The 226,019-nt window shown below is 62.9% G+C and carries 219 protein-coding genes, 11 pseudogenes and 3 riboswitches (2 of these 233 running past the window's edge); of the genes and pseudogenes, 116 read left to right on the forward strand and 114 right to left on the reverse strand.

The features are described from left to right. On the reverse strand, positions 1-29 hold the 5' end (the start) of the coding sequence (gene polA / locus DXK50_RS03330) for a DNA polymerase I (protein WP_212629326.1). 2,767 nt of this gene lie to the left of the window's left edge; the window shows 29 of its 2,796 coding nt (coding positions 1-29); its start codon is at positions 27-29; its stop codon lies beyond the left edge, outside the window. 74 nt (positions 30-103) lie between these two features. Between polA and DXK50_RS03335 the strand changes: the two genes are divergently transcribed. Both DXK50_RS03335 and DXK50_RS03340 read left to right on the forward strand, forming a co-directional pair. Continuing rightward, positions 104-388, forward strand: coding sequence for a DUF2782 domain-containing protein (locus tag DXK50_RS03335; protein WP_161864134.1), 285 nt, complete (start codon positions 104-106; stop codon positions 386-388). Positions 389-404: 16 nt separating this feature from the next. Beyond that, on the forward strand, positions 405-1,355 hold the full coding sequence (locus DXK50_RS03340) for a homoserine kinase (protein ID WP_161864135.1): 951 nt from the start codon (positions 405-407) through the stop codon (positions 1,353-1,355). A gap of 88 nt (positions 1,356-1,443) precedes the next feature. On the opposite strand, the gene DXK50_RS03345 is transcribed toward DXK50_RS03340, so the two are convergent. The 5 genes from DXK50_RS03345 to DXK50_RS03365 form a co-directional block, all read right to left on the reverse strand. After that, the gene (locus DXK50_RS03345; protein WP_212629327.1) at positions 1,444-2,076 is read right to left on the reverse strand and encodes an SCO family protein; all 633 of its coding nucleotides are present in this window, start codon (positions 2,074-2,076) and stop codon (positions 1,444-1,446) included. Positions 2,077-2,242: 166 nt separating this feature from the next. Next, complete coding sequence (gene cyoE, locus DXK50_RS03350; RefSeq protein WP_161864137.1) at positions 2,243-3,142, reverse strand: heme o synthase; 900 nt, start codon at positions 3,140-3,142, stop codon at positions 2,243-2,245. Positions 3,143-3,165: 23 nt separating this feature from the next. Then, positions 3,166-4,221, reverse strand: a complete 1,056-nt coding sequence (locus DXK50_RS03355; protein ID WP_212629328.1) for a COX15/CtaA family protein — start codon at positions 4,219-4,221, stop codon at positions 3,166-3,168. 55 nt (positions 4,222-4,276) lie between these two features. After that, positions 4,277-4,855, reverse strand: coding sequence for a hypothetical protein (locus DXK50_RS03360; protein ID WP_212629329.1), 579 nt, complete (start codon positions 4,853-4,855; stop codon positions 4,277-4,279). Continuing rightward, complete coding sequence (locus DXK50_RS03365; protein WP_212629330.1) at positions 4,830-5,561, reverse strand: SURF1 family protein; 732 nt, start codon at positions 5,559-5,561, stop codon at positions 4,830-4,832. The genes DXK50_RS03360 and DXK50_RS03365 overlap by 26 nt, the downstream gene beginning before the upstream one ends. Positions 5,562-5,632: 71 nt before the next feature. Here DXK50_RS03365 and DXK50_RS03370 point away from each other — a divergent pair, with 71 nt between their 5' ends. Continuing rightward, positions 5,633-5,836, forward strand: coding sequence for a twin transmembrane helix small protein (locus tag DXK50_RS03370; RefSeq protein ID WP_161864141.1), 204 nt, complete (start codon positions 5,633-5,635; stop codon positions 5,834-5,836). A gap of 7 nt (positions 5,837-5,843) precedes the next feature. On the opposite strand, the gene DXK50_RS03375 is transcribed toward DXK50_RS03370, so the two are convergent. The 4 genes from DXK50_RS03375 to coxB are packed head-to-tail and all read right to left on the reverse strand — an operon-like array spanning position 5,844 to position 10,041. Continuing rightward, positions 5,844-6,740 (reverse strand): cytochrome c oxidase subunit 3, encoded by an 897-nt coding sequence (locus DXK50_RS03375; protein WP_161864142.1) that lies wholly within the window; start codon positions 6,738-6,740, stop codon positions 5,844-5,846. Between the two features lie 11 nt (positions 6,741-6,751). After that, positions 6,752-7,318, reverse strand: a complete 567-nt coding sequence (locus DXK50_RS03380) for a cytochrome c oxidase assembly protein (RefSeq protein ID WP_161864143.1) — start codon at positions 7,316-7,318, stop codon at positions 6,752-6,754. A gap of 10 nt (positions 7,319-7,328) precedes the next feature. Beyond that, complete coding sequence (gene ctaD / locus DXK50_RS03385; protein ID WP_212629331.1) at positions 7,329-8,912, reverse strand: cytochrome c oxidase subunit I; 1,584 nt, start codon at positions 8,910-8,912, stop codon at positions 7,329-7,331. A 4-nt stretch (positions 8,913-8,916) separates the two neighbouring features. After that, positions 8,917-10,041, reverse strand: a complete 1,125-nt coding sequence (gene coxB, locus DXK50_RS03390) for a cytochrome c oxidase subunit II (RefSeq protein WP_161864144.1) — start codon at positions 10,039-10,041, stop codon at positions 8,917-8,919. A gap of 406 nt (positions 10,042-10,447) precedes the next feature. On the opposite strand from coxB, the gene DXK50_RS03395 reads away from it, so the two are divergent. Beyond that, positions 10,448-11,089 carry a hypothetical protein gene (locus tag DXK50_RS03395; RefSeq protein WP_212629332.1) on the forward strand — a complete coding sequence of 214 codons (642 nt, stop codon included), beginning with the start codon at positions 10,448-10,450 and terminating at the stop codon, positions 11,087-11,089. Here the strand turns inward: DXK50_RS03395 and DXK50_RS03400 are convergent. Continuing rightward, a complete protein-coding gene (locus DXK50_RS03400; protein WP_212629333.1) occupies positions 11,079-12,008 on the reverse strand; it encodes an AEC family transporter in 930 nt (309 codons plus the stop codon). The genes DXK50_RS03395 and DXK50_RS03400 overlap by 11 nt on opposite strands. 142 nt (positions 12,009-12,150) lie before the next feature. On the opposite strand from DXK50_RS03400, the gene glsB reads away from it, so the two are divergent. Together glsB and DXK50_RS03410 are read left to right on the forward strand one after the other, a co-directional pair. Further along, positions 12,151-13,059 (forward strand): glutaminase B, encoded by a 909-nt coding sequence (gene glsB, locus DXK50_RS03405; protein WP_161864147.1) that lies wholly within the window; start codon positions 12,151-12,153, stop codon positions 13,057-13,059. A 60-nt stretch (positions 13,060-13,119) separates the two neighbouring features. Next, positions 13,120-13,515: a RidA family protein gene (locus DXK50_RS03410; RefSeq protein WP_161864148.1), complete on the forward strand. Its 396-nt coding sequence runs from the start codon at positions 13,120-13,122 to the stop codon at positions 13,513-13,515. Positions 13,516-13,521: 6 nt separating this feature from the next. Here the strand turns inward: DXK50_RS03410 and DXK50_RS03415 are convergent, their stop codons facing one another. The 3 genes from DXK50_RS03415 to DXK50_RS03425 all read right to left on the reverse strand — a co-directional run bounded on the left by DXK50_RS03415 (position 13,522) and on the right by DXK50_RS03425 (position 16,540). Continuing rightward, positions 13,522-13,965, reverse strand: coding sequence for a GNAT family N-acetyltransferase (locus DXK50_RS03415; RefSeq protein WP_161864149.1), 444 nt, complete (start codon positions 13,963-13,965; stop codon positions 13,522-13,524). Positions 13,966-13,992: 27 nt separating this feature from the next. After that, positions 13,993-14,982 (reverse strand): asparaginase, encoded by a 990-nt coding sequence (locus tag DXK50_RS03420; protein WP_212629334.1) that lies wholly within the window; start codon positions 14,980-14,982, stop codon positions 13,993-13,995. Between the two features lie 118 nt (positions 14,983-15,100). After that, entirely contained in the window at positions 15,101-16,540 is a 1,440-nt protein-coding gene (locus DXK50_RS03425; RefSeq protein ID WP_212629335.1) for an alanine/glycine:cation symporter family protein, read from the reverse strand. A gap of 160 nt (positions 16,541-16,700) precedes the next feature. Here DXK50_RS03425 and DXK50_RS03430 point away from each other — a divergent pair, with 160 nt between their 5' ends. Continuing rightward, entirely contained in the window at positions 16,701-17,519 is an 819-nt protein-coding gene (locus DXK50_RS03430; RefSeq protein WP_212629336.1) for a helix-turn-helix domain-containing protein, read from the forward strand. Positions 17,520-17,533: 14 nt separating this feature from the next. Here DXK50_RS03430 and DXK50_RS03435 read toward each other — a convergent pair whose 3' ends face one another. Genes DXK50_RS03435 through DXK50_RS03445 form a run of 3 tightly spaced genes read right to left on the reverse strand, consistent with a single transcriptional unit; the run spans position 17,534 to position 19,161 of the window. Further along, entirely contained in the window at positions 17,534-17,722 is a 189-nt protein-coding gene (locus DXK50_RS03435; RefSeq protein ID WP_161864153.1) for a protein DnrP, read from the reverse strand. Positions 17,723-17,726: 4 nt separating this feature from the next. Beyond that, positions 17,727-18,437 (reverse strand): Crp/Fnr family transcriptional regulator, encoded by a 711-nt coding sequence (locus DXK50_RS03440; protein ID WP_161864364.1) that lies wholly within the window; start codon positions 18,435-18,437, stop codon positions 17,727-17,729. A 16-nt stretch (positions 18,438-18,453) separates the two neighbouring features. Next, positions 18,454-19,161 carry a Crp/Fnr family transcriptional regulator gene (locus tag DXK50_RS03445; protein WP_161864154.1) on the reverse strand — a complete coding sequence of 236 codons (708 nt, stop codon included), beginning with the start codon at positions 19,159-19,161 and terminating at the stop codon, positions 18,454-18,456. Positions 19,162-19,327: 166 nt separating this feature from the next. Here DXK50_RS03445 and nirK point away from each other — a divergent pair, with 166 nt between their 5' ends. Next, complete coding sequence (gene nirK, locus DXK50_RS03450) at positions 19,328-20,413, forward strand: copper-containing nitrite reductase (protein WP_161864155.1); 1,086 nt, start codon at positions 19,328-19,330, stop codon at positions 20,411-20,413. Positions 20,414-20,423: 10 nt separating this feature from the next. Further along, complete coding sequence (locus DXK50_RS03455; protein ID WP_212629337.1) at positions 20,424-21,143, forward strand: formylglycine-generating enzyme family protein; 720 nt, start codon at positions 20,424-20,426, stop codon at positions 21,141-21,143. Positions 21,144-21,386: 243 nt separating this feature from the next. Here the strand turns inward: DXK50_RS03455 and DXK50_RS03460 are convergent, their stop codons facing one another. Further along, complete coding sequence (locus tag DXK50_RS03460; RefSeq protein ID WP_161864156.1) at positions 21,387-21,701, reverse strand: c-type cytochrome; 315 nt, start codon at positions 21,699-21,701, stop codon at positions 21,387-21,389. Between the two features lie 190 nt (positions 21,702-21,891). Between DXK50_RS03460 and DXK50_RS03465 the strand changes: the two genes are divergently transcribed. From DXK50_RS03465 to DXK50_RS03490, 6 genes are all read left to right on the forward strand, one after another. Further along, positions 21,892-22,671: a CbbQ/NirQ/NorQ/GpvN family protein gene (locus DXK50_RS03465; RefSeq protein ID WP_212629338.1), complete on the forward strand. Its 780-nt coding sequence runs from the start codon at positions 21,892-21,894 to the stop codon at positions 22,669-22,671. Beyond that, positions 22,655-23,236, forward strand: a complete 582-nt coding sequence (locus DXK50_RS03470) for a cytochrome c oxidase subunit 3 (RefSeq protein WP_212629339.1) — start codon at positions 22,655-22,657, stop codon at positions 23,234-23,236. The genes DXK50_RS03465 and DXK50_RS03470 overlap by 17 nt, the downstream gene beginning before the upstream one ends. Positions 23,237-23,241: 5 nt before the next feature. Then, positions 23,242-23,478, forward strand: a complete 237-nt coding sequence (locus DXK50_RS03475) for a cytochrome C oxidase subunit IV family protein (protein WP_212629340.1) — start codon at positions 23,242-23,244, stop codon at positions 23,476-23,478. Between the two features lie 142 nt (positions 23,479-23,620). Next, positions 23,621-24,061 (forward strand): c-type cytochrome, encoded by a 441-nt coding sequence (locus DXK50_RS03480; protein WP_161864366.1) that lies wholly within the window; start codon positions 23,621-23,623, stop codon positions 24,059-24,061. Between the two features lie 3 nt (positions 24,062-24,064). Continuing rightward, positions 24,065-25,474, forward strand: a complete 1,410-nt coding sequence (locus tag DXK50_RS03485; RefSeq protein WP_212629341.1) for a cbb3-type cytochrome c oxidase subunit I — start codon at positions 24,065-24,067, stop codon at positions 25,472-25,474. An 89-nt stretch (positions 25,475-25,563) separates the two neighbouring features. Then, the gene (locus tag DXK50_RS03490) at positions 25,564-27,405 is read left to right on the forward strand and encodes a nitric oxide reductase activation protein NorD (RefSeq protein ID WP_212629342.1); all 1,842 of its coding nucleotides are present in this window, start codon (positions 25,564-25,566) and stop codon (positions 27,403-27,405) included. Between the two features lie 91 nt (positions 27,406-27,496). On the opposite strand, the gene DXK50_RS03495 is transcribed toward DXK50_RS03490, so the two are convergent. Both DXK50_RS03495 and aspA read right to left on the reverse strand, forming a co-directional pair. Further along, complete coding sequence (locus DXK50_RS03495) at positions 27,497-28,750, reverse strand: dicarboxylate/amino acid:cation symporter (protein ID WP_212629343.1); 1,254 nt, start codon at positions 28,748-28,750, stop codon at positions 27,497-27,499. 129 nt (positions 28,751-28,879) lie between these two features. After that, a complete protein-coding gene (gene aspA / locus DXK50_RS03500; protein ID WP_161864163.1) occupies positions 28,880-30,304 on the reverse strand; it encodes an aspartate ammonia-lyase in 1,425 nt (474 codons plus the stop codon). A 296-nt stretch (positions 30,305-30,600) separates the two neighbouring features. Here aspA and DXK50_RS03505 point away from each other — a divergent pair, with 296 nt between their 5' ends. After that, the gene (locus tag DXK50_RS03505) at positions 30,601-31,506 is read left to right on the forward strand and encodes a LysR substrate-binding domain-containing protein (protein ID WP_161864164.1); all 906 of its coding nucleotides are present in this window, start codon (positions 30,601-30,603) and stop codon (positions 31,504-31,506) included. 257 nt (positions 31,507-31,763) lie between these two features. Here the strand turns inward: DXK50_RS03505 and ggt are convergent, their stop codons facing one another. The 4 genes from ggt to DXK50_RS03525 form a co-directional block, all read right to left on the reverse strand. Further along, positions 31,764-33,437: a gamma-glutamyltransferase gene (ggt, locus tag DXK50_RS03510; protein ID WP_212629344.1), complete on the reverse strand. Its 1,674-nt coding sequence runs from the start codon at positions 33,435-33,437 to the stop codon at positions 31,764-31,766. 246 nt (positions 33,438-33,683) lie between these two features. Beyond that, positions 33,684-34,778 (reverse strand): polyamine ABC transporter substrate-binding protein, encoded by a 1,095-nt coding sequence (locus tag DXK50_RS03515; protein ID WP_212629345.1) that lies wholly within the window; start codon positions 34,776-34,778, stop codon positions 33,684-33,686. Positions 34,779-34,841: 63 nt separating this feature from the next. Continuing rightward, the gene (locus DXK50_RS03520) at positions 34,842-35,870 is read right to left on the reverse strand and encodes a histone deacetylase family protein (RefSeq protein WP_212629346.1); all 1,029 of its coding nucleotides are present in this window, start codon (positions 35,868-35,870) and stop codon (positions 34,842-34,844) included. A 468-nt stretch (positions 35,871-36,338) separates the two neighbouring features. After that, entirely contained in the window at positions 36,339-37,331 is a 993-nt protein-coding gene (locus DXK50_RS03525) for an AraC family transcriptional regulator (RefSeq protein ID WP_212629347.1), read from the reverse strand. A 162-nt stretch (positions 37,332-37,493) separates the two neighbouring features. Here DXK50_RS03525 and DXK50_RS03530 point away from each other — a divergent pair, with 162 nt between their 5' ends. Continuing rightward, the gene (locus DXK50_RS03530; protein ID WP_212629348.1) at positions 37,494-38,369 is read left to right on the forward strand and encodes a hypothetical protein; all 876 of its coding nucleotides are present in this window, start codon (positions 37,494-37,496) and stop codon (positions 38,367-38,369) included. Between the two features lie 26 nt (positions 38,370-38,395). Here DXK50_RS03530 and DXK50_RS03535 read toward each other — a convergent pair whose 3' ends face one another. Both DXK50_RS03535 and adhP read right to left on the reverse strand, forming a co-directional pair. Beyond that, on the reverse strand, positions 38,396-39,190 hold the full coding sequence (locus DXK50_RS03535; protein WP_212629349.1) for a hypothetical protein: 795 nt from the start codon (positions 39,188-39,190) through the stop codon (positions 38,396-38,398). Between the two features lie 129 nt (positions 39,191-39,319). After that, positions 39,320-40,342, reverse strand: coding sequence for an alcohol dehydrogenase AdhP (adhP, locus tag DXK50_RS03540; protein ID WP_212629350.1), 1,023 nt, complete (start codon positions 40,340-40,342; stop codon positions 39,320-39,322). A gap of 276 nt (positions 40,343-40,618) precedes the next feature. Between adhP and purE the strand changes: the two genes are divergently transcribed. The 5 genes from purE to DXK50_RS03565 all read left to right on the forward strand — a co-directional run bounded on the left by purE (position 40,619) and on the right by DXK50_RS03565 (position 43,629). After that, positions 40,619-41,110, forward strand: coding sequence for a 5-(carboxyamino)imidazole ribonucleotide mutase (gene purE, locus DXK50_RS03545; RefSeq protein ID WP_011920449.1), 492 nt, complete (start codon positions 40,619-40,621; stop codon positions 41,108-41,110). Continuing rightward, positions 41,110-42,195: a 5-(carboxyamino)imidazole ribonucleotide synthase gene (locus DXK50_RS03550; RefSeq protein WP_212629351.1), complete on the forward strand. Its 1,086-nt coding sequence runs from the start codon at positions 41,110-41,112 to the stop codon at positions 42,193-42,195. Before purE ends, DXK50_RS03550 begins: the two co-directional genes overlap by 1 nt. Positions 42,196-42,282: 87 nt before the next feature. After that, entirely contained in the window at positions 42,283-42,528 is a 246-nt protein-coding gene (locus tag DXK50_RS03555; RefSeq protein WP_161864172.1) for a GlsB/YeaQ/YmgE family stress response membrane protein, read from the forward strand. A gap of 75 nt (positions 42,529-42,603) precedes the next feature. Then, positions 42,604-43,140: a DUF3299 domain-containing protein gene (locus DXK50_RS03560; RefSeq protein ID WP_212629352.1), complete on the forward strand. Its 537-nt coding sequence runs from the start codon at positions 42,604-42,606 to the stop codon at positions 43,138-43,140. A gap of 18 nt (positions 43,141-43,158) precedes the next feature. Continuing rightward, a complete protein-coding gene (locus tag DXK50_RS03565) occupies positions 43,159-43,629 on the forward strand; it encodes an FAD/FMN-containing dehydrogenase (protein WP_212629353.1) in 471 nt (156 codons plus the stop codon). On the opposite strand, the gene DXK50_RS03570 is transcribed toward DXK50_RS03565, so the two are convergent. From DXK50_RS03570 to DXK50_RS03580, 3 genes are all read right to left on the reverse strand, one after another. Continuing rightward, positions 43,626-44,528, reverse strand: a complete 903-nt coding sequence (locus DXK50_RS03570; RefSeq protein ID WP_161864175.1) for a D-hexose-6-phosphate mutarotase — start codon at positions 44,526-44,528, stop codon at positions 43,626-43,628. The genes DXK50_RS03565 and DXK50_RS03570 overlap by 4 nt on opposite strands. Before the next feature lie 97 nt (positions 44,529-44,625). Further along, on the reverse strand, positions 44,626-46,002 hold the full coding sequence (locus tag DXK50_RS03575) for a TRAP transporter large permease (protein ID WP_212629354.1): 1,377 nt from the start codon (positions 46,000-46,002) through the stop codon (positions 44,626-44,628). Beyond that, on the reverse strand, positions 45,995-46,540 hold the full coding sequence (locus tag DXK50_RS03580) for a TRAP transporter small permease subunit (protein ID WP_161864177.1): 546 nt from the start codon (positions 46,538-46,540) through the stop codon (positions 45,995-45,997). The genes DXK50_RS03575 and DXK50_RS03580 overlap by 8 nt, the downstream gene beginning before the upstream one ends. A gap of 242 nt (positions 46,541-46,782) precedes the next feature. Here DXK50_RS03580 and DXK50_RS03585 point away from each other — a divergent pair, with 242 nt between their 5' ends. After that, complete coding sequence (locus tag DXK50_RS03585; RefSeq protein WP_161864178.1) at positions 46,783-47,883, forward strand: TRAP transporter substrate-binding protein; 1,101 nt, start codon at positions 46,783-46,785, stop codon at positions 47,881-47,883. A gap of 63 nt (positions 47,884-47,946) precedes the next feature. Here the strand turns inward: DXK50_RS03585 and DXK50_RS03590 are convergent, their stop codons facing one another. Further along, the gene (locus tag DXK50_RS03590; protein ID WP_013713264.1) at positions 47,947-48,351 is read right to left on the reverse strand and encodes an acyl-CoA thioesterase; all 405 of its coding nucleotides are present in this window, start codon (positions 48,349-48,351) and stop codon (positions 47,947-47,949) included. A 374-nt stretch (positions 48,352-48,725) separates the two neighbouring features. Here DXK50_RS03590 and DXK50_RS03595 point away from each other — a divergent pair, with 374 nt between their 5' ends. The 4 genes from DXK50_RS03595 to DXK50_RS03610 all read left to right on the forward strand — a co-directional run bounded on the left by DXK50_RS03595 (position 48,726) and on the right by DXK50_RS03610 (position 50,966). After that, on the forward strand, positions 48,726-48,923 hold the full coding sequence (locus tag DXK50_RS03595) for a hypothetical protein (RefSeq protein ID WP_161864179.1): 198 nt from the start codon (positions 48,726-48,728) through the stop codon (positions 48,921-48,923). An 11-nt stretch (positions 48,924-48,934) separates the two neighbouring features. Beyond that, a complete protein-coding gene (locus DXK50_RS03600) occupies positions 48,935-49,099 on the forward strand; it encodes a DUF1328 domain-containing protein (RefSeq protein ID WP_024306218.1) in 165 nt (54 codons plus the stop codon). A gap of 10 nt (positions 49,100-49,109) precedes the next feature. Continuing rightward, entirely contained in the window at positions 49,110-49,571 is a 462-nt protein-coding gene (locus tag DXK50_RS03605; RefSeq protein ID WP_161897761.1) for an inhibitor of vertebrate lysozyme family protein, read from the forward strand. A gap of 165 nt (positions 49,572-49,736) precedes the next feature. Next, positions 49,737-50,966 (forward strand): nucleoside recognition domain-containing protein, encoded by a 1,230-nt coding sequence (locus tag DXK50_RS03610; RefSeq protein ID WP_212629355.1) that lies wholly within the window; start codon positions 49,737-49,739, stop codon positions 50,964-50,966. Between the two features lie 7 nt (positions 50,967-50,973). Here DXK50_RS03610 and DXK50_RS03615 read toward each other — a convergent pair whose 3' ends face one another. Beyond that, positions 50,974-51,552, reverse strand: coding sequence for a hypothetical protein (locus tag DXK50_RS03615; RefSeq protein ID WP_212629356.1), 579 nt, complete (start codon positions 51,550-51,552; stop codon positions 50,974-50,976). A gap of 177 nt (positions 51,553-51,729) precedes the next feature. Continuing rightward, the gene (locus tag DXK50_RS03620) at positions 51,730-51,945 is read right to left on the reverse strand and encodes a dodecin (protein WP_212629357.1); all 216 of its coding nucleotides are present in this window, start codon (positions 51,943-51,945) and stop codon (positions 51,730-51,732) included. Positions 51,946-52,113: 168 nt separating this feature from the next. On the opposite strand from DXK50_RS03620, the gene DXK50_RS03625 reads away from it, so the two are divergent. The 3 genes from DXK50_RS03625 (at position 52,114) to DXK50_RS03635 (ending at position 56,114) form a co-directional block, all read left to right on the forward strand. Beyond that, a complete protein-coding gene (locus DXK50_RS03625) occupies positions 52,114-52,617 on the forward strand; it encodes a sigma-70 family RNA polymerase sigma factor (RefSeq protein ID WP_161897763.1) in 504 nt (167 codons plus the stop codon). Continuing rightward, on the forward strand, positions 52,614-53,537 hold the full coding sequence (locus tag DXK50_RS03630) for a FecR domain-containing protein (RefSeq protein WP_212629358.1): 924 nt from the start codon (positions 52,614-52,616) through the stop codon (positions 53,535-53,537). Before DXK50_RS03625 ends, DXK50_RS03630 begins: the two co-directional genes overlap by 4 nt. Before the next feature lie 180 nt (positions 53,538-53,717). Then, a complete protein-coding gene (locus tag DXK50_RS03635) occupies positions 53,718-56,114 on the forward strand; it encodes a TonB-dependent siderophore receptor (RefSeq protein WP_212629359.1) in 2,397 nt (798 codons plus the stop codon). Between the two features lie 162 nt (positions 56,115-56,276). Here DXK50_RS03635 and DXK50_RS03640 read toward each other — a convergent pair whose 3' ends face one another. The 3 genes from DXK50_RS03640 to DXK50_RS03650 all read right to left on the reverse strand — a co-directional run bounded on the left by DXK50_RS03640 (position 56,277) and on the right by DXK50_RS03650 (position 58,745). Next, positions 56,277-57,161, reverse strand: coding sequence for a methylenetetrahydrofolate reductase (locus DXK50_RS03640; RefSeq protein WP_212629360.1), 885 nt, complete (start codon positions 57,159-57,161; stop codon positions 56,277-56,279). Positions 57,162-57,291: 130 nt separating this feature from the next. Then, positions 57,292-58,173, reverse strand: a complete 882-nt coding sequence (locus DXK50_RS03645; RefSeq protein ID WP_212629361.1) for a LysR family transcriptional regulator — start codon at positions 58,171-58,173, stop codon at positions 57,292-57,294. Positions 58,174-58,247: 74 nt separating this feature from the next. Continuing rightward, positions 58,248-58,745, reverse strand: coding sequence for a DUF3060 domain-containing protein (locus DXK50_RS03650; protein WP_212629362.1), 498 nt, complete (start codon positions 58,743-58,745; stop codon positions 58,248-58,250). Positions 58,746-58,983: 238 nt separating this feature from the next. Between DXK50_RS03650 and trpB the strand changes: the two genes are divergently transcribed. Next, entirely contained in the window at positions 58,984-60,198 is a 1,215-nt protein-coding gene (gene trpB, locus DXK50_RS03655) for a tryptophan synthase subunit beta (RefSeq protein ID WP_212629363.1), read from the forward strand. Further along, positions 60,195-61,004: a tryptophan synthase subunit alpha gene (gene trpA / locus DXK50_RS03660; RefSeq protein WP_212629364.1), complete on the forward strand. Its 810-nt coding sequence runs from the start codon at positions 60,195-60,197 to the stop codon at positions 61,002-61,004. Before trpB ends, trpA begins: the two co-directional genes overlap by 4 nt. Before the next feature lie 73 nt (positions 61,005-61,077). Here the strand turns inward: trpA and DXK50_RS03665 are convergent, their stop codons facing one another. Beyond that, positions 61,078-62,514 carry a SulP family inorganic anion transporter gene (locus DXK50_RS03665; protein WP_161864192.1) on the reverse strand — a complete coding sequence of 479 codons (1,437 nt, stop codon included), beginning with the start codon at positions 62,512-62,514 and terminating at the stop codon, positions 61,078-61,080. Positions 62,515-62,656: 142 nt separating this feature from the next. Between DXK50_RS03665 and DXK50_RS03670 the strand changes: the two genes are divergently transcribed. Then, positions 62,657-63,400 carry an SDR family oxidoreductase gene (locus tag DXK50_RS03670; protein ID WP_212629365.1) on the forward strand — a complete coding sequence of 248 codons (744 nt, stop codon included), beginning with the start codon at positions 62,657-62,659 and terminating at the stop codon, positions 63,398-63,400. Positions 63,401-63,468: 68 nt separating this feature from the next. On the opposite strand, the gene dkgB is transcribed toward DXK50_RS03670, so the two are convergent. Next, on the reverse strand, positions 63,469-64,272 hold the full coding sequence (dkgB, locus tag DXK50_RS03675) for a 2,5-didehydrogluconate reductase DkgB (RefSeq protein ID WP_212629366.1): 804 nt from the start codon (positions 64,270-64,272) through the stop codon (positions 63,469-63,471). Positions 64,273-64,470: 198 nt separating this feature from the next. Here dkgB and DXK50_RS03680 point away from each other — a divergent pair, with 198 nt between their 5' ends. Continuing rightward, a complete protein-coding gene (locus DXK50_RS03680; protein ID WP_212629367.1) occupies positions 64,471-65,364 on the forward strand; it encodes a LysR substrate-binding domain-containing protein in 894 nt (297 codons plus the stop codon). Between the two features lie 129 nt (positions 65,365-65,493). Here the strand turns inward: DXK50_RS03680 and pbpG are convergent, their stop codons facing one another. Continuing rightward, positions 65,494-66,396: a D-alanyl-D-alanine endopeptidase gene (pbpG, locus tag DXK50_RS03685; RefSeq protein WP_212629368.1), complete on the reverse strand. Its 903-nt coding sequence runs from the start codon at positions 66,394-66,396 to the stop codon at positions 65,494-65,496. 111 nt (positions 66,397-66,507) lie between these two features. Next, on the reverse strand, positions 66,508-67,428 hold the full coding sequence (locus tag DXK50_RS03690) for a choline sulfate utilization transcriptional regulator (protein WP_212629369.1): 921 nt from the start codon (positions 67,426-67,428) through the stop codon (positions 66,508-66,510). A 113-nt stretch (positions 67,429-67,541) separates the two neighbouring features. Between DXK50_RS03690 and betC the strand changes: the two genes are divergently transcribed. The 3 genes from betC to DXK50_RS03705 are packed head-to-tail and all read left to right on the forward strand — an operon-like array spanning position 67,542 to position 71,650. Next, positions 67,542-69,050, forward strand: a complete 1,509-nt coding sequence (gene betC / locus DXK50_RS03695) for a choline-sulfatase (RefSeq protein ID WP_212629370.1) — start codon at positions 67,542-67,544, stop codon at positions 69,048-69,050. A 49-nt stretch (positions 69,051-69,099) separates the two neighbouring features. After that, on the forward strand, positions 69,100-70,020 hold the full coding sequence (gene choX / locus DXK50_RS03700; protein WP_212629371.1) for a choline ABC transporter substrate-binding protein: 921 nt from the start codon (positions 69,100-69,102) through the stop codon (positions 70,018-70,020). 58 nt (positions 70,021-70,078) lie between these two features. Then, the gene (locus tag DXK50_RS03705) at positions 70,079-71,650 is read left to right on the forward strand and encodes a SulP family inorganic anion transporter (protein WP_212629372.1); all 1,572 of its coding nucleotides are present in this window, start codon (positions 70,079-70,081) and stop codon (positions 71,648-71,650) included. Between the two features lie 22 nt (positions 71,651-71,672). Here DXK50_RS03705 and DXK50_RS03710 read toward each other — a convergent pair whose 3' ends face one another. The 3 genes from DXK50_RS03710 to hemF form a co-directional block, all read right to left on the reverse strand. Continuing rightward, a complete protein-coding gene (locus DXK50_RS03710; RefSeq protein WP_161864201.1) occupies positions 71,673-72,023 on the reverse strand; it encodes a DOPA 4,5-dioxygenase family protein in 351 nt (116 codons plus the stop codon). A 10-nt stretch (positions 72,024-72,033) separates the two neighbouring features. Then, a complete protein-coding gene (gene aroE, locus DXK50_RS03715) occupies positions 72,034-72,855 on the reverse strand; it encodes a shikimate dehydrogenase (RefSeq protein WP_212629373.1) in 822 nt (273 codons plus the stop codon). Between the two features lie 143 nt (positions 72,856-72,998). Continuing rightward, positions 72,999-73,913: an oxygen-dependent coproporphyrinogen oxidase gene (gene hemF, locus DXK50_RS03720; protein ID WP_212629374.1), complete on the reverse strand. Its 915-nt coding sequence runs from the start codon at positions 73,911-73,913 to the stop codon at positions 72,999-73,001. A 145-nt stretch (positions 73,914-74,058) separates the two neighbouring features. Here hemF and DXK50_RS03725 point away from each other — a divergent pair, with 145 nt between their 5' ends. Next, the gene (locus tag DXK50_RS03725; RefSeq protein WP_212629375.1) at positions 74,059-75,036 is read left to right on the forward strand and encodes an NADPH:quinone reductase; all 978 of its coding nucleotides are present in this window, start codon (positions 74,059-74,061) and stop codon (positions 75,034-75,036) included. Positions 75,037-75,110: 74 nt separating this feature from the next. Here DXK50_RS03725 and DXK50_RS03730 read toward each other — a convergent pair whose 3' ends face one another. From DXK50_RS03730 to DXK50_RS03740, 3 genes are all read right to left on the reverse strand, one after another. Continuing rightward, positions 75,111-75,668, reverse strand: coding sequence for an L-threonylcarbamoyladenylate synthase type 1 TsaC (locus tag DXK50_RS03730; RefSeq protein WP_212629376.1), 558 nt, complete (start codon positions 75,666-75,668; stop codon positions 75,111-75,113). A 294-nt stretch (positions 75,669-75,962) separates the two neighbouring features. After that, positions 75,963-77,081, reverse strand: coding sequence for a DNA-processing protein DprA (dprA, locus tag DXK50_RS03735; protein WP_212629377.1), 1,119 nt, complete (start codon positions 77,079-77,081; stop codon positions 75,963-75,965). 80 nt (positions 77,082-77,161) lie between these two features. Continuing rightward, positions 77,162-78,199, reverse strand: coding sequence for a LysM peptidoglycan-binding domain-containing protein (locus tag DXK50_RS03740; RefSeq protein ID WP_212629378.1), 1,038 nt, complete (start codon positions 78,197-78,199; stop codon positions 77,162-77,164). Between the two features lie 153 nt (positions 78,200-78,352). Here DXK50_RS03740 and def point away from each other — a divergent pair, with 153 nt between their 5' ends. From def to DXK50_RS03765, 5 genes are all read left to right on the forward strand, one after another. Then, on the forward strand, positions 78,353-78,859 hold the full coding sequence (def, locus tag DXK50_RS03745) for a peptide deformylase (protein ID WP_004422862.1): 507 nt from the start codon (positions 78,353-78,355) through the stop codon (positions 78,857-78,859). 56 nt (positions 78,860-78,915) lie between these two features. Next, positions 78,916-79,848 (forward strand): methionyl-tRNA formyltransferase, encoded by a 933-nt coding sequence (fmt, locus tag DXK50_RS03750; RefSeq protein ID WP_212629379.1) that lies wholly within the window; start codon positions 78,916-78,918, stop codon positions 79,846-79,848. Beyond that, positions 79,845-81,158 (forward strand): 16S rRNA (cytosine(967)-C(5))-methyltransferase RsmB, encoded by a 1,314-nt coding sequence (rsmB, locus tag DXK50_RS03755; protein ID WP_212629380.1) that lies wholly within the window; start codon positions 79,845-79,847, stop codon positions 81,156-81,158. The genes fmt and rsmB overlap by 4 nt, the downstream gene beginning before the upstream one ends. 11 nt (positions 81,159-81,169) lie before the next feature. After that, positions 81,170-82,543 (forward strand): Trk system potassium transporter TrkA, encoded by a 1,374-nt coding sequence (gene trkA / locus DXK50_RS03760; RefSeq protein ID WP_161864210.1) that lies wholly within the window; start codon positions 81,170-81,172, stop codon positions 82,541-82,543. 120 nt (positions 82,544-82,663) lie between these two features. Then, a complete protein-coding gene (locus tag DXK50_RS03765; protein ID WP_161864211.1) occupies positions 82,664-82,990 on the forward strand; it encodes a tetratricopeptide repeat protein in 327 nt (108 codons plus the stop codon). Between the two features lie 55 nt (positions 82,991-83,045). Here the strand turns inward: DXK50_RS03765 and DXK50_RS03770 are convergent, their stop codons facing one another. Both DXK50_RS03770 and pdxR read right to left on the reverse strand, forming a co-directional pair. Beyond that, entirely contained in the window at positions 83,046-83,696 is a 651-nt protein-coding gene (locus tag DXK50_RS03770) for a 7-cyano-7-deazaguanine/7-aminomethyl-7-deazaguanine transporter (protein ID WP_212629381.1), read from the reverse strand. 181 nt (positions 83,697-83,877) lie between these two features. Further along, a complete protein-coding gene (gene pdxR / locus DXK50_RS03775) occupies positions 83,878-85,347 on the reverse strand; it encodes a MocR-like pyridoxine biosynthesis transcription factor PdxR (RefSeq protein ID WP_212629382.1) in 1,470 nt (489 codons plus the stop codon). Between the two features lie 88 nt (positions 85,348-85,435). On the opposite strand from pdxR, the gene DXK50_RS03780 reads away from it, so the two are divergent. The 3 genes from DXK50_RS03780 to DXK50_RS03790 are packed head-to-tail and all read left to right on the forward strand — an operon-like array spanning position 85,436 to position 87,193. Next, positions 85,436-86,068, forward strand: a complete 633-nt coding sequence (locus DXK50_RS03780) for an FMN-binding negative transcriptional regulator (protein WP_212629383.1) — start codon at positions 85,436-85,438, stop codon at positions 86,066-86,068. A 13-nt stretch (positions 86,069-86,081) separates the two neighbouring features. Continuing rightward, positions 86,082-86,522: a GNAT family N-acetyltransferase gene (locus tag DXK50_RS03785; protein WP_212629384.1), complete on the forward strand. Its 441-nt coding sequence runs from the start codon at positions 86,082-86,084 to the stop codon at positions 86,520-86,522. Then, the gene (locus DXK50_RS03790) at positions 86,522-87,193 is read left to right on the forward strand and encodes a GNAT family N-acetyltransferase (protein ID WP_212629385.1); all 672 of its coding nucleotides are present in this window, start codon (positions 86,522-86,524) and stop codon (positions 87,191-87,193) included. The genes DXK50_RS03785 and DXK50_RS03790 overlap by 1 nt, the downstream gene beginning before the upstream one ends. Here DXK50_RS03790 and DXK50_RS25260 read toward each other — a convergent pair whose 3' ends face one another. From DXK50_RS25260 to DXK50_RS03825, 7 genes and pseudogenes are all read right to left on the reverse strand, one after another. Next, complete coding sequence (locus DXK50_RS25260; protein ID WP_461818292.1) at positions 87,194-87,592, reverse strand: C40 family peptidase; 399 nt, start codon at positions 87,590-87,592, stop codon at positions 87,194-87,196. It lies immediately after the preceding gene. 474 nt (positions 87,593-88,066) lie between these two features. Further along, positions 88,067-89,336: pseudogene (locus tag DXK50_RS03800) on the reverse strand (virulence factor family protein). 1 nt (position 89,337) lies between these two features. After that, on the reverse strand, positions 89,338-91,974 hold the full coding sequence (mprF, locus tag DXK50_RS03805; protein WP_212629386.1) for a bifunctional lysylphosphatidylglycerol flippase/synthetase MprF: 2,637 nt from the start codon (positions 91,972-91,974) through the stop codon (positions 89,338-89,340). Positions 91,975-92,094: 120 nt separating this feature from the next. After that, a complete protein-coding gene (locus tag DXK50_RS03810) occupies positions 92,095-92,361 on the reverse strand; it encodes a PilZ domain-containing protein (RefSeq protein WP_161864218.1) in 267 nt (88 codons plus the stop codon). 118 nt (positions 92,362-92,479) lie between these two features. After that, the gene (locus DXK50_RS03815; RefSeq protein WP_161864219.1) at positions 92,480-93,367 is read right to left on the reverse strand and encodes a lysophospholipid acyltransferase; all 888 of its coding nucleotides are present in this window, start codon (positions 93,365-93,367) and stop codon (positions 92,480-92,482) included. 55 nt (positions 93,368-93,422) lie between these two features. After that, positions 93,423-94,031 (reverse strand): pyridoxamine 5'-phosphate oxidase family protein, encoded by a 609-nt coding sequence (locus tag DXK50_RS03820; protein ID WP_161864220.1) that lies wholly within the window; start codon positions 94,029-94,031, stop codon positions 93,423-93,425. Then, on the reverse strand, positions 94,028-94,582 hold the full coding sequence (locus DXK50_RS03825) for a DNA-3-methyladenine glycosylase I (RefSeq protein WP_212629387.1): 555 nt from the start codon (positions 94,580-94,582) through the stop codon (positions 94,028-94,030). The genes DXK50_RS03820 and DXK50_RS03825 overlap by 4 nt, the downstream gene beginning before the upstream one ends. Positions 94,583-94,832: 250 nt before the next feature. Here DXK50_RS03825 and glyQ point away from each other — a divergent pair, with 250 nt between their 5' ends. The 11 genes from glyQ to DXK50_RS03880 all read left to right on the forward strand — a co-directional run bounded on the left by glyQ (position 94,833) and on the right by DXK50_RS03880 (position 106,390). Beyond that, the gene (glyQ, locus tag DXK50_RS03830) at positions 94,833-95,825 is read left to right on the forward strand and encodes a glycine--tRNA ligase subunit alpha (protein ID WP_161864222.1); all 993 of its coding nucleotides are present in this window, start codon (positions 94,833-94,835) and stop codon (positions 95,823-95,825) included. After that, entirely contained in the window at positions 95,822-97,876 is a 2,055-nt protein-coding gene (glyS, locus tag DXK50_RS03835; RefSeq protein ID WP_212629388.1) for a glycine--tRNA ligase subunit beta, read from the forward strand. The genes glyQ and glyS overlap by 4 nt, the downstream gene beginning before the upstream one ends. A 97-nt stretch (positions 97,877-97,973) precedes the next feature. Next, positions 97,974-98,504 (forward strand): D-glycero-beta-D-manno-heptose 1,7-bisphosphate 7-phosphatase, encoded by a 531-nt coding sequence (gene gmhB, locus DXK50_RS03840; protein WP_212629389.1) that lies wholly within the window; start codon positions 97,974-97,976, stop codon positions 98,502-98,504. A 13-nt stretch (positions 98,505-98,517) separates the two neighbouring features. Further along, positions 98,518-99,285 carry a lysophospholipid acyltransferase family protein gene (locus tag DXK50_RS03845; protein WP_212629390.1) on the forward strand — a complete coding sequence of 256 codons (768 nt, stop codon included), beginning with the start codon at positions 98,518-98,520 and terminating at the stop codon, positions 99,283-99,285. 192 nt (positions 99,286-99,477) lie between these two features. Continuing rightward, positions 99,478-100,083, forward strand: coding sequence for a CDP-alcohol phosphatidyltransferase family protein (locus DXK50_RS03850; protein WP_212629391.1), 606 nt, complete (start codon positions 99,478-99,480; stop codon positions 100,081-100,083). 25 nt (positions 100,084-100,108) lie between these two features. Further along, positions 100,109-101,863, forward strand: coding sequence for a bifunctional alpha/beta hydrolase/class I SAM-dependent methyltransferase (locus DXK50_RS03855; RefSeq protein WP_212629392.1), 1,755 nt, complete (start codon positions 100,109-100,111; stop codon positions 101,861-101,863). Then, positions 101,863-103,194 (forward strand): phosphatase PAP2/dual specificity phosphatase family protein, encoded by a 1,332-nt coding sequence (locus DXK50_RS03860; RefSeq protein ID WP_212629393.1) that lies wholly within the window; start codon positions 101,863-101,865, stop codon positions 103,192-103,194. Before DXK50_RS03855 ends, DXK50_RS03860 begins: the two co-directional genes overlap by 1 nt. Then, the gene (locus DXK50_RS03865; protein ID WP_212629394.1) at positions 103,184-103,618 is read left to right on the forward strand and encodes a hypothetical protein; all 435 of its coding nucleotides are present in this window, start codon (positions 103,184-103,186) and stop codon (positions 103,616-103,618) included. The genes DXK50_RS03860 and DXK50_RS03865 overlap by 11 nt, the downstream gene beginning before the upstream one ends. A 9-nt stretch (positions 103,619-103,627) precedes the next feature. Continuing rightward, positions 103,628-104,248, forward strand: coding sequence for a lysophospholipid acyltransferase family protein (locus DXK50_RS03870; RefSeq protein ID WP_206419001.1), 621 nt, complete (start codon positions 103,628-103,630; stop codon positions 104,246-104,248). Between the two features lies 1 nt (position 104,249). Next, on the forward strand, positions 104,250-105,182 hold the full coding sequence (locus tag DXK50_RS03875; protein ID WP_079785073.1) for a phosphatidate cytidylyltransferase: 933 nt from the start codon (positions 104,250-104,252) through the stop codon (positions 105,180-105,182). A gap of 56 nt (positions 105,183-105,238) precedes the next feature. Beyond that, a complete protein-coding gene (locus tag DXK50_RS03880; protein WP_212629395.1) occupies positions 105,239-106,390 on the forward strand; it encodes a GGDEF domain-containing protein in 1,152 nt (383 codons plus the stop codon). A gap of 316 nt (positions 106,391-106,706) precedes the next feature. Here DXK50_RS03880 and DXK50_RS03885 read toward each other — a convergent pair whose 3' ends face one another. The 12 genes and pseudogenes from DXK50_RS03885 to DXK50_RS25335 all read right to left on the reverse strand — a co-directional run. Next, positions 106,707-107,057, reverse strand: a complete 351-nt coding sequence (locus tag DXK50_RS03885; RefSeq protein WP_212629396.1) for a hypothetical protein — start codon at positions 107,055-107,057, stop codon at positions 106,707-106,709. Between the two features lie 87 nt (positions 107,058-107,144). Beyond that, complete coding sequence (locus DXK50_RS03890) at positions 107,145-107,495, reverse strand: DUF7716 domain-containing protein (RefSeq protein ID WP_212629397.1); 351 nt, start codon at positions 107,493-107,495, stop codon at positions 107,145-107,147. A 3-nt stretch (positions 107,496-107,498) separates the two neighbouring features. Beyond that, a pseudogene (locus tag DXK50_RS03895) lies at positions 107,499-108,179 on the reverse strand (RHS repeat-associated core domain-containing protein); the annotation flags it as partial. 262 nt (positions 108,180-108,441) lie between these two features. Next, entirely contained in the window at positions 108,442-108,912 is a 471-nt protein-coding gene (locus tag DXK50_RS03900) for a hypothetical protein (protein WP_212629399.1), read from the reverse strand. Between the two features lie 91 nt (positions 108,913-109,003). Next, complete coding sequence (locus DXK50_RS03905) at positions 109,004-109,615, reverse strand: Imm43 family immunity protein (RefSeq protein WP_212629400.1); 612 nt, start codon at positions 109,613-109,615, stop codon at positions 109,004-109,006. A 12-nt stretch (positions 109,616-109,627) separates the two neighbouring features. Then, positions 109,628-110,347, reverse strand: a pseudogene (locus DXK50_RS25120) (RHS repeat-associated core domain-containing protein); the annotation flags it as partial. Between the two features lie 147 nt (positions 110,348-110,494). After that, on the reverse strand, positions 110,495-110,923 hold the full coding sequence (locus tag DXK50_RS03915; RefSeq protein ID WP_212629402.1) for a hypothetical protein: 429 nt from the start codon (positions 110,921-110,923) through the stop codon (positions 110,495-110,497). A gap of 194 nt (positions 110,924-111,117) precedes the next feature. Then, complete coding sequence (locus DXK50_RS03920; protein ID WP_212629403.1) at positions 111,118-111,522, reverse strand: immunity 22 family protein; 405 nt, start codon at positions 111,520-111,522, stop codon at positions 111,118-111,120. Positions 111,523-111,671: 149 nt separating this feature from the next. Next, positions 111,672-112,019, reverse strand: coding sequence for a competence protein ComJ (gene comJ, locus DXK50_RS03925; RefSeq protein WP_212629404.1), 348 nt, complete (start codon positions 112,017-112,019; stop codon positions 111,672-111,674). Positions 112,020-112,185: 166 nt separating this feature from the next. Continuing rightward, entirely contained in the window at positions 112,186-112,755 is a 570-nt protein-coding gene (locus tag DXK50_RS03930; RefSeq protein WP_212629405.1) for a hypothetical protein, read from the reverse strand. Positions 112,756-112,764: 9 nt separating this feature from the next. Further along, a complete protein-coding gene (locus DXK50_RS03935) occupies positions 112,765-113,142 on the reverse strand; it encodes an AHH domain-containing protein (RefSeq protein WP_461818301.1) in 378 nt (125 codons plus the stop codon). Continuing rightward, positions 113,125-113,247 (reverse strand): annotated as a pseudogene (locus DXK50_RS25335) (RHS repeat-associated core domain-containing protein); the annotation flags it as partial. The gene DXK50_RS03935 and the pseudogene DXK50_RS25335, both read right to left, overlap by 18 nt. A gap of 66 nt (positions 113,248-113,313) precedes the next feature. Here DXK50_RS25335 and DXK50_RS03940 point away from each other — a divergent pair. Next, positions 113,314-113,703, forward strand: a complete 390-nt coding sequence (locus tag DXK50_RS03940; RefSeq protein WP_249186605.1) for a GGDEF domain-containing protein — start codon at positions 113,314-113,316, stop codon at positions 113,701-113,703. 462 nt (positions 113,704-114,165) lie between these two features. Here DXK50_RS03940 and DXK50_RS03945 read toward each other — a convergent pair whose 3' ends face one another. Then, positions 114,166-114,741 carry an imm11 family protein gene (locus DXK50_RS03945; RefSeq protein WP_126403446.1) on the reverse strand — a complete coding sequence of 192 codons (576 nt, stop codon included), beginning with the start codon at positions 114,739-114,741 and terminating at the stop codon, positions 114,166-114,168. Beyond that, positions 114,738-115,271: pseudogene (locus DXK50_RS03950) on the reverse strand (RHS repeat-associated core domain-containing protein); the annotation flags it as partial. The gene DXK50_RS03945 and the pseudogene DXK50_RS03950, both read right to left, overlap by 4 nt. A gap of 66 nt (positions 115,272-115,337) precedes the next feature. Here DXK50_RS03950 and DXK50_RS03955 point away from each other — a divergent pair. Further along, entirely contained in the window at positions 115,338-115,727 is a 390-nt protein-coding gene (locus tag DXK50_RS03955) for a GGDEF domain-containing protein (protein ID WP_249186607.1), read from the forward strand. A gap of 487 nt (positions 115,728-116,214) precedes the next feature. Here the strand turns inward: DXK50_RS03955 and DXK50_RS03960 are convergent, their stop codons facing one another. The 6 genes and pseudogenes from DXK50_RS03960 to DXK50_RS25265 form a co-directional block, all read right to left on the reverse strand. Continuing rightward, entirely contained in the window at positions 116,215-116,649 is a 435-nt protein-coding gene (locus DXK50_RS03960; protein WP_212629406.1) for a tetratricopeptide repeat protein, read from the reverse strand. Positions 116,650-116,657: 8 nt separating this feature from the next. Beyond that, entirely contained in the window at positions 116,658-116,921 is a 264-nt protein-coding gene (locus tag DXK50_RS03965; RefSeq protein WP_249186608.1) for a GH-E family nuclease, read from the reverse strand. A gap of 187 nt (positions 116,922-117,108) precedes the next feature. Continuing rightward, entirely contained in the window at positions 117,109-117,513 is a 405-nt protein-coding gene (locus tag DXK50_RS03970) for an immunity 22 family protein (protein ID WP_212629403.1), read from the reverse strand. Between the two features lie 442 nt (positions 117,514-117,955). After that, complete coding sequence (gene comJ, locus DXK50_RS03975) at positions 117,956-118,435, reverse strand: competence protein ComJ (protein WP_161864231.1); 480 nt, start codon at positions 118,433-118,435, stop codon at positions 117,956-117,958. A 176-nt stretch (positions 118,436-118,611) separates the two neighbouring features. Beyond that, positions 118,612-119,184, reverse strand: a complete 573-nt coding sequence (locus tag DXK50_RS03980; protein ID WP_161864232.1) for an imm11 family protein — start codon at positions 119,182-119,184, stop codon at positions 118,612-118,614. Position 119,185: 1 nt separating this feature from the next. Continuing rightward, positions 119,186-119,875, reverse strand: a pseudogene (locus tag DXK50_RS25265) (RHS repeat-associated core domain-containing protein); the annotation flags it as partial. Positions 119,876-119,901: 26 nt separating this feature from the next. On the opposite strand from DXK50_RS25265, the pseudogene DXK50_RS24850 reads away from it, so the two are divergent. After that, positions 119,902-120,060, forward strand: a pseudogene (locus DXK50_RS24850) (IS4 family transposase); the annotation flags it as partial. Between the two features lie 133 nt (positions 120,061-120,193). On the opposite strand, the gene DXK50_RS03990 reads toward DXK50_RS24850, so the two are convergent. From DXK50_RS03990 to DXK50_RS04005, 4 genes and pseudogenes are all read right to left on the reverse strand, one after another. Then, positions 120,194-120,661, reverse strand: coding sequence for a hypothetical protein (locus tag DXK50_RS03990; RefSeq protein ID WP_212629408.1), 468 nt, complete (start codon positions 120,659-120,661; stop codon positions 120,194-120,196). A 395-nt stretch (positions 120,662-121,056) separates the two neighbouring features. Then, positions 121,057-125,133, reverse strand: a pseudogene (locus DXK50_RS03995) (RHS repeat-associated core domain-containing protein); the annotation flags it as partial. Between the two features lie 266 nt (positions 125,134-125,399). Continuing rightward, complete coding sequence (locus tag DXK50_RS04000) at positions 125,400-125,828, reverse strand: hypothetical protein (RefSeq protein ID WP_212629409.1); 429 nt, start codon at positions 125,826-125,828, stop codon at positions 125,400-125,402. Further along, the gene (locus DXK50_RS04005; protein ID WP_212629410.1) at positions 125,818-126,252 is read right to left on the reverse strand and encodes a hypothetical protein; all 435 of its coding nucleotides are present in this window, start codon (positions 126,250-126,252) and stop codon (positions 125,818-125,820) included. Before DXK50_RS04005 ends, DXK50_RS04000 begins: the two co-directional genes overlap by 11 nt. A gap of 116 nt (positions 126,253-126,368) precedes the next feature. Here DXK50_RS04005 and DXK50_RS04010 point away from each other — a divergent pair, with 116 nt between their 5' ends. Continuing rightward, positions 126,369-126,794, forward strand: a complete 426-nt coding sequence (locus DXK50_RS04010; RefSeq protein WP_349292058.1) for a GGDEF domain-containing protein — start codon at positions 126,369-126,371, stop codon at positions 126,792-126,794. A gap of 316 nt (positions 126,795-127,110) precedes the next feature. Here the strand turns inward: DXK50_RS04010 and DXK50_RS04015 are convergent, their stop codons facing one another. The 10 genes and pseudogenes from DXK50_RS04015 to DXK50_RS25340 form a co-directional block, all read right to left on the reverse strand. Beyond that, a complete protein-coding gene (locus DXK50_RS04015) occupies positions 127,111-127,476 on the reverse strand; it encodes a hypothetical protein (protein ID WP_212629411.1) in 366 nt (121 codons plus the stop codon). Between the two features lie 117 nt (positions 127,477-127,593). After that, positions 127,594-128,058, reverse strand: a complete 465-nt coding sequence (locus DXK50_RS04020; RefSeq protein WP_212629412.1) for an SMI1/KNR4 family protein — start codon at positions 128,056-128,058, stop codon at positions 127,594-127,596. Between the two features lie 16 nt (positions 128,059-128,074). Then, positions 128,075-128,374: an HNH endonuclease signature motif containing protein gene (locus DXK50_RS25270; RefSeq protein WP_212629558.1), complete on the reverse strand. Its 300-nt coding sequence runs from the start codon at positions 128,372-128,374 to the stop codon at positions 128,075-128,077. An 81-nt stretch (positions 128,375-128,455) separates the two neighbouring features. Further along, positions 128,456-129,260: pseudogene (locus DXK50_RS04030) on the reverse strand (RHS repeat domain-containing protein); the annotation flags it as partial. Between the two features lie 162 nt (positions 129,261-129,422). Further along, on the reverse strand, positions 129,423-129,827 hold the full coding sequence (locus DXK50_RS04035; protein WP_349292059.1) for an immunity 22 family protein: 405 nt from the start codon (positions 129,825-129,827) through the stop codon (positions 129,423-129,425). 28 nt (positions 129,828-129,855) lie between these two features. After that, complete coding sequence (gene comJ / locus DXK50_RS04040) at positions 129,856-130,335, reverse strand: competence protein ComJ (RefSeq protein WP_212629414.1); 480 nt, start codon at positions 130,333-130,335, stop codon at positions 129,856-129,858. A 126-nt stretch (positions 130,336-130,461) separates the two neighbouring features. Further along, the gene (locus tag DXK50_RS04045) at positions 130,462-130,896 is read right to left on the reverse strand and encodes a tetratricopeptide repeat protein (RefSeq protein WP_212629415.1); all 435 of its coding nucleotides are present in this window, start codon (positions 130,894-130,896) and stop codon (positions 130,462-130,464) included. 381 nt (positions 130,897-131,277) lie between these two features. Then, a pseudogene (locus DXK50_RS24855) lies at positions 131,278-131,708 on the reverse strand (RHS repeat-associated core domain-containing protein); the annotation flags it as partial. Between the two features lie 32 nt (positions 131,709-131,740). Then, positions 131,741-132,265 carry a hypothetical protein gene (locus tag DXK50_RS04055; protein ID WP_249186675.1) on the reverse strand — a complete coding sequence of 175 codons (525 nt, stop codon included), beginning with the start codon at positions 132,263-132,265 and terminating at the stop codon, positions 131,741-131,743. Between the two features lie 104 nt (positions 132,266-132,369). After that, a pseudogene (locus tag DXK50_RS25340) lies at positions 132,370-132,499 on the reverse strand (type VI secretion system protein TssA); the annotation flags it as partial. A 901-nt stretch (positions 132,500-133,400) separates the two neighbouring features. Between DXK50_RS25340 and DXK50_RS04060 the strand changes: the two are divergent. Further along, a complete protein-coding gene (locus tag DXK50_RS04060) occupies positions 133,401-133,847 on the forward strand; it encodes a hypothetical protein (protein ID WP_212629416.1) in 447 nt (148 codons plus the stop codon). Positions 133,848-133,964: 117 nt separating this feature from the next. Then, positions 133,965-134,450 (forward strand): hypothetical protein, encoded by a 486-nt coding sequence (locus tag DXK50_RS04065; RefSeq protein WP_249186610.1) that lies wholly within the window; start codon positions 133,965-133,967, stop codon positions 134,448-134,450. 108 nt (positions 134,451-134,558) lie between these two features. Here DXK50_RS04065 and gyrB read toward each other — a convergent pair whose 3' ends face one another. The 4 genes from gyrB to dnaA are packed head-to-tail and all read right to left on the reverse strand — an operon-like array spanning position 134,559 to position 140,720. Then, positions 134,559-136,979 carry a DNA topoisomerase (ATP-hydrolyzing) subunit B gene (gyrB, locus tag DXK50_RS04070; RefSeq protein ID WP_212629417.1) on the reverse strand — a complete coding sequence of 807 codons (2,421 nt, stop codon included), beginning with the start codon at positions 136,977-136,979 and terminating at the stop codon, positions 134,559-134,561. Positions 136,980-136,983: 4 nt separating this feature from the next. Beyond that, on the reverse strand, positions 136,984-138,087 hold the full coding sequence (gene recF / locus DXK50_RS04075) for a DNA replication/repair protein RecF (RefSeq protein WP_212629418.1): 1,104 nt from the start codon (positions 138,085-138,087) through the stop codon (positions 136,984-136,986). 7 nt (positions 138,088-138,094) lie between these two features. Further along, on the reverse strand, positions 138,095-139,198 hold the full coding sequence (dnaN, locus tag DXK50_RS04080; RefSeq protein WP_212629419.1) for a DNA polymerase III subunit beta: 1,104 nt from the start codon (positions 139,196-139,198) through the stop codon (positions 138,095-138,097). Between the two features lie 31 nt (positions 139,199-139,229). Beyond that, positions 139,230-140,720, reverse strand: a complete 1,491-nt coding sequence (dnaA, locus tag DXK50_RS04085; protein ID WP_161864260.1) for a chromosomal replication initiator protein DnaA — start codon at positions 140,718-140,720, stop codon at positions 139,230-139,232. A 520-nt stretch (positions 140,721-141,240) separates the two neighbouring features. Here dnaA and rpmH point away from each other — a divergent pair. From rpmH to glmS, 22 genes are all read left to right on the forward strand, one after another. Further along, positions 141,241-141,375, forward strand: coding sequence for a 50S ribosomal protein L34 (gene rpmH, locus DXK50_RS04090; protein WP_003246698.1), 135 nt, complete (start codon positions 141,241-141,243; stop codon positions 141,373-141,375). Between the two features lie 13 nt (positions 141,376-141,388). Further along, the gene (gene rnpA, locus DXK50_RS04095; RefSeq protein WP_161864261.1) at positions 141,389-141,793 is read left to right on the forward strand and encodes a ribonuclease P protein component; all 405 of its coding nucleotides are present in this window, start codon (positions 141,389-141,391) and stop codon (positions 141,791-141,793) included. Then, complete coding sequence (gene yidD, locus DXK50_RS04100; RefSeq protein WP_161864262.1) at positions 141,786-142,031, forward strand: membrane protein insertion efficiency factor YidD; 246 nt, start codon at positions 141,786-141,788, stop codon at positions 142,029-142,031. Before rnpA ends, yidD begins: the two co-directional genes overlap by 8 nt. Before the next feature lie 2 nt (positions 142,032-142,033). After that, complete coding sequence (yidC, locus tag DXK50_RS04105; protein ID WP_212629420.1) at positions 142,034-143,779, forward strand: membrane protein insertase YidC; 1,746 nt, start codon at positions 142,034-142,036, stop codon at positions 143,777-143,779. Positions 143,780-143,937: 158 nt separating this feature from the next. After that, complete coding sequence (mnmE, locus tag DXK50_RS04110) at positions 143,938-145,305, forward strand: tRNA uridine-5-carboxymethylaminomethyl(34) synthesis GTPase MnmE (protein ID WP_212629421.1); 1,368 nt, start codon at positions 143,938-143,940, stop codon at positions 145,303-145,305. Between the two features lie 717 nt (positions 145,306-146,022). Next, entirely contained in the window at positions 146,023-147,915 is a 1,893-nt protein-coding gene (gene mnmG / locus DXK50_RS04115) for a tRNA uridine-5-carboxymethylaminomethyl(34) synthesis enzyme MnmG (RefSeq protein ID WP_212629422.1), read from the forward strand. After that, positions 147,912-148,559: a 16S rRNA (guanine(527)-N(7))-methyltransferase RsmG gene (gene rsmG, locus DXK50_RS04120; protein ID WP_212629561.1), complete on the forward strand. Its 648-nt coding sequence runs from the start codon at positions 147,912-147,914 to the stop codon at positions 148,557-148,559. The genes mnmG and rsmG overlap by 4 nt, the downstream gene beginning before the upstream one ends. Before the next feature lie 12 nt (positions 148,560-148,571). Then, positions 148,572-149,360: a ParA family protein gene (locus DXK50_RS04125; protein ID WP_106737956.1), complete on the forward strand. Its 789-nt coding sequence runs from the start codon at positions 148,572-148,574 to the stop codon at positions 149,358-149,360. 11 nt (positions 149,361-149,371) lie between these two features. After that, a complete protein-coding gene (locus DXK50_RS04130) occupies positions 149,372-150,241 on the forward strand; it encodes a ParB/RepB/Spo0J family partition protein (RefSeq protein WP_161864268.1) in 870 nt (289 codons plus the stop codon). Between the two features lie 130 nt (positions 150,242-150,371). Then, positions 150,372-150,761 (forward strand): F0F1 ATP synthase subunit I, encoded by a 390-nt coding sequence (locus DXK50_RS04135; protein WP_212629423.1) that lies wholly within the window; start codon positions 150,372-150,374, stop codon positions 150,759-150,761. A 24-nt stretch (positions 150,762-150,785) separates the two neighbouring features. Then, positions 150,786-151,604: a F0F1 ATP synthase subunit A gene (atpB, locus tag DXK50_RS04140; RefSeq protein ID WP_090431634.1), complete on the forward strand. Its 819-nt coding sequence runs from the start codon at positions 150,786-150,788 to the stop codon at positions 151,602-151,604. Positions 151,605-151,670: 66 nt separating this feature from the next. Next, positions 151,671-151,898 (forward strand): F0F1 ATP synthase subunit C, encoded by a 228-nt coding sequence (atpE, locus tag DXK50_RS04145; protein WP_003241387.1) that lies wholly within the window; start codon positions 151,671-151,673, stop codon positions 151,896-151,898. An 87-nt stretch (positions 151,899-151,985) separates the two neighbouring features. Next, complete coding sequence (locus DXK50_RS04150) at positions 151,986-152,456, forward strand: F0F1 ATP synthase subunit B (protein ID WP_024306123.1); 471 nt, start codon at positions 151,986-151,988, stop codon at positions 152,454-152,456. Between the two features lie 12 nt (positions 152,457-152,468). Further along, complete coding sequence (locus DXK50_RS04155; RefSeq protein ID WP_024306122.1) at positions 152,469-153,005, forward strand: F0F1 ATP synthase subunit delta; 537 nt, start codon at positions 152,469-152,471, stop codon at positions 153,003-153,005. Positions 153,006-153,020: 15 nt separating this feature from the next. After that, complete coding sequence (gene atpA, locus DXK50_RS04160) at positions 153,021-154,565, forward strand: F0F1 ATP synthase subunit alpha (protein WP_161864270.1); 1,545 nt, start codon at positions 153,021-153,023, stop codon at positions 154,563-154,565. A 48-nt stretch (positions 154,566-154,613) separates the two neighbouring features. Next, positions 154,614-155,477, forward strand: coding sequence for a F0F1 ATP synthase subunit gamma (gene atpG, locus DXK50_RS04165; RefSeq protein ID WP_161864271.1), 864 nt, complete (start codon positions 154,614-154,616; stop codon positions 155,475-155,477). 49 nt (positions 155,478-155,526) lie between these two features. Continuing rightward, positions 155,527-156,903, forward strand: coding sequence for a F0F1 ATP synthase subunit beta (atpD, locus tag DXK50_RS04170; protein WP_012020331.1), 1,377 nt, complete (start codon positions 155,527-155,529; stop codon positions 156,901-156,903). A gap of 79 nt (positions 156,904-156,982) precedes the next feature. Further along, positions 156,983-157,417, forward strand: coding sequence for a F0F1 ATP synthase subunit epsilon (locus DXK50_RS04175; RefSeq protein WP_017676260.1), 435 nt, complete (start codon positions 156,983-156,985; stop codon positions 157,415-157,417). Between the two features lie 125 nt (positions 157,418-157,542). Next, entirely contained in the window at positions 157,543-158,901 is a 1,359-nt protein-coding gene (gene glmU / locus DXK50_RS04180) for a bifunctional UDP-N-acetylglucosamine diphosphorylase/glucosamine-1-phosphate N-acetyltransferase GlmU (protein WP_161864272.1), read from the forward strand. A gap of 55 nt (positions 158,902-158,956) precedes the next feature. Continuing rightward, complete coding sequence (locus DXK50_RS04185; RefSeq protein WP_212629424.1) at positions 158,957-159,568, forward strand: LysE family transporter; 612 nt, start codon at positions 158,957-158,959, stop codon at positions 159,566-159,568. A 73-nt stretch (positions 159,569-159,641) separates the two neighbouring features. After that, a complete protein-coding gene (locus DXK50_RS04190) occupies positions 159,642-160,412 on the forward strand; it encodes a DeoR/GlpR family DNA-binding transcription regulator (protein ID WP_212629425.1) in 771 nt (256 codons plus the stop codon). Between the two features lie 13 nt (positions 160,413-160,425). Then, on the forward strand, positions 160,426-162,276 hold the full coding sequence (gene glmS / locus DXK50_RS04195) for a glutamine--fructose-6-phosphate transaminase (isomerizing) (RefSeq protein WP_212629426.1): 1,851 nt from the start codon (positions 160,426-160,428) through the stop codon (positions 162,274-162,276). A 52-nt stretch (positions 162,277-162,328) separates the two neighbouring features. Here the strand turns inward: glmS and map are convergent, their stop codons facing one another. Next, positions 162,329-163,108 carry a type I methionyl aminopeptidase gene (gene map, locus DXK50_RS04200; protein ID WP_212629427.1) on the reverse strand — a complete coding sequence of 260 codons (780 nt, stop codon included), beginning with the start codon at positions 163,106-163,108 and terminating at the stop codon, positions 162,329-162,331. Next, the gene (locus DXK50_RS04205) at positions 163,105-163,317 is read right to left on the reverse strand and encodes a ParD-like family protein (RefSeq protein WP_090431653.1); all 213 of its coding nucleotides are present in this window, start codon (positions 163,315-163,317) and stop codon (positions 163,105-163,107) included. The genes map and DXK50_RS04205 overlap by 4 nt, the downstream gene beginning before the upstream one ends. A gap of 161 nt (positions 163,318-163,478) precedes the next feature. On the opposite strand from DXK50_RS04205, the gene DXK50_RS04210 reads away from it, so the two are divergent. Beyond that, the gene (locus DXK50_RS04210) at positions 163,479-163,709 is read left to right on the forward strand and encodes a hypothetical protein (RefSeq protein ID WP_161864287.1); all 231 of its coding nucleotides are present in this window, start codon (positions 163,479-163,481) and stop codon (positions 163,707-163,709) included. Positions 163,710-163,930: 221 nt separating this feature from the next. Here DXK50_RS04210 and cobM read toward each other — a convergent pair whose 3' ends face one another. Both cobM and DXK50_RS04220 read right to left on the reverse strand, forming a co-directional pair. Then, positions 163,931-164,686: a precorrin-4 C(11)-methyltransferase gene (cobM, locus tag DXK50_RS04215; RefSeq protein WP_212629428.1), complete on the reverse strand. Its 756-nt coding sequence runs from the start codon at positions 164,684-164,686 to the stop codon at positions 163,931-163,933. After that, positions 164,683-165,120 carry a cobalamin biosynthesis protein gene (locus DXK50_RS04220; protein WP_212629429.1) on the reverse strand — a complete coding sequence of 146 codons (438 nt, stop codon included), beginning with the start codon at positions 165,118-165,120 and terminating at the stop codon, positions 164,683-164,685. The genes cobM and DXK50_RS04220 overlap by 4 nt, the downstream gene beginning before the upstream one ends. Before the next feature lie 86 nt (positions 165,121-165,206). Further along, positions 165,207-165,401, forward strand: a riboswitch (cobalamin riboswitch). Positions 165,402-165,496: 95 nt separating this feature from the next. Between DXK50_RS04220 and cobW the strand changes: the two genes are divergently transcribed. The 5 genes from cobW (at position 165,497) to cobF (ending at position 173,175) form a co-directional block, all read left to right on the forward strand. Beyond that, a complete protein-coding gene (cobW, locus tag DXK50_RS04225) occupies positions 165,497-166,546 on the forward strand; it encodes a cobalamin biosynthesis protein CobW (protein ID WP_212629430.1) in 1,050 nt (349 codons plus the stop codon). Between the two features lie 75 nt (positions 166,547-166,621). Further along, the gene (cobN, locus tag DXK50_RS04230; protein ID WP_212629431.1) at positions 166,622-170,368 is read left to right on the forward strand and encodes a cobaltochelatase subunit CobN; all 3,747 of its coding nucleotides are present in this window, start codon (positions 166,622-166,624) and stop codon (positions 170,366-170,368) included. Between the two features lie 349 nt (positions 170,369-170,717). Further along, the gene (locus DXK50_RS04235; RefSeq protein WP_212629432.1) at positions 170,718-171,719 is read left to right on the forward strand and encodes an ATP-binding protein; all 1,002 of its coding nucleotides are present in this window, start codon (positions 170,718-170,720) and stop codon (positions 171,717-171,719) included. Then, positions 171,701-172,411: a VWA domain-containing protein gene (locus DXK50_RS04240; protein ID WP_212629562.1), complete on the forward strand. Its 711-nt coding sequence runs from the start codon at positions 171,701-171,703 to the stop codon at positions 172,409-172,411. The genes DXK50_RS04235 and DXK50_RS04240 overlap by 19 nt, the downstream gene beginning before the upstream one ends. Continuing rightward, positions 172,408-173,175, forward strand: coding sequence for a precorrin-6A synthase (deacetylating) (gene cobF, locus DXK50_RS04245; RefSeq protein WP_212629433.1), 768 nt, complete (start codon positions 172,408-172,410; stop codon positions 173,173-173,175). Before DXK50_RS04240 ends, cobF begins: the two co-directional genes overlap by 4 nt. Positions 173,176-173,331: 156 nt before the next feature. On the opposite strand, the gene DXK50_RS04250 is transcribed toward cobF, so the two are convergent. From DXK50_RS04250 to DXK50_RS04270, 5 genes are all read right to left on the reverse strand, one after another. Then, a complete protein-coding gene (locus tag DXK50_RS04250) occupies positions 173,332-173,793 on the reverse strand; it encodes a GNAT family N-acetyltransferase (protein ID WP_212629434.1) in 462 nt (153 codons plus the stop codon). 134 nt (positions 173,794-173,927) lie between these two features. Then, on the reverse strand, positions 173,928-176,072 hold the full coding sequence (locus DXK50_RS04255) for a TonB-dependent receptor family protein (protein ID WP_212629435.1): 2,145 nt from the start codon (positions 176,070-176,072) through the stop codon (positions 173,928-173,930). Positions 176,073-176,261: 189 nt separating this feature from the next. Next, positions 176,262-176,750, reverse strand: coding sequence for a carboxymuconolactone decarboxylase family protein (locus DXK50_RS04260; protein WP_212629436.1), 489 nt, complete (start codon positions 176,748-176,750; stop codon positions 176,262-176,264). Between the two features lie 235 nt (positions 176,751-176,985). Then, on the reverse strand, positions 176,986-178,293 hold the full coding sequence (locus DXK50_RS04265) for an MFS transporter (RefSeq protein ID WP_212629437.1): 1,308 nt from the start codon (positions 178,291-178,293) through the stop codon (positions 176,986-176,988). A gap of 112 nt (positions 178,294-178,405) precedes the next feature. After that, positions 178,406-179,017, reverse strand: coding sequence for a LysE family translocator (locus DXK50_RS04270; protein WP_161864299.1), 612 nt, complete (start codon positions 179,015-179,017; stop codon positions 178,406-178,408). Positions 179,018-179,111: 94 nt separating this feature from the next. On the opposite strand from DXK50_RS04270, the gene DXK50_RS04275 reads away from it, so the two are divergent. Next, entirely contained in the window at positions 179,112-180,095 is a 984-nt protein-coding gene (locus DXK50_RS04275; RefSeq protein ID WP_161864300.1) for a GlxA family transcriptional regulator, read from the forward strand. Positions 180,096-180,103: 8 nt separating this feature from the next. Here the strand turns inward: DXK50_RS04275 and DXK50_RS04280 are convergent, their stop codons facing one another. The 6 genes from DXK50_RS04280 to cobG form a co-directional block, all read right to left on the reverse strand. Continuing rightward, positions 180,104-180,709, reverse strand: coding sequence for a LysE family translocator (locus tag DXK50_RS04280; protein ID WP_212629438.1), 606 nt, complete (start codon positions 180,707-180,709; stop codon positions 180,104-180,106). A 76-nt stretch (positions 180,710-180,785) separates the two neighbouring features. Then, on the reverse strand, positions 180,786-181,625 hold the full coding sequence (locus DXK50_RS04285) for an AraC family transcriptional regulator (RefSeq protein ID WP_212629439.1): 840 nt from the start codon (positions 181,623-181,625) through the stop codon (positions 180,786-180,788). 193 nt (positions 181,626-181,818) lie between these two features. Beyond that, complete coding sequence (cobJ, locus tag DXK50_RS04290) at positions 181,819-183,474, reverse strand: precorrin-3B C(17)-methyltransferase (protein WP_212629440.1); 1,656 nt, start codon at positions 183,472-183,474, stop codon at positions 181,819-181,821. A gap of 227 nt (positions 183,475-183,701) precedes the next feature. Then, positions 183,702-184,442: a precorrin-2 C(20)-methyltransferase gene (locus DXK50_RS04295; protein WP_212629441.1), complete on the reverse strand. Its 741-nt coding sequence runs from the start codon at positions 184,440-184,442 to the stop codon at positions 183,702-183,704. Then, positions 184,442-185,068 (reverse strand): precorrin-8X methylmutase, encoded by a 627-nt coding sequence (locus tag DXK50_RS04300; protein WP_212629442.1) that lies wholly within the window; start codon positions 185,066-185,068, stop codon positions 184,442-184,444. Before DXK50_RS04300 ends, DXK50_RS04295 begins: the two co-directional genes overlap by 1 nt. Further along, positions 185,061-186,374 carry a precorrin-3B synthase gene (cobG, locus tag DXK50_RS04305; protein ID WP_212629443.1) on the reverse strand — a complete coding sequence of 438 codons (1,314 nt, stop codon included), beginning with the start codon at positions 186,372-186,374 and terminating at the stop codon, positions 185,061-185,063. Before cobG ends, DXK50_RS04300 begins: the two co-directional genes overlap by 8 nt. Before the next feature lie 93 nt (positions 186,375-186,467). Next, positions 186,468-186,659, reverse strand: a riboswitch (cobalamin riboswitch). Between the two features lie 56 nt (positions 186,660-186,715). On the opposite strand from cobG, the gene cbiE reads away from it, so the two are divergent. From cbiE to DXK50_RS04385, 16 genes are all read left to right on the forward strand, one after another. Then, positions 186,716-187,918 (forward strand): precorrin-6y C5,15-methyltransferase (decarboxylating) subunit CbiE, encoded by a 1,203-nt coding sequence (gene cbiE / locus DXK50_RS04310; RefSeq protein WP_212629444.1) that lies wholly within the window; start codon positions 186,716-186,718, stop codon positions 187,916-187,918. Then, positions 187,915-188,640 (forward strand): cobalt-precorrin-6A reductase, encoded by a 726-nt coding sequence (locus DXK50_RS04315; RefSeq protein ID WP_212629445.1) that lies wholly within the window; start codon positions 187,915-187,917, stop codon positions 188,638-188,640. Before cbiE ends, DXK50_RS04315 begins: the two co-directional genes overlap by 4 nt. Positions 188,641-188,869: 229 nt before the next feature. Continuing rightward, positions 188,870-189,568 carry a (2Fe-2S) ferredoxin domain-containing protein gene (locus DXK50_RS04320; protein ID WP_212629446.1) on the forward strand — a complete coding sequence of 233 codons (699 nt, stop codon included), beginning with the start codon at positions 188,870-188,872 and terminating at the stop codon, positions 189,566-189,568. A gap of 102 nt (positions 189,569-189,670) precedes the next feature. Next, positions 189,671-189,864: riboswitch (cobalamin riboswitch) on the forward strand. 316 nt (positions 189,865-190,180) lie between these two features. After that, the gene (locus DXK50_RS04325) at positions 190,181-192,232 is read left to right on the forward strand and encodes a TonB-dependent receptor (RefSeq protein WP_249186682.1); all 2,052 of its coding nucleotides are present in this window, start codon (positions 190,181-190,183) and stop codon (positions 192,230-192,232) included. 79 nt (positions 192,233-192,311) lie between these two features. After that, complete coding sequence (locus tag DXK50_RS04330; RefSeq protein WP_212629563.1) at positions 192,312-193,118, forward strand: ABC transporter ATP-binding protein; 807 nt, start codon at positions 192,312-192,314, stop codon at positions 193,116-193,118. Next, positions 193,118-194,146, forward strand: coding sequence for an ABC transporter substrate-binding protein (locus DXK50_RS04335; RefSeq protein WP_212629448.1), 1,029 nt, complete (start codon positions 193,118-193,120; stop codon positions 194,144-194,146). The genes DXK50_RS04330 and DXK50_RS04335 overlap by 1 nt, the downstream gene beginning before the upstream one ends. Continuing rightward, a complete protein-coding gene (locus DXK50_RS04340; protein ID WP_212629449.1) occupies positions 194,143-195,150 on the forward strand; it encodes a FecCD family ABC transporter permease in 1,008 nt (335 codons plus the stop codon). The genes DXK50_RS04335 and DXK50_RS04340 overlap by 4 nt, the downstream gene beginning before the upstream one ends. A 75-nt stretch (positions 195,151-195,225) precedes the next feature. Further along, the gene (cfaB, locus tag DXK50_RS04345) at positions 195,226-196,410 is read left to right on the forward strand and encodes a C17 cyclopropane fatty acid synthase CfaB (protein ID WP_212629450.1); all 1,185 of its coding nucleotides are present in this window, start codon (positions 195,226-195,228) and stop codon (positions 196,408-196,410) included. 40 nt (positions 196,411-196,450) lie between these two features. Further along, positions 196,451-198,202 (forward strand): sensor histidine kinase, encoded by a 1,752-nt coding sequence (locus DXK50_RS04350; RefSeq protein ID WP_212629451.1) that lies wholly within the window; start codon positions 196,451-196,453, stop codon positions 198,200-198,202. Between the two features lie 248 nt (positions 198,203-198,450). Further along, positions 198,451-199,791, forward strand: coding sequence for a sigma-54-dependent transcriptional regulator (locus DXK50_RS04355; RefSeq protein ID WP_161864315.1), 1,341 nt, complete (start codon positions 198,451-198,453; stop codon positions 199,789-199,791). A gap of 465 nt (positions 199,792-200,256) precedes the next feature. Next, positions 200,257-201,210 carry a TAXI family TRAP transporter solute-binding subunit gene (locus DXK50_RS04360; RefSeq protein ID WP_161864316.1) on the forward strand — a complete coding sequence of 318 codons (954 nt, stop codon included), beginning with the start codon at positions 200,257-200,259 and terminating at the stop codon, positions 201,208-201,210. Between the two features lie 234 nt (positions 201,211-201,444). Continuing rightward, complete coding sequence (locus DXK50_RS04365; protein ID WP_212629452.1) at positions 201,445-203,472, forward strand: TRAP transporter permease; 2,028 nt, start codon at positions 201,445-201,447, stop codon at positions 203,470-203,472. Next, on the forward strand, positions 203,469-203,876 hold the full coding sequence (locus tag DXK50_RS04370) for a DUF1850 domain-containing protein (protein WP_212629453.1): 408 nt from the start codon (positions 203,469-203,471) through the stop codon (positions 203,874-203,876). The genes DXK50_RS04365 and DXK50_RS04370 overlap by 4 nt, the downstream gene beginning before the upstream one ends. A gap of 232 nt (positions 203,877-204,108) precedes the next feature. Next, complete coding sequence (locus tag DXK50_RS04375) at positions 204,109-204,624, forward strand: DUF3617 domain-containing protein (RefSeq protein WP_212629454.1); 516 nt, start codon at positions 204,109-204,111, stop codon at positions 204,622-204,624. Positions 204,625-204,789: 165 nt separating this feature from the next. Beyond that, positions 204,790-206,925 carry a TonB-dependent siderophore receptor gene (locus DXK50_RS04380; protein ID WP_212629455.1) on the forward strand — a complete coding sequence of 712 codons (2,136 nt, stop codon included), beginning with the start codon at positions 204,790-204,792 and terminating at the stop codon, positions 206,923-206,925. A 43-nt stretch (positions 206,926-206,968) separates the two neighbouring features. Beyond that, positions 206,969-208,180, forward strand: coding sequence for a PepSY-associated TM helix domain-containing protein (locus DXK50_RS04385; RefSeq protein WP_212629456.1), 1,212 nt, complete (start codon positions 206,969-206,971; stop codon positions 208,178-208,180). On the opposite strand, the gene DXK50_RS04390 is transcribed toward DXK50_RS04385, so the two are convergent. Next, positions 208,163-208,894 (reverse strand): substrate-binding periplasmic protein, encoded by a 732-nt coding sequence (locus tag DXK50_RS04390; protein ID WP_212629457.1) that lies wholly within the window; start codon positions 208,892-208,894, stop codon positions 208,163-208,165. The genes DXK50_RS04385 and DXK50_RS04390 overlap by 18 nt on opposite strands. A 121-nt stretch (positions 208,895-209,015) precedes the next feature. Continuing rightward, positions 209,016-210,461 (reverse strand): cardiolipin synthase, encoded by a 1,446-nt coding sequence (gene cls, locus DXK50_RS04395; protein WP_212629458.1) that lies wholly within the window; start codon positions 210,459-210,461, stop codon positions 209,016-209,018. Between the two features lie 282 nt (positions 210,462-210,743). Here cls and DXK50_RS04400 point away from each other — a divergent pair, with 282 nt between their 5' ends. Together DXK50_RS04400 and DXK50_RS04405 are read left to right on the forward strand one after the other, a co-directional pair. Beyond that, positions 210,744-212,411 carry a BCCT family transporter gene (locus tag DXK50_RS04400; protein WP_161864324.1) on the forward strand — a complete coding sequence of 556 codons (1,668 nt, stop codon included), beginning with the start codon at positions 210,744-210,746 and terminating at the stop codon, positions 212,409-212,411. Positions 212,412-212,752: 341 nt separating this feature from the next. Beyond that, complete coding sequence (locus tag DXK50_RS04405) at positions 212,753-214,405, forward strand: BCCT family transporter (RefSeq protein WP_161864325.1); 1,653 nt, start codon at positions 212,753-212,755, stop codon at positions 214,403-214,405. Positions 214,406-215,169: 764 nt separating this feature from the next. Here DXK50_RS04405 and DXK50_RS04410 read toward each other — a convergent pair. Continuing rightward, positions 215,170-216,558: an L-serine ammonia-lyase gene (locus DXK50_RS04410; protein WP_161864326.1), complete on the reverse strand. Its 1,389-nt coding sequence runs from the start codon at positions 216,556-216,558 to the stop codon at positions 215,170-215,172. A 145-nt stretch (positions 216,559-216,703) separates the two neighbouring features. Here DXK50_RS04410 and DXK50_RS04415 point away from each other — a divergent pair, with 145 nt between their 5' ends. After that, positions 216,704-217,606: a LysR family transcriptional regulator gene (locus DXK50_RS04415; RefSeq protein WP_212629459.1), complete on the forward strand. Its 903-nt coding sequence runs from the start codon at positions 216,704-216,706 to the stop codon at positions 217,604-217,606. Between the two features lie 191 nt (positions 217,607-217,797). Here DXK50_RS04415 and DXK50_RS04420 read toward each other — a convergent pair whose 3' ends face one another. The 3 genes from DXK50_RS04420 to DXK50_RS04430 form a co-directional block, all read right to left on the reverse strand. Then, entirely contained in the window at positions 217,798-217,959 is a 162-nt protein-coding gene (locus DXK50_RS04420; RefSeq protein WP_212629460.1) for a DUF2986 domain-containing protein, read from the reverse strand. A gap of 169 nt (positions 217,960-218,128) precedes the next feature. Then, on the reverse strand, positions 218,129-218,836 hold the full coding sequence (locus tag DXK50_RS04425; protein WP_212629461.1) for a 3'-5' exonuclease: 708 nt from the start codon (positions 218,834-218,836) through the stop codon (positions 218,129-218,131). After that, a complete protein-coding gene (locus DXK50_RS04430) occupies positions 218,833-220,752 on the reverse strand; it encodes a DUF294 nucleotidyltransferase-like domain-containing protein (protein ID WP_161864330.1) in 1,920 nt (639 codons plus the stop codon). The genes DXK50_RS04425 and DXK50_RS04430 overlap by 4 nt, the downstream gene beginning before the upstream one ends. Before the next feature lie 113 nt (positions 220,753-220,865). On the opposite strand from DXK50_RS04430, the gene DXK50_RS04435 reads away from it, so the two are divergent. Together DXK50_RS04435 and DXK50_RS04440 are read left to right on the forward strand one after the other, a co-directional pair. Then, the gene (locus DXK50_RS04435) at positions 220,866-221,432 is read left to right on the forward strand and encodes a LemA family protein (protein WP_212629462.1); all 567 of its coding nucleotides are present in this window, start codon (positions 220,866-220,868) and stop codon (positions 221,430-221,432) included. 2 nt (positions 221,433-221,434) lie between these two features. Then, on the forward strand, positions 221,435-223,387 hold the full coding sequence (locus DXK50_RS04440; RefSeq protein ID WP_212629463.1) for a DUF2207 domain-containing protein: 1,953 nt from the start codon (positions 221,435-221,437) through the stop codon (positions 223,385-223,387). Between the two features lie 3 nt (positions 223,388-223,390). Here DXK50_RS04440 and folE2 read toward each other — a convergent pair whose 3' ends face one another. Further along, positions 223,391-224,281: a GTP cyclohydrolase FolE2 gene (folE2, locus tag DXK50_RS04445; RefSeq protein WP_212629464.1), complete on the reverse strand. Its 891-nt coding sequence runs from the start codon at positions 224,279-224,281 to the stop codon at positions 223,391-223,393. Positions 224,282-224,352: 71 nt separating this feature from the next. Here folE2 and dksA point away from each other — a divergent pair, with 71 nt between their 5' ends. The 3 genes in view from dksA to DXK50_RS04460 are tightly spaced (at most 14 nt apart) and all read left to right on the forward strand, a layout consistent with a single transcriptional unit that may run on beyond the window. Further along, entirely contained in the window at positions 224,353-224,775 is a 423-nt protein-coding gene (gene dksA, locus DXK50_RS04450) for an RNA polymerase-binding protein DksA (RefSeq protein WP_161864334.1), read from the forward strand. Between the two features lie 14 nt (positions 224,776-224,789). Next, positions 224,790-225,995, forward strand: coding sequence for a zinc metallochaperone GTPase ZigA (zigA, locus tag DXK50_RS04455; RefSeq protein WP_212629465.1), 1,206 nt, complete (start codon positions 224,790-224,792; stop codon positions 225,993-225,995). Further along, positions 225,995-226,019: the 5' end (the start) of a DUF1826 domain-containing protein gene (locus DXK50_RS04460; protein WP_212629466.1), read on the forward strand. It continues 620 nt past the right edge of the window; only the first 25 of its 645 coding nucleotides appear in the window; it begins with the start codon at positions 225,995-225,997; the stop codon falls past the right edge of the window. The genes zigA and DXK50_RS04460 overlap by 1 nt, the downstream gene beginning before the upstream one ends.

The raw sequence follows: 226,019 nt of genomic DNA on the forward strand, positions 1-226,019 counted from the left end.
TCGACCAGAACGAGGGGAGCTTGGCTCATGCGCGGGATCAACCTTTTCGGCGGGTGCAGCGGTAGAATGGCTGCATCGGTGAATATCAAGGAGCAAGGTTATCATGGGTACATTGAATCGCCTTTTGCTGGTCGGCCTGCTGGTCTGCGTTCCCCTCGCCGCGCATGCCGATGACCCGGTATCGGGCGACCCGGACGTGACCATCCGCCAGGAAGGCGACCGCACCATTCAGGAATACCGGGTCAATGGCTTCCTCTATGCCATCAAGGTCATCCCGAAGAACGGCAAGCCCTACTTCCTCGTTCGCGCCGATGGCAGCGACGGCAACTTCGTACGTTCGGACGATCCGGACATGCTGATCCCATCATGGGAAATCTTTAGCTGGTAAGCGATTAAGGTCTGATATGTCGGTATTCACCCCCCTGGAGCGTCATGAGCTCGAAGTCTTCCTGGCGCCCTACGGGCTTGGTCGGTTGCGCGATTTCCAGGGCATTGCTGCGGGCAGCGAAAACAGCAACTTCTTCGTCAGCCTGGAGCAGGGCGAATATGTCCTGACCCTGGTGGAGCGCGGCCCGGTGGCCGACCTGCCGTTCTTCATCGAACTGCTCGACGTACTCCACGATGCCGGTCTGCCGGTTCCCTACGCCCTGCGCACGCAGGATGGCGAGGCACTGCGCAGCCTGGCGGAGAAACCGGCGCTGTTGCAGCCGCGGCTTTCCGGCAAGCATGTGCACGAGGCCAACGCCCATCACTGCCAGGAAGTGGGTAGCCTGCTGGCGCGCATCCACCTGGCCACGCGTGATGCGCCGATCGAACGGCGCAGCGACCGCGGGCTGGACTGGATGCTCGCCGAAGGTCCGAGCCAGGCACTGAAGCTCGACGAGCAGGCTTTGCCGCTGCTGCGGGATGCACTGGCCGAGATCGCCGAGTTGAAGCCTCGTATCCTCGCCCTGCCAAGGGCGAACCTGCATGCCGACCTGTTCCGCGACAACGCGCTGTTCGACGGTAACCATCTGGCCGGGGTGATCGACTTCTACAACGCCTGCTCGGGGCCGATGCTCTACGACCTGGCCATCACCCTCAACGACTGGTGCTCGCACGAAGACGGCAGCCTCGATGGCGCTCGCGCCCGCGCGCTGCTCGGTTCCTATGCGGCTCTACGTCCGTTCAGCGCTGCAGAAGCCGAGCTCTGGCCGGCCATGCTGCGCGTGGCCTGCGTGCGCTTCTGGCTGTCGCGCCTGATCGCAGCCGAATCCTTCGCCGGGCAGGAAGTGCTGATCCACGATCCGGCCGAATTCCAACGCCGCCTGGCGCAGCGTCAGCAGGTCGACCTGCCGCTGCCATTCGCCTTGTAGGGTGGATCAGGCTTCATCGATCCGGCATGGCGCGCACTGCGGTGGATGAAAAGAGCGTCATCCACCCTGGGCAGACAGGGGCGTGCCGTTAGCTGCCGGAAACCAGCCCCGGCAGTTGCTCGGCCAGCTTGGCATTGTTGATCGGCGCGCGGATGAAGCCGCGCTGGGTGCCATCCGGGCCGATGATGACCAGGTTGCCGCTGTGATCGACGGTGTAGTTTTCCTTGCTGGTATCGGCCGGGATGTAGGGGATGCTCACCGAGTTGGCGAACTTCTGCAGGGTTTCCTCTTCGCCAGTCAGGCCCTTGAAGCCCGCATTGAAGAAGCCCAGGTACTTGCCCAACTGCTCCGGGGTATCGCGGTGCGGGTCAACGCTGACCATCACTACCTCGAGCCGCGCGCGCGTTTCCTCGGGCAATTGCGTCTGCAGCTGACGCAGCTGGGCCAGGGTGGCCGGGCAGATGTCCGGGCAGAAGGTATAGCCGAAGAACAGCAGCTTCCAGTCGCCCTTGAGCTGATCGACCGCGACTTCCTTGCCGTCCTGATCGACCAGGGTCAGCCCCGGCAGGCTGCGGTTCTGCGGCAGCAGGACGATACCGGCATCGAGCAGCGCAGCCGGGTCGCCCTGGCTTTTGCTGCTCAGCACCTTGTTGACGGTTAGCCCCAGCACCAGGGCCACGATGGCGACAAGAACGAAAACGGTGGTATGAGTACGCGTCATGAAACCCCTCAGCAAGCCGTTGAAAAACTACCTGCGTTGCCATCGCAGCGTTAAAAACAGGCTCGGACTGCTCATTTACAACTCGTAAAGTCGAGCGCGACTCCGACCGGTCCTCGCCTGTTTTTGCCTTGCGCTGACTGCCTCGCCAACGTTTATCAACGGCCTGCTAGATATTCAGCAGCAGGTAATGGTCCGCGAGTAGCGCGATAAACAGCAGGAACAGGTACCAGATACTGTACTTGAAGGTGTTGATCGCGGCGTGCGGTTTGCTGTCACGGTACAGCACCCAGGCCCAGTGCAGGAAGCGGCCGCCCAACAGCAAGGCGCAGACGAGGTACAGCGGTCCGCTCATGTGGATGGCGTAAGGCAGCAGGGTTACCGCGAACATCACCAGGGTATAGAGCAGGATATGCACCTTGGTGTAGTGCTCACCGTGGGTCACCGGCAGCATGGGGATGTCGGCCTTGGCGTATTCGGCCTTGCGGTGGATGGCCAGAGCCCAGAAGTGCGGTGGCGTCCAGGCGAAGATGATCAGCACCAGCAGCAGCGGCTCGGCACTCAGGTGGCCGGTGACTGCCACCCAACCCAGCAGCGGCGGCGCGGCACCAGCCAGGCCGCCGATGACGATGTTCTGCGGCGTGGCACGTTTGAGAAAGCCGGTGTAGATCACTGCGTAACCAAGTAGTGAAGCCAGCGTCAGCCAGGCGGCCAGTTCGTTGGTGAACAGCATCAGCAGGCTCATGCCGGCAATGGCCAGGGCCAGGGCGAAAGTCAGCGCAGCGACCGGCGAGACGCGCCCGGCCGTGACCGGACGCTTGTGCGTACGCGCCATGATCGAGTCGATGCGCCGGTCCACCACATGATTGACCGCAGCCGCCGCGCCTGCGCACAGGCCGATGCCGAGGTTGCCGAACAGCAGCACGGTCCAGGGTACGCCTGCACGGGTGGCGAGGAACATGCCGACCAGCGAGGTGATCAGCATCAGCATCACCACCCGTGGCTTGGTCAATTCCAGATAATCGCGCCAGGTGGCGCGTTCGGAGTGGGTGCGCAGCATTGTCGCCATGGCATTTCTCCCTGATTCGTTATTTACCGGCCTTGAACCAGACCACTGGAAACGAGCGTCGTGCGGCTGTTCGCCAGATCGGATGTTTTACAAGCGGTCGCAGAAGCGCTCCGCAGGCGATAGTTGATCAGCACCATGGTCAGCAGCAGGGCAGCGCCGCCAGCGTTATGCGCCACCGCCACCAGCAACGGCAGGTGGAAGATGACGTTGCTGATCCCCAGGCTGGCCTGCACGGCCAGCGCCAGCAGCAGCAGGCCGGCCAGGCGCGACAGCCCGGCCGTGAGCAGTCGCCAGGCCAGCACCAGCAGCGCCAGCGTCACCAGCAGCGCGCCTATGCGATGGCTCATGTGAATGGCGGTGCGGGCATCGCTGTCGAGCTGCCCACCCAGGTAATTGGGACCGATATGCTGGGTCAGGTGAAAACCCTTGCCGAAGTCCATCGCCGGCCACCATTCGCCATGGCAGGTGGGCAGGTCGACACAGGCTACCGCGGCATAGTTGGAGCTGACCCAACCGCCGAGCGCGATCTGCCCGATCACCAGTAGCAGGCATGCCGCCGCCAGGGCACGCAGGCGCCCCGACAATTGCAGCGGGGCGAAGCGCCCGGACAGGCGCAATGTGAGCAAGGTCAGCAGGCTGAGAGTGGCGAAGCCGCCGAGCAGGTGGGCGGTGACCACCTGCGGCCACAGCTGCAGGGTGACCGTCCACATGCCGAAGGCGCCCTGCAGGATCACCAGCGCCAGGATCGCCAGCGGCAGTTTGACAGGTTGCGCAGGCTCCTCACGACGGCGCACGGCCTGGATGGCGATGATCAGGATCACCAGCCCGAGCGCGCCTGCGAAGTAGCGGTGGATCATCTCGTACCAGCCCTTGGCGACCTCCACCGGTGCCTCGGGGAAGCGCGCTTCGGCGATGGCCTGCTTGTGCTCGCTCATCGGCACGCCGAGAAAACCGTAGCAACCCGGCCAGTCCGGACAGCCTAGGCCAGCGTGTGTCAGGCGGGTGTAGGCACCTAACAGCACCACCACCACGGTCAGGAGGGTCGCAAACAACGCTAGGCGATAACCGGGTTTGTGCATGTCGACTCCTTGGGCACTGGGCTTGGCGCGCTGTCGATATGGACAGGACGAAGCGTCAGCCGATCAGGGAAATTTTCAGCAGATAGCGCAGATCATCGAGAATCGCCTTGCCGTTGCTGCCGGCCGGATAACGCAGCACCAGATTGCCGTGCGGGTCGACCAGCCACAGCTGCGCACCGGGCACCGCCTCGGCGCCCTTGTCGTAGGCCCGTAGATCCAGTTGATAGCGCCCAAGCTGCGGGTACTCGCGCTTGAGCGTGGCGTCGTAGTCGGCCGGCAGCGGCTCGGCCAGCGCCAGACCATGGCTGGCACGAGAGGTTTCGCGGTTGAGGCCGATCTGGATCTGCCGCGCCAGATAAACCAACTGCTGACAGTCCGCCTCGCACGCGCCCGGTGCCGTCACCAGAATCTGCCAACCGGGCTCAACCTCACCCTGCACGCCCAGGTCGGCCAGGGTGCGGCCGTCGCCGATCAGCACACCGTGATAGCTGCGCGTCTCCGGCACCCAGAAACGCCACTGGTACATGGCACTGGCTAGGAACATGGGCCCGACGGCAATGGCCAGGATCAACAGCAGCTGCAGGCGCCCACGGCCCTTGCGCGGAGCTTCAGGCATGGCGATGGCTGGGTTCATGACGACCCTCCCGTGCGTTGTGAATTCCGAGATAGATGAACAGGCCCAGCAGCGCGGCGGCCAGGGCAAACCATTGCACCGCATAGCCCAGATGCTTGCTCGGGCCCATGGCCACGATCGGCCAGTCGACGCGATAGCTGGCCGGCCCAGGTTCCAGGCGCGCCTCAAAGGGCAACCCGCCGCGGCCGAGCTGCTGCCACAGGCTTTCGGCCTCGACCTGAGTGATCAGCCGCGGCCAGCCATCGGTCGCCGCGCCGGAGCGCAGATTCAGACCGCCAGAAGGAGCGATGTAAATCCAGGCCGTGAGTTGCAGCACGCCATCCGGGGTATCGAATTGCGGCGTTGTACGGCGGTCCGGCCAGGGCAGCCAACCGCGGTTGATCAGTACCCAGAGGCCGCTGGACTGGTCATAGAAGGGTTGCAGCAACTCGACCCCAGCGTGGCCATCGCGGACGCGGCTATCGAGCAGAAGACTGTGCTCATCGTCAAAGTGCCCGCGCAGCTGGACGAGACGGTAAGCCGGATCACGCACGGGTTCGAGCTGCTCGAGGCTGACCGGCTCGGCCTGGCGCCGCGCCTCGAAACTGGCCAGCAGCTGGCGCTTCTCATCGCCGCGCTGCAACTGCCAGAAGCCCAGCCAGATCAGGCCCGGCAGCAGCAGGGCGACCAGCAGGCTGGGCAGCCAACCGGGGCGGAAGGCGCTCATTGCACCCTGCCGTTATGATCGGGGTTGCTGGCTATACTGCATTGCATCACTTCAATCCCCCGGAGTCTCGCATGCTCAAGGCCGCGATCATCCTCATGCTGCTGGCCACTCTCGCCAGCCTGTTCAGCGGCCTGTTCTTCCTGGTCAAGGACGAAGGCCATGGTTGCCGCGTGGTAGGCGCTCTGACTGTCCGTGTCGGCCTGACCGCCATCACCGTTGCCCTGATTGCCTGGGGCTTCTACTCAGGGCAACTGGTCTCTCACGTCACCTGGTGACACTGCCCTACAAGACGTAAACGAAGATGAACAGGCCGAGCCAGACCACGTCGACGAAGTGCCAATACCAGGCGGCCGCCTCGAACCCGAAGTGCTGATCGGGATCGAAATGTCCGCGCATGATGCGTACCAGCATCACGATCAGAATGATGGTGCCCAGCGTGACGTGCGCCCCGTGAAAGCCGGTGAGCATGAAGAAAGTCGCGCCATAGATACCCGAGCCAAGCGTCAGACCAAGCTCGGTGTAGGCTTCGATGTATTCCTCGATCTGAAAGAACAGGAACGCCAGGGCCAGTACAATGGTCGCAGCCAGCCAGGCCTTGAGCGGGCCCCGGTGGTTCTTCTTCAGGGCATGATGGGCGAAGGTGATGGTGAAACTGGAGGACACCAGCAAGATGGTGTTGACCAACGGCAGATGCCAGGGGTCGATCACCCCGCTCGGTGGCGGGAACAGCTTGGAATCGGGGTTCTGCAGCATCGGCCAGCTGTATTCGAAGCCTTCCCAGAGCATGTTGGCGATGCCCTTGTCGCCCTCGCCGCCAAGCCAGGGGCCAGACCAGGCGCGGATGTAGAACAGCGCACCGAAGAAGGCGGCGAAGAACATCACCTCGGAGAAGATGAACCAGCTCATGCCCCAGCGGAACGAGCGGTCCATCTGCGCGCTGTAGAGACCGGCACGGCTTTCCTTGATGACGTTGCCGAACCAGCCGAACAGCATCCAGGCCAGAATCAGCCCACCGACGAAGAAGATCATCGGCCCATTCGAGCTTTCCCGGTTGGCCGAGAGGTCGTTGAACCAGGTGCCTATACCGTAGAAGCTCACCAGCAGACCGATGCTGGCGACGATGGGCCACTTGCTTTGCGCCGGTACGTAATAGTTTTCGTGACTTTCGTGACTCGACATTGTTGTTCTCCTTATGGAGTCGCCCGGGCAAGGGTCGCCTGAGCCACTGGCGCCTTGCGTTCGGTGATATCGAACAGGGTGTAGCCCAGAGTCAGGTGTTTCACGTCCTGAGGCAGGTCGCGGTCGACGATGAAGCGCACCGGCATCTCGATGCGCTCGCCCGGTTGCAGCACCTGTTGGGTGAAGCAGAAGCACTCGGTCTTGTGAAAGAAGGCCGCCGCCTTCGAAGGCGATACGCTGGGGATCGCCTGCGCAGTCATCGGCTTGTCGCTGGGGTTGTAAGCGACGAACAGCATGTCGCGCGCTTCACCCGGATGAACCAGGATCTCGTCGGCCTGTGGGCCGAACTCCCAGACCATGCCGGCAGCGTTGGTAGCGAGAAACTGCACGCGCACCTGGCGCTGCTCGTCCACCAGCTGCTCACCCTGGTAGGCCCCGGCCGTCTTGCCGTTGATGCCGAACACCCGGCACATGGCGTCGTAGAACGGTGGCAGAACGAAGATGCCGAAGCAGAACATCACCACCACCACGAGCAGCAGACGGGTAACCAGGCGACGCGTCGCGATGACCTCGCTCACGGCAGACCTCCTATTTCACTTCCGGCGGCGTGCTGAAGGTGTGATAGGGCGCCGGTGACGGCACCGTCCACTCCAGACCCTCGGCACCGTCCCAGGGCTTGGCCGGCGCCGGTTTGCCGCCACGGATGCACTTGACGACGATGAACAGGAACAGCAGCTGGGTAGCCCCGAACATGAAGGCGCCGATACTGGAAACCATGTTGAAGTTGGCGAACATCATGTTGTAGTCGGGGATACGCCGCGGCATACCGGCCAGACCGACGAAGTGCATCGGGAAGAACGCCAGGTTCATGCCGATGAAGCTCATCCAGAAATGCAGCTTGGCCAGGGTTTCGTCGTACATGTGGCCGGTCCACTTCGGCAGCCAGTAATAGGCCGAGGCGAAGATGCCGAAGATCGCACCCGGCACCAGCACGTAGTGGAAGTGCGCCACCACGAAGTAGGTGTCGTGATACTGGAAGTCCGACGGTGCAATGGCCAGCATCAAGCCGGAGAAGCCACCGATGGTGAAGAGGATGACGAAGGCCACCGAGAACAGCATCGGCGCCTCGAAGGTCATCGAGCCCTGCCACATGGTGCTGGCCCAGTTAAACACCTTCACCCCGGTGGGCACGGCGATCAGCATGGTGGCGTACATGAAGAACAGCTCGCCGGTCAGCGGGATGCCGACGGTGAACATGTGGTGCGCCCAGACGATGAACGAAAGGAAGGCGATCGCCGCGGTGGCGTAGACCATCGAGGTGTAGCCGAACAGCGGCTTGCGCGCGAAGGCCGGGATGATCGAGCTGACCGCACCGAAGGCGGGCAGGATCATGATGTACACCTCGGGGTGGCCGAAGAACCAGAACACGTGCTGGAACAGCACCGGATCACCACCGCCGGCGGCGTTGAAGAAGCTGGTGCCGAAGTGGATGTCCATCAGCATCATGGTCACGCACCCGGCCAGCACCGGCATCACCGCGATCAGCAGGAAGGCGGTGATCAGCCAGGTCCAGACGAACAGCGGCATCTTCATCAGGGTCATGCCGGGGGCACGCAGGTTGAGGATGGTGGCAACCACGTTGATCGCCCCCATGATCGAACTGATGCCCATCAGGTGAATGGCGAAGATGAAAAAGGTGGTGCTCTCCGGCCCGTAGGTGGTCGACAGCGGCGCGTAGAAGGTCCAGCCGAAGTTCGGCCCGCCGCCTTCCATGAACAGCGTCGAAACCAGCAGACCGAAGGCCGCCGGCAGCAGCCAGAAGCTGAAGTTGTTCATCCGCGGCAGCGCCATGTCCGGCGCGCCGATCATCAGCGGGATCATCCAGTTGGCCAGGCCGACGAACGCCGGCATCACCGCGCCGAAGACCATGATCAGGCCGTGCATGGTGGTCATCTGGTTGAAGAATTCCGGCTGCACGATCTGCAGACCCGGCTGGAACAGCTCGGCACGGATGACCATGGCCATCGAGCCGCCCAGCAGGAACATGCAGAAGCTGAACCACAGGTACATCGTGCCGATGTCCTTGTGGTTGGTGGTCAGCACCCAGCGCATCAGGCCCTTGGCCGGGCCATGGTGGTGGTCAGTATGACCGTGGTCGATCACTGCACTCATGTCCTTACTCCTGCGCCTTGGAGAAATCGAGAATGTCCTTGGGCGTGACCATGTCACCGACATTGTTGCCCCAGGCGTTGCGCTCGTAGGTGATGATGGCGGCCAGGTCGACCGGCGACAGCTGCTTGCCGAAGGCGGCCATGGAGGTGCCCGGCTTGCCGTTGTAGACGATGTCGATGTGCCCCTCGGCCGGCCCGGTTGCGATGGCCGAGCCCTTGAGCGCCGGGAACATCGGCGGCAGGCCTTCCCCGGTAGGCTGGTGGCAGGCTGCGCAGGAGGTGTTGTAGGCCTTCTCGCCGCGCGCCATCAGCTCTTCCATGGTCCATTCCTTGCTGGTCAGCTCGCGCTCGGCAGCCGCAGCCTGCTTGCGCTCGGCCAGCCAGGCATCGAAGTCCTCCTTGGACTTGGCCTCGACCACCACGGGCATGAAGCCGTGGTCCTTGCCGCACAGCTCGGTGCATTGGCCGCGGTAGATGCCCGGTTCTTCGATGCGGGTCCAGGATTCGTTGATGAAGCCGGGAATGGCGTCCTTCTTCACCGCCAGCGCCGGCACCCACCAGGAATGGATGACGTCGGCAGCGGTGATCAGAAAGCGCACCTTGGTGCCGACCGGCACCACCAACGGCTCATCGACCTCCAGCAGGTAGTGCTCGCCCTTGGCTTCGCGGTTGTTGATCTGCGAGCGCGGCGTGGTCAGGTTGCTGAAGAATTCGACGTCCTGGCCAAGATACTTGTAATGCCATTTCCACTGGTAGCCGGTGATCTGGATGTCCAGTTCGGACTCGGAAGTGTCGTAGATCTCGATCAGCGTCTTGGTCGCCGGGATCGCCATCACCACCAGAATGGCCAGCGGCACGACGGTCCAGAGAATCTCGACGGTGGTACTTTCGTGGAAGTGCGCGGGCTCCTGGCCGGTGGAGCGGCGGTGCATGATCATCGACCAGAACATGGCGCCGAACACCAATATGCCGATCACCACACAGATCCAGAAGATGGTCATGTGCAGGTCGAACACGGAGCGGCTGACGTCGGTTACACCGGGCGTCATGTTGACCGTCCACTGGGCGTGCGCCGAGCCTAATGCCAGCCACAGCAGGAGGCCCATCCAGACTCGTGGATGTCGCATCATTGCGGGTTCCCCTTGATTGTTCTTGTTATCCCGCCGGCTGAGCCTGCGGCTAAGGGATCGACTGCCATTGACCGTGGACTGCGGACTTGCTGTCCGCATACCAGGCTGAACTGCTGGCTACTGCTGCCGAAACCTTTCCGTGCCTTTAGCCCGTCCGGTTCCATCAGGTACTGCCTTTCGAAATCGAGTATAGACGGCGACTTTCAGCCCGCAACGTGCAACGAGAAATGGCCGATGCCCCGCATGCCTTGTCCTAAACGCCCCGGCTGCTGCGGGATTGGCCCCTCCCAGGGCACGTGGTTATAGCGGACTCGCATAACTATGAAAAAGTTATGACAATCGCGTCTTAGTCGACTCAACGAGACGGCTAAGGTTCACCTTCATGTCCTGAAAGGTAGGAGCAGTCATGAACACCGCAGCCCTTCGCCAACTGATCGTCCACGCACGTCAGCAAGAAACCGCCAGCCATGCACTCGCGCGCCAGCTGCAGGCCCAGCTGGATCGGCTGCATCCTTCCATCCGCTTGCCCGAAGACGACGCACCGGGGGCGCTGACGGCTTTCGTCATCGCCTATATCGAGGAAGTGCCGGATGTACTCGACGCCGCTGCCGAGGTAGCGCGCGAAGCGGGAATCGAGGCGGCGGTGAAGCCCGTGCTGAAGATAGCCGAGCAGTTCTTTGTGCAACCGCCCGCGCTCATGGAGGGCCATGAAGGTCTGGAGGGCCTGCTCGACGAAGCCTATCTGGCGCATCGCCTGGTGGAGGAGGTCAACGACCGCTATATCGCCCACCTGGGCCAACCGTTGATCCCCCTGGATACCACCCGCGCCAATCTGATCGCGCATCAGTTGATCGGCGAGCCCTTCGCCAACCAGCTCGACGAAGCCGTGCATCACGCGCTGGCCGGCATGCTCGATGACGCCAGCTTCGACCAACCCTCGGTGCAGGCCTACCGCGAGCGCCTGGCCGCACCGGATACCGCATCGGCCTGGCGACGCTGGCCCTGCCTTTCGCAGCAACTGGGCGTGGAGCTTCAGCTCAAGGGCTGATCGCCAGCAGGATCAGGGTCAAGGTCAGTAGCGAGCCGAGGGTGGAAAACAGGATTGCCCGCGACACCAGCGCCGCCTGGCGCTGGTAATACTCGGCAAGCATGAACGGCCCGGTGCCGGTAGGCAGCGCGCTTAACAGCAACGCGGCGTGTGCCCAGAACGATGGCAGATCGAGCAGTACAAAGGCGATGAACCAGGTCATCAACGGCTGCAGCACCAGCTTCAGGGCCACCAGCGGCCAGGCGCCTTCGCTCGGCCCGCTCTGCCGCTGGGCCAGAAACAAGCCCAGCGAGACCAGCGCACAGGGCACGGTGGCGGCGCCGAGCAGGCGCAGAAATTCGTCCAGCGCCGCCGGCAGTTGCACACCACCCAACGCCCAGGCCGCACCGAGCAAAGGTGCCACCACCAGCGGGTTCTTCAACAGCGCGATGACCACCTGAACGATGGCGCCGCCCACGCCCTTGTTGCTCTGCAGGCCCACCTCGATGCACACCACCGCCAGGCCGAAGAGCACGCAGACCACCAGCAGCGAGGCGATCAGCGCAGGGGCCATGCCATCCTCGCCGAGCACCAGCACGCACAGCGGAATGCCGATATAGCCGGTATTGGCGTAACCGGCGCTGAGCCCATCGATGCTGGCGTCGACCAGGTTGCCGGTGGTTTTCCAGCGATACACCAGGGTCACCAGAAACACCGCGAGCATGCCGCCGGTGAAGGCGAGCAGGAAACCGGGCTGCCAGATGTGCGCCCAGTCGGCCTTGGCGGTGAGGCTGAAGAGCAGCGCCGGCAGCCCCAACCACACCACGAAGCGGTTCATTTCCGACGCGGCAGTCGGCCCCAGACGATTGCTGCGCCGACAGACGAATCCGACCAGAATCAGGCCGAAGATCGGCAACAGCACATTGAGAACGGTGGACATCGAACTAAGCCTGCGACAGGGGAGGACCGAGCCTAGGGGCGCTGGCCGCTCAGGGCAAGCCATCGCCTGTGATTCCATTTCGTCCGCTGGCGTCTAGCACTGACATGCCGGGACGCTCCCCGGCCTACTCGCGAGCCCGAACATGCAAGCGCTGTTGAACGAAATTCTCGATGAAGTCCGCCCGCTGATCGGCCAGGGCAAGGTGGCCGACTACATTCCAGCCCTGGCCAGCGTGGCGCCCGATCAGCTGGGCATCGCCGTATACGGCAACGATGGCCAGCTGCATGTGGCCGGTGATGCGCGCACGCCGTTTTCGATCCAGAGCATCTCCAAGGTCTTCAGCCTGGTGCAGGCCGTCGGTCACAGCGGCGAGGCGATCTGGCAGCGCCTGGGCCACGAACCGTCCGGCCAGCCGTTCAACTCGCTGGTGCAGCTCGAGTTCGAGCGTGGCAAGCCGCGCAATCCGTTCATCAACGCCGGCGCCCTGGTGATCTGCGACATCAATCAGTCGCGCTACGCCGCACCGGCGCTGTCGATGCGCGACTTTGTCAGGCGCCTGTCGGGCAACCCCGAGGTGACGGTGGACAACCATGTCGCCGAGTCGGAATACCAGCACCGCGCGCGCAACGCGGCGGCGGCGTATCTGATGCAATCGTTCGGCAATTTCCACAATGAAGTCGAGGCCGTGCTGCGCAGCTATTTCAGCTGCTGCGCGCTGCGCATGAGCTGCGTCGACCTGGCGCGCGCCTTCGGCTTCCTGGCCAACCAGGGTTTCTGCAAGCACAGCGGCGAACAGGTGCTGTCGCCCCGGCAGAGCAAGCAGATCAACGCCATCATGGCCACCAGCGGGCTGTACGACGAGGCGGGCAACTTCGCCTACCGCGTCGGCTTGCCGGGCAAGAGCGGCGTCGGCGGTGGCATCGTCGCCGTCGTGCCGGGGCGTTTCAGCGTTTGCGTATGGTCGCCCGAGCTGAACGCCGCCGGTAACTCGCTGGCCGGCATCAAGGCGTTGGAGCTGCTCAGTCAGCGCATCGGCTGGTCGATTTTCTAGGCTATGGTCGCAGCAGGCCGCACCTTCGTGCGGCCGCTGATTCGAAGACCAGGAGTGCCCATGTCGATGCCCGAATACCACCTGTTCGCCGCTGCGCCCGCGCCAGTAGCGCCGTTCTCCCACGCCTGCGAAGCCGATGGCTGGGTGTTCATCACCGGCCAGTTGCCCATCGATCCGGGCAATGAAGAGTCACCCTTGCCCGAAGGCATCGAGGCTCAGACGCACAAGACCTTCGACAACCTGCTGGTGGTGCTCGAAGAGCTCGGCCTGGGCCTGGAAAACGTGGTGTCGGCGCGCGCTTTCCTCACCGATTTCTATCGAGACTACGCACGCTTCAACGCGGTTTACGCCGGCTATTTCCCCGAAGGCAAACGCCCGGCGCGCACCTGCATCGGCACCACCGGCCTGGCGCGCCACGCGCTGGTGGAGATCGATTTCATCGCGCGGCGGCCCTGAGGCCGGCTATAGGAGTTTGCGGTACTGCACGAAGCCCGAGCGCTCGCCGATGCGCTCGTACAGCAGCTTGGCCTGGCTGTTGCTCTCATGCGTCAGCCAGTGCACCCGCGAGCAGCCGTTGGCGCGGGCCTGGTCGTAGACGTGCTGGATCAGCTTGCGGCCGATCCCGCCGCTACGCTCGCCCTTGGCGACGAACAGGTCCTGCAGGTAGCAGTAATCGCCGGTAGTCCAGGTCGAGCGATGGATCACCCAGTGCACCAGGCCGACGGCCTGGTCACCGCGCCAGGCCAGTGCAGCGCCCATGGGCTCGGCGGGGTCGAGAAAGCGTTGCCAGGCGAGGGCGCCGGTCTCGGCCGGGATATCGGTCATGTAAAAACGCTGGTAGCCCTGCCACAAGGGCAACCAGGCTTCATGATCGGCAGCGACTACAGGGCGGATTTCGATACTCATCGTCCTTCCTCTGTTTGGGCAGGTGGGTCAGTCGCTCATCTCACCACAGAGATCGCGCGCCAGCCAGTGCTCCACCTCGGCTTGCGTCAATCCGGCGCCGAGCAGGGCGAACAGCTTGCCCAGTGCCGCCTCGCGGGTCATGCCGCCGCAGGAGACCAGGCCGACCTCGGCCAGACGACTGCCGGCGGCGTACACGCCGAACTGCACATGCCCCTGCGCACACTGGCTGATCGCCGCCAGCACCACGCCGCGCGCATGCGCATCGCGCAGCACCGCCATCAGCTCGGCATCACCGGCAGGGCCGGTACCGCTGCCGTAGCATTCCAGCAGCACGCCCTTCACGCCGCTGTCGAGCACGGCGCTGAGGTGGCCCGCCTGCACGGCCGGATGCAGCGGCAGCACGGCCAGGTTCACCCGCTCGCGCACCTGGCGGTAGTCGATAAGGGCGCTGATCCCGACATGCTCGGCCTGCCGCAGCCGCGGCAGCACCTGGAAGGCATCGAAGGCATCGCTGCGCAGCTTCGAACAGCGCGCGCCATGCAGCAGCTGGCCGTTGAAATACAGGTGCACCCCGGGCGCCACGCCACGATGCAGCGCGCGCATGGCGCCGAACAGGTTGGGCCAGGCATCGCCACCGGCCACGCCGGCCGGCTGCATGGCGCCGGTCAGCACCACCGGCACATTGAGGCCGAGTAGCAGGAAACTCAGCGCTGCGGCGCTGTAGGCCAGGGTGTCGGTGCCGTGCAGCACCAGCACCGCATCATGGCCGCGGGTTTCCACGGCCGTGACGATTTCGTCACGCAGCGCCAGCCAGTGGCCCGGGTTCATGTTGGCGCTGTCGATCAGCGGCAGCAGCTCGCGGAAGCTCCACTGCGGCAGCTCGCTGGCGTTTTCGCTGGCTTGCTGGGTGCGCATGCGCGCCTCGAAACCCGAGGCCGGGGCCAGGCCGTCTGCGCTCATCTGCATGCCAATGGTGCCACCGGTGTACAGCACCAAGAGTTTTTCTGGGGTCGCCATGGGATCTCCTCGCAATTCACGGGCAAGCGCAGCGTCGCCGCGGCTGCCTAAGGATGGCTGCCAGAGTTGGCAGGCCAAGAAAAAGGGGGCCTTGCCCCCTTTCCTTCGTCTGAATCAATCAACGCTGGTGAGTGCGATTGCCGAACTCCGCCGGATCGGCAGCATTGCTCGACTGATTGCTCCATACGGCGGGGTCGAGGTCCAGATCAGCGAACTGCTTGGCATCGAACACCGGCGACTCGACACCCGCCTTGATCTGGCCGTCGTAGTCGCGCATCAGGCGCAGGCCTACCTTGAACAGCAGTGCCAGGGCGATCAGGTTGCAGATCGCCAGCAGCCCCATGGTCACGTCGGCGAAGGCGAACACGGTGCCCAGATCCTGCACCGAACCCCACAGCACCAGGCCAACCACCAGCACGCGATAGACCATCACCGGGCCGCGCTTCTGGCTGAAGAAACCCAGCGCGTTCTCACCCAGATAGTAGTTGTAGATCAGCGTGGTGAAGACGAACAGCAGCAGCGCCAGGCTGACGAATACCCGGCCCCATTCGCCGACGACGGCCGCGATGGCGCTCTGGGTCAGGACCACGCCGGCCTGTTCCATGCCCGGCTGGTAGACACCAGACAGCAGAATGATCAGCGCTGTGCAGCTGCACAGGACCAGCGTATCGATGAACACGCTGAGCGATTGCACGATGCCCTGTGCCGCCGGGTGCTTGACCTCGGCGACGGCGGCCACGTTCGGCGCACTGCCCAGGCCGGCCTCGTTGGAGAACAGGCCACGCTTGACGCCCATGATGATGGCCGCGCCGATGCCGCCAGCGAAAGCCGGCTCGAGGCCGAAGGCACTCTTGAAGATCAGGGCGAAGGTGGCCGGCACCTCAGCGATGTTCATGCCGATCACCAGCACTGCCATGGCGATGTAGGAGAAGGCCATGGCCGGCACCAGCACGTCGGCGAACTGGGCGATGCGCTTGATGCCGCCGAAGATGATCAGACCGATCACTACAGTCAGGGCGACGCCGCTGGCCAGGGTAGGGATACCGAAGGTGTCATGTAGCGAACTGGCGACAGTGAAGGACTGCACGGCGTTGAAGCCGAAGCCGAAGGTCACCAGCAGCAGGATCGACACGACGATGCCCAGCCAGCGCTGACCGAGGCCATGCTGGATGTAGAACGCCGGGCCACCGCGGTAACCGCCATCGGCTTCGCGACGCTTGTACAACTGGGCCAGGGAGCACTCGAAGTAGCTGGTGGCCATGCCGACCAGCGCCACGACCCACATCCAGAAGATGGCGCCGGGACCTCCGAGCATGATCGCCACCGACACACCGGCAATGTTGCCGGCACCGACGCGGCCGGCCACCGACAGCATCAGGGCCTGGAACGAGCTGAGCTGGCCCGGCTGACGCTGCAACGCTTCGCTGAAGATGCGGAACATGCGGCCGAAGTAGCGGAGCTGGACGAAGCGCGAGGCGATGGTGAAGTACAGACCGAGACCGATCAGCATCACGATCAGCAGCTTGCTCCAGATGAGGTCATTGAGAAGATCGAGCATGGGAGGCTTTCTCTCTTGTTGTTCTGAATGGGGAATACGCCCCGCCGGGCGGATTGGAATGGTTCGTGATAGAGGCCTCGTCGGGCAATTTCGCAGGTCGCGGCGAGATGATGCGAGTTGATGCTAAAATCGCGTCATTCGCATCAGCTGGAGCGGCCATATGTCCGATTCCCTCGGCGCCAACCTGAAACTGCTCTGCAGCCATTACCGCTCGATTGCCGAGGTGTGCCGCAAGCTGTCGATCAACCGCGCACAGTTCAATCGCTACCTGGTCGGGCAGAGCCGCCCGACCACCCACAACCTCAAGCGCATCTGCGATTTCTTCGGCGTCGAGCCCTTCGAGCTGGCCATGCCGGCCGAGCAGTTCTCCCGCCTGATCGGTGCCCGCAGTGGCGATGCACCGGTTCAGAGTAGCAGTGATCCGCTGCTGGAGCTGTTCGCCCCACTGCGCCGGCAGGCCAGCCCGATGGAGCGCTACTGCGGCTACTACTTCGAATATTCCAATTGCATGTCGGTGCCGGGGCACGTGCTGCTGTCGCTGGTACACCTGCGCGAGGAGCGCGGCAACTACCTGTTCGAACGCCAGGAGCGCCAGGAACGCCAGGAATCCACCCGCGGCGGCAGCGAGGACTGGGTGCGCTGTCGCTACCTGGGCACGGCCTTCTTCCTGCAAGACCGCCTGTTTCTGGTGGACTACGAGTCGCTCACCGGCAACGAGATGAGCCAGACCATCCTGATTCCCAGCTTCAAGAGCCGCATCATCCGCCTCAACGGCATCAAGACCGGCGTATCCAGCGGCGACCGCCGTACCCCGGCCTGCACCCGCGTGGTCTGGCAGTACCTGGGCAACGAGATCAACCGGGTCAATGCCTATCGTCAGCTGATGCTCTACGCACCGGACGACGCACGGATCGACGACGACATCCGCCAGCGCCTGGGCGGCGCGCAGCTGCGCGATGGACTCTTCGAGATGGAGTGACTGCCGGACGCCGCTCAGACGCTACGCGGCAGCCACAGCATCATCACCACGCAGAACAGCGTGAGGCCAATGCAGAACCACAGGAAGCGCCGCTGCCGGCGCAGCTGTGGCTGGTGAGTGGGCAAGGGCATGCCACAGTCGCCGCACTCCTGCGCGGAGGCAGATTGTGGGCGTTGGCAGTAGAGGCAGGTGCGGGTGCTCATGGCGCTACTCGAACTGCTCCAGGCGCTGCCGGTCGAGGATGCGAATGACCCGCGCCTGCTGGGTGATGATCTGTTCGTCGATCAGGCGGCGAATGATGCGCGAGAAGGTCTCGGGCTGAATCGACAGATGCCCGGCGATCAGTTGCCGGGCCATCGGCAGTTCCACTTCGTCGCTTTCGCTACGCGCCAGCTGGGTGAGCAGGTAACGCACCACGCGGTGAGTGGCGTTCTTCAGCGACAGCGTTTCGATCTCGTTGATGCGCTGGTGCAGACGAATGCACAGCTTGCCAAGCAGGGCGAAGGTCAGCCGCGAGTTGCCCTGCAGCAGCCGCATGTAGGTGGCATTGGCAAAGCGGTAGAGCTGAGTCGGGCCAAGCGCCTGGGCCGAGGCCACGTAGTCGGGGGTATCCATCAGCATCATCGCCTCGGCGAAGGTGTTGCGCTCGCCGATCACCTCGAAGACCTTTTCCTGGCCATCCGGGGTCAGGCGGTAGATCTTCACCGCGCCGGAGATCACGAAAAAGAACGCGTGCGCCGGCTCGCCCTGCATGAACAGGATGTCACCCTTGTCGAGATTGAGCAGTTGGCTGTCGGCCAGCAGCTCGTCCAGCTGTTCGTCGGCCATTGGCTCGAACAGGTGGTGGCTGCGCAGAATCTGGTGATGAACGCGATGCTGCACCCGGGACGATTCCTGGCTGCCCGACGAGGCGATCATTCGGGTCGCGATGGTGTTACTGAGCATGCTCTGTCTCCGGGGGTTCGGCATAGCGGGCGATGCCGTCCAGGTCGAGGAGCGCCACATGTTGACGCCCCAGTTCCAGCAGTCCGCGCTCCTTCCAGGCACTGAGCAGACGGCTGACGGTGTGCAGGGTGGTGCCGGTCATTTCCGCAAGGTTCTGACGCGACAGGGGAAAATCGATGCTGACGCCGTTGCCGGTGCTGCGCCCCGAATGCTGAGCCAGGCGCAACAGGGCGTGCGCCAGGCGCTGCTCGACGCGCTCGGTGGACAGCTCGCGAATGCGCTGGTGGGCGTCCTGCAGGCGCTGCCCGAGCGCGCGCACCACATGATCGTTCAAGTGCGGGCAAACCCGGCTGAGCGACGCCCACTGCGCCGACGGCCAGCGCAGCACGCTGCTGTTCTCCACCGCGACGGCAGATGCCGGGAAATGGCTCAGCGCCATGGCGCGGGCGATGCCGAACAGCTCGCCGGCGCACACGTAGCGCACCACCACGCGCTCGCCGGCAGGGGTCAGCTGGGAAATCTGCAGATGGCCGCCGAGCAGAAAGAAGAAATGCCGGGCGGGCTCGCCCTGCTGGAAGACGAAATCTCCCGTCAGGACATCGCATTGCTGCGCATGCGCCACGGCGTCTTCGAGCTCGTTGTCGCTCAAGGGCGAGAACAGTGGCAGACGTGCGATCAGCTCGAGTTCGGGTGGCATAAGGCATCAATTCGGGTAATGCGACGGATGTGCTGATCGTAGCGCGTAGCCTGCGCCAGCCGCTGCGGTAAGTTGTCGCTGCCCGCCGCTTCTTTGTTCCAGGACAAAGAAGGCGAAGATGCCTTGCCCTGAAATGGTTCCAGCCAACCATAAAAGGGAACACAGCATGAAAGGCTTCAAACCGTTACTGATCGCCAGCGCCATCGCCCTGAGCTTCACCAGCACCTCGCTGCTGGCCGACACCACCGATGGCCTGGAGCGGGTCAAGGTCAACCTGGTCGCGCCGCCACAGGTCCATGCCCATGAGCAGGCCACCAGCAGCAAGCCCAAGGTGGTGCAATTCCGCATGACCATCGAGGAGAAGAAGATGGTCATCGACGGCCAGGGCACCACCCTGCAGGCCATGACCTTCGACGGATCCATGCCCGGCCCGACCATGGTCGTGCACGAGGGCGACTACGTGGAGCTCACCCTGGTCAACCCGGCCAGCAACAGCATGCCGCACAACATCGACTTCCATGCGGCCACCGGCGCGCTGGGCGGCGCCAAACTGACCCAGGTGGCACCGGGCGAAGAAGTGGTGCTGCGCTTCAAGGCCGACCGCAGCGGCACCTTCGTCTACCACTGCGCGCCGGAAGGCATGGTCGCCTGGCACGTGCTCGCCGGCATGAGCGGCACCCTGATGGTGTTACCGCGCGACGGCCTCAAGGACCCGGAAGGCAAGCCGCTGCACTACGACCGCGCCTACACCATCGGCGAATTCGACCTGTACATTCCCAAGGACAAGGACGGCAAGTACAAGGACTACCCCGACCTTGGCTCCAGCTTCCAGGACTCGCGCGACGCCATGCGTACCCTGATCCCGACCCATGTGGTGTTCAACGGCAAGGTCGGTGCACTGACCGGTGACGGTGCTCTGACCGCCAAGGTCGGCGAGACCGTGCTGTTCATCCATTCGCAGGCCAACCGCGACACCCGCCCGCATCTGATCGGCGGCCACGGGGACTGGGTCTGGGAGACCGGCAAGTTCGACAACCCGCCGGAGAAGAATCTGGAAACCTGGTTCATCCGCGGTGGCTCCGCCGGTGCGGCGCTTTACACCTTCAAGCAGCCGGGCGTGTACGCCTACGTCAACCACAACCTGATCGAGGCGATGGAGCTGGGCGCTGCCGGCCACGTCAAGGTGGAAGGCGAGTGGAACGATGACCTGATGAAGCAGATCAAGGCCCCCGGCCCGATCACTGCGAAGTAAGGGCATGGCGATGAGAGCACTGCTGGTGGGTGCGCTGCTGCTCGGCGGCTGTATGCAGACGAGCGGCATCGACGAAAACGACTGGGTACGAGTCGCCGCCGGCACCGCCCGGTACCAGGCCGTCGATGCCAGCGGTGCCGCCTTCGAACAGCACAGCGACGGCTTCGCCATCATGCGTCGCCAGGTCAGCCAGGCGGAGTACGCGGCATGCGTCGCGGCCAACGCCTGCCTGCCTCTGGATGGCGACTTGCGCGAGGCCGCCGCTGCCGATCTGGCCGTCGTGGGAGTCAGCTGGATGGACGCCAGCGCCTACGCCCAGTGGCTGACGCAGCGCACGGGCGTGGTTCATCGTCTGCCGACCTACGCAGAGTGGGTCCTGGCTGCTGGCGAGGCATTCCAGGACACTCCGGCACAGGTCTTCGACGACGCCCGCAACCCGGCGCAGCGCTGGCTGGCGGAGTACGACCGCGAGTCCCGGCGCAAACCGCTGGACCCGAGGCCAGTGGCCTTCGGCAGTCAGGGCAGCAACGCCAACGGGCTGCTGGACGTTGCCGGCAATATCTGGGAGTGGACCGACAGCTGCTTCGGCAAGGGCGATTTCTGCGGCATCCGCATCGCTGCCGGGCAACACCCCAGCGGGCTTTCCGACTTTGTCCGCGATCCGATCAGCGGCGCCTGCTCGGTGGGCGTGCCACCGAGCAACCTGGGGTTTCGACTGGTTCGGGAGTGACCAGCGGTCCCAGCCCTCTATTCGCGGACAAGCCCACTTCACAAAAAGCGGCGGCGCTTCGCCAACGGACTTGCCCATGCATGGAACGCCACGCACCAGCGACGCGTCGGGCCCGGCTCAGGCGAAGCGTGGCCCAGGCCAGCGGATACAGCCAGAGCGTGCTGGCGATGAGGCAGTTGAAGGGCAGGCGATCCTCGAACGCCTGCCCTCCCATTGGTTATCTGGCCGTCGCCGGCCAGGCTTTCACTTCAGCGTCAGCACCCACTCGGCCAGCGTCTTGGCTTCCTCCTCGGTGACCGGATTTGGCGGCATCGGCATGGCGCCCCAGACGCCGGTGCTACCGTTCTTGATATGACCGGCGAGCACGTCCGCCGCGCCGTCGACGCCTGCATTCTTCGCCGCCACATCCTTCAGGGACGGGCCGACCAGCTTGGCCTGCACGCTGTGGCAGGCACCGCAGGGCTTGCTCTTGAACAGCTCCTCGCCGGACGCAGCATGAGCATTGGGCAACACCGCCAGACTCAGCAGGGCCGCCAGCGGAATCAGCGCTTTCTTCATGATCACTTCCTCATCGCATGTTTGGCCTGCCGGATGCAGCTGGCGGCGGGCACATTGTTCGAGAGGGATCATAAACAGGGACATTTGCCGCGGTGCTTGACCGCAATCAAGTCTGTCGCGCGTGGTGCTTGAGAGCGCCCATCCGCCACCGCTAGCGTGCAGTCGAACCCGTAGCGAAACAGGAAAGGTCATGCACGACACCCCCTTCTATCAGGTACAGGGCAACGAACAGCTGCTGTTCGAACAGGCCTGGCAGCAGCGCATGCCGGTACTGCTCAAGGGCCCGACCGGCTGTGGCAAGACGCGCTTCGTCCAGCACATGGCGCAGCGCCTGCAGCTGCCGCTGTACACCGTGGCCTGTCATGACGACCTGAGCGCCGCGGACCTGGTCGGCCGCCATCTGATCGGCAGCGAAGGCACCTGGTGGCAGGATGGCCCGCTGACCCGCGCGGTACGCGAGGGCGGCATCTGCTACCTGGACGAGGTGGTCGAGGCGCGCCAGGACACCGTGGTGGTCATCCACCCGCTGGCCGACGACCGCCGCGAACTGTACCTGGAGCGCACCGGCGAAATCCTCCGGGCGCCGCCCGGCTTCATGCTGGTGGTGTCCTACAACCCCGGCTACCAGAATCTGATCAAGGGCATGAAGCCCAGCACCCGGCAGCGCTTCGTGGCGCTGCGCTTCGATTACCCCGGCGTCGAGCAGGAGTGCCAGATCGTCGCCCGCGAGGCGCAGGTCAACGAGTCGCTGGCGCGCCGCCTGGTCGCTCTCGGCCAGGACATCCGCCGCCTCGAGCAGCATGACCTGGAGGAGGTCGCCTCGACCCGCCTGCTGATCTACGCCGCACGCCTGATCCACAACGGCATGGACGCCCGCACGGCGTGTCGCGCCTGTTTGGCCGAGCCGCTGTCGGACGATGCACAGACGGTCGCTGCACTGATGGATCTGGTCGATGTCCACTTCGGCTGAGCGCCAGGTCGCCCGCCTGCCGGGCGACCTGGCGATGTGGCTGTTCATCCTCGCCGAGCTGACGGTGTTCGCCCTGCTGATCCTCAGCTTCGCCATCACCCAGGCGCTGTCCGGCGCGCAGTTCGCCGCCAGCCGGGCGCTGCTCGACGGCTCCATCGGCCTGGCGCTGACCCTCAGCCTGCTCACCGCCGGTTTCTTCGCTGCGCTGGCGGTACAGCGGGTGCGCGCCGGGCACAGTCGCCAGGCCAGCGCCTGGCTGCTCGCCGCGCTGGCCAGCGGCTGCGTCTACGGGGTGCTCAAGAGCCGCGAATTCGGCCACCTGATCGATGCCGGGCTGGGCATGGAGTACGACCGCTTCTTCACCCTGTACTGGATTCTCGGCGGCTTCCACTTCCTCCATGTGCTGCCCGGCCTGCTGCTGTTCGCCTGGCTGGCCTGGCGCTGCCGGCGTGGCGTGTACGAACAGGCGGGCAAGCGCGGCGAGCTGGAGTCGTGCGTCCTGTACTGGCACATGATCGATCTGATCTGGGTGCTGCTGTTTCCCTTGCTCTATTTGCAGAGGTAAGCCGGATGAACGCCTTCCTGTGCTGGCTGAGCCTGGTACTGCTGTCGTTGCTGAGCCTGTGGCTGGTCACCGCGCCGATCGCTTCCTGGACTGCTCTGGCGCTGTCGGCGGCAGCGCTGGGCAAGGCCTGGCTGATCGTCGACGGGTTCATGGAGCTGCGCCACGGCCCGCGCCTTTGGCGCGCGTCTTTGCTGGCCTGGTCCCTGTGCATGGCGAGCGCGCTTTACTTCGCCACGCCTTGAGCGCTGCCACCAACGGGCAGGTTCTCATCATCGTCCTGAACAGACCCAATCCCCTCGCGATTCCGGCTTCTTGATCGCCATCAAGCGGTTTTCCCGAGGCACCGTCCGAAAATGGCCCCGCCAAGCCTTTGAGGACATGACCATGTCGGAAACCTTCACCAAGGGAATGGCCAGAAATATCTACTTCGGGGGAAGCCTGTTCTTCATCCTGATATTCCTGGCCTTGACCTTCCACAGCGAACAAACCTTCCCCGAACGCACCAATGAACATCTGATGAACGAAGCGGTGGTGCGCGGCAAGCTGATCTGGGAGCAGAACAACTGCATCGGCTGCCACACCCTGCTGGGCGAGGGCGCCTACTTCGCACCGGAGCTGGGCAACGTGTTCGTCCGCCGCGGTGGCGAGCAACAGTTCAGCAGCTTCCTGCATGCCTGGATGGCGGCCCAGCCGCTGGGCGTTCCCGGCCGCCGCGCCATGCCGCAATTCAACCTGAGCGACAAGGAAGTGGACGATCTTGCCGAGTTCCTCAAGTGGACCTCGAAGATCGATACCAACGACTGGCCGCCAAACAGGGAGGGCTGAGAAATGACCACTGCCAATCCGCACCTGAAATTCGCCTCGCAAGCCGTGGCCAAACCCTACTTCGTGTTCGCCCTGATGCTGTTCGTCGGGCAGATCCTGTTCGGCCTGATCATGGGCCTGCAGTACGTGGTCGGTGACTTCCTGTTCCCGTTGATCCCCTTCAACGTGGCGCGCATGGTGCACACCAACCTGCTGATCGTCTGGCTGCTGTTCGGCTTCATGGGCGCGGCCTACTACCTGATCCCCGAAGAGGCCGACCGCGAACTGCACAGCCCGAAACTGGCCATCATCCTGTTCTGGGTATTCGCCATCGCCGGCGTGCTGACCATCCTCGGCTACCTCGCCGTGCCCTACGCCACCCTGGCCAGGATCACCGGCAACGAACTGCTGCCGACCATGGGTCGCGAGTTCCTCGAACAGCCGACGATCACCAAGGCCGGCATCGTGGTGGTCGCCCTGGGCTTCCTCTACAACATCGGCATGACCTTGCTCAAAGGTCGCAAGACCACGGTCAGCGTGGTGATGATGACCGGCCTGATCGGCCTGGCGGTAATGTTCCTGTTCTCCTTCTTCAACCCGGAAAACCTCGCCCGCGACAAGTACTACTGGTGGTGGGTGGTGCATCTGTGGGTGGAGGGCGTGTGGGAACTGATCATGGGTTCGATGCTGGCCTTCGTGCTGATCAAGATCACCGGCGTCGACCGCGAGGTGATCGAGAAGTGGCTGTACGTGATCATCGCCATGGCCCTGATCACCGGCATCATCGGCACTGGCCACCACTACTTCTGGATCGGCGCACCGGGCGTGTGGCTGTGGCTGGGTTCGATCTTCTCGGCCCTGGAACCGCTGCCGTTCTTCGCCATGGTGCTGTTCGCCTTCAACATGGTGCGCCGTCGGCGCCGCCAGCACCCCAACCGCGCCGCCGGTCTGTGGGCACTGGGCACCACCGTGACCGCGTTCTTCGGCGCCGGCGTGTGGGGCTTCCTGCACACCCTGGCGCCGGTGAACTACTACACCCACGGCACCCAGCTCACGGCGGCCCACGGCCACCTGGCGTTCTACGGCGCCTACGCGATGATCGTCATGACCATGATCTCCTACGCCATGCCGCGCCTGCGTGGCATCGGTGAGGCGCCGCAGGAAAGCGCCCAGCGCGTCGAGATCGCCGGTTTCTGGCTGATGACCATCTCCATGGTGCTGATCACCCTGCTGCTGACCGCCGCCGGCGCCGCGCAGATCTGGCTGCAACGCTGGCCGGGCGACAACGAGGCCATGGCCTTCATGGCCACCATGGACCAGCTGGCACCGTACTTCTGGGCACGCCTGGTGGCCGGGGTCGGCTTCGCCCTCGGCCTGGTCTGCTACCTGCTGAGCTTTGTGCAGCGCAAGAACGTCGTCATGGCCACCGCCTGATCGACGACAAGGGGTAACGGTGGGAGGCGCTTCAGCGGCGACAGTCGCGGTTGAAGCCCCTCCCGCATCTCATTTTCAGGGAGTCGGGTATGGCCTTCAGCATCGAAGTCGAGGAATGGGTCGGCAGCGCCTGGCACCGTTTCATCACCCGCCGCAGCGACCCGGACTTCGCCCACGCCCAGGTGCAGCTGAGCGACCAGCAACGCGCCCTGTCACTGCTGTTTCACGCCATTGGTGGCGCTAGCGGCGTGCAGATCCAGGCCGCACAGCCGCGCGAGCTGCTGCTGCGGCGCAGCCTGCTGCAACAGGTCGCCGGCACCTGCCGGCAGATGCCGGTGGCCTGGCGCGATGCGCAGAACATGCGCCTGCCGCCGAGCCTCGCCGTGTTCCCGCAGGCCGAGCTGAACCGCGAGCTGTACCGCTGGCTGGCGATGCTCGGTGCGGTCGCCGACGGCATGCGCCACTGGGGGCGCGACAACCAGCGCTGGGTGACCGAGCTGCTACGCCGTTACCCGGCCATGCGCCCCCGCTACCAACGGCTGGTCGATGCGCACCTGCGTCTGCGGCCCGCCCCCGACAGCCTGCCGCCTGCCAGCGCGGCGCTGGAGCGCGACCTGCGCCAGGCGCTGCGCGAACCCGGCAGCGTCACCCATTTCGCCCACGACGAACGCGCCCCCTGGCCGTTACCGCTGTGGCTGTATCCGCCGCAGGGCCAGGGCCCCGGCGCCTCCAGCGAACTGCCCGAGGAAGGTCAAGGCAGCGCCCGCAACCCCAACCCGGCGCAACGCTCACTGCGCAAGCGCGCCTCGCGCATCGACGACACCAGCGGCAAGGGCGGTCTGCTGCTGTTCCGCCTGGAGAATTTGTTCAGCTGGTCCGAGCACGTGCAGCTGGACCGCTGCAACGATGACAGCGAGGACCTCGATGCCGCCCGTGTGGCCGAGGACCTCGACGAGCTGACCCTGTCACGCCAGCGCACGCGCAAGGGTGGCGGCCTGCATCTGGACCTCGACCTGCCGTCGCCGGAGCAGGACGACCTGCCGCTGGGCGAGGGCCTGCACCTGCCGGAGTGGGACTACCGCCGCTCGGTCCTGCTCGAACGCCACGTCAGCCTGCAGCTCTACCATCCGCGCGAGGCCGAGGCGCAGCCGTTGCCGATGCACCTGGCATTGCCGGCACGACGCCTGCGCCGTCAGTTCGAGGCGCTGCGCAACGACCGCCAATGGCTGCGCCAGCAGCCGCAGGGCAGCGAACTGGACCTCAGCGCCTGGCTCGACTTCCAGGTGCAGCGCCGACAGGGCGGGGCCTGCGACAAGGGCCTGTTTCTCGAACAGCGCAGCACTCGCCGCGAGCTGGCCTGCCTGCTGCTCGCCGACCTGTCGATGTCCACCGAATCGCACCTCAACGACGAGCAACGGGTCATCGACGTCATCCAGGACAGCCTGCTGCTGTTCGCCGAGGCGCTGTCGGCGGCCGGTGACGATTTCGCCCTGTATGGCTTCTCCTCGTTGCGCCGCCAGCAGGTGCGCATGCAGGAACTCAAGCCGTTCGGCCAGCGCTACGACGACCAGGCGCGCGGGCGCATCCTCGCCGTGCGTCCCGGCTACTACACGCGCATGGGCGCGGCCATCCGCCAGGCCACCCGCCTGCTCGGCGAGCGCCAGCAGAGCCAGCGCCTGCTGTTGCTGGTCACCGATGGCAAGCCCAACGACCTCGACCTCTACGAAGGCCGCTACGGCGTGGAGGACACCCGCGAGGCCGTGCTCGAAGCCCGCCGCGCCGGCGTGCTGCCGTTCTGCATCACCATCGACCAGCAGGCCGGCGACTACCTGCCGTACATGTTCGGCGCCGGCGGCTACACGCTGATCGACAAACCGCAGCATCTGCCGCTGTACCTGCCGCAGCTGTATCGGCAACTGACCAGGCGCTGAAAGGAAGGGTTCGGCGGGCGAAAAAAAAGGGATGGCCGAGGCCATCCCTGAAGGTTGAGGCTGGTGAAGGCCTCCTATGAAAGCGGTTTGCTCAGGCAGCGTTGTCGCTGTTGTAGATCTCGCGATCCAGCTCCTTCTCGCTGCTGCCCACCAGGGTGGTGGTCATCAGGTCACCGGCGACGTTCACCGTGGTGCGCGCCATGTCGAGGATGCGGTCGATACCGGCGATCAGCGCCACGCCTTCCAGCGGCAGGCCGACCGAAGTCAGCACCAGGCCGAGCATGATCAGACCGGCGCCGGGTACACCGGCGGTGCCGACCGAGGCCAGGGTGGCGGTGAGGATGATCATCAGGTACTGGCCGGCATTCAGATCGATGCCGAAGGCCTGGGCGATGAACAGCGCCAGCACGCCCTGGTAAATGGCGGTGCCGTCCATGTTGATGGTGGCGCCCACCGGCAGCACGAAGCCGGCCACGCCCTGCGACACGCCGAGGTTCTTGCGCGCGCACTCGATGGACACCGGCAAGGTGCCGGAGCTGCTTGAGGTACTGAATGCCACCGCCAGCGCCGGAGCGATACCGCGGAAGAAACGCAGCGGGCTGAGGCGCGCCAGGCCGCCGATCAGGCCGCCGTAGATCAGCAGCATGTGGGCGATGCTGGCCAGGTAGATCACCCCGATCACACCGGCCAGCGGCAGCAGCACTTCGATACCGTGGGAGGCGACCACACCGGCGATCAGCGCGAATACGCCGATGGGGGCGAAGCGCATCACCAGGTCGGTGAGCTTGTAGAACACCTCGGCCAGGCTATCGAACAGCTTGACCACCGGCGCGGCCTTCTCGCCGATCAGGTTCATGCTCACGCCCAGGGCGATGGCGAAGACGATGATCTGCAGGATGTTGCCTTCGGCGAAGGCCATCACCGGGTTGGTCGGCACCAGGCCCACCAGGATCTGTACCAGCGAGGGCGCCTGCTTGGCCTCTTCGCTGCCGCTGGCGACCATGTTCATGCCCTCGCCCGGGCTGAACAGAGTGCCGAAGGCCAGGCCGATGCTCACTGCGAAGGCGGTGGTGAGCAGGTAGATGGCGATGGTCTTGACGCTGATGCGGCCCAGCTTGGCGCTATCGCTCATGGCGGTAATGCCCGCCACCAGGGAGACGAACACCAGCGGCACGATCAGCATCTTGATCGCATTGAGGAACAGCGCGCCGACCGGCGCCAGCGCCAGCGCCAGGCCCTTGAACAGCATGCCGACCACCACGCCGAGCACCAGGCCGACGAGGATCTGCTGCCACAGCGGCACGCGGGCCAGGAAAGAAGGGGAAGCGGTATTGCTCTGACTCATATGGTTGTACACCCGGATTGTCGTTGTTGTGGGGCCGTCTGTGCGGCCTTAGGTGATGCCACCCTCGGCGCAGGCGCCGGGGCGGAAACGAGCACGCCGCCCAAGGGGCGGCGTGCGTCATTCGGTGAATCAGCCCTGCAGCGGAACCAGGCGCGGGGCGATCATGTTCTCGGGGCGCAGGATGTCGGCCAGGGTGGCCTCGTCCAGCAGCTGCTCCTCGCGCACCAGCTCCAGCACGCCGCGCCCGCTTTCCAGAGCGACCTTGGCGATACGGGTGGCGTTCTCGTAGCCGATGTAGGGGTTGAGTGCGGTGATCAGACCGATGGAGTTTTCCATCAGCTCACGGCAGCGGCCTTCGTTGGCGGTGATGCCGTCGATGCACAGCTCACGCAGCATATCCATGGCGCGGGTCAGCAGGCGGATCGAGTCGAAGATCTTGTAGGCGATCAAGGGCTCCATCACGTTCAGCTGCAGCTGGCCGCCTTCGGCCGCCATGGTCAGCGCCAGGTCGTTGCCGATCACTTCGAAAGCCACCTGGTTGACCGCCTCGGGGATCACCGGGTTGACCTTGCCCGGCATGATCGAACTGCCCGGCTGACGCGCCGGCAGGTTGATCTCGTTGATGCCGGTACGCGGGCCGCTGGACAGCAGGCGCAAGTCGTTGCAGATCTTCGACAGCTTGACCGCGGTGCGCTTGAGCATGCCGGAGAACAGCACGAAGGCGCCCATGTCGCTGGTGGCTTCGATCAGGTCGGCAGCCGGGGTCAGCGGGTGGCCGCTGATGATGGCCAGGCGCTTGACCGCCAGGGCCTGGTATTTCGGGTCGGCGTTGATGCCGGTGCCGATCGCGGTACCGCCCAGGTTGACTTCGGTGAGCAGGGTCGGCGCCAGCAGTTTCAGGTGCTGCAGGTCTTCGCCGAGGGTGGTGGCGAAGGCGCGGAATTCCTGGCCGAGGGTCATCGGCACCGCGTCCTGCAGCTGGGTGCGGCCCATCTTCAGCACGTGGCCGAACTCCAGGCCCTTGGCCGCCAGCGACTGGATCAGCTTGTCCAGCGCGCCCAGCAGGCTGTCGTGGCCGAGCAGCAGGCCGAGACGAATGGCGGTCGGGTAGGCGTCGTTGGTCGATTGCGCCATGTTCACGTCGTTGTTCGGGTGCAGGTGCTGGTACTGGCCCTTCTCATGCCCCATGGCCTCGAGGGCGATGTTGGCGATCACCTCGTTGGCGTTCATGTTGGTCGAGGTGCCGGCGCCGCCCTGGATCATGTCGACCACGAACTGATCGTGGAACTCACCCTGGATGATGCGCGCACAGGCGGTGCTGATCGCCGTGTGCTTGGCCGCGGACAGGTGGCCCAGCTCGCGGTTGGCGTCAGCCGAGGCCTGCTTGACCATGGCCAGGCCGATCACCAGTTTCGGGTAGTGCGACAGCGGCACGCCGGACAGGCGGAAGTTCTGCACGGCGCGCAGGGTCTGGATGCCGTAATAGGCATCGGCGGGGACTTCGAGGGTGCCGAGCAGGTCTTTTTCGACGCGAACAGATGCAGCAGAGGACATGATAGAGATGACTCTTGGGAAATACGGCGAGTGCCGCGATGCCCATAGAATATGGGCTCAGGCCGTACCGCTACCAATGCCGTTGCTTGCTGCCCTATGCACAATCGGCATAATGTGGATGTGACGTCGATCGCTACGGCGGCGTACATGACCTCCCTGGAGGGGCTTCAGCCGCGTCCGCTCGCCGCTGAAGCGCCTCCCACGATTCGTACCCTGCCTATAGTGCGTAGCCCGGATGCAATCCGGGGGCAACGTGACGGGCCAACCCCGGATTGCATCCGGGCTACGGAGACTCGATGAACCTGGAAACCAAGTGGCTGGAAGACTTCGTCGCCCTGGCGGGCACGCGCAGCTTCTCCCAGGCCGCGGACAAGCGCTTCGTCACCCAGCCGGCGTTCAGTCGGCGCATTCGCAGCCTGGAGGCGATGCTCGGCCTGACCCTGGTCGACCGCTCCTGCACCCCTATCGAACTGACCGAAGCCGGCCGGCTGTTTCTGGTCACTGCACGCAGTCTTGTCGAGCAGCTCGGCGAGGTGGTGCGCCATCTGCACAATCTTGAGGGTCAGCAGGGCGAAGTGCTGTCGATTGCCGCCGCGCACTCGCTGACCTTGGGCTTCTTCCCGGAATGGATCGCCCGCCTGCGCCGCGAAGGCCTGCCGCTGAGCACCCGCCTGGTGGCAACCAACGTCGGCGAGGCGGTGCATTCGCTGCGTGAGGGCGCCTGCGACCTGATCCTCGCCTACTATGACCCGGACGCCGCGTTGCAGATGGACCCGGCGATCTTTCCGTCGCTGCACCTGGGCGCCACCTCGATGTTGCCGGTATGCGCGGTGAACGAGTCCGGCGCGCCGCTTTACGACCTCGACAATGGCCAGAGCGTACCGCTGCTGGCCTACAGCGCCGGTGCCTTTCTCGGTCGTTCGGTAAACCTGCTGCTGCGCCAGCGCGCCCTGCGCTCGACCACCGTGTACGAAACCGCCATGGCCGACAGCCTCAAGAGCATGGCGTTGCAGGGCATGGGCGTGGCCTGGGTGCCACGGCTATCGGTGACTGCGGAACTGGCCCGTGGCGAACTGGCCATCTGCGGCGCAGAGCACTGGCAGATCCCGCTGGAAATCCGCCTGTACCGCTGCGCCCTGGTGCGCAAGGCGGCGGTGCGTTTGCTCTGGCGCAAGCTGGAGACGGGGGAAGTGGGCGGTTGAGCGGGTAGGGTGCGCTGCCGCGCCGGCTTTAGCAGGACAAAGACATTCGCGGCTGAAGCCGCTCCTACGGAAAACTGCGAAACCTGTAGGAGCGGCTGGGCGGCATTGCGCTTCAGCCGCGGGCTGCTAGTGACGAAACACTTACCCGACTTGATCGTACGCACCGCTCGATCTTCTACGGCCAGCGGCTGCGCCATCAGCTCCATGCCGCACTTTTGGCAGCCGGGAAAACCGCTGATCGGCGCGCGGCCCCTGACTCAGGGTTTCACCACCAGGCCGACGCCACGACCGCGCGGATCGGAGGCGGTTTCCAGGCTGCGCCCGTCGACACGGATGGCCTGGATGTCGCCCATGTTCCAGCCCTGGTCCTCGAGCACATAGCCCATGGCCTTGAGCTCGTCGGCGACCTCGCCAGTGAGCGGTGCGTAGGCGTCGTAGTAGATGGTGTCCTTGGGCAGCAGCTGATGGTGGACGCGCTGGGCGGCGACGGCCTTTTCCAGTGGCAGCTTGAAGTCGTAGACGTTGTTGAGCACCTGGAAGATCGAGGTGAAGATCCTCGAGCCGCCGGGCGTACCCAGCACCAGGCTGACTTTGCCATCACGGGTGACGATGCTCGGGCTCATCGAGGACAACATGCGTTTGCCCGGTTCGATGGCGTTGGCATCTCTGCCTACCACACCAAAGGCGTTGGCCACGCCGGGCTTGGCGCTGAAGTCGTCCATCTCGTCGTTGAGCAGAAAGCCGGCCCCCTCGACCACCACGCCACTGCCGAAGTCCCAATTCAGCGTGTAGGTGTTGCTGACCGCGTTGCCGTCGGCATCGACAATGGAAAAATGCGTGGTCTGGTGCGGCTCCAGGCCCGGGCGTACCTGCTCGGTCGGTGAGATAGCGGTCGGGTTGACCTCGCCGGCGCGGCGCTCGAGGTACTGGGCATCCACCAGCTTGTCGACCGGAACGTCGGAGAAGTCCGGGTCACCCAGGTAGTCGGCGCGGTCGGCGAATACGCGCTTTTCGATCTCGGCCAGGAGATGGATGTAGCGCGCGGAGTTGAGCTCGACGCCCTTGAAGTCGGCGGCGCGCTGCTCCTTGATGCCGATCAGCTGGGCCAGGGCGATGCCGCCGGAGCTGGGCAGCGGCGCGGTGTAGAGCGTGTTGCCTTGCCAGTCGACGCGCATCGGTTCGCGCCACTTGGCGCGGTAGTCGGCCAGATCCTCTTTGCTGATCAACCCGCCGTCACGCTGCATCTGGGCGACCAGCAGGTCGGCGGTCTTGCCCTTGTAGAATTCGTCCGGACCCACAGCGGCGATACGCGTGAGGGTCTCTGCCATCTGTGGCTGCTTGAATACCTCGCCCGGGCGCATGGTGCCGAAGTAGTCGGTGAAGTTGGTCTGGCCGTTGAACAGGCCGATGGCGTCCTCGCGGTACTGGAACTGCTGGTCAGCGACCTTGAAGCCGTCGTTCGCATAACCGATGGCGGGGGTGATCAGATCGCTCCATGGCAGTTTGCCGAAACGCTTGTGCGCCTCCCACAGGCCCATCACCGTGCCGGGCACGCCGGCAGCCTGGGCGCCGACCAGGCTGAGGTTTTCGATCACCTCTCCCTTGTCGTCCAGGTACATGGTCTTGGTCGCCGCCTTGGGTGCGGTTTCCCGGTAGTCGAGGAAATACGGCTTGCCGTCCATGAACAGGGTCATGAAACCTCCGCCTCCGATGTTGCCGGCTTCGGGGTAGGTGACGGCCAGGGTGAAGGCGGTGGCGACGGCGGCATCCACCGCGTTTCCCCCGTTCCTGAGCACCTGGGCGGCGACCTTGGCGGCGTACTGATCCGGTGCGGCGACAGCACCGCCTTCCAGACTGGCGGCCAGCACGGCATTGCTGCCGACGGCGAGAGCGACGCTGAGCGTCAGAGTCTTGAAGTGAAAAACGCGCATGGAGAAACCTCGGTTTTTATTGTGCCTGTTGAGTGTAGGCCTGCGACCCGCCGTTTGATCATTGCAACGCCCCGCGGGCAATGCAGCCCGGGACGCTCTGCGTCCATCAGGATCGTCAGCGTCACCAGGCGTGACGCGGAGCGGCGCAAACGCAGTTGCCCACTTAGACGTGGGCACCTCGGTAAAGCCCCTCCCACAAAAGCGGCGCACTCTGTGGAAGGGCTTTAACCGCGAGCTTTTAGTGGATCACTTACCCGACTTGACCGAGGTCCATGCCCGCGTACGCACGCGCTCGATCTTCTGCGGCAGCGGCTGTACCACGTACAGCGACTTCTGCAGCTCCGGCGTCGGGGTCAGGTCATGGTCATCAGCGATTTCCGCGCCCACCAGCTCCATGCCCGGCACGTTGGGGTTGGGGTAGCCGAGAAAATCGCTGATCGGCGCGATCACCTTGGGTTCGAGCAGGTGGTTGATGAAGGCGTGGGCTTCGTCGACGTTCTTCGCGCTCTTGGGGATGGCCCAGGTGTCGAACCAGATCGGCGCGCCTTCCTTGGGCAGGCGCCAGTTGATCACCACGCCGTTGCCGGCTTCCTTGGCGCGGTTGGCGAACTGGTAGAAGCTGCCGGAATAGCCGATGGCCACGCAGATGTCGCCGTTGGCGATATCGGTCATGTACTTGGCCGAATGGAAATAGGCCACGTACGGGCGCACCTTGAGCAGCAGCTCGGTGACCTTGTCGTAGTCGGCGGGATTGGCGCTGTTGGGGTCCAGGCCCAGGTAGTGCAGGGCAATGGGGATGATCTCGGTGGGCGAGTCGAGCATGGCCACGCCGCAGGATTTCAGCTTCTCCATGTACTCGGGCTTGAACACCAGATCCCAGCTGTTGACCGGCGCATCGTCGCCGAGCGCGGCCTTGACCTTGTCCGGGTTGTAGCCGATCAGCACGGTGCCGTACATGTAGGGCACGCCGTACTGATTGCCCGGGTCGTTCTTCTCCAGCAGGCCGAGCAGCACCGGGTCGAGGTTCTTCCAGTTGGGCAGCTTGGACTTGTCCAGCGGGGTGAACACGCCGGCCTTGATCTGGGTTTCGAGGAACTGGTTGGAGGGGATCACCAGGTCATAGCCGGAGTTGCCGGTGAGCAGCTTGGCTTCCAGCGCCTCGTTGGTCTCGAAGGTGTCCCAGGTGATCTGGATGCCGGATTGCTTCTGGAAGTCCTTGGGTACCTCCGGGAGGATGTAATCCGCCCAGTTGTACACGCGCAGCTCCTTGGCCTGCACCGCGCCGCTGAGCAGGGTGGCGCCGCACAGGGCGGCGCCGAGCATCTGTTTGATGGCTTTCATCGTTTCTCACCCCTGAAATGTTGCTCTTGTTTGGCAGGTTCTTGATCGCGGACGAGGCGTCATTCAGGCGCCCTCGAAGCCTTCCAGCACGTTGACCGCGTTGATGCCGATGGCCTCCACCGCGTAGCCGCCTTCCATGATGAACAGCGTCGGCAGGCCCAGCGCGGCGATGCGCCGGCCCATGGCCAGGTAGTCCGGGCTGTCGAGCTTGAACTGCGAAATCGGGTCTTTCATGTAGGTGTCCACGCCCAGCGATACCACCAGCACCTCGGCGCCATATCCGGCGATGCGCTGGCAGGCCTGTTCCAGCGCTGCGCTCCAGGTCTCCCAGGAGCTGCCCATCGGCAACGGGTAGTTGAAGTTGCAGCCCTCACCGTCGCCCTCGCCCAGTTCGTCGGCATAACCGAGGAAGAACGGGAATTCCTCGGCCGGGTCGCCGTGGATCGAGGCGAACAGCACGTCGCTGCGCTGGTAGAAGATGTCCTGAGTGCCGTTGCCGTGGTGGTAATCGACATCGAGGATGGCGACTTTCTTGCGGCCCTGATCGAGGAAGGCCTGGGCGGCGATGGCGGCGTTGTTGAGGTAGCAGTAACCGCCCATCAAGTCGCCAGCGGCGTGGTGGCCTGGCGGACGGCACAGGGCGAAGGCACTGTGGGCGCCATTGGCGATCTCGGCCTGGGCGCTGAGCGCCACCTGCGCGGCGCTGTAGGCGGCCTGCCAGGTGCCGGCGGTGATCGGCGCACCGCCGTCGAAGCTGTAGTAGCCGAGCTGGCCGTGCAGGTCATTGGGGATCATCCGCCGCAGGGTGCGCGCCGGCCAGGTGAACGGCAGCAGGTCGTCCTTGCCGCCCTGCTCCTGCCAGCGCGCCCAGGCACTCTTGAAGAATTCCAGGTAGGCCTTGCTGTGGATGCGCTCGATGGGCGCCAGGCCGAAATCCTTGGGCGCGCGGATTTCGCCCAGCCGGCGATCCTTGACCCGTTGCAGGATATGGTCGGCGCGCTGCGGCTTCTCGAAGCAGGGCATCAGTTGCCCGTCGATCAGCTCGCATTTGCCGTGGTGCAGGTGGTGGTCGTCACTGTAGTAGGTGAGCATGCAAGGCGCTCCAGGCTCGTTGTTGTGCCTGCATTGTTCGCCTGCTCGGTCGGCGCCGAGAACGCTGGCAACGGCCAAAAGGGGATCGAAATGGCCAAATTGCAATGGCACAGCCCTGGACCGCACACCCCGAGTCCGGCGGCGCTGAGGGAGGCCCTTCAGCGGCGAGCCTTTATCGCGGCTGAAGCCGCTCCTACGGATCGAGTGGTTCTCACGATCCCCGTGGGGGTACATATCGGAGGCTGCGCGCTCGCTGCCAAGTACTGTCAATCAGAGAGCCCAGTCAGGGGGTTCCCATGCAGCGTGGCAACCATCAAGCGAAATGGCCAGATTTCACGCCCACATACGAGGCCGTGGGAGGCGCTTCAGCGGCGAGCCTTTATCGCGGCTGAAGCCGCTCCCACGAGGCGGCTGGTGGCCGGATGCAACCTGGCGAAAGGCGCCAGGCATTCCCGGATGGCATCCGGGTCAGGCACGAAAGCGACTCGGCGGCACGCCACTCCAGCGCTGGAAGGCATGGCGGAAGCTGGCCGTTTCGCTGAATCCCAGCACTTCAGCGATGCGGTACACCGGCCACTGCTGCTCGCTGAGCAGCGCCTTGGCGCGTTCGAAGCGCAGCTCGTCGAGCAGGCCCTGGTAGCTGGTGCCCAGCTCCTGCAGATGGCGGCGCAGGGTGCGCGGCGAGCAGTGCATCTGCTGCGCCAGGTTCTCCAGCCCCGGTGGCTCGGCCAGTTGTGCGGCGAGCAACTGGCGCACCCGCTCCAGCCAGGCCTGGCGGCTGCCGAACTCGGCGTTCAGGCGGCGGCAGCGCTCCACCATGTCGCCATGGGTAACGCTGTCGGCCAGCGGCAAACGGCGCTCCAGCAACTCGGCGGGAAAAGCGAAGGCATTACGCTGCGCTGCGAAACGCAGCGGGCAGGGAAAGCTGTGCGCGTAGCGTTTCACGTAGCGCGGTCGGGCATGGGTGAACTCTGCGCCTGACAGCGGTAGCGGCTGGCGCAGCAGTTCGTCGCCGATCAGCTTCAGCGAGGCCAGACACATTTCAACGTTGAATACTTCCAGCGCTTCGGCATGGTGGTAGCCGCTGGCGCTGATCCAGGCCTGCTCGCCCTCTACTTGCAGGTCGAGACGAAAATAGGTGCCGAGCAGTGCCGGGTACTGCAGCAACAGGCGCCAGGCGTCACCAAAGGTGGCAGCCGAGAGCGCGGCGTAACCGAGCAGCCCATAGGAGGAAACATGCAGACTGCGCCCCAGCTCCAGCCCCAGATCGGCACGCAGGGCCAGGGCATTGGCGCACACCTGCAGTTCCTGCACCCGGGTGATGCGCGCATCGGCATTGTCCAGATCGGCCGCACCAATCCCGCTCCCGGCCAGCAATTGCGGTTGCAGCTCGGGCTGGTCGGCGAAGCGTTGCAGGATTAGGGAAACCACGTGCAGGGTGGTCAGCGAGGCGTGCAGCATGATGCGTTCCGTCAGTGCAGATGGACAAAAGAACGCAAGAAGCATGCCTTGCACTTTCATATGCCAAGGCATTCAGGCCGGCGTCGCGCGCCGCGTACTCGTGCAAGGTCTGCCAAAGGTCGGGCGTGCTAAAGTCCGCTGCCGTTTTCAAGGATGAACCTCATGCGACCCCTGCTGCGTACCGCTTTGCTACCCCTTTGCCTGCTACTCGCTGCCTGCGGGCAGGAACCCCAGGTCAAACTGCGATTCGACGAATCCATTCGTGAGGGCGCCGGCATAAGAGGCACCTATCTCGATAGCCTGCAAAGACTCTTCCAGGAGTTGGGTTATCGCCCGGGCCATCTGCGTTACACGCTGGTCGATGGTAATGAGCAGGCGCTTATGGTCAGGCTGCAGTCCAAGCCACTGGAGCCTGTGCAGCGTGAAGCCCTGACCGCGCGTTTGCAGCCGATCTTGCAGGCCAGAGAACACTGGCCGGCCACCCTAGAGATTACCGGCATCGAGGGTGAGCTGCCGATGCCGCTGCGCACCTCGTTCATCGCCCGTGGCCGACCGTTCCTGGTCAAGCAAGAGAAGCTCAACGCGCTTGCCCGAACCTCTGCATTGGAAGAAGTGTTCTGCCGTATCGAGGTGCAACTGAATGAGCAACTGCCCGCGCTGAGTTTTCAACGAGCCCGAAACTGGGGCGATGAAGGCAAGCCGGGCAGCATTGGCCAGCTCTACCTGGACATGGAAAGCGAGCGCAGGCCGGCCAGGCTTCACTTCAGCGATCCGGAGTTGCAGAAGGCCGTGGACGAACGCCGGGTAGAAGTGATCATCGACAACGACGACGACCTGACAGGGCCTATCAGGAAACTGGTGTTCGAGATCGGCAGCATGGGCAAACACGTCCTGATCGGACAACGCACGCTACTGGGCGACGGCTATCACGAGCGCTGCGCCGACCTTGCGGTAGAGGTTGGCCGGCCCTTCACCCTGTTCATGGGCCAGGGCGTCGATCGCCTGACGGCATTCGAGCTGCTCGACAACGAGGGGTAATACCCGCCCGAAGGCGGGGATCCTGATTAGCGATTACGCAGGATAGCGTTGATGAAATCGCCCTGGTTGGGCTCTTGCGGATGGGTGGTGAACTGCAAGCGGCCGTCCTTCTCACGCAGTTTCATCTGCTCGCCGAATTGGCAGTCGACGCTGTCGAGGCTTTTGGCCTCGGCCATGTAGCGATCATCCTTGCCACACAGATAGGCCATCTGGTTGACCACCTCTGCGCAGAAACTCGGCACGCTGAGGCTGATCAGTTGCTCGTCGGCCATGCCCTTCCAGTCGACGGTGGTGCTCAGCTGCGCACCACAGGCCTGCGAGGCTTCAGCGTCCGCCGCCTGCAAGCGCGCACTGTACTCGGCCACGCGTTTTTCACGGTCGAAGGCGGCTAGCTTGGCCTGTACGCCGTCCTTCTCCTGCTTCTGGTAGAGCGCGAGCAGCTCGCCTGGCTTGAGCGCCTTGCTCTTGTCTTCGTCGTAACCCAGCTCGAAGCCCTGAGTATCAGGCAGGTTGAGCTGGAAGCTCTCACCACTCCAGGCACGGCGCTTGTTCAACAGGTTGTAGGCACGACCGTCGAGGCGAATGCTGTAGTCGCGCTGCTCGTTGCCCAGCTCGCGCACCTCGGTGAGAAACACCACCTCGTCGAGCGGATGGTTGATACCGCGCACCTGTACCAGGGCCTGTTTGCCGTCAGCTGACGGGGCAAGCGCCAAACTGACGCCCTGGCCGGCGTCGAATACCTGCGGATGCTTGGCCAGTTCAAGGGCGAACACCTGCAGCGAGAGAAGAGAAAGGGCAAAGCACGACAGATAGCGATTCATGCGGCACGTCCTTGTACGGGAATGAAGGCTGCGCAGTATAGCCAGCGCCAAGACGGCAATCTGTGCGCCCGTCCTCGCACGGGCTGTAGGAAAATCGCCAGTCGACGACTGGCGACCCTCCCTGCCGGCTCAGAACTGCAGCACCACCCGCCCCTCGATCTGTCCGCCGCGCATCTGATCGAAGATGCCGTTGATGTTGTCCAAGCTGTCGCTGTGCACCGTGGCCTTGACCAACCCTTCGCCGGCAAAGTCCAGCGCCTCCTGCAGATCGGCGCGGGTGCCGACGATGGAGCCGGTGATGCTGATGGCCTTGAGCACCACCTCGAAAATCGGCGTGGGGAAGTCGCCCGGCGGCAGACCGACCAACGCCACCGTACCGTGCCGGCGCGCCATGCCGATGGCCTGGCCGAAGGCGGCGTTGGACACTGCGGTGACCAGCACGCCGTGGGCGCCGCCAATATCGCGCTGCACCACCTCGGCCGGGTTCTCCTTGCGCGCGTTGATGGTCAGGCTGGCACCGAGCTTGCGCGCCAACTCCAGCTTGGCGTCGTCGACATCCACCGCGACCACGTGCAGACCCATGGCGCGGGCGTACTGCACGGCCACGTGACCAAGACCGCCAATGCCGGAGATGGCCACCCACTGGCCAGGGCGTGCCCTGGTTTCCTTGAGGCCCTTGTAAACCGTAACCCCGGCGCAAAGGATCGGCGCGATTTCCAGAAAATCCACGCTTTTCGGCAGAATACCGACGTAGTTCGGGTCAGCCAACACGTATTCGGCGTAACCACCGTTGATCGAATAGCCGGTGTTCTGCTGACTCTCGCAGAGCGTTTCCCAGCCGGTCAGGCAGTGTTCGCAACAGCCACAGGCGGTGTAGAGCCAGGGCACGCCGACACGGTCGCCTTCCTTCACCCGAGTCACGCCGCTGCCGACCGCCGCCACATAACCGACGCCCTCGTGACCGGGAATGAACGGCAGGCTCGGCTTCACCGGCCAGTCGCCTTCGGCTGCGTGCAGGTCGGTGTGGCATACACCCGACGCTTCGATCTTCACCAGAATCTGCCCCGGGCCGGGTAGCGGGGTTTTCACCTCCTCGATACGCAGCGGCTGGCCAAAGGCGTGGACGACTGCGGCTTTCATGGTCTGGTTCATACGCTGTTCCTCTTCCATGCGAGTGTCTGGCCAGTGTGCGCGCGCAGCCCACGCCGGCATTGCTCCAGAGCAAGGTTTAGGCGGTTTTCCCCGCATCGCACCGCCGGCATGACAAACGGTCGTCGCCACTGCCCGTCAGCGGCGGCTTTGCGTTATACTGCGCGGCCTTCGGCCGGCAGCACCCGGCCAACGAATCATGACAAGCCACGCTGGCTAGCCCGCGTGGCTTGTTGGTTTTTGACGCGCCGCGAGGCGCCCGAGAGAAGAGGCACTTTGATGAGCGCACTGGTTGGCGTGATCATGGGCTCCAAGTCCGATTGGTCCACCCTTAGCCACACCGCCGAGATGCTGGACAAGCTGGGCATCCCTCACGAGGTCAAGGTGGTTTCCGCCCACCGCACCCCGGACCTGCTGTTCCAGTACGCCGAAGAGGCCGAGGCCCGCGGCATCCAGGTGATCATCGCCGGTGCCGGTGGCGCCGCTCACCTGCCGGGCATGTGCGCGGCCAAGACCCACCTGCCGGTGCTTGGCGTGCCGGTGCAGTCGTCCATGCTCTCGGGCGTCGACTCGCTGCTGTCGATCGTGCAGATGCCGGCCGGTATCCCGGTCGCCACCCTGGCCATCGGCAAGGCCGGCGCGGTCAACGCCGCCCTGCTCGCCGCCAGCATCCTCGGTCACCAGCACCCGCAGTTCCATGCGGCGCTGAAGCAGTTCCGCGACGAGCAGACCAACACCGTGCTGGAAAATCCGGACCCGAGGGCGCAGTAATGAAGATCGGCGTGATCGGTGGCGGCCAGCTGGGCCGCATGATGGCCCTGGCGGGCACTCCGCTGGGCATGAATTTCGCCTTCCTCGACCCGGCGCCGGACGCCTGCGCCCAGGCGCTTGGCGAGCATATCCGCGCCGACTACGGCGATCAGGATCACCTGCGCCAGCTGGCCGACGAAGTCGACCTGGTCACCTTCGAATTCGAGAGCGTGCCGGCGGAAACCGTGGCCTTCCTTTCGCAGTTCGTGCCGGTCTACCCGAGTGCCGAAGCCCTGCGCATCGCCCGTGACCGCTGGTTCGAGAAATCCATGTTCCGCGAGCTGGGCATCCCCACGCCCGAGTTCGCCGACATCCAGTCGCAGGCCGACCTCGATGCCGCCGTGGCCAGCATCGGACTGCCGGCCGTGATGAAGACCCGCACCCTGGGCTACGACGGCAAGGGCCAGAAGGTCCTGCGCAAGCCGGAAGACGTCACCGGCGCCTTCGCCGAGCTGGGCAGCGTGCCATGCATCCTCGAAGGTTTCGTGCCCTTTACCGGCGAGGTGTCGCTGATCGCCGTGCGCGCCCGCGACGGTGAAACCCGCTTCTACCCGCTGGTGCACAACACCCACGACAGCGGCATCCTCGCCCTGTCCATCGCCAGCACCGATCACCCGCTGCAGGCGCTGGCCGAGGACTACGTCGGCCGCGTGCTGGACAAGCTCGACTACGTTGGCGTGCTGGCCTTCGAGTTCTTCGAGGTGGACGGCGGCCTCAAGGCCAACGAGATCGCCCCGCGCGTGCACAACTCCGGGCACTGGACCATCGAGGGCGCCGAGTGCAGCCAGTTCGAGAACCACCTGCGCGCCGTCGCCGGCCTGCCGCTGGGCTCCACCGCCAAGCTGGGCGAAAGCGCGATGCTCAATTTCATCGGCGAAGTGCCGCCGGTGGACAAGGTGATCAGCATCACCGACTGCCATCTGCACCACTACGGCAAGGCCTTCAAGGCCGGCCGCAAGGTCGGCCACGCCACCCTGCGCAGCGCCGACCGGGCCAGCCTCGATGCCGGTATCGCTGCCGTCGAAGCCCTGATCAGCAAGACGTAATCCGGCCACTGGCGAACCGATAGTACCTGCGTCGGTCAGATATCAGGTTGCCGCAATCGCGGTGACCTGGATCAAGGAGATACGCCAATGGGCATTATCGGCACCATTTTCATCGGCCTGATCGTCGGTCTGGTCGCACGCTTCCTCAAACCCGGCGATGACAGCATGGGCTGGATCATGACCATCCTGCTCGGCATCGGCGGATCCATTGCGGCCACCTACGGCGGCCAGGCGCTGGGCATCTATGAAGCCGGCGAGGCCGCCGGTTTTATCGGCGCAGTGATCGGCGCCATCGTTCTGCTGGTAATCTACGGCGCGATCAAGAAGAGCTGAGGCCCTTCTTCAAGGAGCCGATGGACGCCTGGTCCCTCGGCTTCTCATTCACGCCGCCACGAGATGCCTGATTCCATGCGCCACCTGCTGTTCGCCCTGTTACTGCTTACCGGCCTGGCTCACGCCGAACTGCCGGAAACCGACTGGCTCGACCTGATGCCTCCCGAGGACCGCAAGGCCCTCGAGGAAATGCCCGAGATCAGCCATGACAGCCCCGAAGGCGACAGCACCTTCTACAGCGAAGGCGGCCTGCGTCAGCAGGATCAGGACCTGCCGGCGGTGATGTACTCCACCAGGACCGTCGCCGCACTCGACGGCAAGGCACTCCGCCTGGGCGGCTATCCGGTGCCGCTGGAAAGCGACGAGAAAGGTAACAGCACCCTGTTCTTCCTGGTGCCCTATCCGGGCGCCTGCATCCACGTGCCGCCACCGCCGCCCAACCAGCTGGTGCTGGTGCGCTACCCCAAGGGCATCGCACTCGAGGACATCTACGCACCGCTGTGGGTCAGCGGCACGCTGAAGGTGGAGCAGATCAGCAACGAGCTGGCCGACGCCGCCTACGCCATGGAGGCAGGCGAAGTGCGCCTGGTGACCGACGCAGATCTTTATTGATCGCCCTGGAGTCCGCGCATGAAAGCTGCCGCCCTGATATTGCTGTGCCTGTTCACCAGCGCCGCGCTGGCCCTTGAGCCAGGCGAGCGCCTGGCGCCCTGGACGCTGCTGGATCAGTTCGATGCGCCCTACACCCTGAACGACGAGACGCAGATCCTGCTGGTCGCCCGCGATATGGACGGCGCCAAGCTGGTCAACGCCGCGCTGGAAGGTCAGCCAAAGGGTTATCTCGAGCAGCGCTACGCGGTCTTTCTCGCCGACATCAGTCGCATGCCCGGCGTCATCGCCAGCCTCTTCGCCCTGCCGAAGATGCGCGACTACAACTACCGCATCCTGCTCGACCGCGACGCCCGCATCGCGCCGCGCTATCCGGCTGGCGAGGGCGAAGTGCTGTGGTTGCAGCTAAAGGATGGGCAGCTGGTTCGGCAACAGGCCTTCACCAGCGCCGAGCCGCTTCGCCAGGCGCTGGAACAGCAGGGGCCGCACTAACCGGCCAGTGGCTCGCTGGACAGTCGCAGCTCCAGCCGATGCCGCTCGCCAGCGTTCAGCTGCACGACGTCTTCCAGTACGTTGGCCGTCTCGATGCAGAGCATGTTCTGCCAGGCGTCATCGGGAAACTGCGACAGCCGCCTGGCCTTGTCGATCCACGGATTCCACAGCACGGCCGAACGTGAACCACGGGCATCCAGATGGATGCGCCGGCCCCAGCCGGGGTCGACGATGCTCAACCGTGCTGCGGTATCGAGATAGATGCGATCGGTTTCCGCGTCGAACACCAGCGCGTCCAGCTGACGCAGCTCCTGCCAGTTCTGCAGCGTGTCGATATAACGACAGGCCTGCAGTCCCTCGACGCTGACCTGACGCACATCGCTGACGGCAAAGTAGCTGTGCAGCGCCTGGCTCAGGGTCAGCGGCGTGACGCCCCGGTTGTGGGTTTCCAGGCTCATGCCGAGGTCCTGCGCCAGGCGCACGACGAAGGTCAGACCGGCATCCCGGGGCCAGCCTTCCAGAGGCTGGGTGCGCGTGTCATAGGCAAAGCGCAGGGTGACGACATCATCCTCTTCGTCGATGCCTCGCAACTCCCAGTCCAGCGCCCGCACCAGGCCATGGGCCGGCGCCTGCTCCAGCTGATAATGCGCCTGCACGGCCTGCGGATTGCGCCGCAGATCACCGAACCAGGGCCAGCACACCGGCACTCCACCGCGCACGCTCTGCCCACGCTGATACGCCGCATCCGGGCTCAGCCAGATCAGCGGGGGCTGGTCGCCCTGCCGGTAGCTGAGGACCTGCGCGCCTTGCTCAGCCACCAGCAGCTCGCTGCCAGCAGCGCGGATCCGCCAGCAGGTCAGTTGGTCCAGTTCCACGCGTTCGACTTGGGCGGTACTCATGACGACCTCTCGTTGAGATAGATGACCGATAGTGTGACAACGCAGGAAGCAAAACGCCCGTCACAGGGACGGGCGTCTGCTGACTGCAAGCTATGACCTACTTGCCGTAAACCTGTTCCGGCAGCCAGGTGATCAGGCCCGGGAAGATGTAGGCGATCACCAGTAGCAGAATCTGGATCAGGATGAACGGCACCACACCCTTGTAGATGGTGCTGGTGGCAATGCTCGCCGGCGTCACGCCACGCAGGTAGAACAGGGCGAAGCCGAACGGCGGCGTAAGGAAGGACGTCTGCAGGTTCAGCGCAATCATCACGCCCAGCCAGATCGGGTCGAGCCCCATGGCCAGCAGCACCGGCCCGACGATCGGCACCACCACGAAGGTGATCTCGATGAAATCGAGGATGAAGCCGAGCAGGAAGATCACCACCATCACCAGGAAGAACGCACCGGGCACGCCGCCTGGCAACTGCGCGAACACGTCCTCGATCAGCACTTCGCCGCCGAAGCCGCGGAACACCAGGGAGAACAGCGAAGCACCGATCAGGATCATGAAGACCATGGCACTGATTTCGGTAGTGCCGTACGCCACTTCCTTGAGCTGGCCGAAGTTCAGCTTGCCCTTGCTGAAAGCCAGCAGCATCGCGCCTACGGCGCCCAATGCAGCCGCTTCGGTGGGGGTTGCGTAACCCGCGAGAATCGACCCCAGCACCGCGCCGATCAGGATCAGCGGCGGCACCAGTGCCTTGGCCAGCTTGCCCCATTCGATGGGACCGAGTTCTTCCTGTGGCAACGCCGGCAGTTTCTTCGGCTGGAAGATCGCAGTGGCGATGATGTAGAGGATGTACAGGCCGACCAGCAGCAGGCCGGGCAGCAGCGCGCCGACGAACAGGTCACCGACCGAAACGGTCTTCGGCGAGAAGATGCCCATTTTCAGCTGCGCCTGCTGATAGGCGCTGGACATCACGTCGCCCAGCAGCACCAGCACGATGGATGGCGGGATGATCTGGCCCAGCGTGCCGGTGGCGGCCAGGGTGCCGGTGGAGATGGCCGGGTCGTAGCCGCGGCGCAGCATGGTCGGCAGCGCCAGCAGGCCCATGGTCACCACGGTGGCACCGACGATGCCCGTGGAGGCCGCCAGCAACGCGCCGACCACACACACGGAAATCGCCAGACCGCCGCGCAGGGTACCGAACAGGCGCGACATGGACTCGAGCAGATCTTCAGCCACTCGCGAGCGTTCCAGCATCACGCCCATGAACACAAACAGCGGCACGGCGAGCATGGTCTGGTTGTTCATGATGCCGAACAGGCGGTTCGGCAGGGCGCTCAGATAACCTGGATCGAAGGTGCCGGTAAGCACGCCGATACCGGCGAACAGCAGGGAAACGCCGGCCAGGGTGAAAGCCACCGGGAAGCCGGCCATCAAGGCCACGCAAATACTGACGAACAGCAGAATCGCCATCAACTCAGCCATGTTTCACCTCCGGAGCCGGCAGGCGACCGCTGATGACGTAGAGCGCCTTGATCAGATTGGAAATGCCCTGCAGTACCAGGCTGACGACCAGCACCAGGATGATGCTCTTCTGCAGGAAGACGAACTTGAGGCCGCCGGACTCGCTGGAGGCCTCCAGCGTCGCCCAGGAGTTGCTGACGTAATCCCAGCTGGCCCAGCCGAGGAACAGCGCCACCGGCAGCAGGAACAGCAGGTTACCGAAGATCTCCACCAGCGCCTGACGGCGGCCGCTGAACTTCTGGTAGAAGATGTCGACACGCACATGGCCGTTGCGCTGCAGCACCCAGGCTGCGGCCCCCATGAACACCAGTGCGTGAGCGTATAGAACTGCCTCCTGTAGAGCGGTCGCACCGATACCGAAGCCGTATCGCAGGACCACGACGATGGCGGTACCGATCACCAGAAACACGGTCAGCCATGCGCAGGCCTTGCCGAACCAGCTGTTGAGAGCATCGATTAAATTTGCAATAGCGAGGGGAAATGAAGGCTTGTCGGACATAGTGAGTCCTTATCGTTATGAGTAGGAGACAGACAGCGGCCGGTTGGCTGCACATCACGCCACCAGCGGCCTTGTGGGCCGCAGGCCGGCGATTCTAGGCAGGCAAAGGGTATTGCAGCAATGCCCGTACAACTTTAGTCGCAGTCGCTAGGCTTGTAGGTCACGAACCCCTATGTTATTCACGCCCGGTCTACCCCCGGCGATCCCGTGGTAAGACCAATACAACAATAAAGGAGCATTGCATGAAACGTCGCGACATACTCGCCGCAGCGGGCGTAGGCCTTGCAGCAACCGCGCTGGCTGGCTGCAAAGAAGAAGCCAAGAGCGCCGCAGCACCTCAAGAGGGTTCGAGTTCCCAAACCTTCAACTGGAAGATGGTCACCTCCTGGCCGAAGAACTTCCCGGGCGTCGGCGTGGGGGCCGAGCGCTTCGCCAAGCTGGTCGACGAAATGAGTAACGGCCGCCTGAAGGTCAAGGTGTACGCGGCCGGCGAATTGGTACCGGCACTGGAAGTGTTCGATGCAGTCTCCCGCGGTACCGCCGAAATGGGTCACGGCGCACCCTACTACTGGAAAGGCAAGGTACCGGCGGCCCAGTTCTTCTGCGCCTCGCCGTTCGGCCCCAATGCCCAGGAAATGAACGCCTGGCTGCATCGCGGCGGCGGTCAGCAGCTGTGGGAAGAGGTGTACAAACCGTTCGGCGTACTGCCGATGGCCTGCGGCAACACCGGCGTACAAACCGCCGGCTGGTTCAACAAGGAAATCAACTCGGTCGACGACTTCAAAGGTCTGAAGATGCGTACTCCTGGCCTGGGCGGCGAAGTGCTGACCAAGATGGGCGGTACCGTGGTCAACATGCCGGCTGGTGAGATCTTCACCGCCATGCAGACCGGCGCCATCGACGCCACCGAGTGGATCGGTCCATACAACGACCTTGCCCTTGGCCTGCACAAGGCAGCCAAGTACTACTACACGCCGGGCTGGCAGGAGCCGAGCGTACTGTTCGAACTGGACGTCAACCTAAAGGCCTGGGAAACCCTGCCGGCCGATCTGCAGGCCATCGTTCGTGCCGCCGCACGCGACGTCAACGGCGACATGCTCGACGACTACAACGCCAAGAACATGGAAGCCATGGAACAGCTCAAGGCCGATGGCGTGGAAGTACGCCGCCTGCCGGATGAAGTCCTGGCCCGCCTGAAGGAAGTGGCGGCCGAAGTGGTCGACGCCAGCGCAGCGGCCGACCCGGCAGCGAGCAAGGTCTGGGAGCATCAGAAAGCCTATCTCAAGCGCCTGTACGACTACGCCGAAAGCAACGAGAAGGACATCTACAACATCCGCGGCTGATCACTCAGCACCTAACAAAACGCCGGCTATCAGCCGGCGTTTTCGTTACTGCCATTGGCGGCCTCAACCGCGACGAGGCGGCACCGGACGGGTACGGCCACTACCGTCGATGGCAACGAAGACGAACACCGCTTCGGTGACCTTGCGCCATTCGTTGGACAGCGGATCGTCGCTCCAAACCTCGACCATCATCTGGATCGAGCTACGGCCAATTTCCAGCGCCTGGGTGTAGAAGGACAGTTGCGCACCCACCGCGACAGGCACCAGAAAGGCCATGCGATCGATAGCCACGGTCGCCACGCGGCCACCTGCGACCTTACTCGCCATCGCGGTGCCGGCGAGATCCATCTGCGATACAAGCCAGCCACCATAAATGTCACCAAAACCGTTGGTCTCGCGCGGCAACGCGGTGATCTGCAGGGCGAGATCACCCTGGGGAATCGGGTCTTCCTGTTCGTAGTCGTTCATTGGCTCGAGACTCGCGGCGCGGTTGTTGTTCTGGGCGCGGAACCCGCATGGCACACGGGCGCAGCGAGTATACCGACTGCGCAGTCGACGGGCGACCACTCTGGCCTGCCATAACGCCTCAAACCGCTGCGGCTCGTCGGGCAAAACGCACGACCAGAACAACCTCATTCGGGCAGGATGCCCGTCACAATGTGCCATCAAGCAAATATAACTCGATGATTATAAAGGCTTTTATATAAGCGATCAGTCTGGCACGGGCGCTGCAATGTCTTTATTGGGCGACCGGTCAAATACCGGCCGCGAAGCAAGAAAAGGACGAGACGGACATGCCAGACCCCTGCGCCATCCGCCTCAAACGCAACAGGAGAACGGCCATGTGGATAGTTGCTCTGGTACTTGCCAGCTTGCTGCTTCTGCTCAGTTTGACGCTTGCCAGCGTCCTGCTGATTGGCCAAACCCTGTGCGCGAGCCGCAACACCGCGGAGCTGGAGCTGCCCACGGGCGCTGCGCCCCAGCCTCTGCTGCCGAGCAACGCGCAAGACCCCTGGCCTGCCTGGGCCATTATCCACTGAGGAGAAACACCATGCTTAGTTGGGCAGTCACATTCCTGATCATCGCCATCATCGCCGCTGTACTGGGCTTCGGTGGTATCGCCGGCACCGCTGCAGGTATCGCCAAGATTCTATTCGTGGTGTTCCTGGTGCTGTTCATCATCTCGTTCGTCATGGGCCGCCGCCCGCGGATGTAGGGAGACGTAGATGCATTCGATCCACGCCATCGCTGCCGCCCTGCTGATGGGCGGCGCCCTGGCGGCTCAGGCCGCCGACCGCGATGCCAGCTTCCAGCCAGGCGAGTTGCTGAGCAGCAATGCCGAGTACCGCGAGGCCTGGCAGGATCTGGTCAAGGATGAAGAGCGCCTGCCGGACTGGCTGATCAATCTCAGCGGCCTGTCCACCCCCATGCAGGCGGTGGAAGCCGACAATGACCGCTATCTGGTGGGCCAGGTATGCGAGGCACAACGATGCTTCAGCCAGCGTGCCTATGTTGCCTTCGAGTGGGAGGACGATGACGCCTACGCGCTTTACGTGCAGGTGCCGGACGGCCTGCCCGAAGACCGCGTGCCAAGCGAGCACGCCACTTTGCGCTGGTTGGGCGACCCGGACGAGGAGGTCCAGCAGATGCTGATGGAACAGCTGCGCAGCGATCCCAACTGGTATTGAGTAACGACCGTTTGCCGGCTGTCCCATAAGTCCCCGCCGGCACGTTATCATCCCCCGCCATAACGGCATGCCCTCCCTCGTCCGGCGCTTCGCGCCACCTTTTCCTTCAAGGAGAAGGCCATCAAGGAAGGCGTCGCTCGCGACTTCGAGCTAAGGGGGATCGCAATGCTCAATGGCCTTTGGCTGGGCTTTTTTCTGCTGGGTGCCACCGCCGCTCTGGCGCGCTGGTTGATCGGCGGCGACGCCAGCGTGTTCGGCGCCATGGTCGAGAGCCTGTTCGCCATGGCCAAGCTCTCGGTGGAGCTGATGGTGGTGTTGTTCGGCACCCTGACGCTGTGGCTGGGCCTGCTGCGTATCGCCGAGAAAGCCGGACTGGTCGATCTGCTGGCACGTCTGCTGGGGCCGCTGTTCGCCCGCCTGATGCCGGATGTGCCGCGCGGCCACCCGGCGCTGGGGCTGATCAGCATGAACTTCGCAGCCAACGGCCTGGGCCTGGACAACGCCGCCACGCCGATCGGCCTCAAGGCCATGCGCGCCCTGCAGGACCTCAACCCGAGCGCTACCACGGCGAGCAATGCGCAGATTCTGTTCCTCGTTCTCAATACCTCCTCGCTGACCCTGCTGCCGGTGTCAATCTTCATGTACCGCGTGCAGCAAGGCGCCGAGGATCCGACCCTGGTGTTCCTGCCCATCCTGCTGGCCACCAGCGCCTCGACCCTGGCGGGTCTGCTGGCGGTGGCTGTGATGCAGCGTCTGCGTCTGTGGGACCCGGTGGTGCTGGCCTACCTGATTCCTACCGCGCTGCTGCTGGGCGGCTTCATGGCGCTGCTCGCCGGCATGAGCGCCACGGCTCTGGCGGCGCTTTCCTCGCTGCTCGGCAATCTCACCCTGTTCGGCCTGATCATGCTGTTTCTGGTGGTTGGCGCCCTGCGCAAGGTTGCGGTGTACGAGAGCTTCATTGATGGCGCCAAGGAAGGTTTCGATGTGGCCAAGAGCCTGCTGCCGTATCTGGTCGCCATGCTTTGCGCCATCGGCGTGCTGCGTGCATCCGGCGCGCTGGATTTCGGCCTGGACGGCATCCGCTGGCTGGTCGAGACGCTGGGCTGGGATGCGCGCTTCGTCGACGCCCTGCCCACCGCGCTGATCAAGCCGTTCTCCGGCGGCGCAGCGCGCGCCATGCTGATCGAGACCATGGAAAACTTCGGTGTCGACAGCTTCCCGGCACTGGTGGCGGCCACGGTACAGGGCAGCACCGAAACCACCTTCTATGTGCTGGCGGTGTACTTCGGCGCGGTCGGCCTGCAGCGCGCCCGCCATGCGGTGGGTTGCGCGCTGGTCGCCGATGCAGCGGGGATCATCGCCGCGATTGCCGTGTGCTACTGGTTCTTCGGCTAGGCACCTGTCACTCGCCAAAGCCGAGGGTTCTGCCCGCCCAGGTCAGCAAGGGATCGTCGTGCTGGTATTCGCGCAATGCCAGGAGCTTGGGCGCGATGAATGTCTCGAAGTCCTCGGCCTGCTCGAAATACACCCCGGTGAAGATGGTGAACATCGATTTGTTGCCGACCGTGGCATAGAACAGATTGCCAACCGGCTCGCCGTCCTGGGTCAGCAGCTTGAGACTGGCGCGACTGGCCAGCCTGGTTTCCAGCGGCAGATCCTGTTGCAGCAGACCGCTGTCACGCAGGCCGAAGGACGCGCCGAAGGTCTCGGCGTAGCTGGTCATCAGTGCATCGCCGGCGCGTGGATACAGCGAGACGCCGGTGTAGAGGTAGAACCAGTCGCTGCCCCGGCTTTCGAAACTGAGGTCGATGGTGCGCGTGGCATAGGTCACCACCTTCTGGTAGCGCCCCTCCTGCGGCGCCTCGTAGCTGGCGAAGTCTTCCCCGCTGAGCAGCAGGCGGCGCTCCTCGGCTAGCGGCGGTTCGTTGTCGATACAACCCGCAAGCGACAGCAGGCTCATCAGCAGCAAGAGTCTGAACATGGCATTTCCTCCCTGAAATCAGCCCGGGCAGCTTGCCCGATCCTGCCGCACCTGGCCACCAGGCACTTCCGGCAATGTGCGCATCGGCACAGCCTTCAGGCGCCTGCCGCAAGCACTGAACCGGCGGCCAAACAATGGCGTCGCCGCCGATGCAGCCTTGCCGCTTGCGTCAGGGCATCAACTGCCGCTCAGGCGAAAGCCGACCTTGAGCGTGACCTGATAATGCGCCACTTTGCCGTTCTCGATATGGCCACGGGTGCCCATCACCTCGAACCAGTCCATGTTGCGCACGCTCTTGGCGCACTCGGCCAACGCGTTCTCGATGGCTTGTTCAATGCTGGTCGGCGATGTACCGACGATTTCGATTTTCTTGTAAGTGTGATGGTTGGACATGACGCGCCTCCGCTCGTTGTGGAAATACTCTCAAGACTAGACGCCGGAACAGGCTCAACGTTCTCACGATGTCTATCCATGGCCGCCATCCCGTTCCCAACCCATGTCCGCCAGGCTTACAATCGTTAAAAATTCCCATTTACACCATAATTTCTATTGGGGCCCGTAATGTCCACGGCATCCTGCAATACGGATCTGCACAGGCTCTACCGCGAGCATCATGGCTGGCTGAACGGCTGGCTGCGCCAGCGCCTGAACAATTCGGCCGATGCCGCCGATCTGGCTCAGGACACCTTTGTCCGGGTGTTGCAGGCGCGTAATGCCGGCGCGCTGCGTGAACCGCGACCTTATCTGGTAACGGTCGCCCGGGGTCTGGTAATCGATCTCTATCGCCGCCGTTCGCTGGAGCAGGCCTATCTGGAGGCGCTGGCATTGCGTCCGGAGCAGTACGCGCCGTCGGCCGAGGAGCGCGTGCTGATTCTCGACAACCTGGAGGCCATCGACCGCATGCTCGACGGCATGGGCGAGCGCACGCGGGGCATCTTCCTCGCCGTGCAGCTCGACGGCCTGAGCTACGAAAAGACAGCGCTGCGCATGGGCGTTTCCGTGACCACGGTGCGCAAACACCTGGCCAAGGCGCTGCTGCACTGCCTGCTGCTGGAGGAGGCATGAAGGCGATTCTCACCGAGGCGGTGGACTGGTATGTGCGGCTCAACGACAGCCAGGCCGATGCCGCCACCGAGCACGCGTGGCAGCGCTGGGTGCACGCCGATCCTCGCCATGCCGAGGCGTGGCAGCGCCTGCAGCGCTTGCAGCAGCGCCTGGCAGTGACTTCGCCGCAGTTGGCCGCCGCTGCACTGCAGGGCGCGCATCAGGGCCGGCGCACAGCGCTGAAGACGCTGGCGGTGCTGCTTGGCGCCGGTGTGGTCGGCTGGCAGGGCTATCGCGTCTCACCGCTGAGCGCCGATTACACCACGCGGGTCGGTGAGCGCAAGCGGGTGATGCTGGCCGATGGCAGTCGCCTGGAACTCAATACCGCCACCCGGGTGGATATCCGCTTCGATACGGCGCAGCGCCTGATCCGCCTGCAGGAGGGGGAAATCCTCGTGCAGAGCGGGCCGGACGTGCGGCCGCTGCGGGTGCAGACCGCCGAGGGCAGCATCCGCGCGCTGGGTACACGCTTCCTGGTGCGCCAGTTGGAAGAGCGCAGCGAGGTCACGGTCGAGGAGCACGCCGTGGAGGTTCAGCCACGCCTGGCCACGGCCGCGCCGACGCGGGTGGAGGCCGGGCAGGGGGTTAGGTTCAGCGCGCAGCGCGCGGGAGTCGTGCAGGCGTCCACGGCCAATGCTTCGGCCTGGACCCAGGGCAGGCTGGTGGCGGTCGACTGGCGGCTGGATCGCCTGCTCGGCGAGCTGTCGCGCTATCGTCATGGCTACCTCGGTTGCGCGCCGCAGGTGGCGGCCATGCGCCTGTCCGGCGCCTTCCAGCTGGATGACGAGGAAGCCATTCTGGCCAGCCTGGAGGACGCCCTGCCGGTCAGGGTGCAGCGCCTGACGCGCTACTGGGTGCGTATCGAACAGCGCGGCGCGTAGTCGCGGCGAATGAGCTTCAACCGAACGCATCGAACGCCGCTTGAGCAGCCCTGTAGCCCGGCTGAGCATCCTTGCTAAGCAGAAAGTTTTTTCATTCATCGGTAACAGATTCTCATTGCCTGTTCGGCTCCCACTGCACGCGCGCAGACGCCGCTATTGCCAATTGTCCAGGAGCCCCCGATGTCCGCTTGCCCTTCCCCGCTCGCCCGCAGCATTCGCCAGGCCGCACTGACGCTGAGCCTTTCCGGCTCGCTGCTGGTGACTGCCAGTGCCTGGGCGGAGCCGCTTAGCTACAGCATCCCAGCCGGTAGCCTGGCCGCTGCGCTGAGCCAGTTCGCAGCCGCCAGTGGTGTCACCCTTAGTTTCGGCAGCGGTGAAACCGCGAACCTCGAAAGCGCCGGCCTGCAAGGCGAATATGAGGTGAAAGAAGGCTTTGCCCGGGTGCTGCAGGGCAGCGGCCTGAGCGTTCGGAAGGCCGGCGACAAGCGCTACGTGCTGGTACGCGCCCAATCGGGCGAGGCGCTGGAGCTTAGCGCGACGACGGTCACCAGCGGTCAGCTGGGCGTGACCACGGAGGGCACGGGCAGTTACACCACCGCCTCGGCCAGCACCGCAACCGGGCTCAATCTGTCGATGCGCGAAACGCCTCAGGCCATCAGCGTGGTGACCCGTCAGCAGATCGAGGATCAGAACCTCATCGATATTACCCAGGTGCTCGAACGGACCCCGGGCGTGGTGGCCAACAACATGGGTCCCGCCGGCAGTGACGCCAACCAGATCTATGTGCGCGGTCTGCCGATCGACAATATCCAGGTCGATGGCATCAGCCGCCCCAGCACCTATGGCTTCAACGATGACCTGGCCGACATGGCCATCTACGACCGCGTCGAAGTGGTGCGTGGCGCCACCGGCCTGATGTCGGGCACCGGCGACCCCAGTGCCACGGTCAACCTGATCCGCAAGAAGCCTACCCTGCAGACGCAGCGCAAGCTGACCCTGCAGGCCGGCAGCTGGGACAATTACCGCAGTGAGCTGGACGTCTCTGGCAGGCTCTCGGAGAGCGGCCACCTACGCGGCCGGGCGGTCGCGGCGAAGACCGACAGCAAGAACCATGTCGACCGTCAGGCGCTGGAAAAGCAGGTGGCTTACGGCGTGCTGGAGTGGGACATCAGCGACACCAGCATGCTGACCGTCGGTGCCGAGTATCAGGACCTGGACAACGACGGCGCCGGCAACCACGGCTTTCCGATGTACAACAGCGACGGCAGCCACTTCAAACCGTCGCGCTCGTTCAACTCCGGCGCCGACTGGGGCTACCACAAGCGCGAGACCAAGACCCTGTTCACCACCCTGGAGCATGCGCTGAGCAACGGCTGGCAGGTCAAGTTCAATGCAGAGCACAGTCGCCGCAGTTATGACGATGCCTTCGCCACCGCTGCCAATGGCCGGGTCAACGCCGATGGTAGCGGCGTCAGCACCTGGACCGGGCGCTGGGCTGCCGAGCCTCGGCAGACCTCGTTCGACCTGTCGGCCACCGGGCCCTTTGCCTTGTTATCCCGCGAACACGAGCTGTACCTGGGCGCCAGCCACCACCGGGCTTACTACCGCAATGGCGGCTATCCGCTGTGGACGTTCCAGGATATCGACAACATTCATACCTGGGATGGCTCGCTGGCGGTGCCTGACGCCATTCATAACCAATCCACGGAAGACGCACTGGATGAGACCCAGCTGGGCCTGGTGGCAGCGGCCCGCTGGAGCCTGACCGACAGCCTCGCGCTGATCACCGGGGCGCGGATCATCGACTGGCAGCGCGACAAGTCGTCTCACTCTCTGGCAAGCGGCGAGGTCACCCGCTCCAAGGAGCAGGAGAACGGTATCGTCACGCCCTATGTGGGCCTGGTCTACGACCTCAATGACAACTGGTCGGCCTACGCCAGCTATACCACCATCTTCAATCCGCAGGACCGCCAGCAGTTCGACGGCACTTATCTCGAACCCAAGGAAGGCGAAAACTACGAGCTGGGCCTCAAGGCCGAGTTCTGGGACAAGCGCCTGACCGCAGGTCTGAGCGTGTTCGAGGTGCAACAAGACAACCTGCCGGTGGCCGACCCGGACAATCCCGGTTATTCCATCGCCGAGTCCGGCACCAAGACCCGTGGCTTCGAGGTGGAAATGGCCGGCGAGCTGTTGCCGGACTGGCAGGTCTCGGCCAGCTACAGCTATGCGCTGATCAAGGACTCGGACGATGAGCGCCTGCTCAGCGAAGTGCCGCGCGATACCCTCAAGTTGTTCACCACCTATCGCCTGCAATCGCAGCCGCAGCTGAAGGTGGGCGGCGGCGTGCGCTGGCAGGGTGAGGAGTATTACAAAAGTTCCGGCCCGAATGGCGAGACCTTCATGCAGGCCCCCTACAGCGTGGTGGACCTGATGGCGCAGTATGCCCTCACGCCCGAAACCAGCGTCTCACTCAACCTGAACAATGCGCTCGACGAAACCTACTACACGGCAATCGGCCCACGCGGCTGGCACGGCACCCCACGCAACCTCACCGCGACGCTGGTGCATGCGTTCTGAGCAACGGGCACGCAAGCGGCAAGGCCGGGATACCCGCTCGGCGAATGTGCAAAAGCGGGAAGCGCTGGTTCAGCGCCCCGCCCAGGGCCGGCTCGCCTGGCAGCATCAAGCCCCACATCTCGCCGGCAATCTGGAAAACGCCATGCCAACCCCTGGCTGTGGCTACGTCGTCCAGCGCGATGATGCCTGGAGCCTGGAGTCATCGCTCAAACGGGCATTGATCCAGCTAACCCCATCCTCGATTCCGCCAAAGGGATAGAGGTGCCAGCCGATGCTGCCCAGTTGCCTGCCACCCAGGCCGGCCTGCAGCTGGTCCCAGTAACGTTCGGCGCCCACGCGCTGCATCAGATTGGTCATCGACAAGCCGTAACGCCGCAGGATCGAAGCTGAGGTCGCCACGCCGAACTGACGGGCGAAGCGCAGCAGCTTGCCGACATCGGCCGGGCCTGGCACGCCGATGCGCACAGGCGTGTCGATACCCTGCTGGCGCAGTTGCTCGATCCAGCGCACCACCGCCTCGGCATCGAAGCCGAACTGTGTGGTGATCTCCACGTCGCAGCCAGCCTCGCGCAGAAAATCCAGCTTCCATTGCAGGGCGCGCATGAGCTCACCCTTGTCGATCTTCGGGTGTCCTTCCGGGTAACCGGTAATCACCACCTGATCGATGCCGTGGCGCTCCAGCACACCACTGGCCAGCAGCGTCAGGGAGTCCTGGTAGAGCCCGGCAGGCGTGGCCGGGTCACCGCCGACGAACATGAAGCGCTTGGGCGCCGCCTGCTCGATCAGCGCGCCGATCAGGTCGTCACGATCGCCCTCGCTGCGCAGCCGGCGTGAGGAAATGATCGGCACCGGCTCGGCGCCGCAGGCCCGGATGATCTTCGCCGCATGAATACGCTGGGCGTGATCCTCATTGCCCAGAAAGGCAATGTTGATCGGCGTGCCGGCCGGTATCGACGCCCACGCCTGCTCGACTTCGCGGATACCCTTGCCGGTCACCTCCAGCGTATAGGGGGTGAAATCGACGGCACTGCTGCAAAGGTTGGACATCGATGCCTCGTCTGAACCGGCCGGACCGCTGAGGGAAGGAAAGTCCGGCGATGCTAGCAACCGACTCCGCGCCCTGCCTCGCTGGTAACGTCGCGCTCTTGGACAGAGACGACCTGGCCGATACCCTTGCTCAGGCCGCCAGCTCTTCGCGCAACCAGTGCGCCAGGCGCTCGCTGCGCGGGTCGGTGCGGCGCGTCCACAGCGCCAGACAGCCACTGGTTTCGACGAAGCCCCAGGGCGCGGCCAGACGACCGGCGCGCAGGTCGTCGGCCACCAGCGTTTCCGGCGCGATGGCAACGCCAAGCCCGGCGGCCGCCGCCTCCAGCAAATAATAGAGATGCTCGAAACCCTGGCCCTGTTGCAGGCGCTCGGGCGTCAGGCCCTGGGCCTGTGCCCACTGCGGCCAGGCCTGCGGGCGCGAGGTGGTATGCAGCAGCGCCTCGGCGTAGAGCGCCTCGGGCAAGGCAGCAGCCAACTGCGCATGGTTGGCATAGCGCGGGCTGAGCACCGGGCCGATGCGCTCGGGCGCCAGCTCGAATACCTGCATGTCGGCCGGCCAGGGCGGGTCGGCGAACAGCAGAGTGGCATCCACCTCGGCGCTGCGCGGGTCCAACTCGCCCTGGCTGGCCGAGAGTTGCAGGCGCAGTTCGGGCAATTCGCGCTGCAGGCGATCGAGACGCGGGATGAACCAGCGCGCCAGCAGGCTGCCGGGGCAACCGAGCACGAAGGGGCGCTCTTCGGTTTCGCGACGCAGCGTGGCGCAGGTTTCGCGCAGGCGCTCGAAGGCCTCCGAAGTGGCATCGCGCAGGCGAACGCCGGCGGCAGTGAGCTTGACGCCACGGCCGTCCTTGTCGAACAGACCGAGGCCCAGTTGCTCTTCGAGTACGCGAATCTGCCGGCTGACCGCGCCGTGAGTGACGTGCAGCTCCTCGGCGGCGCGACTGACGCTTTGCAGGCGGGCGGCCGCCTCGAAGGCGCGCAGCGCGTTGAGTGGGGGCAGATCGCGGCTCATGGGAGAAGTGATTTTTCCTGACAAGTCAGGGGCATCTAATCACGTTCCCCGCGGGTCGCCAACCTGCCGCCTGCTTATTGCCGCTGCAGGCGGTGGCCGAAGCCGCTGGTTTCCACCTCCGGGTCGTCACCTTGCCAGGTGACCTGCTGATCAGTCCCATTGACCTCCAGCCGCACTGGCCCTCGTAGATCGAGCGTGAGTACGTTGCCGCCGCCATATAGCACGACCTGTGCGGGCTGCTGACCGTCGCCCTGCACCTGGGCCGTGATCTGGTGATCGGCACCGTCCACATCCAGGCCACCGAGCCGCGCAGCCTCTATCTGGTTCTCCCCGCCGGTCACTTCCAGGCCGGCGGCATTGTCCAGGCTGATCACGTGTTTCGAACCGTGCACCTCGACGCGACCACAGTCGCCACTCAAGCGGAAGTGGTTGTCGGCGCCGCTGATGCTGACGTCCTGCCCCTTGCACGTGACATCGCGTGAGTTGCCAATACCATGGAGCTCCAGTGTGGCAGCCTGAGCCGTCGTCGCCAGTGCTGCGCAGATTACGCTGACCGCCATTACCCTGTGCATTCGTGTCTCTCCCTGTGGGGCGACGCCATGCCGCCTGCGGCTGGGACAGATTAGGCAGCGCCGAGTTCTGCTCATGTGTCGCGCGCGTGCGCTGCGTCACACCGGCAGGCCTTTTTATTCGTGAGTTTTTCTGACAAATAAACTCAATCAAATCGCTTTTCGCCACGTCTCATGGGGCTAGAATGGGCCCATCACTCACTCGCCCTGCCAGCCACTGGCTGTCGACAAGGAGCACGCCATGACCTCATTTCGCACCGGCCCCGACGCTCGCGGCCTGTTCGGCCGCTTCGGTGGTCAGTTCGTCGCCGAGACCCTGATGCCGCTGATCAACTCGCTGGCCGCCGAATACGAGCAGGCCAAGAACGATCCGGCCTTCCTCGAAGAGCTGGCCTACTTCCAGCGCGACTACATCGGCCGCGCCAGCCCGCTGTATTACGCCGAGCGCCTTTCCGAGCACTTCGGCGGCGCGAAGATCTACCTCAAGCGCGAAGACCTGAATCACACCGGCGCGCACAAGATCAACAACTGCATCGGCCAGATCCTGCTGGCCAAGCGCATGGGCAAGCAGCGCATCATCGCCGAGACCGGCGCCGGCATGCACGGCGTGGCCACTGCCACCGTGGCCGCGCGCTTCGGCATGCAGTGCGTGGTGTACATGGGCACCACCGACATCGACCGCCAGCAGGCCAACGTCTTCCGCATGAAGCTGCTCGGCGCCGAGGTGATTCCGGTCACCGCCGGCACCGGCACGCTCAAGGACGCCATGAACGAGGCCCTGCGCGACTGGGTGACCAACGTCCACAACACCTTCTACCTGATCGGCACTGCCGCAGGTCCCCATCCGTACCCGGCCATGGTCCGCGACTTCCAGTCGGTGATCGGCAACGAAGTGCGTGAGCAGATCCTGGCGAAGGAAGGGCGTTTGCCCGACTCGCTGGTGGCCTGCATCGGCGGCGGCTCCAACGCCATCGGCCTGTTCCACCCCTTCCTCGATGACCAAGGCGTGCAGATCGTCGGCGTCGAGGCGGCCGGCCACGGCATCGACACCGGCAAGCATGCGGCGAGCATGGCCGGTGGCGCGCCGGGCGTGCTGCACGGCAACCGCACCTTCCTGCTGCAGGACGACGACGGCCAGATCACCGATGCCCACTCGATTTCCGCCGGCCTCGACTACCCCGGCGTCGGCCCGGAACACGCCTGGTTGCACGAGATCAAGCGCGTCGAGTACGTGCCGGTCAGCGATGACGAAGCCCTCGAAGCCTTCCACCAGTGCTGCCGCCTGGAAGGCATCATCCCGGCCCTGGAAAGCGCCCACGCGCTGGCCGAAGCCTTCAAACGTGCGCCGAAGCTGCCCAAGGATCACCTGATGGTGATCAACCTGTCCGGTCGTGGCGACAAGGACATGCAGACCGTGATGCACCACATGCAGGACAACCAGGAGAAACACGCATGAGCCGCCTGCAGAACCGTTTCGCCGAACTGAAAGCGGAGAACCGCGCCGCGCTGGTGACCTTCATCACCGCCGGTGACCCCGACTACGCCACCTCGCTGAGCATCCTCAAGGGTCTGCCGGACGCCGGTGCCGACGTGATCGAGCTGGGCATGCCGTTCACCGACCCGATGGCAGACGGCCCGGCCATCCAGCTCGCCAACATCCGCGCACTGGCCGGCAAACAGGGTATGCAGCAGACGCTGCAGATGGTTCGCGAATTCCGCGAAGGCAACCAGAGCACGCCACTGGTGCTGATGGGCTACTACAACCCCATCTTCGTCTACGGCGTCGAGCGCTTCATCAGTGACGCCAAAGAGGCCGGCGTCGACGGACTGATCGTGGTCGACCTGCCGCCGGAGCACAACGACGAGCTGTGCGAACCGGCGCAGAGCGCAGGCATGGACTTCATCCGCCTGACCACTCCGACCACCGACGACGACCGCCTGCCCATCGTGCTGGCCGGCAGCTCCGGCTTCGTCTACTACGTGTCGGTGGCCGGCGTCACCGGTGCCGGTGCGGCGACCATGGATCATGTCGAGGAAGCTGTGGCCCGCCTGCGTCGCCACACCGATCTGCCGCTGTGCATCGGCTTCGGCATCCGCACCCCGGAGCACGCTGCCGAAGTGGCCAGGCGCGCCGAGGGCGCGGTGGTCGGCTCGGCGCTGATCGACAAGATCGCCGAGGCGAAAAGCTCGCAGCAAGCCATCGACGGCGTGCTCGGCCTGTGCCGCGAACTGGCCGAAGGGGTACGCGGCGCACGCCGCTGATCGCCCTTCAGGCAAGAAAAAACCGCTGCACCTGGCGACAGGGCAGCGGTTTTTTCATTATGGCGTCAGCCGTCTACTCGCCCGCGCGCTTGAGCAACTGCTTGCAACGGTCGGACAGGTGCACCACACGCAGATGCTTGCCGGCGCGTTCGTAGCGTTCGCGCAGGGTCTTCAGCGCGGCAATGGCCGAGTAGTCGACGAAGCTCAGGTGGCGGCAGTCCAGGGTCACCTGCTGCGGGTCGTCGGCCGGCTCGAACTGCGCCAGGAAGGTGGTGCAGGAGGCGAAGAACAGCGTGCCATGCACGCGGTACAGCTTGCTACCATCGGCCTGTATATCGCTGTCGGCATAGAGTTCGCGGGCGTGCTGCCAGGCGAAGTTGAGCGCGGCGATGACGATGCCGCAGAGCACGGCGGTGGCCAGGTCGGTGGCCACGGTGATGGCGGTCACGGCGACTATCACCAGCACGTCGTTGGCCGGCACCTTGCCGGCCACGCGCAGGGAGCCCCAGGCGAAGGTCTGCTGCGCCACCACGAACATCACACCGACCAGTGCCGCCAGCGGAATGCGTTCGATCAGCGGCGAGAGGAACAGCACGAAGAGCAGGATCATCACCCCGGCGACCACGCCGGACAGCCGCCCGCGCCCGCCGGAGCTAAGGTTGATCACGGTCTGGCCGATCATCGCGCAGCCGCCCATGCCGCCGAACAGGCCGGAGGTCATGTTGGCCACGCCCAGCGCCACGCATTCGCGATCAGGATGGCCACGGGTGGCGGTGATCTCGTCGGTGAGGTTCAGCGTCAGCAGGGTTTCCAGCAGGCCGACCAGGGCCATCAGTATCGCGTAGGGGGCGATGATGGCCAACGTATCCAGGTTCCAGGGGATGTCCGGCAGCACCAGGCTCGGCAGGCCGCCGGCAATATGCGCCATATCGCCCAGGGTGTGGGTCGGCAGCTCCAGCAGGTAGACCAGCGCGCCAATGCCGAGGATCGCCACCAGCGCCGGCGGCACCGCGCGGGTCAGGCGTGGCAGCAGGTAGACGATGACCATGGTCAGCGCCACCAGACCGAGCATCAGGTACAGCGCCTTGCCCTGCAGCCAGTGGCCGTCGTGCTGGAAATGCTCGAGCTGGGCCAGGGCGATGATGATCGCCAGGCCGTTGACGAAGCCCAGCATCACCGGGTGTGGCACCATGCGGATCAGCTTGCCCAGGCGCAGCAGACCGAACGCCAGCATGATCAGGCCGCCGAGCAGCACCGTTGCCAACAGGTACTGCACACCGTGCTGCACCACCAGGGCGACGATCACCACCGCCATCGAGCCGGCCGCGCCGGAGATCATGCCCGGCCGGCCGCCGAACAGCGCGGTGAGGGTGCAGATGATGAAGGCGCCGTACAGCCCCATCAGCGGGTTGACCTGGGCCACCAGGGCGAAGGCGATGCATTCGGGCACCAGGGCGAAGGACGAGGTCAGGCCGGCCAGCAGGTCGGCGCGCAAGCTTGCAGATTTCATGAGCAGGTGCGGGTCGCTAGAAGGGCGCGCATGGTAACCCCCGAGTCCGCTGACGGCCAATGGTCCTGCCCACTGGTTCCTGACGAGGTCATGCCGTAGGGTGGACGACGCACGATGACCACAACGAACAGGAGACCTCCCCATGAGCAAGAACCTGCTGATCACCGGCGCCAGCCGTGGCATCGGCCGCGCCACCGCCTTGCTGGCCGCCGAGCACGGTTGGCGCGTAGGCGTGAACTACCGTACTGATAGCGCCGCAGCCGAGAGTGTGGTGGCGCAGATCGAAGCCATGGGCGGCACTGCCGTCGCCTTATCGGGCGATGTGGCGGTTGAAGAGGATGTGCAGCGCCTGTTCGCGGCCATGGACAAGTTCGGCCCGCTGCACGGTCTGGTGGTCAATGCCGGCATCGTCGCGCCGCCCATGCCGCTGCTGGAGATGAGCGGCGAGCGTCTGCAACGGATGTTCGAGGTCAACGTGCTGGGCAGCTACCTGACCGCTCGCGAAGGCGCCCGGCGCATGGCGCGCAGCCGCGGCGGCGAGGGCGGTTCGATGGTGCTGGTGTCGTCCATCGCCGCCAGTCTCGGTTCGCCCTTCGAATACGTCGACTACGCCGGGGCGAAAGGCGCCATGGACGTGCTGACCCGCGGCCTGGCCAAGGAGCTCGGTGGCGAAGGCGTGCGGGTCAATGCCGTGCGCCCCGGGCTGATCGACACCGAGATCCACGCCAGCGGCGGCCAGCCGGATCGCGCCGAGCGCCTCGGCAGAACCACGCCGCTGGGGCGCGCCGGACGTGCCGAGGAAGTCGCAGAAGCGATCGTCTGGCTGCTCGATGACAAGGCCAGCTACACAACCGGTGCACTGATCGATATTGCCGGCGGCCGATAGCGCCCAGAGTCGTGGCTAAAGCCCCTCCCACACATTGGTGGTCAGGCCTGCGCACCAAAACTAACGGCTTAATCCCAGCGCGGCGCAAAGCCCGGGTTGGCAACGCGCTCGCCACGATCCAGCGCCTCGATGGCTGCCATGTCTTCGGTGCTCAGGCGCAGCTCGGCAGCGGCCAGGTTGGCGGCCAGGTTCTCGCGCCTGGTCGAGGAGGGGATCACCGTATAGCCCTGCTGCAGCGACCAGGCCAGGGCAACCTGTGCCGGGCTGGCGCCATGGGCGGCGGCGATGCGCTGGATCTCCGGTTCGGCCAGCACCTTGCCGTAGGCCAGCGGCATGTAGGCGGTCAGATGGATACCCTGCTGCCGGGCGAATGCCACCAGCTTGCGATTCTGTAGCAACGGATGGATTTCCACCTGGTTGGTGGCGATCTCGTCCACGCCCACGGCCTCGATGACCTGGCGCATATGGGCGATGGTGAAGTTGGACACACCGATGGCCGCAGTCAGCCCCTGGCGCTTGGCCTCGAGCAGTTCGCCCAGGTACTGCGCCACGGGAATCTCGTCATTCGGCGACGGCCAGTGGATCAGGGTCAGGTCGACCCGCTCCAGGCCCAGGCGCTGCAGGCTCTCGCGCAGGCTGGGAAGCACCCGGCCACTGCCGAGGTTCTCGGTCCACACCTTGGTAGTGACGAACAGCTCGTCACGCGCCACGCCGCTGCCGGCAATGGCCTGGCCGACCTCGGCCTCGTTGCCGTAGATCTGCGCCGTGTCGATATGCCGGTAGCCCAGCTCCAGACCGGTACGCACCGAGTCGACGGCGACCTGATCCTTGAGACGGAAGGTGCCGAGACCGAAGGGGGGAATGAATTTCATGAGAAGTTCCTCATAGATCGGGAAACGCTGGCCGAGCATCGGGGGGCAACAGGTATCGAAAGATTCGGCACCATCGATCAAGCAAAAGTTGCAGAACCTTGCCTGGCGGCGCGCGGGGTTGAGATGGCGCAGTATCCGCGCCAGACTCCTGCGGAAAAAGCCGGAAACTCCGCAAACACCTTTGACTGAAGATCAACAATGAAAACCAGCCTGGAAGAAATGCTCGCCTTCGTCAGCGTGGTCGACAGCGGTTCGATCAGCGCCGCGGCCGAGCAGCTGGAACAAACCGCCTCGGGTGTCAGCCGCGCACTGAGTCGCCTGGAGGAAAAGCTCGGCGTTACCCTGCTGCGCCGCACCACGCGACGCCTGGAGCTAACCGAAGAGGGTGAGGTGTTCCTGGCTCAGGCGCGGCGCATCCTCGCCAGCGTCGAGGACGCCGAGGAGCAGATGACCCTGCGTCGCCAGGCACCGGCAGGGCGCTTGCGCATAAATACCGCCTCGCCCTTCATGCTGCATGCGATCGTGCCGCTGATCGGCGAATTTCGCGCGCTTTATCCGCAGATCGAGCTGGAACTGAACAGTGACGACCGCATCATCGACCTGCTGGAACGACGCACAGACCTGGCCATCCGCATCGGTCATCTGCCGGACTCCAGCCTGCACGCGCGGCCCCTGTGTCACAGCTATCGGCGCGTGCTGGCCAGCCCCGAGTACCTGCGCCGGCATGGTACGCCGGCACGCACCGAAGACCTGTCGGGACACAGCCTGATCGGTTTCACCGAGCCCGACAGCCTCAATGAATGGCCTCTGCGCCATGCGCTCGGCGAGCGCTGGCGCATCACTCCAAGCCTGCGCGCCTCCAGCGGCGATACCGTTCTCGCGCTGGGCCTGGCCGGCGAGGGTGTGGTGTGCCTGTCGGATTTCATGACCGATACCGCTCGCGCCAGCGGCGCACTGGTGGAGGTGCTGGCCGAGCAACGGGTGGAGGTGCGCCAGCCAATCAACGCGGTGTACTACCGCAACACCGCGCTGGCGTCGCGCATCACCTGTTTTCTCGATTTCCTCAGCGAGCGACTGGGCTGCCCGGCCTGAGACACAACGACCGTAGCCCGGATGCAATCCGGGGAACCCGCAGATAGGCCCCGAGTGCATCCGGGCTACACGACAGCACAACGAAAAAGGGCGACTCATCGAGTCGCCCTTTTCTGCATCAGCGTCAGGTCATTGCGCGGCCTGCAGGCTCCACTCGGCCAGCTTCTGCTGCTTGTAGCTGAGGGCGGCGGCCGGCACCGGGGTGACCTTGCCAGTCTCCATCCAGCGTTTGAGGCGGTTGGCGTCGGCCATATGGGTGTACTTGCCGAAGGCGCCGAGCACCACGAAAGCCACCGGACGGTTGGCGATGGTGGTGGCCATTACCAGGCAGCGACCGGCGGCGTTGGTGAAGCCGGTCTTGCTCAGGTTGATGTTCCAGTCGGCCTTGCGCACCAGCGCATTGGTATTGCGAAAGCCCAGGGTGTAATTGGGCTTGCGGAAGGCCACGGTGGCTTCGGAATCGGTGCTGAACTGGTGGATCAGCGGGTACTGGTTGGCCGCCTTGACCATCAGCGCCAGATCACGCGCGGTGGCAACGTTCTGTTCGGACAGGCCGGTGGGTTCGACGAAGTGGCTGTTGTGCATGCCCAGCGCCCTGGCCTTGGCGTTCATCGCCGCGACGAAGGCCGCGTGGCCGCCCGGATAATGGTGAGCGAGGCTGGCGGCGGCACGGTTCTCCGAGGACATCAGCGCCAGGTGCAGCATGTCGCGCCGGCTGATCTCGCTGCCAATGCGCACGCGGGAGAACACGCCCTGCATTTCCCTAGTGTCGCGGATGGTGATCGGCAGTACCTCGTCCAGCGGCAGCTTGGCGTCGAGCACCACCATGGCGGTCATCAGTTTGGTGACCGAGGCGACCGGCAGGCGCAGGTCCGCGTTGCTGGAATACAGCTCCTGGCCGGTTTTCAGATCGATCAGCAAGGCGCTGCCTGCGGCCAGCTCCTGCTTGGGCTGGGCCGGCGCGGCCTGGAGGTTCGAAACAACAAGGCTACCGCACAGCAGCAGGCCCAAAATCGAATGACGAAGTTTCACGGTTCAGCTCACCGGTTGGAGTGGAGGGGCCGCAAGCACATCGCGCACGATGGCGGTGTGTGGCGGCGCTCAGTATAGGGACTCATCGCTCGCTATTGCAGTATGGCCCGGTTAAACGGTCGCCGCTGGCGAATCCAGCTCGGCCTGCAACCAGTCGACGAAACGCGCGGTCAGACGCTGACGCCTTTTACGCTCGGGCAGTACCAGGTAGTAGCCGAGCGCCGAATGCGCTTCGGCCTCGCCCAGACGACAGAGCAACCCCTGAGCGAGAAGTTCATCCACCAGATGGCGCCAACCGATGGCCACACCCTGCCCGGCGATGGCGGCCTGGATCAGCAGGGTGTAGTTGTCGAAGCGCAGGGCGCCGGGCGTGGGCAGGCTGGCGATACCCAGCGCGCGAAACAATCCCTCCCAATCGAACCAGCGAGAGCGGTGTTCCGGACGCAGGTGCAGCAGCGGCAGCTCGGTCAGCACCTGAGCCGGCAGCGGAGGCTGGCGCTCGCCGAGCAGACGCGGGCTGCACACCGGGAACACCTCTTCGCGAAACAGCAGATGCGCTTCGCCGTGCTTGAAACGGCCATCGCCGAAGCGGATCGCCACGTCGATGTCACTGGGCACCGTGGCCGGATCTCGCTCGCTGGTGATCAGGCTGACGTCCACCTCCGGGTACAGGCGATTGAAACGCTGCAGGCGCGGCATCAGCCAGTAGGCGGCGAAGGCAAAGTCGGTGGCCACCTGCAGCACCTCATGTTGCTGACGCGTGGTGACGGCAGCGAGACCGGTATCGAGGGCCGCCAGCCCTTCCTGCACATGCGCCAGCAGCAGCTCGCCGGCCTCGGTCAGGACGATGCCGCGATAGATGCGGTCGAACAGGCGCGTGGCCAGCTGCTGCTCGAGGCGTTTGATCTGCTGGCTGATGGCCGGCTGGCTGCTGCCGAGTTCGCTGGCCGCTGCGGTGAAACTGAGCTGGCGCGCCGCCGACTCGAACACCCGCAGCGCGTCGAGCGACAGCCCATCGATGGCTTTGAACATAAGCTCTGCTTATCCGAGGCATGTGTCGCAGCCGGGTTTACCCTGCTGCCGTTCTACCGGAATCATGGCACCCGCACTGTCGCATAAACCAACAATATGGAATAGCCGACCCCATGAAGCGCCCGAACATCCTCTTCATCATGGCCGACCAGATGGCCGCACCGATCCTGCCGCTGCACGATGCCGCCTCGCCGGTGCAGATGCCGCACCTGATGAAGCTGGCCGAGCAGGCCGTGGTGTTCGACTCGGCCTACTGCAACAGCCCGCTCTGTGCGCCGTCGCGCTTCACTCTGGTCAGCGGCCGGCTGCCATCGAAAATCGGCGCCTATGACAACGCCGCGGATTTTCCCGCCGATGTACCGACCTACGCCCACTACCTGCGCCGCCTCGGCTACCGCACCGCGCTGTCGGGCAAGATGCACTTCTGCGGCCCGGACCAGCTGCATGGCTATGAGGAGCGCCTGACCAGCGACATCTATCCGGCCGACTACGGCTGGGCGGTGAACTGGGACGAGCCGGACGTACGCGCCAGCTGGTACCACAACATGTCCTCGGTGCTGCAGGCCGGCCCCTGTGTACGCAGCAACCAGCTGGATTTCGACGAGGAGGTGGTGTTCAAGGCCCGCCAGTACCTCTACGACCACGTGCGCCTGACGCCCGAGCAGCCGTTCTGCCTGACCGTGTCGATGACCCACCCGCACGACCCCTACACCATTGCCCGCGAATACTGGGATCGCTACGAGGGCGTGGACATCCCCATGCCACGCCAGCACATCGAGCAGAGCGAGCAGGACCCGCACTCGCGGCGCCTGCTCAAGGTCATCGACCTGTGGGACAAGCCGCTGCCCGAGGACAAGATCCGCGACGCCCGCCGCGCCTACTTCGGCGCCTGCAGCTATATCGACGACAACATCGGCAAGCTGCTGGGGACCCTGGAGGAATGCGGCCTGGCCGAAGACACCCTGATCGTCTTCTCCGGCGACCATGGCGACATGCTTGGCGAGCGCGGCCTCTGGTACAAGATGCACTGGTTCGAGATGTCCGCCCGCGTGCCGCTGCTGGTCCATGCACCGAAGCGCTTTGCCGCGCATCGGGTCAGCCAGTCCGTGTCGACCCTCGATCTGCTGCCAACCCTGGTGGAACTGGCCGGCGGCCAGGTCGAGCAGGGCCTGGAACTGGAAGGTCGCTCACTGCTGCCGCACCTCAAGGGTGAGGGCGGGCATGACGAAGTGCTCGGCGAATACATGGCCGAAGGCACGCGCAGCCCGCTGATGATGATTCGCCGCGGGCCCTGGAAGTTCGTCTATTCCGAGGACGATCCGCTGCTGCTGTTCAACCTGCAGCACGACCCGGCCGAGCGCGAGAACCTCGCCGGCAGTGCCGACCATCAGACCCTGCTCGCCGAGTTCATCGCCGAAGCGCGCGAGCGCTGGGACATTAGCGCCATCCACGCCGCAACCCTCGCCAGCCAACGCCGCCGCCGACTGGTGGCCGAGGCCCTGAGCCAGGGCAAGCTGACCAGCTGGGATCACCAGCCCTGGGTCGACGCCAGCCAGCAGTACATGCGCAACCACATCGACCTCGACGACCTGGAGCGCCGCGCCCGTTTCCCTCAGGTATGAACCTTTACCGACTGCCGCCCCCAAAACAGAAGAAAAAAGGAGAGACGTCATGAACCGATTCAGTGTGCTGTTACTCGCCACCGCGCTCAGCAGCGCCGGCAATGTGTGGGCCGAGGATGCAGCCTGCAGCACGGTCAAGCTCGGTGACCCCGGCTGGAGCGACATCGCCGTGACCAACGGCATCGCCAGCTTCCTGCTCGACGGCCTGGGCTACGAGACGCAAAGCCAGACCCTGGCCGTGCCGATCATCTTCGCCGGGCTGCAGAAGGGGCAGATCGACGTGTTCCTCGGCAACTGGATGCCGGCGCAGCAGAGCAACTACGACAAGTTCGTCGCCAGCGGCGATCTGGACAAGCTGGCGCAGAACCTCGAAGGCACCGAGTACACCCTGGCCGTGCCAGCCTATGCCTACGATGCGGGGGTAAAGACCTTCGCCGATCTGGACAAACACGCCGACAAGTTCGACAAGAAGCTCTACGGCATCGCCTCCGGCTCGCCGGGTAACGATTCGATAAAGCAGATAATCGCCGCCGACGAGTTCGGTCTGGGCGACTGGAAACTGGTGGAGTCCAGCGAGCAGGCGATGCTGGTGCAAGTGGGCCGCGCGGTGAAACGCGAGCAGTTCGTGGTCTTCCTCGGCTGGACGCCGCACCCGATGAACGTGCAGTACGACATGAAGTACCTCAAGGGCGGCGAGAATTACTTCGGCGACAGCGGCCAGGTCAATACCCTGGCGCGCAAGGGCTATGCCGAGCAGTGCCCGAACGTCGGCAAGCTCCTGAGCCAGTTGCGCTTCACCCAGGACATGGAGAACAGCATCATGGACCAAGTACTGAGCAAGCAGGCCAGCAACGACGCCGCGATCAAGGCCTGGCTCAAGGCCAACCCGCAGGTGCTCGATGGCTGGCTGCAGGGCGTCACCACCCGGGACGGTGGCGACGGCCTGGCTGCGGTAAAGGCGCGACTTTGAATTAACCGCCGCAAGTGAGTAGGGTGGAGTCGCCTACGGCCCACCCTTGAACCGAACCATGCGCCTACCCGACCGACAGACCCTGCTGCCGTTTCTCCGCTGGTTGCCCGGCACCAGTCGCAAGACCCTCGGCAACGACCTGCTGGTGGGCCTGACCGGCGCCATCCTGGCCCTGCCGCAGTCGCTGGCCTACGCGCTGATCGCCGGCCTGCCCGCGGAGTACGGGCTGTACGCGGCCATCGTGCCGGTGATCATCGCCTGCCTGTGGGGCTCGTCCTGGCACCTGATCTGCGGGCCGACCGCCGCCATCTCCATCGTCCTGTTCACCAGCGTTACGCCCATGGCGCGCATGGGCAGCGACGAGTTCATCGCCCTGATCCTGCTGCTGACCTTTCTCGCCGGGCTGTTCCAGTGGCTGCTCGGCCTGTTGCGCTTCGGTGCACTGGTGAACTTCGTCTCGCAGTCGGTGGTGCTCGGCTTCACCCTCGGCGCGGCGCTGGTAATCGCCATCGGCCAGATGCCCAATCTGCTCGGCGTCGAGGTCGCCAGCCAGCCCACGGCGCTGACCAGCCTGCTGCAGATCGGCCAGCACCTGCCCGAGGCGCACTGGCCGAGCCTGGCGCTGGCGGCCTTTACCCTGCTGCTCAGCGTGGCCGTGCGCAAACTCTGGCCAAAGGCACCCGCACTGCTGATCGGCCTGGTCTGCGGCAGTCTGCTGACCTGGCTGCTACCGGCACGCTTCACCGCTGACATCGCCCTGGTGGCGCCGTTCGAAGGTGGCCTGCCGCCTTTGACCATGCTGAATTTCGACCTCGACGACGTGCTGCGCCTGCTGCCGGCAGCGGTAGCCTGCGGCATGCTCGGGCTGGTCACCAGTCTGTCCATCGCCCGCGCGCTGGCGGTGAAGTCGCACCAGTTCCTCGATGCCAACCAGGAAGTGCGCGCCCAGGGCCTATCGAACATGATCGGCCCGTGGTTTTCCGGCTCGCTGTCGGCCGGCTCCTTCACCCGCTCGGCGCTGAACCTGCAGGCCGGCGCACGCACACCGCTGGCCGGGGTGTTCTCGGCATTGCTGGTGGCGCTGTTCGCGGTGTTCGGCGCAGCGCTGCTGACGCATATCCCGCTGCCGGTGATGGCCGCCGGTATCCTGCTGATCTGCTGGGGCCTGGTGGATCTGCCGGCGATCCGAGCGCTGCGCAAGGTCAGTCGTGCCGAGTTCGTGGTGATGCTGCTGACCTTCGTCGCCACCCTGGTGCTGGAGCTGCAGACGGCAATCTACGCCGGTGTACTGGCATCGCTGTTCTTCTACCTCAAGCGCACCTCGCAGCCGCGCGTGCGCCTGTGGCACGACGGCGACGACGAAATTCTGCGCATCGACGGCTCGATCTTCTTCGGCGCCTGCCAGTACATCCAGCAACTACTGCAGCGCAGCCGCGGCCAACGCCTGGTGATCGACGCACGGCACATCAACTTCATCGACTATGCCGGGGTGGAGATGCTGCACCAGGAAGCGCGCCGCCTGCAGGCGCTGCAGCGCAGCCTGGTACTGCGTCAGGCGCGGCCGCAGGTGGTGGAGGAAATCCTCAAGCTGGAAGGTGCGCAAAGCTGCCCGGTGTTGTTCGAGGATTGAGCCAGACAGCTCGCTCCGGCGCTCATTCGTCTTCGAGTGCGCTCAGGTCCAGCGGGCGTACCTGGCCGAGCCAAAGGGACCAGTCGCGGTGGTCGCGCAGATCGTCACCGGTAATCGGATGGACCAGCACATTGAGGCCGTCGCGCCGCTGCATCAGCCAGGGCACCAGCTCAGCGAACAGCTCGGGGCGGAAGGCCAGCTGGCAGCTCCAGTCCGGATGCGGACCGACCGGGCGCTCATGCACACGTCCCATCTTCAGCGGGAAACAACGCGCCGCTTCTTCGCACAATGCGCGTGCTTTATCGAGGCTGCTGGCGTCGAAGTAGACGTGGGCGTGGTAGCCCCTGATCCTGGGTAGCGCGTGCTCTTCCATCACTCTGTCCTCAAGCCAGCAATTGACGGCGCAGTTCGGTCAGCACGGGTGCCGTATCCGGCCGCACAGCGCGCCACAGCTGAAACGCTTCGGCGGCCTGCTCGACCAGCATGCCCAGGCCATCGAGGCAGCGTGCGGCGCCCTGTTCGGCAGCCCAGCGATTAAACGCCGTTGGCTCCTTAGCGTACATCATGTCGTAGCAGACCGTGTGCCCGGGCTGGATCAGGCCCGGCGCAATCGGCGGCAACTCACCGCCAAGGCTGGCCGAGGTGCCGTTGACGATCAGATCCACCGGCGCGTCGATCCAGTCGAAACCGGCGGCCACCAGTGGGCCGCGATCGGCGAATTCGCGCACCAGCTGTTCGGCCTTGGCCACGGTGCGGTTGACGATCACCAGCACGGCCGGCTTCTGCGCCAGGAAGGGTTCCAGCACGCCGCGCACGGCACCGCCGGCGCCGAGGACGAGAACGCGCTTGCCGGCCAGGCTGAAGCCGGCGTTGTCCTGCAGATCGCGGGTCAAGCCGGCGCCATCGGTGTTGTCGCCGAGCAGCCGGCCGCCTGCCAGTTTTTTCAGGGTGTTCACTGCACCGGCGCGGCGCGCGCGCTCGGTCAGCTCGTCGGCCAGGCGAAAGGCCTCTTCCTTGAACGGCACGGTCACGTTGCCGCCCAGCCCCTCGGTAAAGAAGGCGCGGGCATTGCCGGCGAAGTCATCCAGCGGCGCCAGGCGCGCCTCGTAGGTAAGCGCCTGACCGGTCTGCTCGGCGAACAGGCGATGGATCAGCGGCGATTTGCTGTGGCCGATGGGGTTGCCGAAGACGCAGTAGCGGTCCATGGAAAATCCTGTAACGGTAGAAATCTACAAACTGACGCCGTCCTGTAGGAGCCCCGCCTCGGGGCGAAGCCTCTGCGTTGCCCCGTCAGCACACGCAGCCGCCATTCGCTGCGGGGCGCAGCTCCTACAAGAGAGAATGGAAGCTAGGCCTGCGCCAACCAGTCGCGATCGGTGAGGAAGTATTCGGTCAGGCGAGCTTCCTCGCTACCCGGCTCCGGCTTCCAGTCGTAGCCCCAGCGCACGTGCGGCGGCAGCGACATGAGGATCGACTCGGTACGCCCACCGGACTGCAGGCCGAACAGGGTGCCACGGTCGAATACCAGGTTGAACTCGACGTAGCGGCCGCGACGGAAGGCCTGGAACTCACGCTCACGCGCACCGAAGGGCATAGACTTGCGCCGCTGAACGATCGGCAGATAGGCCTGAATGTAGGCGTCGCCGATGGCGCGGATAAAGGCGAAGCAGGTGTCGAAATCCCAGTCGTTGAGATCGTCGAAGAACAGCCCGCCGATGCCACGCGGCTCACCGCGGTGCTTGAGGTGGAAATAGCGATCGCACCAGGCCTTGAACTTGGGATAGACCTCGGCACCGAAGGGCGCGCAGGCGTCATGCGCGACCTGGTGCCAGTGCACGCAGTCCTCTTCATTGGCGTAGTAGGGCGTCAGGTCGAAACCGCCGCCGAACCACCACACCGGTTCCTCGCCTTCCTTCTCGGCGCTGAAGAAGCGCACGTTGGCGTGCGAGGTCGGCACGTAGGGGTTTTCCGGGTGGATCACCAGCGATACGCCGAGCGCCTGAAAACCGCGTCCGGCCAACTCGGGACGATGGGCGCTGGCCGACGGCGGCAGACTGTCGCCGAATACATGGGAGAAATTCACCCCGCCCTTTTCGATCAGTGCGCCGTTCTCGATCACCCGCGTACGACCGCCACCGCCGGCCGGACGCTGCCAGGCGTCCTCGACGAAAACGGCCTGGCCGTCTTCGGCTTGCAGGGCGGAACAGATGCGATCTTGCAGGTCGAGCAGGTAGGCCTTCACGGCCTCGGTACGGTCAGTCACGGCGGCACCTTGAACAGAGAACAGGGCGGAATCGGCGGGCAGCATAGCATTCACCCAGGCACATCCGCAGTTGACGTCGGTCAATCGGGGCGATTGGATAGGCCCTTTCGCCGCGCGGCGATTCAAGCCAGACAAGGAATCTAAGATGGCCAAGCGTATTCAGTTCAGCCAGCACGGTGGCAGCGACGTGCTGGAATATCGTGACTATCAGCCGGCAACGCCAGGCCCACGCGAAGTACGGGTGGCCAACCGGGCCATCGGCCTGAACTTCATCGACACCTACTTTCGCAGCGGCCTGTACCAGCCGCCGGCGCTGCCTTCGAGCCTGGGCACCGAGGGTGCGGGGGTGGTCGAGGCAGTCGGCAGCGAGGTCGACGGCTTTGCCGTGGGTGATCGCGTGGCCTATGCCACCGGCCCGCTCGGCGCCTATAGCGAACTGCACGTGCTGCCAGCCGACAAGCTGGTGAAACTGCCGGACAGCATCAGCTTCGAGCAGGCCGCCGCGGTGATGCTCAAGGGCCTCACCGTGCAGTACCTGCTGCGCCAGACCTATGAACTCAAGGGCGGTGAGACCATCCTGTTCCACGCGGCCGCCGGCGGCGTCGGCTCCTTCGCCTGCCAGTGGGCGAGAGCGCTAGGCGTCAAGCTGATCGGCACCGTCAGCTCGGCGGAAAAAGCCGCGCGCGCCAAGGAGCAGGGCGCCTGGGCAACCATCGATTACAGCCACGAGAACGTGGTGCAACGCGTGCTGGAGCTGACCGATGGGGCCAAGTGCCCGGTGGTCTATGACGGCGTCGGCAAGGACACCTGGGAAACCTCGCTGGACTGCGTGGCTCCGCGCGGTCTGCTGGTCAGTTTCGGCAATGCCTCCGGCGCGGTCACCGGGGTCAACCTGGGCATCCTGGCGCAGAAGGGTTCGCTGTTCGTCACCCGCCCGACCCTGGCCGGTTACGCCACCAGCGCCGAACGCCTGCAGGCCATGGCTGACGAGCTGTTCGGCATGATCGCCAACGGCAAGCTGCAGGTGGAGATCAGCAAGCGTTACGCCCTTAAGGACGCCGCCGCCGCACAGGACGCGCTGAGCTCACGGCAGACCACCGGCTCGACCATCTTGCTGCCGTAAAACAGTCGCGGCTAAAGCCCCTCCCACAGCCGCCACGATCTTGGGAGGGGCTTAGCCGCGAGCTTTTAAGCGCCTCAGGACGGGCGAATCACATCGCCCGTACGCAGGTCGCGAATCAGACTGGGGTTCTTGCGCCCACCCAGCGCACCGCCCAGCACCTTGTCCAGTTCACCCGGGAAATACTGCTCGACACGTAGACGCGAACGCGCCGAAGGACGTCCGGCCGGGTTGGCCGAGGTGGAGATCAGCGGGCCTGTATAGCGGCATAGCGCGCGTACCAGCGGATGATCGCTGACGCGCAGGGCAACGGTATCGTGCATGCCCGTGACCCACTCTGGCAGACGGTTCTGATGCGGCACCAGCCAGGTATTGGGGCCTGGCCAGCTGCCGGCCAGGCGCTCCTGCCAGACCTGGGGCAGGTCATCGAGGAGGAAGTCGAACTGCTCGATGTCATCGGCGACCACGATCAGCCCCTTGTGCATCGGGCGCTCCTTGAGCGCCAGCAGCCTGTCCACCGCCTCTTCGTTCCACGGGTCGCAGCCCAGGCCCCAGACCGCCTCGGTCGGATAGGCGATCACGCCCCCCTCACGTACCACACGCGCCGTTTGCTGTATCTGCCAGTTGCTGGCCATCGACTGTCTCCACTGAAGCGATGGCCGGAAGTCTATCCAAGACGGCGCTGCGACTGTAGCCCGGATGCGATTCGGGAAAATTACCGAGCCCGCCCCGGATTGCATCCGGGCTACGCAGCTGGGGTGAACATGATCCTGTGGGAAAGGCTAATGGCCTTGATGCGCCGAGCGGGTAGGAGCGGCGCCCCGCCGCGAACCGACATGACGCGGAATCCAAGCGCTTCGCCCCGGGGCGGGCCTCCTACGGAAAGCGGCTTGGGGCCTTATCTGATCAGCATTACGCAAAAGGCCCAGTTAAGGCCGGCGCGCCAGCCAGCGGCCGGCTTCATTGCACACCAGGCCATCGAGCTCCAACTCGGTCAGCGCCGCCAGCACCTGCGCCAGGGGCCAGCCGCTGGCCTGCACCAGCGCCTCGGTGTTGTGCGGTGCGGCATGCAACAAGGCCAGCAGCGGGTGTTCGATGCTGGCGCTTGGCTGCGGTGATTGCGGCGCGTCGGCCGACGTCTGCCACCCACGCAGCGCTTCGAGAATATGTTCGATGCTTTCCACCAACGTGGCCCCATCGCGGATCAGTTGGTGACAGCCACGAGCGCCTGGGTGATGAATCGAACCGGGGATGGCGTAAACCTCACGCCCCTGCTCCGCGGCCAGTCGTGCAGTGATCAGTGAACCACTCGAAGGGCTCGCCTCGACCACCAGCACGCCCAGCGCAAGCCCACTGATGATCCTGTTGCGCCGGGGGAAGTTGCTTGCCTGCGGCGGACAGTCCAGCGGCAGCTCGGAGACCAGCGCGCCGCCCTGCTCGATGATCCGCGCGGCAAGCCGCTCATGTCGCCGCGGATACAGGCACTGCAGGCCGGTGCCCAGCACGGCTACCGTTTGGCCGTCACCTTCCAGCGCGCCCTGATGCGCGGCGCCATCGATACCCAACGCCAGTCCGCTGGTGATGACGAACCCACCGCCGGCCAGGCTGCGGGCAAAGGCCCGCGCATTATCCAGGCCGGGCTGCGAGGCACGCCGGCTGCCGACCATGGCCAGTTGTGGCGCCTCCAGCACGCTCGGCTCACCCGCCACGAACAACAGCGGCGGCGCATCGGCCAGTTCGGCCAGCAACGCCGGGTAGCGCGGATCGTCCCACATCAGCACATGCTGATCAGGCTCCTGCAGCCACTGCAACGCAGCACGCGCCCGCTCGCGGATGTCCTCACTGCGCCGAGGCTCGGCGCAGGCGGCCGGCAGCCCCAACGCACGCCAGGCACTGGCAGGCGCACTCAGCGCAGCCGAGGCGCTGTCGAACGCACTCAACAGTTTGCGAAAACGTCGCGGTCCCAGTTCCGGCAACAGGTGCAGACGCAGACGGGCTTCAAGCTCGGCAGGAGAAACGGCGGGGCAAAACGAGGAGGATATAGACATGAGGTTCTTCCCTGATCAGTGACACCGCCATCCTGGCGATCAGAAAGCACGAGCCCCGCATTCGCGGGGCTCGTCGGGCATTAGGGGTTGCGGACCTTGTCCATCACCGCGAGCTGGCGGCTGGCCTGCAGAATCAGACCGTAGCTGAGCTTGTCGTAGGTGCGGAACACCATCAGCAGGCCGGAGCGCTCGTCCGGGATCTTCACGCTCTCGCCGGTGACACGGTCGCGCACGGTTTCGCCGGTCTTGTACACCGCCAGCACGTTGCCAATCTCCAGGCCGTCGCGGGCGCCCTTGTTCAGGGTGACCACGTCGAACTGGCCAATCTGATTCACGCCACGCGGCACGTCGAGAATAACGCCCCTGATCTCACCGGCTGGCTCACTGGGCATGAAGGTGGAGTTGATCGCACGCTCCTCGGTGGGGAACAGGCGGTCACCCAGACGCACTTCCTGAGTCGAGCGGCTGAGCAACAGGGTACCGATATCGCCTTCCTCGGCGACGATCTCGCCGGTGCCGATATCGTCGGCGTTGATACCGAGGAACTCCTTGGTTTCAGGGTCGGTGTACGTCTTGCCCTGGCGGAATACGCCGTAGATCGGATGCTGCTCATCGAACTGGCCGCGGGCGTAGATGCGATCGCCGGCACCACTGACCACGCGCTCGGCGTTGCCGGCTACGACATAGGGCTTGCCGTTGAATTCTTCCGGGGTGTCGACGATACGGTTGCTCAGCAGGAAGCTATTGATCGCCTCCAGCGGGATGGTCGGGATCGCCTCGGCCATCGGCGTGCTGCGCACTTTAGGCGACAGCTTGATGGTGCCGCGTGACTCACCGCGGTTGAGCATCAGACGCGGCTGACCATCGACATAGACCAGATTGAGGGTGTCACCGGGGTAGATCAGGTGCGGGTTGGCCACCTGCGGGTTGGCGTGCCAGATCTCCGGCCATTTCCACGGCTGGCTGAGGAACTTACCGGAAATATCCCAGAGCGTATCGCCCTTGACCACGGTGTAACGGTCCGGATGACCGTCCTTGAGTTGCACTGCGGCCTGAGCCAAGCAGGTCAGGGCCAATCCGCCGGCTGCCAGGAGCAGGGCGAGTAGTGATTTCCTCATACGGTGAATCCCTTTATTATGTGTCTTCACGTGAAGCGCCCTAGCGCCGCGTGCCAAACCCGCTGAATACGCGGCGTGAAGCCGTTTTTCAATGCTGTTCATCATCTTAGCAGCGGATTTTGACTTTATTCCACAAGTGCATCACAAACGCATATGGCGATCCTGAATATCCTCGAATTTCCTGATCCACGCCTGCGTACCATCGCCAAACCGGTGGACGTCGTGGACGACTCCATCCGTCAGCTGGTCGACGACATGTTCGAGACCATGTATGACGCTCCGGGTATCGGCCTGGCCGCGACGCAGGTCAACGTGCACAAGCGCGTGGTGGTCATGGACCTGTCCGAGGACAAGTCCGAACCGCGGGTTTTCATCAACCCCGAGTTCGAACCGCTGACCGACGAGATGGACCAGTACCAGGAAGGCTGCCTGTCGGTGCCCGGCTTCTACGAGAACGTCGACCGCCCGCAGAAGGTCAAGATCAAGGCCCTGGATCGCGATGGCCAGCCTTATGAACTGATCGCCGAAGGCCTGCTCGCCGTGTGCATCCAGCACGAGTGCGATCACCTCAACGGCAAGCTGTTCGTCGACTATCTGTCCAACCTCAAGCGCGACCGCATCAAGAAGAAGCTGGAAAAACAGCATCGCCAGCGCGCCTGACCTCCGATTACCCGAAAGGCTTGCCACGGCAAGCCTTTTTCTTTGGTGACTGCCCCATGCGTATCGTCTTTGCCGGCACCCCGGAATTCGCCGCCGAACACCTCAAGGCCCTGCTGGACAGCCAGCACGAGATCGTCGCCGTCTACACCCAGCCGGATCGCCCGGCGGGACGTGGCCAGAAGCTGATGCCGAGCCCGGTCAAGCAGCTCGCCGCCGAGCACGCTATACCCGTCTACCAGCCGGCCAGCCTGCGCAATGAAGAGGCCCAGGCCGAACTGGCGGCGCTCAAGCCGGACCTGATGGTGGTGGTCGCCTACGGCCTGATCCTGCCGCAGGTGGTGCTCGACACGCCGCGCCTGGGCTGCATCAACAGCCACGCTTCCCTGCTGCCACGCTGGCGCGGCGCGGCGCCGATTCAGCGCGCGGTGCAGGCCGGCGACCTTGAGTCCGGCGTCACCGTGATGCAGATGGAAGCGGGCTTGGACACCGGACCGATGCTGCTCAAGGTCAGCACGCCAATCTCGGCAGAAGACACAGGTGGCAGTCTGCACGACCGCCTCGCCCAGCTCGGCCCGCAGGCAGTACTACAGGCCATCGTAGGCCTGGCTGCCGGCACGCTGAAGGGCGAGGTGCAGGACGACACCCTGGCCAATTACGCGCACAAGCTGAATAAGGAAGAAGCGCTTCTGGACTTCGGCCGCCCGGCCGTGGAGCTGGAACGCCTGATTCGCGCCTTTCACCCCTGGCCGATCTGCCACACCACGCTCAGCGGTGATGCGCTGAAAGTGCATGCCGCCGAGATCGGGGAGGGCAAGGGCGCTCCCGGCACCATCCTCGCCGCCGACAAGCATGGCCTGACCGTGGCCTGTGGCGAGGATGCGCTGCGCCTGACCCGCCTGCAGTTGCCCGGCGGCAAGCCGCTGGCCTTCGCCGACCTCTATAACAGCCGCCGCGAGCAGTTCGCGCCCGGCCTGGTGCTCGGTCAATGAACCCACGCCTGGCTGCTGCACGTGCCCTGACCGCTGTACTCTCCGGCAAGGCTTCGCTGGGCAGCAGCCTGCCGCCGCAGCTGGACAAGGTCGAACACCACGACCGCGCCCTGGCGCAGGACCTGGCCTTCGGCGCCGCCCGCTGGCAGCCACGCCTGCAACTATTAGCCGAGAAACTGCTGGAAAAGCCGTTCAAGGCCGCCGACAAGGATGTCGAGGCGCTGCTGCTGATCGGTCTCTATCAGTTGCTGCACAGCCGCATCCCCGAGCACGCCGCCATCGGTGAGACGGTCGGCTGCGCCGGCGCGCTGAAGAAGCCCTGGGCCAAGGGCCTGCTCAATGCCGTGTTGCGCCGCGCCCAGCGTGAGCACGAAACCCTTTTCGCTGAGCTGGACCGCGACCCGGTGCTGCACACCGCGCATCCACGCTGGCTACAGAAGGCGCTCAAGGCGCACTGGCCCGAGCACTGGCAAGCCATCTGCGCCGCCAATAACGCGCACCCACCGCTGATTCTGCGGGTCAGTCGCCGCCATGGCAGCCGCGACGCCTACCTTGAGGAACTGCGTGGTGGCGGCTTTGCCGCCGAACCCTGCCGCTTCAGCCGCGACGGCGTGCGCCTGCTGCAGCCCTGCGACGTGACCGCGCTGCCCGGCTTCCGGGAAGGCCGCGTCAGCGTGCAGGACGAAGCCGCGCAACTGGCCGCCGACCTGCTCGAGCTGGCGCCCGGCCAACGCGTGCTGGATGCCTGCGCCGCACCGGGCGGCAAGACCTGTCACCTGCTTGAAGTCGAGCCACGCTTGAGTGAAGTGGTCGCCGTGGATCTGGAGGCCAAGCGCCTGGCACGCGTGCGCGAGAACCTCGAGCGCCTGCAGCTGGAGGCCACGCTGGTCGCCGCCGACGGCCGCGATACCGGCGCCTGGTGGGACGGCCAGGCGTTCCAGCGCATCCTCCTCGATGCGCCCTGTTCGGCCACCGGCGTGATCCGCCGCCACCCGGATATCAAGCTGACCCGCAAGCCCGAGGACATTCCCGCCCTGGCGCAGTTGCAGGGTGAACTGCTCGATGCCCTGTGGCCGACCCTCGCGCCCGGCGGCATCCTGCTCTACGCCACCTGCTCGGTGCTGCCGACGGAGAACAGCGACACCATCGCCGCCTTCCTCTCTCGCACCCCGGACGCGCAGGAGGTCGCCATCGACGGCGACTTCGGCCTGCAACCGGCGCACGGTCGCCAGCTGCTGCCGCAGCTGGACGGCCATGACGGCTTCTACTATGCCAAGCTGATAAAGACCGCTGTGACCAGCCACAGCTAACGGAGCGATCAGTGAAAATCATCATTCTCGGCGCCGGCCAGGTGGGCGGCACTCTGGCGGAACACCTGGCCAGCGAGGCCAACGACATCACCGTGGTCGACACCGATGGTGATCGCCTGCGCGATCTGGGCGACCGCCTGGATATCCGCACCGTGCAGGGCAAGGGCTCCTTCCCCACCGTGCTGCGCCAGGCCGGCGCCGACGACGCCGACATGCTGGTGGCGGTGACCAACAGCGATGAAGTCAACATGATCGCCTGCCAGGTGGCTTACACCCTGTTCCACACGCCGACCAAGATCGCCCGTGTGCGCGAGGCGGCCTATCTGACCCGCGAGGCCTTGTTCGACAACGAAGCGATCCCGGTCGACGTGCTGATCAGCCCCGAGCAGGTGGTGACCAACTACATCAAGCGCCTGATCGAATATCCGGGCGCCCTGCAGGTGATCGACTTCGCCGAAGGCAAGGCCCAGCTGGTGGCGGTCAAGGCCTACTACGGCGGCCCGCTGGTGGGCCAGCAACTGCGTCAGCTGCGCCAGCACATGCCCAACGTCGACACTCGCGTGGCAGCCATCTTCCGTCGCAACCGGCCGATCATGCCCAAGGGCGATACCGTCATCGAGGCCGATGACGAAGTGTTCTTCATCGCCGCCAAGGCGCACATCCGCGCGGTGATGAGCGAGATGCGCCGCCTGGAAGACAGCTACAAACGCGTGGTGATCGCCGGTGGCGGCAACATTGGCGAACGCCTGGCCGAGGCCATCGAAAGCCGCTATCAGGTGAAGATCATCGAGATGAACCCGGCGCGCTGCCGCTACCTCTCGGAAAGCCTCGACAGCACTATCGTGCTGCAGGGCAGCGCCTCCGACCGCGACCTGCTGGTGGAGGAGAACATCAACGACGCCGACATCTTCCTTGCCCTGACCAACGACGACGAAGCCAACATCATGTCGTCCTTGCTGGCCAAGCGTCTCGGCGCGCGCAAGGTGATGACCATCATCAACAACCCGGCCTACGTCGACCTGGTCCAGGGTGGCGAGATCGACATCGCCATCAGCCCGCAGCTGGCCACCATCGGCACCCTGCTGACCCACGTGCGCCGCGGCGACATCGAAAGCGTGCACAGCCTGCGCCGCGGCGCGGCCGAAGCACTGGAAGTGATCGCCCATGGCGACGCCAAATCGAGCAAGGTCATCGGCCGCGCCATCGAGGACATCGCCCTGCCGCCGAGCACCACCATCGGCGCCATCATCCGCGACGAACAGGTGCTGATCGCCCACGACGACACGGTGATCGAGTCCGGCGACCACGTGATCCTGTTCCTGGTCGACAAGAAGTACATTCGCGACGTAGAGCGCCTGTTCCAGGCGGGTCTGACGTTCTTCTAAGCCGGAGAAGACAAATCTCGTAGGAGCGAGCTCTGCTCGCGAAGCTTTTCGCGCGTCTGAGATTCGCGAGCAGAGCTCGCTCCTACAATCGACACGAGCGTGGCGACGAAGGAGGCCCTGATGAGCACCGAGGCACTGGAAAAGATGCTGGCCAAGGGCATGGACAACGCCCTGCTGCGTTTCGGCCTGGGCAAGGCCCATCTGGATGGCGGCGACGCAGCACAGGCCGCCGAGCACCTGCAGCGCTGCGTCGAGTTCGACCCAGGCTACTCGGCGGCGTGGAAGCTGCTGGGCAAGGCGCTGCAGGCCGAAGGCGACACCGAGGCAGCACGCCGGGCCTGGCAGCAGGGGGTCTCAGCCGCCCAGGCCAAGGGCGACAAGCAGGCCGAAAAGGAAATGTCGGTGTTTCTGCGCAAGCTGGACAAGCAGGGGAGCAATCGCGGCTAAAGCCCCTCCCACAAGTTCCGTGGGAGGCGCTTCAGCGGCGAGTTTTGTGGCCGACTCAGGCGGTGGCAGTACGCTGCGGCAAGGCCCGCACGATGGCACTGAGCAGCATCCCGTACAGCGGCACGAAGAGGATCAGACTGATGGCCAGCTTGATCACGTAGTCCACTGTGGCGATCTCCACCCAGTTGGCCGCCATGAACGGGTCGTCGCTGTGCCAGAAGGCCACCGAGAAGAACAGGAAGGTATCGAGCAGGTTGCCGAAGATGGTCGAAGCCGTCGGCGCGACCCACCACTGACGCATCTTGCGCAGGCGGTCGAACACCTGGATATCCAGCAACTGGCCGAAGGCGTAGGCGAGGAAGCTGGCCACGGCGATGCGGAAGACGAACAGGTTGAATTCGCCCAGCGTCGCCAGACCGCCGAAAACCCCTTCATGGAACAGCACCGACACCACGTAGGAGGCCACCAGCGCCGGCAGCATGACCCGGGCGATCACCACCCGCGCGGCATGCTTGCCGATCAGACGCACGGTGAGGTCGGTGGCCAGGAAGATGAACGGGAAGCTGAACGCGCCCCAGGTGGTATGCCAGCCGAACAGGGTGATCGGCAGCTGCACCAGATAGTTGCTGGCGATGATGATGAGAATATGGAAGGCGATCAGGCCGGCCAGCACGGGCCGACTGACCGACGCGGGAATCAGGGTCATGTCTGTGTCCTTTTTCGTAGAGTGGGGTGAGGGAACCCACTGCCGCAGCCGACATGGCTTTGAGCGGCGCGCATTCTAGCCTGTTGTTGACTTGCGGGATAGGTTTTCCGACGAAGCTGATCCCTGGCCTGGACGAGCAAGGCAGACATCGCCGCGCAGACGATCGCCACAGCAACCTGGCCTAGCGCTCATTGCGCAGACGCCAGGCCCGCCGCAGGACCTGCACCGCTTCGACGATCTGCGCTTCTGGCACCGCTGCGAAGCCCAGCACCAGGCCGGCGCGGGCATCGCCAGGCTCGGTGCTGTCCTCCAGCCAGTAATCACTGAGCGCATTCATCTCCACCCCGGCAGCCCGCGCGGCACTGACCAGTTCGCGCTCGCGGGCCAGGTTGTCGACACGCACGCACAGGTGCAGCCCGGCTTCCACACACGGCAGCGGCGCGCAGCCTGGTATCGCCTGTGGCCAAGCCCGCACTAGGGCATCGCGACGCTGCCGCGCCGCCTGGCGCATGCGTCGTACATGACGCTGAAAATGTCCGGCAGCGATGAACTCGGCCATCACCGCCTGGTTGCCGATCTCCGAGTGGCGCATCTCCACCGCCTGGCGCTGGGCGAAAGCCTCCGCCAGGGCGGGCGGCAGCACCAGATAGCCCAGGCGCAGTGCCGGGAAAGCGATCTTGCAGAAGGTGCCGACGTACAGCACGCGGCCCTGTCGATCCAGCGCGGCCAAAGGCGCCAGCGGCGTACCGCTGTAGCGATACTCGCCATCGTAGTCGTCCTCGACGATCCAGCCGTCCTGGCGCTCGGCCCATTCCAGCAGCTCCAGACGGCGCGCCAGCGACAGGGTCACGCCGGTCGGGTACTGGTGCGACGGCGTCACGTAGGCCAGGCGACAGCCCTCGATGGCAGACAGCGCTCTGGTATCCATGCCCTCGCCATCGAGCGCTACGCCACGCAGATCGGCCCCGGCGGCGGCAAAGGCATGGGCAGCGGCGCGATAGCCGGGGTTTTCCACCGCCACCCGCTCACCGGGCCGCACCAGCAACTGCGCGCAGAGGCTGATGGCCTGTTGGGCGCCGCAGGTGATGACGATCTGCCGCGGGTCACAGGCCAGCCCCCGGCCATTACGCAGGTAGGCGGCGACCAGTTCGCGCAACGTGCGGTCGCCGGCCGGGTCACCATAGCCCAGCCGGGCCGGTGACGGCCGGCGCCAGAAGCGCGCCTGCAAGCGTGCCCAGGTCTCGAAGGGAAACAGATCGAAAGCCGGCACGCCGATGCGAAAGGCTCGCGGCGCACCCGCTACCGGCATGGGCAAAGCCTGTCGCTGCAGCGCTGCGCCCAGAGCCGGAGCGCAATGAGGTGCTGGCGTTGCCGGGCGCGCCAGCGCCAGGTCCGCCACGTAGGTGCCATCGCCCACGCGACCTTCGATATAGCCCTCGGCGTAGAGCTGGTCGAAGGCGCGGGTCACGGTATTGCGCGAGATCGCCAGCAGACTCGCCAGATCGCGGCTGGCCGGCAGACGCGTATTGCCTGGCAGGCGACCATCGAGAATGCGCTCGCGCAGCGCCTGGTAGAGCTGGCGCGCCAGGCCGGCGGCAGGGTCGAGGCGAATGCCGGAAAGGTCGACTGGCAAAGGGGGCGTAGCGGGCATGATTGGCTCCATGAAACTGCCTGTAAATGGATCTTACAGGGAACCAATATCCTGCCTAGCATGAGCCCATCACGCCAGGAGACGCACCATGTACCGCCCCGCTGCCTTCCGCCAGGACGACCTGGCCACTCTGCATGCACAGATCGATGCCAGTGGCCTGGCCATGCTGACCAGCGCCGGCGAACAGGGTCTGCAAGCCAGCCACCTGCCACTGCTGCTGGAGCCGGGCGAAGGTGAGTTCGGCACGCTGTACGGCCACTTCGCCCGTGCCAACCCGCACTGGCGCGACCTCGCCAGCGGCGCCGAGGCGCTGGTGGTGTTCAGCGGCCCGGACGCCTACATCCACCCGGGCTGGTACCCGGCCAAGGCCGAGCACGGCAAGGTGGTGCCAACCTGGAACTACATCGCCGTGCACGCCTGGGGCCAGGCCGAGGTGTTCGATGAGCCCGAACGTCTGCTGCAACTGGTCAGCCGTCTGAGCGATCGCCATGAACGCCAGCAGGCGCAGCCCTGGGCGACAAGCGATGCCCCCCGCGAGTACCTCGACGCCATGCTGCGCGCCATCGTCGGCTTCGCTCTGCCGATTCGCCGACTGGAGGGCAAATGGAAGCTCGGCCAGAACCGTTCGGCCGCCGATCAGGCTGGCGTACGCGCAGGGCTGAGCGCCTCGCCCAATGCACGCAATCAAGAACTAGCCGCCCGCATGCTCACCCTCGACTGACAGGAACACCGCCATGCTCGAAATCCGCCCGATCACCGCCGACGACCACGCCGCCTGGCTGCCGCTGTGGCACGGCTACCAGCGCTTCTACCAGGCCGAAATTGCCAACGCGACCAGCGTACTGACCTGGCAGCGTTTCCTCGACCCGACCGAACCCATGCATGCCGCGCTTGCCTGGGCCGATGGCGCAGCCGTCGGCCTGGTGCACTTCATCTACCACCGCAGTTGCTGGACCGAGGGCGACTATTGCTACCTGCAGGACCTGTACGTAGCCGAGGACATCCGCGGCACCGGCATCGGTCGTGCGCTGATCGAACATGTCTATGCGCAGGCTCGGTCAGCCGGCGCCAGCCGCGTACACTGGCTCACTCAGGAAACCAACTACCGCGGTCGCCAGCTCTACGACCGCATCGCCGACCGCACCGGCTTCATCCAGTACAGGAAGCTGTTTTGATGATCCAGGATCTCAGCCACTGGCAATCTCGCCCGACCCCGGATCAGCGCACGCTGCCGGGCCGTTTCGTACGCCTGGAGGCGCTCGATGCCACACGCCACGGTGATGACCTGTGGGCCGCCCTGCAGGGACCGGACCCGGCACTGTGGGACTATCTGCCCTACGGCCCGTTCAACGAGCGCGGCGCATTCGATGCCTGGCTCACCGCTAATGCCGGCAGTCGCGATCCGCTGTTCTACAGCGTGCTGGAGCAAGGCTCGGGTCGCGCCCTGGGACTGTTCAGTTACCTGCGCATCACCCCGCAGGACGGTAGCATCGAGATCGGTCACGTGGTGTTCGGTGCGTCGATGCAGCGCACACCAGGCGCTACCGAGGCGGTGTACCTGCTGGCCCGCCACGCCTTCGACGATCTCGGCTATCGCCGCCTGGAATGGAAGTGCGACAACGCCAACGCGCGTTCCAGGCGCGCCGCCGAGCGCTTCGGCTTCGTCCACGAAGGGCTCTTTCGTCAGCACATGGTGCGCAAGGGCAGAAACCGCGACACCGCCTGGTTCGCCATCATCGACGGCGAATGGCCCGCGCGCCGGGAGGCCTTCGAGCGCTGGCTGGCAGCAGACAACTTCGCCGCAGACGGCCAGCAGAAACAGCGCCTGGAAGCCTTCAGAGCCTGATCAGGCGGTCGGCACCACGCGCTTGGCCGACTGGAAATGACGCTGCCAGTAGGCATTGTTGAGGCGGTCGATGCGCACCTTGGTGCCACGACGTGGCGCGTGGACGAAGCGACCCTCACCGATGTAGATGGCTACGTGATCCACCGAGCGGCTGCGGATACGGAAGAACAACAGATCGCCCGGCTGCAGATCGCTGCGTTTCACCGTGGGCGCATCCAGGCGCGACAGGTCTCGGGAAGTACGCGGCAGCTCGAGGTCATCCTGGGTCTTGAAGGCGTACTGCACCAGACCGCTGCAGTCAAAGCCGTGGCGCGGGCTGGCGCCTCCCCAGCGGTAGGGCGTACCCAGCGCACCGAGGGCGCGGTCGATCACTTCCCGAGCGGGTTTGGGCTTGGCCACTTGCTCAGTGGCGGGAACGGTGTAGACGCGAAAGGTGGCGGAGGCTTGGGTACAAATTCCCAGTAAAAGAGCGCCTCCCAGGCAAAATGACATGAAAAACTTATTCAAACCCAGAAACCCTGGTACCGGCCTTTGTGCGGAAGCCCTTCCGAATCAAGGCATTGCATCGGAAACGAGCCTCCTACCCGTCCCGGTGACGGACCGGCTGGAGAAGACTTTGGTTCACTTCGATGCACGGCGAGTCGACGAACGGTTTGCCTCTGATCACAACGGACAGGCACCAGATAGCCTCCGCTTGCGCTCAGAACACTGCTCAGATAGCTCCTTGCGCCGGAGCCGCCCTCATACTTCGCCGCTCAACTGGCTGGCATGGCCTCCGCGTCCCGTTTCGTAGGGGCGGCTTTAGCCGCGATTTTTCGCGGATGAATCCGCTCCTGCGGAATCACGGCAATTCATTGGCACGCGGCAGCGAGACTAACGCGGCTGCCGTGCCTTGATCGCCGCCAGCATCTTTTGCGCCAGCGCGGCGTAATCACCGTCGAAGTGATGACCACCCTCGATCATCAGGTGCTCCCCCGGGGCACCGGCTTCGGTGCAACCGCTTTCGGGCGCTTCCTCGCTGCCGTAGATGCAGTACACCTTGCTCGCCGGCACCTTGCGCAGCTCGGGGCCGGTCGGCGCCTCCGCGCCATCCTTGCCGAGCCAGCCGCTGAGGGCGATCTCGAAACTGCCGCTGCGGGCGAAGGCCAGCAGCAACATCGCATCGACCTGCCGCTGATCACTGGCCGGCAGGCGATTGTAGATCGCCGGCAGCACATCGGCGCCGAAGGAGTAGCCGGCGAGCACGAAGCGTTTCACATGCCACGTGTCGCGGTACTGCTGCATCAGCCGCGACAGATCGGCGGCGCTCTGCTCCGGGCTCTTGTGCTGCCAGTAGTAGCGCAGGGTGTCGATGCCCAGCACCGGATAGCCGGCAGCGGCCATGTGCTCGGCCGAGGCACGGTCGAGATCGCGCCAACCGCCATCGCCGGAATAGAACAGGGTCAGGGTTTCGGCCGGTTGCCCCGAAGGGTGCTCAATCACCGGCATCGCCGCGCCCTGGCCGGCGAGCAGGTGCTGCAGCTGATCGGCCAGCAGCGTTGGCAGCGGCATGCCCAACGCGCCGATGCGCGGCTCGCCATTTTGCTGCTCACGCAGTTTGCTGCTCACGCAGGAAGCGGGCGTTGTCGTCACCCGGGTTGTCGTTCCACAGGGCGATCCAGTGACCGTGCTCTGCCTTTTGCGGCAGGGGCTCGGCGCAGTCCGGTGTTGCCAGGTCGAAACCGACCGAAAGTGCCCGTGCCTGATCATCCTGCTGCGACGCCAGCCAGCGCCAGGCCGAGGTCGCTGCCGGGCCGATGCCGGCGACCAGGGTCGGCGCGCCGCCCAGCTTCTCGCGGGCCTGGCTGATCAGTTGCCGTTGCGCCTTGCAGTCGCCAGGCGAGAAGGGCAGTTGCAACAGGCGCAGATCGCCGGCTTCGGCGAGACGGTGCAGCATGGCTTCATCCAGCGCCTGCTCGGTCGGTGCGATCAGCAGCACACGCTGACGTGCCTCGCCCTGGCTGAGCAACTGCGCCGATTTACCCTGAATCTGCACCCTCTGCAGATGCACGGCCGCGCGCATCGACCACCACCAGCCCGCCGCCCCCGCGGCCAGTGCCACGGCCAGCAACAGCGCACCCCGCCGCCTTGTCATTCTGCTCATCTCAGCGCCTCACCAGTCCACCCAGGCCGCCGGCGATCAGCGCGGCGGTATCAGCCAATGCCACCCAGGGATCGAGCCCGGCCGGCACGGCCAGGTAGCGCGGCTCCCACTGCGGCAGGAACTTGTCCTTGAAGCGGCGCAGGCCCTGGAAGTTGTAGAAATTCTCGCCGCGGTCGAACACCAGCGCACCGAGGCGCAGGGGCAGCGGCGCCCCCTTGCGCGTCTGCAGGCCGGCCAGGGGCACCATGCCGAGGCTGAAGCGCGCATAGCCCTCGCCCTGGAACTGCTGGATCAGGCCGAGCATGAGGAACTCCATGGTCGACTTCGGCGCATCCGGCAGTACGCGCATCAGATCGAGGCTGGCCACAGCACGCGTCTCACATTCCAGCAGGTTGGCGAAGGCCACCGCATGACCTTCGAAACGCACCACCACGACGCGAAAGTGCGCCAGGTATTCGGGACTGAAACGGCCTAGGGAAAAGCCCTTCTCGCGTACGTTCTTGCCCTGCAGCCAGGCATCGGAAATCGCCTGCAGCTCTTCCATCGGTACCTGGCCCGGGGCATGGAATTCCAGGCTCAGGCCGTCGCGCTGGCCACGATTCCAGGTGTAGCGCAGCGCCTTCATCTCCTTGCCGTTGCTGGCCAGGTCGAAGGTTTTCAGGTCCACCAGCGCCTCTTCACCGAGCTTCAGCGCGGTCAGGCCGATGTCGATATAGCCGGGCAGATTCTCCGCGCGCACCTGATAGAACACCGGCCGCGCATGGTGGCGGTCGCACAGGTCGCGAAACTGCCAGATCAGCTCGGCACGAGCAGTCGCCGGGCCGATGGGGTCGAACAGTGCCACCAGGCTGCGCCCGCGGCGGGCGTACATGAGGAAGGCTTCACCATCAGGGTGGAACAGCAGCGCCTTGTCGCCACTCAGTGCCAGGCCGCCCTCAGGCTGACGCGAGGCCTGAACGATGGCCCGCGCGCGCAGCAACGCCTCCTGGTCCGGCAGGCTGATATTCGGCGGTGTGGCGCGCAGCAGCCAGGTCAGGCCGACCGCCAGCAGCACCAGCGCGCTGCCCAGCGCCGCTCGCAGGCCACGCGGGGCGTTGGCGTCCAGTTCGAACTGCCACCACAGCTGATGGCTGTAGGCGACATCCTGATAGGCGAACAGCAGCAGCCACACCGATGCCGCGATCACACCCGCCGTGGCCGCCAGCACCAGCCCCGAGGCCGGTACGTCCATCAGCCGGCTACGTCGGTAGAACTCGCGGCGAAACAGCGCCAGCAAGCCGGCGATGGCTGCCAGGGCCAATGCCTCCGGCCAGTCGAAGCCTTTGAGCAGTGACAGCACCACCCCCAGGCAAAGCAGCACCAGAGTCAGTGCCCAGGCCGCCGACAGACGCCGGCGCAGCCCTTGCGCCAGCAGCAGACAGAGCGTGCCCACCAGGCTGGCCGCCAGGTGCGAGGCGGCGATCAGTTGCGGCGGCATGAGAAAGCCAAGAGCCTGCAGATGCTCGTCCACTGTCGGCGTCACCCCGGAGAACAGCAGCACCGCGCCGGCGCAGAACACCAACAGCGCCAGCAGCGGCGCCGCCATGCCGCTGGCCATGCGTGCCACCTGGCGCGGAAACCACAGGCGACGCGCTTCGGCAGCCAGCAGCAGGAGCCCGGCCGCCAGCAGCGGCAGGATCACATAGAGCAGGCGGTACAGCAGCATGGCGGCGACCAGCCCGGCCGGGTCGATACGCGTGGAAAAGGCCGCCAGCAATACCGCCTCGAACACCCCGACGCCACCCGGCACATGGCTCAGCACGCCAGCGGCCAGGGCCAGCATGTAGATCAGCACGAAGGAAGAGAAAGGCGGCGCCTCGGGCAGCAGCAGGTACAGCACGCTGGCGGCGATCAGCACGTCGAGGCTGCTGATCAGCAGCTGCGTCAGGCTCATGCGCAGGCCGGGCAGACGCAGGCTGAAGCGCCCCAGATCCACCTGCCAGCAGCCGGGCGCGGGGCGCTCGGCCAGACGCTTGCGGCTGACCAGCCGCGCCACGGTCAGCGCCGTGGCCAACACGGCAACGGCCAGCCCTGCCAGCACGGGTTCGGACAAACGCAGCGCGGCCGAGGCATCTTCCAGATCGAACAGAGCTGCCAGGGCCGCGAGAATCGGCAGGCTGACGCCCAGCGACAGACTGGCGAAAAGGCTCATGCGCGCCACATCGCCCGCACCTAGACCGTTGCGCCCATACAGCCGATAGCGCACCGAACCGCCGGACAGCGCCGACAGACCCACGGCATTGCCGATGGCGAACGCACAGAAGCCGCCCAGCGCCAGGGTCGGCGGCGGCAGATGGACATTGGCGTAGCGACTGGCCGACCACTCGTAGGCGAGCATCACCGCAAAGCCCAGCACAGTGGCCAGCAGGGCGCCGAGCAGCGCCTGCGACGACACCGCCGCCAGGGATTCACGGACCTGATCCGGGTTGATCTCGCGCACTAGGTGCCAGCAGGCGACCAGCGCCAGGCCGAACAACAGCAGCGAAAGACCGAGGCCGATCAGGTGGCGATTGCGTTGCAGCCAGCCAGGTTGAGAGGAAGAAAGCAGATCAGGCGCATCAGCGCCCTTGGCGGGAAGTTCGGGTACCACTCGACTCATGTCGAAAACGCCTCTGACGGACGCCACCTCGGGGTGAGGTCATGATCAGAGTGCAGATGTAACAAAATGTTCCATGGGCCCGAAACATTTATTGGCGGGGGCTAAACCGAGGCGAATCGCTCAGGCCTCGCCGAGAAACCGCAGACCAGCCCCTTCGGCGTCCACACGCATCACTTCCATCTTCAATACCGGCGCGGGGAAGGGCAGATCCTGTACCTGGCCGGTGACCTCGGTGCCGACCGCCAGGGCGGTCATGTCCGGGTGCTTCACATAGACGCCGCTATCGGACAGGTCACGGGTCTGCGCCAGCAGCTCACCGAAACTCGGATGACTGATCTTGATCCGGCACTTCATCGGGGTACGCACCTGCTGACGCTGGTTGGACATGACGGCTCCATGATTGGACGGGCGATGCCGCCTTTAATAGCGCATTAGCGCGCAGGCGCCCAGCAGGCGGCGGAAAAAAGGCGCCATCCAGGCGCCTTCCTTAATGACGCTCAGAGCGTCAGTACCACTTGGCCTCGCCGTCCGGGCGCTTCTTGAAGCGCTTCATGCTCCACATGTACTGGCTCGGGTAGTTGCGCACGTAGCGCGACACCACTGCGCTCATGGCCGCCACGCCTTCTTCGACGTTCTCGCTGTACATGCCTTCCGGCGCCGCCTCGAGGATCACCTTGTAGCCGCTGCCGTCCGGCAGACGCAGCGCATGCAGAAACACACCGACCGCCTTGCCACCGGAGAGCATGCCGGGGACGAATTTGCTGGTCAGCGCGGTGGTACCGAGGAAGGGAACGAACACACCTGATGAACGGCTCGGTTCCGGGTCGGCCGGAATACCCACCGCGCCGCCCTTGCGCACTTCCTTGATGACGCTGAGGATGCCTTCCTTGGTCGACGGCGCAACGCGGTTGCCCATCTGTACGCGCTGCTGCTGCAGCAGCTCGTCGACCGCCTTGAGCTTGGGCGGGCGGTAGAAAATGATCGGTTTGCACTGGTTGCAGTAGAAGTGGTTGAGCACTTCCCAGTTGCCCAGATGGCTGGTGATGCCGACCACGCCCTTGCCCGAGGCCAGCGCCTGTTGCAGCACTTCCAGGCCTTCCACTTCGCGGACCAGAGCGAGCGACTTCTGCGCCGGCCAGATCCAGGCGCAGGCGCTTTCGGTGAGGGTCTTGCCGATGTCCTTGAGGCTCTGCCCGACGAGCCTGTCCAACTCGGCCTGGTTAAGTTCGGGGAAGCACTTGCTCAGGTTGATGCGCACCACCTCGCGCGAGCCGTTCGGCAGCTTCCACATCAGCCAGCCGATGGTATTGCCCACGGCCTGCACGGCGCGCCAGGGCAGCAATGCGAACAGGCGCAGGAAACCGACCACCAGGGCGCCCTTGAGTTTTTCCACGACAGACTCCGACCACTCACAAAAGCGCCAATTGTACCGTTGGGCGACCGCGCAGTCAGTAAAGGCTCGTCCGAAGCCGCTGCTGCAGGTCACGCTCGTAGGCTTCGACATCGAACTCGTCGTAGATGTGGCGAAAAATATCGCCGGCACTCGGCAGGCTGGCGCGTTCCACCTGACGCGAGACATCCCACAGCCCGGAGCGCACCGCCGCCTTGGAGCACTGGAAGTAGCAGGTCTCTATATGAATACGCAGCGCGCTGCGCGGCAGCTTGCCCTGGGCGCGGCCCAGCTCCAGCAACTCGGGATCGAGGGTGATTTCCGCCCGGCCGTTGACTCGCAGGCTTTCGCCGACGCCCGGGATCAGGAACAGCAGCGCCACCTGCGGGTTCAGCACGATGTTGCGCAGGCTGTCGATGCGGTTGTTGCCGGGGCGATCCGGCAACAACAGGGTCTGGTCGTCGAGGATGTGCACGAAGCCCGGCGCATCGCCTCGCGGTGAACAATCCAGGCCATCCGGGCCGGCGCTGGCCAGTACCACGAAGGGCGAGGCCTGGATCAGCGCGCGGTAGGGTTCGATCAGCCGCGGCAGTTCCTTGCGCCGCGAGCGCTCGTGGCTGTCGCCGTAAACAGCCTGCAGTTCGTCCAGGGTGGTGATGGTCGTCATGAGCCCTTCAGTTGCGCGTAGCGGTCGCAGTCGGTGGTGTGGTCCATCACCATACCCGTGGCCTGCATGAAGGCATAGCAGATGGTCGGCCCGACGAAGTTGAAGCCGGCCTTGCGCAACGCCTTGCTCATCGCCTCGGCCTCCGGCGTCACCGCCGGCATCTGGCTGCGGTCGCTGAAATGATTGATTTTCGGCGCGCCACCGACAAACGACCAGAGCCAGACTACCGGATCCTCCAGTTTCAGCCAGGCCTGGGCGTTCTGCCGCACGGCCTTGAGCTTGAGGCGATTGCGGATGATGCCGGGGTCCTGCATCAGCACTTCGATCTCTTCGTCGGAGAGCCGCGCCAGGCGCTCGGGGTCAAAACCATGCAGCACCCGACGATAGCGCTCGCGCTTCTTCAGCACGGTGATCCATGACAGACCGGCCTGCGCGCCTTCGAGCAGGAGCATTTCGAACAGCTGGCCGGCATCGCGCTGCGGCACGCCCCATTCCTCGTCATGGTAGGCCTGGTACAGCGGATCATCGGTACACCAGAAGCAGCGGGGCATGGTTGAAAGCCTCGGTCAGGATGGAAGGGGGACTATAATCATAGCTGTATATAAATACAGCCTTAGCAAATATCGCTTTAATCCCTGCAGGCGCGAATTCATTCGCGATTCTGGACGGTGCGGCGCTATCCATCGCGAATAACCCGCTGCTGCCTCAGCCGCGCTCTGTGCCAGCCGTACCCTGCGGCTTGCGCCGAGTTTCGATATACTCCCCGGCTTTCCCTCGCAAGCCTCCACAGGTGATTTCTTCGTGAGCCAGAACAAGCCTGCCGTGCGCACCTTCCAGGACCTGATCCTGGCCCTGCAGAACTACTGGGCCGAACAGGGCTGCGTAGTGCTGCAACCCTACGACATGGAAGTGGGCGCCGGCACCTTCCACACCGCCACTTTCCTGCGCGCCGTCGGCCCGGAAACCTGGAACGCCGCCTACGTGCAGCCTTCACGTCGCCCGACCGATGGCCGTTACGGCGAAAACCCCAACCGCCTGCAGCACTATTACCAGTTCCAGGTGGTACTCAAGCCCAACCCGGAAAACTTCCAGGAGCTGTACCTGGGTTCGCTCAAGGCCATCGGCCTCGACCCGGAAGTGCATGACGTGCGCTTCGTCGAAGACAACTGGGAATCGCCGACCCTCGGCGCCTGGGGCCTGGGCTGGGAAATCTGGCTCAACGGCATGGAGGTCACCCAGTTCACCTACTTCCAGCAGGCCGGTGGCATCGAGTGCTACCCGGTGACCGGCGAGATCACCTATGGTCTGGAGCGCCTGGCCATGTACCTGCAGGGCGTCGACTCGGTCTACGACCTGATCTGGACCGACGGCCCGTTCGGCACCGTGACCTACGGCGACGTGTTCCACCAGAACGAGGTGGAACAGTCCACCTACAACTTCGAGCACGCCAACGTCGAGAAGCTGTTCGAGCTGTTCGATTTCTACGAGAGCGAGGCCAACCGCCTGATCGCCCTCGACCTGCCGCTGCCGACCTACGAGATGGTGCTCAAGGCCTCGCACACCTTCAACCTGCTCGACGCCCGCCGCGCCATCTCGGTGACCGCTCGCCAGCAGTACATCCTGCGTGTGCGTACCCTGGCCCGCGACGTGGCGCATAGCTACCTGAAGGCGCGTGCGCGTCTTGGCTTCCCCATGGCCACGCCCGAGCTGCGTGACGAAGTGCTGACCAAGCTCAAGGAGTCGGGTCTGCTGCAAGACGATGGGCAAGGTAACAACGCGGAGGCACAAGCATGAGTGCGCACGACTTTCTGGTTGAACTGGGCACCGAAGAGCTGCCACCGAAAGCCCTGAAAACCCTTGGCGATGCCTTCCTCGCGGGCGTGGAAAAAGGCCTCAAGGCTGCCGGCCTGAACTACGCCAGCGCCCGCGCCTACGCTGCGCCACGCCGCCTGGCGGTGCTGGTCGAGCAGCTCGAAGCGCAGCAGGCCGACCGCAGCATGAACCTCGACGGTCCGCCCATCCAGGCCGCCTTCGACGCTGACGGCAAGCCGACCCAGGCCGCTCTGGGCTTCGCCCGCAAATGCGGCGTGGATATCGCCGAGATCGACCGCAGCGGGCCGAAGCTGCGTTTCGCCCAGCACATTCCCGGCCAGCCGGCGGTGAACCTGCTGCCCACCATCGTGGCCGACTCGCTGAACGACCTGCCGATCCCCAAACGCATGCGCTGGGCCGCGCGCCGCGACGAATTCGTGCGTCCGACCCAATGGCTGGTAATGCTCTTCGGTGACGAAGTCATCGACTGCGAGATCCTCACCCAGAAAGCCGGTCGCGTGTCCCGCGGCCACCGCTTCCACGCCAACCGCGACGTGCGCATCAGCAGCCCCAAGGCTTACGCCGAAGACCTGCGCAGCGCCTACGTGCTGGCCGACTTCGCCGAGCGCCGCGAAATCATCAGCCGCCGCGTCGACGAGCTGGCTGCCGCCGAGCAGGGCACGGCCATCGTGCCGCCGGCGCTGCTGGATGAAGTCACCGCCCTGGTCGAATGGCCGGTGCCGCTGGTCTGCTCGTTCGAGGAGCGCTTCCTCGAGGTGCCGCAGGAAGCGCTGATCACCACCATGCAGGACAACCAGAAGTATTTCTGCCTGCTCGACGCGGGCGGCAAGCTGTTGCCGCGCTTCATCACCGTGGCCAATGTCGAGTCCAAGGACCCGGCGCAGATCGTGCTGGGCAACGAGAAAGTGGTGCGCCCGCGCCTCACCGACGCCGAGTTCTTCTTCAAGCAGGACAAGAAGCAGAAGCTGGAGAACTTCAACCAGCGCCTGGCCAACGTGGTGTTCCAGGCCCAGCTCGGTTCGGTATTCGACAAGGCTCAACGGGTATCGGCGCTCGCCGGCTTCATCGCCCGCGAAGTCGGTGGCGATGCCCAGCGCGCCGCCCGTGCCGGCCTGCTGTGCAAATGCGACCTGGCCACCGAGATGGTTGGCGAGTTCCCCGAGATGCAGGGCATCGCCGGTTACTACTACGCGCTCAACGATGGTGAGCCGGAAGACGTCGCCCTGGCCCTGAACGAGCAGTACATGCCGCGCGGTGCCGGCGCCGAACTGCCAAGCACCCTGACCGGTGCCGCCGTGGCCGTGGCCGACAAGCTCGACACCCTGGTTGGCATCTTCGGCATCGGCATGCTGCCGACCGGTTCCAAGGACCCCTACGCCCTGCGTCGCGCCGCCCTCGGCGTGCTGCGCATCCTGATCGAGAAGGGTCTGGATCTGGACCTGGCTGCTGCGGTGGACTTCGCCGTTGTCCAGTACGCCGGCAAGGTCAAGGCCGACGGCCTGGCCGCCCAGGTGCTGGAGTTCATCTTCGACCGGCTGCGCGCGCGCTACGAAGACGAAGGCATCGACGTGGCCGTGTACCAGGCGGTGCGCGCTGTCAATCCGACATCTCCACTGGACTTCGACCAACGTGTGCAGGCGGTGCAGACCTTCCGCAAGCTGCCGCAGGCCGAAGCCCTGGCCGCCGCCAACAAGCGCGTGTCGAACCTGCTGAGCAAGGCCGAAGGTGGCGTCGCTGCCCAGGTGGAGGCGCACTACTTCGACAACCCCAGCGAGTTCGCCCTGCACGCCGCCATCCAGCAGGCCGACCACGCGGTACAGCCGCTGGCCGCTGCCCGCCAGTACGACGAGGCGCTGGCCAAGCTGGCCAGCCTGCGCGAGCCGGTGGACGCCTTCTTCGAGGCGGTGCTGGTCAACGCCGAAGATGCGCGCGTGCGCGCCAACCGCTATGCCCTGCTGGCCCGCCTGCGCGGGCTGTTCCTCGGCGTGGCGGACATCTCGGTACTGGGCTGATGGAAAATAGGTAGGAGCAAGCTCTGCTCGCGAACCAAGCACATAAAAGCTTCGCGAGCAAAGCTCGCTCCTACCCCTAGTATCTGAAACGGCTCCCATGAATCTGATCATTCTCGACCGCGACGGTGTCATCAACGAAGACTCCGACGCCTATATCAAGACGCTCGACGAGTGGATTCCAATCCCGTCGTCGATTGCCGCCATCGCACGCCTGTCCAAGGCCGGCTGGACGGTGGCCGTGGCCACCAACCAGTCCGGCATCGCCCGCGGCTATTACGACCTGGCGACCCTGGAATCGATGCACGCGCGCCTGCGTCAGCTGGTGGCTGAGCAGGGCGGCGAAGTCGGCCTGATAGTCCATTGCCCGCACGGGCCGGACGATGGCTGCGAGTGCCGCAAGCCGAAAGCGGGCATGCTCAAACAGATCGCTGCGCATTACGCCACGGATCTGACGGGAATCTGGTTCGTCGGCGACAGCAGCGGTGACCTGCAGGCTGCGCTGGCCGTCGATTGTCAGCCTGTGCTGGTGAAAACCGGCAAGGGCGAACGTACCCTGGCCAAGCCTCTGCCGCCAGGAACCCTGGTATTCGACGATCTGGCGGCCGTCGCCGATCGACTGCTCTCATAAGGTGCGAAGCTTCATGGCGATCCTGCAGGCTTTCAGAGTCACGCTTTTCTACCTGCTGCTGTCGTCCAGTTCGTTCTTCTGGTGCCTGATCAGCCTGGTGGTCGCGCCTTTGCTGCCGTTCCGCCAACGCTACCGCTTCGTCGTTCAGGCCTGGTGCAGCTGCGCCGTGTGGCTGGCCAGGGTGATCGTCGGCATCCGCTATGAAGTGCGCGGGTTGGAGAACATCCCGCAGCGCCCCTGCGTGATCCTCGCCAACCACCAGAGCACCTGGGAGACGTTCTTCCTCTCCGCCTACTTCGAGCCGCTCAGCCAGGTGGTCAAGCGCGAGTTGCTGCGCGTGCCGTTCTTCGGCTGGGGCATGGCGCTGCTCAAGCCCATCGCCATCGACCGCAGCAACCCCAAGGCCGCACTCAAGCAGCTGGCCAAGCAGGGCGACGAACGTCTCAAGCAGGGCGCCTGGGTGCTGGTATTCCCCGAAGGCACGCGCATTCCGCCGGGGCAGATCGGCAAGTTCTCCCGTGGCGGCACCGCACTGGCGGTGAATGCCGGTCTGCCGGTATTGCCCATCGCGCACAACGCCGGCGAGTTCTGGCCCAAGGCGGGCTGGGGCAAGCGCTCGGGCACCATTCAGGTGATCATCGGCGCGCCGATGTATGCCGAAGGTGAGGGCCCGCGCGCCATCGCCGAACTCAACGAACGCGCCTTCCAATGGGTCTGCCAGCAACAGACCGAGCTGCGCGGTGAAGAGCCGCTGCTGAGCCGCCTGGGCGAATCACTGTAACGGACGGATGCTGTCGAACGCCTGCCACAGCGCCCGCCCGGGGATGTGCAGGTCAATCGCCGACGCTAGGAAATTCGGGGCACAGGGTATAACGTGCGGCAATGCCAACGCATGCCTCATAAGCCTCGACGGGCGCACAGTATCGCCCAAGCAGATGGCCGATCATTCGATCAGGAAAAGGACTTCACTGCCATGCCGTCGATCTACCAGCTCAAACCGGCCTTCCAGAACCTGCTGCGCCCCGGCGTCGAGCGTCTGTATGCACGCGGCGTGACCGCCAACCAGGTGACCCTGGCCGCCGCCGTCGTCTCCGTGCTGCTCGGCGTTCTACTCGCAGCCTTCAGCCATGTCGTCTGGCTGTTCGCCCTGATCCCCCTGTGGATGCTGCTGCGCATGGCGCTCAATGCCGTCGACGGCATGCTCGCGCGCGAGTTCGGCCAGCAGTCGAAGCTCGGCGCCTACCTCAACGAGCTGTGCGACGTGATTGCCGACAGTGCCCTGTATCTGCCCTTCGCCCTGCTGCCCGGTGTCTCGCCGCTGCTGGTGGTCCTGGCGGTGGTGATGGCGGTGATCAGCGAGTACGCCGGCGTGCTCGGCCCCATGGTCGGCGCCTCACGCCGCTATGACGGGCCGATGGGCAAGAGCGACCGCGCCTTCTGCTTCGGCGTGATCGGTGCCGGCGTCGCCACCGGCCTGCTGCCTGCCTTGTGGATCAACCTGGCGCTGGCGCTGATCCTGGCCCTGCTGCTCTATACGCTCTATAACCGCGTTCGCCAGGGGTTGGCCGAAGCGGCCTGACCCATTCAAGGAATAAGGAGATTCCATGCGCCCCGTACAACTGCACACCTTTGCCACCCACGACGGCGTCGAGCTGAACTATCGCCACTGGCCGGCGACTGTGCCCGCGGACGGCCCACGCCAGGCGGTGGTGCTGTTCCATCGCGGCCATGAGCATGGTGGACGCATGGGCCACCTGGTGGACGAGCTGGAGCTGCCGCACTGCGACTTCTTCGCCTGGGATGCCCGTGGCCATGGGCTGTCGCCCGGTGCGCGCGGCGACAGCCCGAGCTTCGCCATCAGCGTGCGCGACGTGCAGACCTTTATCGAGCATATCGGCAGCGCACACGGCATAGCCGAAGAGGACCTGGCGGTGGTGGCGCAAAGCGTCGGCGCGGTGATCGTCTCCACCTGGGCTCATGACTACGCGCCGAAGGTGCGCTGCCTGGTACTCGCCTCGCCGGCCTTCAAGGTCAAACTCTACGTGCCCTTCGCCCGGCCCGGCCTGAAGCTGCTGCACGCCTGGCGCGGCAACTTCTTCGTCAACAGCTACGTGAAGGCGAGGTTCCTCAGCCACGATCCCGAGCGCATCGCCTCCTTCGAGAACGACTCGCTGATCGCCCGGCCGATCTCGGTGACCATGCTGCTCGGCCTGTACGAGGCGGCCGAGCGCGTCGTCGCCGACGCCCAGGCTATACAAGTGCCGACCCAGCTGCTGATCTCCGGCGCCGACTTCGTCGTCCATCGCAAACCGCAGGAGGACTTCTTCGAGCGCCTCGGCAGCCTGCGCAAGGAAAAGCACCTGCTGCCCGGCTTCTTCCACGACACTCTTGGCGAGCGCGACCGCGCCCATGCCCTGAGCCGCGCGCGACGCTTTATCCTGCGCAACTTCGAGGAGCCGCTGGCGCGGCCCTCGCTGCTCGATGCCGATCGTCTGGGCGCCACATGCGCCGAAGCCGAGGAACTGGCCGCGCCACTGCCGAGAAACTCGCTGCGCGACCTCTACTGGCGCGCCACCCGCGCCGGCATGCGCCTGGGCAGCACGCTCTCGGCCGGGGTGAAACTGGGCTTCGACACCGGCTTCGATTCCGGCAGTACCCTCGATTACGTCTACCGCAACCAGCCCACCGGCAAGGGCGCACTGGGCCGGCTGATCGATGCGAACTACCTGGATTCCATCGGCTGGCGTGGCATCCGCCAACGCAAGCTGCACGCCGAAGAGTTGTTGCGCCTGGCCATGGCCCGGCTGCGCGAGACGGGCAGGGCGGTGCGCATCGTCGATATCGCCGCCGGCCACGGCCGCTACATCCTCGAATCGCTGGAGGGCCAGCAGCAGCGCCCCGATTCGATCCTGCTGCGCGACTACAGCGACATCAACGTGCGTGACGGCAATGCCCTGATCCAGCACAAGGGCCTGGGTGACATCGCCCGCTTCGTAAAAGGCGATGCCTTCGACCGTGACGATCTCGCTGCGCTCGAGCCGAAGCCGACCCTGGCAGTGGTCTCCGGCCTGTACGAGCTGTTCGGCAGCAACCAGATGGTCGGCGACTCGCTGGCCGGGCTGGCCGCAGCGGTCGAGGAGGGCGGTTACCTGGTCTACACCGGCCAGCCCTGGCACCCGCAGCTGGAGCTGATCGCCCGCGCCCTGACCAGCCACCGCGGCGGCCAGGCCTGGGTCATGCGCCGGCGCAGCCAGGCGGAGATGGATCAGCTGGTGGAAGCGGCGGGCTTTCGCAAGGTGGCGCAGCGCATCGACCAGTGGGGCATCTTCAGCGTATCCCTGGCACAACGGGTGAAGTGATGGACAACACGCGCGAACAGGGATTGTGGAAGCGCGGCGTACTCTGGCTGCTGTTGCTCGGCCCGCTGTTCTTCGCCAGCTACGGCTTCGCCAACTGGCTGACCGGGCAACGCGATGATGTCGGAAGCCTAGTCTTCGCCTGGGAGCCGCAGATCCCGCTCTGGCCCTGGACCATCGTGCCGTACTGGTCGATCGACCTGCTCTACGGCCTGTCCTTCCTGTTGCCGGCCTGCCGCCGCGAGATGGATCGCCACGCCCTGCGCCTGCTCGCCGCGCAGGTGATCTGCGTCGCCTGCTTCCTGCTCTGGCCGCTGCGCTTCACCTTCGAGCGGCCACCGCTGGACGGCACCTTCGGCCTGATGTTCGACGTACTGATGGGCTTCGACAAACCCTTCAACCAGGCGCCGTCGCTGCATATCACCCTGCTGGTGATCATCTGGGCGATGTTCGCCAATCACACCCGCGGCCCGTTCTGGCGTGGCCTGCTGCACGGGTGGATGGCGCTGATCGGCATTTCCGTACTGACCACCTGGCAGCATCACTTCATCGACCTGCCCACCGGGGCGCTGGCGGGCTTCTTCTGTCTGTGGCTGCTGCCGCTGCAGGGCGCTACGCCGCTTACGCAGATGCGCCTGGCCAGCGATCCACGGCGTTGGCGCCTGGCGCTGCGCTATGGGCTTGGCGCAACGCTGTGCGCCGTGCTGGCCGTCAAGCTGGGCGGTGCCTGGCTATGGCTGTTCTGGCCAACCGTTGCCCTGGCCATGGTCGCACTCAACTACCTGTTGTTCGGCGCTGGCGGCTTCCAGAAGCAAGCCAACGGCCGCCTCAGCCCGGCCGCGACAGCGTTGCTTGCGCCCTATCTGCTCGGTGCCTGGATCAACTCGCGGCTATGGACCTATCGCCAGCCAATGCCGAGTCAGGTGGTGGAGGGCATCCATCTTGGCCGCCTGCCCGGCGAACTCGGTGGCTACGCCGCCATGGTCGACCTGTGCGCCGAACTGCCGCTGCTGCACACACCGAGCGCCTACAGCAGTCTGCCGTCACTGGATCTGGTGGCGCCGGATACGCTGACCTGCCAACGCGCCGCCGAAGCCATCGAACGCCTGCGTCATAACGGCCCGCTGCTGGTGTGCTGCGCCCTGGGCTACTCGCGCAGTGCCACAGCCGTGGCGGCCTGGCTGCTGTACAGCGGCCGCTGCCAGAGCGTCGCGTCCGCCGTTGAGCTGATCCGCCAGGCCCGACCACAGGTCGTGCTCAAACCACAACATCTGGCCGCGCTGCAGGGCATGCTCGTTGCCAGCCCGCCACTGGAGGTCGCTCATGCAGGCTGATCTGCTATTGGTTGCGGCCTTGTTGCGCCGTGGGCGTAGCCTCGATCACTTTTCCAGCGCGCTGAGTTTGGTCGCCGTGCTCTTCGGCCTGGCGCCTTGGCTGGGTGCACCGCCAAGCCTGATGCTGGCGCTGCTCTGCGCAGCGCTGCTGGTCGCCGGCCTGGCCGAAAAATACTGGGCGTTGCGCGCGGCGCTGGATGCCGAACTGTTCCAGCGTCTGGCCGAGGCCGGCGAACAGCTCGACAGCCAGACTCATGCGCTGGATCAGGCGCTGCAGAAGCTGGGACTGCAGAATGCGCAGCAGGCTGGTCGCGACTGGAGCCTGCGCGCTCAGGGTGCGCTCGGCCTGCTACGTAAACAGGCGCTGTGCCTGCTGCTACAGATTTTCATCGTCGCACTCGGGTTCTTCATCGTTTTCGCTTAAGGAGTCGCCATGCTCGCCGCATTGACCGCTTTCGCCATTACCTCGGCAGCTCGCCTGCTGACCGGTGCCCGAGCCTTGTGGCTCGGCAGCACCGCGCAGGCGACGCAACGCCTGTACTACGCCAACCACAGCAGCCATGGCGACTTCGTCCTGCTCTGGGCATCGCTGCCGCCGGAACTGCGCAAGCGCACCCGGCCGGTGGCCGGCGCCGACTACTGGCAGAAGCCGGGCGTGCGCAGCTTCCTGATCAATAACGTATTCAACGGCGTGCTGGTCGACCGCGAGCGCAAGGAAGGCGCCAACCCACTGCAGGCGATGCTCGATGCGCTGGACGGCGGCGACTCGCTGATCATCTTCCCCGAGGGCACACGCAATCTCGGCGACGAGCCGCTGCTGCCGTTCAAGAGTGGCCTCTATCACCTGGCCCAGGCGCGCCCCGACGTGGAGCTGGTGCCGGTGTGGATCGCCAACCTGAATCGGGTAATGCCCAAGGGCAGGGCGCTGCCGCTGCCTCTGCTGTGCACCCTCAGTTTCGGCGCAGCGCTGGAGCGCATCGAGGGCGAGAGCAAGGACGCCTTCCTGGAACGCGCACGTAACGCCCTGCTGGCACTGGCACCCGAGGAGGCCTGAGATGGATAACAACACTTTGCTGCTGTTCGCCGGTATCGGTGCCCTGCTCCTGCTGGCCAGCCTGGTCGGCTTCGTCCTCAAGCGGCGCAGTGGTGATCAACCCAACCCGGTGATCGACAACCTCAACGCGCGGATCAACGCCTGGTGGGTGATGGTGCTGGTGATCGGCATCGCCTTCCTGTTCGGCAACATCGGCGTCGTGGTGCTGTTCTACTTCGTGTCCTTCTACGCCCTGCGCGAGTTCATGACGCTGACGCCGACCCGACGCAGCGACTATCCGGCGCTGGTGGCAGCCTTCTATTTCGCCCTGCCGATGCAGTACCTGCTGATCGCCTTCGGCTGGTACGGCCTGTTCGCCATCTTCATCCCGGTCTATCTGTTCCTGCTGCTGCCGATCCTCGCCTCGCTGGGCGGTGATACCACGCGCTATCTCGAGCGCGCGGCCAAGGTGCAATGGGGCTTGATGATCGCTGTGTACTGCATCTCCTCGGTACCCGCGCTGCTGACCCTGGACATCCCCGGTTACGAGGGCCGCAACCTGCTGCTGATCGCCTGGCTGATCATCGTCGTGCAGCTCTCCGACGTGCTGCAGTACGTGTGCGGCAAGCTGTTCGGCAAACACAAGATCGCCCCCAATCTTTCGCCATCCAAGACCATCGAAGGATTTATCGGCGGCGTGGCACTGGCTACCCTGATCGGCGCCATGCTGTGCTGGATCACCCCCTTCGCCTTCTGGCAGGCCGGGCTGTTCGCCCTGCTGGTGTGCATGCTCGGTTTCGCCGGCGGCCTGGTGATGTCGGCGATCAAGCGTGATCGTGGCGTGAAGGACTGGGGTCATATGATCGAAGGCCACGGCGGCATGCTCGACCGCCTGGATTCGGTGTGCTTCGCTGCCCCCGTGTTCTTCCATATGGTGCGCTACTGGTGGGCCTGAGCCCGTGAGGGGAATTGCCCCAGAGTCAACGCAGATCAGAAAACAAGAAGGCTGACATGATCGCCCACACCCAGACACTGTTCGGAGCCGTCGCACTGGTCGCCGTGATCATGGGCAGCTGTCTGATCCTGGTGGGCCAACTGCGTCATCGCGACGGCATGCTCACCACCGGTCTGGGCATGTTGTCCCACTCGCTGGCCTACATCGGCTTCACCCTGTTCGGGCAGGTGTCGATGTGGTTCAGCTATGTGCTGGCCAACACACTGCTGTCCACTGCGCTGGCGTTCTACACGGTCAGCCTGCCGCTGATCCACGGCAGGCGCCCGCCCTGGCGACTGGCCTTTGCCTTCCCGCTGCTGCTGGGCGTGCTACTCAGCCTGCTGATCGACACCCAGGAACCCCGCCAACTGGTCGCCTGCCTGCTGCTGTTCAGCCAATGTCTGGTGATTCTGCACCTGAGCCGCCGCCATGCCGTGCTCGGCGGGCGCGCCCACCGAATCCTGATGATCGGCGCAGGCATCAGCCTGTTCGGCCTGGGCATCCGCGTGGTGGTCATCCTCAGCGGCGCGCCGGCGGAGATGCACTACGACGTCAGCAACCTGAAACAGACGGTATCGGTCGCCCTCGGCGCCGCCACCATCATCATGTTCTCCTTCGGCCTGGTGCTGCTGTCGCGCGAGCGCATCGAATCGGAGCTGCGCCAGACCGCCCTGCGCGACACGCTTACCCGATTGCCCAATCGCCTGGCGATACTCGAACAACTCACCGACGAGCTGGAGCGTGCTCGACGCCAACGCACGCCGCTGTCCATCGCCATGCTCGATCTGGATCACTTCAAGCAGATCAACGACAGCCACGGCCATCTTGTCGGCGATGCCGTGCTCAGGCACTGCGCGGACCATCTCCAGCAACGGCTGCGGCGTAACGACAGCATCGGCCGTTATGGCGGCGAAGAATTCCTGCTGATCCTGCCCGGCACCGACGCCAGTGGCGCACTGGAGCTGGTCGATCAGCTTCGCCAATCCCTGACCCAGCACCCGGCGCAGGTCGACGACAAGACCATCACCTTGAGCTTCAGCGCCGGCGTTTACGGCAGCACCAGCCCCGTCGCCGAGGACTTCACCGGCATGCTGCTCAAGGCCGACACCGCGCTCTATCGCGCCAAGCACGCTGGGCGTAATACGCAGGTCCTGGCTACGGCGGACTGACAGGAGGGGCTCGGATTTGCGGGCAGACCTGTGTCATGCCTGGCTACCAGCGTTCAGCGTCGCCTGACTTTTCTGCAGGCAACAAAAAACCCGCCGAAGCGGGTTTTTTAAGACCTTCCGACATCCTGTCGTTTGCCGTCCTGGCGCGGTCTGTCTTCCGTGACTCGGGACATCCAGTTCCCGGTAGATGTGCGTAGATTAACCAGCGCGCTGACTCGAGGGGAGAGGTCCGTTGCGCTTCGGCGTGTAAGCCTTTTTCCATAGCGGCACTCGCAAAAAACCACGATCTGAGTCTGACGCTAATCAGAAGACAGCTTTACTCGTCCACAAACACGCCACACAGATCAATCACGAATCGCGCAGGTTGCGCCTCTCCTGCCGCTACGACGATAAGTACCGAACGATTGGCGTCTAGACCATTAACGCGTTGTATGTACAGAGCAAGATTTCCTTGCTTATACGCAGGCGTTTCGCCTGGAAAATCCAGATGCTTTCTTGCGCCAGGAATCAGACCTACCAGCGCATCTGCCTGCAGTTCACCAAGTTCCCATAAATACTGGACCTGCCGGTTGTCGAAGAGCACTGATCCGAAATCTGTAGTATCCAACATTGAGCTGAACACATAGAAATCGCTTTCAGCGCCATCGAACAGCCGTTTTTTTAACAAGATTACTCATGAATCCTTGATAAAAAGGGCGGACAGATTTCTTTACTGGCCCACACCACCGGTGGCCGATAATAAATCTGTCCATTTTTAGGCGCTTAAGAAAGCATCATTTTCTCTATAGAAATTTATTGCGCCTCTGATTTTTTCTAAAGGTGCGTTTTTACCACCATTCAGATTAAGCAAAATACCTTCTAACGTGCTTGTCAGTATCCACGGATATAGATTCTGATCTTCCAACTCTTTAGGTAAGAAAGCACCACTTGCGGATTCATACACTTCATCATCAGCAAGCTCGTCTATCTCTTCTTCTGTAATTATATAGAACTCATTACTCTTTGAAGAGTTATTCCACTGCTCCATATTGGTATAAATCCACTCTTCCTGGCTCTCTGCTTGGAAGGTTTTTACTAATTCTTCAAGAGATCTAAATTTTTTCATATTTCACCTACAAATTGAGCCGCCGCCCCACTTATTTCTGCCGCCGCGGCCAGAAGGGTGGTAATCCTTATGCCTAGAATTATGGTCCTTTGAATCCACTAACTGAAGCAGGCCGCCAATATTTTCATGGTGATGCCATGGCAAGCTAGCAGGTGCGGTACCTTTAAAAGCACCGCGTTTCCCTGGTGAAACGTGCGCAAAAGTGCCAGGATACTTTGGCTCTATTTGAGCCATAAGACTCGGATTATTTTTCATCTGATAGTAAAGCTGGCGATTCGATTCCTGAAAATGCTTATAGTCGCTGAGACGATACATATCCTTGGGAAGCCTTGCCTCACCAAACACATCGTATACACCCGGATTATTACTGACCCACCCCCACGGATCCACCCACCCATACGGCTCCGGTGCGTACTGGAACAGGTTTATCCCACCCGCCAAGCCAATCGGGTCCGGGCTGATAAACCGCCCGATATCCGGATCGTAGAACCTGAAGGTGTTGTAGTGCAGCCCGGTTTCGCGGTCCAGGTACTGGCCCTGGAAGCGCAGGTTCTGCTCTTCGACAAAGAAGCTTTCCTGCTGTTCGGCCAGGGTGTTGCCCCAGACCTGGTAGCGGGCCTGCCAGATGCAGCGGCCGTCGTCTTCAGTGAGTTGCTGCGGTAACCCGTTTGGATCGGGGTAAAAAATAAATCTGTCCCCTTTTTGTAAGCCTTTTGCCATAGTGACAATCGCAAAAAAAACCTGACTTGAAGCCTGACGCTAATCAGATGGCGAATGAAAAGGGGTTAGATCTATTAACTGACCAGCACCAACGGTGGCCGAAAATAAAATGTGTCCCTTTTTTGCTGTCCCCTTTAGCTTTTTGTGTGGTCCCCTTTTTTGTGTCTTATATGTATTTTAAAGGGGCGACCAAAAATAAGCCTCTTTTCGCCCTTTGGATCGCCTATTACTTTCCGCTGCTAGAGAAAACCAAGTCAACGATTTCTTTTGTATAAGCTTTTGCATTTGGAATACGAGATGCTTTTATATACTCTTCCAATTGCAGTAAATCTTTTTTTGCAAGAACATACTCCAGAACATTTGCCAGCAAGAATCCTTGAGAATATTCGCCAAAATCTACCGAACCCTCACTCTCGCTATCTTTATAGCCTTCTTGCTCACAATCGACGTTATGATTTTTTGTGAACTTAGCGGTCGAGTAAGTTATGATGCCAGCTCTATCATTGAGAAGCGTATCACTGACATCTTCGAAGGAAAGGCCTGATAGTAAAACTCTCTTTGACTCTATATTTGCAAAGACGTCCTCGTAGCTAGGCCTGATTTTTATAGGGATCAAGGATTTTATTTCTCTAACAATACCTTGGTAAAGATCGCTCTGAACTATGCACTTAGTATTGTTCACGACATCGATCACCATACGTCTACTCCCTTGATAACTCTAAGCATAATAGGGGGACAGACCACAATTTACGGACAAATTAATCGTGGCCTGCCCGCCTGAATGTTCTCTAGGCTCTTTTTATAAGCCCTATCTGTTCAGTATCGACTATGTCCATCCCCTTTAAATGAAGATTTTTTAATTCATTAACGGCCTGCTCAGATAAAAAAACAAACCCCAACAGACTTGTCTCATTTATACTAAAAAAATCTAATCCCAAGCCTTCTTTGATGACAAGACTGCTGATACTCTTTATTTCTCCGCTTTTGCGAAACTGGATACTTGATCTCTCAAAATCAATGACATCTGAAGTTTGCCGATCCTCTCGTCGCTGGCGAATAAAACAGTAGGAATTGCTCTTCATTTCGACCCCTTTGGGATCTACGATGCTTAACTTAGAAACTTCCCACCGAGCCTTTGCAAATCCGTTGAGTGCCGATAGGAATCTTTCGCTTACTATATGCCCACCAAAACTTGTACTGAAGTCAAACTCGTAGCACTTGTCCTTAGTTACCAAGGTCAGTTTTTCTGGGAGTTTTGCAAGCTTCTCTCCTGGCTCCGCATAGTGCCAATCCTGCTCCATTGGCTTATCGTATATTCCGACTTCAAATGACTCGTGAATAACGCCATCAATAAAGCTTGGGCAATTTTTATCTTTTTTATATGAAAGTATGTAATACATATTCGCCTCTTGTTAGCAAAGCCGGCCAGTGCTGGATTTTGTCTGTATCCTGCCGGATATAGTCTTCTTACGAAGGCTATGCTGGAGTGATGAAACTTGCTGTCTAGCTTGAGCCTTGGTTATGGCCCCTGCAGTATATCTATCCTCAATTCTCGATAGCTTACCGTCGACTAGATTCGAGTAATCCTTATGTGAGCCATTATGATAAATCGGCACACCAATTGATTTTGCCTTAGCTTGACTATCAGGCATAAGAAGGCCATTCCCCGATTTGTCACGTGTTCCGTCAAGACCAATAGATTTCATAAACCTTTCATGTCGCTTCCAAACAGCCACAGGAATGACGTGTTGTGCCTGCATGTTGTCGCCGACAACACCGCCTAATGCACGGTCAAGTGTCGAGCTGGGACTCCACCCCCACGGATCCACCCACCCATACGGCTCCGGCGCGTATTGGAACAGGTTGATCCCACCCGCCAACCCAATCGGATCCGGGCTGATAAACCGTCCGATATCCGGATCGTAGAACCTGAAGGTGTTGTAGTGCAGCCCGGTTTCGCGGTCCAGGTACTGGCCCTGGAAGCGCAGGTTCTGCTCTTCGACAAAGAAGCTTTCCTGCTGTTCGGCCAGGGTGTTGCCCCAGACCTGGTAGCGGGCCTGCCAGATGCAGCGGCCCTCGTCTTCGGTGAGTTGCTGCGGTAACCCGTTCGGATCGGTGTGGTAATAGCGCAGGCGGGCGTGTTCGCCCTGGCCGAAAAAGGGGACAGATTTATTTATTGGTTCAAAACACTGGTAGCCGAAAATAAATCTGTCCCCTTTTCCAGTCCCCTTTTCCAATTGATCTTGATCTCGGCCATCGGCGATTCGCGCGGGTCTGCCTTATGGGATTGTTTTATGTGCTGTGTATTGCTGAGAAATTACTTCAACATAACTATCATTCCCGCAGACCAAGTAGTGCCTTAGATTAAAAATATTGTGAGGATCGTAAATTTTCGACTTCAGCTTTAGCTTTTCCGAGTTCTCTATTGTGTATATCCCTGGAGTCTGATTTTTTTTTGCCCCTCGCGCACTGCACTCGCCGAGTACAATATCCTTGTGATGCAGTTCAAAAAAATTCATTGTTACGCAAGTTAACTCTGCGGTAAGCGGAAAATGTATTTTGACTTTAGTATAGGAGTCTATTTGCATTGCATCTGGTATACGCGCATCGACTTCAATGGTAGATCCTTCTACGTCGGAGTAGACCACATGTACGCCAACCGTAGATATTTCAAAGTCAACATTTTCCGGGGTCAAATATATTTTCATTAACGGCATCCTGTGACTCTTTTGATTAACCCTGTCCCATTTTTGTTGGCAGTTATATTGATCGACCGTGACGGCGGGCGATTCTTAATATCTTTCACCAAGTGACTAAAGCAAAAAGGGGACAGATTTATTTATTGGCTCAAAACACTGGTAGCCGAAAATAAATCTGTCCCCTTTTGGATCCTTCCGCCTGCCTAACCCTCCTTAAAAACACCTATATATTTTAGACCGTTATAACTATCCTTGGTCGACTTCTCAAGCACAAGATCAGCATCTTGATACCAAAAAATCGCATTGGCTTTTTTTATACTCAAAGAATCACAGCGAGCCTTAGCTACCGGTAGCTCATCATCATCTATAGCAGCTTCCGCCAAAATATCATCTAAAGAGACCTCCTGCTCTCGACGAGGAATGATGCCTATAAAATCTTCGTCATACCAAACGATACCGATATCCTTGCAAAAACCACAGAGTTTATAACCTGGGTCAGCAAAGTCCCCTTCAACAGAGTAATCAAGCTCAAAATAGCTCATATACTCTTCTTCTTTTGAGAAATTGCTTCCCACCCAGATATGAATAGCTTTCGCGTCATCGAACATTTAGGAGCACCTGCTTAATTTCATATGTTTCCTATGATCTCTTGCAATGATCATCTTAGCTTCTCTTTTGCTAGCCACCTGCTATAGATCTGCAATTAACTTGTTATGGAAGAGAAACAATAGGAGACAGACCACGATTTACGGATAAATTAATCGTGGTCTGTCCCCCTATTCCCTGCCAAATCCAGTTCGACTTTGAATTTTTCAGTTGCGGATGCAACTTCCACATGTGCAGGATTTGTGACGTGAAACGGCACAACGATACAACGCTGAGCAGTTTCATCTAGAGCAAAACTATTTGTTAGGCTCAAATACACGTTCGCACCGAAAGCGTCTTCAGGCAAAGGATCGAATACAACGTAGTCGCGATGCAGAACCGCCCCCTGCTCCAAGTTGACCTTACCCCATTGACTGGATGACTCATCGAAGGGGCACGCACGAAACTGAATTTGGCTGTGGGATACCAGCAGATCTACAGTCTGAGCTTTACGCTCCATAAATAAATCTCAATCTAGACAGAGGCGGGAATAAATTTCAATTGCAAAGGGGCAGATTTATTTATTGATCCTGATTGCTGGCGGCAGAAAATAAATCTGTCCCCTTTTTGCCTGTCCCCTTTTTGCCCTCTTTTATTGGTTGGGTGTTGCCCCAGACCTGAATATCTTATTGTACATCTATCAACTTTGAATTTGACCAAGCTATTCCTGAAAGTTTATATTCTTGACAGGCATCATAAAAATCTTGCGAAGCATAAATTCGAGTTCTACTCTCTTGAAGCATAAACAAATAACCAGCTTCGACAGCGGACTGCTTAAGTGCTGGAGTGTAAAGTATCCTTGCACCATCATGCTCTCTATACTTTGAACGCTCCCATATAACAGCATCATTAATAACACATGTTACATGAAAGCCAATGAACTCCTCTGAGTGTGTACGCAACGGCACAAACTGGCCACTGCTACACAGCCTATCTTTAAGGCATTTGTAGGCCTTGCTACTCAATATGAGCAAGGAGTTGCTTCCAAGCAGTGAAATATCTGCGAATTTCTTTTTTTTCTCATCAGGATTTGGAACTATTGCAAGAGGTATTAGCTTGGATTGTAGTTTCGCCCCAAAGCTGGCCAATAGAAGCGGGGCATAGCTATTTTTCCATTCCAGAGCATCGTCAAGGTCATCTTCAAATACAAATGAGCGATATTTATCGCTAACTGTTGGCTCATAAATATTTCTCATGCCAATTCCTTAATTAACAACGGTTGACCAAGAGGAATTTCTATGCGCACTTAACAGTTCTCCTCTCAACAAGCTAAGCTCTTTTAGTACAGCAGCCTTTCCACCCGCTACATCCGCATCAATAATCCGCTTATTGACCGCATCAAAATAAGCATTAGGGTGCTTTCCATTATTAAGTATCCCCGGCAACCCATCATTGTTGTTTCGATTTGGCAACCAAACACCATTATCCGCAGAGTCAACATCTATCTTGTGTTTTGCTAAAATCTTTCGTGCTGGAGCCGCTTTTTTTGATGTGTCCCCTACAATATGATGCGCAGCAGAGTTTTTAGGCCTATTTTTTAGATTGCGGCCTAACCTTTGGGAGCACCACCCCCACGGATCCACCCACCCAAACGGCTCCGGTGCGTACTGGAACAGGTTAATCCCACCCGCCAACCCAATCGGATCCGGGCTGATAAACCGTCCGATATCCGGATCGTAGAACCTGAAGCAAAAAGGGGACAGATTTATTTATTGGCTCAAAACACTGGTAGCCGAAAATAAATCTGTCCCCTTTTGGATCCGGACCACTTCAAGCAGATCAACGACAGCCACGGCCATCTGGTCGGCGATGACGTGCTCAGGCACTGCGCGGACCATCTCCAGCAACGGCTGCGGCGTAACGACAGCATCGGCCGTTATGGCGGCGAAGAATTCCTGCTGATCCTGCCCGGCACCGACGCCAGTGGCGCGCTGGAACTGGTCGATCAGCTACGCCAATCCCTGACCCAGCAACCGGCGCAGATTGACGACAAGCACATCGCCTTGAGCTTCAGCGCCGGTGTTTACGGCAGCACCAGCCCCGTCGCCGAGGACCTCACCGGCATGCTGCTCAAGGCCGACACCGCGCTCTATCGCGCCAAGCACGCCGGGCGTAATACGCAGGTCCTGGCTACGGCGGACTGACAGGAGGGGCTCGGATTTACTGGCAGACCTGAGTCATGCCTGGCTACCAGCGTTCAGCGTCGCCTGACTTTTCTGTAGGCAACAAAAAACCCGCCGAAGCAGGTTTTTTAAGACCTTCCGACATCCTGTCGTTTGCCGTCCTGGCGCGGTCTGTCTTCCGTGACTCGGGACATCCACTTCCCGGTAGGTGTATGTAGATTAGCCAGCCTACGCAGGCGACGGGAGAGGCCCGTTGCGCTTCGGCGTGTAAGCCTTTTGCCATAGCGGCGGACATAGAAAACGATGCGTGAAGGCCTAACACGGTTCGCGTGGTAGCAACACAATCAACACCCCTCTCCCATTTATGGAAGAGGGGAGAGGGCCGAGAACACCGCAAATTGGCAGTGTTACCTTTTCTGAATGCAGCCCGCCTCACCTCGGAGAAAAGTTGACCTGAATCGTGATCTGTCCCTCCTGAATGTTCTAATAAACATCCACTCCATGATGTGCATCAAGCAAAGAAAGTCCGGAAATTTTTGAGCGCGTCAATGCCTCACCGAGTTCAGATGATACAAAGATTTCACCGAGGGATTCTTGGGCACGAACAATAGACGCCCCTTCTAAACACTTCTCGGGAAGTGAGTGCACATGATAAAAGCGCAAGCCGTATTCTGGCATTCCGTCAATAGTTGGTCGGTAGTCAGATCTAGCCAGATCAAAGCAGGGCTTTTTAGTTAAAATATTTAAAACAAAGTATCCATCGAGCATTTGCCCATCAATCATCACACTAGCGGGACTGAGCTCAACTTGATCTGTATGCGCTTTAATTACCTCCGCCATACGCTGAGAGATCAATGGAGGTCCATCGCTTTGTATATAATCAAGTCTCTTGAGTTTCTCTATATCTATTTTTTTTCTATTTGAGAATTTTGCCGTTACGGTCTCTGATACCGGATGGCACTTTCTAAACTCCGTAAGGTCTGTGCTGGCGTCATGATCGTATATGAGTGAGAGCTTCTCTGGATAGTCCTCGCTCACCCTAAGTAAATACATATTCATCCTCCGCACCGCATGGTTCTAACAGAATTTTTATTTAGTCGCGTTTTCCCACTTCTCAAGCCCGCTCGCTCATTCTTAATCACACCATTTACGGCGCTTTTATACTGATCTGGCGTCCATTTGTTTGACTTTCCGACTGCCAAAATATCATCAAGCTGTCGTTGAATCGAGGCATTGTAACCTGGATGAGACCCCTTATGAATTGTTCTGGTTGGGTGGGCACTTTCATTCGTCGGCAAATAAATAATATTGCGGCTACTATGCATTTTGAAATCTGCATTTTTCAACGCTGGATGATTCTCTAAGGACTGCGGGATGATGTGATGTTTCTGGAACCCCTCCAGACTTTTCATATTCTGGTAAGTCCACGTCTTTAGTCCCCACGGATCCACCCACCCATACGGCTCCGGCGCATACTGGAACAGGTTTATCCCACCCGCCAACCCAATCGGATCCGGGCTGATAAACCGTCCGATATCCGGATCGTAGAACCTGAAGGTGTTGTAGTGCAGCCCGGTTTCGCGGTCCAAGCAAAAAGGGGACAGATTTATTTATTGGCTCAAAACACTGGTAGCCGAAAATAAATCTGTCCCCTTTTGGATCCGGACCACTTCAAGCAGATCAACGACAGCCACGGCCATCTTGTCGGCGATGCCGTGCTCAGGCACTGCGCGGACCATCTCCAGCAACGGCTGCGGCGTAACGACAGCATCGGCCGTTATGGTGGTGAGGAGTTTTTGCTGATTCTGCCCGGCACCGACGCCAGTGGCGCGCTGGAACTGGTCGATCAGCTACGCCAATCCCTGACCCAGCACCCGGCGCAGATTGACGACAAGCACATCGCCTTGAGCTTTAGCGCCGGTGTCTACGGCAGCACCAGCTCCGTCGCCGAGGACCTCACCGGCATGCTGCTCAAGGCCGACACCGCGCTCTATCGCGCCAAGCACGCCGGGCGTAATACGCAGGTTCTGGCCACGGCGGACTGACAGGAAGGGCTCGGATTTACTGGCAGACCTGAGTCATGCATGGCTACCAGCGTTCAGCGTCGCCTGACTTTTCTGCAGGCAACAAAAAACCCGCCGAAGCGGGATTTTTAAGACCTTCCGACATCCTGTCGTTTGCCGTCCTGGCGCGGTCTGTCTTCCGTGACTCGGGACATCCAGTTCCCGGTAGATGTGAGTAGATTAACCAGCCCACGGACGCGGCGGGAGAGGTCCGTTGCGCTTAGGCGTGTAAGCCTTTTGCCATAGCGGCAGATGCAGAACGATGCACGAAGGTCTGACGCTGTTCAGGCAGCAACGAAACGATCAGCACCTCTCTCCCATTTGTGGGAGAGAGTTGGGGGAGAGGGACAATGATCCCACAGATTGTCGGTCTTACTTTTCCGAATGCAGCTGCCCTCGCCTCTGAGAAATTCCACCTAAAGCGTGGCCCGCCCCTAACTCTACAGGCCCCTTTTCCACGTACAGCTTACTAAACGTTTTTTGACTTGAAGAACTCGTAATATTTCTTTGGCTCTTCCTTAAAAACCCTAGCCTTGCCGAAATCAAAAGCCTTCTTGAAGTAGTTGAAGGCTGCATCATGATCGTTGAGCTCGTAATAAACTTTCCCTAGATTCATCCAAGGGCCCACATCAATATTTGACTCCCTGATATCTAATTCAATAGACGCCCAATGCAGTGCACTTTTAAAGTCTTCGAGTTGAAAAAAAGACTCATAAAAACAGCCAACCAGCCAGCTACTAATCATGGTCCATTCTATTTTAGGATCAGGCAAAAGATTCCAAGCTTGATTATAAGCAGCCAGCGCTTTCTCGTGCGCACCTTCATCTGCCATCACATTACCTGACTCAATAACGTTAATGATTTTCTCTGCTAGGTCTGGCTGTTCTACTTCTAGATCTCTCATTTCTCACCTTAGAAATAGGTTGATTTTTCAGCAGGCCCAATAAAACCTCTAGGATCTCTGTAAGTTTCCCCGAGGCTTGCACCTTTAGAACGATTATGTGAAAAGTACTCTAGCTCATAGTTGTCTGAGTCTCGCATCCATGCACGGACCTCTTTCGACTTGGCACCGTGGAACCCACCTTTCTGATTCCAATAGCTGACCGCATCTGTTTTATGTGCCATATCAGCATACTTGACGTTATACCACTTCCCGTCAGAACTCTTGAATTTCATATTGGCGCCTGTACCTCGAATGCGCCCCTCAGTTCGCATTCGCGCGATAACAGCCTTTCCGGTTTTACTATTTTTACTCGGTGTTCTACCAACGTAATTCGAAGCAAAAAGGGGACAGATTTATTTATTGGCTCAAAACACTGGTAGCCGAAAATAAATCTGTCCCCTTTTGGATCTTTCCGCCTGCCTAACCCTCCTTAAAAACACCTATATATTTTAGACCGTTATAACTATCCTTGGTCGACTTCTCAAGCACAAGATCAGCATCTTGATACCAAAAAATCGCATTGGCTTTTTTTATACTCAAAGAATCACAGCGAGCCTTAGCTACCGGTAGCTCATCATCATCTATAGCAGCTTCCGCCAAAATATCATCTAAAGAGACCTCCTGTTCTCGACGAGGAATGATGCCTATAAAATCTTCGTCATACCAAACGATACCGATATCCTTGCAAAAACCACAGAGTTTATAACCTGGGTCAGCAAAGTCCCCTTCAACAGAGTAATCAAGCTCAAAATAGCTCATATACTCTTCTTCTTTTGAGAAATTGCTTCCCACCCAGATATGAATAGCTTTCGCGTCATCGAACATTTAGGAGCACCTGCTTAATTTCATATGTTTCCTATGATGTCTTGCAATGATCATCTTAGCTTCTCTTTTGCTAGTCACCTGCTATAGATCTGCAATTAACTTGTTATGGAAGAGAAACAATAGGAGACAGACCACGATTTACGGATAAATTAATCGTGGTCTGCCCCCCTATTCCCTCCCATAAATACTGGACCTGCCGGTTGTCGAAGAGCACTTGTCCAAAATCTGGCGTATCCAATATTGAGCTGAACACGTAGAAATCGCTTTCAGCACCATTGAATAGTCGTTTTTTATTTTTAATAAGGTTCTTCATGCCTTGAAAATAAAGACAACTTTTCACTCCTAACTAATCTGCACTGGCCGCTCAAGCCTACTCTTTAACATGCGAACCACCCTTTGGACTGCCTGCTGCCGAGGGCAATATAAGTGAAAAGTCTAGCCCTTATCGAAAGCCCTCGACGAGTGACAGATCTTTCTCGCCGCCCCATGGATCATCTAGCAAGTACTTGGGTTCGACTTTTGCGTCCACCGGGACCAAGGTTATCTTGTAGAAAATCTCGTCGCCTTCACAGACTTCAAAGTACAACGCGTAGTCACGTTTTACCAAATCCAGTTCGACTTTGAATTTTTCAGTTGCGGATGCAACTTCCACATGTGCAGGATTTGTGACGTGAAACGGCACAACGATACAACGCTGAGCAGTTTCATCTAGAGCAAAACTATTTGTTAGGCTCAAATACACGTTCGCACCGAAAGCGTCTTCAGGCAAAGGATCGAATACAACGTAGTCGCGATGCAGAACCGCCCCCTGCTCCAAGTTGACCTTACCCCATTGACTGGATGACTCATCGAAGGGGCGCGCACGAAACTGAATTTGGCTGTGGGATACCAGCAGATCTACAGTCTGAGCTTTACGCTCCATAAATAAATCTCGATCTAGACAGAGGCGGGAATAAATTTCAATTGCAAATGGGCAGATTTATTTATTGATCCTGATTGCTGGCGGCAGAAAATAAATCTGTCCCCTTTTTGCCTGTCCCCTTTTTGCCAGCACCAGCGGTGGCCAAACCAAATCTGTCCCTTTTTCTCTATCTCTGCTTATGCGATAGCGGTAGTATCTGTAGCATCCACCAACAGTAAATTTTTAATTCCTGCATCTTGAATTCTTTTAGCGAGAGCGTTTGAGATAAATATATTACCCTCAGACTCATGCGCCCTAACTATATTTGCCCCGTCCAGCACTGTATCAGGATATGTCTTTATTGAGTAAAATCTGAGGCCTTCCTCAGGATAACCATCAAGAATAGGACGATAATCTGAAGCCTCAAGGTCAATGCATTGCTTCTTATTGAGCACATTCAGGGCAAAGAAGCCTGGCACAATCTCTCCGGCTATTACTATTTTGGCCTCAAAGATTTCTACGTCCTCTGGGTAATCAACGAGGATGTCAGCCAGTCGCTTACTGACGAATGACATCATATCGCTCTCAATAATATCGAAAGACTGTATTTCCTGGACGCTAAGCTTTTTCTCGCTCTTTGCTATAAAAACCGGATTTTTTTCCTCAAGCGGCGTGCACATACTTAGTAATGAAGCCTTAGTGCTTGCCTCTTGGTCGTATGTAAGCCAGAAGCGCTCTGGGTAATTTTCAGCTGTTTCAAGAAGTAGCATGTTAGCCTCCGCAGCGTACTGCGCGTATAGAATTTTTATTTAGCATAGTTCGCCCATTTCTCAATCCGGCGCGCTCATTTCTTAGCACCCCTGATACCGCTTTTTTGTAGTCAGCTTCTACCCATCCATTTTTCTCGCCGACTCGCGCTATAATATCCAACTGCTGCCGGACACTCTTGTTGTACCCGGGGTGAGACCCTTTATGGATGGTCCTAGTGGGATGTGCAGTCTCATTAGTCGGCAAATAAATAATATTGCGATTACTATGCATTTTGAAATCTGCATTTTTCAACGCTGGATGATTCTCTAAGGACTGCGGGATGATGTGATGTTTCTGGAACCCCTCCAGACTTTTCATATTCTGGTAAGTCCACGTCTTCAGTCCCCACGGATCCACCCACCCAAACGGCTCCGGTGCGTACTGGAACAGGTTGATCCCACCCGCCAACCCAATCGGATCCGGACTGATAAACCGCCCGATATCCGGACCGTAGAACCTGAAGGTGTTGTAGTGCAGCCCGGTTTCGCGGTCCAGGTACTGGCCTTGGAAGCGCAGGTTCTGCTCTTCGACAAAGAAGCTTTCCTGCTGTTCGGCCAAGGTGTTGCCCCAGACCTGGTAGCGGGCCTGCCAGATGCAGCGGCCGTCATCTTCAGTGAGTTGCTGCGGTAACCCGTTTGGATCGGGGTAAAAAATAAATCTGTCCCCTTTTTGCCCTTCAGAGCAATAGCGTCAGGAATAAAACTGTGCTGTCGCTCTGGCGTGTCGGCCTTGAATACCTCAGGCGTTCGGCCAGCCATCTATCCTGTTCGGCCCTTACCAAAATGGAGCTATTGCTACGTGACGAGGTTCACCGGCAAGCTCGGGCACTGGAGTAGACTTGTGGGGATTCCTCAGAATCTGTCCCCTTTTGAATCCTCTGGTGCGCACAAATCAATGACTCTGCCCCCATGATCCTTGGCTCACAACAGATAGCCAAACAAATTTCTTCTCTCTTTCGAGCAGATATTATCAACTGGCGTCTAGCCAAAAGGAAAAATCTGAAATATAAATCTCATCAAGGATCAAACTTAGTGGTATATCGTTGATGCTGTCAGCAATCTCATCATAAGGTTGGGGTAATATGTAGGAAAAGCCGAAATCATCATCAATTATGATTGATCCATTGAAAATTCTTTGGCGCGTTGTAAGTTTTTTTATCTGACCAAAAGACATTCCTGTGGAAAGTATACCCCTATACAGACCTTTGTAATTAGCGTTGCAGCCAATGGAAAAAATAGTTCCGTCGGAAAGTGTCGAGAGGGTAAGCGTATCGTCAATCTTGTAGGCTGTCCTCGTTTCATTATCGGGAAGCACGTAACTTTCTATCTTGACCTTGTGATTTTCATGCAGCTCGCTCATGTATTCGGCGACATTACTCATCAGTTGAATATTTGCTACTGAGCATTTTGATTTTATTTCGGCTTTGAAATCAATCATTTCATATTCCATTCATCAATACGCCATCGACGTAGACGGGTGAATCTTTAATGAGGTCGTAATTTTTGAACTCTCCATGGCCAATTCTTCCGAAAACAATGTCTTCCCCTGCTTTATTTGTTTTATATATTTTCCAATAGTCATTGCCATGAATGTTAGGTTGACTGGAGCTTCCGCCCGGATGATAGTCAAGCTTATAAGTGGCCCCGGATTTTGTGGTTCGTACATACTGAACGTGCTGGATCGCACCCGGCCTTCCGGCCTGCGGATAGATTTTTTGTCCAGCCCCGAGCCGTCAGATAACGGTCGACGCTTGCAGGGTTCTTGCCCGTCAGCTTTCCAACCCATCGTTTGGTAATCGTATTTTTTCTGCTAAAGCCTTTCGCCAAGGAGCAGCTTAGGCCTAAAGGGTCTGCATAGGTGACGGGATTTGGCGCATAGGCATAGAGATTCAGCCCACCCGCCAACCCAATCGGATCCGGGCTGATAAACCGTCCGATATCCGGATCGTAGAACCTGAAGGTGTTGTAGTGCAGCCCGGTTTCGCGGTCCAGGTACTGGCCCTGGAAGCGCAGGTTCTGCTCTTCGACAAAGAAGCTTTCCTGCTGTTCGGCCAGGGTGTTGCCCCAGACCTGGTAGCGGGCCTGCCAGATGCAGCGGCCGTCGTCTTCGGTGAGTTGCTGCGGTAACCCGTTCGGATCGGTGTGGTAGTAGCGCAGGCGGGCGTGTTCGCCCTGGCCATCGACGCGCGCCAGCGGGTCGTAGCTGCCTTCGTCGTAGAGGTAGAGGCTGTGCCGGCCGTTGCGGGTTTCGCTGAGCAGGCGCATGCCGTCCCAGGTGAAGTCGGTCTGGCCGAGCAGCACGCCATGGGCATCGTAGTGGCTTTTGCCGATACGCCGACCAAGCGGATCGTAGTGCATGACCACGCGGCTGCCGTCGTTGTTGGTGACTTCCCGCACGCGGTGTTCGGCGTCGTAGCTCAGGCGCTGCACCTGGTGACGACCGCTGCGTTTTTCCACCAGTCGGCCGAAGGCGTCGTAGCGGTAGCGCTTGTCCTGGTAGGTGAGCAGTTTGTTGTGGCGCACCCAGCCGCTGCTGGCGGCATCGCCACCGACCGGGTGCAGCAGGTTGGCGGCCGCGTCGTAGCTGTAGGTTTCCAGATTGCCGCGAATCAGGTCCTGGCTAGCGATGATGCGCCCGCTGGCATCGTAGTGCAGCTGCTGCTTCTGTTCGCGCTGGCTGGCCGGGTCACGGTCGAGGCGGCCGATCAGGTTGTCGCTGGGATCAAAGGCATAGCGCCGCTCGGCTTCGGCCGGCAGCTGTACAGGTTGCTCCAGGCGCCGACGCAGGCGTGCGGTGAGGCGTCCGGTTCGGTCGTACTGGCTGCGGGTAATGAGCTGCCCCTGGGTGCGCAGCACCTCGCGATGCAGGCGGTCGCGCTCGAAGCGGCTGACCAGTTGATCATCCAGGTGGAGCAACTGCAAGTGGCCGCTGCCGTAGTACAGGCGGCGGATACGGCGCTGGTCAGGCAGTTGCGTTTCCAGCAGGTTGCCGAGCTCATCGTAGGCATGCTGCAGGGCGCCGGCGGCGCTCTGCTCGCTGAGCAACTGGCCAAGGGCGTCGTAGGCGAAGGCCAGCGACTGCACCTGACCATCAGCCGCAGTGAAGTCGACCCCCGTCAGGCGATCGAGCGGGTCATAGCTGTATTCGGTGCGACCGTCATCGGTGTGCTTGGCGATCATCCGGCCAGCGGCATCGCGCTCGAAGCGGTGGATGATCGGCGCCGGCGGCGTCTCCGGGACGCTACCCAGACCCGTGCCGTGTGGGGCTGGGGTATAGGCCAGGCCGATGAGGTTGCCCTGCGGGTCATAGCGATAATGCCGAGCGCTGTCGTCTAGGTCATGCTGGGCGGTGAGACGGTCGAGCACGTCCCAAGTGAAGCGGTAGCGTTCGTCGTTCTCGTTGCTCAGGGCGAGCAGACGGCCATAGGCGTCGTATTCGAAGCCGACGCTGCGGCCCAGGGCATCGATGCGCTGACGCACCTGGCCACGGCGGTCATAGCGATAGCGCACGGGCTTGCCGGCAGGATCGAGGTAGGCGCTGAGCTGGCCGATGGCGTCGCGTTGAAACTCCTCGCAGCGGCCGTCGGCGAGTTGCGTCTGCAGCAGGCGTCCCTGGCTGTCGTAGTGGTAGCGGGTGATCTCGCCGAGGGCATCGGTGATCTGCACCAGGTTGCCGCGCTCGTCGTAGGCGAAGCGCGTGGGGTAGCCGGAACAGTCGACCTGCTCGGTGAGCTGGCCGAGGGCGTTCCAGCGCAGGGTCTTGCGCTTGCCGCTGGCGTCGATGATCTCCACCGGCAGGCCGCTGGTGTCGTAGCGGTAGCGGGTGACATGGCCTAGCGGGTCGATCTCGGCGATGCAGTTGCCGCGCTTGTCGTAGCGGTACTGCCAGGCATTGCCGGCGGCGTCGGTCTCGGCTTCCGGCAGCGACCAGTGACCGAGCCACTTAGTGAAGTCGCGACGCCCCAGCGGGTCGAGGGTTTCGCAAAGGTTGCCGGATTCGTCATAGGCGAATTGCCAACGCGCGCCATCCGGTGCGACGGCGGCCAGCAGCTGGCGCTCGTCATTCCATTCGAACAGCCAGAGCTGGCCGAGGGCGTCGCGATAGCGGGTGATCTGGTACTGGCTGTTCCAGTGACGTTCGCTGGTGCGACCAAGGCCGTCGATGACCCGGGTGATTCCCGCCTCCAGATCGTAATGCAGATGGTATTCGTCGCCGTCGTCGGTCCAGTGCCGTGTCACCCGCCATTCGCGGCCATCGGCACCCTGAAACTCGCCCCACTCGTAGAAGCAGCGCAGACCGGTGGGACGCTGGTGCTCGATCAGACGACGGCCGCTGTCGTAGACGAAGCGACGCAGCAGTTGGCCCTTGTCGTCGCGGACTTCGCTGAGATCGCCCTGTGCGTCATAGGCGTAGGCGACCAGCACCTCGCGCCGCTCATCGGCGAACAGGCGCTCGACCCGGCCCAGGCGCTGCGGGTGCCGGGCATCGGCAATCAATTCGATGCACAGCTGGTTGTGGCCATCGCGCACGGCGCGCAGCCGGCCAGTGGCGTCGTATTCGAGCAGCAGGCGGTTGTCGTTGCGATCACCCAGCTTGCTCAGGCGCAGCCGATGCGGCGCTTCGGACAGAGGCTCGAACAGGCGGTAGAGGCCATCGACGCTTTCCACCAGCAGTGCACCGCTTTCATCGCGGCGGAAACTCAGACCTTCGCCCGGGCTGTAGCAGGCATCGCCCGGTGGCAGGCTGCCAATCTCGATGGGGCGGCCCTGCTCGTCGATATACGTCAGCGCTTCGCCACCCTGCGGGTGGGCGCGCACCTGCACGGCGATCTCGAACGGCAGGCTCCAGCCGGCACCCAGCAAACCGTCACGGCGCTCGTCGCAGCTGCTGTAGAAGCGCTGCCACTCGATGGGCATCAGCCCCGGCAGGACGAAGTCGAGGTCGTCGTCTTCACCGAGCACCTTGGCCCCGGTGCTGGCGTGCACCGGATTGGGTGCACCGCTGCTGGCCGAGCCGAGAGCGTTGGCGATGGCGTTGGTGGCATAGGCGGTCGCACCGCCCATGGCCATGTTGCCGGCGAAACCAGCGACCAGGCAGGGCAGCTTGCTGCACAGCTTGCGTGGGTTGCCACGTAGCGCCATGAGCACAGTCAGGGCCAGGCCGATGCCGGGGATCTTGCCGCTGCGAATCGGCTGCACCACCACGGCGTCGCCACCGATGCGCACGTTCGGCGAAATGTTGCCGCTTTCCACCACCGTGGCTTCACAGGTGCTGCGATCACCACTGCGCACCGCCGGCTGACCTTCGATGCTGACCTTGATCGAACCTTCGGCCAGCAGTTGCACCGGCATCGGCGGGTGCTTCTTGCACTCGATGGCATCCAGCGGGCAGGGGATGACGCCAGGTGCCGGCTGGGCAACCGTCGGCTGCCACATCTCACTGAAGAAGTTCTTGGCCATGTCGAGAAAGCTCGGCTCAGGCTCCTCGGCGGGCGGTGCCTGCTCCAACTCGGTGCCGGACGGCGCAGCGGCGCTACCCAACTTGCCAGCGGCGCGCGCGGAAGGCAGGCCGTTGGTTTTGGTCTTGTTGGCGCCGGTAACGATCTTGGCTGAACATTGGGCGGGGAGATGGCGTTGCCCAGGCCTTCGCAGAGGGTCGTGAGACCCTTGGTCCCAGCCGGTTTTGTTCATGCCGACCCCCACGGCGATCCCCACTACTGCGGCGAGAACAAAGCCACCGAGACCGCCGGTGAGGACGGTCAGGCCGGTGGCGGCGACCACCGCGGCACAGGCCACGGCGGTAATGGCGGCATAGGCAGCCACTTCCAGCACGCCGCCGACGATGTCGGCGAGCATTGTGGTGTGCAGCAGATCGTCGCCGAGCCGGGCAGCCCAGAGCGCATCAGACATCGCAGGTCATCCGTTGAGGCTGTGCTTGATCTGTTTCGCCAACTTGGCGAACGGGGACTTGGGATCGCTGCTTGCTTCTTGAATGGTGTAGCTCATCGGGCGTTTCCTTCCTTTGGGTGCCGTGGACGTATCCTGGTGACAAGCCCAACTACGGGAGCTCGGTATCCAGTGCTCGGCCAGCTATGAGCAGGTGGGGTTTGTGAAGCGGTTACGATTTCGTCTGGAAATATCAACAATCCGGGGCAAATCAAGGCTCCGGGCAATGGCTAGCCGACCCGACACCAGCTGCCTCGCTGTGCCCGTTCGGGCAGGATGAGCCTCCAGATAGCCTCACATTGCTGGCATTGATAGAGCACTTCGCCGCCCAGGACGTTGGCCGGTGCCGTGTACCAAGCGGGTGCCGGCACGGGTGTAAAGACGCCCGACGCGCTACGCAGGCAGCCGTCGCACTGCTCGAAGTCGTGATAGTCGCGAAACTCACCGGCCTGGTAGACCCTTGTGCAGCTATGACAGGCCGCCAGGCATTCCAGAAATGCCGGCTGCGGGTCACCGCGGCGCAGCTTCAGGTAGGTGGTCCGTTTGAGCTGGCTGCTGGCTGCATCGGCGTGAGCATCGACCCAGGCGGCCACCTCGTCCTGAGTGATTCGCTCGGCGCGGCGAGCCTGCAAGAGCAGGCTGAGTTGATCAGGGTCCACTTGGCGGCGCTCCATTCATGGGGATGACCCAGGACTCGTCCCAGGTTGAGGTCTGTGCAAGGAACTGGCTGTTGCCACCTGAACCGGCGGCCGGATAGGCCTCGGTCACAGGCTCCCAGCCGATCGGGTGAGAGTCTCCCAACGGCCTTGGGACGCGGGCGTCGATGACCTGTGAAGCGGGTATCTTCAGCACCACTTCGTGCTGGCCCCAGTGATCGAATACCTGGCTCTTGTCCATGCTGACCTTCGGGTCCAGGCCCGGATTATCGAAGGTCATGTAAGCATCACGGTTGATACGCCCCGCATCGCGGTAGTACTTCAGCGTCCGGTAGTTCGTTGCACGGTAGACATAGTCCGAGTGTTGCAGGCGTGATTGCAACTGCGCATGCAAGGCACCGCCCTGTTGGCGCGTCTGCGACACCATTCTCTTGTATTGCTGAAATAAAAATAATAGGGGACAAAAAATAATAGGGGACAGACCACGATTTACGGATAAGTTAATCGTGGTCTGTCCCTCTATTCGTATTCGTATTCGTATTCGTGCCCCCTATTCGCGCGCCCCTATCCATCGCCATGCTCGATCTGGATCACTTCAAGCAGATCAACGACAGCCACGGCCATCTTGTCGGCGATGCCGTGCTCAGGCACTGCGCGGACCATCTCCAGCAACGGCTGCGGCGTAACGACAGCATCGGCCGTTATGGTGGTGAAGAATTCCTGCTGATCCTGCCCGGCACCGACGCCAGCGGCGCGCTGGAGCTGGTCGATCAGCTTCGCCAATCCCTGACCCAGCACCCGGCGCAGATTGACGACAAGCACATCGCATTGAGCTTCAGCGCCGGTGTTTACGGCAGCACCAGCTCCGTCGCCGAGGACATCACCGCCATGCTGCTCAAGGCCGACACCGCGCTCTATCGCGCCAAGCACGCCGGGCGTAATACACAGGTTCTGGCCACGGCGGACTGATAGGAGGGGCTCGGATTACTAGCAGACCTGAGTCATGCCTGGCTACCAGCGTTCAGCGTCGCCCGGCTTTTCTGTAGGCAACAAAAAACCCGCCGAAGCGGGTTTTTTTAAGACCTTCCGACATCCTGTCGTTTGCCGTCCTGGCGCGGTCTGTCTTCCGTGACTCGGGACATCCAGTTCCCGGTAGGTGTGTGTAGATTAACCAGCCCACGGACACGGCGGGAGAGGTCCGTTGCGCTTCGGCGTGTAAGCCTTTTGCCATAGCGGCACTCGCAAAAAACCATGATCTGAGCCTGACGCTAATCAGAAGGCAGCTTTACTCGTCCACAAACACGCCACATAGATCGATCACGAAGCGCGCAGGTTGCGCTTCTCCTGCAGCTATAACGATGAGTGCCGAATGATTGGCGTCTCGACCATTAACGCGTTGTATGTACAGAGCAAGATTTCCTTGCTTATACGCGGGCGTATCGCCTGGAAAATCCATATTTTTTCTTGCGCCAGGAATCAGACCTACCAGCGCATCGGCCTGCCGTTCACCCAGTTCGCATAAATACTGGACCTGCCGGTTGTCGAAGAGCACTGGTCCGAAATCTGGCACATCCAATATTGAGCTGAATACATAGAAATCGCTTTCAGCCCCATCGAATAGTCGTTTTTTATTTTTAACTAGATCATTCATGCTTCAAGAATAAGCTTTTTTATCTCCAAGTTTTGATACTCTACTGCACTATCTGTGCGCCGCATTTGGTGTTACGCAAGAGCACCGATACGCTGAAGAGGTTTGCGTCTAACTTCCTTACAAGTCCTCCTCATGGACTAGTCCTTGGACAAAATTAGTAAAACTGGAACAAATTACCGTTTCTGATTTTTTTTGATTCTCTTCAAAGCTGAGCTCGGCGTAAAAATTATCAGTCGTAAAATAGCTAACCAGCCCAGAGTCTACATTTAGGCAAAAATAGTTCCCCCCCCAGTCGTTAGCAAAGGGAAGTAGATTCTCAGGAATCACCTGCTTATCTCTCATTGAAAGGTAAGTTGATAGCAGGTTCGATGGAGAATCGGAAATTGGCTTGAAAGATGCGACCTCTAAAGGCTCTTCAATTTCCGCACCAACCCAATACGTGCGATCAGGAACGCCACCATTATATTTAAGATAATGAGCCCTAAACTCATCAGGCAATTTTTTTCCAACCTTAGCTTCAAAACTATTCAGCTGCGTCAGATCGACTGAAGCTTCAGTATTAGAGAAAACATTTTCATTCATGAACAACTCTCACTTATCAACAACGCCCAACTTTAGATCTAGGAATCTTATTAGCAAGCCATCCTTTCTTTGAAGATACCAAAATTGCTTCAGCACTTTCGTACTTTACCTTGAAATGTTTTTCATACTGGGACACAGACCCTGCATGAGGGAATGTTGCCTCATGAGCAGAGGTCTTAACCAATTGCATCGTGGTGGTACCAGTTTTCGGGTTAAAGTCATCAACATGGTGCCAGGTGTAACCCGTTGCCGCTTTCTTAGAAATACCAGCCTCTTTAAATGCTTGAGTGAAATCGCGCCCGCGACTTCCCTGCATTTTGATAACCACAATATTCTTTTGTGAGCCGACTGTGGGGAATAAATCACTACTCCCAGTAAAGTCTACCCCTGTGAGGGCCCACCCCCATGGATCCACCCACCCATACGGCTCCGGCGCATACTGGAACAGGTTGATCCCACCCGCCAACCCAATCGGGTCCGGGCTGATAAACCGTCCGATATCCGGATCGTAGAACCTGAAGGTGTTGTAGTGCAGCCCGGTTTCGCGGTCCAGGTACTGACCCTGGAAGCGCAGGTTCTGCTCTTCGACAAAGAAGCTTTCCTGCTGTTCGGCCAGGGTGTTGCCCCAGACCTGATAACGGGCCTGCCAGATGCAGCGGCCGTCGTCTTCGGTGAGCTGCTGCGGTAACCCGTTTGGATCGGTGTGGTAATAGCGCAGGCGGGCGTGTTCGCCCTGGCCGTCGACGCGCGCCAGCGGGTCGTAGCTGCCTTCGTCGTAGAGGTAAAGGCTATGTCGACCGTTGCGGGTTTCGCTGAGCAGGCGCAGGCCGTCCCAGGTGAAGTCGGTCTGGCCGAGCAGTACGCCGTGGGCATCGTAGTGGCTTTTGCCGATACGCCGGCCGAGCGGATCGTAGTGCATGATCACGCGGCTGCCGTCGTTGTTGGTGACTTCCCGCACGCGGGTGTTCGGCGTCATGGCTCAGGCGCTGCACCTGGTGACGGCCGCTGCGTTTTTCCACCAGGCGGCCGAAGGCGTCGTAACGGTAGCGCTTGTCCTGGTAGGTGAGCAGTTTGTTGTGGCGCACCCAGCCGCTGCTGGCGGCATCGCCACCGACCGGGTGCAGCAGGTTGGCGGCGGCGTCGTAGCTGTAGGTTTCGAGATTGCCGCGAATCAGGTTCTGGCCCCGGTTTGGTATACCGGTGACTTTGAGGCTACGTTCCGTTTGTGCGCCGTCCATGTCGTACTGATCCGGTCTGGCTCCTCGAAGCGGTATACAGTACGGCTAACTCGCCTACTAACTGGAGGCGTCAAGCATTTCATTAGCCCAAACGGATCGAAGCACTTACTCGGCTAATCTTTTCACTTAATCACCTTGAAATACGCCTATATAATTCAGACCGTTATAACTATCTTTGATAGGCTGCGTAAGAACCAGATCCGCGTCTTGGTACCAAAAAATCGCATTGGCTTTCTTGATTCCAAGCGCCTCACAACGCGCTTTGACCAGTGGCAGTTCATCTTCATCTACAGCGGCTTCGGTCAGAATTTCATCTAGTGAAACCTCATACTCGCAACGAGGAATAATGCCAATGAAATCTTCGTCATACCAAACAATACCAATATCTCTGCAGAAGCCACAGAGTTTGTAGTTTGGATCGTCAAAATCACCTTCGGCAGCGTGATCAATCTCGAAATAGCTCATGTATTCGTCCTCTCGCGAGAAGTTACTACCTACCCATACATGAACATTTTTATTTTCACTTGACACTTATATACATCCTAGAAAGGGATAGTTTTCATTGAAAGCCCTCGACGAGTGACAGATCTTTCTCGCCGCCCCATGGATCATCTAGCAAGTACTTGGGTTCGACTTTTGCGTCCACCGGGACCAAGGTTATTTTGTAGAAAATCTCGTCGCCTTCACAGACTTCAAAGTACAACGCATAGTCACGCCGCACCAAATCCAAGTCGACATTGAATTTCTCAGTTGCGGATGCAACTTCCACATGTGTGGAATTTGTGACGTGAAACGGCACGACGATACAACGCTGAGCAGTTTCATCTAGAGCAAAGCTGTTCGTTAGACTCAAATACACGTTCGCACCGAAAGAGTCTTCGGGCAAAGGATCGAATACAACGTAGTCGCGATGCAGAACCGCCCCCTGCTCCAAGTTGACCTTACCCCATTGACTGGATGACTCATCGAAGGGGCGCGCACGAAACTGAATTTGGCTGTGGGATACCAGCAGATCTACAGTCTGAGCTTTACGCTCCATAAATAAATCTCGATCTAGACAGAGGCGGGAATAAATTTCAATTGCAAATGGGCAGATTTATTTATTGATCCTGATTGCTGGCGGCAGAAAATAAATCTGTCCCCTTTTTGCCAAATGAAGCTTTGTTCAGGGCTTTTTTTCCAAGTAAAACTTCAGGTATTTTTTGGGCCGTTCCTGAAAAGCTCGCGCCTTGCCAAAGTTGTAGGCTTCGTTGAAGTATTTGTAGGCTTGGGCTTGGTCTCCCAGTTCAAAGTAGACCATTCCCAAGTTAATCAACGGCCCTGTATCGATATCCGACTCCCGCCCATCCAAGGTCTTTTGTGCCCAGTCCTTAGCCGCCTCGAAATCCCCTTTGTCGAAATGCAGATTGAAAAACGAACCTGTGACCCACGATGACAAGGGTGTCCACTGCAGCTTGGGCTCAGGAAGCAAGTCCCAAGCATTCTGGTAATGGGCTTGAGCTTGTTCTTTTTTGTTTTGCTCATCGAGTTCGTTACCCGATGCCATGACACGCATTATTTCGTCTGCGAGTGTCGAGTTCACGTCTGCCAGGTCTTTCATCACGCCGGTCCTTTACTAATAAATGGGCTTTTCTGCGGGGCCAATAAAATCGCCGGGATCCCGGTACCTGTCCGTCAGGAGCGCGCCTTTGGACCGGTTATGGGAATAGTATTACAGCTCATAATTGTCGGGGTCACGCATCCACCCCCTCACTTCTTTGGTTTTGGCACCATGAAAACCGCCTTTTGAGCTCCAATACTTAACGGCATCGGTTTTGGCCATATCAGCGTCTTTAATCGAATACCATTTTTTATCAGTACTCTGGAACCTCATGTTTTTCCCGGTACCGATGATCTTGCCTTCGGCTCGCATCCGCGCTATCACCGCTTTGCCCGTACGGCTGTTTTTTCCAGGGGTTCTGCCAACGTAGTTCAGGCGGCAAGACAAGCCCAATGGATCAATCCACCCAAACGGGTTGGGACTGTAGGTGAAAAAATTCAGACCACCGTCCAACCCAATCGGATCCGGGCTGATAAAACGTCCGATATCCGGATCGTAGAACCTGAAGGTGTTGTAGTGCAGCCCGGTTTCGCGGTCCAGGTACTGGCCCTGGAAGCGCAGGTTCTGCTCTTCGACAAAGAAGCTTTCTGCTGTTCGGCCAGGGTGTTGCCCAAGACCTGATAACGGGCCTGCCAGATGCAGCGGCCGTCGTCTTCAGTGAGTTGCTGCGGTAACCCGTTTGGATCGGTGTGGTAGTAGCGCAGGCGCGCGTGTTCACCCTGGCCATCGACGCGCGCCAACGGGTCGTAGCTGCCTTCGTCTTAAAGGTAGAGGCTGTCGGCTATCCGGGTCTCGCTGAGCAGGCGAAGGCCCCCTCCGAGCGATAGGATAGCCATGCTCAGGTTTACCAGTCGAACATCGCGGTGTAGTTTTTCTGGTCGCCAACGCCACGCAGGCAACTGGCATTGTGCGCCAACACTGATTGTTCCAACTGGCCCTTAATTAGTCGAATAGCCTTGTATTGCGAGCGACACTCCAGCTTGCTGCCAACCACAGGGGCTACATGCAACACCATGATGATCGGCACATTCTGAAAAGTTTCGACATGTGCCTGGCCATTCTTGCCAATACTGAAATGACACGGCGAGGGAATGTCGAGTGGCAGTATGCTCTGGTCTGGTTTGCGCAAAGCGCAGCGTTGTTGCTGGTTCTCCAGCACATAAGGCTGGCTCAACAATGTAGCATGCATCGGCAGGCTACTATCGGCAACTTGGCCGGCCTGTGCCACGGATGGAAAGAGTGCGGCGATCAAAGCAAGATGAGCAGCCCTGATCACGTTCGCCACCGGAAAAAATCGATGAACCTGTCGGCCTATCTGACACATAGCACTTTTATCGACTCTTGATATGTCCAGCTTGTTGTCGCGCATGCAAAGAGGCCCACGCCCTGAGCGGAACCGACTTGCTCGCTGAACAGTTGCTCGATAGCGCTCAAATCGTGCAGGGCACGCTTCATGGCTTCGTGAGTGAGCCGCAGGGAGTCGCTCATGCTGCGATTGGGAGTGCCCTGGCGCATCGAGCTGGAGAAAGTCGCTGTCGTATTCCAAATTTTCGCCACAGGGCCAAGTATCCGAAACGGCGGCAAGCAAAAGCGAAGTTTCCACGGACTCGATCTCCTTATCGATTTTTAACTGCGCTACATAAATGCCATAAATTCATCCTAGATGGCTCTTTGATAACTAACCATTAATGTTATTTGCCGCTACGTAATATCCAGGCTCTCGTTATATTTTAATTTAAAATATAAAAAGTCGAGATAATATGCCGACCATTCATCGCATTTGTAAACTTATGCAAAGTGCGCTAATTTGCGAGTTTTAACACATACTGAATCTCGGAACAATTGCCAAGATCGCCTGTTTCTTGGTGAAAGAGAACGGTTGACGAATGTTTCACTAGGGAGCTCATACCGGCCTGAAAGCTCATCACTGAAGGCTTTCACGGTGTTACCAAGGGTCTGCAGGGAGGCAACATCGTGCTGCCTTGACCATCACCAGCCACACAAGGTCGCGCCCAGCCAACGTCCCAGAACACCTTGTAACATGCGTGGTGGGCATTCACCACGCCCCGGATATGATTGGTTCTACCAGGCCCGGTGCGCCTGGTTTCCTCGAAAAAATTGTCTTATGCAAAACAAGGGCGGTCGATACTACACACTGGCAACCACTAGCCGTCTCTCTTACGGAGTTTTCCCCTCGGCTGGGGACCATGCATCGGTCCCTTCACCAGCACCGACGCTTGCCAACCGCACTCCACTTGCGCAACAAGACGATGCACTGCTGCGGGCCTTCTTCGCTATGCCGGACTAAATCACCGACGCCTCCCGGAAACCTTTAATCCGGCTCTGACACCGGCACTGCGCAAGTCGCTACCACACGGCTGTGAGCTTCCAAGTGGTTCAACCGGTAAAATCATCGCTAGCAATCAGCACTGAACGTCTGCATCAGCTTGCTCGGTAGCAGCATGTTGCAGACCTACACATTGGATTTACAAGGAGCTAGGGGAGTGAAACCAGATCTGGATTTCCTGACAATATTGAGACGGCATTTTCCGATATTCATTGGCGCCTTTTATCTTGCTCTCTTTGCCTTGGCGATAAGCCTTTACCTGCTACTCGAACTGTATCCACCCGCCCGGGCCGATTACGGTACCTATATAGTTCAGACCAACCTCGGCATGTCGGTTTACCTGTGCTCCGCTAACTTTCTGGTTATTCGCGGCCGTCCTTGGGCGCCATGGCTGATTGTCGCAGCCATGGCGGCCTGCATACTGGTCCTCGTCGGGACCTGGGGAAGAGGGGCACCTGACCTGCTGTACTCCATCGGTCTGCTGCTGTCTTTGGCTACCTTGATGGCGCTCAACAGCAAACGCTACCGCGCTATGCAGACGGCCATGGTAGATGTGCGCGCCCAGCGCACGGCGTGGCGTCAGCACCACAGGAAACGGCGATAGCTTGACCTTCTTCAAACGGGTCGAACAATACCTTGTCGAGTTCTAAAGCAGCTGCCGTCTCTTTAAGCTGTTGATCATATTAGCAATTTCATCGGCATCAACGAGGCATCATTACCCATGGTGAAGCACTCTGATGAACCTTATTGGTCTTTACGAGGAGCTGGAGTGAAGCAAGGACTCGATTTTCTCTCGATACTGCGCCGGCACTTCCCGGTCTTTATCGCCGCTTTCTTTCTGGCGCTTTTTTCCCTGGCGATCTGTCAGATTCTGCTGCTGGAAGTCTATCCGCCGAGCCTGGATGACTATGGCATTTACATGATGCTAGGCAGCGGCGGCATTTCCTTATACCTGTGCGCGGCAAACCTTCTGGTGATTCGCGGTCGCCCCTGGGCGGTATGGCTGATTGTGACGGCCATGTCTGCGTGCATGCTGGTGATCGTCGGGCACTGGGGCAGGCGAGCGCCAGGCCTGCTGTATTCTATCGGTCTGCTGCTGCCGTTGAGTACCCTGCTGACCCTAAACAGCAAGCGCTACCGTGCCATGCTGGCGGCCATGGTGGAAGTACGAGCGCAACGCGCTGCGTGGCGTAAGCGCTACAAATAAGAGCACTAAACCTTAGCTCTATAGCCCGCTCAAATTAAAAAGCCCCTGCCGATTTGCTTCGGCAGGGGCTTTTTATTTCACACCAACTGGCGACTAGCTAGCAGTTCGTCAGAAGTCCAGGTTCGACACCGCCAGGGCGTTGGATTCGATGAAGTCGCGGCGCGGCTCCACGGCATCGCCCATCAGGGTGTTGAAGATCTGGTCGGCAGCGATGGCGTCCTCGATGGTGACCTTGAGCATGCGGCGCACTTCCGGGTCCATGGTGGTTTCCCACAGTTGATCCGGGTTCATCTCGCCGAGACCTTTGTATCGCTGCACGCTGTGGCGCTTGGTGCTTTCGTGCATCAGCCAGTCCAGCGCTTCCTTGAAGGTGCTGACCGGTTTCTTGCGCTCACCACGCTGTACGTATGCGCCTTCTTCCAACAGGTTGTTCAACTGATCGCCCAGAGTCGTGACGGTCTTGTAGTCATTACTGGCGAAGAAGTCGCGGTTGAAGGTGGTGTAGCTGGAAAGGCCATGCGCCTTGACCTCCACTTCGGGCAGCCAGACATGACGCTCGCGGTCTTCGCGCAGGCTTGCAGTGTAGGTCTGACCGGACTTCTCCATGCCTTTGAGACGGGCGCTGAAGCGCTCCAGCCATGCCTGCATGCCGGCATGGTCAGCAAGCTGCTCCAGACCAATGCTCGGCAGATAGACGAAGTGTTCGGTGATGTCCTTGGGATAAACGCGCGACAGGCGATCCAGGGTCTTCATCACGCGGCGGTATTCGCCAACCAGCTTCTCCAGAGCACCACCGGATAGGCCCGGGGCATTCTCGTTGACGTGCAGGCTGGCATCCTCCAGAGCCGACTGGGTCATGTATTCGTCCATGGCCTCGTCGTCCTTGATGTACTGCTCCTGCTTGCCCTTCTTGACCTTGTACAGCGGCGGCTGGGCGATGTAGACGTAGCCACGCTCGATCAGCTCCGGCAACTGACGGAAGAAGAAGGTCAGCAGCAGCGTGCGGATGTGCGAACCGTCGACGTCAGCATCGGTCATGATGATGATGTTGTGGTAACGCAGCTTGTCGATGTTGTACTCCTCACGCCCGATGCCACAGCCCAACGCGGTGATCAGCGTGCCAACTTCGGCGGAGGAGAGCATTTTGTCGAAGCGCGCCTTCTCGACGTTGAGGATCTTGCCCTTGAGCGGCAGGATCGCCTGGGTCTTGCGGTTACGGCCCTGCTTGGCAGAACCGCCCGCGGAGTCACCCTCCACTATGTAGAGTTCGGACAACGCCGGATCTTTCTCCTGGCAGTCGGCCAGTTTGCCGGGCAGGCCTGCGATGTCCAGAGCGCCCTTGCGGCGAGTCATCTCACGCGCCTTGCGCGCTGCTTCACGGGCACGGGCAGCGTCGATCATCTTGCCGACCACGGCCTTGGCTTCGTTCGGATTCTCCAGCAGGAAGTCGGCGAAGTACTTGCCCATTTCCTGCTCGACGGCGGTTTTCACCTCGCTGGAGACCAGCTTGTCCTTGGTCTGCGAGCTGAATTTCGGGTCCGGCACCTTCACCGAGATGATCGCAGTCAGACCTTCACGAGCGTCATCGCCAGTGGTGGCGACCTTGAACTTCTTGGCCAGGCCTTCCTGCTCAATGTAGTTGTTCAGGTGACGGGTGAGGGCGGAGCGGAAGCCCGCCAGGTGGGTACCACCGTCACGCTGCGGAATGTTGTTGGTGAAGCAGAGGATGTTTTCGTTGAAGCTGTCGTTCCACTGCAGGGCCACTTCCACGCCAACGCCGTCTTCCTCGCGCTGGATATTGAAGTGGAACACCTGATTCACCACGGTCTTGTTGGTGTTGAGGAACTCGACGAAGGCCTTCAGGCCACCCTCGTACTTGAACAGTTCTTCCTTGCCGGTACGCTCGTCGCGCAGCAGGATGCCCACGCCGGAGTTGAGGAACGACAACTCGCGCAGACGCTTGGCCAGGATGTCCCAGCTAAAATGGATGTTGGCGAAGGTTTCTTCGGACGGCTTGAAGTGGATCTGCGTGCCGGTGCCATCGGTGTCGCCAACAGCAGCCAGGGGTGCTTGCGGGACGCCATGCACATAGGTCTGTTCCCAGATCTTGCCGCTGCGGCGAATGGTCAGTACCAGCTCCTTGGAAAGGGCGTTCACCACCGACACACCCACGCCGTGCAGGCCGCCGGAAACCTTGTAGCTGTTGTCGTCGAACTTACCGCCGGCGTGCAGCACGGTCATGATGACCTCGGCTGCCGAGACGCCTTCTTCCTTATGCATGTCGACCGGGATACCGCGGCCGTTGTCACGCACGCTGATCGACTCATCCGGGTGGATGGTAATGGTGATCTCGCTGCAGTAGCCCGCCAGCGCTTCGTCGATCGAGTTATCGACCACCTCGAACACCATGTGGTGCAGACCACTACCATCGTCAGTGTCACCGATGTACATTCCGGGACGTTTGCGTACGGCGTCCAGTCCTTTCAGCACCTTGATGCTGGAGGAGTCGTACGTTTGATTCTCGCTCATGCCTTCACTCCCGATGGTCTTGGGTCTGGGTGATACGGCCATGTTCCACGTGGAACATGGCAACCGGCGTATCCGTCTGCCAGCCTTCCCTCAACAATTCATGATCCACACAGGTGATGAACACCTGGCAGCGCAAATCTTCCAGCAACCGGCATAACGCCTGACGATGCTGCTCATCCAGTTCCGACGGTAGGTCGTCCACCAGATAGATACATTGACCACGCTTGGCTTCATTCACCAAGTGGCCCTGGGCGATGCGCAAAGCACACACCACCAGCTTCTGTTGTCCTCGCGACAGGATCTCTGCCGCGTTGTGCCCTGCAAGCCGAAGGCGTAAATCAGCACGCTGCGGACCTGCCTGCGTATGCCCAAGCTGCTGATCGCGGAAGAGGGAGGCGGCGAGCACTTCGCTCAGCTCACGATCCTTGTCCCACCCGCGGTAATAACTCAGGGTCAAGCCTTCCAACTGCAGCAATTCGCCAAGAGTACGCTCGAATACCGGCTTCAGTGCCTGGATGTAAGCGCGCCGATAGGTATCGATCTCTTCGCTTGCGCTGCACAATTCGCGGTCCCACGCGGCCTGCGAAGCACCGTCAAGTGTACCATGGCGCAGCCATGAGTTCCGCTGCCGCAGGGCTTTCTGCAGGCGTTGCCAGGCACCAAGAAAACGATGTTCCACGTGGAACACACCCCAATCGAGGAACTGCCGACGAATCTTCGGCGCGCCTTCCAGGAGACGAAAGCTGTCGGGGTTGATCAGCTGCAACGGCAACAGGTCGGCCAGCTGTGCAGCGCTGCGAGCATTCTGCCCGTCGATACGTATTTGCAGCTCGCCCTGGCGATCCCGCGAAATACCCAAATTGCTCGAACCGCCCTGGGCCAACTGCACCTGACCAAATACAGTACAGGCAGGTTGCTCGTAATGAATGACAGGCTGCAGGCGGGTACTGCGGAAGGAACGGGCCAGGCCGAGCAAGTGGATGGCCTCCAGCACGCTGGTCTTGCCGCTGCCGTTGGCGCCATGAAGGATGTTGATGCGGGAGGAGGGGGAGAGGGTCACCGGGTGCAGATTACGCACCGCGGTGACCGTGATACGGCTGAGGGACATTAAAGGCTTAGAGCCTCATCGGCATGACGACATAAGAGGAGTCGTCGTTGTCGGCTTCCTGCAGCAGGGCGCTGCTGTTGGAGTCGGAGAGAATCAGGCGAACCTGCTCGGTGCCCATGACGCCCAACACGTCCAGCAGGTAGCTGACGTTGAAACCGATTTCCAGACCGCCGCCGTTGTAGTCGACCACGATCTCTTCCTCTGCCTCTTCCTGCTCCGGGTTATTGGCCTGAATCTTCAACAGACCAGACGCCAAGGTGAGGCGGATACCGCGATATTTTTCGTTGGAGAGGATCGCGGTACGGCTGAAGGCTTCACGCAGCCCCTGACGATCGGCCAGCACCAGCTTGTCACCGCCGCGCGGCAATACGCGTTCGTAATCCGGGAATTTGCCGTCCACCAGCTTGGAGGTGAAGGTGAACTCGCCGGTGTTGGCGCGAATGTGGTGTTGACCCAGGACGATGGCGACTTCCGCATCCTGCTCGGTGAGCAGGCGGGCCAGTTCAAGAATACCTTTGCGTGGCACGATGACCTGATGCTTGCCTTCCTGCTGGATGGCGGCCTCCATGGAGCACATGGCCAGGCGATGGCCGTCAGTGGCCACGGCACGCAGCATGCCGCTCTGTACTTCCAGCAACATGCCGTTGAGGTAATAACGCACGTCCTGCTGAGCCATGGCGAAACTGGTGCGCTCGATCAAGCGACGCAGCTTGGCTTGCGGCAGGTTGAAGGTCAGCGAGCCCGGGCCTTCTTCCACGGTGGGGAAGTCGTTGGCTGGCAGCGTCGACAGGGTGAAACGGCTACGACCGGCCTTGACCAGCAGCTTCTGGTCATCGACGCGGATGTCGATCAGCGCATCGGACGGCAGGCTCTTGCAGATATCCATCAGCTTGCGCGCTGGTACGGTGATCTCGCCTGGCTCGGCAGCATCTTCCAGCGTGACACGACCAACCAGCTCGACCTCGAGGTCGGTACCGGTCAATGACAACTGCTGGCCTTCGACCACCAGCAACACGTTGGACAATACCGGCAGCGTCTGGCGTCGTTCCACGACACCGGCGACCAGTTGCAGAGGTTTCAACAGGGCTTCGCGTTGAATGGTGAAATGCATGGTCTAGTCCCTTGCCTCGTGGAGCTGCGAATCAGGTTGTAAGCGTACGCAGCAGGTTCTTGTAGTCCTCGCGGATATCCGCGTCGGATCCCCTAAGTTCAGCAATCTTACGGCAAGCGTGCAATACCGTGGTGTGATCACGACCGCCGAAGGCCACACCGATTTCCGGCAGGCTGTGATTGGTCAGTTCCTTCGACAGCGCCATGGCCACTTGGCGCGGTCGGGCGATCGAGCGTGAGCGACGCTTGGAGAGCAGATCGGTAATCTTGATCTTGTAGTACTCGGCCGTGGTGCGCTGGATATTGTCGATGCTGACCAGCTTGTCCTGCAGGGCCAGCAGATCCTTGAGCGACTCGCGGATCAGTTCGATGGTGATGTCGCGGCCCATGAAGTGCGAGTGGGCGATCACCCGCTTCAGCGCACCTTCCAGCTCACGTACGTTGGAGCGAATGCGCTGGGCGATGAAGAATGCGGCATCGTGCGGCAGATCAACCTTGGCCTGATCGGCCTTCTTCATCAGGATCGCCACTCGGGTTTCCAGTTCGGGCGGCTCGACCGCGACGGTCAGGCCCCAGCCGAAGCGCGATTTCAGTCGCTCCTCCAGCCCTTCGATCTCTTTGGGGTAGCGGTCGCTGGTGAGAATCACCTGCTGGCCACCTTCGAGCAGTGCATTGAAGGTGTGGAAAAACTCCTCCTGGGAGCGCTCCTTCTTGGCGAAGAACTGGATGTCATCGATCAGCAGCGCATCCACCGAACGGTAGAAACGCTTGAATTCGTTGATGGCGTTGAGCTGCAACGCCTTGACCATGTCAGCGACGAAACGCTCCGAGTGCAGGTACACCACCTTGGCATTGGGATTCTTCGCCAGCAGGTGGTTACCCACGGCATGCATCAGGTGAGTCTTGCCCAGACCCACACCGCCATAAAGGAACAGCGGGTTGTAGCCATGCTTGGGATTGTCCGCTACCTGCCAGGCCGCGGCGCGAGCCAACTGGTTCGACTTACCCTCGACGAAGTTGTCGAAGGTAAAGGTGCGATTGAGGTAACTGGTGTGCTTGAGGCCGCCTTCGACCTGCACGGTACGCTCGGTGCGAGGCGCCACCGCAGGGGTCGGAGGTTGCGGCGCCGAACCGGCCATGGAATCGAAGCTGGCTCGCGAGGGTTCTTCCTGAGCGGGTGGAGGAACCGGCTTGCTGACCGCAGCAGCAGCCTGAACCTGAGCAGCGCGCGCGGCGGCAGGAAGTGGCGCAGTGGGCGCTACCCTGGCAGTGGCAGCGCGTTTGCTGCCTATTAATAAGGAAAGCGCAGGGACCAGGCCACCAGCACGCTCGCCGAGCAGCTCGAGCAAACGACTGAGGTATTTCTCGTTGACCCAGTCGAGCACGAAACGATTGGGCGCATACACACGCAGCTCGTCGCCTTCGGCCTCGACCTGCAGAGGACGGATCCAGGTGTTGAATTGCTGGGCCGGCAACTCATCGCGCAGAAGCTCGACGCATTGCTGCCATAGTTCCACTGACACTGACTATCCCCTATCCAGGCGGCGGTGCAAAAACAGCCGCCATTGTACCGACCCACGGCTGAGTTATCCACACAACATGAGCTAGATGGCCAAGTAAAATCAAAGCCTTAGTCACATTCACGAGACTTATCAGCAAGCCCCTGAACCTTGTGGATAAGCACCCAATAAGCCTTTGCAAAACCATGTGGATCAGCATGCGGATAACCAGGCTGTGGGTAAAACGTCAATCCATCCTCAGGTTGTAGGCAGCTAGCGCACAGATCAAACACCTGTTCTGGACAGGCTTATCCTTTGCGCCCAGGCACGGAGCGTGCCGCCTTCAGAGGCTTGTCCACAAGCCAGGACAAGACTAATCAACATAAACATAGAAAAAGAGCTTTAAACCCTTTTCCTTCTTTCTATTTCTATCTGGAGAATAAGGTTGGTTGGAAATTGACCTACTGCGCGGCTTTCTCTAGAATTGCCGGTCTCTTTAAACCAGGGTCATTCCGACCCTAGTCGATCACCCAGGTAACGCACCATGAAACGCACTTTCCAACCCAGCACCATCAAGCGCGCTCGTACCCACGGTTTCCGTGCCCGCATGGCCACCAAGAACGGCCGTGCCGTCCTGTCGCGTCGTCGCGCCAAGGGCCGCAAGCGTCTGACTGTCTAATTCATCCAGACAGGTGGTGAGTCGAGGCTTCGGCCGGGAAAAGCGACTGCTGACTCCCCGGCAATTCAAGGCAGTCTTCGACTCCCCAAGCGGCAAAGCTCCGGGCAAAAGTGTCCTGCTGCTAGCGCGCGATAACCAGCTTGATCATCCCCGCCTAGGTCTGGTGATCGGCAAGAAGAGCGTCAAGCTCGCCGTCGAGCGCAACCGCATCAAGCGTCAAATCCGCGAGTCCTTTCGCCTCAATCAGGACAACCTGACAGGCTGGGACATCGTGGTGGTCGCCCGCAAAGGGCTAGGTGATCTGGAGAACGGCGAACTCGCTCAGCAGTTCGGCAAACTCTGGAAACGCTTGGCCCGAAGCCGGCCCAGTCGCGACGCAGAATTATCCTTCGGGACAAGCGACAATCCCCATGCGTAAAGCGGCTCTAGCCTGCATTCAGGTTTATCGCTACGCCATCAGTCCGCTGATGGCCAGTCACTGTCGCTTCTACCCCAGCTGCTCCTGCTACGCCTACGAAGCCATCGAGCAACATGGCTTGCTGCGTGGTGGCTGGCTGGCAGCTCGCCGTCTCGGTCGCTGCCACCCCTGGAATGCCGGCGGTTTCGATCCGGTTCCTCCCGTAAAAACATCCCGTTCCCCTTCGATGGCCGAATAATCATGGATATCCAACGTTCGATCCTGATCGTCGCCCTGGCAGTCGTGTCCTACCTCATGGTCCTGCAATGGAACGAGGACTATGGCCAGGCTGCCCTGCCAGCCGAGGTTAGTACCTCGACCGCTGCGACGCCTGCCCTGCCCGATACGCCTGCGGCTACCGCCAGCGCTGGCAGCGACGACATCCCCACTGCAGTGGCCGAGCCTAGCGCAGCTGCCGTTGCCCCCACCGCAGTTGCCAGCGACGAGCTGATCCGCGTCAAGACCGATGTGCTCGACCTGGCCATCGACCCACGCGGTGGCGATATCGTGCAGCTGCGTCTGCCGCAGTACCCGCGTCGTCAAGACCGTCCGGACGTACCGTTCCAGCTGTTCGACAACGGCAGCGAGCGCACCTACCTGGCGCAAAGTGGCCTGATCGGCCAGAACGCTCCGGACAAATCCAGCGGCCGTGCCCTGTGGTCCAGTGAGAAGCAGAGCTACGAAATGGCCGAAGGCCAGGACAGCCTGGTGGTCGATCTCACCTACAGCGAGAACGGCGTCAGCTACATCAAGCGCTACAGCTTCAAGCGCGGCCTCAACCCGCAGTGCTCGGCGCGTGAGCAGGAGCTGAAGAAGCCTGGCTGCATCGATCCGTCCGCCTACCAGGTCGACGTGCGTTACCTGATCGACAACCAGAGCGATCAGGCCTGGAGCGGCAACCTGTTCGCTCAACTCAAGCGTGACAACAGCGGTGACCCTTCCTCGACCACCGCCACCGGCACTGCCACCTACCTGGGTGCCGCGCTGTGGACCAGCGAAGAGCCTTACAAAAAGGTGTCGATGAAAGACATCGACAAGCAGTCCTTCAAGGAAACCGTGCAAGGCGGCTGGGTCGCCTGGCTGCAGCACTACTTCGTCACCGCCTGGGTGCCGAACAAGGACAGCACCAACCTGGTACAGACCCGCAAGGACAGCCAGGGCAACTACATCGTAGGCTTCACCGGCCCGTCCGTGCAGGTTGCTGCCGGCGCGCAGGGCGAAACCGGCGCGATCCTCTATGCCGGTCCCAAGCTGCAGGAGCACCTGGGCACCCTGTCCCCGGGTCTGGAGCTGACCGTCGACTACGGCTTCCTGTGGTTCCTGGCACAGCCGATCTTCTGGCTGCTGGAAGTGATTCACGGCGTACTCGGCAACTGGGGCTGGTCGATCATCGTCCTGACCATCATCATCAAGCTGATCTTCTTCCCACTGTCGGCTGCCAGCTACCGTTCGATGGCGCGCATGCGTGCCGTATCGCCGAAACTACAGGCGCTGAAGGAGCAGTACGGTGACGATCGCCAGAAGATGTCCCAGGCGATGATGGAGCTGTACAAGAAAGAGAAGATCAACCCGCTGGGCGGCTGCCTGCCGATCCTGGTGCAGATGCCGGTATTCCTCGCCCTGTACTGGGTGCTGCTGGAATCGGTCGAAATGCGTCAGGCCCCATGGATGTTCTGGATCACCGACCTGTCGATCAAGGATCCGTTCTTCATCCTGCCGATCATCATGGGCGCTACCATGTTCATCCAGCAGCAGCTCAACCCGACGCCGCCGGACCCCATGCAGGCCCGCGTGCTGAAGCTGATGCCGATCATCTTCACCTTCTTCTTCCTGTGGTTCCCGGCTGGTCTGGTGCTGTACTGGGTGGTCAACAACTGCCTGTCCATCGCCCAGCAGTGGTACATTACCCGCAGGATCGAAGCGGCAGCGAAACCGGCCAACGCCTGATTAGCCAGAGCTTCCAAGCCTCAAGCAAACGCCCCATGATTGGGGCGTTTTGCTATCCAAGCATTTGTCGTAGGAGCGAGCTCTGCTCGCGAATCGCTGTTATTCACAGCTATCCACCCTCGTTCCTACAGCCACCCGTACACATCGAGTAAGCCACCATGAACCATGCCCGAGACACCATCGCCGCCGTCGCCACCGCACAGGGCCGTGGCGGCGTGGGCATCGTACGGGTGTCCGGCCCGCTGGCCGGGCAACTGGCCCAGGCCATCTGCCGACGCGAGCTGAAACCCCGCTTCGCCCATCACGGCCCATTCTTCGCCGAGCATGAGCTGCCGCTGGACGAAGGCCTGGCTATCTACTTCCCTGGCCCGAACTCCTTCACCGGTGAAGACGTGCTGGAGTTGCAGGGTCATGGCGGCCCGGTGGTGCTCGACCTGCTGCTGCGTCGTTGCCTGGAACTGGGCGCGCGTCTGGCCCGGCCCGGTGAGTTCAGTGAGCGCGCCTTTCTCAACGACAAACTCGACCTGGCCCAGGCCGAAGCCATCGCCGACCTGATCGAAGCCAGCTCCGAACAGGCCGCGCGCAATGCGCTACGATCCCTGCAGGGCGAATTCTCCAAACGCGTGCATGCGCTGACCGAATCGCTGATCCAGTTACGTATCTATGTCGAAGCCGCCATCGACTTTCCCGAGGAAGAAATCGACTTTCTCGCCGATGGCCATGTGCTGAACCAGCTTGACGCCGTTCGCACCGACTTATCCACAGTGCTGCGCGAAGCGGGCCAGGGCGCTCTGCTGCGTGACGGCATGACCGTGGTTATTGCCGGTCGCCCTAATGCCGGCAAGTCCAGCCTGCTCAACGCTCTGGCCGGCCGTGAGGCGGCCATCGTTACCGACATCGCCGGCACCACCCGCGACGTGCTGCGCGAACATATCCACATCGACGGCATGCCGTTGCACGTGGTCGACACCGCCGGCCTACGCGACACCGATGACCAGGTGGAACGCATCGGTGTGGAACGCGCGCTTAAGGCCATCAACGAGGCGGATCGCGTGCTGCTGGTAGTGGACTCCACCGCGCCGGAAGCTGCCGATCCTTTCGCCCTGTGGCCCGAGTTCCTCGAACAGCGCCCGGACCCGGCGCGGGTCACCCTGATCCGCAACAAGGCGGATCTCTCCGGCGAAGCAGTCAAGCTGGAAACCAGTGCCGATGGCCATGTCACCCTCAGCCTCTCGGCCAAGTCTGCAGACGGCCTGGAACTGCTGCGCGAGCACCTGAAAGCCTGCATGGGTTATCAACAGACCGCCGAGAGCGGCTTCAGCGCCCGCCGCCGCCACCTCGAAGCGCTGCACCAGGCCGAACAGTACCTCGAGCACGGCCGCAACCAGCTTACCCTGATGGGGGCCGGCGAGCTACTGGCCGAGGATCTGCGCATGGCGCAACAAGCCCTGGGCGAGATCACTGGCGCCTTCAGCAGCGATGACCTGCTGGGCCGGATCTTCTCCAGCTTCTGCATCGGCAAGTAAAACGCTCCCCGTGCACTTGTCCACAGCGCTTATGTAGGAGCGGATTCATCCGCGAAGAGAGCATGGGTTCCCGCCGCTAACCTTCCCTCGCCATTCCCGAATTTCATCAAGCTGCGAATTGCGGGCCTGGCTCAGGATACGCTCTCCTCCTGGCGCCAATCCTAATCATGGGCTCGCCCAACCCTCCTTCCCTGTGCTTAAAGCCCTTTAACGCCGACACATTGCCGAAGCGAATATCTTATAGCCCGATCCCTCGGACTACGGTTATCCATCACGAAATAAACCCTGTGGAAAACCACCCCTGAACCCTGCACATAAACCTATTACAAAGCTGGGTGTAACTACACCTGTGGGTAACAGCCCGTTCCATCCACAGTGACTCAGCAGCTTTCTCAATGGAAGCGAGCAGGAACGACACAGCTTTATCATTCTCTGTACACCAGTTATGACAAGGCCTGTAGCATCTTATCCACAGAAAGGCCTGGCTCTATACATAAACATAAAGAACAAGCTTTATAAAAATTCTCTCTTTCTATTCTTTATAAGCCTGAGCGCATTTCTTCCAGGCCCAGGGGTGATCAGGTCGAGGATCCGGCTGATAGAAATGTGACCAACCAGTTGGCTATTTTTTGTTCAGAAGGCTTCATTCAGCAGGCTTAAGTCCCTATACTTGCCGCCTTTCTTTCAGACCCCTTCTCAACAGGCACGAGGTGCGTGGTGGATTTCCCTTCCCGTTTTGACGTGATCGTGATCGGCGGCGGTCATGCCGGTACCGAGGCAGCCCTGGCTGCAGCACGCATGGGCGTGAAGACCCTGCTGCTTACCCACAATGTCGAGACCCTCGGGCAGATGAGCTGCAACCCGGCCATCGGCGGTATCGGCAAGAGCCACTTGGTCAAGGAAATCGATGCCCTCGGCGGGGCCATGGCCACCGCTACCGACAAAGGCGGCATCCAGTTCCGTATTCTCAACAGCCGCAAGGGTCCGGCGGTACGCGCAACTCGCGCTCAAGCTGACCGTGTCCTGTACAAGGCCGCCGTACGCGAGATTCTGGAAAACCAGGCCAATCTGTGGATTTTTCAACAGGCGGCCGATGACCTGATTGTGGAAAACGCCGAGGTCAAGGGCGTCGTCACCCAGATGGGCCTGAGATTCCACGCGGATTCCGTGGTGTTGACCACAGGCACCTTCCTTGGCGGACTTATCCACATCGGCATGCAGAACTACTCCGGCGGCCGTGCCGGTGATCCGCCCTCCATCGCGCTGGCGCATCGACTGCGTGAACTGCCACTGCGTGTCGGCCGCCTCAAGACCGGTACGCCGCCGCGCATCGATGGCCGCTCCGTGGATTTCTCGGTAATGACCGAGCAACCCGGAGATACGCCTACGCCGCTGATGTCCTTCCTCGGCAAGCGTGAGCATCAGCCCAAGCAGATCAGTTGCTGGATCACCCACACCAACGCGCGTACCCACGAGATCATCGCCGCCAACCTAGACCGTTCGCCGATGTACTCGGGGATGATCGAAGGCGTCGGCCCGCGCTATTGCCCGTCGATCGAAGACAAGATCCATCGCTTCACCGACAAGGACAGCCACCAGGTGTTCATCGAGCCGGAAGGCCTGACCACCCACGAGCTGTACCCCAACGGGATTTCCACCTCGCTGCCGTTCGACGTGCAGCTGCAGGTGGTGCGCAGCATTCGTGGCATGGAGAACGCGCACATCATGCGTCCGGGCTACGCCATCGAGTACGACTACTTCGACCCGCGCGACCTCAAGTACAGCCTGGAGACCAAGGTCATCGGCGGCCTGTTCTTCGCTGGCCAGATCAACGGCACCACCGGCTACGAAGAGGCCGGTGCCCAGGGCCTGCTCGCCGGCTGCAACGCTGCCCTGCGCGCGCAGGGCAAAGAGGCCTGGTGCCCGCGCCGTGATGAGGCTTACATCGGTGTTCTGGTCGACGACCTGATCACCCTCGGCACCCAGGAGCCGTACCGCATGTTCACTTCGCGCGCCGAATACCGGCTGATCCTGCGCGAGGAAAACGCCGATTTGCGCCTGACCGAGAAAGGCCGCGAGTTGGGCCTGGTGGATGACGAGCGCTGGGCGGCATTCGAAGCCAAGCGTGAAGGCATTGCCCAGGAAGAACAGCGCCTGAAGAGCACCTGGGTGCGCCCGGGCACGCCGCAGGGCGACGCCATCGCTGCGCGTTTCGGCACGCCGCTGGCTCACGAGTACAACCTGCTCAACCTGCTGGCCCGTCCGGAAATCGACTACGCGGCCCTGGCAGAGATCACCGAATCGCCGGCTGTGGATAACCAGGTGGCCGAGCAGGTCGAGATCAAGACCAAGTACGCCGGCTACATCGACCGTCAGCAGGACGAGATCGCCAGACTGCGTGCCAGCGAGGACACCAAGCTGCCGGAAGACCTGGACTACAGCGCCATTTCCGGCCTGTCCAAGGAAATCCAGTTCAAACTCGGCAATACCCGCCCCGCCACGCTTGGGCAGGCCGGGCGCATCCCCGGGGTCACCCCGGCGGCGATTTCCCTGTTGCTGATTCACCTGAAGAAGCGCAGCGCCGGCCAGAAGCTGGAGCAGAGCGCCTGATGTCGGTCACTCAGCGTCACGCCGAAGAACTGCTGCAAGGCGCCCGCGAACTGGGTATCGAGCTTAGCGAGCGGCAGCAGGACCAGCTGCTCGCCTACCTGGGCCTGCTGATCAAGTGGAACAAGGCATACAACCTCACCGCCGTGCGCGACCCCGACGAGATGGTCTCGCGCCATCTGCTCGACAGCCTGTCGGTGGTGCCGTTCGTGGCCGAGCGTGGGGATAACTGGCTGGACGTCGGCAGCGGTGGCGGCATGCCCGGTATTCCGCTGGCGATCATGTTCCCCGAGCGCCGTTTCACCCTGCTCGACTCCAACGGCAAGAAGACCCGTTTTCTCGTCCAGGTGAAGCTGGAGCTGAAACTCGCCAACCTCGAGGTTGTCCACAACCGCGTCGAAGCCTATCGACCCGAGCAGGCATTCGACGGCATCAGCTCGCGGGCTTTCAGCAGCCTCGAAGACTTCAGCAACTGGACACGCCACCTGGGTAACGCCGACACCCACTGGCTGGCGATGAAGGGTGTGCATCCGGATGACGAGCTGCAGGCCCTGCCGGCGGACTTCCGTCTCAGTGCAACCCACGTGCTGCGGGTTCCAGGTTGCCAAGGCCAGCGCCATCTGTTGATACTGCGTCGCTCGGTCTAAGGGGGAAGGAAGATGGCCAAGGTATTCGCGATCGCCAATCAGAAAGGCGGCGTGGGCAAGACCACGACGTGCATCAACCTGGCCGCTTCTCTGGTCGCGACCAAGCGCCGCGTGCTGCTGATCGACCTCGACCCGCAGGGCAACGCGACCATGGGCAGCGGTGTCGACAAGCACGGTCTCGAGCACTCGATCTACGACGTACTGATCGGCGAGTGCGACCTTAGCCAGGCCATGCAGTTCTCCGAACACGGTGGCTACCAGCTGCTGCCGGCCAACCGCGACCTCACCGCCGCGGAAGTCGCCCTGCTCGAGATGAAAATGAAGGAAAGCCGCCTGCGTTACGCCCTGGCGCCGATCCGCGAGAATTACGACTACATCCTTATCGACTGCCCACCGTCGCTGAGCATGCTGACCATCAACGCCCTGGTCGCCGCCGATGGCGTGATCATCCCCATGCAGTGCGAGTATTACGCGCTCGAGGGGCTTTCCGATCTGGTCAACAGCATCCAGCGCATCGCTCAGCTGCTCAACCCCAAGTTGCAGATCGAAGGTCTGCTGCGCACCATGTACGACCCGCGCATCAGCCTGACCAACGACGTCAGCGCCCAGCTCAAGCAGCACTTCGGCGACAAGCTGTACGATGCCGTGATCCCGCGCAACGTGCGCCTGGCCGAGGCGCCGAGCTTCGGTATGCCGGCGCTGGTCTACGACAAACAATCCCGTGGTGCCATTGCCTATCTGGCATTGGCCGGCGAGCTGGTGCGCCGTCAGCGCGCCGCCGCGAAAACCGCTACCGCTTAAGGAACATCCGCATGGCTGCGAAGAAACGAGGTCTGGGTCGAGGTCTGGACGCCCTGCTCGGTGGCAACACCGTCAGTGCACTGCAGGAAGAGGCCGCCCAGGTCGACACACGCGAACTGCAATACGTGCCGCTGGAACTGATCCAGCGCGGCAAGTACCAGCCGCGTCGTGACATGGACCAGACTGCCCTGGAGGAACTCGCCGCTTCGATCCGTGCCCAGGGCGTGATGCAACCTATCGTGCTGCGTCCCATCGGCGACGGCCGTTTCGAGATCGTAGCCGGTGAACGTCGCTGGCGTGCCAGCCAGCTGGCCGGTCAGGACAAGATTCCGGCCATGGTCCGTGAACTGCCCGATGAAGCCGCCATCGCCATGGCACTGATCGAGAACATCCAGCGCGAGGACCTCAATCCGATCGAGGAAGCCGTGGCCCTGCAGCGCCTGCAGCAGGAATTCGAGCTGACCCAGCAACAGGTCGCCGATGCGGTCGGCAAGTCGCGCGTCACCATCACCAACCTGCTGCGTCTGATCGCCCTGCCCGAGGAGATCAAGACCCTGCTCGCCCATGGTGATCTGGAGATGGGCCACGCCCGTGCGCTGCTCGGTTTACCCCCCGAACAGCAGGTCGAAGCGGCGCGACACGTTGTCGCACGTGGGCTGACCGTTCGTCAGACCGAGGCGCTGGTGCGCCAGTGGCTGAGCGCCAAACCCGCCCCGGCAAAGGCCAAGGCCGACCCGGACATCAGCCGCCTGGAACAGAAGCTGGCAGAGCGTCTGGGCTCGCCTGTGCAGATCAAGCACGGCAGCAAGGGAAAGGGACAGCTGGTGATTCGCTACAGCTCCCTCGACGAATTGCAGGGTGTACTGGCGCACATTCGTTGAAACAATTCAGTCTGTAGTCCTACTTCGCTCCTACTACAGCACGGTTGATCGGGCGCAGGCTGGCCCATATACTCCCCGCGCAATTTTGTCGGCCACGGGCCGAGGTTCGGCGGCTTTTCGGGAGAGGTCGATGGGCATCCCCAGTAAGGCCCCGTTTCATCGTCAGCCAGGGTTTCCGATCCTGATTTTTCAGGCCATCGTGACGGCTGTGATCACAGTGTTTTTTGCCGTCAGTGGCGGATGGGTCGCGGCCTATTCGGCATTGCTGGGAGGGCTGATAGCCCTGCTGGCCAACGCGTATTTTGCATTCAAGGCCTTTCGTTACTTTGGCGCGCGTTCGGCCAAGGCCATCGTCCAGTCGATCTGGGCCGGGGCCATGGGTAAATGGATTATCACGGCAGTGCTGTTTGCGCTGGCGTTCGTAGGGGTTGAACCACTGGACCCGATGACGCTGTTCATCGGGTATCTGCTTGCCCTTCTGGCAGCAGCCTGTGCGCCCCTGCTCATGAAAGTTTTCTGAAGCATTGGACCGTTTGAGGCGTTTATGGCTGATACCCCAGCAGAATATATCCAGCATCACCTGCAGAACCTGGTCTACGGCGCTCATCCGGACAAGGGCTGGATCATTGCCCAGACCCCGGAAGAAGTGAAAGCGATGGGCTTCTGGGCCGTCCATGTGGACACCCTGGGCTGGTCGCTGTTCATGGGCCTGATCTTCATCACCCTGTTCCGCATGGCTGCCAAGCGCGCCGTGACCGGTGTACCGACCGGCCTGCAGAACATGGCCGAGATGTGCATCGAATTCGTCCAGGGCATCGTCAAGGACACCTTCCACGGCAAGAACCCGCTGGTTGCGCCGCTGGCCCTGACCATCTTCGTCTGGGTGTTCCTGATGAACAGCCTGAAGTGGATCCCGGTCGACTACATTCCGGGTCTGGCGCACGCCATGGGCCTGCCGTACTTCAAGATCGTCCCCACCGCCGACCCCAACGGTACCTTCGGTATCTCGCTGGGCGTGTTCCTGCTGATCATCTTCTACAGCATCAAGGTCAAGGGCATCGGTGGCTTTACCAAGGAACTGTCGTTCACCCCGTTCAACCACTGGGCGCTGATTCCTTTCAACCTGTTCCTGGAAATCATCGGCCTGCTGACCAAGCCGCTGAGCCTGGCCCTGCGTCTGTTCGGCAACATGTATGCCGGTGAAGTGGTGTTTATCCTGATCGCGCTGCTGCCCTTCTACGTTCAGTGGGGTCTCAACGTGCCATGGGCTATCTTCCACATCCTGGTCATCCCGCTGCAGGCGTTCATTTTCATGGTGCTGACCGTGGTTTATCTGAGTGCTGCGCACGAAGATCACCACTGATCGACATCGAAAAACCCGAAAACCCCTAACTCGTAACCTTAACCTCTAAAAACTCTGGAGCTAACTATGGAACTCGTCTACATCGCCGCTGCCATCATGATCGGTCTGGGTGCCCTGGGTACCGGTATCGGCTTCGCCCTGCTGGGCGGCAAGCTGCTGGAATCCACCGCTCGTCAGCCTGAGCTGGGCCCGCAGCTGCAAACCAAGACCTTCCTGATGGCCGGTCTGCTCGACGCCGTTCCGATGATCGGTGTTGGTATCGCGATGTACCTGATCTTCGTTGTCGCGGGTTAAGAGTTCCTGAGTTCGAGGCAGCATGATGTGTGCTGCCTCTTCAGGCTTTTCTTCCCCGGAACACGAGATAGCACGAGGTAAATCGCTGTGAACATTAACCTGACCCTGTTCGGTCAAACGATTGCCTTCGCTATTTTCGTCTGGTTCTGCATGAAGTTCGTATGGCCGCCGCTGACGCAGGCCATGCAGGAACGCCAGAAGAAAATCGCAGAAGGTCTGGATGCTGCCGGGCGCGCTGAGCGCGATCTGCAGTTGGCCCAGGAACGCGCTGCCCAGATGCTTCGTGAAACCAAAGAGCAAGCTGCCGAAATTCTCGATCGGGCGAACAAGACCGCCAACGCAATCGTCGAGGAAGCCAAGGCCCAGGCCCGCTCCGAAGGTGAAAAGCTGATCGCTGGCGCCAAAGCCGAAATCGATCTGGAAGTGAACCGTGCCAAGGATCAACTGCGTTCGCAGGTAGCAGCTCTGGCTGTCACCGGCGCCGAGCAGATCCTGCAGTCCTCCGTGGACGGCGCTGCGCACAACGATCTGGTCGCAAAACTGGCCTCTCAACTCTAAGCGAGGCTCGCGATGATCAATACCAACACGCTCGCTCGGCCCTACGCGAAAGCCGCGTTTGAGTTTGCCAGTGCTGCACAGCAGGCCGATGCCTGGCTGAACATGCTGTCGCTGTCCGCGGCTGCGGTTCAAACGCCGGCCATGGCTCAGCAGTTGGTCAACCCGGCGTTGACCGATGAGCAGAAAGTCAATGTTCTGGCGCAGATCTGTGCCGGTCACATCGACGCTTCGTTCAGCAACTTCCTGCGCTCGCTGGGCAGCAACGACCGACTGTCGCTGCTGCCGGTAGTACGCGAACAGTTCGCCGTGCTGAAGGCTGAAGCCGAACGCGCCCTCGATGTCGAGGTCGAGTCGGCTTTCGAGCTCAATACCGAGCAATTGCAAACTCTGGCTGCCGCCCTTTCCAAGCGGCTCGATCGCACCGTCCAGCCCAAGCCCGTGGTCAATCCCGCCCTGATCGGCGGCGTTGTCATTCGTGCAGGTGACCTGGTCATCGACGGTTCGGTCCGCGGCAAGCTGAACAAGCTGGCCGAAGCGTTGAAATCCTGATTTGAGGGAACTGGCATGCAGCAATTGAATCCTTCCGAAATTAGCGAAATCATCAAGCAGCGCATTGAGTCGCTTGATGTAACCGCTCAAGCCCGTAATGAAGGCACCATCGTCAGCGTTTCCGACGGTATCGTGCGCATCTACGGCCTCGCCGACGTCATGTACGGCGAGATGATCGAATTCCCTGGTGGCGTGTACGGCATGGCCCTGAACCTGGAGCAGGACTCCGTGGGTGCCGTGGTACTGGGTAACTACCTGACCCTCGCCGAAGGCATGAGCGCCAAGTGCACCGGCCGCATCCTGGAAGTCCCGGTTGGTCCGGAACTGCTGGGCCGCGTCGTCGACGCACTGGGCAACCCGATCGATGGCAAGGGCCCGATCAACGCTCAAGCTACCGACGCTGTCGAGAAAGTGGCTCCGGGCGTGATCTGGCGTAAGTCGGTCGACCAGCCGGTGCAGACCGGTTACAAGTCGGTCGATGCCATGATCCCGGTCGGCCGTGGCCAGCGCGAGCTGATCATCGGTGACCGTCAGATCGGTAAGACCGCTCTGGCCGTCGACGCCATCATCAACCAGAAAGACAGCGGCATCCGCTGCGTCTACGTGGCCATCGGTCAGAAGCAATCGACCATCGCCAACGTGGTACGCAAGCTGGAAGAAGCTGGCGCCCTGGCCAACACCATCGTGGTTGCAGCTTCGGCTTCCGAATCCGCTGCGCTGCAGTTCCTGGCTCCGTACGCCGGCTGCACCATGGGTGAATACTTCCGTGACCGCGGTGAAGATGCCCTGATCGTGTACGACGACCTGTCCAAGCAGGCCGTTGCCTACCGTCAGATCTCCCTGCTGCTGCGCCGTCCGCCAGGCCGTGAAGCCTACCCGGGCGACGTGTTCTATCTCCACAGCCGTCTGCTGGAGCGCGCTTCCCGCGTTTCCGAAGAGTACGTCGAGAAGTTCACCAATGGCGCCGTAACCGGCAAGACTGGCTCGCTGACCGCTCTGCCGATCATCGAAACCCAGGCCGGTGACGTTTCCGCGTTCGTTCCGACCAACGTGATCTCCATCACCGACGGTCAGATCTTCCTGGAATCGGCCATGTTCAACTCGGGTATCCGTCCGGCCGTCAACGCCGGTATCTCGGTATCCCGTGTCGGTGGCGCGGCCCAGACCAAGATCATCAAGAAGCTCTCCGGTGGTATCCGTACCGCTCTGGCTCAGTACCGTGAACTGGCGGCATTCGCCCAGTTCGCTTCTGACCTGGACGAAGCCACCCGCAAGCAGCTCGAGCATGGTCAGCGCGTAACCGAGCTGATGAAGCAGAAGCAGTATGCGCCGATGTCCATTGCCGAAATGTCGGTGTCCCTGTACGCAGCCGAGCGTGGCTTCCTGCAGGACATCGAAGTCGCCAAGGTCATCAGCTTCGAGCAGGCCCTGATCGCCTTCTTCAAGCGTGATCACGCCGACCTGATGGCGAAGATCAACGAGAAGGGTGACTTCAACGACGAGATCGACGCTGGCCTGAAAGCCGGTATCGAGAAGTTCAAGGCCACCCAAACCTGGTAACCGCAGCGGGGGCTTCGGCCCCCGCCTGCTTGAACCAAAAGGTGTGAAATGGCAGGCGCAAAAGAGATTCGCAGCAAGATTGCGAGCATCAAAAGCACGCAAAAGATCACCAGCGCCATGGAAAAAGTGGCGGTCAGCAAAATGCGCAAGGCTCAACAGCGCATGGCTGCCGGTCGCCCCTACGCCGAGCGTATTCGTCAGGTGATCGGTCACCTGGCCAAGGCGAACCCGGAATACCGCCACTCGTTCATGGTGGAGCGTGATGTACAGCGCGTCGGTTATATCGTGGTGACCTCGGATCGTGGTCTGTGCGGTGGCTTGAACATCAACCTGTTCAAGGCGCTGTTGAAAAGCCTGAAGGGATGGCGCGACCAGAAGGTCGACGCCGATTTCTGCGTGGTGGGCAGCAAGGGCGCGAGCTTCTTCCGCAGCAACGGGGGCAACGTGGTTGCCGCCATCAGCAAGCTGGGTGAAGAGCCGTCCATCAACGACCTGATCGGTAGCGTCAAGGTCGTGCTGGATGCCTACGCCGAAGGCCGTATCGACCGCCTCTACCTGGTCTCGAACAAGTTCGTGAACACCATGGTGCAGAAGCCGGAAGTGCAGCAGCTGCTGCCGCTGGCCGCGAGCGAAGAGCAGGGTGTACAGAAAGGTCTGTGGGACTACGTTTACGAGCCGGACGCCCAGCAACTGCTGGATGCGCTGCTGGTGCGCTACGTTGAATCGCAGGTCTATCAGGCCGTGGTCGAGAATAGCGCGTGCGAACAGGCTGCGCGGATGATCGCGATGAAGAACGCAACCGACAATGCCGGTGAACTCATCAAGGACCTGCAGCTGGTTTACAACAAGGCTCGTCAGGCAGCGATCACCCAGGAAATTTCGGAAATCGTCGGCGGCGCTGCCGCGGTTTAAGAACGGTTCAACTGTTTAGAACGGTTGAAAAAAGTCAGAGGAACCAAAGATGAGTAGCGGACGTATCGTTCAAATCATCGGCGCCGTTATCGACGTGGAATTCCCGCGCGATCAGGTACCGAACGTATACGAAGCCCTGAAGGTACAGGGCGCTGAAACCACCCTGGAAGTCCAGCAGCAGCTGGGCGACGGCGTGGTACGTACCATTGCCATGGGTTCGACCGAAGGCCTCAAGCGTGGCCTGGACGTCAACAGCACCGGCAAGGCCATCTCCGTACCGGTCGGTAAAGCGACCCTGGGCCGGATCATGGACGTGCTGGGCAACCCGATCGACGAAGCCGGCCCCATCGGTGAAGAAGAGCAGTGGGAAATCCACCGCGCTGCGCCGAGCTACGCCGAGCAAGCCGGCGGCAACGATCTGCTGGAAACCGGTATCAAGGTAATCGACCTGGTCTGCCCGTTCGCTAAGGGCGGTAAGGTCGGCCTGTTCGGTGGTGCCGGTGTGGGCAAGACCGTAAACATGATGGAGCTGATCCGTAACATCGCCATCGAGCACAGCGGTTATTCCGTGTTCGCCGGTGTGGGTGAGCGTACTCGTGAGGGTAACGACTTCTACCACGAGATGAAGGACTCCAACGTTCTCGACAAGGTAGCCCTGGTCTACGGTCAGATGAACGAGCCACCAGGCAACCGTCTGCGCGTCGCGCTGACCGGCCTCACCATGGCCGAGAAGTTCCGTGACGAAGGTCGTGACGTTCTGCTGTTCGTCGACAACATCTACCGTTACACCCTCGCCGGTACCGAAGTATCCGCACTGCTCGGCCGTATGCCGTCGGCAGTAGGTTACCAGCCGACCCTGGCCGAGGAGATGGGCGTTCTGCAGGAGCGTATTACCTCCACCAAGAAAGGCTCGATCACCTCGATCCAGGCCGTCTACGTACCTGCGGACGACCTGACCGACCCAAGCCCGGCGACCACCTTCGCCCACTTGGACGCCACCGTCGTACTGAGCCGTGACATCGCTTCCCTGGGTATCTACCCGGCCGTTGACCCGCTGGACTCCACCAGCCGTCAGCTGGACCCGAACGTGATCGGCCAGGAGCACTACGAGACCGCTCGTGGCGTTCAGTATGTTCTGCAGCGCTACAAGGAGCTGAAGGACATCATCGCGATCCTGGGTATGGACGAACTGTCCGAAGACGACAAGCTGCTGGTAGCGCGCGCTCGTAAGATCCAGCGCTTCCTGTCCCAGCCGTTCTTCGTGGCTGAAGTCTTTACCGGTGCCCCGGGCAAGTACGTGTCCCTGAAGGACACCATTGCCGGCTTCAGCGGCATTCTCAAAGGCGACTACGACCACCTGCCGGAACAAGCGTTCTACATGGTAGGCGGCATCGACGAAGCCATCGAGAAAGCCAAGAAACTGTAAGTAACGGGTGCGCCCTCTAGGGGGCGTCCGGGCCGGATAGGGCTGCTGCCCGATCCGGCCTCTCAACCGAGGCATTGTTATGGCTATGTCAGTCCACTGCGATATCGTCAGTGCGGAAGAAGAGCTGTTCTCGGGGCTGGTGGAAATGGTCATCGCCCACGGTCACCTCGGTGACCTGGGTATCCTGCCGGGCCACACCCCGCTGCTGACCGATCTCAAGCCGGGTCCGGTGCGAGTGATCAAGCAGGGTGGCACCGAGGAGGTGTTCTACATCTCCGGTGGCTTCCTGGAAGTTCAGCCGAGCATGGTGAAGGTTCTTGCCGACACCGCTGTTCGTGCCGGCGACCTGGATGAAGCCGCAGCCATCGAGGCGCGCAAGGCGGCCGAGAAGGCGCTGAGCGAGAAGGGCACCGAGTTCGACTACGGCAGTGCTTCGGCACGCCTGGCCGAGGCTGCTGCCCAGCTGCGCACCATCGAAGAGATGCGCAAGAAGTTCGGCGGCCGCAGCCGCTGATCGCGTATCGCGGTATCACGCAAAGGGGCGACTTAGGTCGCCCCTTTGCGTTTCTGGCAAAATAGCGCTCTTTTCGCGCGGCGCTTTCTCGCCGCGGACCTATCCTGCCCAGCAAGGAGCTTTCTATGAGTCTGGATATCGTCATTCTTGCCGCCGGCCAGGGCACGCGCATGCGTTCCGCTTTGCCCAAGGTACTGCACCCGGTCGCCGACAAGCCCATGCTGGGACACGTCATCGACACCGCACGCAGTCTGCAGCCCGACAGCATTCAGGTGGTGATCGGCCACGGCGCCGACAAGGTGCGCGAGCGCCTGGCCGCCGACGACCTGAATTTCGTCATCCAGGCCGAGCAGCTCGGCACCGGCCACGCCGTGGCCCAGGCCCTGCCACAACTCAGCGCCGAGCGTGTGCTGATCCTCTACGGCGATGTGCCGCTGATCGAGACCGCGACCCTCGAGCGTCTGCTGGCCTTGGTCAGCGACAACCAGCTGGGCCTGCTCACCGTCGAACTGGCCGACCCGACCGGCTACGGTCGCATCGTGCGCAACGAGCAAGGCGTGGTGCAGGCCATCGTCGAGCACAAGGACGCCAGCGAAGCGCAGCGGCAGATCCGCGAGGGCAACACCGGCATCCTCGCCGTGCCCGGCAAGCGCCTGGCCGACTGGCTGGGCCGCCTGTCCAACAGCAACGCCCAGGGCGAGTACTACCTGACCGACGTGATCGCCATGGCCGTGGCCGACGGCCTGACCGTGGCTACCGAGCGTGCCAGCGACGAGATGGAAGTGCTGGGCGCCAATGACCGTATCCAACTGGCTCAGCTCGAATGCCATTACCAGCAGCGCATGGCCCGCCGCCTGATGGCCCAGGGCGTTACCCTGCGCGATCCGCATCGTTTCGACGTGCGCGGTGAGGTGAGCGTCGGCCGCGACGTGACCATCGACATCAACGTGATCCTCGAAGGCAAGGTGGTGATCGAAGACGATGTGCAGGTCGGCCCCAACTGCGTGATCAAGGACTCGGTGCTGCGCAAGGGCGCCATCGTCAAGGCCAACAGCCACCTGGACGGTGCCGAGATGGGCGAGGGCGCCGACTGTGGTCCGTTCGCGCGTCTGCGCCCGGGCACCAAACTGGGCGCCAAGGCCCATGTGGGTAACTTCGTCGAACTGAAGAATGCCGTCATGGGCGAAGGCGCCAAGGCCGGCCACCTGAGCTACCTGGGCGATGCCGAGATCGGCGCGCGAACCAATATCGGCGCCGGCACCATCACCTGCAATTACGACGGTGCCAACAAATTCCGCACCGTCATGGGCGAGGACGTCTTCATCGGCTCCAACAGCGCGCTGGTGGCACCCGTAACGTTGGGCGACCGCGCGACCACGGGTGCCGGTTCGGTGGTGACCAGCGATGTGCCGGCGGACACGCTGGCAGTCGGCCGGGCCAAGCAGCGTAATATCGAAGGCTGGAAGCGGCCGACCAAGAAGTGAGTGCGACCTAACCTGGGCGGCCAGCCTGTGGATAACCTGCCGGAGGCAGTCCCGTATGTTCGGTGTGACGGATTATGCCGCCTTCGTGGTGGCCTTCATCATCCTGCTGGCCATTCCAGGGCCGGGTAACCTGGCGCTGATCCTGTCCACCGGCAAGGGCGGGATTCGCGGCGGGCTGGCTTCGACCTTCGGCATCATCTTCGGCGACCAGGTGCTGCTATGGCTGGCGGTGGCCGGGGTCGCCGCGCTGCTCAAGGCCTATCCGGCGGCCTTCCATGTCGTGCAGTGGCTCGGTGCGGCCTACCTGATCTACCTTGGCCTGCGCATGATCCTGGCCAAGCCAGGCGCGGCGCCGACGCTGGACATCAAGCCGCGCCAATACCTGTGGCAAACCCTGGTGATCACCGTCTTCAACCCCAAGGCCATCATCTTCTACATGGCCTTCTTCCCGCTGTTCATCGACCCGCAGCGCCATCAGGGGCTGATTACTTTCGGTTTCATGGCCGTGACCATCATGGTGCTGACCTTTTTCTACGGCCTGCTAATCGTGCTGCTGACCCATTTTCTCGCCGAGCGCATGCGCGCCAACCCACGTATCGCGAGGGCTCTGGAAAAACTGGCAGGGCTGTGTCTGGTCGGCTTCGGGGTCAAACTGACGTTGAACTGACCGACGGACGCTTGCGGGCCTTTCGATCATATGTTTTGATTCGCGCCATTATCTTTCGAATCGAAACTTAAGCATGTCGAAGCGCAACACGCCGCAACGTCGTCACACTATCCTTGCCTTGCTTGTCGAGCAGGGCGAGGTGAGCGTGGACGCTCTGGCCCAGCACTTTGCCACCAGCGAAGTGACCATTCGCAAGGATCTTGCTGCCCTGGAAAAGAACGGCCTGCTGCTGCGTCGCTATGGCGGCGCCGTGCCGGTGCCGCAAGAGCTGATCAGCGAGCCGACGCAGCCCATCTCCCCCTACAAGCAGGCGATTGCCCGTGCCGGCGTGGCACGTATTCGCGAGCACGCGCGCATCATCATCGACAGCGGCACCACCACGGCGGCCATGATTCCGCAGCTTGGCTACAAGCCTGGTCTGGTGGTGATGACCAACTCGCTCAACGTGGCCAACGCCCTGCGCGATATCGAACACGAGCCGGTGCTGCTGATGACCGGCGGTACCTGGGATCCGCATTCGGAGTCCTTCCAGGGCCAGGTGGCCGAGCAGGTGCTGCGCTCCTACGACTTCGACCAGCTGTTCATCGGCGCCGATGGCATCGACCTGGAGCGCGGCACCACCACCTTCAACGAACTGCTCGGTCTGTCGCGGGTGATGGCCGAGGTGGCCCGTGAAGTCATCGTCATGGTCGAGAGCGACAAGATCGGCCGGCGCATTCCCAATCTGGAGCTGCCCTGGAGCAGCGTCCATACCCTGATCACCGACGAGCGCCTGGATGCCCAGGCGGCCGAACAGATACGCGCGCGCGGCATTCAGCTGATCCTCGCGCCGCTGGAAAACTAAAAAGGAGAGCCCCATGTGTGGAATCGTTGGCGCCATCGCCGAGCGCAATATCACCCCGGTCCTGGTCGAAGGCCTCAAGCGCTTGGAGTATCGCGGCTATGACAGCGCCGGTGTGGCGCTGCTGACCGAGCAGGGCGCACTGGATCGCCGCCGCCGCGTCGGCAAGGTCAGCGAACTGCAGGCCGCGCTGCAGGCCGAGCCGCTGGCCGGGCGTCTGGGCATCGCCCACACCCGCTGGGCCACCCACGGTGCGCCCAGCGAGCGCAATGCCCACCCGCATTTCTCCGGTCATGAGCTGGCCGTGGTGCACAACGGCATCATCGAGAACCACGAAGAACTGCGCGAGCGCCTCAAGGGCCTGGGCTACGTCTTCACCTCCGATACCGACACCGAAACCATCGTCCACCTGCTCGATCACAAGCTGCAGCAGCTCGGTGACCTCAGCGCTGCGCTCAAGGCCGCGATTCCGGAACTGCATGGCGCCTATGGCCTGGCGGTGATCTCGGCCCGCCAGCCGGATCGCCTGCTCGCCGCGCGCAGCGGCAGCCCGCTGGTGATCGGTCTGGGCCTGGGCGAGAACTTCCTCGCCTCCGATCAGTTGGCCCTGCGCCAGGTCACCGACCGCTTCATGTACCTGGAGGAAGGCGATATCGCCGAGATCCGTCGTGACGGCGTGCAGATCTGGGACGCAGCCGGCCAGCCGGTGCAGCGCGAAGCCGTGCAGTACCACGAAGGCGCCGAGGCTGCCGACAAGGGCGAATACCGCCACTTCATGCTCAAGGAAATCCACGAGCAGCCCAAGGTTGTGCAACGCACCCTGGAAGGCCGCCTGGGCAGCGACCACGTGCTGGTGCAGGCCTTCGGTCCGCAGGCGGCCGAGCTGTTCGCCAGGGTGAAGAACGTGCAGATCGTCGCCTGCGGCACCAGCTACCACGCCGGCATGGTTGCCCGTTACTGGCTGGAAGAGCTGGCCGGCATCCCCTGCCAGGTCGAGGTGGCCAGCGAATTCCGCTACCGCAAGGTGGTGGTGCAGCCCGACACCCTGTTCGTCAGTGTCTCGCAGTCCGGCGAGACCGCCGACACCCTGGCCGCGCTGCGCAACGCCAAGGAGAAGGCACCAGGGCAGGGCGGCTACCTGGCCAGCCTGGTGATCTGCAACGTCGGCACCAGCTCGCTGGTGCGCGAATCCGACCTGTGCCTGTTGACCCAGGCCGGCCCGGAAATCGGCGTGGCCTCGACCAAGGCCTTCACCACCCAGTTGGTCGGCCTGATGCTGCTGACCCTGGCCTTGGGCCAGGTGCACGGCAACCTGGACAAGACGCTGGCCGCCGAGCTGGTGGAAGAACTGCGTCGCCTGCCGACCCGCCTGGGCGAAGCGCTGGCCATGGACAAGACCGTGGAAAAGATTTCCGAGCTGTTCGCCGAGAAGCACCACAGCCTGTTCCTCGGCCGTGGCGCGCAATATCCGGTGGCCATGGAAGGCGCGCTCAAGCTCAAGGAAATTTCCTACATCCACGCCGAGGCCTACCCGGCCGGCGAGCTCAAGCACGGCCCGCTGGCCCTGGTGGACGCTGACATGCCGGTGGTCACCGTAGCGCCGAACAACGAGCTGCTGGAAAAGCTCAAGTCCAATCTGCAGGAAGTACGTGCCCGTGGCGGCGAGCTGATCGTCTTCGCCGACCAGCAGGCCGGCATGAGCAATGGCGAGGGCACCCATGTGGTGGCCATGCCGCATATCCACGACCTGCTCGCGCCGATCCTCTACACCGTGCCGCTGCAGCTGCTGTCCTACTACGTGGCCGTGCTCAAGGGCACCGACGTCGACCAGCCGCGCAATCTGGCGAAAAGCGTCACGGTCGAATAAGGCCGCCCAGAAAGAAAAAGCCCGTCCAGATGGACGGGCTTTCGCGTTTCTATCACACCGAAACGCCGCTCAGGTGCAGCTCTTCGGGGCGCAGCGTAAGCACACGAACGCCGTCGCGGGTGACCGCCACGGTATGTTCGAACTGCGCCGAGAGCTGGCCGTCACAGGTCACCACTGTCCAGCCGTCGCGCAGGGTACGGACATCCGCCTTGCCCTGGTTGAGCATGGGCTCGATGGTGAAGGTCATGCCTTCGCGTAGCGTCAGGCCGGTGCCGGCTTTGCCCCAGTGCAGCACTTCCGGCGGCTCGTGCATTTCTCGGCCAATACCGTGGCCGCAGTAGTCGCGAACCACCGAATAGCCGTGGGCGCGAGCGTGTTGTTCGATGGCATGGCCGATATCGCCGAGGCGGGCGCCCGGCCTCACGGCTGCGATGCCCTTGCACATCGCTTCATAGGTCACTCGGGCGAGCTGACGAGCCTGGTCCGACACCTCGCCGATCAGGTAGGTCTTGCTCGAATCGGCGATGTAGCCGTTCTTTTCCAGGGTGATATCGAAATTCACCAGATCACCGTCGCGCAGGACATCGTCGGCGCTGGGTACGCCATGGCACACCACTTCGTTGCGTGACGTGTTCATGGCGTAGGCGAAACCATACTGCCCCTTGCTCGCCGGACGCGCCTCGAGTTCCTCCACGATGTACTTATCCACAAGGTCATTGACCTGCAGAGTGGACATGCCGAGCAGATCCAGGTGATCCAGATAGCCGAACACGGACGCGAGCAATCTGCCGGACTCTGCCATCAGGGCGATCTGTTCGGGCGTCTTGCTCATGAGGCGTCCGCCATACGCGGTGGTACCGCCACGCCGGCCGCGCGCATCTCGGCGGCCATCACCTCATTGAAGCTCAGCGTCGGGTTCATCTCGCAGAGCATGCCGATGCGAATCCAGAAGCCTGCCTGGGCATTGATGGAACGGCCCGAGACGCTGCTCGCCCGGCGGATCTGGTCATGCAGCTCGTCATCGATATTGACGATACCCATGCTGATCTCCTTTATATGTTTCGTAAATGAAGCGTATATAAACATGTATCGGTTCAGTTCGCCAGCGGGGGCAAGTGGGGCCTTCTCATCCCTTACACTATCCGTCCGCCCGCCAGGCATTTCGGCAGGCGCACCCCTGACAGGCTGGAACGGGAGAACGGATGAAGCGCGCAGATGTGAAACGCAGAACGGCCGAGGGCGTTCTATTCGATACCCAGATCATGGCTAATCCGGCCAATACGGCTGAGTGGATCGTGTTTTTCAAGAAAGATGCCGGCCGCAGCTTCTTTCTGGTGGATGAAACCGAGCAGGTAGAAACCTTTGCCAGTCTGGATGAGCTGGTGCCGGAGCTGCGGATTCTGGGTATCAAGCGGGTTGAGGTGCAGCTCTGAGCAGTTGCTCACAGTTGCCGTGGATCAACATGTGGATATCCTCGTGATACCTGGCTGTAGGCCTTATAGATAGGGGCTTTCAGCGACTTGTACAGAAACTGTTCGCTAACATTCCGGTTGTCCACAGAGCGTTTGGATAAAAGGCTGGTTATCTTGTTGATAAGTAGCCGAAGGCCTTGTCTGGCAGGGCTTTCAGCGAACTGTACGGTTTCTCGCCAGGCTCAGTGGCTGCCGGGACGGTAGAGATGGCGATGAGTGGCGTCATAAAGCGTCGACTCGGCAAACGCACCGGGATCCAGTACCCGCCCGACAAGGATAAGGGCTGTGCGGCGAAAGCCCTTGGCGGCGACTTTCTCCTCGATATCGGTCAGGGTGCCTACCACCCAGTCCTGATCCGGCCAACTGGCCCTGTGGATAACGGCAATGGGGCAGTCGGCGCCATAGTGCGGCAGCAGTTCGCTGACGATAGCCGGCAGTTGGCGTACACCGAGATGGATGGCCATGGTTGCGCGGTGCCTGGCCAGGTCATGCAGCTGTTCGCCCTCGGGCATTGGCGAGGTGGTGCCATAGCGGGTGAGGATCACCGTCTGGGCGATATCCGGCAGCGTCAGCTCGGATTCCAGCAGCGCCGCGCAGGCGGCGGTGGCGGTGACGCCCGGGACGATCTCGAACGGAATGCCCAGGGCACGCAGTTCGCGAATCTGCTCGCCGATGGCGCCGTATAGCGAAGGGTCGCCGGAATGCACTCGCGCTACATCCTGGCCACGCGCATGGGCCTGATGCAGCAGGGTGACGATTTCTGCAAGATTCAGCTCGGCGGTATTCACTACCTGTTCGGCGCTGTGGCCTTGCAGCACCGCTTCGGGCACCAGCGAGCCGGCATAAAGGATCACCGGGCAGCTGCGTATCAGGCGCTGGCCCTTGACGGTGATCAGCTCGGGGTCGCCGGGGCCGGCGCCGATAAAGTAGACGGTCATGCGGGTTCTCTATCGAATATGGCCAGCGCGCAGGTGGCGCTGGCGCTGCGGGTTTTCTCGCCGAGCCGGCGCGGCGCTGTGCCTATCTTTGCCGCCAGCGCCAGGGCACAAGGCTCGGCTACGGCGGGGCTGCCGGCGGTGGCTTGGCTGAGGGCGCTTGCGCCTGTCGGCGTCTGATAGCCAGCCAGTTGCTCGGGCGAGAAGAACACCAGCTCCAGACCCAGATGTTCGGCCAGGCCGTGCAAGCCGGCTTCGTCGCGTTTGTGGGCGATGCTGGCCAGGCCCGCGAGATTGTCCACCGTCAGTTCATGCCGAGCCAGGCTGTGGATAAGCAGTTCGAGCAGCTCGTCCCGGCTGCAGCCGCGGCGGCAACCCAGCCCGGCGACGATCTGTGTCGGTAAGGCGGATGGGTGGTCGGAGGCAGTCGGCAACATGAGCAGTATTCGGGCTGAGCGGTGGCGTAGCTCATCATGGCACTTGCCAGCGGTCAACCGCGATTGACCGGCCGCCGCGGCCTGCGTAGCCTTCTCGCTTTTGAGGTTCTTCGCCGCCGAAGCGCGGCGAAGCTAAGAGGGAACAGGGTCGATGCCCTGGCTGCCCCCGCAACTGTGAACGGTTATGCCCTTCGTTAAACCACTGCCAATCGCGGGAAGGTGAAGGGATGCGCGCCGCGCAAGCCGTGAGCCAGGAGACCTGCCTCGACTGACCAGCCACTTGCTCGGACGGGGTGATCCGACGCGGCCAGCACGCCTCTGCGTGCCCGCCTGCGCGTACCCGTCCGCCGAACTTACCGACGCCACGGGGCCTTCCATGAAAACCCTCGCCAAACTGCCTGTCACCATCGTCACCGGTTTTCTCGGTGCCGGCAAAACCACCCTGCTGCGCCACCTGCTGGCCAATGCCGGCGGCCGCCGTATCGCGGTGATCGTCAACGAGTTCGGCGAGCTGGGTATCGATGGCGAGGTCCTCAAGCAATGCTCAATCGGCTGCAGTGAGGAGGAAGCCAATGGCCGCGTCTTCGAGCTGGCCAACGGCTGCCTGTGCTGCACCGTGCAGGAGGAGTTCTTCCCGGTGATGCGCGAACTGGTAGCGCGCCGTGGCGACCTCGACCATATCCTCATCGAAACCAGCGGCCTGGCACTGCCGAAGCCGTTGGTGCAGGCCTTCAACTGGCCGGAAATCCGCAACGCCTGCACCGTCGATGCGGTGATTACCGTGGTCGACAGCCCGGCGGTAGCTGCCGGCACCTTCGCTGCCTTCCCCGACCGGGTGGACGAGCAGCGCAAGCTCGACCCCAATCTCGACCACGAGTCGCCGCTGCATGAACTGTTCGCTGACCAGCTGGCCAGCGCCGACCTGGTGATCCTCAACAAGGCCGACCTGCTCGATGCCGAGGCGTTGGCCGCGGTGCGCGCCGAGGTGGCCGAGGAACTGCCGCCGGCGGTGAAGGTGATCGAGGCGCACGGCGGCGAGCTGCCGCTGGACGTGCTGCTGGGTCTGAACAGCGAAACCGAGCTGCATATCGACAGCCGCCGCACCCATCACGACGATGAAGACGAAGACCACGATCATGAGGAATTCGACTCGTTCCACGTGGAACTACCCGAAGCCGAGGAGGCGCGCCTGCTGACCGCGCTGAAGGCCGCGGTGGCCAAGTACGGCATTCTGCGGGTGAAGGGCTTCGCGGCGATCCCTGGCAAACCCATGCGCCTGCTGGTGCAGGGCGTCGGCCAGCGCTTCGACCGCCACTTCGACCGCGCCTGGCAAGCAGGCGAGCCGCGCCTGAGCCGCCTGGTAGTGATCGGCCAGCAGCTCGACCGCGCGGCCATTCAGGCCGCCCTGCTGGCCGCGCTGGCCTGAGTGATTGTGGGAGGGGCTTTAGCCGCGACCCGGTTCGCTGCCAGTCGCGGCTAAAGCCCCTCCCACAGAACGACTATGCACCTCCTGCGCACCCAGCCCGGCGCCCAACTGCCGGCCGACAGCATCGCCGACCTCGGCCAGACCCCGGCCGAGCTGGTGATCCTGTGTACCGGTGATTCGCACCTCTCACTGTTGGCCGAAGCGGCACGGCAGCTGCCGGAGGACTACCCCAGCCTGCGCCTGGCCAGCCCGGCACAGCTGAGCAACAACGCTTCGGTGGACTACTACGTCGAGCAGGTGTTGCAGCATGCCAAGGTCATTCTGATCTCGGTGCATGGCGGGGTCAGCTACTGGCGTTACGGGGTCGAACGTCTGGTTGAGCTGGGTGCGCGCGGTGCCACGGTGATCATGGTGCCGGGTGATGACAAGCCTGACCCGGAGCTGAGCGCCCTCGGCAACGTCGCTGAGGAAGACAGCCAGCGCCTCTGGCAATACCTGCGTCAGGGCGGGCTGGACAATGCCCGCCAGCTGTTTCGCTGCATCGGCAGCCGCTGGCTGGGGCGTGACGAGGCCTGGCAGGAGCCGCAACCGCTGCCGCGTGTCGGCCTCTATCACCCGCAGCACAGTCCAGTCACTCTGGCCGACTGGCGTGCGCAGTGGCAGCCGGACGCGCCTGTGGTGGCGCTGCTGTTCTACCGCAACCATGTGCAGTCGGCGAACACTGCCTTTGTCGATACCTTCTGCCAGCACCTGTTCGGCCAGGGCCTTAACCCGCTGCCGATTGCGGTGGCCAGCCTGAAGGAGCCGGCCTGCCTGGATCAGGTGCAGGCCTGGCTGGACGAAACGAACGCCGCGCTGATCATCAACACCACCGGCTTTGCCCTGTCCAACCCCGAGGCGCCGCAGGAGCGGGTGTTCCGCCGCGACATCCCGGTGCTGCAAGCCATCTGCTCGCTGGACAACCAGGCGCAGTGGCAGGCCAGCGCCCAGGGCCTGGGCTCGCGCGACCTGGCCATGCATGTGGTGCTGCCGGAGCTGGATGGCCGGCTGATCGGCACTGCCATCAGCTTCAAGGGCCTGGCCTGGCGCAGCGAACGCAGCCAGAGCGATGTGGTGTGCTATCAGGCTCACGAGCCGGGGATGGAATTTGTCGCCGAGCTGGCACGTAACTGGTGCCAGTTGGCGCTCAAAAGCAACGATCAGAAGCGAATCGGGCTCATCCTGGCCAACTACCCGACCCGCGATGGCCGCATCGGCAATGGCGTGGGTCTTGATACGCCGGCTGCCGCGCTGAATATCCTCCGCGCCCTGCAGGCGCAGGGCTACCCGGTGGATAACCTGCCGGACAGTGGCACCGCACTTGTCCACAGCCTGCTCGGCGGCGTCACCAATGATCTGGATGGACTGGACTCACGGCCCTGCGCGCAGAGCCTGGCGCTGGATGATTACCTAGGGTTTTTCCACAGCCTGCCTGAACAAAATCAACAAGCCGTGCGCGAGCGCTGGGGCGAGCCGCAGGACGATCCCATGTTCCGTAGCGGGCGGATGATGGTTGCCGGCTTACGCTTCGGTCTGACCTTCGTCGGCATCCAGCCGGCGCGCGGCTATCAGCTCGACCCGGCGGCGGTGTACCACGACCCGGATCTGGTGCCGCCGCACGGCTATATCGCCTTCTACGCCTGGCTGCGCACGGCCTTCGCCGCCGATGCGCTGATCCACGTCGGCAAGCACGGCAACCTGGAGTGGCTGCCGGGCAAGAGCGTCGGCTTGTCCGAGGGCTGCTGGCCGCAGGCGCTGATCGGCCCGCTGCCGAATATCTATCCCTTTATCGTCAACGACCCGGGCGAGGGCGCGCAGGCCAAGCGCCGCACCCAGGCAGTGATCATCGACCACCTGATGCCGCCTTTGACCCGTGCCGAAAGCTATGGCCCGCTGCGCGATCTGGAGCGCCTGGCCGACGAATACTATGACGCCAGCCAGCTCGACCAGCGCCGCGCCGTGGAGCTGCGTGGCGAGATTCTGGCCAAGGTACGCGAGGCCAGTCTTGACCGCGAGCTGGGCCTGCAACTCAATGACGATGCCGACAGCTGGCTGCCGCAGCTCGATGCCTACCTGTGCGACCTCAAGGAGTCGCAGATCCGCGATGGCCTGCACGTGTTCGGCGAATCGCCGGCCGGGCAACTGCGCCGCGACACCCTGCTGGCGCTGCTGCGCATTCCCCGTGGCGATGGCCAGGGTGCCAATGCCAGCCTGCTGCGCGCGCTGGCGCGCGGCCTTGAGCTGGGCCTCGACCCGCTGGATTGCGATATGGGCCAGCCCTGGGCGGGGCTGCGTCCCCAGGCATTACAGGCTGTGGATAACGGCCTTTGGCGCACCGTCGGCGATACCCGCGAGCGCCTGGAGCTGCTGGCGCTGGGGCTGATCGAACAGCGCCATGCAGGGGAGCGCAGCGAAGCCTTTGGCGCCGAGGTGGCGCTGATTCTCGATGGCCTGGCCGAGCATATCGCGCCGTTGCTGGATGCCTGCGGCGACGCCGAGATGGGCGGCCTGCTGGCGGCATTGGAAGGGCGTTTCGTGCCCGCCGGGCCGAGCGGCGCGCCCAGTCGCGGGCGCCTCGACGTGCTGCCTACCGGGCGCAACTTCTTCACTGTCGACGTGCGCCACCTGCCCACTCCTACTGCCTGGCGCCTCGGCGTGCAGGCAGCGGATCGCCTGCTGGAGCGCCATCTGCAGGACGAGGGCGACCACCTGCGCCAGCTCGGTCTGTCGGTATGGGGCACGGCGACCATGCGTACCGGCGGCGACGATATCGCCCAGGCGCTGGCGCTGATGGGCGTGCGCCCGGTTTGGCAGCCCGGCAGCCAGCGCGTCGAGCGTTTCGAGGTGTTGTCGCTGGAACAGCTCGGCCGCCCCCGGGTGGATGTCACCCTGCGCGTCTCGGGGTTCTTCCGCGATGCCTTCAGCAACCTGATTCGCCTGTTCGACGAGGCGGTGCAGGCGGTGATCGAGCTGGACGAGCCGGAAGACATGAACCCGCTGTCGGCGCGAGTCTGGCGTGAGTCGCTGGCACTCAAGGACAGCGGCCTAGATGAAGCCGAAGCGCGGCGCCAGGCCGGCTGGCGGGTGTTCGGCGCCAAGCCGGGCGCCTATGGCGCCGGGGTGCAGAACGCCATCGAGGAGCGCCTGTGGCAGAGCCGCGCGGATCTGGCCGAGGTGTATCTGAACTGGGGCGGCTACGCCTACGGCAGCGGCGCCGAGGGTGCACCCGCGCGGCAGCGCTTCGTCGAGCGTCTGGAACAGATGCAGGCGGTGCTGCACAACCAGGACAACCGCGAGCACGACATTCTCGATTCCAACGACTACTACCAGTTCCAGGGCGGCATGCTGGCGGCGGTGGAAACCCTGCGCGGGCTCAAGGTGGCCAGCTATCACGGCGACAACAGCCAGCCGGACACGCCACGCATTCGCAGCCTCAAGGAAGAACTCAACCGCGTGGTGCGTGCCCGCGCGGCCAACCCCAAGTGGATCGAAGGCATGAAGCGCCACGGCTACAAGGGCGCCTTCGAGCTGGCCGCGACCGTCGACTACCTGTTCGCCTTCGACGCCACCAGCGAGCTGGTCGATGACCACCAGTACGCGCTGCTCACCGATGCCTACCTGCTCGACAAGGACACCCGCGACTTTATCCAGCAGCACAACCCGGGGGCGCTCAACGATATCCTCGAACGCCTGCTGGAAGCCCAGCAGCGCGGCCTGTGGGAGTATCCCGGCGAGTACCGCGAAGCCTTGGAAAACCTGCTGCTCGATAGCGAGGAAAGCTGATGCGAGCGTTTTTTCTCCCCTCTCCCATTTATGGGAGAGGGGCCGGGGGAGAGGGTTCATCCGGCACCGCCGAGACCGTAGGGTGGGTTAGCCGCCTGTCATGGTTGCTGGCCAACTCGCTGAAGCGGGTGCGGCGTAACCCACCATTGGAGCTATACGGTATATCGCCTGGTGGGTTACGCGGCGCGCCGAGTTTTTCTGCAGACACAAGGCCGGCGTTCAGCGCCGTTAACTCACCCTACGGGTGTAGCGTGCCCATTGTGGGGGGCGCCTCAGCGGCGACGTGCTCGCGGCTAAAGCCCCTCCCACAAAAGCCAGGTGCGACCGCTCACCTCCACGGATCACTGCCATGACCGAACATCACTTCCCCCTTGCCGCCGTGGTTGGCGCCAATTCGCTGAAACTGGCGTTGTGCCTGGCGGCCATCGATCCGGCCATCGGCGGCGTGTTGATCGAGGGGCCGCGCGGCATGGCCAAGTCGACCCTGGCCCGTGGCCTGGCCGACCTGCTGGAGGGGGGGCGCTTCGTCACCCTGCCGCTGGGTGCCAGCGAGGAGCGCATAGTCGGCACCCTGGATCTGGACGCGGCGCTGGGCGAGGGCCGGGCGCAGTTTTCCCCCGGCCTGCTGGCCCGCGCCAACGGCGGCGTGCTCTATGTCGATGAGGTCAATCTGCTGCCGGATCATCTGGTCGACCTGCTGCTCGATGCCGCCGCCAGCGGGGTCAACCATGTCGAGCGTGACGGCATCTCCCATCGGCATGCCGCGCGCTTCGTGCTGATCGGCACCATGAACGTCGAGGAGGGCGAGCTGCGCCCGCAACTGCTCGACCGTTTCGGCCTCAACCTGGCCCTTGATGGCCAGCCGCAACCGGCCGAGCGCGCCGAGATCGTCCGTCGCCGGCTGGCCTTCGATGCCGATCCTGCTGCTTTCCTGCAACGTTGGCAGGGCGAGCATGATGCCCTCGCTGCCCGTTGCCAGAACGCCCGCCAGCGCCTGGTCGATATCCCGCTGGATGACGCCGCCCTGGGTGAGATCAGCCAGCGCTGCTTCGCTGCCGGCGTCGATGGTCTGCGCGCCGATCTGGTCTGGCTGCGCGCCGCCCGCGTCCATGCCGCCTGGCGCGGCGCGGCGGCTATCGAGCCTGTGGATATCGACGCAGTGGAGGACTTCGTTCTGCGCCATCGCCGTCGCCAGCAACGACCGCCGGCTGCCACGCCGCCCGAGCAGAACCAGGCGCCGCAGCAGGCGCAGGAACAGAGCCAGGGCGAAGGCCAGTGGGGTGAGCTGCCGGCGCAGCCACAGGCCATGGGCGAGCGGCGGGTGCCGCCGCGCTGGCCAAAAAAGCCCTGAGCATCCGCCCGCGCATAGCCACAGGCGCGGATGCCCGTAACCGGCCCGGACGACTCGGCGGTGGCCTGCGTGGCGCCGCACGAGCTGGCGTGGCCGACCGTATCGACTGGCCGGCGACCCTGCGCCAAGGCAGGCCGCAGCGCCGCGAACAGTTAGTGCTGCGCCCGCGCAGCCGGCAGGCCGAAGAGCTATGGCTGGTGCTAGTGGATGCCTCCGCTTCCACCCGTCGCCACGGCGCGCTGAGCCTGGCTAAAGGCGTGCTCGCTGAAATGTTCGACAGCGCCTATCGCCAGCGCGCGCGCCTGGCCGTTTTGCAGGCCGGTGGCCGTGAAGCGCAATGGCTGTGGCAGGGGCGCAAGGCCAGTGCCGAGCTGCATCGCTGGCTGCACGAATTGGGCGCCGGTGGCGGTACGCCGCTGCTCGACGCGCTGCGCCAGGCCGGCGACTGGCTGTTGCGTCGGCAGCGCGTGAAACCGTACGAACGCCAGCGCCTGCTGATTCTCACCGACGGTCGCCTGCGCGACCTGCCAGCGCTGGCGCCGCTGCCATGCCCAACCCTGCTGCTCGACACCGAGCGCGCGCCCATCCGCCTGGGCCGCGCCCGCCAGTTGGCGCAGGCGCTGCAGGCTGACTACCACCATATCGACGACCTGGCGCCCGGCGTGCCAGGGCGCACCTGGAGAACCCCATGAAAACCCTGCTGCTGGTCGGCATCGGCGCCGGCGACCCGGACTACATCACCTACCAGGCGATCAAGGCGCTGCGTCGCAGCGACGTGATCTTCCTGATGGACAAGGGCGCGGCCAAGCACAAGCTCAACGCCCTGCGCCGCGAGATCTGTGCGCGCTTTCTGGAAGGCCACACGCCGCGCTTCGCCGAAGGCCTGCAACCGGAGCGTGAACGTGATGCCGCCGACTATCGCGCCAGCGTCGACGATCTCAACCGTGACAAGCAGGCGGTGTTCGAGCAGCTGATCGACGAGCAGATGGCGGACGGCGAGACGGCGGCATTCATGGTCTGGGGCGACCCCTCGCTGTACGACAGCAGCATCCGCATCATCGAAGCCATCGCCGCGCGCCGTAGCGATTTCGTCTATGACGTGATCCCCGGCATCACCAGCCTGCAGGCGCTGACCGCGCGTCACCGCATTCCGCTCAACAGCATTGGCCGCGCCGTGGAAATCACCACCGGCCGCCTGCTCGCCGAAGGTTGGCCGCAAGGCGTGGACAGCGTGGCGGTGATGCTCGACGCCAAGGACACCTACCGCCGCTTCGTCGGCCAGGGACTGCATATCTACTGGGGCGCGTACGTCGGCACGGCTGATGAAATCCTGATTGCCGGCCCGTTGGATGAGGTGGCCGAACGCATCGCCACGACCCGTGCCGAGGCACGCGAGCGCAATGGCTGGATCATGGATAGTTATCTGTTGCGCAAGGAAGGGATGGAGCAGGGCTGAGAATAGAAGTGGTGAACGAGAAGCAGACGTAGGGCGGACATCGGTTTTTATGTCCGCCAGTCTGTGGATTGCGCCCCCAACTGGTGGATGAGAAACGCGTCAAGCACCCTACGCGGCTGCTGGACAGTAGCAAGTTCTCCGTATAGCAGCGCAGCGTTATCCACAGGCCTGCAGCGTCTTTTCCATCACCACGGTGCGTTCCGCCCCGTGGTATTCATCGCGCACTTTGCGATAGCCCAAGCCGGCGTAGAAGTCTTCGGCGGTAAGTGAGGACGGCACCCTCAGCTTGGCCATGCCGGCGTTGATTGCCTGGGCGTGGAGGGTTTCCATCAGCCGGCGGCCTACTCCGTTGCCCTGGTGTGCGGGATCGACGAAGACCGATCTGACCACATCGCCGTCGAGGCTGGCGGTGGCAATCAATGCGCTGTGCAACGAGGCGACGAAGACCATGCGCTTGCCGAGCAGCGCAGCAACAGCTTCAGGCGTGAAGCTTTGCTCGACCCGATCGATCACCTCGGGTGGGTAGTCCGAGGCATTCGACTCGCGTAGTGCGGTGATCACAATTCGGCTGATTGCTGCCACATCTTCCTTTGTCGCCAACCTGATCATGCAGTCCATGCGTTCTCCCTCCGTTGCCGCTCGATGACTCAATCAGCGTTATCGTCGATTGCTTCCTTATAAACCTGCACGCCCCGTGCCTTGTGATTGGCCAGCGTTGCCGGACGGTTGTTCACCGTACGCGGGCGGGTGGCTTACAACCAACTCCAGGACAGCCCGGTGTATACGCCGAAGCCTTCGCCCGGCGTCGAACGCGCCACATCCGCACCGTTGTCGTTATAGCCCGGCGTCACGGTGGCGGCGTAACGTTTGTCGGTCAGGTTGCGCAGGTCGAGCCAGGCTTGCCAGTCGTCTTTCGGCGAGGCATAGCCGAGGGTGGCGCCGAAGGTGGCGTAGGCATCGGCGTAGTAGGAGTTGGCGTAGTCCACTGCCACCTTCGAGGCGTACTGGGTGTTGAGGCCGGCGTAGAAGCCGCTCGGGTGGTCGTAGCGTAGTTCGGCCTGGTAGTAGTGGCGCGGCAGGCCGGGCAGGCGGTTGTCGCCGAAGGCGTCATCGTCGCGGTAATGGAAGTCGCTGAAGGTGTAAGCCTGGCGCAGGCTCAGGGCGCCGGCCGCGCCGCCTTGCCACAGCGGGCTGGTCAGGCCGGCTTCGATGCCCTGGTGCACGGTTGGGCTGGCGTTGGATTCGGCGAAGACGTTGGGCTCGATCTCGACGGTGAGCAGTTCATGGCGCACCTGCGAGTAGTAATAGGTCAGCTCCCACTGGCCCAGTGCGGAATCACCTCGGCCGCCAATCTCGAAGGTGGTGGCGGTCTGGTTGTCCAGGCTGATGGCGTCGCGCTGGCGATTGCTCCAGGGCTGGTTACTGGTGGGAAAGCGCAGCGGCGAGCTCCAGAGCATCGACCAGGCGTGCGGCGGCTCCACCGAGCGGCTGATATTGCCGAATAACTGCACATCCGGGTTGAGCTGGTAGCGCAGGCCGATACGTGGCGCGTAGTCCCAGGTGCTTTCGTCGAGCTTGTCGTCGTTGGCCGGCCAGGTTACCTGTACTTCGCGGCGGGTATGGATCAGCGCCAGGCCGCTGGTCAGCCACAGGTCGGGCATCAGCTCAGTGTCGTTGCTGAAGTGCAGCACATTGTCCGAACCCAGATGTTCATAAGCACGCATCAGGGTGCCGGCCGGATAGGGCGTGCCGTTGACATCGATCGGCAACGCTGCGGTTTCCTTCGCTTTGCTACTCGGCAGATTGGTGGTGCTGCGCCAGCCGATGGTCGTGCTGCTATTGAGGCCGAACAGGGTGTGCCTGCGCGTGTAGTTCAGAGTGCCGCTGATATCGCTGTAGTCCACGCGGATGCGATAGGTGTTGCCGTTGGGCAAGCGGGTTTCGACGATATCCATCGGGTAGTGGTGGTAGGCCAGGCCGGCGACCAGGGTGGAGTCGTCATCGATGCGCCAGGTGGTCTTGTTGGCCAGCCAAGTGCTGCCGGGCTGGTCGCGGTGGGCATCGATGCGCAGGTTGTTGGCAGCGGCCTGGCGTGGATCGTCCTTGAGCTGGGCCTTGGTCAGGCGGCCAGGCGTTTCGTGTTCGGTTTCGCGATAGCGCAGGTAGAACCGCGTTTCCAGGTTCTCGTTGAGCCGGTAGCCGAAGTTGGCGGCGATGCCTTTGCCCTTGCCGGAAGCCTGATCCTGATATCCGTCGGTGTGGCTGTCGGTCAGGGCGAGGTAGTAGTCGAAGTCCCCCAGCACCTGACCGGAAGCGATGTTGCGCTTCTGGTAGCCATAGCTCCCGGTTTCATAGCGCAGTTGCAGCTTGGGCGCGGTGTAGCCGGTGTGGGTGATGTAGCCGATGGCGCCGCCCAGGGCCAGGGAACCACGGTCGAAGCCATTGGCGCCGCGCAGCACTTCGGCGCGACTTATCCACAAGGGCTCCAGCAGTTCGTAGGGCGTACCGCCGGAGCCAGTCAGCGGCAGGCCGTCGAGCAGAATATGGGTGCCGGAGGCGTGCGAGCCGGGGCCGCGGTTGATGCCCGAGCCGCGCAGGCTGATCTTCGCGCCCTCGTTGCCGGGCGATTGGGCGTAGACGCCGGGCTGGTAGGCCAGTACATCGGCGACACCGGCCACGCGGCCCTGCTCGACCTTGTCCATGACCACCAGGTTGGTGGCGCCGGGTACGCGGGCGAGTTCCTGAGCTGCTTCCTCCGTTTCGCTCAGCTGCCTGCCGCTGACTTGCAGCGAGTCGAGCTGCAACGGCTCGTCAGCCATGACGCTGGGGGCGTTCAGGCAGGCGAGGGCGAGCAGGGTAAGACGTGCGGGTTGGCGGGAAAGCGGCAGGGGCAGCATGCAAGGGCTCCGTTGAGCGGACGGCGAGTGTGTCTGATGGAGGCCGACGAGGATTCGTCACGACAGCGTGGCGCTGGCGCGGGGGCACATCATGCCGGTTTTGCCCGTGCTGCGCAGCGGGGTGCTCAGGGAGAACGAGGTCAGGCGTGGCGGTCGCGCAACGGGCCGACCGCATCCTGTGGATAAACCTCAGACCAGCCCGGACTTGTCCAGCCCGAACTGCTTGTCGGCGGTACCCGGCACGGTGCGGAACGCCACGTTCAGGCGGTTCCAGCCGTTGATGGCGACCACCAGGAAGGTCAGGTCGGACAGTTCCTGTTCGGAGAACTGCTCGCGCACGCTGGCGTAGATGGCATCGGAGACACCCTGCGGCGCCAGCTGGGTCAGCGCCTCGGTCCACTCCAGAGCGGCGCGCTCGCGTTCGGAGAACAGCGTCGACTCGCGCCAGATGGCCACGTGGTGCAGACGCAGCTCACGCTCGCCATGGATCTTGGCTTCCTTCACATGCATGTCGACGCAGAAGGCACAGCCGTTTATCTGCGAGGCACGCAGGGTGACCAGGTGGCCGATTTCGGCGAGGAAAGGCGTTTTGTTCAGCAACATGGAAAATTCCACGTACTTGCCGGAGGCCTTGGGCGAAAGCTGGAAATAGTCGAGACGCTGGCTCATGGTTTTCATCCGTATTCTGTTGAGAGGAAACCGATGCCCCTCTGCGACTGGCAGAACCACTGCGGCCCGGTGCGAATGAATGTACGCACCAGTGGCCTAGCCACATAGATCCATTTTTACGGATTGTTATTGGTCCACTTTTCGCGAACACACTCCTGAGTGGCCAGGACCATCGAGGCAGCTGTTCTTGAAGTGAGGCTTGCGACTGAGGAGCGGCAAGCCTTTAGCCACGTCTGTTGCCGTTTCAGGCGGGTTGATAGTTCAACGGCCGCTTCGAAGACTCCGGCAGGGCCAGGCCGCCGGCCAGCGCCAGCAGAGCGATAACGATCAGGTAGTAGGCTGGCGCCATGCGGTCGCCGGTCTGCTCGATCAGCCAGGTCGCCACCAGCGGCGCGGTGCCACCGAAGATGGTGTAGGCCAGGTTGTAGGTGAAGGCCGAGGCGGTGTAGCGCACCCGGGTCGGGAACTGCTCGGACAGCAGCACGGCGGTGACAACGCCGCAGATCACCGCGCCGACAGCCAGCAGCATGGCGCCCAGCGCCGAGGGCAGCAGCGCGCCGGAGGTGGCCAGGGTAAAGGCTGGGTACACCGCAACGATCAGCGCGACCCCGGCGGTCAGGATGGTGCGGCGGCGGCCAACGCGATCCGAATAGCGTCCAACCAGGGGGCACAGCAGGGCAGCGAAGATCAGCGCCACCAGGCTGGCCAGCAAGGCGGTCGAGCGTGCCGCACCACCGACCACCTGCATGTAGGTAGTGAGATAGGTGGTGAACATGTAGAACGACAGCGCCGTGGCGGAGATGAACGCGCCCAGGCAGGCGATGGTGGCGCCGTGCAGGCGCAGGGTTTCCTTCAGCGGCGAATGCTCCGGCGCAGGTTCGGCGGCCATTGCCTTGAACGCCGGCGACTCGTCCAGGCGCAGGCGCATGTACAGCCCCACCAGGCCCAGCGGCGCCGCAATGAGGAAGGGCAGGCGCCAGCCCCAGGCCTGCATCTGCTCGCTGCTGATGATCTGATCGAGGCCGAACACCAGGCCAGCCGCGCAGGCGAAGGCGAGGAAAGTCGACACCGGCACGAAGCTGCCGTAACGGGCCTTCTGTTCGGTGGGTGCGTGCTCCATGACGAAGGCACAGGCGCCGGCGTATTCGCCACCGGCGGAGAATCCCTGCAGGCAGCGCGCCAGCGCCAGCAGCAGCGGGGCGAGCAGGCCGATGCTGGCGTAGGTCGGCAGCAGGCCGATCAGTGTGGTGGCGCCGGCCATCAGCAGCACGGTGATCGAAAGCACGCGCTTGCGTCCTATGCGGTCGCCGAGGATGCCGAAGAAGATCCCGCCCAGCGGACGCAGGGCGAACGACACGGCGAACACCGCGAAGGTTTGCAGCAGCGCCAGAGTCGGATTGCCCGGTGGGAAGAACAGCGAGGCGATGGTCACGGCGAGGAAGCCGTAGACGGCGAAGTCGAACCACTCGACGAAGTTACCGATGGCCGAGGCGGCGATGACCTTGTGCAAGGTGGCCGGGCTGACTTGCTGACCCCTGTGGATGGCATTCATGCGGCGCTCCTGATCCCTGATTCAGACGGTTTCAGGCAGGTTACGGAGCCATGGCGCGCCTGAGGGCTTCGCAGACGACGGTGGCGTTGCCGTGAGCGACGCCTCTACAGCCTCAGCGCGCCAACGGCAGTGCGATGCCGATCAGCACGAAGAGCACCCCGCAACTGCGATTGAAGGCGCGACCGCCGCGCTGCAGCCAGGGCCGCACGCGAAAGGCCAGCAGCGCCAGTAGCAGCTCGACGAGAAACTCGACCACGGCGAAGGTGGCAGCCATCACCACGAACTGCACCGCCAGGCCGCGCTGCGGGTCGAGGAATTGCGGCAGGAAGGCGCCGTAGAACAGGATCACCTTGGGGTTGGACAGCGCCGACAGCAGGCCCTGGCGAAACAGCCGGCCGGCGCTGGGGCGGGCGCCGCTATCGGCCAGCGTGAGGTTCATCGGTGGCGAGCGCCACAGTTGCACGCCCAGCCAGATCAGGTAGGCGCCGCCGATCCACTTGAGTGCCAGCAGCGCGGTGGGAGCGGTCTTGAGCAGGGCACTGAGACCGAACATGGCCAGGGCGATCAGCACGCTGAAACCCACCACACCACCGAGGATGGTGGCCAGTGCCATGCGCGCGCCGTAGAGCCCGCCGTGGGTCAGCGCCAGCAGGCTGTTGGGGCCTGGCGTCAGCGCCAGGCCGAGGGTAGCGACGAAGTAGACGAGCCAGAGTTCGACGGCCATGTGGGTCTCCTGAGAATGCGCAGCCAGTCTAATCAGCAGCAGGGGCTGGATTGAGGTAAATTCTGGTCATATAACAGTCGATTCTGGACTAGGCATGAGCGAAAGCCCCGATCTGCGTTTCCTTCTGCTGCCGCTGCCGGAGTTCGCCCTGCTGCCGTTCGGTGGCTTTCTCGACAAGCTGCGTTTCAGCGCCGATGACGAGGACTACAGCCGCCAGCGCTACTGCGCCTGGACGATTCTCGGCCTGCAGCCGGGGCATGTGTCGTCGAGCAGCGGTGCGGCGTTGCGAATCGAGGTCACGCCGGAGGAACTCGACCTGGCCGACTACGACTATCTGGTGCTGTTCGGCGGGCGCAGCGCACAGGCCACGGCGGCGCTGGCGCCGGCCTACCGTCCCTTGTTGCGGCGCGCCGTGCGCGCTGGCGTGAAGCTGGCTGCGATCGACAATGCGAGCTTTCTGCTGGCGTCCTGTGGCCTGCTCGATGGCCATCGGGTTGCGCTGCACTGGCGTCACGAGGCGGAGTTTCGTGCCAGCTTCCCGCGCCTGCGTCTGGCGCGCGAGCGTCTGTACAGCATCGAGTCCGAACGGATTTCCTGTGCCGGGGGCACGGCGGCCATCGACCTGGCGGTGGAACTGCTGGCGCATGGCTGTGGCCGGGCACGGGCGCTCAAGGGCCTGGCCGATATGCTGGTGGACGAGACGCGTAGCGGCCAGCACGCGCTGCGCTCGCTGCAGGGCACTTCCAGCGGCGAGCGCCACGTCGATCGTGCCATCGCTCTGATGCGCCAGGGTCTGGCCAGCGCCGAGGGCATCGAGCGACTGGCGGCCAGCGTGGGGATCAGCCGTCGTCAACTCGACCGTCTGTTTCACGCCCGTCAGGGCATGAGCGCGCGCGAGTACTGGAACGAGCTGCGCCTGCAGCACGTGCGCTGGCGCCTGCTCAATTCCAGCCACAGCCTGGCGCAGATCGCCGACGAGGTCGGCGCCAGTGATGCCAGCCACCTGGGCAAGCTGTTCCGCCAGCGTTTCGGTACCACACCCGGGGCGATGCGCCGCCAAGCCAAACCCACGGCGTAGGAGCGGCTTCAGCCGCGAAGCTGTGACAGCAACGGCAACCACACCGAGGCCAGCAGCAACAGGGCCATGCAGCGGTTGAACAGCAGCAACCGCGACGGTTGCCGCAGCAAGCGCGTGCTGCTGATGCCGAGCAGGCCCCAGGCCAGCAGGCAGGGCGTGGACACCAGCAGAAACAGCGTCGCGTAGCTCGCCACCGCGCCGAACGAGGCCCGGCCGTCGAGGAAGATCGCGGTGACCGACACGGTCATCAGCCAGGTTTTGGGGTTTATCAGTTGCAGGCCGGCCCCCTGGATGAAGCCCTGACGCTGGTCGACCCCTTGCTCGTGCAGATCGGACGCGTCACGGCGCATCAGCTTGCAGGCCATCCAGCTGATCCAGATCGCGCCGGCCCAGGTCATCGCTATCTGCAGCAGCGGCGCACGGGCCAGCAGTTCACCCAGGCCCAGGCCGACCAAAAGCAGCATCAGGCTGGCGCTCAGGCTGGCGCCTACCGCGATGGCCAGGGCGATTGACAGGCCGAAGCGGGCGGCACTGCCGAGGATCAGCAAGTTGGTCGGCCCTGGCGTGATCGAGGCCGCCGAGGCGAAGAGGATGAAGGGCAGCCACTGGTTCATGGCCAGCCTCGGGATGCGGTAACAGGCATGGGGTTCGCTCCATAACGGGTATGGCGCGATTGTCCGGCGGCCGCATTCAGCGGTCTTGAAGCTTTGTGCAGAGGCTGCGGTAGGCGCCGGGGGTGAGGCCATTGGCGCGGCGAAACCATCGGCCCAGATGGCTCTGGTCGGCGAAACCCAAGTCACTGGCGACCTGCGCCGGTGCCGTGCCGAGGGCCAGCAGCCGGCGGGCGCGCACCAGACGCAGCTGGATCAGGTAGCCATGCGGGGCGATGCCGAAGGCCGCCTTGAACGCGCGGCTGAGGCGAAAGCGGTCGACGCCGCAGACCCGTGCCAGTTCGTCGAGGCCGATGTTCTCGTGAAAGTGTGCGTGCAGGTACTCGCGGGCACGCAGCGCCACGCTGGGAATCTGCGGGTTGCCCGGCAGGCGCTGGCGCCAGTTCAGGCTGCGCGAGATGCGTTCGAGCAGCGCATCCAGCGCGGCGTCGCGCACCATGCGCGGCTCGTCGTCGTTCAGCGCTTGCAGGGCATTGGCGATGCACGGCAGTAGGCCGGGGTCGTCCGGCTGGGTGCGCGGTACGCCGGGCAGGCAATCGCTGGGCGCCTGTTCGAACAGCGCCGGCAGCGCGCGCTGCAGCCAGGCCGGCTCGAGGTAGAGCGTGGAGTAGGTGAAGCCGCCCGGTGTCGGTGCGTGGCCGTCGTGGATGTCGCCGGGTTCGAGGAAGAAGGTCTGCCCGGCGACGCTGCTGAACAGCGCACGGCGGCAGTGGAACTGCTGCACGCCCTGTTCGGTGAAGCCGATCAGGTAGCTGTCGTGCCAGTGCGGGTCGTAGGCGTGGCCCTCGAAATGCGCGCGGATCACCTCGATGCCGGTATCGGCATCCTGCTTGAGGTCGACCCATGATTGCGCGTTCATTGCCCGGCTCACAGTGGAAAATGGAACGCCTGAGCTTAACCCGTTTGTCGGGTATGCCTAGAACGTTTGTGCAGATGGCTGGGGCTGTGGATAAAACCAAGCGCCTTGATCCGTGGGAGCGGCTTCAGCCGCGAAAATTCGCGGATAAATCCGCTCCTACAAGCGCTTGGCAATCCTGCATGAGGACGATGGTTTAGTCGGCTTGCACGGGGTACCAACGCGGTGTGTAGACCCACTCGCCGCCATCGGCACGCGGGAAGCGGCGGGTCTGGCTGGAGCCGATGATCACCAGGGTGCGCATGTCGACCATCTCCGGGGTCAGCTCGCCGAGGGTAAGGCTGCGCAGGGCTTCGGCGGGGCGGCCGATATCGCGGCCGAGCACTACCAGGGTTTCCGGTTCGCGGTGCTGGCGCAGCAAGTCGAGCGCGCGGCCAAGCTGCCAGGGGCGGGCCTTGGAGATCGGGTTGTAGAAGGCCATGGCCAGATCCGCTGCGGCGGCATGCTCCAGGCGTTTTTCGATCACCGCCCAGGGCTTGAGGTTATCGGACAGCGAGATCAGGCAGAAGTCATGGCCCAGCGGCGCGCCGGCCTTGGCGGCAGTGGCCAGGGCAGCGGAAACGCCCGGCAGCACCTCCAGCTCGACGCCATGCCAGGCCTCGTTCTGCAGACTTTCCAGCGCCTCCATCACGGCGGCGGCCATGGCGAACACGCCGGGGTCGCCCGAGGAGATCATCACAACGCGGCGACCGCTGGCAGCCAGCTCGAAGGCATGGGCGGCGCGCTGCAGTTCTTCGCGGTTGTCGCTGGGGTGCACGCATTGATCGGCGCGCAGCGGGCCGGCCATCTTCACGTAGGTGTCGTAGCCGAGCAGATCTTCGGCTTCGTCCAGGGCGCGGCGCACGGCCGAGGTCATATGCTCGGCTGCGCCGGGTCCGAGGCCCACCACGCTGAGACGGCCACGGCGCTGGCCCAGGCTCTCGATATCCAGCGGCTGTTCGCCCAGCAGCAGGCGCAGGCCGTTGCCTTGGTGGCATTCGGCAGGCAGTTGGGAGCCGCTGTGGATAAAACGCAGTGGCAGCCTGAGTTCCTGTGCTGCCGCGTGCAGGTCGGCGTTGGCCATCCAGGCTTTGTCCGCGAGCAGAACGGCCAGCGCTTGCGGCGCCAGCTTGGCATCGCTCAGCGCCTGCTGCAGTCGGGTGGCCAGGTCGGCGCTGGGGCGTTCGATCAGCGCAGCGGCAACGCGCGGGTGGATCAACAGTTCGTCCGGTTGCGCCGGGCGCGCCTGTGCGGTGATGTGGATAACCCGACTGGCGGCGTCATCCACCGGCAACTGCGCGGCCTCCAGCCAGGGCGCCTGGCCTTCGATGCGCACGCTTTCGCCGCCGAGCAGGTCGCTGACGAAGCGCTTGCCCTGCTGCAGGTCGGCCAGCGCATAGCCGGTCGGCGGCTCCAGCAGGCAGGTGCCGAAGCGCAGCTCGCCGCTGGTGGTGATGGCCGGCGTCACGCCCAGGTGCGCGGCGATCTCGCGGGCCAGGCGGTTGACTCCGGCCAGGCCACCGAGCAGCGGCACCACGGCGCTGCCGTCCTCGGCCAGGGCCAGCACCGGCGGCTCGGCGCCCTTTTCCGCCAGCAACGCGGCCAGGCTGCGGATGACGATGCCGGCGGCGCACAGCACCACCAGCGGCTGGCCTTCGCGATACAGCGCGCGCAGCTGCTCGCCGAACTCGTCGTAATGGCGCTCGGCGCCATCGACACGGCCGCGCAGACCATGGATCACGGCCTGTGGATAAAGCCCCTTGAGGCGTTGTGCAGTGACCAGCGCGCTGGCGCCGAGGATGACGATATTCATGCGGTAAATCCTGTAGCCCGGATGCAAGCCGGGGAATGGGGCGCGATCCGTGGGAGACGCTTCAGCGGCGACTGTCGCCTCCCACGACGCCCCTGCAAGGATTGCGTAGGGCGCGTGGTGACGGGTTTTCATTCACCCTCTGAACTGTAGGAGCGGCTTCAGCCGCGAAGCGCTTTCGCGGCTGAAGCGGAATGCCGCCCAGCCGCTCCTACAGGGGAAGAGAGTGTTCACCCCCGCCATTTCTGGCCGGGCACCAGAATCATGGAAAAGTACGGCGAATCCATCGGCTCCACCTCGTCCAGCGGCACGATCTTCTGGCTGGCCATGGTGGCGCGCTCGACGTAATGGGCGCGGCCATCCAGGCCCAGCTTACGCAGCACGCGGCGCACCTTGTCGAAGTTGCGCCCGAGCTTCATCACCACGGCGGCCTCGGCGTCGCGCAGGCGCTGTTCCAGTTCGTCTTCCGGCAGCACGCCGGAGAGCACGCTCAAGCTCTGGTTGCGGTACACCAGCGGCGTGCCGAGCACCGAGGCGCAGCCGAGCATCGAGCACACGCCGGGCACCACCTCCACCTCGTAGCGCTCGGCCAGGCGGTCGTGCAGGTACATGTAGGAGCCGTAGAAGAACGGGTCGCCCTCGCAGATCACCGCCACGTCCTGGCCGGCGTCCAGCAGCCGGGCGATCTGCTCGGCGCAGGTGTCGTAGAAGTCGGCGATCACATCCTCGTAGGACAGCGGCGGGGCGAGCTTCTCGGTGGTCACCGGATAGACCAGCGGCAGGCGCTGCTGGGCGGCGTCCAGGTGCTCCTCGATAATGCCGAAGGCGTTACCGCCGTGGCCGGCGTTGTGCTTGGCCTTGGCCACGAAGTAGGCCACCACCGGTGCCGACTGCAGCAGACGCAGGGCCTTGAGGGTAAGCAGCTCGGGGTCGCCGGGGCCGACGCCGAGACCGAGCAGACGACCGGCCATCACTCCACCTCCGAAGCCAGGGCGTTGACCGCGGCCACCGCCATGGCGCTGCCGCCACGGCGGCCACGCACGATCACGTACGGCACGCCGCGGCTGTCTGCGGCCAGGGCATCCTTGGATTCAGCCGCGCCGATAAAACCCACCGGCATGCCGATGATCAGCGCCGGCTTGGGGGCGCCGGCGTCGAGCATTTCCAGCAGGTAGAACAGCGCGGTGGGGGCATTGCCGATCACCACCATGCTGCCTTCGAGATGTTCGCGCCAGTGCTCCAGGGCCACCGCTGAGCGGGTGTTGCCCAGTTCGCGCGCCAGCTCCGGCACGCCGGCGTCGTGCAGGGTGCAGATCACTGGGTTGTTCGCCGGCAGGCGCGGGCGGGTGATGCCCTCGGCGACCATGCGCGCATCGCAGAGAATCGGCGCGCCGGCCAGCAGCGCGGCGCGGCCGGCGGCGCCGGCACCGGCGGAGAAGCGCAGATCCTCCACCACATCGACCATGCCGCAGGCGTGAATCACCCGCACGGCGAGCTTTTCCAGGTCGGCGGGAATGCCGTCGAGATTGGCCTCGGCGCGGATGGTGGCGAAGGAGCGGCGGTAGATTTCCTGGCCGTCGCGGATGTAATCAAGCATCGGGTGTTCCTGCGGGGTGTTGGCGGGCGAACCAGGCGCCGGCCTCGTCGATGGTCATGGCCGGCGCCAGCAGACGGCCTAAACCGGGCGTCTCGGGCGTGCGTTGGTAGAGCTGGTAGTGGTCGGGCGTGCTGGCCAGCAGGGTGTAGGGCTGCACCCGCGCGCTGGCGCAGCTGCGCGGGCAGGCGCTGAGATGTACCTGTGGTCGGGCGCCGCTTTCGCGCAGCAGCTCGGCCAGATGCAGGGCGTGGTGCTTGCTGTCGGCCAAACCGCGGGCGCAGGCGGCCGAACCGGTGCAGGCGACCAGGCCGAGCAGCGGCTCGTCGGCCTGGGTCAGCAGGCCCAGCTGGTCCAGCTCAGCCAGCAGCTCGCTGGCGCGGATTTCGGCGACGTTGCCCAGTAGCAGACCCTGCCAGGGTGTCAGGCGCAGTTCGCCGTCGCCATGGCGCTCGCTCAGCTCGGCCAGCGTGGTCAGTTGTTCGGCGTGCAAGCGGCCCAGTTGGGCGCCAGCGGCTACCATGCACAGGCCGCTTTGCGCCTGTGGATAAATGCCAGCTGGGGCGCGTCCGACGCTATCAGTCGGCTGCCAGGTGGCCGGTGCCGGCTGCAGAGGGAGATCCAGTCGGGTCTGCAGGCGTTGCAGCAGGTCGGCTGCCGAATTGTGCGTCAGCAGTTGGCGCATGCGCGTCTGCGCTGAGGTGGTGAGCTCGAGGAACAGCAGCAGGAGCTGGCGCACCAGCTCGACTGCTTGAGTCGCCTCGACTCTCGCCAGTGGTGCGTCGCCGGGGCAGCCGGCCAGGCCCAGAACGAGATGGCGTTCGTCCTCGGCGGCCAGCCACAGGTCGTGGGGGTGTTCACGCATGGCCAGGGCTTCACCGCCGTCCAGTTGCAGGGCGAACTTGGGCGACAGGGCATGCAGCGCCGGGGTGTCCTGCAGCAGGTCGAGCAACTGGCTGGCCAGCGGGCGCACATCCATCCGCATATGCGGATCGAGGCCGGCGGCAGGGCTGAGCAGCAGGTTGCGCACATCGTCGGCGGCGGCCACGCGTGGGCCAAGGCCAGCGCCGAGCAGCGCGTCGACCAGCGTGCTTTCCTGGCCGGGCAGGACGCCGCGAATCTGCAGGTTGCTGCGGTTGGTCAGCTCCAGCACGCCGCTTGCGCAGTGCCTGGCCGCCTCGGCAATCACGCGCGCCTGGGCGCTGCGCAGCACCCCGCCGGGCAGCTTGATGCGGCAGATGCCGCCATCCAGCGCGGGGACGATGCGCTGCAGGCCGGGGCAGGCGGAAGGACGAATGGAGGCGTTCAAACGGTCACCTGTGACTAACGACGCGGCGACCGAACCAGCGAAATCCCATAGGGGACTCCATGGCATCGGTACACCCCGCCCGATGTTGGCACTCGCGACCAGCGTTCGTCGGCAGGTCTCCTGGCTGACAGGTCATGATCCGCTGCGCCTTCCCGGTTACCCAGTGGCCGATTGCATTGGACTCGCTGTTTACAGTTGCGGGGGCAGCTCGGTCGCGATCAGAGATCGCTCCGGATTCCCTCTTAGGCCCGTTTTATAGGGGGCACCGACGAAGGCTGTATTATGCCCGCTTTGCCCGGCGTCGCGACACGCGCCCTGTCGGCTACTTGCGAGGAAGGTGGATGAAACCCTGGTTGACCCTGGTCGGCATCGGCGAAGACGGCTACCCCGGCCTGGGCAAGGCCGCGCGCCGCGCGCTGCTGGCGGCTGCGCGCATCGTCGGCGCGCCGCGCCAGCTGGCGCTGCTGCCGCGGTGCATCGGTGGTGAGCGGGAAACCTGGCCCAGCCCCTTCGATCTCGAGCCGCTGCTGGCGCGGCGTGGCGAGGCCGTGTGCGTGCTGGCCAGCGGCGATCCGATGTTCTACGGCGTCGGCGCCAGCCTGGCGCGCCGGGTGCCGGCCGACGAGTTGCAGGTACTGCCGGCGCCATCCTCGGTGTCGCTGGCGGCGGCGCGTCTGGGCTGGCCGCTGCAGGGGGTTGAGGTGGTCTCCTTGGTCGGCCGGCCGCTGGCCACGCTCAACGCCCGGCTGTTTCCCGGCGTGCGCCTGTTGGTGCTGAGTGCCGATGGCGACACGCCCGCACAGGTTGCCGCAACGCTGCGCGCCCGTGGTTTCGGTACCAGCCGCCTGACCCTGCTGGAACACCTTGGCGGGCCGGAGGAGCGCCGAGTCGATGGTCTGGCCGAAAGCTGGAGCCTGCCGCGCGGCGCCGACCTCAACCTGCTGGCGGTGGAATGCCTGGCCGACGCCGGTGCGCAACTGCTGCCGCCGACCTGCGGCCTGCCGGACGACGCCTACCGCCACGACGGCCAGTTGACCAAGCGTGACGTGCGTGCGGTGACCCTGGCGCGCCTGGCGCCGCTGCCCGGCGAGCTGCTGTGGGATGTCGGCGCCGGCTGTGGCTCCATCGGCATCGAATGGATGCGCGCGCACCCGGCCTGCCGTGCCATCGCCGTCGAGGCCAATGAGGGCCGTCAGGATCATATCCGCCACAATCGCGATGCCCTCGGCGTACCCGGGCTGCAACTGGTCGCCGGGCATGCGCCCGAGGCGCTGGACGGCTTGCCGGCGCCGGATGCCATTTTTATCGGCGGCGGCGTCACCGTACCCGGTGTGCTGGATGATTGCTGGGCCGCGCTCAAGCCCGGTGGCCGCCTGCTGGCCAATGCCGTGACCATTCAGAGCGAGGCGGCGCTGGTGGCCTTCCGCGAACGGCAGGGTGGCGAGCTGCTGCGGCTCACTGTGGCCCAGGCGCAGCCGCTGGGCGGCTTCGACACCTGGCGCGCGGCGCTGCCTATCACCCTGCTGGCGGTGCGCAAACCGTGAGCGCGCGACTCCTGCTGCTCGGCGGCACCACCGAGGCGCTGCGCCTGGCCCGTCGCCTCGGACCGGAAACCGTCTACAGCCTGGCCGGCCTCGGCCGGGTGCCGGACGACCTGGCCTGCCGCGTGCGCGTCGGTGGCTTTGGCGGTGCCGAGGGCCTGGCGGCCTTTATCGCCGAAGAAGGCATCGAGGTGCTGCTGGATCTGACCCACCCCTATGCCGCGCAGATCAGCCATAACGCCGCCCGCGCCGCCGAGATCGCCGGCGTGCCCTGCTGGGCCCTGCGCCGCCCCGGCTGGCAGCCGGGCGCGGGCGACGACTGGCGCGAGGTGGATGGCTGGGATGAACTGACCCGCGCGTTGGCGCCGTTCCAGCGGCCGTTTTTCACCTCCGGCCGTGAGCCGCTGGCACATTTGCACGAGATACCCGAGCACCAGCACTGGACGGTGCGCTGCCTGCAGAGCGAACCGGCGCCGCCGCGCGCCGAGATCCTCGGCGCGCGCGGACCGTTCTCGCTGGACGAGGAGCGTGCACTGTTCGCCCGTATCCGCTGCGACGTGTTGATCAGCAAGAACAGCGGCAGCGCCTCCACCGAACCCAAGCTGCAGGTCGCCCGTGAGCTGGGCCTGCCGGTGCTGCTACTGCGCCGTCCCGAGTTGCCGGCTGTGACGCGCGAGTTCACCGAACCGGACGCCCTGTGGGAGGCGCTGCAGGCTTTCCTGTAGGAGCCCCGCCCCGGGGCGAAGCCTTGCTTTTTCCATTCGTCTGTATTCGCCGCGGGGCGCGGCTCCTACAAAGCGGCATCGTGGTGGACGCGAAAAGCGCCGTCCACCCTACGCCTATGTTGCGTTAATTCCGTAGGGTGCGCCGCGCGCACCGGGCTTTCTATCACCCGCTGGATTGCCTCCGGACCACGACGCGCTGCTAGACTGCCGGCCCGTTCTGGAGACCGTCATGAGCCAAGCCCCCTACGCCCGCGTTCTGTTCATCGGCCCCGGCCTTGGTCGTGGAGCTTCTGCCGAGCGTTTGCAGCAGCGCGTCGAAGCGCTGCTGGGCGAGGTGCATCTGCATGACAGCGAGCAGGACGGCTTCTGGCAAGCCATCGACCAGGCGCCGCGGCCGCTGCTGGTGGTGGATCTGGAGCCGCGCGCCGATGCCGCGCACCGCGACTGGTTGCGCGAACGCATCGCCGAGCGCGGCGATGGGGCAGGGGTGTTCGTGGTCTGCACGGCGCTGGAGGAAGCCTGGCTCGACGGCCTGGGCGTGCTGCTGGCGCATCGCGAAGCGCACCTGCCCTGCAGCGACGTGCCGCCCGTGCCGGCGCATCACGCCTGGTCGCAGATCCCGCCGCATGCGCAGCGCCTGCTGCTGTGCAACGGCCCGCGCTGCACGCGCAAGGGCGCGCTGGGCCTGTGGAAAACCCTGCGTCAGCGGCTCAAGGCCGCTGGCAGGCTGGAGTGCGAAGGCGGCGTGCACATCACCCGCAGCCAGTGCCAGTTCCCCTGTGACCTGGGCCCGACCGCGAGCCTTTATCCACACGGCGAGTGGTACGGCATCAGGGACGAGGCGGCGGTGATTCGCCTGGTCGATGAGCGCCTGGTAGCGGGCAGGGCGCTGCCGGAACTGCGCATCGACGAGCCGGGCAGCAATTAGCAACTCGGATTACGCCTGCGGCCAATTCAAGCTATGAGCAATCGCCGCTAAAGCGCCTCCCACAATTACCCTCGCGCCTTGACTTGAGCGGGTGTGGGTGGTCATATCCGCCCCGCTTCAGGTGTCTCACGCCGCCGCGCGTGAGGTGAAACGGGAAGTCGGTTGAAGTCCGACGCTGCCCCCGCAACGGTAAGCGAGCGACCGCATCGATACGCCACTGTGCGCCACGCGCATGGGAAGGCGATGCGTTCATGACCCTCGCAAGCCCGGAGACCGGCCTGGAGTCATTTGTCTGGCAACCCGCGGTGGGCGGGCGTTGACTCCAGTAGGGCGCCGCCGTGCCCCTGTCTGCTGTTGCGCATTTCCATCGGATTGCCGTGCCTTCCCTCTACCGATGGAACCCCTATGGCGCGCCATTTCCGCTTCAATCAATGTTTACCGACCGTTTCGGTCGCAGACCCCCTTCGGCTGCTTTCCAGGCTGCGAATGTCGATAATGTTATGTTATAACAATAACATTTCATCCCTTGATTCTCCGCGCAATCCTGGAAATCCTGCCGTGCGAAACCCTGTTCTTCGCTGCACCTGGCCGCTGGCCCTGCTTTGCAGTGGCATGGCGCTGGCCAACGAGGCCGTCGACCTGCCCGAACTCACCATCCGTGCCAAGGCCGCCGAAGAGGGCGAGAGCGATCTGCATACGCCCACCACCTCCGGTTCGCGCCTGGAGCTTTCGGCCCTGCAAACCCCGGCCAGCACCAGCAGCCTGAGCGGCGCCGAGGTACGCGGGCGCAACAACCTCTCGGTGCAGGACGCCGTGACCCGCACACCGGGCATCAGCAGCATCGGCACCCCCGGCAATGGCGGCACGGCGCTGTCGGCGCGCGGTTTTACCGGCCATGCGGCGACCATGCAGCTGTACGACGGCACCCGTCAGTACGTCGGTGCCGGCACCGTGACCTTCCCGGTGGACACCTGGTCGGTGGCGCGTATCGACGTGCTGCGCGGCCCGGCCTCGGTGCTCTATGGCGAGGGTGCCACCGGTGCGGTGATCAACGTGGTGCCGAAGAAGCCCTTCGCCGGCGAGATCCGCAACCAGCTGCGCCTCGGCTACGGCAGCGACGACCGCCGTCAGGCCGCGCTGGACAGCGGTGGTTCGCTGAACGATGCGCTGAGCTATCGCTTCAACCTCAACCAGCAGGCCAGCAATGGCTGGGTCGACCGGGGCGATTCGGACAGCGTCGCGCTCAGCGCCGCCCTGCGCTGGGACGCCCATGACGACCTGAGCTTCACCCTGTCCCACGACCATGGCGACCAGAGCCCGATGCGTTATCTCGGCACGCCGCTGGTGGCCGGCAAGTACCGCGAAAGCATCCGCGAGCGCAATTACAACGTCGCCGACGCGGATATCCGCTACAACGACCAGATCACCCGCCTGGTGACGGATTGGCGTATCAACGACGCGCTCAGCGCCAGCAACCAGCTCTACTACATCAAGACCCAGCGCTACTGGCGCAATGCCGAGGCCTATCGCTGGCAGCCGGGTGATACGGTCGAGCGCAGCGAGTTCTACCGGATCAAGCACACCCAGGAGCAGGTCGGCGACCGCCAGACCTTCACCCTCGATCACGCCCTGTTCGGCCTCGATAGCCGCACGGTGGTCGGGGTGGATTACAACCGCATCCACTTTGCCCGCCAGCACGATTTCGCCAGCAGTTTCAGCGACAGCGTGCCGCTGGTCGGTTCCGGTGGCGGCCAGTACCAGAGCACCGATCCGCTCGGTTACGGCCCGCGCGAGCGCAACCTGGCGTGGCAGTTCTCGCTGTTCGCCGAGAACCGCACCCAGCTCACCGAGCGCCTGGCGCTGGTGACCGGCGTGCGCCGCGATCAGGTGCATATCCAGCGCGACAACTTGATCGATGGCAGCAGCGCTGATCGCAGCCTGAGCGGCGATAACTGGCGCGCCGGGCTGGTCTTTGCCCTGACCCCCGATCTGTCGCTGTACGGCCAGTACGCCACCAGCACCGAGGGGGTGAGCAACCTGCTGACGCTTAATCCGACCCAGCAGCAGTTCGACCTGAGCGAAGCCAAACAGACCGAAATCGGCCTCAAGCAGATGTTCTGGGGCGGGCAGGGCGAGTGGACGCTGGCCGCCTACCACATCGTCAAGAAGAAGCTGCTCAGCCGTGAAACGCCGACCTCGCCCACCGAGCAGATCGGCCAGCAGTCGTCCGATGGCCTGGAAGCCACCCTGGAACTGGCGCTGGGTCAGGGCTGGGAGGTGTCGGCCAACGCCGCCCTGGTGCGCGCCGAGTACGACGATTTCATCGAAGGTGGCGGCGACCGCAGCGGCAATCGCCCGACCGACGTGCCCAGGCGCACCGCCAACCTGTGGCTGAACAAGGCGCTCGGTAGTGGCGTGGAGGCCGGCATCGGCGCGCGTTATGTCGATGCGCGCTACGCCAATAGCGCCAATACCGCCAAGGTGCCCGGCTATACCGTGGTCGACGCCAACTTCGCCTGGCAGGCGTTGCCGGATGTGCGCCTGGGTCTGGAGCTGAACAACCTGTTCGACCGCCAGTACGCCACCAGCGCCAGCAGCGACGGTGAGCAGTGGTACCTGGGCGCGCCGCGTTCGTTCTTCGTCACGGCGGATTACAGCTTTTGAAGCGGGCGTGCCTGTGCAGGCGTGCCGCGCGTGGAGACTTTGTGTGTCAGTGAATAGTGCCGCAGGCTGGCCTGCCAGTCTGTTCTCGCCGCCCGCGAGCCGCCGTACGGCGGCGCCTGAGCCGCGCCTGCGCATCCGTGACCTGGCCTGGTCGCCGGATGGCCAGCGCGTCTTGCTCGAGGCCATCGACCTGCAGATCGGCGATGGTGAGCTGCTCGGTCTGATCGGCCCCAACGGCAGTGGCAAGACCAGCCTGCTGCGCTGCGCCTATCGTTTTCAGCGGCCCAGCGGCGGCAGCGTCGAACTGGACGGCGAGGCGCTGTGGCAGCGCCCGCCGCGCTGGAGCGCACAGCGCGTGGCGGTGGTGCTGCAGGAATTTCCGCAGGACTTCGGCCTGCGCGTGCACGAGGTGGCAGCCATGGGCCGTACGCCGCACAAGGGCCTGTTCGACGGCGACGATGCCGAGGACCAGCGCCTGGTGGATCAGGCGCTGGCCCGTGTCGGCCTGAGCGGCCTGGCGCAGCAGTCCTTCGCCTGCCTCTCGGGCGGCGAGAAGCAGCGCGCTCTGCTCGCCCGCGCCCTGGTGCAGCAGCCGCAACTGCTGATCCTCGACGAGCCGACCAACCACCTCGACCCGCGCTACCAGCTCGAACTGCTTGGCCAGATCAAGGCGCTGGGTCTGGCGACCCTGGCCAGCTTCCATGATCTGAACCTGGCAGCGGCCTTCTGCGATCGCCTCTGCGTGCTCGACCAGGGCCGCCTGGTGGCCGTCGGCACGCCCGCCGAGGTGCTCACCGCCGAGCTGCTGCAGCAGGTGTTCGGCGTACGGGCGCTGGTCGATACCCATCCACTGGCGGGGCATCCGCGTATTACCTGGATTGTTTGATGAAGCGTTTACGCACGGCTGAACCTGTAGGAGCGAGCTCTGCTCGCGAATCTTGGGAAAAGGCAAAAGCTTCGCGAGCAAAGCTCGCTCCTACATTCGTTGGCGCAATCCTGCTGGCGCTGATCAGCCCCGCCTGGGCCGTCACCGTGACCAGCTGCGATCGTCAGGTGAGCGTTGCCCAGCCGCCGCAGCGGGCGATCAGCCATGACGTCAACATGACCGCCATGCTCCTGGCCCTGGGGCTGAAGGAGCGCATGGCCGGCTACACCGGCATCAGCGGCTGGAAGACCCTCGACCCGAGCATGCGCGAGCAACTCGCCGGCCTGCCGGAACTGGCGGCGCGCTACCCGTCGCTGGAGAACCTGCTGGGTGCCGGTACCGACTTCGTTTTCGCCGGCTGGAACTACGGCATGCGCATCGGCGGCGAGGTCACCCCGGCCAGCCTGGCGCGTTTCGGCATCCCGGTGTACGAGCTGAGCGAGTCCTGCGCGCATGTGCTGCCCGGCCGCGTCGCCAGCCTCGAGGATGTCTACACCGATCTGCGCAACCTCGGCCGCATCTTCGCCGTCGAGCCGCGCGCCGATGAACTGGTGCAAGGCATGCAGCGACGCGTGGCGGCAGTGCAGGCGCGCCTGGGCGAGCAGCCGACGCGGCCAAGGGTGTTCGTCTACGACAGCGGTGAAGACCTGCCTTTCAGCGCCGGGCGCCAGGGCATGCCGCAGCCGCTGATCGAGGCGGCCGGTGGGCGCAACGTGATGGATGGCGTGGCCGGCAGCTGGATCAAGGTGGGTTGGGAGTCGGTGGTCGAGGAAGACCCCGAGGTCATCCTGATCGTCGACTACGGCGAGCGCACGGCGGCGCAGAAGCGCGACTTCCTGCTGCAGCATCCGGCGCTGCAGGGGGTGACGGCAATTCGGGAGAAACGCTTTGTGGTGCTGCCCTATCTGGCCGTCACGCCAAGCCTGGACAACGCCGCCGCCATCGAAACCCTGGCCGCCGCGCTGCACCCCGAGGCGCTCGCCCAGTGAATCGCTATCGCCTGCTATTGCTCGGGCTGGCCGTGCTGCTGGCGCTGTCCTGCGCCTGGTCGCTGGCATTTGGCGCGGCGCAGGTGCCGCTCGAGCGCGTGTGGGCGATCATTGGCCAGCACCTGTTCGGCATCACGCCGCAGGTGCCGGTCAACAGCGGTCAGGACAGCATCGTCTGGCAATTGCGCGCGCCACGGGTGCTGCTTGGTGCGCTGGTCGGCGCCGGGCTGGCGCTTGTCGGTAGCGTGCTGCAGGCGGTGACGCGCAACCCGCTGGCCGACCCGCATCTGCTCGGCGTCAGTTCCGGCGCGGCCTTCGGCGCGGTGGTCGTGGTGCTTTACCTGGGCGAGTTCGCCGGGCTGCTCAGCCTGCCGCTGGCGGCCTTCGTCGGCGCGCTGGCGAGCATGCTGCTGGTGCTGGCCATCGCCAGCCGCAGCGGCCGTCTGCACAGCGAGCGCCTACTGCTGGCCGGGGTGGCGGTGTCCTTCGTGATGATGGCAGCGAGTAACCTGCTGCTGTACCTGGGCAACCCGCATGCGGCCAGCTCGGTGCTGTTCTGGATGCTCGGTGGGCTGGGCCTGGCGCGCTGGGAACTGCTCTGGCTGCCGGCGCTGTGCCTGGCGTTGGCCCTGGCGGTGCTGCTTGGCCTGGGCCGGGCGCTGAATGCGCTGATGGCCGGCGAGCAGAGCGCGGTGAGCCTGGGCCTGGAACCACGCCGGGTGCGCCTGCTGGTATTCGTGGTGGCGTCGCTGCTGACCGGGGTGCTGGTGTCGCTGTCCGGTGCCATCGGCTTCGTCGGCCTGATGCTGCCGCACGTGGCGCGCTTTCTGGTCGGCGCCGAGCACCGCCGCCTGCTGCCGGTGGCGACGCTGCTGGGGGCGCTGTTCCTGGTCTGGGTCGATGTCGCTGCGCGCACCTGGCTGGCGCCGCAGGACCTGCCCATCGGCATCGTCACCGCTGCCATCGGCGGGGCGTTCTTCGTGGCGCTGCTGCGGCGCCGCTAGTCGTCCGGATCGAACCCGGCCGCACCGCTCAGGTCATCTGCTCTAGGCTTCATTCACCTGGCCGGAGGAATGACCATGCTCGCGCAACTGCCCACCGCACTTCGTGATCTACGACTACCGCTGCGCCTTAAACTGTGGGACGGCAAGCAGATCGATCTGGGGCCGAAGCCGCGGGTGACGCTGGTGGTCAAGGACCCCAGCCTGGTCACCCAGCTGGCCCACCCCAGTCTGGATGCGCTGGGCGCTGCCTATGTCGAAGGCCGGGTCGATCTGGAAGGCCCCATCGAGGAGGCCATCGAAGTGGGCGATGCGCTGAGCAGTGCACTGCTCGGTGACGAATCCGCACCGGTCGAGCCTTACGCCGCGCACGACAAGCGCAGCGATGCCGAGGCCATCAGCTATCACTACGACCTGTCCAACGAGTTCTACCGCCTGTGGCTGGACCGCGACATGGTCTATTCCTGTGCCTACTTCGAAACCGGCCAGGAGAACCTCGACCAGGCTCAGCAGGCCAAGCTGCGTCACCTGTGTCGCAAGCTGCGCCTGCAACCCGGTGACAGGCTGCTCGACGTCGGTTGCGGCTGGGGCGGCCTGGCGCGCTTCGCCGCGCGCGAATTCGAGGCCGAGGTGTACGGCATCACCCTAAGCCAGGCGCAGCTGGAGCTGGGCCTGCAGCGGGTGGCCGAAGAGGGCCTGGAAAGCCGCGTGACCCTGGAGCTGCTCGACTACCGCGACCTGCCGCAGGACGGTCGCTTCGACAAGGTGGTCAGCGTCGGCATGTTCGAGCATGTCGGCCACGCCAACCTGCCGCTGTATTGTCAGCGCCTGTTCGCTGCGGTCAGGCCCGGCGGCCTGGTGATGAATCACGGCATCACCTCGCGCTTCACCGACGGTCGCCCGGTCGGTCGTGGTGCCGGCGAGTTCATCGACCGCTACGTGTTCCCGCAGGGCGAGCTGCCGCACCTGGCGACCATGGCCAGGGCGATCAGCGAGGCCGGGTTGGAGATCGTCGATGTGGAGAGCCTGCGCCTGCACTACGCGCGCACCCTGCAGCTGTGGAGCCAGGGGCTGGAGAAACGGCTGCAGAAAGCGGCGCAGTGGGTGCCGGAAAAATCCCTGCGCATCTGGCGCCTGTACCTGGCCGGCTGCGCCTACGGCTTTCAGCATGGCTGGATGAATCTGCACCAGATTCTCGCGGTGAAGCCGCGCGACGATGGCGGCCATGATCTGCCCTGGACCCGCGCTGATCTTTACGCCTGATGGGGTAACATGCGGCTCGTCCTGATCCCGCGAGTCGCCCATGCCCCTGTCGCTGCGCCCCCGCTACCGCGTCCTCTTCACCGTGCTGGCGATTGCCGCCGGTCTGCTGCTGAGCCTGTGGCTGGGTGGTCGCTATGCCGAGCGGCGTGCCTGGGACGAGCGCAGCGTCGAAGCGCGCGGACAGTTGCAGCTCTACGCCCAGTCCATCCGCACCCTGGTCGAACGCTTCAGTTCGGTGCCCGAGGTGCTGGCGCTGGACAGCGATATCCGCAGCCTGCTGCGCGCGCCGCATGATCGTCAGCTGCGCCTGGCACTGAACCAGCGTCTGGAGCGGCTCAATGCCGCGGCGGGTTCCACCGTGCTGTACCTGCTCGATGCTCAGGGCGAAACCCTGGTGGCCAGCAACTGGCGTGACTGGAGCAGCTTCGTCGGCAACAACTATGCCTTTCGTCCCTACTTCCAGAACGCGCTGCGCGATGGTGGCGCGCGCTATTTCGCGGTGGGCGTGACCACCGGTATTCCCGGCTACTTCCTCTCGCACGTGGTGCGTGGTGACGACGGCGAGCTGCTTGGCGTGCTGGTGGTCAAGCTGGAGCTGGAAGACCTGCAGCGAGAATGGGTCGGCCAGCCCGGCGTGCTGCTGGTCGCCGACAGCTATCAGGTGGTGATCCTCAGCAACAAGCCGGCCTGGCGCTTCCGTGCGTTTCAGCCGCTGGACGAACAGGCGCGCGCCGAACTGGTGGAGGTACGGCGATACGCCGAGCAGGCCTTGCAGCCGCTGACGCATCAGTTGCACCGGCAGATCGATGCTGACGCCGACTGGGCGCGCGTCGATGGCCCCGACGGTGATCGCGACTACCTCTGGCAGCGCCTGTACATGCCCGAAGAGGGCTGGACCCTGCATCTGCTCAGTGAACCGGCCGGTCTGGCCGACAGCGTGCGCAGCTACCGCCTGGCCGCTGCCGGTGTGTGGATGACGTGCGCCTTTCTGCTGCTGTTCCTGGCCCAGCGGCGTAAGACCCAACGTCTGCAGGTCGGCATTCGCGAGCGCCTGGAGCGCGAGGTGGCGCTGCGTACCGCCGAGCTGCGCGAGGCCCAGGACGGCCTGGTGCATGCAGCGAAGATGGCCGCGCTGGGGCAGATGTCGGCGGCCCTGGCGCACGAGATCAACCAGCCGCTGACTGCGCTGCAGATGCAGCTCGGCAGCCTGCGTCTGCTGCTCGACAGTGGCCGTCCCGAGGCGGTGCGCGACGGGCTGCAGCGTATCGACGGCCTGCTGCAACGCATGGCCGCACTGACCGGCCACCTCAAGACCTTTGCCCGCAAGACCCCCGCCGGCCTCAGCGAGCGCCTGTGTCTGGGCGACGTGCTGGAGCAGGCGCTGCAGCTGCTGGCGCCGCGCATGCGTAGCGAACAGGTCGAGCTGCGCACGCAGATCGACGACCAGGCAGAGGTGCTTGGCGATGCCATTCGCATCGAACAGGTGATGCTCAACCTGCTGCACAACGCCCTCGATGCCATGGCCGATAGCGAGCCGCGAATCCTGCTGGTACGCATCGCCCGTGAAGACGACAGCTGCCTGCTCAGCGTCGAGGACAGCGGTGGCGGCATCGCCGAAGAAACGCTCGGCCGCGTGTTCGAACCCTTCTTCACCACCAAGCCGGTGGGGCAGGGTCTGGGGCTCGGTCTGGCGGTGTCCTACGGTATCGTGCGCGATCTCGGCGGCAGCCTGGAGGCGCACAACGGTGAACGGGGTGCAGTGTTCACGCTGCGGTTGCCGGCAGCGCTTTGACTGCCTGTTAGCGGGTAGGGCGGATGGCTGTTTTCATCCACCAAGGTTGCCGGTCACGGTGGATGGATGAAGCGTCATCCACGACGAGCCCTTGCAGGAGCGGCTGGGCGGCATTCCGCTTCAGCGGCGAAATGCAGGCGCAGCTATCGCGGCTAAAGCCGCTGCTACGGGTTCTCATCCTACGCTGCGGGTTGTCTCAGCGGATTTCATCCGGGCTACACTGCCCGCCGTTCTGAAGAGGAGGTGCCATGAGCGCTCAGGTCATAGTGGTCGACGATGAAGCGGCGATTCGCGAGGCGGTGCAGCAGTGGCTGGAGCTGTCCGGTTTCCAGGTGCACACCTGCGCCAGCGCGGCCGAAGCGCTGGCGGTGGTCGATCGCGATTTCCCCGGCATTGTCGTCAGCGATGTGCGTATGCCCGGCAGCGATGGCCTGCAACTGCTCGACAAGCTGCTGCAGATCGACAGCGATCTGCCGGTGATCCTGGTCACCGGCCACGGCGATGTGCCCATGGCGGTGCAGGCGCTGCGTCAGGGCGCCTATGACTTCATCGAAAAGCCCTTCACCCCCGAGCGCCTGCTCGACAGTGTGCGCCGTGCCCTGGACAAGCGCCGCCTGGTCTGCGAGAACCGCCAGCTGCGCCAGCAGGTGGCGAACAAGGGCCGTATCGAAAGCCAGCTGATCGGTATTTCTCGGCCGATGGAAAACCTGCGCCGGCAGATCCTCGAACTGGCCGGCACCTCGGTCAACGTACTGATCCGCGGCGAGACCGGTAGCGGCAAGGAGCGCGTGGCGCGCAGCCTGCACGATTTCAGCCCGCGCGCGAGCAAGGCCTTTGCCGCGCTCAACTGTGCGGCGATTCCCGAGACCATCTTCGAAAGCGAGCTGTTCGGTCACGAGAGCGGAGCCTTTACTGGTGCCCAGGCGCGGCGCATCGGCCGTATCGAGCATGCCGACGGCGGCACCCTGTTCCTCGACGAGGTGGAGAGCCTGCCGCTGGCGCAGCAGGTCAAGCTTTTGCGCGTTCTGCAGGAAAAGACCCTGGAGCGCCTGGGTTCGAACAAGAGCATCCAGGTCGACCTGCGGGTGATCAGTGCGGCCAAGCCGGATCTGCTCGACGAGGTCAAGGCCGGGCGTTTCCGCGAGGACCTGGTGTACCGCCTGAACGTCGCTACCCTGCACATTCCACCGTTGCGCGAACGGCGCGAGGACATCCCGCTGCTGTTCGAACATTTCGCCCACGAAGCGGCGCAACGCCATGGCCGCGAGGCGCCACCGCTGGCGCCCAGCGAACTGGCACGCCTGCTCGGCCACGACTGGCCGGGCAACGTCCGCGAGCTGATCAACGCCGCCGAGCGTCATGCCCTGGGGCTGTCCAGCCCGCCGCCCGCCGAGCGCTTCGCCGGTCAGGCGCTGGCGCAGCAGATGGAGGCCTTCGAGGCGCAATGTCTGCACAACGCCCTGCTGCAATGCCAGGGCAATATCGCCGCGGTGATGGAAATGCTCGAGCTGCCGCGGCGCACGCTCAACGAGAAAATGCAGCGCCACGGCCTGGCGCGCGGTGATTATCTGCCGGGCGGGGCGGAGTAGCCGTCCTGCATCCTGGGTTCAGCGGTTTTTGCGTGTTCTTCGGCCCTCTTCCCCGAGTGGGAGAGGGAGTAGAACGCGCGAGGCCTGCGATAGGCGGATTCTTGCCTGCGACCGCTGAAGTGTAAGCGGTTTCCTGCTCAGCGCCCCTTTGGTCTCCGGATAAAACCCCTCTATATCGGGCTTCTCAGGCCCTGGCACGGCATCTGCTATGTGGGTTGTAGCCGCGCGGCAGCTTGCCGACGCGGCGACCATAACAACGACAAGAGGTCAGCCCCATGAACTGCCATGCCCCTCGCGCCATGCCGCACTCGCTGCTTTGCATGGGCCGCCTCCCCACCGCGCCTGCCGCGGCTCTTGTCCAACGTTGCACCCTGCGCCGCTGATCGCGCGCCGCCGATGCCGCCTCGGTGGCGTCGACTAGAGTGAAACTCTGCATAAAGCCATAACAACGACGGAGATATTTCCATGCGACTGACCAAGAAACTCAGCCTGTTCGCCGCTGCCGCGGCCATCACTGCCAGCACCGCAGTGCTCGCTGCCCCGACCTTCATCAACGTGCTCACCGGCGGTACCAGCGGCGTGTACTACCCGATCGGCGTGGCTCTTTCGCAGCTGTACAGCAACGGCATCGAAGGCTCCAAGACCTCGGTTCAGGCGACCAAGGCCTCGGTGGAAAACCTCAACCTGCTGCAGGCCGGTCGTGGCGAGCTGGCCTTCGCCCTCGGTGACTCGGTCGCCGATGCCTGGAACGGCGTGGAAGACGCAGGCTTCAAGGCGCCGCTGAAAAAGCTCCGCGCCATTGCCGGCACCTATCCGAACTACATCCAGATCGTCGCCAACGCCGAATCCGGCATCAAGACCCTGGAAGACCTCAAGGGCAAGCGCATTTCCGTCGGTGCGCCGAAGTCCGGCACCGAGCTCAACGCCCGTGCCATCTTCGAAGCCGCCGGCCTGAGCTACAAGGACATGGGCAAGGTCGAGTTCCTGCCGTACGCCGAGTCGGTCGAGCTGATCAAGAACCGTCAGCTGGACGCCACGCTGCAGTCCTCCGGCCTGGGTATGGCCGCCATTCGTGACCTGGCTTCGACCATGAAGATCAGCTTCGTCGCCATCCCCGCCGAAGTGACCGCGAAGATCGACAACGCCGCCTACGAGGCCGCCACCATCCCGGCCGGCACTTACGACGGCCAGGATGCCGACGTACCCACCGTCGCCATCACCAATATCCTGGTCAGCCATGAAGGCGTTTCCGACGAAGTGGCCTACCAGATGACCAAGCTGATGTTCGACAACCTCGACCGTCTGGGCACCGCTCACTCTGCGGCCAAGGACATCAAACTGGAAAGCGCTACCAAGAATCTGCCGATCCCGCTGCACCCGGGTGCCGAGCGCTTCTACAAGGAAGCTGGCGCGCTGTAATGCAGGGCTGGCCGTGGCGTTGCGCCACGGCCTGTTTGCTCTGTATCGACGCCGATGTTGCTTCTGTAGGAGCGGCTTCAGCCGCGATGTCCGCGAGCAGATCGCGGCTGAAGCCGCTCCTACAGCGCAATGGCTAGAACCCCCAGAATCGCGAATAAAACCGGCGCTCACAGGCGGTAGGTTTTGTTGGCGACTCTGTCACCGCAATCGAAGTAGTCATGAGGTTTGCATTCCATGAGTGAGCAGAATCAGGGTATGGGCGCCAGCCCATCCGATTGGCCGAAGGCATTGTTCGCCGTCGCGCTGCTGTTTTCCGTTTTCCAGATCGTCACGGCGGCGTTCCACCCGGTATCCACCCAGGTGCTGCGCGCGGTGCACGTCGGCTTCCTGCTGCTGGTGGTGTTCATCAGCATCCCGGCTTTCGGCGCCAAACGTACCTGGCAGCCCCTGGCCTGGCTACTGGGCCTGGCCGGCATGGCCACGGCCATCTATCAGTGGTACTTCGAGGCGGACCTGATCCAGCGTTCGGGTGACATGACCAGTACCGACATGATCGTCGGCCTGACCCTGATCGTGCTGGTGTTCGAGGCCGCGCGGCGGGTCATGGGCATCGCCCTGCCGATCATCTGCGCGCTGTTTCTCGCCTACGGCATGCTCGGCCAGTATCTGCCGGGTGACCTGATGCACCGCGGCTATGGCCTCGACCAGATCGTCAACCAGCTGGCCTTCGGCACCGAAGGCCTGTACGGCACGCCGACCTACGTATCGGCCACCTACATCTTCCTGTTCATCCTGTTCGGCGCCTTCCTCGAGCAGGCCGGGATGATCAAGCTGTTCACCGACTTCGCCATGGGCCTGTTCGGCCACAAGGTCGGCGGCCCGGCCAAGGTCTCGGTGGTGTCCTCGGCGCTGATGGGCACCATCACCGGGTCCGGCGTTGCCAACGTGGTCACCACCGGGCAGTTCACCATCCCGCTGATGAAGCGCTTCGGCTACCGCCCGGCCTTCGCTGGCGGCGTCGAGGCGACCTCGTCGATGGGCAGCCAGATCATGCCGCCGATCATGGGCGCCGTGGCCTTCATCATGGCCGAGACCATCAACGTGCCGTTCTTCGAGGTGGCCAAGGCCGCGCTGATCCCGGCGCTGCTGTACTTCGGCTCGGTGTTCTGGATGGTCCACCTGGAGGCCAAGCGCGCCAACCTGCGCGGCCTGCCCAAGAATGAATGCCCGAATCCCTGGAAGGCCGTGCGCGAGCGCTGGTTCCTGCTGATCCCGCTGTTCATCCTCATCTACCTGCTGTTCTCCGGGCGCACGCCGCTGTTCTCCGGCACCGTCGGCCTGGCCCTGACCGCCATGGTCATCCTCGGCTCGGCGATCATCCTGCGGGTGTCGTCCAAGGTCATGCGCTTCGCCTTCTGGATCGCCCTGGGCGTGCTTTGCGCCGGTTTCTTCCAGCTCGGCATCGGCGTGGTGTTCGGCGTCATCGCGGCGCTGGTGGCGGTGTGCTGGTTCGTCAAGGGTGGCCGTGAAACCCTGACGCTGTGCCTGCACGCGCTGGTCGAAGGTGCGCGTCACGCGGTGCCGGTCGGTATCGCCTGCGCCCTGGTCGGGGTGATCATCGGCGTGGTGTCGCTGACCGGGGTGGCCTCCACCTTCGCCGGCTACATCCTCGCCATCGGTCAGGACAACCTGTTCCTCTCGCTGGTGCTGACCATGCTCACCTGCCTGGTGCTGGGCATGGGCATTCCGACCATCCCCAACTACATCATCACCAGTTCGATCGCCGCGCCGGCACTGCTGGAGCTGGGCGTGCCGCTGATCGTCTCGCACATGTTCGTCTTCTACTTCGGCATCATGGCCGACCTCACCCCGCCAGTGGCGCTGGCCTGCTTCGCCGCCGCGCCGATCGCCAAGGAGCGCGGGCTGAAGATCAGCCTGTGGGCGGTGCGCATCGCCATCGCCGGTTTCGTCGTGCCTTTCATGGCGGTGTACGCACCGGCGCTGATGCTGCAGGGCGACAGCCTGCTGGCCACCTTCTACGTGCTGTTCAAGGCGGCGCTGGCCATTGGCATCTGGGGCGTGGTGTTCACCGGCTTCCTGCAGGCCAAGCTGACCTGGTGGGAGCGCATCCTGGGCCTGGCCGCCGGTGCCAGCCTGATTCTCGCTACCCCGATCAGTGACGAAATCGGCTTTGCCCTCAGCGCCATCTTCATCGGGCAGCACCTGTGGCGCGCCCGTCGCGCCGAGGCGGCGACGGCGTGATCGGCCTGTGCCTGGGGTTGGCCGGCGCGGTGTGGGCAGAGTTGCCCACGCCGGCCTTCACCCTGGCCTGGACCCACACCATCGAGAAGATCCGCTGGGAAGAGGATTACCGCGTCACCACCGAGGGCCTGGTCCTCGGTGAGGCGCGGGTCAAGGGTTCCGGCGCCGGGATGGAAATTCCCGATGGCGCCGAACTGCGCAATGGCAGCTGGCACTACCAGCGTCAGCTACCGCCTTTGCAACCCCTGCGAGTCGGGCGTACGCCCGAAGCCGGGGATTACCAACTGTGTATCGACCAGCGTTGTCGCCCGATGAGCGACTGGCTCGGCCCGCCACAAGCGAGCCAGCCGGCGTTGGAACTCTGGAGCTGTGAACTGAGCTCCGCCGCGGCTGACGCGGGCTAGGTTCGCCAGAGCGAATCCATGTTCCCGGCGCCACAAGTGCCGGATCAAAAGAAGGAAACCCCCATGCGGCGCAAGCCTCTGGGGGTTTTGTTCGTCTGCGCGGCGCGAATCTTATGCGCTTATGAACTGTCCAAATCGCCGCGGGGCGCGCCTCCTATCGGAGCGGCGGCCCGATGCCCTGGTGCCCCGAGGTACCATCGGTCTGGCCCACTATCCGCTCAGGAGACCTGTCATGCGCATCCTCTCTCGTTCCGTTCTACCTCTCGCCCTCTGCCTGTCGCCAGAGCTGGCCAGCGCCCTGGATATCCAGCCCGGCGTCTGGGAGGTCAGCTCGCACAACATGCAGGTGGGCGGCCGCGCCATGCCCGGCATGCAGGAAATGCTCGCGCAGATGCAGAACCTGCCACCCGAACAGCGGCAGATGATGGAAGGCATGATGGCCGAGCAGGGCATCAAACTCGGCGCCGGCGGCGTGCAAATGTGCCTCACGGCCGAGCAGATCAAGGCTCAGGAAATCCCGCTGCATGATCCCGACTCAGGCTGCAGCAACGAGATTCTCGAACGCAGCGCGGCGGTGTGGAAGTTCCGCTTCACCTGCCCGCAAGCCCAGGGTGAAGGGGAAACGCACTTCGTCAGCGACAAGGAGTTCACCACCCAGGTCAAGGGCACCTATAACGGTCAGCCGAGCAGCATGGAAAGCCGTGCTCGCTGGATCGGGGCGGACTGTGGCGTGCTAAAAAATGAGTGATATGCAGTTCAATATGTAAATAATTCGTATTGACGGCTATTTTCTTCTGCTGCGAGAATTTGTCGCTAATTATTTGCATTTGCGTTTTGCAAATGCCTGCCAGTGAGGCGACCAGCTGCGAAGGGACTGTCAGCGGCTAACGACAGCGCATCAGGAGTATGTCCCTTGTTCAGCAGAAGAACCCACCTGGCCGTGGCGATCGCGGCCGCCTGCAGTTTCAATCATGCCGTGGCCAGCGAGCAGGAGCAGATCGAGCTCGATGCCCAGACCGTGGTCGGCAACAGTGCAGCGGCCGAGGTCGACAGCTACAAGTCCACGCCCAGTAGTGCTGCGACGAAACTCGACCTGACCCCGCGGCAGACGCCGCAGTCGATCTCCACCCTGAGCGGCGCCCAGCTGCGCGACTTCAAGCTCACCAGCGTCAACGATGCGCTCAAGGCCGTGCCGGGCGTGCAGGTGCAGGAAGTCGAAACCGATCGCACCTATTACACCGCCCGCGGCTTCGACATCACCAACTTCCAGTACGACGGCATCGCCGTACCCTTCGTCTACGGTAACGTCGAGGGTGATCTGGACACCTCAATGTACGAGCGCGTGGAGGTGATTCGCGGCGCCAACGGCCTGATGTCAGGCACCGGCAACCCCTCGGCGACCGTCAACTTCGTGCGCAAGCGGCCAACACTGGCGCCGCAGGCGCGTGTTGACCTGACGGCTGGCTCCTGGGACAAGCGGCGTATCGATACCGACGTATCCGGCGCGCTCAATGATGCCGGCACGCTACGTGGCCGCGCGGTGTACGCCAACGAAAACAAGAACTCCTACCTCGACCGCTACTCGCGCGAGAAGAACGTGTTCCATGGCGTGCTGGAGTTCGATCTGGACGAGCGCACCCTCTTCACCCTCGGCCATACGCTGCAGACCAGTGATGCCAACTCGCCGATGTGGGGGGCTTTGCCGCTGGTCTATCAGGATGGCGGTAAAACCAACTATTCGCGCTCTACCAGCACTTCCACCGATTGGGCCTATTGGGACAACCAAGAAAACCGCACCTTTGCCGAGCTGGCGCACACCTTCGATAACGGTTGGCAGGCCAAGACAGTGGTCACCCGTGTCGAGAAGAAAAGCGATGGCTCAATGTTCTATGTCTACGGCACGCCGAACCGCCAGACGGGTGCGGGCCTGTATTCCTATCCGTCCGAATACAATGAAAAGAACAAACAGCTGATTGTCGATCTTCAAGCCAGTGGCCCTTTCAATCTGGGCGGTCGTCAGCACGAAGCGGCACTGGGTGGTAGCTGGTCGCGCTCCGAGCTTGAGGATCTGTCCTGGTACGACTCCAGCACCGGCACCATGCTGCCGCCGCTGGAGCAGTGGAGCGGCAATTATCCGAAGCCCCTTAACGACAACGGCAGCAACGGCAGTGACTTCACCGACCGCATGAAGAGCGTCTACGGTGCTGCACGCTGGAGTCTGACCGATGATCTGAGCCTGATCACTGGTGCTCGCGTGGTCGACGTGAGGAGCGACGGCACCAACTACGGCGAAGCCAAGTCGTCGAAGAACAGCGGCAAGGTGGTGCCTTACGCGGGCATCGTTTACGACGTCACCGATCAGTATTCGGTCTACGCCAGCTATACCGAGATTTTCACGCCGCAGACCAAGAACGATGTGAGTGGCTCGCGTCTGGCTCCCCTGGAAGGCGTGAACTATGAAGCCGGTATCAAGGGTGAGCTGTTCGAGGACAGGGTCAACGTTTCCCTGGCGGTATTTCGCACCGAGCAGGACAACTTCGCCGAGCAGGCGGGCATGAATGGCTCGGTGGCTTACTACCGCGCCATCGAAGGTCTGACCAGCGAAGGCTATGAACTGGAGTTCTCGGGTGAACCGCTGGACGGCCTGCAGCTCAGCGCTGGTTACACCTTCGTCGATATCACCAATGCCGACGGCTCGCATGCTGTGACCTACTCGCCCAAGCACATGATCAAGACCGCCGCTACCTACCGCATTCCGGGTATGGAAAAGCTCAAGGTCGGGGCCGCGGTGCGTTGGCAGGACGATATCAAGATCGCCGTACCGCTGACGGCCGATGACGGTTTCACTTCGATTGGAAGTGCCGACGCCAAGCAGAAGGCCTACGCCGTGGTCGATCTGATGGCCAGCTACGACATCGACCCGAACTGGAGCGTGTCGGCCAATCTCAACAATCTCACCGACGAGAAGTACCTGAACAGCCTTTACTGGACTCAGGCCTATTACGGTGCCCCACGTAACGTCAGTGCCACCCTGACCTGGAAATACTGACAGCCAGGGCCGCCCGTGTGTGCGGCCCTGACGAGAGAATCCGATGCGCCCGATTATGGTATTGCTGCACCGCTGGTGCGGCCTGTTCATCGCCCTGTTCCTGTTTACCGCCGGCCTGACTGGCGCTGTCATTTCCTGGGATCACGAACTGGACGAATGGCTCAACCCGCACCTGTTCGATGCGCAAAGCGCAGGGCCGGCGCAGGACCCGCTGCAACTGGTGGACGCCCTGGAAGCGCGCGACCCACGCCTGCAGGTGAGCTTCATGCCGCTGGCGCTGGAGCCCGGCCATGCGCTGGGCATCTTCGTCGACCCGCGTATCGATCCGGCCACCGGCAAGGCTTTTGAGCTGGGCTTCAATCAACTGGGCATCGACCCGGTGAACGGCAATGTCCAGGGACAGCGCGAATGGGGGGCGATCTCCCTGAGCCGGGAAAACCTGCTGCCGTTTCTCTACAAGTTGCACTACAGCCTGCATATCCCGGAAGGCTTCGGTATCGAACTGGGCGTGCTGTTCTTCGGCATCGTCGCCATCGTCTGGTGCCTCGATTGCCTGATTGCACTGTGGCTGTCGTTTCCCAACCTGCGCAGCTGGCGCAAGTCGTTCGCCTTTCGCTGGAGCCAGGGCGGCTACAAGCTCAACTTCGACCTGCATCGCTCTGGTGGCGTATGGATCTGGTTGCTGCTGCTGATTCTCGCCGTCACCTCGGTATCGATGAACCTGGAGCGGCAGGTGACCCGGCCGCTGGTCGAACTGTTCTCGCCGCTGACGCCAAGCCCGTTCGCCAGCCGCACGCCGGTTACGCTGGATGAACAGATCGTACCGCTGATCGACCGCCGTCAGGCCATCGCGGTTGCCAATGCCGAAGCGCGCCGGCTGGGCTGGGACGCGCCTCCCGGCGGACTGTTCCATTCGGCGGAGTTCGGCGTGTATGGCGTCGGTTTCTACGAGGCCGGTGATAATCACGGCGATGCCGGGCTGGGTAACCCCTGGATCTATGTCGACAGCCGCAGCGGTGACCTGGCCGGTGCGCACGTGCCGGGTACGGGCAGCGCCGGGGATATCTTCCTGCAGGCGCAGTTCCCGCTGCATTCGGGGCGCATCATCGGTTTGCCGGGGCGCATCCTGGTGTCGTTGCTCGGCTTGGCCGTTGCCGGCCTGTCCGTCACAGGTGTGGTGATCTGGGCCAGAAAACGTCGCTCGCGCGTGTTCACCGAACGACGCCAGCGCGGTAGTTCACAAGCCGTGGCGTAGGCGAAGGGCTGCAACCTGGTCGGCCCGCTGTTCGAGGAAGCGGTCGAACGCCTCGATCAGCTGCGGGTGGTGGATGCTGGACAGGTAGTAATGGTCTTCCACGTGCGGCAGCGTTGGGTCGAAAACCAGACTCTCCGCCGCCATGTCCATCTGCTTCAGTTGGTAAGCCACCACCCTGGGGTTGAGGTAGACCGCGTCAACGCGGTCGCTACTGGCCATGCGCAGCAGTGATTCGATCTGGTTGGCCTGGATCAGCCGGATACGCCCGCCGCGAATCTCGGAGAGATACGGCCAGGGCGTGAAGCCGTTCTGCGTGCCAAGCAGCTCGATGCGCTGCATGCCCTGGCCGAGGTGCTTAGGCTTGACCAGTATGCCGTCGACGTAGGGCGCTGCCGGTTGGCTGTAACGCACCGCGTGACCGGCCTTCTGGTCAGCATTCCACTGCGGATGATCGGGGAACTTGAGGTCGACCCGGCCAGCGAGAAAATCACTGAGCAGGCGCCGAACCGGCAGCGGCGTGTAGACGAAGCGGTAGCCGTACTCGGCAGCGAAGGCGTCCAGCAGGTCGCGGGCATAACCGCGGTACTCACCGCCCTCTACATCCGAGTAAGGCTGATAGGGCTGCAGTTCGACGCCGACGCGAATCTCTTCCTGCGCCAGGGCGGGCAGAACCAACAGGCAAAGGCTGAGCAGCAGGGCAGGGCGTGTTTTCATGCAGGCAGGTCTCGCTGACGGCTAACAGCGGCTGGCCCGGTAACCATAGCCGTGCCTCCGGGCCCGTTCAAAGTTTTCCGCGCTGACCCTGGGCAGGCGAAACCAGGCGCCGCGCGCGGTCTCAGAGAATCGGCGAGATCAGCCGCGCGACGCGCATGCCCAGTTGCTGCAGGCGATGCAGGTTGCGTCGGTCGGCATTGACCAGTTCGCGCGAGCGGCTGAAATCCTCTTCCAGCATGGCGGCGACCTGGGCGTTGAAGGTCTCGTCGAAGGTCAGCAGGCTGGCCTCGAAATTGAGGCGGAAGGAGCGGTTGTCGAGGTTGGCGCTGCCCAGCACGCAGGCGTCATGGTCGATCAGCAAGGCCTTCTGGTGAAGGAAGCCAGGCTGGTAGCGGAAGATGCGTACGCCGGCGCGCAATGCCTCGAAGGCATACAGGCTGGAGGCGGCATAGACGATGTGGTGGTCGGCTCGCGCCGGCAGCAGCAGGCGGACGTCCACGCCACGCATCACGGCCAGGCGCAGGGCGGCGAACAGTGCTTCGTCGGGGACGAAGTAGGGGCTGCTCAGCCAGGCCCGTTCGCGCGCCGCGTGAATCGTTTCGACGAACAGCAGCGAGCAGGTCTCCTGCGGGTCTGCCGGGCCACTGGTGATGACCTGGCAGAGCTGACCGGGTTCGTCCTGCTTGCTCGGCATCAGCAGCGGCGGCAGTTTCCGGCAGGCCCAGTACCAGTCCTCGGCGAAGGCCTCCTGCAGGCTCGCCACCACTGGTCCGCGCACCTCCACATGGGTGTCGCGCCAGGGGGCCAGCGGCGGCATCTGGCCGAGGTATTCGATACCGACGTTGAGCCCGCCGAGAAAACCGATCTCGCCATCGACCACCACGATCTTGCGGTGATTGCGGAAATTCAGCTGAAAGCGATTGAACAGCCCGGCGCGGGTGGGGAAGGCGTGCACCTGCACGCCGCCGCGGCGCAGGCTGTCGATATAGGCGCGTGGCAGTGCATGACTGCCGACGCCGTCATACAGCACGTACACCTGCACGCCTGCGGCGGCGCGCTCCAGCAGCATGTCGCGCAAGCGCTGGCCGAGGGCGTCGTCACGGATGATGAAGAACTGCAGCAGGATCGCCTGCTGGGCGCTGGCCAGGGCCCTGAAGATGGGCTCGAAGGTGGCCTCACCGTCGATCAGCAGTTCCACGCGGTTGCCGGTCAGCCCGGGCAGGTGCGACAGGCGCGGCAAGGCACGAAAGCGGTCATATGCAGGTGATTGATGCGCTGCCTTGGCTTCCTCGACCCAGGGGCGCCAGTCCTGTTCGGCCATGGCGTGGCGCATTTCCTTGTCGGCCTGGCGCCGCGCCTTGACGTAGGCGTCGAAACGGCTGCGGCCGAATACCAGATAAGGCAGCAACGTCAGGTAGGGCATGAAGAACAGCGACAGCCCCCAGGCCAGCGCGCCCTGTGCAGTACGCACGGTCAGTACGGCGTGTATCGAGGCCAGCACGCCGAGAGCATGGATTGTCGCGATCAGGTAACCGAACAGGTGGGGAATGCCGTAATCTGCGGGCATGCAGGGTCTTCCTTTGCACGGGCCGTGTGCAGCTGACCATGGGGATTGCGCAGCGTTCGCCGCCATCCTGCCACGGCGACTGGACGAATGGCAGTGTCGGGCAAAATGCCAGCCGTTAGGGAATCATTCGCGGCTCTCATGTGTCTTTGGGTCTGAGTGAGCGGAATTCATGTGTTACCCTTCCTGTCTCGACCCGCTTGTAGGTCGTCTTTAATTGGAGGAAGGCAACCGTCCTGTTCACGCTCGTCCAGCGAGTCAAACGCATCAAGGAGCACGCCACGTATGGGAAACGTCCCTTCGCATGACACGACCCCGCCACCCGCAGCGGAAACTCATGAAGGCATCCCGGCACCGACCGGTGAAGCCAACCTGATCGATACCGATTACGTCATCGGTCAGGACAACATCAAAGGGCAGTTCATCTTCGCCCTCGACATTCACGGCAAGGTTTTCACCATCTCCGCGCTGGTCGCGGTGATCTTCGTGGTCCTCGCCCTGGCTCTGCAGAACCAGATCGAACCGCTGTTCAGCGGTGTGCGCGACTGGCTCACCCATCATATGGCCTGGTTCTTCATCGGCGCCGCGAATATCTTCGTCCTGCTCTGTCTCGGGCTGATCCTTTCGCCCTTGGGCAAGGTGCGTATCGGTGGCAAGGAGGCAACGCCCGACTACACCTACATGGGCTGGTTCTCCATGTTGTTCGCTGCCGGTATGGGCATCGGCCTGATGTTCTATGGGGTGTCCGAACCCATGTCGCACTACAGCGCGGCGATGGGCGGCATCACGGTCGGCGAGGACGGCGTGCGCACCGACTGGGCACCGCTCGACGGCGCCGCCGGCAATGCCGAGGAAGCCGTGCGCCTTGGCATGGCAGCGACCATCTTCCATTGGGGTCTGCACCCCTGGGCGATCTATGCAATCGTCGCGCTGGCGCTGGCCCTTTTCTCCTTCAACAAGGGGCTGCCGCTGTCGATCCGCTCGATCTTCTACCCGATCCTCGGTGAGCGCGTGTGGGGTTGGCCGGGTCACGTGGTCGACATTCTCGCGGTGTTCGCCACCCTGTTCGGCCTGGTCACGTCGCTGGGGCTGGGCGCGGAGCAGGCGGCTGCGGGTCTGGAGTACCTGTTCGCCATTCCGGCCACGGACATGACCAAGGTACTGCTGATCGTGGCCATCACCCTGATCGCGCTGGCTTCGGTGGTTGCCGGTCTCGACAAGGGGGTCAAGCGCCTCTCGGAGATCAACATGGGCCTGGCCATGGCCCTGTTGCTGTTCATCATCATCGCCGGGCCGACCCTGTTGATCTTCACCGATTTCTTCAAGAACCTCGGCGCCTACCTGCAGTATCTGCCGGCACTGGCCAACCCGGTCGGCCGTGAGGATGCCAACTTCAGTCAGGGCTGGACCGCGTTCTACTGGGCCTGGTGGATCAGCTGGTCGCCGTTCGTGGGCATGTTCATCGCCCGCGTCAGCCGTGGTCGCAGCGTACGTGAGTTCCTGATCGCCGTACTGCTGGTGCCGTCGCTGGTATCGGTGCTGTGGATGACCGCCTTCGGTGGCACCGCCATCAACCAACTGCTGGTCGATGGGTTCACCGGTGCGCAAGATGCCGGCCTGGAGCTGAAGCTGTTCAGCATGCTCGGGGAAATGCCGCTGACCGCCATCACCTCGTTCATCGGCATCGTGCTGGTGGTGGTGTTCTTCATCACCTCTTCGGATTCCGGCTCTCTGGTGATCGACACCATTACCGCTGGCGGCAAAGTCAACGCGCCGGTACCGCAGCGCGTGTTCTGGGCCAGTATCGAAGGCGTGATCGCCATCGCCCTGCTGCTCGGTGGTGGCCTGGTGGCGTTGCAGGCGATGGCCGTATCGACCGGCCTGCCGTTCACCATCGTGCTGCTGGTGGGCTGCATTTCCGTGGTCAAGGGGTTGATGAGCGAACCGCGCTGACGCTCGCTTTTCATCCCGCTCAGAAGCGCGCCTGCGGGCGCGCTTTTTTATTGCCGCCTTGTTTGCAGGCGTGCGCGCGGATGGGCCTTCAGCGACATTCGCAAGCGCAAGCAGCAGCCTTTGCAGACCGTCGTGAAGCCCGGTTCCTGGCGAGTTGTGTCAGAACCCCGGCAGACGTTATTTTGTCGCCCGTCGCTCCTTTCCACCCTGCGGTCGTTAACGGGAAAAACCGCGACGTTTCCGCAGCGCAGGCCCGATTTTCCTTCTGTTAGCGTCAGCTCCGCGTAATAGCAGCGGCGGTCGCCGCATTGCTCGCGAATAAAACAAGAAGGAGCAGCCCCTTGAGCCAAGGCCCCGTATCACGAAAGAACGACTCATCTGCAGACGGCATACCCGCCCCTAGCGGCGCAGCCAATCTTATCGACACCGATTATGTGGTTGGCCAGGACAACATCCGTGGCCGGTATCTGGTCAATCTCGATATCCATGGGGTGGTATTCCTGGTATCGGCGATAACCGCATTCATTTTCGTCGCGCTGGCGCTGGCCATGCACGATCAGGTGGAACCGCTGTTCAAGGCCGTGCGTGACTGGCTGACAGTGCACCTGTCCTGGTTCTTCATCGGTTCGGCGAACATCTTTGTGTTGCTGTGCCTGGGCCTGATCGTTTCGCCTCTGGGCAAGGTGCGCCTGGGCGGGACCCTGGCTCGCCCCGATTACTCCTACTTCTCCTGGTTCGCCATGCTGTTCGCTGCGGGCATGGGCATCGGCCTGATGTTCTATGGCGTCGCCGAGCCTATGTCGCACTACGACACTGCCCTGGGTGGTACGGCCGTGGATGCCAATGGCGTGCGTACCGACTGGGCGCCGCTTGACGGGGCCGTAGGCAACTCTGCCGAGGCTGCTCGCCTGAGCATGGCCACCACCATCTTCCACTGGGGTCTGCACCCCTGGGCGATCTACGCCATCGTGGCGCTGGCGCTGGGGCTGTTTGCCTTCAACAAGGGGCTGCCGCTGTCTTTCCGCTCGATCTTCTTCCCGCTGCTCGGTGAGCGTGTGTGGGGCTGGCCGGGCCACATCATCGACATCCTCGCCGTATTCGCCACCCTGTTCGGTCTGGTCACCTCTCTCGGCCTGGGTGCCGAGCAGGCTACCGCCGGTCTGCATACCCTGTTCGGCCTGCCGGCCGATACCACCACCAAGGTGCTGTTGATCACCGTGATCACCCTGATCGCGCTGTGCTCGGTACTGACCGGTGTGGACAAGGGCGTGAAGATTCTCTCCGAAGTGAACATGGGCCTGGCCTTCGCGCTGCTGCTGTTCGTGCTGCTTGCCGGTCCCACCGCGTTGTTGCTGACCGGTGTGCTGGATAATCTGGGCGCCTATCTGCAGTACCTGCCGGCCCTGTCCAACCCGGTCGGGCGTGAAGACGCCAACTTCAGCCAGGGCTGGACCGCGTTCTACTGGGCCTGGTGGATCAGCTGGTCGCCGTTCGTGGGCATGTTCATCGCTCGCGTCAGCCGTGGTCGTACCGTGCGTGAATTCCTCACTGCCGTGCTGCTGGTACCTTCGCTGGTGTCGGTAATCTGGATGAGCACCTTTGGCGGCACCGCGCTGCACCAGGCTCTGGGCGGCCTGACCGAACTGCAGCAGGCGGCTCTGGAACTGAAGATGTTCATCATGCTCGATCAGCTGCCGATCAGTGCCATCAGCTCCTTCGCTGCGATTGTCCTGGTCGTGCTGTTCTTCATCACTTCGTCGGACTCCGGATCGCTGGTCATCGATACCATCACCGCGGGCGGCAAGATCAATTCGCCGGCTTCGCAGAAGGTGTTCTGGGTGATCATGGAAGGTGCGCTGGCCGTAGCCCTGCTGCTCGGCGGCGGTCTGGTGGCGCTGCAGGCCATGGCGGTTTCCACCGGTCTGCCGTTCACCATCGTGTTGCTGGTGGGCTGTGTGGCAATCGTCAAGGGGCTGATGAGCGAACCGCGTTGAGCCTGACGCGAGCCGTCCAGAGGAGCATTCAGCCCCTGTAGGCACCTGACGGTCCCTGAACACGAAGCCCCTATCAGTCGATAGGGGCTTCGTCGTTTATGGCTGAGGCAAATGCAATTGATCGGCGCAGCAGAGGCCGATTTCCGCCATTTAGATTCGGGTCGGTTCCGATCAGCCTCTAATGCCAGTCAGGTAAGGCTGTACGCGTTTAGCAGGCCGTTGAAAAACGTAGGCGAGGCAGCCAATGCAAGGCAAAAACAGGCGAAAAACGACCGGGGTCGCGTCCGACTTTACGAGCTGTAAATGAGCATTTTGAGCCTGTTTTTAACGCAGCAGTGGCAACGCAGATAGTTTTTCAACAGCCTGTTAGCTCCCCCTCTCCCGTTTACGGGAGAGCGGCTGGGGGAAAGGGTCGAAATACCGCGAAACGGTCATTGACCCCTCTCCGAACGCGGCCCGCCCCCTTCCCCCAGGGGGACTGATCGTAGCCAGTCGGCGCTTAGCTGATCGGCATTGGCAGGCTGTTGAAACAGCCTGTTAACCCTTACGCCCTTTTTGAAAGTTGGGGTGGGCCGGCTTCTGATCCCGGGATGTTCCAGCTACCCGCCTTCATAGGGCATGAGGAAAACAGGCGCGTATGCGACCTGTGAGCCGATCATGGCTCTGCCCAGATTCAGCCGTGAGTTGCTCTAGGCGACAGGCGTGCGCCTGTACAAACGAAAACGCCCCGGATCGACCGGGGCGTGTTCAGAGCAGGCCGTGCATCAGCACTCGACGATGTTCACCGCCAGGCCACCACGAGCGGTTTCCTTGTACTTGGTCAGCATGTCGGCGCCGGTCTCGCGCATGGTCTTGATCACCTTGTCCAGGCTCACGTAGTGCGCGCCGTCGCCATAAAGCGCCATGCGCGCGGCATTGATGGCCTTCACCGAAGCGATGGCGTTGCGCTCGATGCAAGGGATCTGCACCAGGCCGCCGACCGGGTCGCAGGTCAGGCCCAGGTGGTGTTCCATGCCGATCTCCGCGGCGTTCTCGACCTGCTCCGGGGTGCCGCCCAGTACCGCACACAGCGCGCCGGCAGCCATCGAACAGGCCACGCCCACTTCGCCCTGGCAACCCACCTCGGCGCCGCTGATCGAGGCGTTTTCCTTGTACAGGATGCCGATGGCACCGGCGGTGAGCAGGAAGTCGATGATGCCGCGCTCGTTGGCACCGGAGATGGCATTGACGTAGTAGTGCAGCACTGCCGGGACGATGCCGGCGGCGCCGTTGGTCGGTGCGGTGACCACGCGGCCGCCCGCCGCGTTCTCTTCGTTCACCGCCAGTGCCCAGAGGTTGACCCAGTCGAGCATGCGCAGCGGATCTTCGATGTAGCTGCGCTGGAAGCCGCCCAGCTTGCGCGCCAGGATGGCAGCGCGGCGGCGTACCTTGAAGCCGCCGGCGAGGATGCCCTCGGTACGACAGCCGCGGTCCACGCAGGCCTGCATCACCTTCCAGATGTTCAGCAGGCCGGCGTCGGTTTCTTCGTCACTGCGCCAGTGGCGCTCGTTGCGACGCATCACCTCGGCGATGCCGATGCCGTGCTCGCGGGTCAGCTTGAGCAGATCGGCGCCGCTGCGGAACGGCAGCGGCAGGGCGGTGGCATCCGGAGCGATGATCTTCTGCTTGGTGCCATCGGCCAGCACGGCCTCGCTGACCACGAAGCCCCCGCCGACCGAGTAGTAGGTGGCCTCGTGTACCTGAATGCCGGCTGCATCGAAGGCGGCGAAGCGCAGGCCGTTGGCATGCAGCGGCAGCGCCTTGCGGAACATTTTCAGGTCGGCCTTCTCGTCGAAGCGGACTTCATGCTTGCCGGCCAGCACGATGCGCTTGTCGCGGCGGATGCTCTCGATGTACTCGGGCACCAGATCCACATTGACGGTATCCGGCTCATGGCCGCTGAGGCCGAGCAGCACCGCCTTGTCACTGCCATGGCCCTTGCCGGTGGCGCCCAGCGAGCCATACAGCTCGGCGACCACACGGGTCACCTTGGGCATATGCTCGTGGTTTTCCAGGGCGTGGGTGAACAGCGCGGCGGCACGCATCGGGCCGACGGTGTGGGAGCTGGACGGGCCGATACCAACTTTGAACAGGTCGAAAACGCTGATAGCCATGGCGAAGTTCTTCTTGTCGAGTGAATGGACACGCGCCCGGTTACGCGCGTGCGGAATGCCCCTATCTAAGAACGGCCATATCATTATGTATACTGATTTATTTTTAACGTATTCGTTAGCGTCGCTTAACTGTTGAGATCGCGTCATGGACATCACCCGCCTGCGAACCCTGCGCGAACTGGCGCGCTGCCGCACCATGGCGGCGGCTGCCGAGTCGCTGCACCTGACGCCCTCGGCCGTGTCGCAGCAGGTTGCGCAGCTCGAGCGCGAGGTGGACGTGGCACTGATCGAGCGACGCGGCCGCGGCGTGGTGCTGACCCCGGCCGGTGAGCGCCTGGTGGCGCACGCCGAGCGCATCCTCACGGTACTCGACGAAGCGCGTTCGGAGTTGGCGCTGCTGCGCGGCGAAATCGCCGGTGAGCTTCGGGTGGCGGCCTTCCCCTCGATCGCCGTGGCGGTGATCGCGGAAACCGTACGGGCGCTGCGTAGCGCCTATCCGCGGTTGAACGTGGTGGTGCTGGATCTGGAGCCGCAGGAGAGCCTTAGTGCCCTGGGCTCCTGGCAGATCGACGTGGCGGTGATCGACGACCTGGCCGTGACTCCGGACGAGAACCGCGAGCACTATGCGCTGATTCCTCTGACCCAGGATCTGCTGCACGTGCTGCTGCCCGTCGACCATGCCCTGGCCAGACGCGACAGCCTCACCGTCGCCGACCTGCGCGACGAAGCCTGGGCGCTGGATTCCAGCGGCAGCTCGTTCGGCGAGTTCATCGCCAACCTGTGCCGCCGTTCCGGTTTTGCGCCGCGCATCAACGCCCACTGCGCCGGTTTCGAGATGGTCGCGGCCATGGTCGCCTCGGGCAACTCCATCTCCATCGTCTCCGGTCTGCGTCTGGTGCGGCCGCTGCCGGGCGTCACCGCCGTGCCGCTGCTGCCGGATATCCAGCGCGGCGTGTTCCTCGCCTACCGCAAGGGTGAGCGCGATCATCCGGCGGTGAATGTGTTTCTCGACGAGGCGATTTATACGGCCGACAGGGTATTGGGCTAGCGCCACCGAGCCCTGTGGGAGGGGCTTGGCCGCGAGACGGTGCTCAGCCAGTCACACCTCATCCGTCCCCCGCCCGGCGGTGGATAAGCTTCGTGTTATCCGCGCCACTTGTCTAAGCCTGTAGGAGCGGCTTTAGCCGCGATGCGTTCGGCTTTTCGATGTGTCCGCACTTCACATGGGTACCCCGAGCTTTACTCCGCGGGCGTGGCGCACTCTTGAGCCGCTTCAGCCGCCAACCTCGCCCTGTCAGCCTTGCTAACGTACTTGGGTTTGTTGCTTTTGGGCGCAAGCTTGGCGTTGGCCTTCTTGGCGTGGGCTTCGAGCAGTTGCTTGATCTTTTTGCGGCGATTCATGGTTGTGAGTCTGCTTTGTCCTGAATTGATGATCCTCATGCGGTGCCCGCAGGATGGGTACCGCTATGCTCAACCACCCCCCTCGCTACTTAATGCCCGGCTTGCAACGCGGCATTGGAAAGCAAAAGCTTCGCGGCTAAAGCCGCTCCTACAACGTGGGCGGTTGGTTTCAGCTCCAGAGCGCCCCGACCGGCGTATGCGGTGGGTAGTGCGTCGCCACCTGTGCCTGTAGCAGTTCGCCACAGGCCAGGGCGTCGGTCAGAGCATGGTGGGCGGAGTAGAGCGGCAGTCCATAGCGCAGGCGGCTGTCGGCCAGGCGGATGGAAATGGGCTCGCGGCCGCGCAGGCGGCCCCACCAGCTGACCGTGCGCTTGGGGTACAGGCGTGCTTCCAGCTCCATGGTGTCGATGATGGGGAAGATCAGCCCTTCACCCAGATGCTGGTGCAATGCCTGATCGAGGAAGTTGCGCTCGATGTTGCGGTAATGCGCAACCACTACCTTGCCGGCCAGGGCTTCGAGCAGTTCGTCGAGCACGCTGGCCAGGCGTGGCGCGTGGCGGATGTCGGAATGGGTGATGTGGTGAAAGGTGACCGATTCGGCGCTCAGTTCGCAGGTGGGTTTGACTACCCAGTAGCGCGCTTCGGCGCAGTGGATGCGCTGCAGGTTCAGCGGCACCAGGCCGAGGCTGACGATGGCGTGCCTGCGCGGATCGAGGCCGGTGGTCTCAACGTCCAGTGCGACCAGCGGTGCCTCCGCCAGTGGCGTTTCGGCGGCGATGCAGCCTGCGCCGTAATAGGCTCGCAGGCGTGCGTCCTGGCTGCTGGCCGCGCGTTCTGCGAAGAGCTGCGGCCAGTCCTGATTTTGATACGTAGTCATTGCGGGCGAGAGAGTGGCTGGGCCGGATAGCGGAAACGCAGGAATTTCTGGGCGTTGCTCACGACCTGGAAGGCTTCCTTGAGGTGGTGGCGTTCGCTGGAGCTGAATTTCTCCGGCTCGACGTAGTTATCGGGTGGGTTGCCGGCTTCCACCTCGCGGGCCTGGTGGCGGATGCGCACCAGGCTGAGGAACTCGAAGGCGTAGCGCAGATGATCAAGGGCTTCCTTGGGCAGCAGCTTGGTGGCCGCGATGGCGTCGAGGCGTTCCAGCGAGTTCTGCGCCTTGGAGCCGCACGCCAGAGCGTGCACGCGGATCAGGTCGGTCAACGGCGCAGTACCGCGGCCCTTGAGGTTGATGATGTTCTTCTGGCGGCCATCGGTTTCCATTACGAAGGTACGGAAGAAGCCCAGCGGCGGGGTGCGATTGAGCGCATTGCGTGCCAGGGCCGCAAGGAAGGCAGGGCTGGCGCTGGCTTTCTCCGCCAGCAGTTCCTTGAGGTTTTCCACCAGCGCGGTCGCGCCATACACGCCATCGAGGTCGAAGAAGATACTGCTGTTGAGCAGGGTTTCCGGGTTGGGCTTCTCGATCCATTGATTGAAGTAGCCGCGCCAGACTTTCAGTGGCTGGCGCCATTTCGAGTTGCTGGCCATGATGCCGCCCTTGCAGTACGCATAACCGCAGGCGGACAGGCCATTGCTGACGAACTGCGCCAGTTCGGCGAAGTAGGCGTCGTGCTGATTCGGATCGAAGCTGTCGTCGAGCACCAGGGCGTTGTCCTGGTCGGTGAGCAGCAGTTGTTCATCACGCGCCATCGAGCCGGCGATCATGAAGCAGTAGGGCACCGGCGGTGGCCCGAGTTTCTCCTCGGCCAGCACCAGCAGGCGCCGGGTGAAGGCGCGCCCGATACTGCTCATGGCCCGCGCCACCATATGCGCGCTGGCATCGTCGGCGACCATGCGCACGAAGGTGGCGTGCAGGTCCGGCAGCAGGCTCTTGAGGCCTTCCACCGAGTTCTTGTTGAAGATGCTGTTGACCAGATAGAGGCTGCTGCGCGACTCATAGCGGATGACGTCGGCGAGGGAGATCATGCCGACCGGGCGGCGGCGCTGCAGCACGGGCAGGTGATGGATGTTGTTGCGCAGCATGCACAGCATGGCCTCGAACACCGACTCGTCGGCCTGCACGGTGACGGGGCCGGGCGTCATCACCTGGCTGACCGGCGTGTCGCCTGGCAAGCCTTCGGCCAGCACGCGGGTGCGCAGGTCACGATCGGTGAGAATGCCGGCCATTACCTGGTTCTGCTGATCGGCCACCTGCACCTGGGCGGGGTTGGGCCAGCGCCTGCCGGGGTTGACGATGATCACCGAGGACACGCTCTGCTCGCTCATGACCTTCGCCACCTGCTGGACCGGCATGTCCAGCGGGACGCTGACCGGCGAGCGCCCGATGAGTTTGCGCACTTTGATCTTCATCAGCTCACTGGCCTTGCCGTGGCTGTCTTCCAGAGCGGATTTGAGGCGCGACTGGCCTTCGGCCTCGACGAAGTCGGCAAAACTGTCGAACTGATCGCATAGCTGCTGGAACAACGCACTGGGGATGAAGTAGATGAGGCAGTCTTCCAGTGCCTTGGCCGCCAGGCGCACCTTGTTGCCCCGCAGCAGGCCAGCCTGGCCGAAGACGTCGCCTTCGGTCAGGCGGTTGTGCAGTTCACCCCCGCGTCGATAGGTTTCCACTGCGCCGCTGCGCACGTAGTGCAGCTCGTGAATGGGCGCGCCGGCGGCGAGAATTTCGCTACCGGCCTTGAAGTAGCCCACTTGCACCTGACGGGCGATCTCGTCGAGAGTCTGCTCCGGCAGGTTGTCGAAGGGGGCGAAGCGACTCAGGTGGTCGCGGATTTCGATCAGCTCGATCTGCATGGGGGCCTCGCTGATTGCTGGCATTCAAGGATACGAGCATAGCGAAGGGATGTCGTCCCACCGTGTCGCTATGAGGAAAGTGGCTGTCACAACAGGCCAAAAAAGGAGCAGGTATGCAACATCCGGACTTATGGTGGAGCGTGGGCATCCTGCTCGTGCTCGGCGGATTGACGGTCTTCTACTACAACCGTCTGGTATTCAACCGCCACCGCGTGGCCGAAGCCTGGAGCGGCATCGATGTGCAGCTAAAGCGCCGCGCCAGCCTGATTCCGGCGCTGGTGGAATGTGTGCGTCAGTACATGCGCTATGAGCAGAGCGCGCTGGAGACGCTGGTGCAGCAGCGCACTCGCGCCGTGCAGCTGGCCGATTCGCCAATGGGCCAGCGGGCACCGGTGGAGGCCCAGCTGGGCAGCCAGTTACGCCAGCTGTTCGCCCTGGTCGAGGCTTATCCCGAGCTCAAGGCCGACAGCCAGTTTCGCGAGCTGCAAAGCAACATCAGCGAAGTCGAAGATCATATCCAGATGGCCCGGCGTTATTACAACGGCGCGGTGCGCGAGCTCAACGTGCTGGTCGAATCGGTGCCGAGCAACCTGGTGGCGAGGCTGCTGCGCTTCACCACTGCCGAATATTCCGCCCTCGCCGATGCGCGCGAGGGGCAACCGCCGAAAATGGAGTTCTGATCATGCCGGGATGGCTCAAGTCGCTTGTCTGCCTGTTTTTGCTGGGCCTGGCGGGCACCACGCTGGCGAGCGAGGAAGAACGCATTACCGACTACTCGGTGAGTGTCGAGGTACGTACCGATGGCAGCCTGCTGGTGACCGAGCTGATCACCGTCGCGGCAGCGGGGGAGCGGATCAGCCGCGGCATCTTCCGGGATTTCCCGGTGCAGAGCATCAGCCGTGAACGGCTGCTGCGCCGCGTCGGCTTCGAGGTGCTGGAGGTGCAGCGCAACGGCCAGCCGGAGCCCTATCAGCTGGAGTCGAGGGGCGCCGTCGAGCGCGTTCGCATCGGCTCGGCCAGCCGCAAGCTGGAGCCGGGGCGCCATCGCTATCGCATCGTCTACCTGACGCAGCGGCAGTTGATCGAGCGTGCCAACGAAGACGAGCTGTACTGGAACGTCACCGGCAACGGCTGGATCTTCCCCATCGACCAGGCGCGCATCCGCGTAAGCCTGCCCGACGGCGCGCAGATTCTTCGGGTCGATGGCTATACCGGGCGCAGCGGTGCGCAGGACAAGAACTTCCGGGTGCTGACGCAGAACGACGGCGAGCTTCGCATGGAGACCACCGCGCCTCTGCCTGCCTATGCCGGCTTCACCATCGCCGTGGCCTGGCCCGCCGGGCTGATCGAGCGGCCCGGGCTGGGTAAACGCCTGCTCTGGGTGCTGCAGGACAATCCGGGTACGGCACTGGGCAGCCTGGTGTTGCTGGCCTTGCTGAGCTACTTCCTGTGGCAGTGGCGGCGCGTCGGCCGAGACCCGCAGAAAGGCCTGATCATTCCGCTGTTCCAGGCGCCGGAAGGGTTGTCACCGGCAGCGGCCGGCTTCGTCTGGCATCAGGGATTCGGCATGCGCTACAGCCCGACGCGGGCACTGACCGTGGCGTTGACCTCGATGGCGATCAAGCGCGCGGTGAAGCTGTCCGACAGCGACCAGGGCTACACCCTCGAGGCCGCCGGAAAGCCGGTGCCCCCCCTGCATCCGGGTGAACGCAAGGTGTATGGCGCGCTGTTCAGCAGCGCGTCGAGCCTGACCCTCGGGAGCCATTACGAGCCGAAACTGAAAAAGGCGCTCGATGCGCTGCAGGCCAGCATCAGCGCGGACTATCACGCGGCCTGCTTCAGGCTCAACCGCCGACAGTGGTGGCGCGGCGTGGCTCTGACCGTGCTGGGCGTGCCGCTGACGCTGCTGCCCGGCCTGAGCGGCGCCGATGTGTTCGTTGTGGGCATGATGTCGCTGTTCGTACTGGCCTTCGGCGCCGTCGGCATCGGCGGTGTGTTCGTGGCGTTGCGCAGATGGCATGCCCGTCGTTACGGGCAAATGCTCTTCGGCCTGATCTTCGCCGTACCCTTCGGCAGTGTCGGCCTGGGCGTGCTGACCATGATGGGCAGCACGGTGCCCACGCTGGGGGTCTGGAACCTGGTGCTGGTGGTCGCGTTCGTGCTGCTCTGCGGGCTGTTTCGCTGGCTGCTGGAGGCGCCGACCCTGCGCGGGCGCGAGGTGCTCGACAAGCTCGAGGGCTACCGTGACTACCTGCAGCTGGCGGAAAGCGAGCTGATGGAAAAGGTCGCCGAGGCGCCGGTGATGAGCATCGCCCTGTACGAGCAGCACCTGCCCTACGCAATGGCGCTGGGCGTCGAGCAGCAATGGAGCGAGCGCTTCGACCGGGCGCTGGCCAGCGGCCTGGTGGAAGCACCGGCGCAAGGCTACAAGCCGGACTGGTATTCGGGCCGCAGCATCACCAGCTCGCAGTCGCTGAGCAGCAGTCTGTCATCCAACCTGGGCCGGGCGACGGCCGCCTCTTCGGTCGCGCCCAGCCAGTCGTCTTCATCCTCGTTCGGCAGCTCCTCGGGTGGCTCGGGCGGTGGTGGCTCCTCCGGCGGCGGTGGGGGCGGCGGTGGTGGTGGTGGCTGGTAGGGCTCAGCTCCAGTTCCAACGGCTTTCGGCCACGGCATCGTGGGCGTGCAGGCTTTCCGCATGCACGACCTTGAGGCGGAAGGCGCTGGCCTGCGGCAGGCTGCGCAGGGCTTGATGCAGGCGGCGCGCGGCGTCTTCGCAGAACATCAGGTTCTGTCCGTTGGCCAGGGCGAAAGCCTGTTCATCGGCGCGTTTCACCGCTGTTTGCACCGGCGTGCCGAGGGCCTGCTCGGCGCTGTCGATCAGCGCCAGCACGGGCAGCTCGGTGCAGTCGGGCGCCAGGCGCAGCTGCAGGGTCGCGGTGCTGCGCTGGCTGTGTGGCGTGGCGACGATGCCCTGGGTCGAGCCAAGCCAGTCGAGCACCTCCTGATAGTCCATGGATTGCCGGGCGAAGGTTTCGGCGAAACGCTGCTGAATCAACTGGCGGGCCAGCGCCGCCGAGCAGGGGCAGGTGGACGAGTAGCCGACCTCGACTTGCAGCTCGATGCTGACGCCACGGCCGTCCTGTCTGGCGCGCAGTTCGAAGGGGTAGGCCTTCCAGCCGCTGAGTGGGCTGACCAGCGCAACACGCTCGAGCGGTACCTCGCCGCGTAGGGTCAGGGTGGCGCTGTCGGACAGTGCCTGGTGGCTGCTCAGGCAATCATCCAGTACCTGCAGCAGGGCAGGCACGTCCAGTTGCTGGTGCACCATACGCTGCGCCGCCAGATACAGGCGCGACATGTGAATGCCGCGCGCGCCGGCGTCGTCGAGGCTGACGCCGATATCGACACTGGCGTTCACGGCCGCGCCCGCCAGGCGAATGGGTAAGGCGATGCCGGCCATGCCGACCCAGTCCAGTGGCACAACATGGTGAGTGGCTTGGGCGGCAATATCCGGCAGGGGCAGTTCGTTCATCGCAAATCCATGGGTTGCTGTCAGAAATAAATGTTATGTTATAACAATTAAAACACGTTAGCCGATTTGCCATGACCCCGACCCTGCCTACCGAAGCCGAGCTGCTCGCCCAGCCGGCAGATGACTACATGAACGATACGCAGCAGCGCTTCTTCCGCGAGCTGCTGCTGGCTCAGCGTGCCGATCTGCAGGCGCGTATCGACGAGGAGTTCAGCGAGCTGCGCCAGTCCGAAACCAGCAGCGACGTCGCCGATATCGGCGCCGCCGAGGAGCAACGGCAGTGGCAGCTGCGCCTGCTGGAGCGGGAAAAGAAGCTGCTCGACAAGATCGACCAGGCGCTCGAACGCCTGGCGCGTGGCGAATACGGCTGGTGCGCCGAGACCGGCGAGCCCATCGGCCTGAAACGCCTGCTGCTGCGCCCGACCGCGACCCTGTGCATCGAAGCCAAGGAGCGTCAGGAGCAGCGCGAAAAACATCAGCGTGACCGTGACTGAACGAGGAACCCCCCATGAACCCACGTCTACCCGTTACCGTGCTGTCCGGCTTTCTTGGCGCCGGCAAGAGCACACTGCTCAACCATGTGCTGAAGAACCGCGAAGGTCTCAAGGTCGCGGTGATCGTCAACGACATGAGCGAAATCAATATCGACGGCAGCGAAGTGCAGCGCGACGTCAGCCTCAACCGCGCCGAAGAGAAACTGGTGGAGATGAGCAACGGCTGCATCTGCTGCACCCTGCGCGAAGACCTGCTCGAAGAGGTCGCCCGCCTGGCCAGCGATGGCCGCTTCGACTACCTGCTGATCGAATCCACCGGCATCAGCGAGCCGCTGCCGGTGGCCGAAACCTTCACCTTCCGCGACGAGCAGGGCCGCAGCCTGTCCGACCTGGCGCGGCTGGACACCATGGTCACGGTGGTCGACGGGGTGAACTTCCTGCGCGATTTTCACGAGGCCGAGAGCCTGGCCAGCCGTGGCGAAACCCTGGGCGAGGAGGACGAACGCTCGATCACCGATCTGCTGATCGAGCAGGTGGAGTTCGCCGACGTCATCCTCGTCAGCAAGATCGACCTGATCAGCCAGGCCGAGCGCGAGGAGCTGATGGCCATCCTCCGCGGCCTCAATACCCACGCCGATATCCAGGCCATGAGCATGGGCCAGATCGCTTTGGACAGGATTCTCGACACCGGCCGTTTCGATTTCGAGCGCGCTTCGCAGGCGCCGGGCTGGCTCAAGGAACTGCGCGGCGAGCACGTGCCGGAAACCGAGGAATACGGCATCGCCTCCAGCGCCTACCGCGCGCGTCGGCCCTTCCATCCGCAGCGCTTCTTCGACTTCCTCTCGCAGGAATGGAGCAACGGCCGCCTGCTGCGCTCCAAGGGCTTCTTCTGGCTGGCCAGCAAGTATCAGGAGGCCGGCAGCTGGTCGCAGGCCGGCGGCCTGATGCGTCACGGCCTGGCCGGACGCTGGTGGCGCTTCGTGTCCAGGCAACACTGGCCGCAGGACGAGGAAGGCCTGCAGGCGATCATGAAGCACTGGAGCGCAGAGGTCGGTGATTGCCGCCAGGAACTGGTGTTCATCGGCCAGAACATCGACTTCGCCCGCCTGACCGCCGAGCTGGACGCCTGCCTGCTCACCGATGAGGAAATGGCCGGCGGCCCGGAAGCCTGGCGTCTGCTCGCCGACCCGTTCGGCGCCTGGCAGCAGGAGGCCGCCTGATGTTCGCCCTGCAGTTGCCGAAAG

Source organism: Pseudomonas sp. KB-10 (assembly GCF_018221585.1).
GTDB classification, from domain to species: domain Bacteria; phylum Pseudomonadota; class Gammaproteobacteria; order Pseudomonadales; family Pseudomonadaceae; genus Aquipseudomonas; species Aquipseudomonas yangonensis.

Bases quoted from the DNA above. Each gene is read 5' to 3' on its own strand.
- aroE (WP_212629373.1), bottom strand. From the start codon at position 72,855: ATGGACCGCTACTGCGTCTTCGGCAACCCCATCGGCCACAGCAAATCG.
- DXK50_RS03465 (WP_212629338.1), top strand. From the start codon at position 21,892: ATGCACGACACCCCCTTCTATCAGGTACAGGGCAACGAACAGCTGCTG.
- cls (WP_212629458.1), bottom strand. From the start codon at position 210,461: ATGCCCGCAGATTACGGCATTCCCCACCTGTTCGGTTACCTGATCGCG.
- DXK50_RS04435 (WP_212629462.1), top strand. From the start codon at position 220,866: ATGCAACATCCGGACTTATGGTGGAGCGTGGGCATCCTGCTCGTGCTC.
- DXK50_RS03990 (WP_212629408.1), bottom strand. From the start codon at position 120,661: ATGATTGATTTCAAAGCCGAAATAAAATCAAAATGCTCAGTAGCAAAT.
- DXK50_RS03505 (WP_161864164.1), top strand. From the start codon at position 30,601: ATGAACCTGGAAACCAAGTGGCTGGAAGACTTCGTCGCCCTGGCGGGC.
- DXK50_RS03435 (WP_161864153.1), bottom strand. From the start codon at position 17,722: ATGAGCACCCGCACCTGCCTCTACTGCCAACGCCCACAATCTGCCTCC.
- DXK50_RS03900 (WP_212629399.1), bottom strand. From the start codon at position 108,912: ATGGTGATCGATGTCGTGAACAATACTAAGTGCATAGTTCAGAGCGAT.
- atpD (WP_012020331.1), top strand. From the start codon at position 155,527: ATGAGTAGCGGACGTATCGTTCAAATCATCGGCGCCGTTATCGACGTG.
- DXK50_RS04015 (WP_212629411.1), bottom strand. From the start codon at position 127,476: ATGAATGATCTAGTTAAAAATAAAAAACGACTATTCGATGGGGCTGAA.
- DXK50_RS04065 (WP_249186610.1), top strand. From the start codon at position 133,965: ATGGTGAAGCACTCTGATGAACCTTATTGGTCTTTACGAGGAGCTGGA.
- aspA (WP_161864163.1), bottom strand. From the start codon at position 30,304: ATGTCCTCTGCTGCATCTGTTCGCGTCGAAAAAGACCTGCTCGGCACC.
- DXK50_RS04425 (WP_212629461.1), bottom strand. From the start codon at position 218,836: ATGACTACGTATCAAAATCAGGACTGGCCGCAGCTCTTCGCAGAACGC.
- DXK50_RS03960 (WP_212629406.1), bottom strand. From the start codon at position 116,649: ATGAGAGATCTAGAAGTAGAACAGCCAGACCTAGCAGAGAAAATCATT.
- DXK50_RS04285 (WP_212629439.1), bottom strand. From the start codon at position 181,625: ATGAACGCGCAATCATGGGTCGACCTCAAGCAGGATGCCGATACCGGC.
- DXK50_RS03420 (WP_212629334.1), bottom strand. From the start codon at position 14,982: ATGGCGACCCCAGAAAAACTCTTGGTGCTGTACACCGGTGGCACCATT.
- DXK50_RS03920 (WP_212629403.1), bottom strand. From the start codon at position 111,522: ATGTTCGATGACGCGAAAGCTATTCATATCTGGGTGGGAAGCAATTTC.
- fmt (WP_212629379.1), top strand. From the start codon at position 78,916: ATGCGTATCGTCTTTGCCGGCACCCCGGAATTCGCCGCCGAACACCTC.
- DXK50_RS03965 (WP_249186608.1), bottom strand. From the start codon at position 116,921: ATGAAATTCAAGAGTTCTGACGGGAAGTGGTATAACGTCAAGTATGCT.
- DXK50_RS04335 (WP_212629448.1), top strand. From the start codon at position 193,118: ATGAAGCGTTTACGCACGGCTGAACCTGTAGGAGCGAGCTCTGCTCGC.
- DXK50_RS03930 (WP_212629405.1), bottom strand. From the start codon at position 112,755: ATGAGAAATATTTATGAGCCAACAGTTAGCGATAAATATCGCTCATTT.
- ggt (WP_212629344.1), bottom strand. From the start codon at position 33,437: ATGCGCGTTTTTCACTTCAAGACTCTGACGCTCAGCGTCGCTCTCGCC.
- cobF (WP_212629433.1), top strand. From the start codon at position 172,408: ATGAAAACCCTGCTGCTGGTCGGCATCGGCGCCGGCGACCCGGACTAC.
- comJ (WP_212629404.1), bottom strand. From the start codon at position 112,019: ATGGAGCGTAAAGCTCAGACTGTAGATCTGCTGGTATCCCACAGCCAA.
- DXK50_RS03480 (WP_161864366.1), top strand. From the start codon at position 23,621: ATGTCGGAAACCTTCACCAAGGGAATGGCCAGAAATATCTACTTCGGG.
- rsmB (WP_212629380.1), top strand. From the start codon at position 79,845: ATGAACCCACGCCTGGCTGCTGCACGTGCCCTGACCGCTGTACTCTCC.
- DXK50_RS03665 (WP_161864192.1), bottom strand. From the start codon at position 62,514: ATGAAATCTGCAAGCTTGCGCGCCGACCTGCTGGCCGGCCTGACCTCG.
- cobM (WP_212629428.1), bottom strand. From the start codon at position 164,686: ATGACCGTCTACTTTATCGGCGCCGGCCCCGGCGACCCCGAGCTGATC.
- DXK50_RS04210 (WP_161864287.1), top strand. From the start codon at position 163,479: ATGAAGCGCGCAGATGTGAAACGCAGAACGGCCGAGGGCGTTCTATTC.
- DXK50_RS03580 (WP_161864177.1), bottom strand. From the start codon at position 46,540: ATGTCCGACAAGCCTTCATTTCCCCTCGCTATTGCAAATTTAATCGAT.
- DXK50_RS03845 (WP_212629390.1), top strand. From the start codon at position 98,518: ATGGCGATCCTGCAGGCTTTCAGAGTCACGCTTTTCTACCTGCTGCTG.
- DXK50_RS04190 (WP_212629425.1), top strand. From the start codon at position 159,642: ATGTCGAAGCGCAACACGCCGCAACGTCGTCACACTATCCTTGCCTTG.
- DXK50_RS03555 (WP_161864172.1), top strand. From the start codon at position 42,283: ATGGGCATTATCGGCACCATTTTCATCGGCCTGATCGTCGGTCTGGTC.
- DXK50_RS03460 (WP_161864156.1), bottom strand. From the start codon at position 21,701: ATGAAGAAAGCGCTGATTCCGCTGGCGGCCCTGCTGAGTCTGGCGGTG.
- DXK50_RS03410 (WP_161864148.1), top strand. From the start codon at position 13,120: ATGTCGATGCCCGAATACCACCTGTTCGCCGCTGCGCCCGCGCCAGTA.
- DXK50_RS03335 (WP_161864134.1), top strand. From the start codon at position 104: ATGGGTACATTGAATCGCCTTTTGCTGGTCGGCCTGCTGGTCTGCGTT.
- DXK50_RS03870 (WP_206419001.1), top strand. From the start codon at position 103,628: ATGCTCGCCGCATTGACCGCTTTCGCCATTACCTCGGCAGCTCGCCTG.
- DXK50_RS04440 (WP_212629463.1), top strand. From the start codon at position 221,435: ATGCCGGGATGGCTCAAGTCGCTTGTCTGCCTGTTTTTGCTGGGCCTG.
- DXK50_RS03525 (WP_212629347.1), bottom strand. From the start codon at position 37,331: ATGCTGCACGCCTCGCTGACCACCCTGCACGTGGTTTCCCTAATCCTG.
- DXK50_RS04375 (WP_212629454.1), top strand. From the start codon at position 204,109: ATGCGCATCCTCTCTCGTTCCGTTCTACCTCTCGCCCTCTGCCTGTCG.
- DXK50_RS04155 (WP_024306122.1), top strand. From the start codon at position 152,469: ATGATCAATACCAACACGCTCGCTCGGCCCTACGCGAAAGCCGCGTTT.
- DXK50_RS25270 (WP_212629558.1), bottom strand. From the start codon at position 128,374: ATGCAGGGAAGTCGCGGGCGCGATTTCACTCAAGCATTTAAAGAGGCT.
- DXK50_RS03650 (WP_212629362.1), bottom strand. From the start codon at position 58,745: ATGCACAGGGTAATGGCGGTCAGCGTAATCTGCGCAGCACTGGCGACG.
- DXK50_RS03770 (WP_212629381.1), bottom strand. From the start codon at position 83,696: ATGACCCTGATTCCCGCGTCGGTCAGTCGGCCCGTGCTGGCCGGCCTG.
- DXK50_RS03370 (WP_161864141.1), top strand. From the start codon at position 5,633: ATGCTCAAGGCCGCGATCATCCTCATGCTGCTGGCCACTCTCGCCAGC.
- DXK50_RS04400 (WP_161864324.1), top strand. From the start codon at position 210,744: ATGGGAAACGTCCCTTCGCATGACACGACCCCGCCACCCGCAGCGGAA.
- DXK50_RS03425 (WP_212629335.1), bottom strand. From the start codon at position 16,540: ATGCTCGATCTTCTCAATGACCTCATCTGGAGCAAGCTGCTGATCGTG.
- DXK50_RS03730 (WP_212629376.1), bottom strand. From the start codon at position 75,668: ATGGCCAGCAACTGGCAGATACAGCAAACGGCGCGTGTGGTACGTGAG.
- atpG (WP_161864271.1), top strand. From the start codon at position 154,614: ATGGCAGGCGCAAAAGAGATTCGCAGCAAGATTGCGAGCATCAAAAGC.
- DXK50_RS03970 (WP_212629403.1), bottom strand. From the start codon at position 117,513: ATGTTCGATGACGCGAAAGCTATTCATATCTGGGTGGGAAGCAATTTC.
- DXK50_RS03340 (WP_161864135.1), top strand. From the start codon at position 405: ATGTCGGTATTCACCCCCCTGGAGCGTCATGAGCTCGAAGTCTTCCTG.
- DXK50_RS03600 (WP_024306218.1), top strand. From the start codon at position 48,935: ATGCTTAGTTGGGCAGTCACATTCCTGATCATCGCCATCATCGCCGCT.
- folE2 (WP_212629464.1), bottom strand. From the start codon at position 224,281: ATGAACGAACTGCCCCTGCCGGATATTGCCGCCCAAGCCACTCACCAT.
- dksA (WP_161864334.1), top strand. From the start codon at position 224,353: ATGACCCCGACCCTGCCTACCGAAGCCGAGCTGCTCGCCCAGCCGGCA.
- cbiE (WP_212629444.1), top strand. From the start codon at position 186,716: ATGAAACCCTGGTTGACCCTGGTCGGCATCGGCGAAGACGGCTACCCC.
- DXK50_RS03455 (WP_212629337.1), top strand. From the start codon at position 20,424: ATGAGAGCACTGCTGGTGGGTGCGCTGCTGCTCGGCGGCTGTATGCAG.
- comJ (WP_212629414.1), bottom strand. From the start codon at position 130,335: ATGGAGCGTAAAGCTCAGACTGTAGATCTGCTGGTATCCCACAGCCAA.
- DXK50_RS03570 (WP_161864175.1), bottom strand. From the start codon at position 44,528: ATGAGTACCGCCCAAGTCGAACGCGTGGAACTGGACCAACTGACCTGC.
- DXK50_RS03670 (WP_212629365.1), top strand. From the start codon at position 62,657: ATGAGCAAGAACCTGCTGATCACCGGCGCCAGCCGTGGCATCGGCCGC.
- zigA (WP_212629465.1), top strand. From the start codon at position 224,790: ATGAACCCACGTCTACCCGTTACCGTGCTGTCCGGCTTTCTTGGCGCC.
- DXK50_RS03780 (WP_212629383.1), top strand. From the start codon at position 85,436: ATGTACCGCCCCGCTGCCTTCCGCCAGGACGACCTGGCCACTCTGCAT.
- cobW (WP_212629430.1), top strand. From the start codon at position 165,497: ATGAAAACCCTCGCCAAACTGCCTGTCACCATCGTCACCGGTTTTCTC.
- DXK50_RS03515 (WP_212629345.1), bottom strand. From the start codon at position 34,778: ATGAAAGCCATCAAACAGATGCTCGGCGCCGCCCTGTGCGGCGCCACC.
- ctaD (WP_212629331.1), bottom strand. From the start codon at position 8,912: ATGAGTGCAGTGATCGACCACGGTCATACTGACCACCACCATGGCCCG.
- DXK50_RS03785 (WP_212629384.1), top strand. From the start codon at position 86,082: ATGCTCGAAATCCGCCCGATCACCGCCGACGACCACGCCGCCTGGCTG.
- DXK50_RS03865 (WP_212629394.1), top strand. From the start codon at position 103,184: ATGCAGGCTGATCTGCTATTGGTTGCGGCCTTGTTGCGCCGTGGGCGT.
- DXK50_RS03575 (WP_212629354.1), bottom strand. From the start codon at position 46,002: ATGGCTGAGTTGATGGCGATTCTGCTGTTCGTCAGTATTTGCGTGGCC.
- DXK50_RS03890 (WP_212629397.1), bottom strand. From the start codon at position 107,495: ATGAAAAAATTTAGATCTCTTGAAGAATTAGTAAAAACCTTCCAAGCA.
- DXK50_RS04205 (WP_090431653.1), bottom strand. From the start codon at position 163,317: ATGGGTATCGTCAATATCGATGACGAGCTGCATGACCAGATCCGCCGG.
- dprA (WP_212629377.1), bottom strand. From the start codon at position 77,081: ATGTCTATATCCTCCTCGTTTTGCCCCGCCGTTTCTCCTGCCGAGCTT.
- DXK50_RS04125 (WP_106737956.1), top strand. From the start codon at position 148,572: ATGGCCAAGGTATTCGCGATCGCCAATCAGAAAGGCGGCGTGGGCAAG.
- DXK50_RS03705 (WP_212629372.1), top strand. From the start codon at position 70,079: ATGCGCCTACCCGACCGACAGACCCTGCTGCCGTTTCTCCGCTGGTTG.
- DXK50_RS03595 (WP_161864179.1), top strand. From the start codon at position 48,726: ATGTGGATAGTTGCTCTGGTACTTGCCAGCTTGCTGCTTCTGCTCAGT.
- DXK50_RS03365 (WP_212629330.1), bottom strand. From the start codon at position 5,561: ATGAGCGCCTTCCGCCCCGGTTGGCTGCCCAGCCTGCTGGTCGCCCTG.
- DXK50_RS03945 (WP_126403446.1), bottom strand. From the start codon at position 114,741: ATGAATATGTATTTACTTAGGGTGAGCGAGGACTATCCAGAGAAGCTC.
- DXK50_RS04295 (WP_212629441.1), bottom strand. From the start codon at position 184,442: ATGGCCGGTCGTCTGCTCGGTCTCGGCGTCGGCCCCGGCGACCCCGAG.
- cfaB (WP_212629450.1), top strand. From the start codon at position 195,226: ATGCTCGCGCAACTGCCCACCGCACTTCGTGATCTACGACTACCGCTG.
- DXK50_RS04275 (WP_161864300.1), top strand. From the start codon at position 179,112: ATGAGCGAAAGCCCCGATCTGCGTTTCCTTCTGCTGCCGCTGCCGGAG.
- cobJ (WP_212629440.1), bottom strand. From the start codon at position 183,474: ATGAATATCGTCATCCTCGGCGCCAGCGCGCTGGTCACTGCACAACGC.
- DXK50_RS03880 (WP_212629395.1), top strand. From the start codon at position 105,239: ATGATCGCCCACACCCAGACACTGTTCGGAGCCGTCGCACTGGTCGCC.
- purE (WP_011920449.1), top strand. From the start codon at position 40,619: ATGAGCGCACTGGTTGGCGTGATCATGGGCTCCAAGTCCGATTGGTCC.
- DXK50_RS03905 (WP_212629400.1), bottom strand. From the start codon at position 109,615: ATGTATTACATACTTTCATATAAAAAAGATAAAAATTGCCCAAGCTTT.
- DXK50_RS03605 (WP_161897761.1), top strand. From the start codon at position 49,110: ATGCATTCGATCCACGCCATCGCTGCCGCCCTGCTGATGGGCGGCGCC.
- nirK (WP_161864155.1), top strand. From the start codon at position 19,328: ATGAAAGGCTTCAAACCGTTACTGATCGCCAGCGCCATCGCCCTGAGC.
- yidC (WP_212629420.1), top strand. From the start codon at position 142,034: ATGGATATCCAACGTTCGATCCTGATCGTCGCCCTGGCAGTCGTGTCC.
- DXK50_RS04365 (WP_212629452.1), top strand. From the start codon at position 201,445: ATGAGTGAGCAGAATCAGGGTATGGGCGCCAGCCCATCCGATTGGCCG.
- adhP (WP_212629350.1), bottom strand. From the start codon at position 40,342: ATGAACCAGACCATGAAAGCCGCAGTCGTCCACGCCTTTGGCCAGCCG.
- DXK50_RS04270 (WP_161864299.1), bottom strand. From the start codon at position 179,017: ATGGCCGTCGAACTCTGGCTCGTCTACTTCGTCGCTACCCTCGGCCTG.
- def (WP_004422862.1), top strand. From the start codon at position 78,353: ATGGCGATCCTGAATATCCTCGAATTTCCTGATCCACGCCTGCGTACC.
- DXK50_RS04045 (WP_212629415.1), bottom strand. From the start codon at position 130,896: ATGAAAGACCTGGCAGACGTGAACTCGACACTCGCAGACGAAATAATG.
- DXK50_RS04430 (WP_161864330.1), bottom strand. From the start codon at position 220,752: ATGCAGATCGAGCTGATCGAAATCCGCGACCACCTGAGTCGCTTCGCC.
- DXK50_RS04280 (WP_212629438.1), bottom strand. From the start codon at position 180,709: ATGAACCAGTGGCTGCCCTTCATCCTCTTCGCCTCGGCGGCCTCGATC.
- DXK50_RS04175 (WP_017676260.1), top strand. From the start codon at position 156,983: ATGGCTATGTCAGTCCACTGCGATATCGTCAGTGCGGAAGAAGAGCTG.
- DXK50_RS03645 (WP_212629361.1), bottom strand. From the start codon at position 58,173: ATGAGCCGCGATCTGCCCCCACTCAACGCGCTGCGCGCCTTCGAGGCG.
- DXK50_RS03550 (WP_212629351.1), top strand. From the start codon at position 41,110: ATGAAGATCGGCGTGATCGGTGGCGGCCAGCTGGGCCGCATGATGGCC.
- mprF (WP_212629386.1), bottom strand. From the start codon at position 91,974: ATGAGTCGAGTGGTACCCGAACTTCCCGCCAAGGGCGCTGATGCGCCT.
- coxB (WP_161864144.1), bottom strand. From the start codon at position 10,041: ATGATGCGACATCCACGAGTCTGGATGGGCCTCCTGCTGTGGCTGGCA.
- DXK50_RS03710 (WP_161864201.1), bottom strand. From the start codon at position 72,023: ATGGAAGAGCACGCGCTACCCAGGATCAGGGGCTACCACGCCCACGTC.
- yidD (WP_161864262.1), top strand. From the start codon at position 141,786: ATGCGTAAAGCGGCTCTAGCCTGCATTCAGGTTTATCGCTACGCCATC.
- DXK50_RS03470 (WP_212629339.1), top strand. From the start codon at position 22,655: ATGTCCACTTCGGCTGAGCGCCAGGTCGCCCGCCTGCCGGGCGACCTG.
- trpA (WP_212629364.1), top strand. From the start codon at position 60,195: ATGAGCCGCCTGCAGAACCGTTTCGCCGAACTGAAAGCGGAGAACCGC.
- DXK50_RS04185 (WP_212629424.1), top strand. From the start codon at position 158,957: ATGTTCGGTGTGACGGATTATGCCGCCTTCGTGGTGGCCTTCATCATC.
- DXK50_RS03855 (WP_212629392.1), top strand. From the start codon at position 100,109: ATGCGCCCCGTACAACTGCACACCTTTGCCACCCACGACGGCGTCGAG.
- DXK50_RS03400 (WP_212629333.1), bottom strand. From the start codon at position 12,008: ATGTCCACCGTTCTCAATGTGCTGTTGCCGATCTTCGGCCTGATTCTG.
- DXK50_RS03610 (WP_212629355.1), top strand. From the start codon at position 49,737: ATGCTCAATGGCCTTTGGCTGGGCTTTTTTCTGCTGGGTGCCACCGCC.
- DXK50_RS03740 (WP_212629378.1), bottom strand. From the start codon at position 78,199: ATGAGGAAATCACTACTCGCCCTGCTCCTGGCAGCCGGCGGATTGGCC.
- DXK50_RS04350 (WP_212629451.1), top strand. From the start codon at position 196,451: ATGCCCCTGTCGCTGCGCCCCCGCTACCGCGTCCTCTTCACCGTGCTG.
- dnaN (WP_212629419.1), bottom strand. From the start codon at position 139,198: ATGCATTTCACCATTCAACGCGAAGCCCTGTTGAAACCTCTGCAACTG.
- map (WP_212629427.1), bottom strand. From the start codon at position 163,108: ATGAGCAAGACGCCCGAACAGATCGCCCTGATGGCAGAGTCCGGCAGA.
- DXK50_RS03565 (WP_212629353.1), top strand. From the start codon at position 43,159: ATGAAAGCTGCCGCCCTGATATTGCTGTGCCTGTTCACCAGCGCCGCG.
- DXK50_RS04260 (WP_212629436.1), bottom strand. From the start codon at position 176,750: ATGAAAACCATGAGCCAGCGTCTCGACTATTTCCAGCTTTCGCCCAAG.
- DXK50_RS03560 (WP_212629352.1), top strand. From the start codon at position 42,604: ATGCGCCACCTGCTGTTCGCCCTGTTACTGCTTACCGGCCTGGCTCAC.
- DXK50_RS03440 (WP_161864364.1), bottom strand. From the start codon at position 18,437: ATGATCGCCTCGTCGGGCAGCCAGGAATCGTCCCGGGTGCAGCATCGC.
- DXK50_RS03530 (WP_212629348.1), top strand. From the start codon at position 37,494: ATGCGACCCCTGCTGCGTACCGCTTTGCTACCCCTTTGCCTGCTACTC.
- DXK50_RS03915 (WP_212629402.1), bottom strand. From the start codon at position 110,923: ATGAAAATATATTTGACCCCGGAAAATGTTGACTTTGAAATATCTACG.
- DXK50_RS03445 (WP_161864154.1), bottom strand. From the start codon at position 19,161: ATGCCACCCGAACTCGAGCTGATCGCACGTCTGCCACTGTTCTCGCCC.
- DXK50_RS04360 (WP_161864316.1), top strand. From the start codon at position 200,257: ATGCGACTGACCAAGAAACTCAGCCTGTTCGCCGCTGCCGCGGCCATC.
- DXK50_RS04420 (WP_212629460.1), bottom strand. From the start codon at position 217,959: ATGAATCGCCGCAAAAAGATCAAGCAACTGCTCGAAGCCCACGCCAAG.
- DXK50_RS04265 (WP_212629437.1), bottom strand. From the start codon at position 178,293: ATGAATGCCATCCACAGGGGTCAGCAAGTCAGCCCGGCCACCTTGCAC.
- DXK50_RS04130 (WP_161864268.1), top strand. From the start codon at position 149,372: ATGGCTGCGAAGAAACGAGGTCTGGGTCGAGGTCTGGACGCCCTGCTC.
- DXK50_RS03725 (WP_212629375.1), top strand. From the start codon at position 74,059: ATGGCCAAGCGTATTCAGTTCAGCCAGCACGGTGGCAGCGACGTGCTG.
- gmhB (WP_212629389.1), top strand. From the start codon at position 97,974: ATGAATCTGATCATTCTCGACCGCGACGGTGTCATCAACGAAGACTCC.
- DXK50_RS03810 (WP_161864218.1), bottom strand. From the start codon at position 92,361: ATGTCCAACCAGCGTCAGCAGGTGCGTACCCCGATGAAGTGCCGGATC.
- DXK50_RS03850 (WP_212629391.1), top strand. From the start codon at position 99,478: ATGCCGTCGATCTACCAGCTCAAACCGGCCTTCCAGAACCTGCTGCGC.
- DXK50_RS03430 (WP_212629336.1), top strand. From the start codon at position 16,701: ATGTCCGATTCCCTCGGCGCCAACCTGAAACTGCTCTGCAGCCATTAC.
- trpB (WP_212629363.1), top strand. From the start codon at position 58,984: ATGACCTCATTTCGCACCGGCCCCGACGCTCGCGGCCTGTTCGGCCGC.
- DXK50_RS04320 (WP_212629446.1), top strand. From the start codon at position 188,870: ATGAGCCAAGCCCCCTACGCCCGCGTTCTGTTCATCGGCCCCGGCCTT.
- choX (WP_212629371.1), top strand. From the start codon at position 69,100: ATGAACCGATTCAGTGTGCTGTTACTCGCCACCGCGCTCAGCAGCGCC.
- atpA (WP_161864270.1), top strand. From the start codon at position 153,021: ATGCAGCAATTGAATCCTTCCGAAATTAGCGAAATCATCAAGCAGCGC.
- DXK50_RS04005 (WP_212629410.1), bottom strand. From the start codon at position 126,252: ATGGTGTCGCAGACGCGCCAACAGGGCGGTGCCTTGCATGCGCAGTTG.
- DXK50_RS03590 (WP_013713264.1), bottom strand. From the start codon at position 48,351: ATGAACGACTACGAACAGGAAGACCCGATTCCCCAGGGTGATCTCGCC.
- DXK50_RS04235 (WP_212629432.1), top strand. From the start codon at position 170,718: ATGACCGAACATCACTTCCCCCTTGCCGCCGTGGTTGGCGCCAATTCG.
- DXK50_RS04385 (WP_212629456.1), top strand. From the start codon at position 206,969: ATGCGCCCGATTATGGTATTGCTGCACCGCTGGTGCGGCCTGTTCATC.
- DXK50_RS03980 (WP_161864232.1), bottom strand. From the start codon at position 119,184: ATGCTACTTCTTGAAACAGCTGAAAATTACCCAGAGCGCTTCTGGCTT.
- comJ (WP_161864231.1), bottom strand. From the start codon at position 118,435: ATGGAGCGTAAAGCTCAGACTGTAGATCTGCTGGTATCCCACAGCCAA.
- cyoE (WP_161864137.1), bottom strand. From the start codon at position 3,142: ATGGCGACAATGCTGCGCACCCACTCCGAACGCGCCACCTGGCGCGAT.
- DXK50_RS03790 (WP_212629385.1), top strand. From the start codon at position 86,522: ATGATCCAGGATCTCAGCCACTGGCAATCTCGCCCGACCCCGGATCAG.
- DXK50_RS03680 (WP_212629367.1), top strand. From the start codon at position 64,471: ATGAAAACCAGCCTGGAAGAAATGCTCGCCTTCGTCAGCGTGGTCGAC.
- DXK50_RS04390 (WP_212629457.1), bottom strand. From the start codon at position 208,894: ATGAAAACACGCCCTGCCCTGCTGCTCAGCCTTTGCCTGTTGGTTCTG.
- DXK50_RS04410 (WP_161864326.1), bottom strand. From the start codon at position 216,558: ATGGCTATCAGCGTTTTCGACCTGTTCAAAGTTGGTATCGGCCCGTCC.
- recF (WP_212629418.1), bottom strand. From the start codon at position 138,087: ATGTCCCTCAGCCGTATCACGGTCACCGCGGTGCGTAATCTGCACCCG.
- DXK50_RS03475 (WP_212629340.1), top strand. From the start codon at position 23,242: ATGAACGCCTTCCTGTGCTGGCTGAGCCTGGTACTGCTGTCGTTGCTG.
- gyrB (WP_212629417.1), bottom strand. From the start codon at position 136,979: ATGAGCGAGAATCAAACGTACGACTCCTCCAGCATCAAGGTGCTGAAA.
- DXK50_RS03860 (WP_212629393.1), top strand. From the start codon at position 101,863: ATGGACAACACGCGCGAACAGGGATTGTGGAAGCGCGGCGTACTCTGG.
- DXK50_RS03615 (WP_212629356.1), bottom strand. From the start codon at position 51,552: ATGTTCAGACTCTTGCTGCTGATGAGCCTGCTGTCGCTTGCGGGTTGT.
- DXK50_RS03490 (WP_212629342.1), top strand. From the start codon at position 25,564: ATGGCCTTCAGCATCGAAGTCGAGGAATGGGTCGGCAGCGCCTGGCAC.
- glyS (WP_212629388.1), top strand. From the start codon at position 95,822: ATGAGTGCGCACGACTTTCTGGTTGAACTGGGCACCGAAGAGCTGCCA.
- DXK50_RS03635 (WP_212629359.1), top strand. From the start codon at position 53,718: ATGTCCGCTTGCCCTTCCCCGCTCGCCCGCAGCATTCGCCAGGCCGCA.
- DXK50_RS03520 (WP_212629346.1), bottom strand. From the start codon at position 35,870: ATGCTCACCTACTACAGTGACGACCACCACCTGCACCACGGCAAATGC.
- betC (WP_212629370.1), top strand. From the start codon at position 67,542: ATGAAGCGCCCGAACATCCTCTTCATCATGGCCGACCAGATGGCCGCA.
- rpmH (WP_003246698.1), top strand. From the start codon at position 141,241: ATGAAACGCACTTTCCAACCCAGCACCATCAAGCGCGCTCGTACCCAC.
- DXK50_RS04250 (WP_212629434.1), bottom strand. From the start codon at position 173,793: ATGGACTGCATGATCAGGTTGGCGACAAAGGAAGATGTGGCAGCAATC.
- DXK50_RS03535 (WP_212629349.1), bottom strand. From the start codon at position 39,190: ATGAATCGCTATCTGTCGTGCTTTGCCCTTTCTCTTCTCTCGCTGCAG.
- dkgB (WP_212629366.1), bottom strand. From the start codon at position 64,272: ATGAAATTCATTCCCCCCTTCGGTCTCGGCACCTTCCGTCTCAAGGAT.
- DXK50_RS03375 (WP_161864142.1), bottom strand. From the start codon at position 6,740: ATGTCGAGTCACGAAAGTCACGAAAACTATTACGTACCGGCGCAAAGC.
- DXK50_RS03495 (WP_212629343.1), bottom strand. From the start codon at position 28,750: ATGAGTCAGAGCAATACCGCTTCCCCTTCTTTCCTGGCCCGCGTGCCG.
- DXK50_RS03395 (WP_212629332.1), top strand. From the start codon at position 10,448: ATGAACACCGCAGCCCTTCGCCAACTGATCGTCCACGCACGTCAGCAA.
- DXK50_RS03820 (WP_161864220.1), bottom strand. From the start codon at position 94,031: ATGACGACCATCACCACCCTGGACGAACTGCAGGCTGTTTACGGCGAC.
- DXK50_RS03630 (WP_212629358.1), top strand. From the start codon at position 52,614: ATGAAGGCGATTCTCACCGAGGCGGTGGACTGGTATGTGCGGCTCAAC.
- DXK50_RS04355 (WP_161864315.1), top strand. From the start codon at position 198,451: ATGAGCGCTCAGGTCATAGTGGTCGACGATGAAGCGGCGATTCGCGAG.
- DXK50_RS03765 (WP_161864211.1), top strand. From the start codon at position 82,664: ATGAGCACCGAGGCACTGGAAAAGATGCTGGCCAAGGGCATGGACAAC.
- DXK50_RS03485 (WP_212629341.1), top strand. From the start codon at position 24,065: ATGACCACTGCCAATCCGCACCTGAAATTCGCCTCGCAAGCCGTGGCC.
- pdxR (WP_212629382.1), bottom strand. From the start codon at position 85,347: ATGCCCGCTACGCCCCCTTTGCCAGTCGACCTTTCCGGCATTCGCCTC.
- DXK50_RS04135 (WP_212629423.1), top strand. From the start codon at position 150,372: ATGGGCATCCCCAGTAAGGCCCCGTTTCATCGTCAGCCAGGGTTTCCG.
- atpB (WP_090431634.1), top strand. From the start codon at position 150,786: ATGGCTGATACCCCAGCAGAATATATCCAGCATCACCTGCAGAACCTG.
- DXK50_RS03360 (WP_212629329.1), bottom strand. From the start codon at position 4,855: ATGAACCCAGCCATCGCCATGCCTGAAGCTCCGCGCAAGGGCCGTGGG.
- glmS (WP_212629426.1), top strand. From the start codon at position 160,426: ATGTGTGGAATCGTTGGCGCCATCGCCGAGCGCAATATCACCCCGGTC.
- DXK50_RS04220 (WP_212629429.1), bottom strand. From the start codon at position 165,120: ATGTTGCCGACTGCCTCCGACCACCCATCCGCCTTACCGACACAGATC.
- mnmE (WP_212629421.1), top strand. From the start codon at position 143,938: ATGAACCATGCCCGAGACACCATCGCCGCCGTCGCCACCGCACAGGGC.
- glmU (WP_161864272.1), top strand. From the start codon at position 157,543: ATGAGTCTGGATATCGTCATTCTTGCCGCCGGCCAGGGCACGCGCATG.
- DXK50_RS03875 (WP_079785073.1), top strand. From the start codon at position 104,250: ATGGATAACAACACTTTGCTGCTGTTCGCCGGTATCGGTGCCCTGCTC.
- DXK50_RS04020 (WP_212629412.1), bottom strand. From the start codon at position 128,058: ATGAATGAAAATGTTTTCTCTAATACTGAAGCTTCAGTCGATCTGACG.
- atpE (WP_003241387.1), top strand. From the start codon at position 151,671: ATGGAACTCGTCTACATCGCCGCTGCCATCATGATCGGTCTGGGTGCC.
- DXK50_RS04255 (WP_212629435.1), bottom strand. From the start codon at position 176,072: ATGCTGCCCCTGCCGCTTTCCCGCCAACCCGCACGTCTTACCCTGCTC.
- glsB (WP_161864147.1), top strand. From the start codon at position 12,151: ATGCAAGCGCTGTTGAACGAAATTCTCGATGAAGTCCGCCCGCTGATC.
- DXK50_RS03690 (WP_212629369.1), bottom strand. From the start codon at position 67,428: ATGTTCAAAGCCATCGATGGGCTGTCGCTCGACGCGCTGCGGGTGTTC.
- DXK50_RS03415 (WP_161864149.1), bottom strand. From the start codon at position 13,965: ATGAGTATCGAAATCCGCCCTGTAGTCGCTGCCGATCATGAAGCCTGG.
- cobN (WP_212629431.1), top strand. From the start codon at position 166,622: ATGCACCTCCTGCGCACCCAGCCCGGCGCCCAACTGCCGGCCGACAGC.
- DXK50_RS03345 (WP_212629327.1), bottom strand. From the start codon at position 2,076: ATGACGCGTACTCATACCACCGTTTTCGTTCTTGTCGCCATCGTGGCC.
- DXK50_RS03620 (WP_212629357.1), bottom strand. From the start codon at position 51,945: ATGTCCAACCATCACACTTACAAGAAAATCGAAATCGTCGGTACATCG.
- DXK50_RS03585 (WP_161864178.1), top strand. From the start codon at position 46,783: ATGAAACGTCGCGACATACTCGCCGCAGCGGGCGTAGGCCTTGCAGCA.
- DXK50_RS04300 (WP_212629442.1), bottom strand. From the start codon at position 185,068: ATGCTTGATTACATCCGCGACGGCCAGGAAATCTACCGCCGCTCCTTC.
- DXK50_RS03625 (WP_161897763.1), top strand. From the start codon at position 52,114: ATGTCCACGGCATCCTGCAATACGGATCTGCACAGGCTCTACCGCGAG.
- DXK50_RS04325 (WP_249186682.1), top strand. From the start codon at position 190,181: ATGGCGCTGGCCAACGAGGCCGTCGACCTGCCCGAACTCACCATCCGT.
- DXK50_RS04415 (WP_212629459.1), top strand. From the start codon at position 216,704: ATGGACATCACCCGCCTGCGAACCCTGCGCGAACTGGCGCGCTGCCGC.
- DXK50_RS04055 (WP_249186675.1), bottom strand. From the start codon at position 132,265: ATGCGCGACAACAAGCTGGACATATCAAGAGTCGATAAAAGTGCTATG.
- DXK50_RS03355 (WP_212629328.1), bottom strand. From the start codon at position 4,221: ATGCACAAACCCGGTTATCGCCTAGCGTTGTTTGCGACCCTCCTGACC.
- DXK50_RS03640 (WP_212629360.1), bottom strand. From the start codon at position 57,161: ATGTCCAACCTTTGCAGCAGTGCCGTCGATTTCACCCCCTATACGCTG.
- DXK50_RS03825 (WP_212629387.1), bottom strand. From the start codon at position 94,582: ATGCCCCGCTGCTTCTGGTGTACCGATGATCCGCTGTACCAGGCCTAC.